Source organism: Kluyvera sp. NPDC087067 (genome assembly GCF_044745165.1).
GTDB lineage: Bacteria > Pseudomonadota > Gammaproteobacteria > Enterobacterales > Enterobacteriaceae > Kluyvera.
This window is the reverse complement of the sequence record NZ_JBIUZS010000003.1, coordinates 57672-288357: the sequence shown is the minus strand read 5'-3', so window position 1 is coordinate 288357 and position 230686 is coordinate 57672. Positions and strand designations below refer to the sequence as shown.

At 54.1% G+C, this 230686-nt stretch carries 189 protein-coding genes, 1 tRNA gene, 2 pseudogenes and 2 riboswitches (2 of these 194 only partly in view); of the genes and pseudogenes, 78 read left to right on the top strand and 114 right to left on the bottom strand.

Annotated elements, in window-relative coordinates; translation table 11 throughout:
• The 22 genes from ACIPDS_RS10060 to ACIPDS_RS09955 all read right to left on the bottom strand — a co-directional run.
• A protein-coding gene (locus ACIPDS_RS10060) for an MOP flippase family protein (protein WP_400735108.1) crosses the window boundary here: on the bottom strand, positions 1-242 show its 5' portion. Its footprint begins 1198 nt before the window's first position; only the first 242 of its 1440 coding nucleotides appear in the window; its start codon is at positions 240-242; the stop codon falls past the left edge of the window.
• Positions 243-585: 343 nt separating this feature from the next.
• The gene (galF, locus tag ACIPDS_RS10055) at positions 586-1479 is read right to left on the bottom strand and encodes a UTP--glucose-1-phosphate uridylyltransferase GalF (protein WP_166513426.1); all 894 of its coding nucleotides are present in this window, start codon (positions 1477-1479) and stop codon (positions 586-588) included.
• A gap of 124 nt (positions 1480-1603) precedes the next feature.
• Positions 1604-3010, bottom strand: coding sequence for a colanic acid biosynthesis protein WcaM (gene wcaM / locus ACIPDS_RS10050; RefSeq protein ID WP_400735105.1), 1407 nt, complete (start codon positions 3008-3010; stop codon positions 1604-1606).
• Positions 3011-3019: 9 nt separating this feature from the next.
• A complete protein-coding gene (gene wcaL / locus ACIPDS_RS10045; RefSeq protein WP_400735103.1) occupies positions 3020-4243 on the bottom strand; it encodes a colanic acid biosynthesis glycosyltransferase WcaL in 1224 nt (407 codons plus the stop codon).
• Entirely contained in the window at positions 4240-5520 is a 1281-nt protein-coding gene (wcaK, locus tag ACIPDS_RS10040; protein WP_400735584.1) for a colanic acid biosynthesis pyruvyl transferase WcaK, read from the bottom strand. The genes wcaL and wcaK overlap by 4 nt, the downstream gene beginning before the upstream one ends.
• Positions 5521-5662: 142 nt before the next feature.
• Positions 5663-7144: an MOP flippase family protein gene (locus tag ACIPDS_RS10035; protein WP_400735101.1), complete on the bottom strand. Its 1482-nt coding sequence runs from the start codon at positions 7142-7144 to the stop codon at positions 5663-5665.
• Between the two features lie 9 nt (positions 7145-7153).
• The gene (gene wcaJ / locus ACIPDS_RS10030) at positions 7154-8548 is read right to left on the bottom strand and encodes an undecaprenyl-phosphate glucose phosphotransferase (protein WP_400735099.1); all 1395 of its coding nucleotides are present in this window, start codon (positions 8546-8548) and stop codon (positions 7154-7156) included.
• Between the two features lie 166 nt (positions 8549-8714).
• Complete coding sequence (cpsG, locus tag ACIPDS_RS10025) at positions 8715-10085, bottom strand: colanic acid biosynthesis phosphomannomutase CpsG (RefSeq protein ID WP_400735097.1); 1371 nt, start codon at positions 10083-10085, stop codon at positions 8715-8717.
• Positions 10086-10210: 125 nt separating this feature from the next.
• A complete protein-coding gene (gene cpsB, locus ACIPDS_RS10020; protein WP_400735095.1) occupies positions 10211-11647 on the bottom strand; it encodes a mannose-1-phosphate guanylyltransferase ManC in 1437 nt (478 codons plus the stop codon).
• Positions 11648-11650: 3 nt separating this feature from the next.
• Positions 11651-12874 carry a colanic acid biosynthesis fucosyltransferase WcaI gene (gene wcaI / locus ACIPDS_RS10015; RefSeq protein WP_400735093.1) on the bottom strand — a complete coding sequence of 408 codons (1224 nt, stop codon included), beginning with the start codon at positions 12872-12874 and terminating at the stop codon, positions 11651-11653.
• The gene (locus tag ACIPDS_RS10010) at positions 12871-13350 is read right to left on the bottom strand and encodes a GDP-mannose mannosyl hydrolase (protein ID WP_400735091.1); all 480 of its coding nucleotides are present in this window, start codon (positions 13348-13350) and stop codon (positions 12871-12873) included. The genes wcaI and ACIPDS_RS10010 overlap by 4 nt, the downstream gene beginning before the upstream one ends.
• A gap of 3 nt (positions 13351-13353) precedes the next feature.
• Positions 13354-14319 (bottom strand): GDP-L-fucose synthase, encoded by a 966-nt coding sequence (locus ACIPDS_RS10005; protein WP_166513417.1) that lies wholly within the window; start codon positions 14317-14319, stop codon positions 13354-13356.
• Between the two features lie 3 nt (positions 14320-14322).
• Positions 14323-15444, bottom strand: coding sequence for a GDP-mannose 4,6-dehydratase (gmd, locus tag ACIPDS_RS10000; RefSeq protein WP_400735088.1), 1122 nt, complete (start codon positions 15442-15444; stop codon positions 14323-14325).
• Positions 15445-15468: 24 nt separating this feature from the next.
• Positions 15469-16023, bottom strand: a complete 555-nt coding sequence (gene wcaF / locus ACIPDS_RS09995; protein WP_166513415.1) for a colanic acid biosynthesis acetyltransferase WcaF — start codon at positions 16021-16023, stop codon at positions 15469-15471.
• A gap of 9 nt (positions 16024-16032) precedes the next feature.
• Positions 16033-16779 (bottom strand): colanic acid biosynthesis glycosyltransferase WcaE, encoded by a 747-nt coding sequence (gene wcaE, locus ACIPDS_RS09990; RefSeq protein ID WP_400735086.1) that lies wholly within the window; start codon positions 16777-16779, stop codon positions 16033-16035.
• Between the two features lie 8 nt (positions 16780-16787).
• Entirely contained in the window at positions 16788-18011 is a 1224-nt protein-coding gene (gene wcaD / locus ACIPDS_RS09985) for a colanic acid polymerase WcaD (RefSeq protein ID WP_400735084.1), read from the bottom strand.
• Complete coding sequence (wcaC, locus tag ACIPDS_RS09980) at positions 17986-19203, bottom strand: colanic acid biosynthesis glycosyltransferase WcaC (RefSeq protein WP_400735082.1); 1218 nt, start codon at positions 19201-19203, stop codon at positions 17986-17988. The genes wcaD and wcaC overlap by 26 nt, the downstream gene beginning before the upstream one ends.
• Positions 19200-19688: a colanic acid biosynthesis acetyltransferase WcaB gene (gene wcaB / locus ACIPDS_RS09975; protein ID WP_400735582.1), complete on the bottom strand. Its 489-nt coding sequence runs from the start codon at positions 19686-19688 to the stop codon at positions 19200-19202. The genes wcaC and wcaB overlap by 4 nt, the downstream gene beginning before the upstream one ends.
• A gap of 2 nt (positions 19689-19690) precedes the next feature.
• On the bottom strand, positions 19691-20533 hold the full coding sequence (wcaA, locus tag ACIPDS_RS09970; protein WP_400735080.1) for a colanic acid biosynthesis glycosyltransferase WcaA: 843 nt from the start codon (positions 20531-20533) through the stop codon (positions 19691-19693).
• Between the two features lie 160 nt (positions 20534-20693).
• Complete coding sequence (wzc, locus tag ACIPDS_RS09965; RefSeq protein ID WP_400735078.1) at positions 20694-22856, bottom strand: tyrosine-protein kinase Wzc; 2163 nt, start codon at positions 22854-22856, stop codon at positions 20694-20696.
• Between the two features lie 2 nt (positions 22857-22858).
• On the bottom strand, positions 22859-23302 hold the full coding sequence (gene wzb / locus ACIPDS_RS09960) for a low molecular weight protein-tyrosine-phosphatase Wzb (protein WP_400735076.1): 444 nt from the start codon (positions 23300-23302) through the stop codon (positions 22859-22861).
• Between the two features lie 5 nt (positions 23303-23307).
• Positions 23308-24441: a polysaccharide export protein gene (locus ACIPDS_RS09955; RefSeq protein WP_166513408.1), complete on the bottom strand. Its 1134-nt coding sequence runs from the start codon at positions 24439-24441 to the stop codon at positions 23308-23310.
• 658 nt (positions 24442-25099) lie between these two features.
• Between ACIPDS_RS09955 and ACIPDS_RS09950 the strand changes: the two genes are divergently transcribed.
• Positions 25100-26680: a TerC family protein gene (locus ACIPDS_RS09950; RefSeq protein ID WP_400735073.1), complete on the top strand. Its 1581-nt coding sequence runs from the start codon at positions 25100-25102 to the stop codon at positions 26678-26680.
• A 38-nt stretch (positions 26681-26718) separates the two neighbouring features.
• Here the strand turns inward: ACIPDS_RS09950 and asmA are convergent, their stop codons facing one another.
• The 3 genes from asmA to udk all read right to left on the bottom strand — a co-directional run bounded on the left by asmA (position 26719) and on the right by udk (position 29891).
• Positions 26719-28563 carry an outer membrane assembly protein AsmA gene (gene asmA, locus ACIPDS_RS09945; protein ID WP_400735071.1) on the bottom strand — a complete coding sequence of 615 codons (1845 nt, stop codon included), beginning with the start codon at positions 28561-28563 and terminating at the stop codon, positions 26719-26721.
• Between the two features lie 26 nt (positions 28564-28589).
• Positions 28590-29171, bottom strand: coding sequence for a dCTP deaminase (gene dcd / locus ACIPDS_RS09940; protein WP_166513405.1), 582 nt, complete (start codon positions 29169-29171; stop codon positions 28590-28592).
• 78 nt (positions 29172-29249) lie between these two features.
• Positions 29250-29891, bottom strand: coding sequence for a uridine kinase (gene udk / locus ACIPDS_RS09935; RefSeq protein ID WP_166513404.1), 642 nt, complete (start codon positions 29889-29891; stop codon positions 29250-29252).
• A gap of 342 nt (positions 29892-30233) precedes the next feature.
• Here udk and ACIPDS_RS09930 point away from each other — a divergent pair, with 342 nt between their 5' ends.
• Complete coding sequence (locus ACIPDS_RS09930; protein ID WP_400735068.1) at positions 30234-32477, top strand: PAS domain S-box protein; 2244 nt, start codon at positions 30234-30236, stop codon at positions 32475-32477.
• On the opposite strand, the gene alkA is transcribed toward ACIPDS_RS09930, so the two are convergent.
• Positions 32456-33298: a DNA-3-methyladenine glycosylase 2 gene (alkA, locus tag ACIPDS_RS09925; protein WP_400735066.1), complete on the bottom strand. Its 843-nt coding sequence runs from the start codon at positions 33296-33298 to the stop codon at positions 32456-32458. The genes ACIPDS_RS09930 and alkA overlap by 22 nt on opposite strands.
• A 145-nt stretch (positions 33299-33443) precedes the next feature.
• On the opposite strand from alkA, the gene yegD reads away from it, so the two are divergent.
• Positions 33444-34796 carry a molecular chaperone gene (gene yegD / locus ACIPDS_RS09920; RefSeq protein ID WP_400735581.1) on the top strand — a complete coding sequence of 451 codons (1353 nt, stop codon included), beginning with the start codon at positions 33444-33446 and terminating at the stop codon, positions 34794-34796.
• Between the two features lie 81 nt (positions 34797-34877).
• Here yegD and ACIPDS_RS09915 read toward each other — a convergent pair whose 3' ends face one another.
• Positions 34878-34937, bottom strand: coding sequence for a type I toxin-antitoxin system Ibs family toxin (locus ACIPDS_RS09915; protein ID WP_400735579.1), 60 nt, complete (start codon positions 34935-34937; stop codon positions 34878-34880).
• Between the two features lie 253 nt (positions 34938-35190).
• On the opposite strand from ACIPDS_RS09915, the gene ACIPDS_RS09910 reads away from it, so the two are divergent.
• The 8 genes from ACIPDS_RS09910 (at position 35191) to yegS (ending at position 48984) form a co-directional block, all read left to right on the top strand.
• Entirely contained in the window at positions 35191-36450 is a 1260-nt protein-coding gene (locus ACIPDS_RS09910; protein WP_400735064.1) for an MdtA/MuxA family multidrug efflux RND transporter periplasmic adaptor subunit, read from the top strand.
• On the top strand, positions 36450-39572 hold the full coding sequence (locus ACIPDS_RS09905) for an MdtB/MuxB family multidrug efflux RND transporter permease subunit (RefSeq protein ID WP_400735062.1): 3123 nt from the start codon (positions 36450-36452) through the stop codon (positions 39570-39572). Before ACIPDS_RS09910 ends, ACIPDS_RS09905 begins: the two co-directional genes overlap by 1 nt.
• Complete coding sequence (gene mdtC, locus ACIPDS_RS09900; RefSeq protein ID WP_400735060.1) at positions 39573-42650, top strand: multidrug efflux RND transporter permease subunit MdtC; 3078 nt, start codon at positions 39573-39575, stop codon at positions 42648-42650.
• A gap of 2 nt (positions 42651-42652) precedes the next feature.
• A complete protein-coding gene (locus tag ACIPDS_RS09895) occupies positions 42653-44065 on the top strand; it encodes an MFS transporter (RefSeq protein WP_400735058.1) in 1413 nt (470 codons plus the stop codon).
• A 3-nt stretch (positions 44066-44068) separates the two neighbouring features.
• Positions 44069-45505: a two-component system sensor histidine kinase BaeS gene (gene baeS / locus ACIPDS_RS09890; RefSeq protein ID WP_400735056.1), complete on the top strand. Its 1437-nt coding sequence runs from the start codon at positions 44069-44071 to the stop codon at positions 45503-45505.
• Complete coding sequence (gene baeR / locus ACIPDS_RS09885) at positions 45502-46224, top strand: two-component system response regulator BaeR (protein WP_400735054.1); 723 nt, start codon at positions 45502-45504, stop codon at positions 46222-46224. Before baeS ends, baeR begins: the two co-directional genes overlap by 4 nt.
• Before the next feature lie 255 nt (positions 46225-46479).
• On the top strand, positions 46480-47838 hold the full coding sequence (gene yegQ / locus ACIPDS_RS09880) for a tRNA 5-hydroxyuridine modification protein YegQ (protein WP_400735052.1): 1359 nt from the start codon (positions 46480-46482) through the stop codon (positions 47836-47838).
• A 246-nt stretch (positions 47839-48084) separates the two neighbouring features.
• On the top strand, positions 48085-48984 hold the full coding sequence (gene yegS / locus ACIPDS_RS09875; RefSeq protein WP_166513392.1) for a lipid kinase YegS: 900 nt from the start codon (positions 48085-48087) through the stop codon (positions 48982-48984).
• Between the two features lie 93 nt (positions 48985-49077).
• On the opposite strand, the gene ACIPDS_RS09870 is transcribed toward yegS, so the two are convergent.
• From ACIPDS_RS09870 to thiM, 9 genes and pseudogenes are all read right to left on the bottom strand, one after another.
• Positions 49078-49851 carry an ABC transporter ATP-binding protein gene (locus ACIPDS_RS09870; RefSeq protein WP_400735050.1) on the bottom strand — a complete coding sequence of 258 codons (774 nt, stop codon included), beginning with the start codon at positions 49849-49851 and terminating at the stop codon, positions 49078-49080.
• A 154-nt stretch (positions 49852-50005) separates the two neighbouring features.
• Positions 50006-50872 carry an ABC transporter ATP-binding protein gene (locus tag ACIPDS_RS09865; RefSeq protein WP_400735048.1) on the bottom strand — a complete coding sequence of 289 codons (867 nt, stop codon included), beginning with the start codon at positions 50870-50872 and terminating at the stop codon, positions 50006-50008.
• Positions 50844-51750 (bottom strand): annotated as a pseudogene (locus tag ACIPDS_RS09860) (ABC transporter permease). Before ACIPDS_RS09860 ends, ACIPDS_RS09865 begins: the two are co-directional and overlap by 29 nt.
• Positions 51747-52784, bottom strand: coding sequence for an ABC transporter permease (locus ACIPDS_RS09855; RefSeq protein WP_166513388.1), 1038 nt, complete (start codon positions 52782-52784; stop codon positions 51747-51749). Before ACIPDS_RS09855 ends, ACIPDS_RS09860 begins: the two are co-directional and overlap by 4 nt.
• Positions 52781-54403, bottom strand: a complete 1623-nt coding sequence (locus tag ACIPDS_RS09850; protein ID WP_400735045.1) for an ABC transporter substrate-binding protein — start codon at positions 54401-54403, stop codon at positions 52781-52783. Before ACIPDS_RS09850 ends, ACIPDS_RS09855 begins: the two co-directional genes overlap by 4 nt.
• A 101-nt stretch (positions 54404-54504) precedes the next feature.
• Positions 54505-55659, bottom strand: coding sequence for a mandelate racemase family protein (locus tag ACIPDS_RS09845; RefSeq protein WP_166513386.1), 1155 nt, complete (start codon positions 55657-55659; stop codon positions 54505-54507).
• A gap of 269 nt (positions 55660-55928) precedes the next feature.
• Positions 55929-56981: a class I fructose-bisphosphate aldolase gene (fbaB, locus tag ACIPDS_RS09840; RefSeq protein ID WP_166513385.1), complete on the bottom strand. Its 1053-nt coding sequence runs from the start codon at positions 56979-56981 to the stop codon at positions 55929-55931.
• Between the two features lie 145 nt (positions 56982-57126).
• The gene (gene thiD / locus ACIPDS_RS09835; RefSeq protein WP_400735042.1) at positions 57127-57927 is read right to left on the bottom strand and encodes a bifunctional hydroxymethylpyrimidine kinase/phosphomethylpyrimidine kinase; all 801 of its coding nucleotides are present in this window, start codon (positions 57925-57927) and stop codon (positions 57127-57129) included.
• Entirely contained in the window at positions 57924-58709 is a 786-nt protein-coding gene (gene thiM, locus ACIPDS_RS09830) for a hydroxyethylthiazole kinase (protein ID WP_400735040.1), read from the bottom strand. The genes thiD and thiM overlap by 4 nt, the downstream gene beginning before the upstream one ends.
• A 33-nt stretch (positions 58710-58742) precedes the next feature.
• Positions 58743-58839, bottom strand: a riboswitch (TPP riboswitch).
• A 184-nt stretch (positions 58840-59023) separates the two neighbouring features.
• Between thiM and ACIPDS_RS09825 the strand changes: the two genes are divergently transcribed.
• The 3 genes from ACIPDS_RS09825 to ACIPDS_RS09815 all read left to right on the top strand — a co-directional run bounded on the left by ACIPDS_RS09825 (position 59024) and on the right by ACIPDS_RS09815 (position 62049).
• A complete protein-coding gene (locus tag ACIPDS_RS09825; protein ID WP_400735038.1) occupies positions 59024-59656 on the top strand; it encodes a hypothetical protein in 633 nt (210 codons plus the stop codon).
• 410 nt (positions 59657-60066) lie between these two features.
• Positions 60067-60249 (top strand): hypothetical protein, encoded by a 183-nt coding sequence (locus tag ACIPDS_RS09820; protein ID WP_400735036.1) that lies wholly within the window; start codon positions 60067-60069, stop codon positions 60247-60249.
• Positions 60250-61104: 855 nt separating this feature from the next.
• On the top strand, positions 61105-62049 hold the full coding sequence (locus ACIPDS_RS09815) for a DUF4062 domain-containing protein (RefSeq protein ID WP_400735034.1): 945 nt from the start codon (positions 61105-61107) through the stop codon (positions 62047-62049).
• Positions 62050-62096: 47 nt separating this feature from the next.
• Here the strand turns inward: ACIPDS_RS09815 and ACIPDS_RS09810 are convergent.
• Positions 62097-63083: pseudogene (locus ACIPDS_RS09810) on the bottom strand (integrase); the annotation flags it as partial.
• A 168-nt stretch (positions 63084-63251) separates the two neighbouring features.
• Positions 63252-63449, bottom strand: coding sequence for a hypothetical protein (locus tag ACIPDS_RS09805; protein WP_400735032.1), 198 nt, complete (start codon positions 63447-63449; stop codon positions 63252-63254).
• A gap of 68 nt (positions 63450-63517) precedes the next feature.
• Positions 63518-63614: riboswitch (TPP riboswitch) on the bottom strand.
• 517 nt (positions 63615-64131) lie between these two features.
• Between ACIPDS_RS09805 and ACIPDS_RS09800 the strand changes: the two genes are divergently transcribed.
• Entirely contained in the window at positions 64132-65106 is a 975-nt protein-coding gene (locus ACIPDS_RS09800) for a YadA C-terminal domain-containing protein (protein ID WP_400735030.1), read from the top strand.
• A 561-nt stretch (positions 65107-65667) separates the two neighbouring features.
• The gene (locus ACIPDS_RS09795; protein WP_400735028.1) at positions 65668-66138 is read left to right on the top strand and encodes a hypothetical protein; all 471 of its coding nucleotides are present in this window, start codon (positions 65668-65670) and stop codon (positions 66136-66138) included.
• 38 nt (positions 66139-66176) lie between these two features.
• On the opposite strand, the gene ACIPDS_RS09790 is transcribed toward ACIPDS_RS09795, so the two are convergent.
• Positions 66177-67103 (bottom strand): LysR family transcriptional regulator, encoded by a 927-nt coding sequence (locus tag ACIPDS_RS09790; protein ID WP_400735026.1) that lies wholly within the window; start codon positions 67101-67103, stop codon positions 66177-66179.
• A gap of 125 nt (positions 67104-67228) precedes the next feature.
• Here ACIPDS_RS09790 and ACIPDS_RS09785 point away from each other — a divergent pair, with 125 nt between their 5' ends.
• The 3 genes from ACIPDS_RS09785 (at position 67229) to speG (ending at position 71088) form a co-directional block, all read left to right on the top strand.
• Positions 67229-69010 carry an adenine deaminase gene (locus ACIPDS_RS09785; RefSeq protein WP_400735024.1) on the top strand — a complete coding sequence of 594 codons (1782 nt, stop codon included), beginning with the start codon at positions 67229-67231 and terminating at the stop codon, positions 69008-69010.
• Positions 69011-69028: 18 nt separating this feature from the next.
• Positions 69029-70372, top strand: coding sequence for an NCS2 family permease (locus ACIPDS_RS09780; RefSeq protein WP_400735022.1), 1344 nt, complete (start codon positions 69029-69031; stop codon positions 70370-70372).
• Between the two features lie 158 nt (positions 70373-70530).
• Entirely contained in the window at positions 70531-71088 is a 558-nt protein-coding gene (speG, locus tag ACIPDS_RS09775; RefSeq protein WP_400735020.1) for a spermidine N1-acetyltransferase, read from the top strand.
• 214 nt (positions 71089-71302) lie between these two features.
• On the opposite strand, the gene ACIPDS_RS09770 is transcribed toward speG, so the two are convergent.
• The 3 genes from ACIPDS_RS09770 to ACIPDS_RS09760 are packed head-to-tail and all read right to left on the bottom strand — an operon-like array spanning position 71303 to position 74931.
• Positions 71303-72145 carry a hypothetical protein gene (locus ACIPDS_RS09770; RefSeq protein WP_400735018.1) on the bottom strand — a complete coding sequence of 281 codons (843 nt, stop codon included), beginning with the start codon at positions 72143-72145 and terminating at the stop codon, positions 71303-71305.
• Between the two features lie 9 nt (positions 72146-72154).
• Complete coding sequence (locus ACIPDS_RS09765; protein WP_400735016.1) at positions 72155-73189, bottom strand: oxidoreductase; 1035 nt, start codon at positions 73187-73189, stop codon at positions 72155-72157.
• A 14-nt stretch (positions 73190-73203) separates the two neighbouring features.
• On the bottom strand, positions 73204-74931 hold the full coding sequence (locus ACIPDS_RS09760; RefSeq protein ID WP_400735014.1) for a PTS transporter subunit EIIC: 1728 nt from the start codon (positions 74929-74931) through the stop codon (positions 73204-73206).
• A 240-nt stretch (positions 74932-75171) separates the two neighbouring features.
• Here ACIPDS_RS09760 and ACIPDS_RS09755 point away from each other — a divergent pair, with 240 nt between their 5' ends.
• Positions 75172-75900, top strand: coding sequence for a GntR family transcriptional regulator (locus ACIPDS_RS09755; protein ID WP_400735012.1), 729 nt, complete (start codon positions 75172-75174; stop codon positions 75898-75900).
• An 85-nt stretch (positions 75901-75985) separates the two neighbouring features.
• Here the strand turns inward: ACIPDS_RS09755 and ACIPDS_RS09750 are convergent, their stop codons facing one another.
• Positions 75986-76876: a LysR family transcriptional regulator gene (locus ACIPDS_RS09750; protein WP_400735010.1), complete on the bottom strand. Its 891-nt coding sequence runs from the start codon at positions 76874-76876 to the stop codon at positions 75986-75988.
• Between the two features lie 153 nt (positions 76877-77029).
• On the opposite strand from ACIPDS_RS09750, the gene ACIPDS_RS09745 reads away from it, so the two are divergent.
• Entirely contained in the window at positions 77030-77347 is a 318-nt protein-coding gene (locus ACIPDS_RS09745; protein ID WP_400735008.1) for an RcnB family protein, read from the top strand.
• 41 nt (positions 77348-77388) lie between these two features.
• Here the strand turns inward: ACIPDS_RS09745 and ACIPDS_RS09740 are convergent, their stop codons facing one another.
• A complete protein-coding gene (locus ACIPDS_RS09740) occupies positions 77389-77775 on the bottom strand; it encodes a hypothetical protein (protein WP_400735006.1) in 387 nt (128 codons plus the stop codon).
• A gap of 219 nt (positions 77776-77994) precedes the next feature.
• Complete coding sequence (gene apbC / locus ACIPDS_RS09735; RefSeq protein WP_400735004.1) at positions 77995-79104, bottom strand: iron-sulfur cluster carrier protein ApbC; 1110 nt, start codon at positions 79102-79104, stop codon at positions 77995-77997.
• A 136-nt stretch (positions 79105-79240) separates the two neighbouring features.
• On the opposite strand from apbC, the gene metG reads away from it, so the two are divergent.
• Complete coding sequence (metG, locus tag ACIPDS_RS09730) at positions 79241-81274, top strand: methionine--tRNA ligase (RefSeq protein WP_166513369.1); 2034 nt, start codon at positions 79241-79243, stop codon at positions 81272-81274.
• Between the two features lie 181 nt (positions 81275-81455).
• Positions 81456-81914, top strand: a complete 459-nt coding sequence (locus ACIPDS_RS09725) for a YehR family lipoprotein (protein WP_400735001.1) — start codon at positions 81456-81458, stop codon at positions 81912-81914.
• Between the two features lie 35 nt (positions 81915-81949).
• Here ACIPDS_RS09725 and ACIPDS_RS09720 read toward each other — a convergent pair whose 3' ends face one another.
• The 3 genes from ACIPDS_RS09720 to ACIPDS_RS09710 all read right to left on the bottom strand — a co-directional run bounded on the left by ACIPDS_RS09720 (position 81950) and on the right by ACIPDS_RS09710 (position 84931).
• Positions 81950-82420, bottom strand: coding sequence for a DUF1456 family protein (locus tag ACIPDS_RS09720; protein ID WP_166514428.1), 471 nt, complete (start codon positions 82418-82420; stop codon positions 81950-81952).
• A gap of 109 nt (positions 82421-82529) precedes the next feature.
• Positions 82530-83249, bottom strand: coding sequence for a two-component system response regulator BtsR (btsR, locus tag ACIPDS_RS09715; protein ID WP_400734999.1), 720 nt, complete (start codon positions 83247-83249; stop codon positions 82530-82532).
• Complete coding sequence (locus tag ACIPDS_RS09710; RefSeq protein WP_400734997.1) at positions 83246-84931, bottom strand: LytS/YhcK type 5TM receptor domain-containing protein; 1686 nt, start codon at positions 84929-84931, stop codon at positions 83246-83248. Before ACIPDS_RS09710 ends, btsR begins: the two co-directional genes overlap by 4 nt.
• Before the next feature lie 198 nt (positions 84932-85129).
• On the opposite strand from ACIPDS_RS09710, the gene ACIPDS_RS09705 reads away from it, so the two are divergent.
• Both ACIPDS_RS09705 and ACIPDS_RS09700 read left to right on the top strand, forming a co-directional pair.
• Positions 85130-85849 (top strand): MerR family transcriptional regulator, encoded by a 720-nt coding sequence (locus ACIPDS_RS09705; protein WP_400734995.1) that lies wholly within the window; start codon positions 85130-85132, stop codon positions 85847-85849.
• 59 nt (positions 85850-85908) lie between these two features.
• Positions 85909-86022, top strand: a complete 114-nt coding sequence (locus ACIPDS_RS09700) for a protein YohO (RefSeq protein WP_073971239.1) — start codon at positions 85909-85911, stop codon at positions 86020-86022.
• Here ACIPDS_RS09700 and ACIPDS_RS09695 read toward each other — a convergent pair.
• The 8 genes from ACIPDS_RS09695 to bglX all read right to left on the bottom strand — a co-directional run bounded on the left by ACIPDS_RS09695 (position 85997) and on the right by bglX (position 97012).
• Positions 85997-86734: an ABC transporter permease gene (locus ACIPDS_RS09695; protein ID WP_400734992.1), complete on the bottom strand. Its 738-nt coding sequence runs from the start codon at positions 86732-86734 to the stop codon at positions 85997-85999. The genes ACIPDS_RS09700 and ACIPDS_RS09695 overlap by 26 nt on opposite strands.
• A complete protein-coding gene (locus ACIPDS_RS09690) occupies positions 86718-87665 on the bottom strand; it encodes an ABC transporter ATP-binding protein (protein WP_400734990.1) in 948 nt (315 codons plus the stop codon). Before ACIPDS_RS09690 ends, ACIPDS_RS09695 begins: the two co-directional genes overlap by 17 nt.
• Positions 87658-88812: an ABC transporter permease gene (locus ACIPDS_RS09685; protein ID WP_400734988.1), complete on the bottom strand. Its 1155-nt coding sequence runs from the start codon at positions 88810-88812 to the stop codon at positions 87658-87660. The genes ACIPDS_RS09690 and ACIPDS_RS09685 overlap by 8 nt, the downstream gene beginning before the upstream one ends.
• Positions 88813-88824: 12 nt before the next feature.
• A complete protein-coding gene (locus ACIPDS_RS09680; protein ID WP_400734986.1) occupies positions 88825-89742 on the bottom strand; it encodes an ABC transporter substrate-binding protein in 918 nt (305 codons plus the stop codon).
• Positions 89743-89809: 67 nt separating this feature from the next.
• On the bottom strand, positions 89810-91045 hold the full coding sequence (locus tag ACIPDS_RS09675; protein ID WP_400734984.1) for an MFS transporter: 1236 nt from the start codon (positions 91043-91045) through the stop codon (positions 89810-89812).
• A 120-nt stretch (positions 91046-91165) separates the two neighbouring features.
• Entirely contained in the window at positions 91166-92728 is a 1563-nt protein-coding gene (locus ACIPDS_RS09670) for an MFS transporter (RefSeq protein ID WP_400734982.1), read from the bottom strand.
• Positions 92729-92790: 62 nt separating this feature from the next.
• A complete protein-coding gene (locus ACIPDS_RS09665) occupies positions 92791-94131 on the bottom strand; it encodes a glycoside hydrolase family 28 protein (RefSeq protein ID WP_400734980.1) in 1341 nt (446 codons plus the stop codon).
• Between the two features lie 583 nt (positions 94132-94714).
• Positions 94715-97012, bottom strand: coding sequence for a beta-glucosidase BglX (gene bglX / locus ACIPDS_RS09660; RefSeq protein WP_400734978.1), 2298 nt, complete (start codon positions 97010-97012; stop codon positions 94715-94717).
• A gap of 200 nt (positions 97013-97212) precedes the next feature.
• Between bglX and dld the strand changes: the two genes are divergently transcribed.
• Entirely contained in the window at positions 97213-98934 is a 1722-nt protein-coding gene (gene dld / locus ACIPDS_RS09655; protein WP_400734976.1) for a D-lactate dehydrogenase, read from the top strand.
• A gap of 277 nt (positions 98935-99211) precedes the next feature.
• On the opposite strand, the gene pbpG is transcribed toward dld, so the two are convergent.
• Both pbpG and ACIPDS_RS09645 read right to left on the bottom strand, forming a co-directional pair.
• On the bottom strand, positions 99212-100165 hold the full coding sequence (pbpG, locus tag ACIPDS_RS09650; RefSeq protein ID WP_166513355.1) for a D-alanyl-D-alanine endopeptidase: 954 nt from the start codon (positions 100163-100165) through the stop codon (positions 99212-99214).
• 179 nt (positions 100166-100344) lie between these two features.
• Positions 100345-100932: a YIP1 family protein gene (locus tag ACIPDS_RS09645; protein ID WP_166513354.1), complete on the bottom strand. Its 588-nt coding sequence runs from the start codon at positions 100930-100932 to the stop codon at positions 100345-100347.
• A 153-nt stretch (positions 100933-101085) separates the two neighbouring features.
• On the opposite strand from ACIPDS_RS09645, the gene ACIPDS_RS09640 reads away from it, so the two are divergent.
• A complete protein-coding gene (locus ACIPDS_RS09640; protein WP_166513353.1) occupies positions 101086-101658 on the top strand; it encodes a DedA family protein in 573 nt (190 codons plus the stop codon).
• Between the two features lie 77 nt (positions 101659-101735).
• On the opposite strand, the gene ACIPDS_RS09635 is transcribed toward ACIPDS_RS09640, so the two are convergent.
• Both ACIPDS_RS09635 and mdtQ read right to left on the bottom strand, forming a co-directional pair.
• A complete protein-coding gene (locus ACIPDS_RS09635; protein WP_400735576.1) occupies positions 101736-102392 on the bottom strand; it encodes an oligogalacturonate-specific porin KdgM family protein in 657 nt (218 codons plus the stop codon).
• Positions 102393-102747: 355 nt separating this feature from the next.
• The gene (gene mdtQ, locus ACIPDS_RS09630; RefSeq protein ID WP_400734973.1) at positions 102748-104193 is read right to left on the bottom strand and encodes a multidrug resistance outer membrane protein MdtQ; all 1446 of its coding nucleotides are present in this window, start codon (positions 104191-104193) and stop codon (positions 102748-102750) included.
• Positions 104194-104326: 133 nt separating this feature from the next.
• On the opposite strand from mdtQ, the gene ACIPDS_RS09625 reads away from it, so the two are divergent.
• Positions 104327-105061: a class I SAM-dependent methyltransferase gene (locus ACIPDS_RS09625; protein ID WP_400734971.1), complete on the top strand. Its 735-nt coding sequence runs from the start codon at positions 104327-104329 to the stop codon at positions 105059-105061.
• A gap of 101 nt (positions 105062-105162) precedes the next feature.
• On the opposite strand, the gene dusC is transcribed toward ACIPDS_RS09625, so the two are convergent.
• Positions 105163-106101, bottom strand: coding sequence for a tRNA dihydrouridine(16) synthase DusC (gene dusC / locus ACIPDS_RS09620; protein ID WP_166513350.1), 939 nt, complete (start codon positions 106099-106101; stop codon positions 105163-105165).
• A 110-nt stretch (positions 106102-106211) separates the two neighbouring features.
• On the opposite strand from dusC, the gene ACIPDS_RS09615 reads away from it, so the two are divergent.
• Positions 106212-107603 (top strand): M24 family metallopeptidase, encoded by a 1392-nt coding sequence (locus ACIPDS_RS09615; protein ID WP_400734968.1) that lies wholly within the window; start codon positions 106212-106214, stop codon positions 107601-107603.
• A 224-nt stretch (positions 107604-107827) separates the two neighbouring features.
• On the opposite strand, the gene ACIPDS_RS09610 is transcribed toward ACIPDS_RS09615, so the two are convergent.
• Genes ACIPDS_RS09610 through ACIPDS_RS09590 form a run of 5 tightly spaced genes read right to left on the bottom strand, consistent with a single transcriptional unit; the run spans position 107828 to position 112810 of the window.
• Positions 107828-109021 carry a 3-hydroxybenzoate 6-monooxygenase gene (locus tag ACIPDS_RS09610; protein ID WP_166513348.1) on the bottom strand — a complete coding sequence of 398 codons (1194 nt, stop codon included), beginning with the start codon at positions 109019-109021 and terminating at the stop codon, positions 107828-107830.
• Positions 109022-109040: 19 nt separating this feature from the next.
• Entirely contained in the window at positions 109041-109685 is a 645-nt protein-coding gene (gene maiA / locus ACIPDS_RS09605; protein ID WP_400734966.1) for a maleylacetoacetate isomerase, read from the bottom strand.
• Positions 109686-109693: 8 nt separating this feature from the next.
• Positions 109694-110395 (bottom strand): fumarylacetoacetate hydrolase family protein, encoded by a 702-nt coding sequence (locus ACIPDS_RS09600; protein WP_400734964.1) that lies wholly within the window; start codon positions 110393-110395, stop codon positions 109694-109696.
• A 16-nt stretch (positions 110396-110411) separates the two neighbouring features.
• Positions 110412-111440 carry a gentisate 1,2-dioxygenase gene (gtdA, locus tag ACIPDS_RS09595; protein WP_166513345.1) on the bottom strand — a complete coding sequence of 343 codons (1029 nt, stop codon included), beginning with the start codon at positions 111438-111440 and terminating at the stop codon, positions 110412-110414.
• Between the two features lie 11 nt (positions 111441-111451).
• The gene (locus ACIPDS_RS09590; RefSeq protein ID WP_400734962.1) at positions 111452-112810 is read right to left on the bottom strand and encodes an MFS transporter; all 1359 of its coding nucleotides are present in this window, start codon (positions 112808-112810) and stop codon (positions 111452-111454) included.
• Positions 112811-112980: 170 nt separating this feature from the next.
• Here ACIPDS_RS09590 and ACIPDS_RS09585 point away from each other — a divergent pair, with 170 nt between their 5' ends.
• From ACIPDS_RS09585 to sanA, 5 genes are all read left to right on the top strand, one after another.
• Positions 112981-113922, top strand: a complete 942-nt coding sequence (locus ACIPDS_RS09585; RefSeq protein WP_400734960.1) for a LysR substrate-binding domain-containing protein — start codon at positions 112981-112983, stop codon at positions 113920-113922.
• 105 nt (positions 113923-114027) lie between these two features.
• A complete protein-coding gene (locus tag ACIPDS_RS09580; RefSeq protein ID WP_166513342.1) occupies positions 114028-114426 on the top strand; it encodes a CidA/LrgA family protein in 399 nt (132 codons plus the stop codon).
• On the top strand, positions 114426-115130 hold the full coding sequence (locus tag ACIPDS_RS09575) for a CidB/LrgB family autolysis modulator (RefSeq protein WP_166513341.1): 705 nt from the start codon (positions 114426-114428) through the stop codon (positions 115128-115130). The genes ACIPDS_RS09580 and ACIPDS_RS09575 overlap by 1 nt, the downstream gene beginning before the upstream one ends.
• Positions 115131-115259: 129 nt before the next feature.
• Positions 115260-116144, top strand: a complete 885-nt coding sequence (gene cdd / locus ACIPDS_RS09570) for a cytidine deaminase (protein WP_400734957.1) — start codon at positions 115260-115262, stop codon at positions 116142-116144.
• A 427-nt stretch (positions 116145-116571) separates the two neighbouring features.
• Entirely contained in the window at positions 116572-117288 is a 717-nt protein-coding gene (gene sanA / locus ACIPDS_RS09565; RefSeq protein ID WP_166513339.1) for an outer membrane permeability protein SanA, read from the top strand.
• 66 nt (positions 117289-117354) lie between these two features.
• Here sanA and mglC read toward each other — a convergent pair whose 3' ends face one another.
• From mglC to ACIPDS_RS09530, 7 genes are all read right to left on the bottom strand, one after another.
• Positions 117355-118365: a galactose/methyl galactoside ABC transporter permease MglC gene (mglC, locus tag ACIPDS_RS09560; protein ID WP_166513338.1), complete on the bottom strand. Its 1011-nt coding sequence runs from the start codon at positions 118363-118365 to the stop codon at positions 117355-117357.
• A 15-nt stretch (positions 118366-118380) separates the two neighbouring features.
• Positions 118381-119901: a galactose/methyl galactoside ABC transporter ATP-binding protein MglA gene (gene mglA / locus ACIPDS_RS09555; protein ID WP_400734954.1), complete on the bottom strand. Its 1521-nt coding sequence runs from the start codon at positions 119899-119901 to the stop codon at positions 118381-118383.
• Positions 119902-119975: 74 nt separating this feature from the next.
• Positions 119976-120974, bottom strand: a complete 999-nt coding sequence (mglB, locus tag ACIPDS_RS09550; RefSeq protein ID WP_166513336.1) for a galactose/glucose ABC transporter substrate-binding protein MglB — start codon at positions 120972-120974, stop codon at positions 119976-119978.
• A gap of 273 nt (positions 120975-121247) precedes the next feature.
• Entirely contained in the window at positions 121248-122288 is a 1041-nt protein-coding gene (gene galS / locus ACIPDS_RS09545) for an HTH-type transcriptional regulator GalS (RefSeq protein WP_400734952.1), read from the bottom strand.
• Positions 122289-122444: 156 nt separating this feature from the next.
• Positions 122445-123602, bottom strand: a complete 1158-nt coding sequence (yeiB, locus tag ACIPDS_RS09540) for a DUF418 domain-containing protein YeiB (protein ID WP_400734950.1) — start codon at positions 123600-123602, stop codon at positions 122445-122447.
• A gap of 21 nt (positions 123603-123623) precedes the next feature.
• A complete protein-coding gene (folE, locus tag ACIPDS_RS09535; RefSeq protein WP_166513333.1) occupies positions 123624-124292 on the bottom strand; it encodes a GTP cyclohydrolase I FolE in 669 nt (222 codons plus the stop codon).
• Positions 124293-124406: 114 nt separating this feature from the next.
• Complete coding sequence (locus ACIPDS_RS09530) at positions 124407-125540, bottom strand: YbfB/YjiJ family MFS transporter (protein ID WP_400734948.1); 1134 nt, start codon at positions 125538-125540, stop codon at positions 124407-124409.
• A 137-nt stretch (positions 125541-125677) separates the two neighbouring features.
• On the opposite strand from ACIPDS_RS09530, the gene fghA reads away from it, so the two are divergent.
• On the top strand, positions 125678-126514 hold the full coding sequence (fghA, locus tag ACIPDS_RS09525; RefSeq protein WP_400734946.1) for an S-formylglutathione hydrolase: 837 nt from the start codon (positions 125678-125680) through the stop codon (positions 126512-126514).
• 86 nt (positions 126515-126600) lie between these two features.
• On the opposite strand, the gene ACIPDS_RS09520 is transcribed toward fghA, so the two are convergent.
• Positions 126601-127479 carry a helix-turn-helix domain-containing protein gene (locus tag ACIPDS_RS09520; RefSeq protein ID WP_400734944.1) on the bottom strand — a complete coding sequence of 293 codons (879 nt, stop codon included), beginning with the start codon at positions 127477-127479 and terminating at the stop codon, positions 126601-126603.
• A gap of 181 nt (positions 127480-127660) precedes the next feature.
• Between ACIPDS_RS09520 and ACIPDS_RS09515 the strand changes: the two genes are divergently transcribed.
• Genes ACIPDS_RS09515 through ACIPDS_RS09505 form a run of 3 tightly spaced genes read left to right on the top strand, consistent with a single transcriptional unit; the run spans position 127661 to position 131946 of the window.
• The gene (locus tag ACIPDS_RS09515) at positions 127661-129439 is read left to right on the top strand and encodes a DUF2264 domain-containing protein (protein ID WP_400734942.1); all 1779 of its coding nucleotides are present in this window, start codon (positions 127661-127663) and stop codon (positions 129437-129439) included.
• 31 nt (positions 129440-129470) lie between these two features.
• Positions 129471-130736, top strand: coding sequence for an oligosaccharide MFS transporter (locus tag ACIPDS_RS09510; protein WP_400734940.1), 1266 nt, complete (start codon positions 129471-129473; stop codon positions 130734-130736).
• Positions 130720-131946: a glycoside hydrolase family 88 protein gene (locus ACIPDS_RS09505; protein ID WP_400734938.1), complete on the top strand. Its 1227-nt coding sequence runs from the start codon at positions 130720-130722 to the stop codon at positions 131944-131946. Before ACIPDS_RS09510 ends, ACIPDS_RS09505 begins: the two co-directional genes overlap by 17 nt.
• A 294-nt stretch (positions 131947-132240) precedes the next feature.
• Here ACIPDS_RS09505 and cirA read toward each other — a convergent pair whose 3' ends face one another.
• From cirA to yieE, 3 genes are all read right to left on the bottom strand, one after another.
• Positions 132241-134223: a catecholate siderophore receptor CirA gene (gene cirA, locus ACIPDS_RS09500; RefSeq protein WP_400734936.1), complete on the bottom strand. Its 1983-nt coding sequence runs from the start codon at positions 134221-134223 to the stop codon at positions 132241-132243.
• A 305-nt stretch (positions 134224-134528) separates the two neighbouring features.
• Positions 134529-135998: an amino acid permease gene (locus ACIPDS_RS09495; protein ID WP_400734935.1), complete on the bottom strand. Its 1470-nt coding sequence runs from the start codon at positions 135996-135998 to the stop codon at positions 134529-134531.
• A 177-nt stretch (positions 135999-136175) separates the two neighbouring features.
• Positions 136176-137042 carry a DNA-binding transcriptional regulator YeiE gene (yieE, locus tag ACIPDS_RS09490; protein WP_400734934.1) on the bottom strand — a complete coding sequence of 289 codons (867 nt, stop codon included), beginning with the start codon at positions 137040-137042 and terminating at the stop codon, positions 136176-136178.
• A gap of 118 nt (positions 137043-137160) precedes the next feature.
• Here yieE and ACIPDS_RS09485 point away from each other — a divergent pair, with 118 nt between their 5' ends.
• On the top strand, positions 137161-138213 hold the full coding sequence (locus ACIPDS_RS09485) for a YeiH family protein (RefSeq protein ID WP_400734932.1): 1053 nt from the start codon (positions 137161-137163) through the stop codon (positions 138211-138213).
• A 66-nt stretch (positions 138214-138279) separates the two neighbouring features.
• Positions 138280-139137 carry a deoxyribonuclease IV gene (nfo, locus tag ACIPDS_RS09480; RefSeq protein WP_400734930.1) on the top strand — a complete coding sequence of 286 codons (858 nt, stop codon included), beginning with the start codon at positions 138280-138282 and terminating at the stop codon, positions 139135-139137.
• A 251-nt stretch (positions 139138-139388) separates the two neighbouring features.
• On the opposite strand, the gene fruA is transcribed toward nfo, so the two are convergent.
• The 3 genes from fruA to fruB are packed head-to-tail and all read right to left on the bottom strand — an operon-like array spanning position 139389 to position 143159.
• Positions 139389-141074: a PTS fructose transporter subunit IIBC gene (gene fruA, locus ACIPDS_RS09475; protein WP_400734928.1), complete on the bottom strand. Its 1686-nt coding sequence runs from the start codon at positions 141072-141074 to the stop codon at positions 139389-139391.
• A 15-nt stretch (positions 141075-141089) separates the two neighbouring features.
• Complete coding sequence (fruK, locus tag ACIPDS_RS09470) at positions 141090-142028, bottom strand: 1-phosphofructokinase (protein WP_062772370.1); 939 nt, start codon at positions 142026-142028, stop codon at positions 141090-141092.
• Positions 142029-143159, bottom strand: coding sequence for a fused PTS fructose transporter subunit IIA/HPr protein (gene fruB / locus ACIPDS_RS09465; protein WP_400734926.1), 1131 nt, complete (start codon positions 143157-143159; stop codon positions 142029-142031). It abuts the gene before it with no gap.
• A gap of 361 nt (positions 143160-143520) precedes the next feature.
• Between fruB and setB the strand changes: the two genes are divergently transcribed.
• On the top strand, positions 143521-144702 hold the full coding sequence (setB, locus tag ACIPDS_RS09460) for a sugar efflux transporter SetB (RefSeq protein ID WP_400734924.1): 1182 nt from the start codon (positions 143521-143523) through the stop codon (positions 144700-144702).
• Here the strand turns inward: setB and ACIPDS_RS09455 are convergent.
• Positions 144699-144953: a YkgJ family cysteine cluster protein gene (locus ACIPDS_RS09455; RefSeq protein WP_400734922.1), complete on the bottom strand. Its 255-nt coding sequence runs from the start codon at positions 144951-144953 to the stop codon at positions 144699-144701. The genes setB and ACIPDS_RS09455 overlap by 4 nt on opposite strands.
• Positions 144954-145108: 155 nt before the next feature.
• Between ACIPDS_RS09455 and yeiP the strand changes: the two genes are divergently transcribed.
• A complete protein-coding gene (yeiP, locus tag ACIPDS_RS09450; RefSeq protein WP_166516203.1) occupies positions 145109-145681 on the top strand; it encodes an elongation factor P-like protein YeiP in 573 nt (190 codons plus the stop codon).
• Positions 145682-145983: 302 nt separating this feature from the next.
• Here the strand turns inward: yeiP and uxuA are convergent, their stop codons facing one another.
• Entirely contained in the window at positions 145984-147174 is a 1191-nt protein-coding gene (gene uxuA, locus ACIPDS_RS09445; protein ID WP_166516202.1) for a mannonate dehydratase, read from the bottom strand.
• 207 nt (positions 147175-147381) lie between these two features.
• On the opposite strand from uxuA, the gene ACIPDS_RS09440 reads away from it, so the two are divergent.
• The 9 genes from ACIPDS_RS09440 to yejF all read left to right on the top strand — a co-directional run bounded on the left by ACIPDS_RS09440 (position 147382) and on the right by yejF (position 158982).
• Positions 147382-148848 carry a mannitol dehydrogenase family protein gene (locus ACIPDS_RS09440; RefSeq protein WP_400734919.1) on the top strand — a complete coding sequence of 489 codons (1467 nt, stop codon included), beginning with the start codon at positions 147382-147384 and terminating at the stop codon, positions 148846-148848.
• Positions 148849-148964: 116 nt separating this feature from the next.
• Positions 148965-149942, top strand: coding sequence for a CobW family GTP-binding protein (locus ACIPDS_RS09435; protein ID WP_400734917.1), 978 nt, complete (start codon positions 148965-148967; stop codon positions 149940-149942).
• 40 nt (positions 149943-149982) lie between these two features.
• A complete protein-coding gene (locus ACIPDS_RS09430) occupies positions 149983-150705 on the top strand; it encodes a phosphatase PAP2 family protein (protein ID WP_400735574.1) in 723 nt (240 codons plus the stop codon).
• Positions 150706-151120: 415 nt separating this feature from the next.
• Complete coding sequence (mepS, locus tag ACIPDS_RS09425) at positions 151121-151693, top strand: bifunctional murein DD-endopeptidase/murein LD-carboxypeptidase (RefSeq protein ID WP_166516199.1); 573 nt, start codon at positions 151121-151123, stop codon at positions 151691-151693.
• A gap of 123 nt (positions 151694-151816) precedes the next feature.
• On the top strand, positions 151817-153403 hold the full coding sequence (locus ACIPDS_RS09420; protein WP_400734915.1) for a cyclic di-GMP phosphodiesterase: 1587 nt from the start codon (positions 151817-151819) through the stop codon (positions 153401-153403).
• Positions 153404-153478: 75 nt separating this feature from the next.
• Positions 153479-155269 carry an extracellular solute-binding protein gene (locus tag ACIPDS_RS09415; RefSeq protein WP_400735572.1) on the top strand — a complete coding sequence of 597 codons (1791 nt, stop codon included), beginning with the start codon at positions 153479-153481 and terminating at the stop codon, positions 155267-155269.
• 9 nt (positions 155270-155278) lie between these two features.
• On the top strand, positions 155279-156367 hold the full coding sequence (locus ACIPDS_RS09410) for a microcin C ABC transporter permease YejB (RefSeq protein ID WP_166516197.1): 1089 nt from the start codon (positions 155279-155281) through the stop codon (positions 156365-156367).
• A 1-nt stretch (position 156368) separates the two neighbouring features.
• On the top strand, positions 156369-157391 hold the full coding sequence (locus tag ACIPDS_RS09405; protein ID WP_400734912.1) for a microcin C ABC transporter permease: 1023 nt from the start codon (positions 156369-156371) through the stop codon (positions 157389-157391).
• Between the two features lies 1 nt (position 157392).
• Positions 157393-158982 carry a microcin C ABC transporter ATP-binding protein YejF gene (gene yejF, locus ACIPDS_RS09400; RefSeq protein ID WP_400734910.1) on the top strand — a complete coding sequence of 530 codons (1590 nt, stop codon included), beginning with the start codon at positions 157393-157395 and terminating at the stop codon, positions 158980-158982.
• Positions 158983-158985: 3 nt separating this feature from the next.
• On the opposite strand, the gene ACIPDS_RS09395 is transcribed toward yejF, so the two are convergent.
• From ACIPDS_RS09395 to rsuA, 3 genes are all read right to left on the bottom strand, one after another.
• Positions 158986-159327: a YejG family protein gene (locus tag ACIPDS_RS09395; RefSeq protein ID WP_400734908.1), complete on the bottom strand. Its 342-nt coding sequence runs from the start codon at positions 159325-159327 to the stop codon at positions 158986-158988.
• A gap of 312 nt (positions 159328-159639) precedes the next feature.
• Positions 159640-160836 (bottom strand): Bcr/CflA family multidrug efflux MFS transporter, encoded by a 1197-nt coding sequence (locus ACIPDS_RS09390; protein ID WP_400734906.1) that lies wholly within the window; start codon positions 160834-160836, stop codon positions 159640-159642.
• Positions 160837-160855: 19 nt separating this feature from the next.
• A complete protein-coding gene (gene rsuA / locus ACIPDS_RS09385) occupies positions 160856-161563 on the bottom strand; it encodes a 16S rRNA pseudouridine(516) synthase RsuA (RefSeq protein ID WP_400734904.1) in 708 nt (235 codons plus the stop codon).
• Positions 161564-161715: 152 nt separating this feature from the next.
• On the opposite strand from rsuA, the gene ACIPDS_RS09380 reads away from it, so the two are divergent.
• The gene (locus ACIPDS_RS09380; protein WP_400734902.1) at positions 161716-163473 is read left to right on the top strand and encodes a DEAD/DEAH box helicase; all 1758 of its coding nucleotides are present in this window, start codon (positions 161716-161718) and stop codon (positions 163471-163473) included.
• Here the strand turns inward: ACIPDS_RS09380 and ACIPDS_RS09375 are convergent.
• Positions 163470-164003 (bottom strand): lipocalin family protein, encoded by a 534-nt coding sequence (locus ACIPDS_RS09375; protein WP_400734900.1) that lies wholly within the window; start codon positions 164001-164003, stop codon positions 163470-163472. The genes ACIPDS_RS09380 and ACIPDS_RS09375 overlap by 4 nt on opposite strands.
• Positions 164004-164118: 115 nt before the next feature.
• Here ACIPDS_RS09375 and ACIPDS_RS09370 point away from each other — a divergent pair, with 115 nt between their 5' ends.
• A complete protein-coding gene (locus tag ACIPDS_RS09370) occupies positions 164119-165078 on the top strand; it encodes a YbgA family protein (RefSeq protein WP_400734898.1) in 960 nt (319 codons plus the stop codon).
• Positions 165079-165205: 127 nt separating this feature from the next.
• Complete coding sequence (gene rplY, locus ACIPDS_RS09365; RefSeq protein WP_166516188.1) at positions 165206-165490, top strand: 50S ribosomal protein L25; 285 nt, start codon at positions 165206-165208, stop codon at positions 165488-165490.
• A gap of 102 nt (positions 165491-165592) precedes the next feature.
• Here the strand turns inward: rplY and yejK are convergent, their stop codons facing one another.
• Positions 165593-166600, bottom strand: coding sequence for a nucleoid-associated protein YejK (gene yejK, locus ACIPDS_RS09360; protein ID WP_166516187.1), 1008 nt, complete (start codon positions 166598-166600; stop codon positions 165593-165595).
• A gap of 182 nt (positions 166601-166782) precedes the next feature.
• On the opposite strand from yejK, the gene ACIPDS_RS09355 reads away from it, so the two are divergent.
• The 6 genes from ACIPDS_RS09355 to ACIPDS_RS09330 all read left to right on the top strand — a co-directional run bounded on the left by ACIPDS_RS09355 (position 166783) and on the right by ACIPDS_RS09330 (position 171986).
• Complete coding sequence (locus ACIPDS_RS09355; RefSeq protein WP_166516186.1) at positions 166783-167010, top strand: YejL family protein; 228 nt, start codon at positions 166783-166785, stop codon at positions 167008-167010.
• 18 nt (positions 167011-167028) lie between these two features.
• Complete coding sequence (yejM, locus tag ACIPDS_RS09350) at positions 167029-168783, top strand: LPS biosynthesis-modulating metalloenzyme YejM (RefSeq protein WP_400734895.1); 1755 nt, start codon at positions 167029-167031, stop codon at positions 168781-168783.
• A gap of 74 nt (positions 168784-168857) precedes the next feature.
• Positions 168858-168934 (top strand) — tRNA-Pro (locus tag ACIPDS_RS09345).
• Positions 168935-169146: 212 nt separating this feature from the next.
• The gene (locus ACIPDS_RS09340; protein WP_400734893.1) at positions 169147-169506 is read left to right on the top strand and encodes a GtrA family protein; all 360 of its coding nucleotides are present in this window, start codon (positions 169147-169149) and stop codon (positions 169504-169506) included.
• On the top strand, positions 169506-170447 hold the full coding sequence (locus tag ACIPDS_RS09335; RefSeq protein WP_400735570.1) for a glycosyltransferase family 2 protein: 942 nt from the start codon (positions 169506-169508) through the stop codon (positions 170445-170447). Before ACIPDS_RS09340 ends, ACIPDS_RS09335 begins: the two co-directional genes overlap by 1 nt.
• 3 nt (positions 170448-170450) lie before the next feature.
• Complete coding sequence (locus ACIPDS_RS09330; RefSeq protein WP_400734891.1) at positions 170451-171986, top strand: DUF6056 family protein; 1536 nt, start codon at positions 170451-170453, stop codon at positions 171984-171986.
• Positions 171987-172051: 65 nt separating this feature from the next.
• Here ACIPDS_RS09330 and ACIPDS_RS09325 read toward each other — a convergent pair whose 3' ends face one another.
• Positions 172052-172654, bottom strand: coding sequence for a short chain dehydrogenase (locus tag ACIPDS_RS09325; RefSeq protein ID WP_400734889.1), 603 nt, complete (start codon positions 172652-172654; stop codon positions 172052-172054).
• A 98-nt stretch (positions 172655-172752) separates the two neighbouring features.
• Between ACIPDS_RS09325 and ACIPDS_RS09320 the strand changes: the two genes are divergently transcribed.
• On the top strand, positions 172753-173631 hold the full coding sequence (locus tag ACIPDS_RS09320) for a LysR substrate-binding domain-containing protein (protein WP_400734888.1): 879 nt from the start codon (positions 172753-172755) through the stop codon (positions 173629-173631).
• A gap of 135 nt (positions 173632-173766) precedes the next feature.
• The gene (eco, locus tag ACIPDS_RS09315; protein WP_166516180.1) at positions 173767-174258 is read left to right on the top strand and encodes a serine protease inhibitor ecotin; all 492 of its coding nucleotides are present in this window, start codon (positions 173767-173769) and stop codon (positions 174256-174258) included.
• A 322-nt stretch (positions 174259-174580) separates the two neighbouring features.
• Here eco and mqo read toward each other — a convergent pair whose 3' ends face one another.
• Entirely contained in the window at positions 174581-176233 is a 1653-nt protein-coding gene (gene mqo, locus ACIPDS_RS09310; RefSeq protein ID WP_400734885.1) for a malate dehydrogenase (quinone), read from the bottom strand.
• Positions 176234-176506: 273 nt separating this feature from the next.
• On the opposite strand from mqo, the gene ACIPDS_RS09305 reads away from it, so the two are divergent.
• Entirely contained in the window at positions 176507-177736 is a 1230-nt protein-coding gene (locus tag ACIPDS_RS09305; protein ID WP_400734883.1) for a SulP family inorganic anion transporter, read from the top strand.
• Here the strand turns inward: ACIPDS_RS09305 and mgtE are convergent.
• The 6 genes from mgtE to ACIPDS_RS09275 form a co-directional block, all read right to left on the bottom strand.
• Positions 177699-179135, bottom strand: coding sequence for a magnesium transporter (gene mgtE, locus ACIPDS_RS09300; RefSeq protein ID WP_400734881.1), 1437 nt, complete (start codon positions 179133-179135; stop codon positions 177699-177701). The two genes, ACIPDS_RS09305 and mgtE, sit on opposite strands and share 38 nt — an antisense overlap.
• A gap of 128 nt (positions 179136-179263) precedes the next feature.
• Entirely contained in the window at positions 179264-180907 is a 1644-nt protein-coding gene (locus ACIPDS_RS09295; protein ID WP_400734879.1) for a multidrug ABC transporter permease/ATP-binding protein, read from the bottom strand.
• 82 nt (positions 180908-180989) lie between these two features.
• A complete protein-coding gene (alkB, locus tag ACIPDS_RS09290; RefSeq protein WP_400734877.1) occupies positions 180990-181634 on the bottom strand; it encodes a DNA oxidative demethylase AlkB in 645 nt (214 codons plus the stop codon).
• Positions 181634-182689, bottom strand: coding sequence for a bifunctional DNA-binding transcriptional regulator/O6-methylguanine-DNA methyltransferase Ada (gene ada, locus ACIPDS_RS09285; RefSeq protein ID WP_400734875.1), 1056 nt, complete (start codon positions 182687-182689; stop codon positions 181634-181636). The genes alkB and ada overlap by 1 nt, the downstream gene beginning before the upstream one ends.
• A 73-nt stretch (positions 182690-182762) precedes the next feature.
• Complete coding sequence (gene apbE / locus ACIPDS_RS09280; protein ID WP_400734873.1) at positions 182763-183815, bottom strand: FAD:protein FMN transferase ApbE; 1053 nt, start codon at positions 183813-183815, stop codon at positions 182763-182765.
• Between the two features lie 102 nt (positions 183816-183917).
• Positions 183918-185045 (bottom strand): porin OmpC, encoded by a 1128-nt coding sequence (locus tag ACIPDS_RS09275; protein WP_400734871.1) that lies wholly within the window; start codon positions 185043-185045, stop codon positions 183918-183920.
• Between the two features lie 832 nt (positions 185046-185877).
• Here ACIPDS_RS09275 and rcsD point away from each other — a divergent pair.
• Positions 185878-188553 carry a phosphotransferase RcsD gene (gene rcsD / locus ACIPDS_RS09270; RefSeq protein WP_400734869.1) on the top strand — a complete coding sequence of 892 codons (2676 nt, stop codon included), beginning with the start codon at positions 185878-185880 and terminating at the stop codon, positions 188551-188553.
• A 15-nt stretch (positions 188554-188568) separates the two neighbouring features.
• A complete protein-coding gene (gene rcsB, locus ACIPDS_RS09265) occupies positions 188569-189219 on the top strand; it encodes a response regulator transcription factor RcsB (RefSeq protein WP_062772482.1) in 651 nt (216 codons plus the stop codon).
• Between the two features lie 323 nt (positions 189220-189542).
• Here the strand turns inward: rcsB and rcsC are convergent, their stop codons facing one another.
• Both rcsC and gyrA read right to left on the bottom strand, forming a co-directional pair.
• Entirely contained in the window at positions 189543-192389 is a 2847-nt protein-coding gene (rcsC, locus tag ACIPDS_RS09260; protein ID WP_166516170.1) for a two-component system sensor histidine kinase RcsC, read from the bottom strand.
• Positions 192390-192643: 254 nt separating this feature from the next.
• Positions 192644-195280 (bottom strand): DNA topoisomerase (ATP-hydrolyzing) subunit A, encoded by a 2637-nt coding sequence (gene gyrA / locus ACIPDS_RS09255; RefSeq protein ID WP_400734866.1) that lies wholly within the window; start codon positions 195278-195280, stop codon positions 192644-192646.
• A 159-nt stretch (positions 195281-195439) separates the two neighbouring features.
• Between gyrA and ubiG the strand changes: the two genes are divergently transcribed.
• Positions 195440-196168: a bifunctional 2-polyprenyl-6-hydroxyphenol methylase/3-demethylubiquinol 3-O-methyltransferase UbiG gene (gene ubiG, locus ACIPDS_RS09250; RefSeq protein WP_400734864.1), complete on the top strand. Its 729-nt coding sequence runs from the start codon at positions 195440-195442 to the stop codon at positions 196166-196168.
• Positions 196169-196379: 211 nt separating this feature from the next.
• Here ubiG and ACIPDS_RS09245 read toward each other — a convergent pair whose 3' ends face one another.
• Positions 196380-196520, bottom strand: a complete 141-nt coding sequence (locus tag ACIPDS_RS09245; RefSeq protein WP_400734862.1) for a hypothetical protein — start codon at positions 196518-196520, stop codon at positions 196380-196382.
• A gap of 307 nt (positions 196521-196827) precedes the next feature.
• On the opposite strand from ACIPDS_RS09245, the gene nrdA reads away from it, so the two are divergent.
• From nrdA to yfaE, 3 genes are all read left to right on the top strand, one after another.
• Positions 196828-199113, top strand: coding sequence for a class 1a ribonucleoside-diphosphate reductase subunit alpha (gene nrdA, locus ACIPDS_RS09240; RefSeq protein WP_400734860.1), 2286 nt, complete (start codon positions 196828-196830; stop codon positions 199111-199113).
• A 163-nt stretch (positions 199114-199276) separates the two neighbouring features.
• A complete protein-coding gene (nrdB, locus tag ACIPDS_RS09235; protein WP_166516166.1) occupies positions 199277-200407 on the top strand; it encodes a class Ia ribonucleoside-diphosphate reductase subunit beta in 1131 nt (376 codons plus the stop codon).
• A complete protein-coding gene (yfaE, locus tag ACIPDS_RS09230) occupies positions 200407-200661 on the top strand; it encodes a class I ribonucleotide reductase maintenance protein YfaE (RefSeq protein ID WP_400734857.1) in 255 nt (84 codons plus the stop codon). The genes nrdB and yfaE overlap by 1 nt, the downstream gene beginning before the upstream one ends.
• A 3-nt stretch (positions 200662-200664) precedes the next feature.
• Here yfaE and ACIPDS_RS09225 read toward each other — a convergent pair whose 3' ends face one another.
• Complete coding sequence (locus ACIPDS_RS09225) at positions 200665-201855, bottom strand: MFS transporter (protein WP_400734855.1); 1191 nt, start codon at positions 201853-201855, stop codon at positions 200665-200667.
• Between the two features lie 186 nt (positions 201856-202041).
• Here ACIPDS_RS09225 and ACIPDS_RS09220 point away from each other — a divergent pair, with 186 nt between their 5' ends.
• The 4 genes from ACIPDS_RS09220 (at position 202042) to glpC (ending at position 207129) form a co-directional block, all read left to right on the top strand.
• Positions 202042-202920 carry a LysR family transcriptional regulator gene (locus tag ACIPDS_RS09220; protein WP_400734853.1) on the top strand — a complete coding sequence of 293 codons (879 nt, stop codon included), beginning with the start codon at positions 202042-202044 and terminating at the stop codon, positions 202918-202920.
• A 126-nt stretch (positions 202921-203046) separates the two neighbouring features.
• Positions 203047-204675 carry an anaerobic glycerol-3-phosphate dehydrogenase subunit A gene (glpA, locus tag ACIPDS_RS09215; RefSeq protein ID WP_400734851.1) on the top strand — a complete coding sequence of 543 codons (1629 nt, stop codon included), beginning with the start codon at positions 203047-203049 and terminating at the stop codon, positions 204673-204675.
• A complete protein-coding gene (gene glpB / locus ACIPDS_RS09210; protein ID WP_400734849.1) occupies positions 204665-205924 on the top strand; it encodes a glycerol-3-phosphate dehydrogenase subunit GlpB in 1260 nt (419 codons plus the stop codon). Before glpA ends, glpB begins: the two co-directional genes overlap by 11 nt.
• Positions 205921-207129 (top strand): anaerobic glycerol-3-phosphate dehydrogenase subunit GlpC, encoded by a 1209-nt coding sequence (gene glpC, locus ACIPDS_RS09205; protein WP_400734847.1) that lies wholly within the window; start codon positions 205921-205923, stop codon positions 207127-207129. The genes glpB and glpC overlap by 4 nt, the downstream gene beginning before the upstream one ends.
• Before the next feature lie 174 nt (positions 207130-207303).
• On the opposite strand, the gene ACIPDS_RS09200 is transcribed toward glpC, so the two are convergent.
• The 9 genes from ACIPDS_RS09200 to ACIPDS_RS09160 form a co-directional block, all read right to left on the bottom strand.
• Positions 207304-208500, bottom strand: a complete 1197-nt coding sequence (locus ACIPDS_RS09200) for a nicotinamide mononucleotide deamidase-related protein YfaY (RefSeq protein WP_400734845.1) — start codon at positions 208498-208500, stop codon at positions 207304-207306.
• Positions 208501-208648: 148 nt separating this feature from the next.
• Positions 208649-209191, bottom strand: coding sequence for a YfaZ family outer membrane protein (locus ACIPDS_RS09195; RefSeq protein ID WP_166516158.1), 543 nt, complete (start codon positions 209189-209191; stop codon positions 208649-208651).
• 176 nt (positions 209192-209367) lie between these two features.
• Positions 209368-210729, bottom strand: a complete 1362-nt coding sequence (gene menE, locus ACIPDS_RS09190; protein ID WP_400734842.1) for an o-succinylbenzoate--CoA ligase — start codon at positions 210727-210729, stop codon at positions 209368-209370.
• Positions 210726-211691 carry an o-succinylbenzoate synthase gene (gene menC, locus ACIPDS_RS09185; RefSeq protein ID WP_400734840.1) on the bottom strand — a complete coding sequence of 322 codons (966 nt, stop codon included), beginning with the start codon at positions 211689-211691 and terminating at the stop codon, positions 210726-210728. The genes menE and menC overlap by 4 nt, the downstream gene beginning before the upstream one ends.
• Positions 211691-212548, bottom strand: coding sequence for a 1,4-dihydroxy-2-naphthoyl-CoA synthase (gene menB / locus ACIPDS_RS09180; protein ID WP_166516155.1), 858 nt, complete (start codon positions 212546-212548; stop codon positions 211691-211693). Before menB ends, menC begins: the two co-directional genes overlap by 1 nt.
• A gap of 14 nt (positions 212549-212562) precedes the next feature.
• Positions 212563-213324: a 2-succinyl-6-hydroxy-2,4-cyclohexadiene-1-carboxylate synthase gene (gene menH, locus ACIPDS_RS09175; protein ID WP_400734837.1), complete on the bottom strand. Its 762-nt coding sequence runs from the start codon at positions 213322-213324 to the stop codon at positions 212563-212565.
• The gene (menD, locus tag ACIPDS_RS09170; protein ID WP_400734835.1) at positions 213321-214991 is read right to left on the bottom strand and encodes a 2-succinyl-5-enolpyruvyl-6-hydroxy-3-cyclohexene-1-carboxylic-acid synthase; all 1671 of its coding nucleotides are present in this window, start codon (positions 214989-214991) and stop codon (positions 213321-213323) included. Before menD ends, menH begins: the two co-directional genes overlap by 4 nt.
• A 79-nt stretch (positions 214992-215070) precedes the next feature.
• A complete protein-coding gene (gene menF / locus ACIPDS_RS09165; protein ID WP_400734833.1) occupies positions 215071-216363 on the bottom strand; it encodes an isochorismate synthase MenF in 1293 nt (430 codons plus the stop codon).
• Between the two features lie 147 nt (positions 216364-216510).
• Positions 216511-216972 (bottom strand): GNAT family N-acetyltransferase, encoded by a 462-nt coding sequence (locus ACIPDS_RS09160; protein ID WP_400734831.1) that lies wholly within the window; start codon positions 216970-216972, stop codon positions 216511-216513.
• Positions 216973-217016: 44 nt separating this feature from the next.
• Between ACIPDS_RS09160 and rbn the strand changes: the two genes are divergently transcribed.
• On the top strand, positions 217017-217937 hold the full coding sequence (gene rbn, locus ACIPDS_RS09155) for a ribonuclease BN (protein WP_400734829.1): 921 nt from the start codon (positions 217017-217019) through the stop codon (positions 217935-217937).
• A 64-nt stretch (positions 217938-218001) separates the two neighbouring features.
• Positions 218002-218997 (top strand): chemotaxis protein, encoded by a 996-nt coding sequence (locus tag ACIPDS_RS09150; RefSeq protein WP_400734827.1) that lies wholly within the window; start codon positions 218002-218004, stop codon positions 218995-218997.
• Positions 218998-219248: 251 nt separating this feature from the next.
• On the opposite strand, the gene ACIPDS_RS09145 is transcribed toward ACIPDS_RS09150, so the two are convergent.
• The 4 genes from ACIPDS_RS09145 to katE form a co-directional block, all read right to left on the bottom strand.
• The gene (locus ACIPDS_RS09145) at positions 219249-219413 is read right to left on the bottom strand and encodes a YnfU family zinc-binding protein (RefSeq protein ID WP_400734825.1); all 165 of its coding nucleotides are present in this window, start codon (positions 219411-219413) and stop codon (positions 219249-219251) included.
• 194 nt (positions 219414-219607) lie between these two features.
• Positions 219608-219820, bottom strand: coding sequence for an RNA chaperone/antiterminator CspA (cspA, locus tag ACIPDS_RS09140; RefSeq protein WP_022647355.1), 213 nt, complete (start codon positions 219818-219820; stop codon positions 219608-219610).
• Positions 219821-220581: 761 nt separating this feature from the next.
• On the bottom strand, positions 220582-221436 hold the full coding sequence (locus ACIPDS_RS09135; protein ID WP_400734823.1) for an SDR family oxidoreductase: 855 nt from the start codon (positions 221434-221436) through the stop codon (positions 220582-220584).
• A 64-nt stretch (positions 221437-221500) separates the two neighbouring features.
• Positions 221501-223774: a catalase HPII gene (katE, locus tag ACIPDS_RS09130; RefSeq protein ID WP_400734821.1), complete on the bottom strand. Its 2274-nt coding sequence runs from the start codon at positions 223772-223774 to the stop codon at positions 221501-221503.
• A 630-nt stretch (positions 223775-224404) separates the two neighbouring features.
• Here katE and ACIPDS_RS09125 point away from each other — a divergent pair.
• Positions 224405-225535, top strand: coding sequence for a YbdK family carboxylate-amine ligase (locus ACIPDS_RS09125; RefSeq protein WP_400734819.1), 1131 nt, complete (start codon positions 224405-224407; stop codon positions 225533-225535).
• Here the strand turns inward: ACIPDS_RS09125 and ACIPDS_RS09120 are convergent.
• A complete protein-coding gene (locus tag ACIPDS_RS09120) occupies positions 225530-227320 on the bottom strand; it encodes a diguanylate cyclase (RefSeq protein ID WP_400734817.1) in 1791 nt (596 codons plus the stop codon). The two genes, ACIPDS_RS09125 and ACIPDS_RS09120, sit on opposite strands and share 6 nt — an antisense overlap.
• A gap of 112 nt (positions 227321-227432) precedes the next feature.
• Complete coding sequence (locus ACIPDS_RS09115) at positions 227433-228542, bottom strand: AI-2E family transporter (protein ID WP_166516144.1); 1110 nt, start codon at positions 228540-228542, stop codon at positions 227433-227435.
• Positions 228543-228776: 234 nt separating this feature from the next.
• Here ACIPDS_RS09115 and ACIPDS_RS09110 point away from each other — a divergent pair, with 234 nt between their 5' ends.
• A complete protein-coding gene (locus tag ACIPDS_RS09110) occupies positions 228777-230015 on the top strand; it encodes an MFS transporter (RefSeq protein WP_400734815.1) in 1239 nt (412 codons plus the stop codon).
• Between the two features lie 243 nt (positions 230016-230258).
• Positions 230259-230686 carry the start of a DUF1852 domain-containing protein gene (locus tag ACIPDS_RS09105; RefSeq protein ID WP_400735568.1) on the top strand. The gene runs 550 nt beyond the window's last position, so only the first 428 of its 978 coding nucleotides appear in the window; its start codon is at positions 230259-230261; the stop codon falls past the right edge of the window.

Sequence of the window (230686 nt, the reverse complement as noted above, 5' to 3'; positions counted from 1 at the left end):
ACATTTAACCAGAACACAGCATTTATTAGATTATCATTTATTTCTTTTCTTTGAATAATTGCCGCTGCAGTACCTAAATCTCTAATGAGGTTACCAAAATTAACTACAACTAACGCCATGGCCATTATGCCATATTCACTTGGCGCAATAAGTCTCGCTAAATATACAATATTTACAAGCTGTACAAAGATTTTGAAAACCTGCGAAAATGCCACCCATTTCGCATTGTTAAATAATGTCATTTAGTTTTCTCAAATAATAAGCGTTTCATTCTAATAACATTTCTTTGACGCACGCTACCGCCCCTGGCTCAACAGCTACCAGTGCACTGTGAAAATCCTAACGACAGATAAGAATTCAATATAGCGGTGATGCTAAAAATCGTTCAATTGTCGTACCAATCAATTCACGATACATCTAAATCATGAGAGATACGATCAGTGCTGTTCAACACTGCGTTCACTGCTCCCTGATTCTCTAAAAACAAAACGGCAGTTACATTCATCGGCATCACAATTTCAGCTCAGAATGTTCACCGCCGTTATTATCATTTATTGCTTACTGCCCATGAAGAGCTAATGCTTGTTACTGACTCAATAACGCCTCAATCCCTTTACGGAACTTAGCCCCATCCTTCAAATTCCGCAGCCCATACTGCACAAACGCCTGCATATACCCCATTTTCTTCCCGCAGTCGTAGCTCTGACCCGTCATCAGCATCGCATCAACAGACTGTTTTTTAGCCAGTTCAGCAATCGCATCGGTCAGCTGGATACGGCCCCATGCGCCAGGCACGGTTTTCGCCAGTTCTTCCCAGATATCAGCGGACAGCACATAGCGCCCTACTGCCATCAGATCGGAGTCCAGCTCCTGCGGCTGATCCGGTTTTTCGATAAAATCAACGATACGGCTGACTTTACCTTCAGCATCCAGAGGCTCTTTGGTTTTAATAACGGAGTATTCAGACAGATCGCCCGGCATGCGTTTAGCCAGTACCTGACTACGGCCGGTCTCTCTGAAACGAGCGACCATCGCAGCAAGGTTGTAACGAAGCGGATCGGCAGACGCGTTATCCAGAACGATGTCTGGCAGGACAACCACGAACGGGTTATCGCCAACAATGGGTTTCGCGCAAAGAATGGAGTGTCCCAGACCCAGCGGTTGAGCCTGACGGACGTTCATGATGGTTACGCCAGGTGGACAGATTGCCTGAACTTCCGCCAGCAGCTGGCGTTTAACGCGCATTTCGAGCAGCGCTTCAAGTTCATACGAGGTGTCGAAGTGGTTTTCCACCGAGTTTTTTGATGCGTGGGTTACCAGAACGATTTCTTTGATACCAGCAGCAACCACTTCGTCAACGATGTACTGAATCATTGGCTTATCGACGATCGGCAGCATCTCTTTAGGGATTGCCTTTGTGGCGGGTAACATATTCATACCCAAGCCCGCTACCGGAATGACTGCTTTCAAATTAACCATTATCTTGTCCACCTATATTCGGTTGCTGAATTATAGCGATTAACCGTGTTTAATCCACTTTGTTTTGTCATATTACTGATTCGGGTAGGAGAGATCCCGGGGTGTTGTCTGAGAATGGCGAAAATTATCGTACTCTACGCGCCGGCAACGCAAAGTTGAGGCGTTCTGTGTTGACGACCTGTTGATCGATATGGTCAATATCTACCGACGACTGCCCTTTCTCGTTCACCGCCGTCACGTTCGCCAGCGACAGCAGCGTGTCATCGCGCGCCATAAACTTGCCGCGTACATCTTTGCGCATGTCAAAGTTAATTTGCAGGGCGGCTCCCCGCGTGGATTCTTGCATTACATTGATATTGCGCAAGAAAAAATGCTGTGGCTTGTTATGGATCTCCAGCGAAGCATGCTTCATGTTGAGGTTGGTGATGGAAACGAACGAAGGATTGTTGCCCGATGAAATCTGGATACCCCTGACCGTGTAGGCCAGTTGGCTATTATCCAGCTGTATATTATTCAGGCGGAAATTTTGCGGAATGGACAAATAATTGCCTTTGATAACGCCATAGCCAATAAGCATTCCCGCACTATTAACCATCTCGACACCATCTATCACAAAATTATCACAGCCATATATTGCTACCGTGGCGTTATCTATTCCCGCTTTCTTGCTGAAGTCCGGCGTAATATTGCTGGCCTTAACATTGCGGATGATAAAATGCTTGCCATTCTCGACATGCACCAGCTGACGGCAGTTGCTGCCGGTGATATTGGCGACAACGAAGTTTTTGACCGCCTGCTCTTCCGGGTAGCCATTATCGTACGTGCTGCCCGCAAGCCCAATACCGATGCCCCAGTTCACCTTACCGTTAGTGCAGTCGATATGGTCGATAACATGATCGGAGATAAGGATGTTGCGGTCATTAATGGCCACGTTCCACTCAATGGCGTCACCCTGAAGATAGCTGAAGTGGCAATGGGTAATGTTGACGTCAACCCACTGGTTGTGGAATCCCTGACGCAGAATGCCGTAATTGGCTTTGGTGATGGTCAAGCGAGTAAGCGTGAGATTACGCATCTGCTGTTTATCTTTGCCACCGATAAATATCTGTGCAACCGGCCCGTAACCGCTCATTGTCAGCCCGGCAATAGTGCAATCACCGCCACGTATATCGAGGGTGATGTTGTATAAACTTGCCGCGCCGCTGCCGATAATCTGACAGCCTTTTTGCAGAATAAATCGCCCCCGGCCATTGCCTTTGAGACTACCGGCCACCTGCAGCGTTTTCCCCGGCGGCAGGGTAATCGCCGTGTTGATGTTATCGCAGACAACATCGGCGGGAACGCTTACGCTGTCGGCCTGACGAAACGCCTCATTAAACGCGTGGATCCAGTCCCCGTTCTCCACAAAGTCACGAATATCGGCGGTGTTCTTTTTTTCTGCCGCACGCGCCGCGGCAACCGGCAGAACGGGTAGTGCGGCAGCAAGCGTTGCGCCTGCCGTCAGGAAGTAACGTCGAGTTAAGGTATGCATATGGCCTCCTTAGCAAATCGTCTGCAGCAGGCTGGCGAGCTGCCGGTTAATGAGCTGCTGATTAAAATCAGTTTCGACTTTTTTACGTGCACGCGTCACTACCGGCTGGAGACTCTGTTCGTCCATTCCCGCCAATACCCGCAGTTTATCGGCCAGTGCTTGGGCGTCATTCTCCGCCACCAGCCAGCCGGAATGACCGGAATCAATGAGCTCCGGGATACCGCTGTGGACGGTCGAGAGCACGGGGATCCCCACCGCCATAGCCTCCATCAGCGCCACGGGGATACCTTCCATATCACCATCCGCGCCGGTGATTGAAGGCAGCAGGAACACATCGGCATCATCTAACATCGCCTTCACCTCATGGCTGGGCTTAAAACCCGGCATCTCAACCTGATCGTCAAGTTGATATTGCTCAATCAAAGTCCGCAGGCGCCGCTCCCACGGCCCGATTCCCAGGATGCGATAACGGAAATTGACGCCCTGCGCTTTCAACTGACGACAGGCTTCAATCGCCACATGCAGCCCCTTCTTCTCGGTCAACCGCGCAACCGAGATAATTTGCAAGCACGCGTTCGGTGCTTTTAGTGGGCGCTGCGTGAAACGCTCCATATTGACGCCCATCCGCGAAACGCTGATTTTTTCTCCCGGACAGCCCATCGTTTTCAGCCGCTCTGCCCATAGCTGGCTTATCGGCAGCATCATGTCACCGCGGCGGAAAAGCTGCTGATATTCACCGCGATAGTGGTTCAGCACTTCACGGCTGGAGATATCAATCCCGTGGAAAACGGTGGCGATTTTGCCGCGAATTACCCCCAGTTCGCGGAGTTTTGCCGCCGTCACGCCGGCCGGGCCGAAGTGGGCGATAAACACATCCGCGGTCAATGGCGATGGTGTACGGCTACAAATCGATGAAAGGATCAGGTTACGCGCCTCCTGGCCATAGCGGCGGGGATTCAACGCCCGCCACACCGCCGGGCGATGAAGCCCGCGCAGCGTGCTGAATCCGCGATAGCGCAACTTGGCCAGCGCGCCCGACGGCTCATCCTGCAACCAGCGGACTTTATCCGCCAGCTGGTATTGGGTATAGGCCGCGTGGGTATGAGTCAGGTCGCCTTTTTGTAAGGCGACAATCTCCACGTCATAGCCCATTTCGATAAACGCCACGATCTGGTTTAAGACAAACGTTTCTGACGATAAGGGAAATTTCAGCAGGAAAAAGCTGACTTTCATCGCCCCTCCCGGATACGGTTTAGCACCGACTCAATCATGGTAAAGCCCTTCTGGCGTTCACCTTCTACCGCCGCCGCCACGCGTTCACCCAGCGCAGGAAGCTGATTTAAGATGTCTGCCACCACGCCCTGCATCGAACCGTCAAGCAGGTGACGGATATCGATAGCCATCTCCGGCATCCCCAACTGCTGCATGATGCCCGCAGATTTGTGCTCGTAGTTGATGGCGATAGCGGGGGTGCCAAAGTTCATGGAAATAATGGCAGAGTGCAGACGGGTGCCGATGGTCAGCGCACAGGAAGCGAGGATCTTGCCGATTTCCACGTCGTTAAGCTCATCCATGGCAATATGGAAATGCTCGCGATGATTGATGTACTGCGACATGCGCAGCGCGACCATGCGATCGTCCCGGTTATAGCGGTCAATACTGGTACAGGTAGAGAGCGCCAGTACCTGATAACCATCATCAATCATTCGGTTCACGACCTCGGCGAAGGCTTTTTCATACGCCTGCTGGGTGGTGCCCAGGCGCTTATCGAATGGCTCCAGCTCGCGCAGCGTAATCGCCACGGTTTTGCACTGTGCGGTCAGATTCAGCCAGTGCTGAACCGCATAGCTGGCTTCAAAGGTGTCATTACGATGTTCAACCAGCCACGCGGTATCCACGCCCTGCTCGACTTTGCTGGTATCAATCTGCGCCTTTGCCATCAGTTCGCGGCTGACGGTTTCACGCAGGATCAGCGCATTGGTTCGCCCAAAGGTGTAATTAGCTAACTGATTAAAATCTGGATTCTGGAATGGCCCAACGCTGTGACCAATCATGTAAATCGGCTTATTCGCCATAAAGGCACACAGCGGATATTCGAAGTGGGTTAAACCGTAGAGATCGACGTAGTTCGACCCACCGACCTGAATGATGGCGTCGTAATTACCCAGAAAACGCACAAAGTCATGAAACTCCGGCGCAATCTCAAAGTTGCGCAGTTTGCCTTCGCCGGTCACCTTCGCCAGCAAGATTTTGTGCTGGAAGCGACGACGTAATACTTTCTTCACGCGACCGCTCACGCCCGGTGCCGCTTGTTGCTTCTGGCTTAACTGATACAGCGGATCGGCCATTATTTCACGCCCCTGCAACCAGGAAGAACTGGTCGGGAAACGGCTCATCACATCCATTTCAACATCCGGTTGCTGGCGAACAATCGCATCCAGCAGTCCACGCATAATGGCGCTGTCGCCACGGTTGCCGCAGGTGTGGTTGCCTAAAATTAATAATTTCATCATGGCCTCATCAAAAGGGGTTCAAGCAAATCATTCAAAAATGCGTCATTGTCGAACGTAGGTCGGATAAGGCAACGCCGCCATCCGGCAATCTGCGCCGGGTTGCCTGAGGGCGCTACGCTTATCGGGCCTACATCAACGGTTATTCAGAAACACGTAATAACATCTTCAGTTTCTGGCTCCGACAGAGCGTTTTTTTAAGTTCAATCAACAGGCTATTGCGGGACAGCAACACTACCAGCGCAAAACTGACCACGCCCGTCAGCACCTGTAATGCCAATAGCAGTGACAGCGAGACGCTGCCTTCAAGCAGCCGCCCTACGGCATAGCTCACCACCAGCGTCGGCAGCGACAGTCGCAGTGGCAGCCAGAGGCTCAGCAGATAGTCGCGATAGCTTGGGCCCAGAATCGGTTTAATCATCACGAAGTAGCTGAGAATGGTGTTGATGATCTGCACCAGCAGGAAACCCAGCGTGACGCCAATCGCTCCACCAAGCTGGCCACCGATAATCACCGCCGGAATAAACAGGAAGGTTTTAAATACGTTGAATTTAAAGCTGATATCGACACGCGCCTTCGCCATCAGCAACGAGCCAATCGGATTACCGACCGAACGCAACAGCCCCACCACGCACAGCAGTTGCAGGATAGGCACGATGTGCAGCCATTTTTCACCAAACACCAACGGTACAAAGTTATTGCTGACCACCATCAGCCCCAGCAGCGCCGGGAAGTTAATAATTCCCACTACCGACAGCAGCTTATAAAAATTCACCCGGAGTTTGTCGGTATCGTCCTGAATCTTGGCAAACGCCGGGAACAGCACGCGGGTAATAATCGGGTTGAGTTTCATCGGCGGCACGACGGCCACGTTATAGGCGAGGTTATATCCCCCGGCGACGCTCGCCCCGAGAATGCGCGCCAGCGTGAGCGTTGAGAGATTGGTATTGATGTAGTTAACGATACTGTCAGCGGTCAGCCAGGCACCAAAACGCAGGTTAGGCACCACGGTAGCGAGCGAGAAATGCAGTCCCGGACGGTAGATTTTGCGGCCAAAATAGCCGAACAGCAGCGTACGCACCGCACTATTGACCAGATAACCCAGAATAGCCGTCATCGCCAGCGGCCAGTACCATGCGCTTATCACCGTAAAAGTGAACCCCGACAGCACGGCGGCGGTTTCAATCGAGCCGATTTTGTTGAACTCCAGCTCCTTTTGCATCAGCGCACGGAACTGCTGACCGTGGGGAATCAGCACAAATGCCAGCGATAACGTTTTGATAAGCGGCGCTAAATCCGGGTTGTGCAGGACGTTGGCAATGGTGTCGCTCAGCAGATAAACGGCGACACAGACCACCAATCCCAGCCCCACATTAAGCCAGTAGAGCGTAGTCAGCTCCAGCTGGCTGATTTGCTTGCGCTGAATAATTGAGTTGGCAATGCCAAAGTCCGACAGCGTATCCGCCAGCGCAATAATCACCAGCGACACGGTCAACAGGCCGAACTGATGACCGTCGAACAGGCGTGCCAGCACGGTCATTTGCGCCAGCCCCAGTCCAATAATCACTATCGTCGCCATCGCCGACCACTTCGCACCGCTGATGGTTTTTTCTCTCAGGCCCATGTCAATTCCTCAATAGGCTGCTTTGTTGACAAAGCCTTTGAATACCGTCAGGAAAACGATTCGGATATCGAGCCACAGGCTCCATTCGCGGATGTACTCGAGATCGAACTCGATGCGTTTTTCCATTTTTTCCAGCGTGTCGGTTTCACCGCGCCAGCCGTTGATTTGCGCCCAGCCGGTAATGCCGGGTTTCACTTTGTGGCGCAGCATGTAGCCTTCAATCAGCTGACGATACTGCTCGTTGTGCGCCACCGCGTGGGGACGCGGGCCGACTATCGACATGCCGCCGGTGAGCACGTTAATGAACTGCGGTAGCTCATCGAGCGATGTGCGGCGTAAGAAGTTACCCACGCGGGTGACGCGCGGATCGTTCTGGGTGGCCTGCGTCACGACGCCGTCATTCTCCATCACCTTCATGGAACGAAACTTCCACACTTTGATGGGCTTACCGTCCATGCCGTAGCGGGTTTGACGGAAAATAATCGGCCCTGGCGAACTGATTTTGACCGCCAACGCAATGCAGCACAGCGCCGGTGAGATCAGCAGCAAAATGCACAACGCCAGCACAATATCTTCCAGCCTTTTAATCAGGCGATTGACTCCAGAAAGCGGCGTGTCATACAGCGGAACGACCGGAATGCCGTTGACTACTTCTACCCGCGAATGCAGGATATTGAAGGTGAACACATCTGGAATTAGCAGTACTGAACAGGTGGTGTCGGCAAGCGAGCGCACCAGCGCTTTAATCTCACTTTCTTCCTGCATTGCCATGGAGATATAGACGTTGTGGATTTTGCCCGCGCGAGCGTCATCGCGCAGTTGTTCGAAATTCCCCATCCAATCCGCATTCACGCCGCCCGGTTTCGCATCGTAATAGCTGCCAACCACTTCGTACCCTAGCCACGGCTGATTGCGGAAGCTATCCAGTAGCTCCTGCCCTTCCGGCATATCGCCGGCGACCGCAACGTAGCGAGTGTTATACCCACGATGACGCAGTACCCCCGCGCCATAACGGATAAAGATTCGGCTGGCGAGCATACCGACGGTGCTGAGCAGATACCACGCCAGCCAGATACCGAAGTGAGTACTAAAGTCATCGTTAAACGCCAGCAAACCGGCGGCAAAGACCAGGCTCAGCGTCCAGTTTTGCAACAGCAGCAACAGTTCGGTGGTTATCCGTACCCCGCGCCACGAACGGTAGAAGTCGGTAATGCCGCCTATCATCTGGAATACCGCCAGCGTGACCAGCGCCATCAGCAAATGCAGGTACAAAAACGGCAGCGCGATGGCCTGACACACCAGCCACAGACCACCCAGCATGATGGTGATGTCTGAAAAACGCTGCACCATTGAGATTAACGATGCATTCGTTTTGGCTCGCTCGCGCTTTTTTAGAGTCGTCATCGTTGGTCCTATTGTGTGGTTTTTTCCTGCCCCCTCACCCTAACCCTCTCCCCAAAGGGGCGAGGGGACCGTCCGGCGCTAGCCCTCACTTCTGAGGTAAAACGCGGCTCGGTTTTCTCCCTCTCCCCTTCGGGGAGAGGGCCGGGGTGAGGGGGCGAGGCAATATTTACTGATTAAGCAACGCCAGAATGTCCTGCGTTCGCGCCTGCATCAGCGGCGAATTCCCGCGCGATTCCACGTTCAGGCGCACCACCGGTTCGGTGTTCGATGAGCGCAGGTTGAAGCGCCAGTCGGCAAACGCCAGGCTGATGCCATCGGTGCGGTCAATCTCCAGCGCGCTACCGGCAAAATGGGCTTCAACGCGGGCAATCGCCGCCGACGGCTCGGCCAGCGTGCTGTTGATTTCCCCGCTCGCCGGAAACGCCGCCATGCGGTCGCGCACCAGTTCACCCAGCGTTTTCCCCTTCAGGCACAGCAGTTCGCTCACCAGTAGCCACGGGATCATGCCGCTGTCGCAGTAGGCAAAATCGCGGAAGTAGTGATGGGCGCTCATCTCGCCGCCATAGACCGCGTCGTCCTGGCGCATACGTTCTTTAATAAACGCATGCCCGGTTTTTGACATAACGGGGGTGCCTCCCGCCGCGGTGACGACATCGACGGTATTCCAGGACAGGCGCGGGTCATGAATAATGCGCGCGCCCGGATTCTTCTCAAGGAAGGCTTCTGCCAGCAGGCCCACAATGTAGTAGCCCTCAATAAACTGGCCTTTTTCGTCAAACAGGAAGCAGCGGTCAAAATCGCCGTCAAAGGCGATACCCATATCGGCACCGTGTTCGATAACCGCATTGCGGGTGTCATCGCGGCACTCCGGCAGCAGCGGATTAGGAATACCGTGCGGGAACGTGCCGTCCGGGGTGTTATGGACTTTAATCAAGCTCACCGGCACGTTCAGCGCCTTGAAGCGCGCTTCCAGCGCATCAATCACCGGGCCAGCGGCACCGTTACCGGAGTTCACCACCAGCTTCAGCGGCGTCAGGTTTTTGACGTCGATATAGCCCAGTAGGTGCTGGATGTAGGCATCCTGTAAGTTGATTTGCTGATAGCTGCCGCGCTGGTCTTCACTGACCGGCGGGAAGTCATTGGCCTCCGCCAGGCGTTGGATATCTCGCAGGCCGGTATCGCCGCTGATAGGACGTGCGCCTTCACGCACCAGCTTCATGCCGTTGTAATCCATCGGATTATGGCTGGCGGTCACTTCAATGCCACCGTCTACGCCAAGGTGGAAGGTGGCAAAGTAGATCTCTTCGGTGCCGGAAAGCCCGATATCCAGCACGTCGACGCCCGCGTCGCGCAGGCCACGCGCCAGCGCCATTTTCAGCGCTTTACTGGTCAGGCGCACATCGCCCCCCAGCACAATGGTTTTCGGTTTCAGGTATTCGCCGTAAGCGCGGCCAATGCGCCACGCAATATCTTCATTGAGCTCATCGCCCAGCTTGCCGCGAATATCGTAGGCTTTAAAACAGGTTAACTTATTCATGTTTTTTACCTTTCTTCAGGCAACAGTTGGCCCTGACCATGACGGCCAATTTTTAACGTTTTATGATTTGCCGGTGGGTGCTTTGCTTATTTCACCTACCGAGTCGACAATTTGCCGGATCGGCGCTACACGCGGCCATAACGGTCGGCGAATCGCACCACATCGTCCTCTTCCAGATAAGTGCCGGAACGCACCTCAATCAGGTCGAGCGGGATTTTCCCCGGGTTTTCCAGACAGTGGGTGACGCCGAGCGGAATATAGATAGATTCGTTTTCACCCAGCAGTTTGATTTCATCATTAAGGGTGACTTTGGCGGTACCGGCCACCACAATCCAGTGCTCGGCTCGGTGGTGATGCATTTGCAGTGACAGCCCTTCGCCCGGTTTCACGGTGATGCGCTTCACCTGATAACGATCGCCCGCATCGATGGAGTCATACTTGCCCCACGGGCGATAAACTTCCCGGTGAATATGGTGTTCATGACGACCGTCGGCTTTAATCTTCTCGACCACCTTTTTGACGTCCTGCACCGCGTTGCGATCGGCGATAAGCACCGCGTCTTTGGTTTGCACCACCACCAGATCCTTTACCCCGACGGTGGTCACCAATCCCGATTCGGCATACACGTAGCTGTTCTCGGTTTTATGGCTGATAACATCACCGTGGTGGACGTTACCTTCCGCCGTATGCTGGCTAATTTCCCAAAGTGATGACCACGAACCCACGTCGCTCCAGCCTGCGTCCATAGGAACCACGACGGCGTCATGGGTCTGCTCCATAACCGCGTAGTCGATAGACTCATCCGGGCAGCTCATAAACGCGGCTTCGTTAACGCGGATAAAATCGAGATCCGGGTCGGTGATGTCCATCGCCTTTTCACAGGCGCTGAGAATATCCGGGCGATATTTGCCCAGCTCTTCCAGATAACGGCCCGCACGGAACAAGAACATACCGCTGTTCCAGTAATATTCCCCGCAGGCCACGTAGGCCTGAGCGGTATCGAGATTCGGTTTTTCAACAAACTGCGCCACTTCAAACGCCAGCGTGTCGTCAACGCCGGGACTGACTGTACCGCGACGAATGTAGCCGTAGCCGGTTTCAGGCACCGATGGCACGATACCGAAGGTCACCAGCTTGCCGCTTTCGGCATAGGGCGTGGCCTCACGTACCGCAGCGCGGAAGGCTTCTTCATTCTGAATGACGTGATCTGCCGCCAGCACCAGCATTAACGGGTCGTTATCCGGTTCACGTCGTTTCGCGGCAAGGGCCGCCAGCGCAATCGCCGGTGCGGTATTACGCCCCGCGGGTTCAAGAATGATGTTTTCCGTCAGCTTGTTAAGCTGACGCAGCTGCTCGGCGACGATAAAACGGTGTTCTTCGTTACAGATAACCACCGGGCTTGCGCACTTCACGCCCTCCAGACGATTCACCGTCGCCTGCAGCATGGTTAAATCCCCTTTCAGGCAGAGGAACTGTTTTGGGTAAAGCACTCGGGACAACGGCCACAGGCGGCTGCCCGACCCTCCGGCCATCACGACCGGGAAAAGCGTAGATTGACTCATCGTTTAACCCCGAATATCTGTCATAAACTGCATGAGAACATGCTCTTTATCGAGCGTGCGTTCGGCCCATGCGCGGGCGATAACATTCTGTTTTGGCATCATCAACGCGCGTTCAATGCCTTCCACCAGCGACGGAACCGATTCAGGCGTTACGCAAACCGCAATACCCGGATTGTCCTGACATAGCTGACCCAGCTCGGTTTCGGCTTCTGCGGTAATCACCGCGTTGCCGCCGACCGCCAGAATATTGGTCAGTTTGGAAGGTAAGACGGCATCCGCCGCGCCGCGCTTTTGAATCACCAGGTGGCAATCGCCCAGCGCGAGCAGCGCGGGCAAATCTTCATACGATTGCAGCGGCAGGAATTTCACGTTATCCAGACCGCGTTCGGCGGCCATTTTTTCCAGCCGCGCTTTACCGCCGCCCTGGCCGACAATCATAAATAGCCACGGCTCCTGGCGGAGCTGGTCGGCGGCATCAATCACGCTCTCCAGCCCCTGTTTTTCCCCGATATTGCCGGAGTAAAGAATCAGTTTGCGGTCGTCTGGCAATCCCAGGCGCTGGCGTAGCGCGATGACCAGAGTTTCCGGCACCTCACGGAAACGGGAAACTTCCGACCAGTTCGGGAAGAAGATGACCTTCTCCTTTGGCACCCCTTTTTCACACGCTTTTTTCATCATGGATCGGGAAATGGTCGAAACGTTATCCACGTTGTGCAAAGCGCTGCGCTCAAAGGCGCTCGCCAGCTTCGCCACGCTGCCAGACTTGCCTTTCCCGGCCATTCCCAGGCCGAGCATGGCATCCACTTCATAATCCTGAATATGCAGCAGCGTTCGCGAACCGGAGAGTTTCGCCAGCAGGCGCATTCCTGGGGTGCAAAACAGCGTCGGCACCACGCCGATAATGCGATCGGGTTTCCAGCTGCGCTGCGCCATTAGCGGGAAGAAGCTGCTTAGCGCAAAGCTGCCGAGGTGAAGCAGACGTTTGATGGTCGACGGTTGTTTCGGCACGTACAGCGGGCAGCGCCATACCGTGGCGGTCCCCTCTTCCCGACGATAGCGCCAGGCCGAGTAGTTCACGCCAACCTGCCACTCCGGGTAGTACGGCGGTGCGGTAATCACCCGTACCTCGTGCCCCTGCTGCGTCATCCACTCCACCATTTCACCGGTATATTTGCCAATCCCGGTCAGTTCAGGTGAGTAGTTAATGCCGTATACCAGGATTTTCATAAGCCCGGCACCTCGGCCATTTTTTCCACCCGGAAGTAGTTACGGCTGTTGTCGTGAACGGCATCATCATCAAGCAGTATTTTCGGACTCAGCCAACGATAATCATTGTGCTGCTCCGTCGGCAGCGCGAGGGCTTCAGCCTTCACCTGCACGCGGAACGCCAGCACAATGTAGTGAGTCGAAAAGTTCTCACCGGAGAAGTTATCGTCATAAAAATGCTGCCAGACGCCGTGGAATTGGCCTGCCGTGATCGGCAGGCTCAGCCCCAGTTCAGCTTCGGTCAGGCGGGCAAACGCGTCGGCCAGCGATTCATCTTTTTGTACTCGCCCACCTGGGACAAACCAGAATCCCTGGGCGGGGCGGTTGGTGCGTTTGCCAAACAGGATCTCGCCCTCCTCGTTCTCCACGATCAAATCGATGGAGATAAGCGGGGTCGATTCCACCACGGTGGCAAAGGCTTGCTGGCTCAGAAACATCGGTTACCCCCGAAAGCGTTGCTGGTTTTCTAAAAACCACTGGTAGGTGCTGGCAAGGCCGGCTTCCAGCGAAATTTCGTGATACCAGCCCAACTGATGCAGGCGCGAGACATCGAGCAGTTTGCGCGGCGTGCCGTCCGGTTTAGTGGCATCAAAGACTACCCGACCGGTAAATCCGACAACCTTCGCCAGCGTCTGCGCCAGCTCCCGAATGGTGCAGTCAACGCCGGTACCGACGTTGATGTGCGACAGCATCGGCTGCGTATTCTCAAGCCAGACGCTACGATCCAGTTCCATCACATGAATGCTGGCCGCCGCCATATCATCCACGTGCAGAAATTCGCGCATCGGCGTACCGCTGCCCCACACCACCACGTCGGCCGCATTTTGCTGTGCCGCCTCGTGGAAGCGGCGTAAGAGCGCCGGTATCACGTGTGAATTGCTCGGGTGGAAGTTGTCGTTTGGCCCGTACAGGTTGGTCGGCATGACCGAACGGTAGTCACGGTTATGCTGACGGTTATAGGACTCGCACAGTTTGATCCCAGCGATTTTGGCGATCGCGTATGGCTCATTGGTCGGTTCCAGCGTGCCCTGCAGCAGTTCGCTTTCATGCATCGGCTGGTTGGCCATCTTCGGATAAATACACGATGAACCGAGGAACAACAGCTTGTTCACGTTGTGGCTATGTGCCGCGTGAATGATGTTGCTCTCAATCATCATGTTTTCGTAGATGAAATCCGCCGGGAAGGTGTTATTGGCAACAATGCCGCCCACCTTCGCCGCCGCCAGATACACCTGGTCGATATTTTCGCGCGCGAAAAATTCATTCACCTCGCGGCTATCCAGCAGGTTAAGCTCGCTGCGGTTACGCACGACTAAGTCGACATCGCCGCGCTGCTCAAGCTGCCTTACGATGGCGGAGCCCACCATTCCCCGGTGGCCCGCCACAAAAATACGTTGTCGGGTCATAACTTAAGACTCCAGTGCGATCGCCACTTCGTAACCGTGGGATTTCAGCAATGAATGTTTCTTAGCCGCTTCCAGGTCGTTGGCAACCATTTCGGACACCATCTCCTGCAGCGTAATTTCCGGCTTCCAGCCCAGTTTTTCGTGCGCCTTGGTTGGATCACCGAGCAGAGTTTCCACTTCAGCAGGACGGAAGTAGCGCGGATCGACGGCAACCATCACATCACCCGGCTTCACGCCCGGCGCATCATGACCGGTCACGGAAACGACAATGCCCTTCTCTTCCACGCCGGTGCCTTCAAAGCGCAGTTTGATACCGAGCTGAGCCGCTGCCATTTCAACGAACTGACGCACGGAGTACTGCACGCCGGTGGCGATAACGAAATCTTCCGGCTTCTCCTGTTGCAGCATCATCCACTGCATTTTCACGTAATCTTTGGCATGGCCCCAGTCACGCAGGGAGTCCATGTTGCCCAGATACAGGCACTTCTCCAGACCCTGAGCGATATTGGCAATCGCACGGGTGATTTTACGGGTGACGAAGGTTTCGCCACGGCGCGGGGATTCGTGGTTGAACAGGATACCGTTACAGGCATACATGCCGTAGGACTCACGGTAGTTGACGGTTATCCAGTAGGCATACAGTTTGGCGACCGCATACGGCGAGCGTGGATAGAACGGCGTGGTCTCTTTTTGCGGAATTTCCTGTACCAGACCGTACAGCTCTGAGGTAGATGCCTGATAGAAGCGGGTTTTCTTCTCCAGACCTAAGAAGCGGATAGCTTCCAGCAGACGCAGCGTGCCCATCGCATCCACATCGGCGGTATATTCCGGGGATTCAAACGATACGGCCACGTGGCTCATGGCACCGAGGTTGTAGACTTCATCCGGCTGCACTTCTTGCAGGATACGCGTCAGGTTGGAGCTGTCGGTCAAATCGCCATAGTGCAGGTGAAATTTCGGGTTGCTGCTGTGCGGATCCTGATAGATGTGATCGACACGTTCGGTATTAAAAGAAGAAGCACGGCGCTTGATCCCGTGAACTTCATAGCCTTTTTCCAGCAAGAGCTCTGCCAGGTATGAACCATCCTGCCCCGTTACGCCGGTAATAAGTGCGACTTTCGACATTATATTTTCCTCAAATAGTCCCGTTTAGGGAGTCACTTTCTCTACGCGTTCACGCGTAACCACTGCGGGATTGCCACGGCAAACGCTGTTTGCCGGTAGCGATTTAAAAACGCTGCTGCGGGCACCTACAATCGTGCCGTCGCCAATCGTGATGCCGGGTGCAACAAAAACATCGGTGGCTAACCAGCATTTTTCACCGACCACAATCGGTGCGGCATTAATATCAAAATGGGCGCTCTGATAATCGTGGCTGCCGGTGCACAAATAACACTTTTGCGACACCACGGAATTTGCGCCGAGGGTAATCTCCCCCAGGTTATATAAGACTGCGTCATCGCCTACCCAGGCATAATCACCCATCGTCAACTTCCATGGATAAGTGATTTTTACCGACGGGCGAATAACTACGTTTTTTCCTATTTTTGCGCCAAACAGGCGTAATAAAAATGCACGCCAGCGGTAAAGTATTTGTGGTGACCAGGCAAATAACGTGGCCTGTACCGCCCACCATAACTGGACTTTAATCCCACCGGCGCCACGAAATCCTTTAGGTACTGTAAAACCTGATAATTCCTGCATCGTATTTCCTTACGCTTTGTTATATAGCGCCTTGGTTTTACCGGTAGTGCGCAGGCGTAATAAATAAGATAATTCCGTCAGCAGCGCTGGCATGCGTAATATTTCCTGCTGCACTTTTTTGGCATCCTGACACAATTGCAGATTATTGGTGGTTGACACGCCACCCATCGAAAATTCGGAGACCAGACCTTTAATGCGTTTAAAGCGATAACCCGACTTATACATTCGAGCCGTTAACGCATAATCCGATGAAACCCGATATTGCACATCATAGGGATAATCTTTCAGCCCACGCAGCGGGAAGAAAATAGCCTGATGGCTGGCTGGCAGGCTGTGATAAATATACCAGCCCTGCTTGGCGCTACGGCGAATCTGGTTGCCATCGCCAAAGTCCAGCATCGCGTCACCGAGGAACATGGCATCATCTTTCTGACCACGTAACTTACGGACAAACTGCGCGACGTCCGGGTGGAAGCTGTCACCGGAATTGAGGAACAGAACAAACTTCCCCTGCGCCATGCGAATGCCTTTATTCATTGCGTCGTACAGCCCCTTGTCGGGTTCGCTGACGTAACGTAACTGGTACTGTCCATTACGTTTTTCGAGAAATTCCGCCGTACCGTCTTCTGAACCGCCGTCAACCACGATCCACTCAAAGCTCAGGCTGGGATCGGCCGCCAGATGCGCCAGTGAACGCCAGGTTTTCACCACTCCTTCATAGTTACGAAAGGCTACGGTAATCACGCTTAACAACATGTTTCACCTCATCTGCTGTCGGCAATATTCAGTGCTTTACGCAGAATAAATGGACAAACAATTAAAAATGCATATTCCGGGCTAAATATCGAACCGGTAAAAAATAATGATATCGGCGTAAAAAGATACAACTGCACGGCGAAATTACGATTATTCCCAAAAGCGTTAATAAACAGCTTAAAGACGTAATACAAATATCCGGCGGTCAATATTACGGCAAACCATGAAAAATAAATCATTAACAGATACAGACCATTGTCTATGGTTTTTCCGACATCCGCACCGTTAAATATTCCGAATGATGCAACATATTCGTAAAGAGAACCAAAACGAATCACCCCATCAACGCTGCTTAATGAATAACCGACCATCACCAGCGGCCCAATAATTCGGTAATATGAGGATGAGCCTTCAGTTCCCAAATCGCCAAGACGCGTTGCGATATACGGGAAGGCGAATACTAGGCCGACCATAAAAACGGCCAGAGAAATAATAGCCAGCGGTAATTTCTTCTTAATCGCCTCTTTATTCAAATACTGAAACGCCCATTCCAGAAGATAAAACAGAATAAATGTCATCACTCCAGAGAACGAACCAGAAAGAATTATCCCTGCCAGAATCATAGCATCAGACTTTGGGGTTTTGATACCAAACTGTTTGATGCAAAGCCAAATTGAGATTAATGCCAGAGCGAAGAATGCCGGTTCAAAATAGAGTGCGGTAGTACGCTTGCCGCCGAACTTGATAAAGTTCAGAACATAGCTATTGCTGTATATAAGATATTTCGAAATTATCTCAATCAGACTACTGCCGCCGAACAGAATAATCTGGGCCATTTCAAGAGCGGCCAGCAGCACGATAATGGTGATCACCACGTAGAAGAAGCGAAGGATCTTACGGTGATTATGCGGTGAAATTGTTTTGAAGCGAATGCTCCAGACCATACCAATGATAATCACGATGTAGACAAACAGCATCGTCGAGGTGACGTATTTACCGGGGTCAAGCGACTGACCGAACACGTAGTTAAACAGCGTGAGCCCGACACCCAGACCGAGCGCAATCATTAGCTTTTTCAGGTTGATGCGTTCAACAAACAGCAACAGCAGCAGCGGCAGGAACGTCACGATAGTGATCGGGAAACTCTCGCCAAGCTGGGCCAGTTTCACGTTAACCAGCAGATAGATTAACGGCAGCAGCAAATAGCTACAGATTCTGATAGAACGAGACATATTCCTCCAGCATCTGTTGCCCACTGTATGCTTTGCGGCTACGCGCGCTGAAATTTTCAAGCGTGGTGCCAAATATCGCCTGCGCGATGTCCTCTTTTGAGCGCTGTACCAGGGTCAGCACATCGGCGTTATCAACCGTACATCCGCCCGATTTTTCCAGCACTTCCTTCGCCGCCTCGCTATGGGTCGCAATCACCGGTACGCCAATCGACAGCGCCTCGCAGAGGATCAGCGGGTAGTTATCGACGCGGGAAGAAAACAGCAACGCATCTAGCGAGTTAAGTTCACTCATAAGTTGGTGCTTATCGGTCAGGAAACCGTGGTTGACCACGTTGTCTGCCTCAAAAGGCGAGAACTTGCCGAAGGTATGTACTTCGACTTTGTCGCCCAGGGCGATGATATCGCGCACCAGTTGCTGATTCGTTTTGCCGTCATAGCGCAGGTCGTGCGCCACCACGGCAATTTTAGGCCGGGCTGCCGTCACCTTGACAGGTAGCAGTTCCGCCAGAATGGCCTCGGTCGCCACATCGATCCCGTTGTTGATAATCTGGCACCGGCCGACGCCGTAAAGGCTGTTGAAAGCATCCGCAACGTGCTGGCTTGGCGAGATAAACTGGCAGCCTAGCGCCAGCATCTGACGGAAAAGAAAACGTTTTTCATCGACTAAACTGTGCGCCCTGTCCACTTTCACCGGCGGGTAATTGCTCAAGGTTGGGCATTTCTGGCAGTGGTTTTTCCAGCCTTCACAGCCGTCTAAAAAGGCGCAGCGCCCTGTGACGCTCCAGTGATCGTGTAGCGTCCAGACAAAGGTGACATCGCTTTTATGTGCCTTCACGCGTTCACAGAAATTGACCACATCGGCAAGATTGAGCCAGTAGCTGTGCATCACATGAAAGTGCAGCACCGCTGGCCCCTCAAGGCGGGTGACCTGGCGGTAAAGATTATTCAGGTTGCCAAACAGATCGCGGTTGAACAGGCGAAACAGCGCCAGATTTGCCATCGACGTCAACCGTGCGGTCTGCTTCACCACCTGCGGATAACGGTCGTGGCTGACGCTTTTCTTACCGCCCTTACCGTAACCGTAGATAAAGGTCGAGTTCATCCCCTGACGCAGCGCGCGCTGGTGCAAATCCAGCGCCACGCCCGCAGCACCGCCTTCGGCAAGACGGACGTTAAATTGTAGAATATTCATTTAATTACCTTCACTCGCGCTTTCTCTCCTACCACCAGCGCGTTATCAGGAACATCATCCAGCACGACGCTACCCGCACCGACCGTGACGTGATTTCCCACCTTCACGCCGCCGATAATCACCACGTTCGCCCCCAGTTCAACGTTGTTGCCAAGCGTCGGGCATTCGAGGCTATTCGGGCCACGGTTGCCCAAGGTGATGCCGTGGCGAATGGTCAGGTCATCGCCCGCCACGACGTTCTTATTGATAACCACCGCGTAGCCGTGATGGATGGTAAAGCGTCGGCCAATGGTCGCCGCCGCCTGAATTTCATAGCCGAAAAAGCATTCGGTGATAATGCGGTACAGCACCAGCACCGGCGCTGCCCACAGATTGTTCAACACATTTTTTTTGCGCCACACCGAGCAGAAATGGGCAATACGATAGGCCGTGACCATGCAGCAGGGACGCAGGCTCCAGCTATTGGCGCGTAAATCTTCCAGCAGCATCATTTACTCCGTAATCCATCCACCCAGCGTTTACCGTTTCGTACCGACATCAACGTCAGGAACGTTTTCCAGGTCATGTGCTTATTGCGGATCTGATAGAGCGTGTACAGCTGGTACTTCTTGCTGGCACGGTCAAATTTGGCTTTGTGTTTGCGATAAAAGCTGAAATAGCCGGAGAATTTCTTCGGTGATGAGGTGATCTGCATTTCGCCGTGGTTGATGTGCAAAATTTGCGTTGCCGCGTCAATTTTCCACGGCTCCCCGTAGGCCACCACCATGCGCAGAAAAATGTCATAGTCCTGCGCCGCTTTCAGCTCGGTATCAAACAGGCTCTCTTTAAAGCGCCACGCCCAGCTGAACACCTGATTACCCACGATATTGCGTTTGTAGAACAGGGCGCGCGAAAACGGCGACTTCGGGTAAAGCGGCAGGCTTGCCGGCTGTGAGTAGACCTCGCCTTCGCAGACATAATCATTGGCGTATAAAAACGCGTGATTGTTCAGATGGTGTTGATGTGCAAGAAACACAGACAGGCGATTGGGTGTCCATTCGTCGTCGTCGTCAATGCCGGTGATAAACTGCCCACGGGCGCGCAAAATGGCCTGGTTGCGTACCGCGCAAGCCCCCGAATTGAAATCATTACGGGTGTAGTGCACGCGGTCATCGTCGAGGTCGTCAATGTATTGCTGGAGTTGTTCGAAGCTGCTGGAGCAATCGTCAACGATGATCATTTCCCAATGAGGATAATCCTGCCGCAGGACCGATTTAATGGCGCGAATGGCCAACTGCTGTCGATTCCAGGTCGGCATATAGATGGAGATCAACGGATTGTTTGTTGTCATTAGGTGTCTCCGAATAAGCAATTGAGCGTGAGGTCTCCCCTCACCCTAACCCTCTCCCCAAAGGGGCGAGGGGACCGTTTAGTGCTCGAAAGCTGAAAGGTAATCGGTTTTTCTCCCTCGCCCCTTTGGGGAGAGGGCCGGGGTGAGGGGCGGTTTGGCCTTATTTCGAATCCGACTGGTATTCGTATTCGTAATAGCCGTAATCCTGATAACCGGTCGCGCGACGGAAGATAGAGTTCAGGATCACCCCTTTCACTGCGATACCGTTCTGCTCAAAGCGGCTGAGGCTGGTCTCTACCTCTTTAAGCGTGTTCACCGCATAACGCGTCACCATCAGCGCGGTTCCCGCATGGCGGCCAACGATGGCGGCATCGGTCACGGCCAGAATTGGTGGGGTATCAAGAAGCACCAGGTCATAGTTCGCTGAAGCCCACTTAAGCAGTTCGCTAAAGCGTTCGCTCATCAACAGTTCCGATGGATTCGGCGGGATCTGCCCGCGGGGGATAAGGTCAAAATTGGCAATCGACGTGCGTTTTGCGCTGCTCTCAATAGTCGCTTTCCCCACCAGCACCTCAGACAGGCCGCTTTCATTGCTCGCCCCGAGCAGTTCATGGGAATAGCCTTTACGCATATCGCAGTCGATCATCAGCACCCGCTTATGGGTCTGGCTGATAACCGCCGCCAGGTTGGCACAGACAAACGTTTTACCAATTGACGGGCTGACGCCAGTCATCATCAGCACGTTGTTTTCGGCCTGCATCATGGCGAAATGCAGACTGGTGCGCAGGCTGCGAATAGCCTCTATCGCCAAATCGGTCGGGTTACCCACCGCCAACAGCTGGCTCTGCTTATAACGTTTGACGCCGTTGACGTTTTTGACGCTATCGTGGGATTTCTGCCACTCAGACAGCGGAATGCTGGCGTAAACATTAATGCCGTGTTCTTCCAGCACCTGCGGGCTTTCGATACCGCGATTAAACAGCGAGCGCAGCAACACGCCAACAATGGAGAGCATCAGACCGAGAATAATACTGCCGAGAATAATCAGCGCTTTCTTCGGCTTCACCACGCCCGGTTGAGTAATCGCCGGGTCAACGATACGCACATCGCCCACGGTGCTGGCTTTGTTGATCTTTAACTCCTGCTGTTTATTCAGCAGTTGCATATAGACCTGTTGACCAGATTCAACATCACGCGTCAGACGCACAATTTCCTGCTGGGTTTTCGGCATTGCCGTCACGCGCTGGCTCAGCTTCGCTTTCTCTTCTTCCAGCGCCCGACGTTTTTCCAGCAGCGTGCGGTACGCCGGGTGGATGCGGGTATAAAGTTTAGAAATTTCCGCCTCGCGGAAGGTCAGCTCGTTTAACTGCGCATCGATATTGACCATCGAGTCGAGCACCGACTTAGCTTCGAGCGGCAGGTCGACCGAGTCCTTCTGCTGACGATAGGCGTTCAGCTTATTTTCAGCGACATCAAGCTGGCTTCGCACCTGCGGCAACTGTACTTCGAGGAACTCCAGACTCTTCGCCGCCTCCTCCGATTTACGCGCCACGTTTTGGGCAACGTAGTTACGGGCAATACTGTTGAGAATGTCGCGAATTTTATCTTTATCTTCGCCGACCATATTCAGCGTCAGCACGCCGGAATCTTTACCGTCTTCGGTTACGCTCAGGCTATTTTGCAGCGTATTGATCATGCCAAGGATCGAGTATTTGGTGACCGTGAAGCTCGCTCCATCGTGTGCGGCAATACCCGCAACCAATAAAGAAACGCCGCTTTTATTGAGCCCCTCACCCACTTTCCCTTCAGCACTAAAGCCGTCATCATTACTTAAGCGATAGGTCGTTGGGCTCAGCACATCCAGGGTAAAGGTACTGTCCGCCATTGAGGCTGGACGGTTAAAGGTTGTGACCTTCACCGTTTCGTTTTGCCGCCCCATCAGCCTTTCCCAGCCAGCGCCAATAATCGGGAGCGTATTTTTACTGACCGCAATATCGAGGTCCAAATCATCCACGGTTTTACCCAGCACCAGACGCGAGGTAATCATCTGGATTTCCGCTTCCGACGCCGGTGGCTTGCTGGCCAGCGCATTGCTGATGTCCTGCACCAGCGCGCTGCCCTGATTTTGCTCGATACGCACCAGCGCATCGGCGCTGTAAATTGGCGTCGCAAACAGCGTGTAGATAATGGCGCCAAGGGCAAACAGCGCGGTAATACCCAGCACCCACCACTTCGCTTCCACCACGGTGCCGACCAGGCGGCCAATATCAATTTCATCACCGCCTGACGCGGGTGAACTTACCTGTTTTATTTTATCTGTCATGGTTATCCCTGCTGAGCTTTCAACGCCTGCGCCCACTGGCTGGCAGACTTGTCGAGTAACTGGAACACCGCTTCAAACGCTTCACGGCTTTTGCGATACGGATCGGGAATTTCTCGTTCGTTATCCCAGTGCCCAAAAAGCATGACTTTGCCGCGCATCTCCGGCGCCATTTCATGCAGGGTGGCAACATGCCGTTTTTCCATTACCAGAATCAGGTCATACTCCCGGCACATGCTGCCGGTGAGCTGTCGTGCACAATGACCTGTCAGCGAAATATCATGCGCCGCGGCGACGCTGGCAGCGCGTTCGTCCGCAGATTTTCCTACCAACGCCCCTAAACCTGCTGACTCAACGGTCACTGACGGCAGGTGATTTCTGAGCAGGCGTTCAGCCGTCGGGGAACGGCAAATGTTCCCCACGCAAACCACAAGAATTTTGTTAAACATGACGGTTACCAGGTATGAATGTCTTTCGCCGAATCGGTCATGTAGCGAACGCCACTGATGGTCGGCAACAGTTGGTTGATCAGACGGTTCCAGCGAGCAACCGGTGCGGTCGTGACGTACACCACGTCATATGGCTGGAGGACAAAGTTGGTCGCCATCACCAAAGAGGTGGCATCAGACATATCCAGCTGGTAGATGTTCGCCATCTTGCCGCCGTTGCCCTGTTTGGTTGGACGGATCACAAAGATACCGCTGGCATTCGAGGTCGTCAGGTCGATACCTTCCGCCTGACCAAGCGCTTCGGTCAGCGTCATGCCGCTGAAGTCCATTTTGAGCGTGCTCTGTTTTTTCACCTCGCCCATCACGAACACTTTCAGGTCGTCGTTGCGCGGTACAAACAGAATATCGCCAGGATAGAGCAGACGGTTCTGGCTAAGATCGCCATTTTGCATCAGCGCCTGCACCGAGATACGTTGCTCGCGCCCATCGTGCGTCAGCACCACGTTGCGCCAGTCGGCAAGCTCGCCTAAGCCACCTGCGGCATTCAGCGCATCCAGTACGGTGAGCGGAACGTTGGTGATCGCCTGTTGACCAGATTTATTGACCTGCCCGGAGACATACACTTTTTGCGAGCGGAAAGCCGCGACGTTAACATCCACCTGCGGATCGGTAATGTAGGCCGCAAGGCGCTGGGTGATAGTCTGGCGGATTTCGGACAACGTGCGCCCTTTGACCTGCACCTTACCGATGTAAGGATAGAAAATAGTCCCGTCAGGCTGAACCCAGTTGCCGGTATCGCTGGAGCTACGATACTGCCCGGCAGGGGTGGTCAGTTCCGGGTGATCCCAGACGGTCACGTTCAGTACGTCGCCTGGGCCCACGCGATACTGGTAATTGCTTAACTCCTGATCCAGCGACATGTTGGGTTGCGCGACGTCAGGACGTGGGCGTAATTGTTCAATCAGTCGCGGGGTCAGCGGATAAACATTCACCATTCGGCCAATGTCATAATCAGCATCCTGCTGCTTAATCACATCTTTTCCGTAGGTAGACATATTGCTGCCTGGAAGTATAGTGCAACCACTCATCAAGCTTACCGACACCAATAATGGCATCAATTTTATTTTGGATTTCATCATTGATTATTTATCACTTTGGCAGAAAAATTATCCTGTGCGAATTAAATTAATCCGTACCATTTGATTACCCGAGCATTCACCATGCATTTATTTCACAGCGAACATAACTGGCATATATCCTAAAAAAGATTGGATTCATCCGCAGGCTATTGACAGAATAATCGAGACTTTGCTTCACGCCTTCGGACACGCTACCGCCCTTGGCTTTCAGCTACCAATACACCTTAAAATCATATTGTTATGTAAAAACAGAAACGTGCCATAAATGAATATGGATTATTCCTGGATATATTTAAAAGAAGGCTCGTGCCATATGATTATTTTATGACAAGCGCAATTATGCCTTCCATTCAGTACCGGAAGAATTGTTGCAGCTAAGTGAATAGCAGGCAAGGTAAGGCAAGCTTAAAAAATAATTTTAAGATTAATATTAATATTAAGATTAATGATCCGATGGTTTTTAGGATTTTCTTTATATTGACAGATAATAACAAACACCCATCCCTATTTTTATATTGATAATATATTTTCATTTTTTCTGTACTGTATTTGCACAATACCCTTAATTTAACCCGGAGAAATCACCGCCAGACGTTGCAATTTGCCGCCGCTTTATCCATGATCAAATAGTCTTGTAACATAAGGTTTTAACCAACGTATGGAATGGATTGCCGATCCGTCTATTTGGGCGGGACTCGTGACGCTGGTCGTCATCGAGCTGGTTCTCGGAATTGATAATTTGGTGTTTATCGCCATCCTGGCTGAAAAGCTCCCACCTGCCCAGCGCGACCGCGCGCGCGTCACCGGACTTATTCTGGCGATGCTCATGCGTCTGCTGCTGTTAGCCTCTATCTCCTGGCTCGTGACGCTGACCAAGCCTCTATTTAGCGTCGGCGACTTTACCTTCAGCGCCCGCGACCTGATTATGCTGGTCGGCGGCTTCTTCTTGCTGTTTAAAGCCACCGTTGAACTCAATGAGCGCTTAGAAGGGAAAGACCACGACGGGCCTACCCAACGGCGCGGCGCGCGATTCTGGCCGGTGGTGACCCAGATTGTGGTGCTGGATGCCGTGTTTTCGCTGGATTCGGTGATCACCGCCGTCGGTATGGTTGACCATCTGGCGGTCATGATGGCAGCGGTCATTATTGCTATCAGCCTGATGCTGCTCGCCAGCAAAGCGTTAACCCGCTTCGTCAATAGCCATCCCACAATCGTCATTTTGTGCCTGAGCTTCCTGCTGATGATTGGCTTTAGCCTTGTTGCAGAAGGTTTTGGCGTCATCATTCCGAAAGGCTATCTGTACGCCGCTATCGGTTTCTCGGTGATGATTGAGTTCTTAAATCAGCTGGCTATCTTTAACCGTCGTCGCTTTCTTAGCGCCAACCAGTCGCTGCGCAGCCGCACCACTGATGCGGTCATGCGCTTGTTGAGCGGCAATAAAGAAGACGCTGAGCTCGATGCAAGCACCGCTTCTTTGTTGGTCGATCAGGATAATCAGCAGATTTTTGACCCGCAGGAGCGCCGCATGATTGAGCGCGTGCTGAATCTTAATCAGCGTACGGTCAGCAGCATCATGACCTCGCGCCACGATATTGAGCATATTGACCTCAGCGCCCCGGAAAGCGAAGTTCGCGCCTTGCTGGAAAAAAACCAGCATACCCGTCTGGTGGTCACCGGCGGCGATGATGATGAAGATCTGCTGGGCGTGGTGCATATTAACGATTTATTGCAGCAGTCGTTACGCAATGAGCCGTTGAATCTGCGCGTATTACTCCGCCAGCCGCTGGTCTTTCCTGAAGCGCTGCCGTTATTATCGGCGCTTGAGCAATTCCGCAATGCCCGAACCCACTTCGCCTTCGTGGTCGATGAGTTTGGTTCGGTAGAAGGTGTCGTAACCTTAAGTGACGTCACGGAAACCATTGCCGGTAATCTGCCCAATGAGGTGGAAGAAATTGACGCTCGCCACGATATTCAGCGCAACGCCGACGGTACCTGGACGGCTAACGGTCACATGCCGCTAGAAGATTTGGTGCAGTATGTGCCGCTGCCGCTTGACGATAAGCGCGAATATCACACCATTGCTGGACTGTTGATGGAACACCTACAGCGCATTCCCAAAGCGGGAGAAGAAGTTCAGATTGGCCCGTGGACGCTGAAAACATTGCAGGTAGAAAGTCATCGTGTTCAGAAGGTGCAGATTATTCCGCCACCGCAGGATGAGCTGGACTACGAGGTTTAAGGAGAGTCCCGGCGGAGCATCACTCCGCCGGGTTTAACTTACTGCTGATTGAGAAACTTCTTCACATCTTTGCCGTTCTGCGAATCTTTATTGCGGTCTGCCCAATCGTTCAGACGGCGTTTCGCTTCATTTTGCAGATGACGACGTAGCACCTGATCCACCTGAAGGCTGTAGTTCAGCTCGCTCCACTTGCCGTAGACGCGCAGAGGAATGGCGGTCGACTTCAGGACATCCACCAGCTTACCTTGCCCCTGCCATCCGCCGATAACCTGGATGGCAAACTGCATATCGCCCTCTTCTTTCATCAGATCCAGCGCGCCTTTGCCGGTCAGCGCCATCAGGGTCGACTCGCCTTTCATGTTGTCGAAGCTCATCACGCCATTGTCGAGCGACAGGTCGGTGGTCAGGAGATCAAGACGCGTGGCGCTATCGTAATTATCCTGCCCGCGAACGTCCGAGCTACGCTCAACCGCTTGTTGAACCAGCTGCTGAAAATTGAGCCCTTCTGTACGCACGTCTCTGAGTTCAATATGGCCCTGACCCTGCCAGTCCCGGCGGAAACGGTTTGCATCAATGACCGAGCCCGCGAAATCACCGGCCATGGACAGCTTGCCGACCATCTCAATAGGATAATTAAAGGCTTTCAACAGGCTGCCAATTTGCACATTCTCAAGCTTCGGCTGGAATTTCGCCTGCGGTATTTGACCACGAGCATCGAGGGTTCCCGGTAAAGAAAGTTGCCCGCCGTCTAGCGCCCCTTCCAGACGCGAGATACGCAGCAAGCCTTGCTGGTTATCCGCCTCAATGGCCACATTGCTAAACGGCATGCCGCGCCAGTTGACCGTGTTAGCCGTCATCATTAGGGTGCCGTTAAAACCGAGTAATCCCTGGTAGGGTTGTTCATCGGTATCGCTGGCAATCACCGGTCGCGGCTGTTTGACCGCCGTCTGGGCTTTTTGCGCCCCGGTGCCGGTGGCAATATCGGAATGCAGCAACAGATTATCAAGATTGAGTTTATCGGACTGAAGATTCAACGCCCAGACGGGCGTATCGCTGAGGATGACGCTGCCCGAGCCCGTCACCGTGCTGTCATTAGCGGTCAGATTAAGGCCGCTGAAGCTGAGCGTTTTACTGTCATCCAGCCAGCGCGCGTTCACGCTGCCGTTTCCGCTTATCCCCTGCGCGGGAAGGTCAGCCCCCTGGAGCTTCCAGCTAATTTGCAACAGCTCGGCATCCAGATGATGGGGGAAATCCCCGGCCTGGAGATTGGCGGAGATATTAAGATTTAAATCACGCTGGTCGCGATTAATTCGGCCTGAGAAATCTATGGTTGCCTGGTGACGCGCATCCTGTTCCATTTGCAGACGAATATCGCGGACGGTTATCTGCTCATCGTCCTCATGCTGGAATACCAGCACGCTATCCACCACCTGCAATCCGGCGATATCAAATGACCAGCCGTGCTCTTGTGCGTCCTGCGGCAGCGAAGTGCCTTTTGGCGCAACCGGCGCATTCTGCGCAACAATGGCTTCCGTCTGCGGCGTAAGTTGAATGACCGCCCCTTTGAGCATCACCTGCTGCACCTGTAGCTGATGTGACAGCAGCGGCAGCAGCGAAACATCAAGACGCATGTTGTCAGCGCGCACCAGCGGCTCGCTGGCCCCGGGTGCGGTCAACGCCATACGGCCGGAAAGAATGCTCAAGCGTGGCCAGACGTGCCAGCGCAGAGAGCCATCCAGCTGAAGTTGATAGCCGCTGCGATCCTCAACCTGCTTCACCATATAGCTACGGAAGTCGTTTGGATTCACCAGTAACACCAGCGATGACAGGCCGGCAATCAGCACCACCAGCAGGATCATCAGCGTCGTCAATATTCGTCTCATGGCACCCTCATCAGCTTAACGACGGGTCAGTCTTTATCAATACGACTGGCAACCGCGCCCTGCTGATCGCGATATTTCGCATCTTCACGACGGTTATAAGGACGCGCAGCCGGGCCGGATAGCGGCTCAAAGCTCAATGCGCCAATCAGCATACCCGGGCGCAGCGCCAGCGGCAGTTTGCCTGAGTTATAAAACTCCAGCACGATGCAGCCAGACCAGCCTGGATCAATACGGTGTGCGGTGACGTGCACCATTAAACCCAGTCGCGCCAGAGAAGAACGACCGTCCAGCCAGCCGACCAAATCCGCCGGTAGCGTCACCGACTCAAGAGTGACCGCCAGCGCCAGCTCACCGGGATGTAGATAGAAAGCATCGCCTTCGGCAAGAACGATTTCATCGCTCATTACGCGGTCAAGCGCCGCGCTGACTTCCGTCTTCGGGCCGCTTAAATCGATAAACGCTGCCGTATGACCGCTAAAGGTGCGAAATTTATTGCCTAAACGCACGTCTACCGTAGCGCCATTAATACGCTCAACGGGTGGGCGCGGGTTGATCGACAGTCGCCCGTCGTCCAGCCAGGCTTCTATATCTCGGTCACACAGACGCATATCTTTCTCCTGTTTTACTTCCTGCCCTCTTCCACCTGGTTGAGGGCCTTTGACTTCACGTTACACAATTCACGTGAGTTATTCAAAAAACTGACTAATTTTCGCTTTCAGAATGTCGATGGCGATACGGTTTTTACCGCCGCGTGGCACGATAATGTCGGCGTACTGCTTGGAAGGTTCAATAAACTGCAGGAACATCGGGCGAACGGTTTTCTGATACTGCGCCATCACCGAATCCATTGAGCGTCCGCGTTCGTTAACATCACGTTTAATGCGGCGCATCAGGCAGATATCCAGGGGAGTATCAACGAAGATCGAGAAGTTCATCTCATCGCGCAGTCGCGCGTCGGTCAGCAACAGGATCCCTTCGAGGATAATCACCTTTTTTGGCAGGATATGAATGGTTTCTTTCATGCGGGTATGTTCAACGTAGCTGTATACCGGCAGTTCTATCGGGGTACCGCGCTTTAGGGTCTGGAGATGCTGAAACAGCAGACTGTGATCCATCGCGTTGGGATGGTCATAGTTGGTTTTAACCCGATCTTCCATGGACAGGTGACTTTGGTCTTTGTAGTAACTATCTTCAGGGATAACACCAATGTGCTCATCACCGACCTGCTCGCGAAGTTCGCGATACAACGTACTAGCAATAAGACTTTTACCTGAAGCCGATGCGCCGGCGATGCCTACAATGACGCACTGATGGGACTTATCAGTCATAAATTTTGCGACCCGATTAACCTGGATGAAAGGAAGGACGGCACAATATAGACAAGGGAGTATTACCGAATAATCTCATGTATCTGCGCCAAACGCGGCAATTATAGGGATTTCAAGCCGACGATACCAGTCGTATACGTCGATCTCCGCTGACAAAACGCTAAATCGGCATACGTTTATTTCAGTCGTAAACCTCTATTCACATTGAAAATATTAGAACTATTAACAATTGCCGATTATTGTCAATTAGCGTGATAGATCCAATAAAGGAGCGACGTATTGCGGCATAATCGGTTTACCTCTCAGTCTGGCCGGGGCATTTCGTCGCGGAAAAAAGTGGTAATGAAGAAAGAAAATTCTCGTATTGCCCTCCTGTTGGGTTCACCGCGTCACAAAGCACTATGGGTGTTTGGCCTTGCGTGTGTGATTTTCCTGTTCACCCTGTTTTCCTTCACGCTCTCACATAAGCCCAGCCAACTTTCGCCGATCTGGTTTCCCAGCGCGATTATGATGGCCGCCTTTTATCGTTTTCCCGGCGCCCTGTGGCCTGCGATTGCTCTTGCGGGGATTGCGGGGATTGTCGGCGCCACAAGCCTCTATTCTCCGACCATTACGCTGCTTTACCCGCTGACGAATGTGGCTGAAGCCCTGATTGGCGCGCTGCTCATGCGTCGCTGGCTTACGCGTGAAGACCCGCTGCAAACGCTTCATGACTGGACGAGAATGGCGATTGCCAGCGCGCTCATCCCTCCGCTACTGGGCGGCACGCTGATTGGCGGGCTGGCCCCCGAGGGGACGAAATGGCAGTCGCTGCTGGTCTGGGTATTATCCGAAGCTACCGGCGCGCTGGCGTTGGTGCCTTTAGGGCTGCTGCTGAATACGCAGTTTTTCAAGCGCTACCGTCGCAGTCCAGGTGAACTGCTCCCCTTCCTGCTGACGGCCGCCGTGACGCTGATACTCAGCGTGCTCTCCCTGCTTTATCTGCCGTGGCCGTTTACCTGCATCATGGTTTTGCTGATGTGGAGCGCCGTGCGCCAGCCGCGCTGTGAAGCATTCTTGATCTTTCTTGTCACCATCATGACGGTACTGACATTAACCACGCAGCACCCGCAGGTACTGCACATGATTGAGAACACGCTTAACGGCTATGCACTGAACGACCTGCCGGGGCTGCCGTTCCTGATGGTGTTGCTGCCAACCGGCGTAATGAGTATCGCCATCCATGCCGTCGAAAGTGAACGCCGACGGATTATTGAAAGCGAAACCCGTTTTCGTAATGCCATGGAATACTCCGCCATCGGCATGGCGGTGGTCGATACTCACGGGCAGTGGTTACAGGTCAACAAAGCTCTTAGCACCTTCCTCGGCTACCATCAGGATGAGTTGTACCAAATGACCATTCAGCAGGTCACCTGGCACGAAGACTTACCTAAAGAGCTGGATAAGCTTAACCAGCTGCTCAACGGTGACATCGACACCTATACGCTGGAAAAACGTTACTGCACCCGCAGAGGGGATATCGTCTGGGCCCTGCTTGTGGTCTCTTTGGTGCGCAATGATGACGGGACGCCGCTGTATTTTATTAAGCAGATTGAAGACATCGACGATCTGAAAAAAAGCCGTGAAGCCAATAAGCAACTGATGGCGCGCATTACGCTGGCAAACGATGCGCTTTTCCAGGAAAAAGAGCGGCTGCACATCACCCTGAAGTCTATTCATGAAGCCGTGGTCAGTACCGACAATCAGCAAAACATCATTTTTATGAATCCGGTCGCCGAAAAAATGAGCGGCTGGACGCAGGCACAGGCGCAGGGAAAACCGCTGCTTCAGGTGCTGCACATCACCTATGAGAACGACGGATTTGTCATCAACGGCCTTCAGCAGGAAGACAACCAAGGTGATAATAGCGAACAGGATCAGGTGCTGAGAAATCGCCACGGCGACCGCTTTGATATTCACTACACCATGACACCGCTGAACACCCAGGAAGGCGTCAGAATCGGTTTCGTGCTGGTCATCCAGGACGTCACCGAATCACGTAAGCTATTGCGGCAACTGAGCTATAACGCCACGCATGATGCGCTGACCCGTCTGCCCAATCGTTCAAATTTTGAAAGCCAGCTCAAAGGTCTGCTTAAACTCCTGCCCGGAAGCCACCAGTCGCACGCGCTGGTTATGCTGGATCTCGACTTTTTTAAAGCGGTCAACGACAGCGCGGGCCATGCGGCGGGCGATGCGCTGTTATACGAAATCGCGATCTTGATGCGATCGTTACTCAGACCCAGCGATATTCTCGCCCGTCTCGGCGGGGATGAATTCGGCTTTATTTTGCGCCATTGCACCACAGAACAAGCGCTGCATGCGACGCAACGCGTGGTGGATGCGATAAACCACTACGAATTTACCTGGGCCGGGCGCGCACATCGGGTCGGCGCCAGCGCCGGGCTTACGATGATCCATGAACATAATGCCCATCTGGCACAAGCGTTAGTGCAGGCTGATGCCGCCTGCTATGCGTCAAAACATGACGGGCGTGGGATTGTCACCGTTTATACATTAAACACTCATTCTGGCGACCAGGCATAAGAATGCCAGATATGTAATAGCGCATAGGAACGCCACGGCTGCCAGCGTTCGGCATAGCGGCGGATTTGCGCAGGCGTCATGCCGGGAAAACGCTGCTTAATCAAATAGTCATCTGGCAAAAAGATATCTTTCGCCTGCCAGGCACGCAGAGCAAAATAGTTCGCCGTCCAGCGCCCTATCCCCGGATACTGCTGAAGCGCTTTCAGCGCCTGGTCGACATCATCAGGCAATGTGGAAGAAAGCTCGCCATCAGCGGCGACCTTCGCAAAATGAATCAATGCTTCTGCACGTTTAAGCGGCATCCCCAGCGCTTTAAGCGCCAGCGGGTCGCCCGCGGCGAGCTGTTCCGCCGTCGGGAACACAAAGGCGCCCTCATCATCCGCTAACGGCTCGCCGTACAGCGCCACCACTTTTCCGGTCAGTTTCGCCGCCATCGCCACGCTCACCAGTTGGCCCAGAATCGCCCGCACGCCTTGCTCAAACACATCCATTGAACCGGGCAAGCGTAGACCCGGTTTTGCCGCCGCGAGAGGGCCTAAAGCCTGCTGGATCTGCTGGGGGTCGCAGGTTAAATCCAGCAGCCGGGTCACCGCCGCTTTGGCCTGTTCTGCCACCGGTAACAGCCCCGCGGACAAATGTACGCGCAGCACCTGATGCGGCTCATCGGGCGTCATGGTGATGCGTCCACAATGAGCGCCACAACGCCAGCTACGGCTATAGCTGCCGTCCTCAAAACGTTCAATGCCGGTCACGGCGCGCGCCTGCAAAAAATCAAACATCCAGCGCCAGTCATACGGCGGCAGCCACGGCAGTTCAAACATCGTCAGTCCTCGCGTTGCGAATCAATGAGGGTTACAGCATAGCGTCTAATGGCGCATAAGACCTTGCTTTCATATTCCAGTTGCCGCCACCCCGACATTCGGCTAAAGTCGCCCCCCTTTCTTCACTGGCATGGGGATGATTGTCGTGTTTATAGGTTTTGACTACGGAACAGCGAACTGTTCCATCGCCGTTATGCAAGATGGCGCACCACGCATGTTGATGATGGAAAACGGCAGCACCTTGCTTCCTTCTATGCTATCGGCACCCACGCGTGAAGCGGTGAGTGAGTGGCTCTATCGCCACCATCAGGTTCCGGCATCCGGCGATGAAACGCAGGCGTTACTACGCCGCGCTATCAACTTCAATCGTGATGAAGATATCGACGTCCTTGGCAACAGCGTGCAGTTTGGCCTGGCGTCACTCAAACAATACATCACCGATCCTGAAGAAGTTTACTTCGTTAAATCGCCGAAATCGTTCCTCGGCGCCAGCGGGCTCAAACCGCAGCAGGTCGCGGTATTCGAAGATTTAGTCTGTTCCATGATGCTGCATATTCGCCAGCAGGCGCAGTCACAGCTGGAAGATAGCCTTGATCAGGCGGTCATTGGCCGCCCCATCAACTTCCAGGGGCTGGGTGGCGATGAAGCCAATACCCAGGCGGTAGGTATTCTTGAACGCGCCGCGAAACGCGCGGGTTTCCGCGACGTCGTATTCCAGTATGAGCCGGTTGCCGCAGGCCTCGAGTTTGAAGCGACCCTGACGGACGAAAAACGCGTTCTGGTGGTGGATATCGGCGGCGGAACCACCGACTGCTCCGTTCTTCTGATGGGGCCGCAGTGGCGCGCTCGCCATGACCGCGAACAGAGCTTACTGGGGCACAGCGGCTGCCGCGTCGGCGGTAACGACCTCGATATCGCGCTGGCCTTCAAAAGTCTGATGCCGCTACTCGGTATGGGCGGCGAAACGGCAAAAGGCATCGCCCTGCCGCTGTTACCGTGGTGGAATGCCGTCGCAATAAACGATGTCCCGGCACAGACCGATTTCTACAGCGCCGCTAACGGACGTTTGCTGCGCGATCTGGCCCGCGATGCCCGCGACGCGGAGAAAGTCTCCCTGCTGTATAAAGTGTGGCAGCAGCGCCTGAGCTACCGTCTGGTGCGTAGCGCGGAAGAGAGCAAAATCGCCTTGTCCGAAAACGCACTTATCAACACCACGCTGCCGTTTATCAGCGATGAGCTCGCCACCGCTATCACCCAGGATGGGCTGGAAGCGGCGCTGAATCAACCGTTGACCCGCATCCTTGAGCAGGTGCAGTTAGCGCTGGAGAACAGCAGCGAAAAACCGGACATTATCTACCTGACCGGCGGTAGCGCGCGCTCCCCGCTGATTAAGAAAGCGCTGGCCGCGCAGCTTCCGGGCATCCCGATTGCCGGTGGCGATGATTTTGGTTCGGTCACCGCCGGTCTGGCACGCTGGGCGCAGGTGGTCTTTGCCTGATACGAAGCGTTGACTTCGCTGTTTTTTCGACCTAAGGTAAAGGAATGAGGGTAAGGGAGGATTTCTCCTCCCCCTGGTGTCTTAGTATGCTGGGTAGCTAATCACTAAGAGTATCACCAGTATGATGACTGACTTCATCATAACCCTTTCCTTATATAAGGCCCCTTCGTCAGGAGGGGCTTTCCTGTTTTAGCGCCCCGCTAAACGCCGCTGACGTTATCACGAACGGCCGTTTTTCCACGTTTCATGCCTTCGCTTTGCGAGGCTTCTCGTAAAGCCGCTGCGGATTCAGACGATTCCCGCCGTCTTTCATATTTCCTCCATTTTTCCTGAGCGTTCCATCACTAAACTAGTATTATTTCGTGGAATGATTCAGGACGAGACACGTATAACGATGAAAGGCAGTCATAACATTCGCTGGCGGATTGCGCTGGCCGCACTGGTGGTTGTCGCAGGCGCGATTGGCATCTGGCACTTTAGCAGTGATTCCAGCACCTCAGATTCCACGGCGGCCAAACCGGCGGGCGCACCTGCCGGTGGCGGGCGTCACGGCGGGCGCTTTGGCGCAACGCTCGCCCCGGTTCAGGCAGCCACAGCAACCAGTGAAGCCGTTCCGCGTTATTTAAGCGGCCTGGGCACCATTACGGCTGCCAACACCGTCACCGTCAGAAGCCGGGTCGACGGGCAGCTGATGGCGATTCATTTCCAGGAAGGGCAGCAGGTTAAAGCCGGTGATTTACTGGCCGAAATCGACCCAAGCCAGTTCAAGGTCGCATTGGCGCAGGCCCAGGGTCAGTTAGCCAAAGATAAAGCCACGCTCGCCAACGCCCGTCGCGATTTAGCGCGTTATCAGCAGCTGGTGAAAACCAATCTCGTTTCTCGCCAGGAGCTCGACACCCAGCAGTCGCTGGTCAGTGAAAGCGAAGGCACGATTAAAGCCGATGAAGCAGCGGTTGCCAGCGCTCAACTCCAGCTCACCTGGAGCCGCATTACCGCCCCTATCGACGGGCGCGTGGGTTTAAAACAGGTGGATATCGGTAACCAGATTTCCAGCGGTGATACCACCGGTATCGTGGTGCTGACGCAAACTCATCCTATCGATCTGATTTTCACCCTGCCGGAAAATGATATCGCGACCGTGGTTGCCGCGCAGAAAGCGGGTAAAACGCTGGCGGTGGAAGCCTGGGATCGCACCAACAAGAAAAAACTCAGCGACGGCACGCTGCTAAGCCTCGACAACCAGATTGATGCCACCACCGGCACCATTAAGCTGAAAGCACGCTTTAATAATCAGGATGATGCACTGTTCCCCAACCAGTTCGTCAACGCACGTATGCTGGTTGATACCCAGCAAAATGCAGTAGTGATCCCCACCGCCGCCCTGCAAATGGGCAACGATGGTCACTTCGTCTGGGTACTGGGTAGCGATAACAAAGTCAGCAAACATACCGTGGTTCCCGGCATTCAGGACAGCCTGAAGGTGGTTATCGATGCCGGACTCTCTGCGGGTGACCGCGTGGTAACGGACGGTATCGACCGCCTGACCGAAGGCGCGAAAGTGGAAGTGGTTGCCGCACACGACGCCACCACCAGCGCGGAAAAACCGGCGGCCACAGAAGAGAAGGCTGCCGGTCATAAAGGAGCGCGCGGCTGATGCAAGTGTTACCGCCGAGCAGCACGGGCGGCCCTTCCCGCCTGTTTATTATGCGTCCTGTGGCCACCACATTACTGATGGTGGCGATTTTACTGGCCGGGATTATTGGCTATCGTTTTCTGCCGGTGTCCGCTCTGCCGGAAGTCGATTACCCCACCATTCAGGTAGTGACACTTTATCCTGGTGCCAGCCCGGACGTGATGACCTCTGCGGTCACCGCGCCGCTGGAGCGTCAGTTCGGCCAGATGTCGGGCTTAAAACAGATGTCGTCGCAGAGCTCGGGCGGCGCGTCTGTCGTCACGCTGCAATTCCAGCTGACCTTACCGCTGGACGTCGCCGAGCAGGAAGTGCAGGCGGCGATTAATGCCGCGACGAATCTGCTACCCAACGATCTGCCGAACCCGCCGGTCTACAGCAAAGTGAATCCGGCGGATCCGCCGATCATGACGCTCGCCGTCACCTCCACCGCCACGCCGATGACCGAAGTGGAAGATATGGTGGAAACCCGCGTGGCGCAGAAAATTTCCCAGGTCTCCGGCGTGGGTCTGGTGACGCTTGCGGGCGGTCAGCGCCCGGCCGTGCGCGTGAAGCTTAACGCCGAGGCTATCGCCGCGCTGGGGTTAACCAGCGAAACCATTCGCACCGCCATCACCAGCGCTAACGTCAACTCCGCCAAAGGGAGCCTCGATGGCCCCACGCGCGCCGTGACGCTCTCCGCCAACGACCAGATGCAGTCGGCGCAGGAATATCGTCAGCTGATCATCGCCTATAAAAACGGCGCACCGATTCGCTTAGGCGATGTCGCCACCGTAGAACAAGGGGCTGAAAACAGCTGGCTTGGCGCATGGGCTAACAAAAAACAGGCCATCGTGATGAACGTGCAGCGCCAGCCGGGCGCTAACATTATCTCGACGGCGGACAGCATTCGCCAGATGCTGCCACAGCTGACCGAAAGCCTGCCCAAATCGGTCAAAGTCGAGGTGCTCTCCGACCGCACCACCAATATTCGCGCCTCGGTTTCCGACACGCAGTTCGAGCTGATGCTGGCGATTGCGCTGGTGGTGATGATCATCTATCTGTTCTTGCGTAACGTTCCGGCGACCATTATTCCCGGCGTTGCCGTACCGCTTTCGTTGGTCGGCACGTTCGCGGTGATGGTGTTCCTCGATTTCTCGATAAACAACCTGACGCTGATGGCGCTCACCATCGCCACCGGTTTCGTGGTCGATGACGCCATTGTGGTTATCGAAAACATCTCCCGTTATATCGAAAAAGGCGAGAAGCCGATGGCGGCGGCGCTCAAAGGCGCGGGCGAAATTGGCTTTACCATCATATCCCTGACCTTATCGCTGATTGCGGTGCTGATCCCGCTGCTGTTTATGGGCGATATCATTGGCCGTCTGTTCCGCGAGTTTGCCGTGACGCTGGCGGTGGCGATATTGATCTCCGCTATCGTGTCGCTCACGCTCACGCCAATGATGTGCGCGCGCATGTTGAGCCACGAATCGCTGCGTAAACAAAACCGCTTCTCGCGCGCCAGCGAACGCTTCTTTGATAGAGTGATTGCCGGTTACGGGCATTTGCTGGCGCGCGTGTTAAATCACCCGTGGCTGACCCTGAGCGTTGCCCTCGGCACCTTAGCGCTGTCGGTGGTTTTATGGATAACCATCCCGAAAGGCTTCTTCCCGACCCAGGATAACGGCATTATTCAGGGTACGCTCCAGGCCCCGCAGTCGGTGTCATTCACCAACATGGCGCAGCGCCAACAAACGGTGGCCGACGCCATTCTGAAAGACCCAGCCGTTGAAAGCCTGACGTCATTCGTCGGCGTGGACGGCACCAACCCGGCGCTCAACAGCGCCCGTCTGCAAATAAACCTTAAACCGCTGGACGAGCGCGACGACCGCGTTCAGGCGGTGATTAGCCGACTGCAACAGTCAGTGGCGCGTATTCCTGGCGTAGAACTGTATTTACAGCCGACGCAGGATTTGACCATCGACACTACCGTCAGCCGCACCCAGTACCAGTTTACGCTGCAAGCCAACTCGCTCGATGCGCTAAGCCAGTGGGTTCCGCAGTTAATGACCCAGCTTCAGGCGCAGCCGCAGCTTTCAGATGTCAGCAGCGACTGGCAGGATCAGGGGCTGGTCGCCTTCGTCAACGTCGACCGTGACAGCGCCAGTCGTCTCGGTATTTCGATGGCCGACGTCGATAACGCGCTGTACAACGCCTTTGGCCAGCGGCTCATCTCCACCATCTACACCCAGGCAAACCAGTATCGCGTGGTGCTTGAGCACAATACGCAGGCCACCCCCGGGCTGGCCGCGCTGGATAACATCCGCCTGACCAGCAGCGACGGCGGCATCGTGCCGCTGACGGCAATCGCCAAAATTGAACAGCGTTTCGCGCCGCTGTCGATTAACCATCTCGACCAGTTCCCGGTGACCACCATCTCGTTTAACGTGCCGGACGGTTACTCGCTGGGCGATGCGGTGCAGTCGATTCAGGACGCGGAGAAAGCGCTGAACTTCCCGGTGGATATCCGCACCGAATTCCAGGGTAGCACCCTCGCCTTCCAGTCGGCGCTAAGCAGCACTATCTGGCTGGTGGTCGCCGCAGTGGTGGCGATGTATATCGTGCTGGGCGTACTGTACGAGAGCTTTATTCACCCAATAACCATACTGTCGACGTTGCCGACGGCAGGCGTCGGCGCGCTGCTGGCGCTGATGATCTCCGGCAGCGAGCTGGACGTCATTGCCATCATCGGCATCATCTTGCTGATTGGTATCGTGAAGAAGAATGCGATCATGATGATCGACTTTGCGCTGGCCGCCGAACGTGAGCAGGGAATGCCGCCGCGTGAAGCGATTTATCAGGCCTGTTTGCTGCGTTTCCGTCCGATTTTGATGACCACGCTGGCGGCCTTGCTGGGCGCGCTGCCGCTGATGCTCAGTACCGGCGTTGGCGCCGAGCTTCGTCGTCCGCTGGGGATCGGCATGGTGGGCGGGCTGCTGGTAAGCCAGGTGTTAACCCTGTTTACCACGCCGGTTATCTACCTGCTGTTTGACCGCCTGTCGCTGTACCTGAAAAGCCGCTTCCCACGCCGCGAAGAGGAAGCGTAAGTGAAATTTTTTGCGCTCTTTATCTACCGTCCGGTGGCGACAATTCTTATTTCGCTCGCCATTACCCTGTGCGGCGTGCTGGGATTTCGGATGCTGCCGGTCGCCCCGCTGCCGCAGGTAGACTTCCCGGTAATCATGGTCAGCGCCTCGCTGCCGGGCGCGTCGCCGGAAACGATGGCATCCTCCGTTGCCACGCCGCTTGAACGCTCGCTTGGGCGAATTGCGGGCGTCAGTGAAATGACCTCCAGCAGTTCGCTTGGCAGTACGCGCATTATTCTCCAATTTAACTTCGACCGGGATATCAACGGCGCGGCCCGCGACGTGCAGGCGGCGATCAACGCCGCCCAGAATCTGCTGCCCAGCGGCATGCCCAGCCGCCCGACCTACCGCAAGGCTAACCCGTCGGATGCGCCGATCATGATCCTGACGCTCACCTCGGATACCTACTCCCAAGGTGAGCTGTATGACTTTGCCTCGACTCAGCTTGCGCAGAACATCGCGCAGATTGACGGCGTCGGCGACGTGGACGTTGGCGGCAGCTCCCTGCCCGCCGTGCGCGTCGACCTCAACCCGCAGGCGCTATTCAACCAGGGCGTGTCGCTGGACGCGGTGCGCAGCGCTATCAGCAATGCCAACGTGCGTAAACCACAGGGGGCGATTGAAGATAGCGCCCACCGCTGGCAGATTCAGACCAATGATGAGCTGAAAAAAGCCGCTGAATACCAGCCGCTGATTATTCATTACAACAACGGTGCGGCGGTGCGTCTGAGCGATGTCGCCACCGTTAGCGACTCGGTGCAGGATGTGCGTAACGCCGGGATGACCAACGCCAAACCGGCCATTTTGCTGATGATCCGCAAACTGCCGGAAGCCAACATCATTCAGACGGTCGACAGCATTCGCGCCGAGCTACCAAAGCTCCAGCAAACCATTCCAGCGGCTATCGACCTGCAAATCGCCCAGGATCGCTCGCCTACCATCCGCGCTTCGCTAGAAGAAGTTGAGCAGACGCTGGTCATTTCCGTAGCGCTGGTGATTCTGGTGGTGTTCTTGTTCCTGCGCTCCGGGCGCGCGACGCTTATCCCGGCAGTGGCGGTGCCGGTGTCGCTTATCGGCACCTTTGCCGCCATGTATCTGTGCGGGTTTAGCCTCAATAACCTGTCGCTGATGGCGCTGACCATCGCCACCGGCTTTGTGGTCGATGATGCCATCGTGGTGCTGGAGAATATTTCCCGCCATCTGGAAGCGGGGATGAAACCGCTACAAGCGGCGCTACAGGGTAGCCGCGAAGTGGGCTTCACCGTGCTGTCGATGAGCGTGTCATTGGTCGCCGTGTTCCTGCCGCTGCTGCTGATGGGCGGTCTGCCCGGCCGATTGTTACGCGAGTTTGCCGTCACGCTGTCGGTGGCTATTGGCATTTCGCTGGCGGTGTCGCTCACGCTCACGCCGATGATGTGCGGCTGGATGCTCAAATCCAGCCGTCCGCATACGCCCACGCGCACCAAAGGTCTGGGGCGTTTGCTGGTGGCGATGCAGCAAGGTTACGGCAAGTCGCTGCGTTGGGTTCTCAACCACGCAAAGCTGGTCGGCGTGGTGTTCCTCGCGACCATTGCTTTAAACGTCTGGCTCTATATCTCCATCCCGAAAACCTTCTTCCCCGAGCAGGATACCGGGGTGCTGATGGGCGGCATTCAGGCTGACCAGAGCATTTCGTTCCAGGCGATGCGCGGTAAGCTTCAGGACTTTATGAAGATCATCCGTGAAGACCCGGCAGTGGATAATGTCACCGGCTTTACCGGCGGCTCGCGGGTAAACAGCGGGATGATGTTTATCACCCTGAAATCACGCGACCAGCGCCATGAAACGGCGCAGCAAATTATTGACCGCCTGCGTAAGAAGCTGGCGAAAGAACCGGGTGCGAACCTGTTCTTAATGGCGGTGCAGGATATTCGCGTCGGCGGGCGTCAGTCGAACGCCAGCTACCAGTACACGCTCTTGTCCGATGATTTAAGCGCGCTGCGCGAGTGGGAGCCGAAAATCCGCAAAGCGCTGGCGGCGTTGCCGGAGCTGGCGGACGTTAACTCCGACCAGCAGGATAACGGCGCGGAAATGGCGCTGGTTTATGACCGCGAAACCATGTCGCGCCTTGGCATTAACGTTGAGGAGGCCAACAGCCTGCTGAATAACGCCTTTGGTCAACGACAGATATCTACCATCTATCAGCCGCTCAATCAGTACAAAGTGGTGATGCAGGTCGACCCGGTCTACACCCAGGACGTCAGCGCGCTGGATAAGATGTTTGTGATTAACAGCGACGGCAAAGCGATTCCGCTCTCCTATTTTGCCAAATGGCAACCGGCCAACGCGCCGCTGTCGGTAAACCATCAGGGTCTGTCGGCGGCGTCGACGGTCTCCTTTAACCTGCCGACCGGCAAATCGCTGTCGGAAGCCAGCGATGCGATTACCCGCGCCATGACTCAGCTTGGCGTGCCGTCAACGGTGCGCGGCTCGTTTGCCGGAACCGCGCAGGTGTTCCAGGAGACCATGAACTCGCAGGTTATCCTGATTATCGCCGCTATCGCCACGGTCTATATCGTGCTGGGGATTTTGTACGAGAGCTACGTTCACCCGCTGACCATTCTTTCTACTCTGCCGTCGGCAGGCGTGGGCGCACTGCTGGCGTTGGAGCTGTTCAATGCCCCGTTCAGCCTAATCGCCCTTATCGGGATCATGTTATTAATTGGCATTGTGAAGAAAAACGCCATCATGATGGTCGACTTCGCCCTTGAAGCGCAGCGTAACGGCAACCTGACGCCGGAAGAGGCTATTTTCCAGGCCTGTCTGCTGCGTTTTCGTCCGATTATGATGACCACGCTGGCCGCCTTGTTTGGTGCGTTACCGCTGGTACTCTCCGGGGGCGATGGTTCAGAACTGCGTCAACCGCTGGGGATTACCATTGTCGGGGGGCTGGCCGTCAGCCAGTTACTGACCCTCTACACCACCCCGGTGATTTACCTGTTCTTCGACAATCTGCGCCTGCGTTTTTCGCGTCAATCCAGACTATCGGTAACTGAATAACCATGACAGAGCTTCCTGCCAACGTACGCTGGCAACTGTGGATCGTCGCGTTTGGCTTTTTTATGCAATCGCTGGACACGACAATCGTCAATACCGCCCTCCCCTCCATGGCCCTGAGCCTCGGGGAGAGCCCGTTACATATGCATATGGTGGTGGTTTCCTATGTGCTGACCGTAGCGGTCATGCTCCCCGCCAGCGGTTGGCTGGCTGACCGGGTAGGCGTGCGCAATATCTTCTTTACCGCCATCATTTTATTCACCCTCGGTTCTCTTTTCTGCTCCCTCTCCAGCACGCTCAATGAACTGGTGATGGCGCGCGTCCTACAGGGGGTCGGCGGCGCAATGATGGTGCCGGTTGGCAGGCTGACGGTGATGAAAATCGTCCCGCGCGCGCAGTACATGGCGGCGATGACCTTTGTCACTCTGCCCGGCCAGATTGGCCCACTGCTGGGCCCGGCGCTGGGGGGGATTCTGGTGGAGTACGCCTCCTGGCACTGGATTTTCCTGATTAATATTCCGGTTGGGATTATTGGCTGTATCGCCACGATGATGCTGATGCCCAACTACACCGTACAGACCCGACGCTTTGATATTTCGGGCTTTATCGTGCTGGCATTAGGAATGGCGACGCTGACTCTTGCGCTTGATGGGCAAAAAGGACTGGGCATATCCCCGCTGATGATGGGCGCGCTGGTGGCAATCGGCGTGGCCTCAATCCTGATGTATCTGTGGCACGCGCGCGGCAATGACAACGCGCTGTTCAGCCTGAATCTCTTTCGCACCTCGACCTTTTCTCTGGGGCTGGCCGGCAGCTTCGCTGGGCGTATCGGTAGCGGGATGCTGCCGTTTATGACTCCGGTCTTTTTACAGATTGGGCTTGGCTTCACCCCATTCCACGCGGGGCTGATGATGATTCCGATGGTGCTTGGCAGCATGGGCATGAAACGTATTGTGGTGCAGGTGGTGAACCGCTTTGGCTATCGCCATGTGCTGGTATTCTGCACGCTTGGTCTGGCGTTCATCAGCCTGGTCTTTATGTTTACCGCGCTGGCAGGTTGGTACTACGCCCTGCCGGTGGTGCTGTTTATTCAAGGGATGGTCAACTCCAGCCGCTTCTCATCGATGAACACCTTGACGCTAAAAGACCTGCCGGATGAGCAGGCCAGCAGCGGCAACAGCCTATTGTCGATGATTATGCAGCTGTCGATGAGTATCGGCGTGACGATAGCGGGTATCCTGCTGGGCATGTTTGGCCAACAGCACACCGCCATCGGCAGCGAGGCGACGCACCAGGTCTTTATGTACACCTATTTATGTATGGCCGTGATTATTGCCCTTCCAGCCCTGGTGTTTGCACGGGTGCCGGACGACACCAGTAAAAACGTGGTCATTGCCCGACGCAAATTGAAGGAGTAAACCGTGAAATTATGGCGCCCGGGCATTTCCGGTAAACTGTTTTTCGCTATTTTAGCCACCTGTATTGTGCTGCTTATCAGTATGCACTGGGCGGTGCGCGTGAGCTTTGAGCGCGGCTTTATTGACTACATCAAACGCGGCAATGAACAACGCTTGCAGCTTTTGAGCGATGCGTTGGCGGAGCAGTATGCCCAGCACGGAAACTGGCGTTTTCTGCGCAACAATGACCGTTTTATCTTCCAGATCCTGCGCTCCTTTGAGCATGACAACGGCGATGATAAACAACCTCCCGGGCCTCCAGGCCCAGGCGGCCCGGATCGTGGCGGCATGCCGCCTCACGGTTGGCGCACTCAGTTCTGGGTTATCGACCAAAACGCGCGGGTGCTGGTCGGCCCGCGCGAAGCCGTGCCGCATGATGGCACCCGGCGCGGAATTATCGTCAACGGTATGGAAGTTGGCGCAGTTATCGCCTCGCCGGTAGAGCGGCTGACGCGCAATACCGACATCAACTTTGACCAACAGCAGCGGCGCACCAGCTGGCTGATTGTCGCGCTGGCCACGCTGCTTGCCGCACTCGCCACCTTCCCGCTGGCGCGTGGCCTGTTAGCGCCGGTAAAACGGCTAGTTGATGGCACGCACAAACTGGCGGCGGGCGATTTCACCACCCGCGTACCGATTACCAGCAGCGATGAATTAGGTCGTCTGGCAAAAGACTTTAACCAGCTTGCCAGTACGCTTGAGAAGAATCAGCAGATGCGTCGTGATTTAATGGCCGACATCTCCCATGAGCTGCGCACGCCGCTGGCGGTACTGCGCGGAGAGCTGGAAGCGATTCAGGACGGAGTGCGCAAATTCACCCCTGAATCAGTCACGTCACTGCAAGCAGAAGTGGCGACCCTCACCAAGCTGGTCGACGATCTCCACCAGCTTTCCATGTCCGATGAAGGGGCGCTGGCGTATCAAAAAGGCCCGGTCGATATTATCTCCTTGCTGGAAATTGCCGCGGATGCCTTCCGCGAGCGTCTGGCGAGCCGCGGGCTGACGCTTAAACTGGCGCTGGCAGACAGTGCGACGGTGTTTGGCGACCCTGACCGCTTAATGCAGCTTTTTAATAATCTGCTGGAAAACAGTCTGCGCTACACCGACAGCGGCGGTCAGGTGCTGATGCGCACGACGCTCAGCGCCCAGCATATCGTGATGGAGTTTGCGGACAGCGGCCCGGGCGTCACCGATGAACAGTTAGCAAGGCTATGCGAACGCTTTTACCGCACCGAGGGCTCACGTAACCGCGCCAGCGGCGGCTCCGGGCTGGGGCTGGCAATTTGTGCCAATATCGTCACCGCCCACGGCGGCCGCCTCGATGTCGGACATTCGCCTTTTGGTGGGGTAAGCATTAAAGTAGAGTTACCGCTGGAACGCGCAATACCGAGAGAGATATGACCGAATTACCGATTGATGAAAACGCCCCGCGTATCTTGATTGTGGAAGATGAACCCAAACTTGGGCAGTTGCTCATCGACTATCTGCTGGCCGCGCACTATGCGCCGACGCTGATTAACCACGGCGATAAAGTTCTTGCCTGTGTGCATCAATCGCCGCCGGATTTGATTTTGTTGGATCTGATGCTCCCGGGCACCGACGGGCTGACGCTGTGCCGCGAAATTCGCCGTTTCTCCGATGTCCCTATTGTGATGGTGACCGCCAAGATTGAAGAGATCGACCGCCTGCTGGGTCTGGAAATTGGCGCCGATGACTATATCTGTAAGCCCTACAGCCCGCGCGAGGTGGTGGCACGCGTGAAAACCATCCTGCGCCGCTGCAAGCCGCGCCCGGAACTGCAGGCGCTGGACGAAAAAAGCCCGCTTATTGTCGATGAAAATCGCTTCCAGGCGTCGTGGCGTGACCGCCTTCTCGACCTCACTCCCGCTGAATTTCGCCTGCTGAAAACGCTGTCGCAGGAGCCGGGAAAAGTGTTCTCGCGCGAACAGCTGCTTAACCATCTCTATGATGATTACCGCGTGGTGACTGACCGCACTATCGATAGCCACATTAAAAACCTGCGCCGTAAGCTGGAGTCGCTTGACGCCGAGCAGTCGTTTATCCGCGCGGTGTATGGCGTTGGGTATCGCTGGGAAGCGGACGCCTGCCGGATGGCGTGAGGCAACAAATGCCGGATGGCGCTTTGCTTATCCGGCCTACCTGCACCGACGCCCGTATTTGGCACAACCGCGCTTATCCGACCTAAATTTATCCGCCCCGTAGGCCGGATAAGCGCAGCGCCATCCGGCACAACGCTCATAAAGGTTTACTCCCCTCCCCCGCAGCGCTACAATGCCCGCCCTTAAAGTGGGGACACTCCCCAACTCACCACATCAGGTGTGGTGAATCTGACCTGTCATCAGAACGAGAAAATCATGTTTAAACCGGAACTCCTTTCCCCGGCGGGAACGCTGAAAAATATGCGTTACGCTTTCGCTTACGGTGCCGACGCTGTCTATGCCGGCCAACCGCGCTACTCACTGCGCGTGCGTAACAACGAATTCAATCACGAAAACTTGCAGCTTGGCATCAACGAAGCCCACGCGCTGGGTAAAAAATTCTATGTGGTGGTCAACATTGCCCCGCATAACGCCAAGCTGAAAACCTTTATTCGCGATCTGAAGCCGGTGGTGGAAATGGGCCCGGATGCGCTGATTATGTCCGACCCCGGTCTGATTATGCTGGTGCGTGAAAACTTCCCGGACATGGACATTCACCTGTCGGTACAGGCGAACGCCGTCAACTGGGCAACGGTCAAGTTCTGGAAGCAAATGGGGCTGACCCGCGTCATCCTGTCTCGCGAACTGTCGCTGGAAGAAATCGAAGAAATTCGCAGCCAGGTGCCGGATATGGAGATTGAGATCTTCGTTCACGGCGCACTGTGCATGGCCTACTCTGGCCGCTGCCTGCTTTCAGGCTACATTAACAAACGCGATCCGAATCAGGGCACCTGCACCAATGCCTGCCGTTGGGAATACAACGTTCAGGAAGGCAAAGAGGACGATGTGGGTAACATCGTGCACAAATACGAGCCGATTCCGGTACAAAACGTAGAACCGACGCTGGGCGTCGGCGCGCCAACCGACCAGGTGTTTATGCTGGAAGAAGCCAAACGTCCGGGCGAGTACATGACCGCCTTTGAAGACGAACACGGCACCTACATCATGAACTCGAAAGACCTGCGAGCCGTCGCGCACGTTGAGCGCCTGACCCAAATGGGCGTCCATTCGCTGAAAATCGAAGGCCGCACCAAGTCGCATTACTACTGCGCGCGTACCGCCCAGGTTTATCGCAAAGCAATTGACGACGCCGCCGCTGGCAAACCGTTTGACACCAATCTGCTGGAAACGCTGGAAAACCTCGCTCACCGTGGCTACACCGAAGGCTTCCTGCGTCGTCATACGCACGACGACTACCAGAACTACGAATACGGCTACTCCATCTCCGAGCGCCAGCAGTTTGTCGGTGAATTCACCGGCGAGCGCAAAGGCAATCTGGCAGCCGTTGCGGTTAAAAACAAATTCTCCGTGGGCGATAACCTGGAATTGATGAGCCCTCAGGGTAACGTCAACTTCACTCTCGAGCACATGGTTAACACTAAAGGCGAAGCGATGCCGGTCGCCCCTGGCGATGGTCACACCGTATGGTTGCCCGTGCCGGAAGATATGGCGCTAGAGTATGCTCTGCTGATGCGGAACTTCTCAGGAGAAACCACTCGTAATCCGCACGGCTAGTAGTCGATTTATATTGTTTTTCAACAGAGAAAATTCTTAGAAATGGATCACAGACGAAACTGTTGATTGTCGGTACTATTCTCTGCGCTGAAAAACATAATCCATAAATGCTAGCTGTACCCAAGAACCACCTCCTTAGCCTGTGTAATCTCCCTTACGCAGGCTTATTTTTTTGTACTCCTCTCCTAAAGCACGTCGCCGCTTCCTTTGTTACACTCTTTGCATACCCTATAAAGAGGTACCACGATGTCAGAATTTCCAGCCAGTCTATTGATCCTTAATGGCAAAGGAGCCAACAACCCTGAACTGCGCGAGGCGGTGGAACACCTGCGCGGCGACGGCGTTGAAATCCACGTCCGCGTGACGTGGGAAAAAGGCGATGCCGTACGTTATGTCGAAGAAGCGCTCGCCCTTAACGTCGCGACGGTTATCGCCGGCGGCGGTGATGGGACTATCAACGAAATCGCTACCGCGCTGATTCAGTGTGAGAGCCCACGGGTGCCAGCACTGGGTATTCTGCCGCTGGGAACGGCAAATGATTTTGCCACCAGCGTCAATATCCCCGAAGATTTAGCCAATGCACTAAAGCTTGCCATCGCCGGGCGTGATATGCCGGTTGATATTGCTCAGGTAAATAAAAAAACCTGCTTTATCAATATGGCAACGGGTGGGTTTGGGACGCGCATCACCACCGAAACGCCTGAAAAACTAAAAGCCGCCCTGGGCGGCGTCTCTTATCTGATTCACGGCTTAATGCGTATGGACACGCTCAAACCCGACCGTTGCGAAATCCGCGGCGAGAACTTTAACTGGCAAGGTGACGCGCTGGTAATCGGCATCGGCAACGGTCGCCAGGCGGGCGGCGGACAGCAGCTTTGCCCGGAGGCGTTAATTGACGATGGCCTGCTGCACCTGCGTATTTTCACCGGTGAAGAATTGCTGCCCGCGTTGTTTAATACGCTCGCCAGCAGCGATGGCGCGGAGAACCTGGTGGATAGCGTGTCGCCGTGGTTTGAGGTCACCGCAGAGCATGAGATGACCTTTAACCTTGACGGCGAACCGCTCAGCGGTAAAACCTTCCGCATGGAAATTTTACCGGCGGCCCTGCGCTGCCGCCTGCCGCCGGACTGTCCGTTACTGCGTTAACGCATTGCGCCTTCAGCAAGCCCCCGGGGTCGGCGTAAACGCCTCGCCCGGGCTACCATTCCGTAGCCCGGCCAAGCGCAGCGCCGCCGGGGGCTAATAGGCGGCAACCTCCCGCGCCATTTCCCGGGTGTACTGGCGGCTGGCGTTGACCAGCATCTGCGTATAAGGCGTTTGCGCCTCCCCGTTCACCAACGCATCTACCGTCAAGGTCTCGAGGATTTTGCCGTACTGCATCACTGCCACCTTCTGGCACAAATGGGCAATGACGCCCAAATCGTGAGTCACCATCAGATAGGTCAGATTTGACTCTTTTTGCAGCTCGGCCAGCAGGTTTAAGATCTCCGCCTGTACCGACACATCTAGCGCTGAGGTCGGTTCGTCAAGCAGCAGCACCTGCGGCTCAAGGATTAATGCCCGGGCAATCGCCACGCGCTGACGCTGTCCGCCGGAGAGCTGGTGAGGGTAACGGTCACGAAACGCGCGGCTCAAACCTACCCTGTCCAGCAGCGTGTTGATACGCCGATCGCGCTCGCCAATGCCGTGAATTTGCAGCGGTTCTTCGAGAATATCACCAATGGTATGACGCGGATGCAGCGAACCGTAAGGATCCTGAAACACCATTTGCACCTTCCGGCAGCGCTCACGGCTAATCTCATGGTTCAGCCGCTGCCCGTTAATCGCCAGCTCGCCGCCCCAGTGGTTAAACAATCCGGCCAGACACTTCAGCACCGTGGTTTTGCCGGAGCCCGACTCACCCACCAGGCCGTAAATATCGCCCGGCTGAACGTGAAAGCTCACATCAAATAATACCTGGTTGCGCTTGTCACCTTCGCCAAAAACCAGATTCAGGTTTTTCACTTCAATCATCGTGCGCTCCTTGAGCCTATCTCAGTAGGCGTAATTGTTGAAGACAGTTTGGCTCGGACAGCGCGCAGAAACCGGAGCGTACTGAAGTACGTGAGGATTGCGAGCACTGCCCGATGCCAAAATGGCGAATAAAATAGCCTAATGGGATAGGCTCTTAGTCCGTCAGCCAGCAGGCCTGACGTTGCAGCACCGGCAATACCGGGCGGCGATGTTGCATATCCGGCAGTGCGCTAATCAGCCCCTGCGTATACGGATGCTGCGCGTTCTCAAGATCACCGGCGGCGATAGATTCCACCACCCGCCCGGCGTACATCACGAGCACGCGGTCACAGAAGCTGCGCACCAGGTTGATGTCGTGACTGATAAATATCAGCCCCAGCCCGCGCGATTTCACTAAATCGTCCAGCAGCCCCAGCACCTGTAAACGCACCGACACGTCCAGTGCGGAGGTAGGTTCATCGGCAATCACCAGCTCCGGGTCGGTTATCAGCATCATCGCAATCATGATGCGCTGCCCCTGACCGCCGGAAATTTCGTGCGGATAAAGGTTATAGACGCGTTCCGGGTCACGAATGCGCACCACATCCAGCATCTCCATAGCTTTGGCCTTAGCCTCTGTTTTGTAACCCGGATGGTGGGTGAGCCAGGCTTCGGCAATCTGGTCGCCGACGCGCACCACCGGATTGAGCGAGTATTTCGGGTCCTGCATGATCATCGAAATGCGTTTACCGCGAATGGCGCGCATCTGCGCTTCGCTGGCGTTCAGCAGGTCGATATCGCCAAACTGCATGCAGCTTGCGCCAATGCGGGCTTTTTTCGGGTGCAGGTGCAGCAGCGCCCGTCCGACGGTGGATTTCCCGGAGCCTGATTCGCCAACAATCGCCAGCTTTTCACGCCCCAACTGGAAGGAGACGCCGCGGACCGCATGGGTCACCGCGTCACCGTTAACGAAGTCGACGCTCAGGTCACGCACGTCGAGCAAAGGTGCGGCGTTATTCGCTGCGAGGATCGAGGATGTCACGTAGGCCATCTCCTAAGAAGTTGAACGCAAGACTGTTGATTAAAATCGCCAGACCGGGAATCGTTACTACCCACCAGCACTCCATCATGTAGGTACGGCCGCTGGAGATCATGGCACCCCACTCGGGATCCGGCGGCTGAGCGCCGAGGCCAAGGAAGCCCAGACCGGCCGCGGTCAGGATGATCCCCGCCATGTTCATGGTGATACGGATGATCACCGACGGCAGGCACAGCGGCACGACGTGACGCCACAGAACACGGGCCGGAGATGCACCTTGTAAGCGCACGGCTGAGATAAAATCGGCCTGACGCAGCGACAGCGTTTCCGCACGCGCCAGACGCGCAATCGGCGGCCAGGCGGTGAGCGTGATGGCAATCACCACATGCTCAAGCCCGGGGCCAAGCGCGGCGACAAAGGCCAGCGCCAGCACCAGACTTGGGAAAGAGATGAAAAATATCGGTGACGCGCATCAGCACCATATCGACTTTGCCGCCAAAATAACCGGCACACACGCCAAGCAGCAGCCCCAGCGGGCCAACGGTGACCGACACCAGCAGCACGATGTACAGCGTAATGCGCGAGCCATACACCAGGCGGCTGAAGATATCGCGGCCAAACTCGTCGGTGCCAAACCAGTGCTGGGCATTCGGCGCGGTGAGCGCATTATTTAAGTCCTGCACCAGCGGTTTGTAGGGCGCAATCCACGGCGCGAAAATCGCCACCACGATCAGCAGGAAGATAATCCCGCCGCCGATAGCGGTCAGCGGGTTACGCGCCATCTTACCGATAAAGCCCCCCGCTCGCGCGAAGGTGCGCAGCAGGCGCTGGCGGCCTTCACCCGTTCCGCCTGCCAGCGATGTATCCAGAGAAACCGTCATGATTTTGTCCTCGGATCGAAGAATTGATACAGCATGTCGGAGAGCAGGTTGAGCATCACGAAGATCACCCCCACCAGCAGCACGCAGCCCATCACCGCATTCATGTCGCCCAGCAGCAGGCTGCCGGTGAGATAGGAGCCAAAGCCGGGCCAGGAGAAGACGGTTTCAATCAGTACCGCCCCTTCCAGCAAGGAACCGTAAGCCAGGGCGACCACCGTAAGCAGTTGCACCAGAATGTTACGGAAGGCGTGATTCCAGATAACCTGCCGTTCAGTTAACCCTTTCACGCGCGCCGTGATAATGAACTCCTGCGACAGCTGCGCCAGCATAAAGCTGCGGGTCATACGGCTGATGTAGGCCAGCGAGTGGAAGCCCAGCAGCGCAGCCGGTAAAATCAGGTGATTAATGGCGTTCCAGAACACTTCGCTGTTACCCGCCAGCAGCGCATCGACGGTCATCAACCCGGTACGGCGCGGCACCATGCCGTCAAGCCCGAGGTCAACGCGCCCGGCGCCTCCCACCCAGCCAAGCCAGGCGTAAAACACCAGCAGCCCCATCATTCCCACCCAGAAGATCGGCGTGGAGTAACCGGCGAGGCTGATAATGCGCACCACATAATCGGAAATGCTGTTACGACGCGCCGCCGCCAGCACCCCCAGCGGAATACCGAGGCCCGCGCCGACGATAATCGCCATCGTCGCCAGCTCCATGGTCGCCGGGAAAACGCGGATAATGTCGTCGGTCACCGGCTTGCCGGTCAGCAGCGCATTGCCCAAATCACCGTGCAGCAGGTTGACGAAGTAGATACCAAACTGGGTCATCAGCGACTGGTCAAAGCCTAACTGGTGATAGACCTGTTGATAGGTGCTTTGGTCAGCATCCGGGCCGACAATCGCCAGCACCGGGTCGATAGGCATCACGCGACCGATAAAAAAGGTCAGCAGCAGCAAGCCAAACAGCGTAATCGCCACCTGCATCAGCCGTTTTGAAAAGCGCCGGGTACGGGAGCCGGGCGCAAGAATTGCCGTACTCATCCTTTATCTCCTTCGCTGACTTTGTAGACTTCACGCAGGAACGTGGTCGCCGATGGGTGCGGTTGGTAGTCTTTAACTTCATTGCGCACCACCACCGAATCCACCATCTGCGAAACCGGGATCATCGCCGGGATCAGCAGGTCGTATCGGGTCTGGATCTGCTGATAATCGGCAATCTGTTTTTGCCCGTCGCGTTCCAGCAGCGCGCCATCGATCATCTCGTTAAGCTGTTTGTCGTAAAAACCGGTGCGCCAGCCCTGGAAGTTGGTCAGCCTTGCCGCATCGCTGTTGTCCGGGTTGTAGACCAGCGCGCGCAGACTGGAGTGCGGGTGCGGCTCCATCCCACTGCCGCCGCGCCCCACCAGCATGTCGAACTTACGCTCGCGCATCGCGCCGTATATCTGGTTGCCGGTGCCGGTAATAATTTTGGCGTTTATACCCGCCTGCATCAGCGTCGACTGCACGGCAATGGCAATGTTGAGGAACGGTTGGTCGGAGAGTACGCGCAGCGTGGTATCAAAGCCGTCGGGATACCCGGCTTCCGCCAGCAATTTTTTCGCCCGCGCAAGATCAAAGGTGTAACCCGGGTCAGGCAGCGTTGACGGCATTCCGGCTTTAATTGGACGCTGGTGCAGGACGCCATAGCCCGGCATTAACGCTTTATTAATTCCCTGATAATCAATCAAGTAGCGCACCGCTTCGCGTACTTTCGGGTTGGCAAAATGCGCCTCTTTCATGCTCATCGCCACGTAGTACATGGTGCCACGCTGTACCGCATCGACGGTGAGCTGCGGGTCTTTTCGCAGAGCGTTGATATCAGAAACCGCCATGTTGTTGGCGATATCCAGATCCCCTTTTTCAATCATCAGGCGCAGGGTTTGCGACTCCTGGAAATGACGCAGCACCACGCGGCTCATTTTCGCCTCGCCGCGCCAGTACGCTGGGTTACGCTTCATGCGCAGCACGTCTTTCGCCTGCCAGGTTTCCAGCATAAATGGCCCAGAACCGGCTTCATGAGTGGTCAGCCAGTGGTTGCCCCAGTCTTTGTCTTTTTCATGGCTCTGGACGGTTTTACTGTCGAGAACGCCAAGATTGCCGAGCGCCCCGAGCGAGTAAATCACCAGCTGCGGGTCGTTATCTTTAGGCAGGACGATCTGCACGGTGAAGTCATCAAGCGCCGTGACCTGTTTATCAATATTCTTCTTACTAAAACCGTAGGATTTCCACACCGACGCCTGCGCCAGGTTCAGGTGCAGAATACGCCGCATCGACCACACCACGTCGGCCGCGGTCAGCGGATTGCCGGAGTGGAACTTGACGTTGTTTTGCAGATGGAAGGTCAGCGTTTTGCCGTCCGGGCTGATATCCCAGGATTTAGCGAGCGCCGGTTTAACGTTGGTAAGCTGCGAAGGGTCAAGCTCTACCAGCGAATCATAGAGATTCACCACAATCCCCACCACTTCGTTACCGGTCATCGCTGCCGGGTCGAGGGTGAGCAGGTTATTCATGTTCATGCCGATGATAAGCTGATCGGGCGGCGTTTTCGCCATCGCCGCCCCGCTCCCCATCGACAGGGTGAGCGCGAGCAAACACGCTCCCAGTAAGGAGGATTTTTTCATGTCTATATTTGCCTGTACTGTAGGGTACATTTGCTGAATGGCGCTGTGCTTATCCGGCCTACGGCTCGGTAGGTGAAGCGCCATCCGGCATTTATTATGTGTCAGTCGTGGCTGACGGTATTGGCTTCGATATAGTCAAAATTGATGTCTTCGCCCAATCCTGGACGCTGGGACAAATGCACAAATCCGTCGGCATCCATCGGGTCGATAATGCTATTGAGATAAGCGGCTGGCTGGTCGTAGTCGAGGAACGGGTGCAGCAGACCACGCTCGTACCAGCGACAGTTACGGATAGCGCCCACTGCCGCCAGGCTCGCCGCGCCGTTGCCGTGCACTTCGCAGTCCATACCGAACGACTCCGCCAGCGCGGCGACTTTCATGGTGGGCCCAATGCCGCCAACGCCGTTCGCGCCCGCGCGCAGAATGTCGCATGCCCCCGCTTTCACCCAGTCCGCGCGGCTGTGGTGCTTGCCGCCAAAACTTTCCGGCCCAATCACCGGAATGGACAGGTTTTCGGCAAGCCAGGCATAGGACGACATGCTGTCCTCTTCCATCGGCTCCTCAAACCAGGCAAAGTTGAGTTTTTCCAGCTCTTTACCAATCCACAGCGCTTCGGTACGGCTGTACCAGTGATAGCCGTCGATCATCAGGTCGATATCCGGGCCCACCGCTTCGCGCACGGCAGCGCAGGCTTTGATATCCATTTTCGGGTTAGGCGCGAAGGAGACCGGCGGCATCCAGGTATGCAATTTGATAGCTTTATAGCCACGTGCCACTAGCGTTTCGGCGAAAGCGGCGTACTCTTCCGGCGTCGACAGGCCGCCTTTTAAGTCATCACCACACATGGTGCTGCCGTAGGCGGGAACCTTGTCACGATAGCCGCCGAGCAGCTTATACACCGGCACATTGAGCTTGCGACCGATGAGATCCCACAGCGCTTGCTCCACGAACGACAGCGCCCGCTCCGTCAGCTGATGTGCGCTGCCGCGCTGCCAGTGCACCAGGTCTTGCCAGATTCGCTCGCGGTCAAACGGATCCTGCCCCACCAGCACTTTGCGAAAGAATGTGTTCACCACAAACGGGCGCACGATTTCCGGCGGCGCAAAGGAGTACCCCTTGCTGCCATCGTCTGCGGTAATCGTCAGCATCGCCATTTTTGCCATGCTTTCGGGGCCCGGATGTGAGTGTCCAGCGCTGTCGGAGACGCGCCGCGTTGGATGCTGAAAAACGGTGACATTTACAGATTCAATTTTCATTATGCGTCCTTAGTACAACCTTCGAAATGGCGTTTTTGCGCCACAACCCTGTGTTTAATACACCGAACTGATAAAACGGTTTTAAGGAATTGAAAAGGCGTTTCATGAATAATCTAAGCACAAAGTCTTACCTCTACCACGGACAAACTCCGCTAAGACCGGGCTATTTTTTGTGCAAGCGCACAATAAGAAGTGATGGTTTTCACAAAAGGGGGAGGAAGTGTGAGGCGGATCGGCCCCCCTTCCCAGGCGGGAAAGGAGGCTAAAAACTACGCGAAGGTAATTTTGCTATCGAGATACACATCTTGTACGGCATTAATCAGCGCAACGCCGTCGGCCATCGATTTTTTAAACGCTTTACGGCCCAGGATAAGGCCCATCCCGCCCGCACGTTTATTGATAACCGCAGTACGAACGGCATCGGCCAGATCGGTTTCACCGCCTGCCGCCCCGCCGGAGTTAATCAGCCCCGCACGCCCCATATAGCAGTTCGCCAGCTGGTAGCGCACCAGATCAATCGGATTATCGGTGGTCAGTTTGGTGTACACGCGGTCGTCGGTATAGCCAAAGTTAACCGCCTTATAGCCGCCGTTATTTTCCGCCATTTTCTGCTTCACGATATCGGCACCGATGGTCGCCGCCAGGTGGTTGGCCTGACCGGTCAAATCCGCAGAGACATGGTAATCAACGCCGTCTTTTTTAAACGCAGGGTTGCGCAGATAGGCCCAAAGTACCGTCACCAGACCCAGTTCGTGCGCGCGCTCAAAGGCGGCCGAGATCTCTTCAATCTGACGTCGCGACTCTTCTGAGCCGAAATAGATAGTGGCGCCGACGGCGACCGCGCCCATATTGAACGCCTGCTCTACGCTGGCATACAGCGTCTGGTCGTACTGCGTCGGGTAGCTTAGGGTTTCGTTGTGATTGAGTTTGACGAGGAACGGAATGCGGTGCGCGTAGCGGCGTGAAACCGAGGCCAGCACGCCGTAGGTCGAGGCAACGCAGTTACAGCCCGCTTCAATCGCCAGTTCGACAATGTTCTTAGGATCAAAATAGAGCGGGTTTGCCGCAAACGACGCCCCTGCGGAATGCTCGACGCCCTGATCCACCGGTAAAATAGACAAGTAACCGGTACCGCCTAAACGCCCGTGGTTATAAAGCGTCTGCATATTTCGTAACACGGCAGGTGGACGGTTGTTATCCACCATCACCCGGTCAACGTAATCATGGCCGGGTAAGTAGAGTTGGTCGGCCGGAATGGTCATACAACGATGCTGTAAAAGGCTGTCGGCGTCTTTGCCAAGCAACTGCGCAATATCAGTCATAGTGAGGCTCCCGTAAGTGCCGATATCATGTCGGCTGGTTATCCTGCTCAACTTTTTTGAGCAGGATAAGCCTGGTACCGGGGACACTGAATGTCCAACTTTTGGCTGATTTTAAGCGCAGCCAACTGGCACGCATCCGTGCCAGTTACCACCATTCATGGAAATGATGTACCGGGCCAATACCTTCCCCAACCTCCAGCGAGTCGGCCTGAGCCAGCGCTCTGGAAAGCCAGTCTTTGGCGACCGGTACGGTCTCCTGCCAACTCTGATACCGTGGTCTTAAGGCCGCCAGCGCCGCCGAAAGCGTACAGCCCGTGCCGTGGGTATTTTTGGTGGCGACACGCGGCGCGGTGAAGCGAATTTCACCCTCAGCGGTAAACAGCCAGTCCGGGCTTTCGCTATCGTCGAGGTGACCGCCCTTCATTAACACCGCTTCACAGCCCAGCGCCCGCAGCGCTCGCCCCTGCTGTAGCATTTCACGTTCATTGCGCGCGTGTGACGTATCCAGCAGCGCCGCGGCTTCCGGCAGATTAGGCGTAATCAATGACACGTGCGGCAATAGCTGTTGCCGCAGCGTCTCCACCGCCGCCGATGAGAGTAGCGGGTCGCCGCTTTTTGCCAGCATCACCGTGTCCAGCACCACGTTTTGAATACGATAGCGCTTAAGGCGTTCAGCCACCGCTTCAACAATATCAGTCTCCGCCAGCATACCGATTTTGGTGGTATCAATACGCACATCGCTAAATACCGAATCCAGTTGGGCGGCAACAAAATCAGGCTCTATGCGATAAACTGACTGCACGCCGCGCGTGTTTTGCGCGACCAGCGCGGTTACCACCGAACAGCCATAGGCGCCCAGCGCAGAGAAGGTTTTCAGGTCGGCCTGAATGCCCGCCCCGCCGCTTGGGTCGGTTCCGGCGATGGTCAATGCGTTGATACGTTTCATACGTTCACCTCCGCTTTCATCGCGTACAACGCATCCAGGAACGCAGGAACAAAACTTCCCGGCCCGTGACCGCAGGCGGCCCGTTGCCCGGCCAATTTCATCAGCGCACAGGCCGCGGCGACATGCTCCAGACGATCGCCCGGCAAGGCACAGCTTGCCGCTACAACGGCTGACAACGCACAGCCGGTGCCGACCACGCGTGTCATCAGCGGATCGCCGCCCTCTAGCGCCAGCGTGCGTTGTCCGTCGGTGATGTAATCCACCTCACCGGTGACCGCCACAATCGCCCCGCTCTCCCGCGCCAGCAATTCCGCCACCGGAAGAGCTTCTGCGGCGGTATCGGTTGTATCGACACCGCGTCCACCGGCGCTGACGCCCGCCAGCGCCATAATCTCAGAGGCATTGCCACGAATGGCTGCCGGGTGAAGCGCCAGTAAGTCGCGGCAGAATTCATGGCGCAGCGTTAAGGCGCCCACGGCAACCGGGTCAAGCGTCCATGGCGTATCCGCACGGTTAGCGCTCTCCACCGCTGCCCGCATCGCCTGCGCGCGCGGCACGGTTAGCGTGCCCACGTTAATTAACAGCGCATTGGCAATAGCAGAAAACTGCGCGGCCTCGCCAGCGTCGATAACCATCGCAGGCGATGCGCCAAGGGCCAGCAAAACGTTAGCCGTGAAGGTCTGTACGACGTCGTTAGTCATACAGTGAACAAGCGGGGCATGTTGATTGAGGAGATGTACGGTGCGCATACGCTGCGCCGGGTTTAGCAGGTCGGGTTGCATGGTTTGCTCCTGCCATAACGCGAAGAAGCAAGACCCGTCGGCCTCTGACTTCCCTACGCTGGCATTATCCAGATCAGGTGGTACGGGTATTTCTCAGCCTTCACAAGGAAGGGCACCCCGAGTCATTTACTACAAAATCAAAAGATTGCGATTAATGCTCCTCATTAATCCCTGATCAGGATATTAATGCCAGCGGGAAGTCTTGTAAACGACAAACGCGGCCCTTTTGGGCTATGTGTGACAGGTTGGGTGACAAAATGTGTACCATGTAGAATACTCATAAGCCGCCAACTATCGCACAAAAAGAGGTCCTGATGGATTTACAAGCATGGGATAACGTTATCTCTATCGCTTCGAATGCTGTAACAGGTTTAAGCTTGCTTGGTGGTGTCATCTTCGGCGGGGTTAAACTTCAGGAGATGGTGAAAAACAAGAAAATGGAGCAAGCTTTCGCCTCTGCAATAGCGCTTAAAGATGAGATTGATGCTACGAGGGGCCGTTATAATCGTATGCGTTTTGACCTTACACGCATAATGACTTTTATCGACACGCTCGCAAAGACTGGTCAAAAAGTAGATCAAGAAAGCTACTATCAAATTCAAGGTTCGTTGAGAGACATGGCGGAAAACACCTTTCGTATTGGTAGCTGTTTCGTCAAAGTTAGCCACTATAACGTTGCCATTAAACAACCAGCTTGGGAACCATTCAACGCTCTTCTACACTCTGCTGGTGAAACGCAAATAGCTATATCGAAATTAGTAAACCTCATAACTCAGGCCTTGCTTAAAGAGCAGATAACAGCAGAGGAATTCGCGACAATTCGTAGTTTTTATGATGAACATGGTGAACGGATGAAAGGCGTTAATAACGCTATCGCCGGGATAGATATTATTAAATTTGATGATTTTTTTGACTTCAGCAAAGTTAATAAAAAAAGCCGGGATTAGCCCGACTCTTATGTTTTCAGTTTTCGTTGTCGCTGTTCGCTGAGTTAATGCTTGATAGTCCCTTCAAGCCCTAGTCTCTCAACCTTATCGAGAAATGAACAGCGCGGAATATCTCCTAATGGTTGTACATCTGTAGACGGGACTCCTTCAGAGAAGGATGAGAAGGAAAAGAACATAAGAGGTAATGCAAGAATCTTTTTCAAAACAGCCTCCATAGCTGAATAGATGAAGTACACCATTAGCAGGTGCCTTAACATCATTAATTACTTTAATCGATTTAAATAACAGAACCGATCGGTAAAATTGATCACTTTTGTTACTATAATCGTTGCACGATGCCTGCAATTTAGCATTGAAGAGGGCAATTCATTCAAGAGGGAGAGATGAGAGGTATTCTGTAGGTTTGCGGTATGTCGCTGGCTTTTAATGCTGCGGCAAGCCAAATCACCATGAGCAACCCCGACGAGCAGGAGCTTAAGGGTGGAAAGCTGCTTTACACTTACGAAAATAGTATTTATCTGTTTACGCTGGTAACTCGTTCGCAGCCCTGCCCATACTCGAAGACGTTCGATACCTCGGACAACGAAAAGTAAGTACCGCCGAGCATCTTTTTCCTCAAAGTTACCAGTAACTTGAGCTTACTTATGCGGAAACGCATCGCACAAATCAGCACTCGATCAAATTTTCATTTTTTTTTGCTAATTATTGACATTCCCGCCAGCCCTTATGCGCCGTGGACTCAGACTTTTTTAGCTTTCTCAACCTCAATCCAACATCAAAATCAACTCTTGTACTCAAAAGAATCCTTAATAGAATACTCACTATATAGGGGTTGCTATTCACCCCACCCCCTATATGTATGGCTTGTGTTTGGAACGCAGGCATAAAAAAGCCGGACTCACAGAGTGAACCCGGCTTACAAAGCATGACTAACGAGAGTCGCCAAACTCTTGTGAATCTCTGCCTTACCTTCATTTTCTGACGGCTTGATTGTGCCAGGCAAAGAGGATCATGTAAACCTTAAAATAAACGCTCAAAAGGAGCATTGCATGACCATTTGTAAACAGTCACACCGCTACAATACGCTTTTCATTAGCTTACCTCACGACCAAGGTGGTGAGGGCCGCCATAAATGCTGCGGATGCGCTTACGATCAGGGCTACCTTGCAGGCTTAGCTCGCACAGGGCAAGTTTGGGTAGATTTAGCTACGTTACCTGATAGCCAAGCAGGAACGGTTCGCCACAAAAGCCCCCAAGCAGCGTTTGCTGAAGGCTACCGTGACGGGATACGTGATTCCTACCGTCGGGTTGGATAAAAGATGATCCAAGTCACGAGAAGGGAGACGTCCTCGTGACTTCTAATTGAAACAATATTTCAAAGCGAATATTCTTCTGAACATTTCAGAGCACAGCAAAGGTTAATAATGAAAAGGAAATTACAGGTTTTCGTGTCCAGCACTTTTACTGACCTGATTGAAGAAAGACAAGCAGCGGTAAGCGCAATTCTTAAAGCTGGGCACATCCCCGCAGGCATGGAGTTGTTTACCGCTGCTGATCGATCACAAATGGATATAATAAAAAATTGGATCGATGAATCAGATGTTTATATGTTAATACTCGGCGGTCGCTATGGCTCAATCGAACCAACAACTGGAAAAAGTTATACTGAATTAGAATATGATTATGCTGTAGAACAAGGAAAAGCCCTCTTCGCAGTTGTTATTAAAGAGGAAGCACTTGAAAAGAAAGTTAAAGAATACGGTACTGATTTTCTTGAACGCGATGAGCCAAAGTCCTTATCTGAATTCAAAAAGAAGGTATTATCAAATATATCTTCTTTCTTTGAAGATGTGAAAGACATTCGTTTGTGCGTACATGAGAGTTTGTCTGATTTCAGCGCCAACAGAAAACTAAAGGGCTGGGTTTCAGCAGATGAAATCATTGACACCCATGATTTAGCTGAAGAAATTAAAAAATTAAATGAAGAAAACAGAAAATTAAAATCCGACATTGAAAGCAAAGATAAAAAAATAAAATCACTACTAAATAGCAAAGATTCAGAATTCAGGGAATTGGCTGAGGTTCTCAATGAAATAAAAATAATCATACCCAAGACGCATACAAAAGCAGATAATATTGAGACAAATCTACTCAATATATTTGTTACATGTAAAGACTCATTCGTTAACGGTATAACCAACGATATTAGCATGAAGGATTGGGAAAATTTTTTATTTTTCGAAGTAAGCCCTATACTCAAAATACACGGGCTAATGGAAAATGAAAAAGTTACAGGTGTAAGATACCGTAGATATGTTGCAACTGAACTTGGTACAAAATTACTTGCTTATGTTGAAAAAGAACAAATAAAAAAAAATAAAGAAAAGAAATAGCCCCCTAGCACTAATAATTTTTATTATTAGTGCTTTATTTTTAAGCATCAATACCAATCCATACCATCAATCATATAACAAATCGTTGATAACGGAAAAGTGTGTAGGTCGCGTTTGGTAATCACTGACTCGCTTTTCTCATGCCTTACGACCTGCTGCAAGTGTGCCAAATTGCCAACCCAGCCAGCTAAACAGGTTGAATCATGGTATGCCGGAAGCTATGCACCAATCGCCATTGCCCATAGTCATAAAGATAAGGATTACCAAGCTGATCTCGAACATCTGCTAAAACTTTGCCAATCTTCGGCATGATCTTACCCGACACAGGAGAAAAGATTTTATCTTTCCATTGATGGTTTACAAAATCGAGGAACCCCCATTCGATCAGTTTGGAGTGGATCCCCCCTGCCTTGTCGCGTTCTCAGTTTTACCCTGTCCTCCTTAAGCGATCAGTAGATAATGCTGCTGACTGTCCTCATCATTCTTGATCTGTGATTTCTCCAGTTTAGCAATCTCATCTCTACTGGCTCCGGTGTATGCCAACAACAATGAGATCCATTTCTCCCAGCCGTCAGGCTGCTTGAGCGCACAACCCACAAACTTTCTCATTTCTGTTGCACTTTATGCGCCAAACCTTGCTTTCGATGGGGCAGCATCAACATCATCTGTCGGAGACTTCTCAGGATGTCTTTGATGTCTGCTAGGAAGGTTTTGAATAGCGATTTGTAAATCTTCAGATGTTTGTGAATCGACTCAGCACCAACCAGAACTTCAGGTGGCACATCAGCGCACTCAATCAATTGCTGAACAGTCATCGACCGATAAGGCTGCACAACACGCTTAGGCAGGTTTTCAACAACTTCCATCACCTGCTTAATGTCCTGTTTGGTGATCGTCGTGACATCGGTTGTTGTACCGAGGACAATCAACAGCACTTCCATAAACCGTTCATTGGCCTGTGAGATTGCCTTTGTCCAGTTTTGAGCCTTCTCCCTTTTGTACATATTCCACGCGCCAGCCAGCGTTAGAACTTCCTTTTGTTCAACTGGTTCTTGCGGTATTACCACAGGTACACGGTGAACCACCTCCCGGTATTCCTGTACAGGTATCAACTGAGGTTTGCGTAAGTCGCCATTAAGAAATTGCTGGGCTACCCAGTTTTCATTCTGTTGCTTTAAGTGGTTACTGAAATCTGAAAGACGTTAACCAAACTGATCCGGGTGGACGGTTCCACGTTTGACTAATGGAATGGCTGGAGAAGCAAATGACATCAGGAGTTGCGCATGGCTGTAGCTATCCGTCTCTAAAGAATGACGGAAATATTTACTACCGGATAGGCGAAAGCTGACGTAGTAGATCCCGTTACGGATGATGGTGTGATTGATAGATGTGTGTGCCATTTTGTTTGTCTCTGTGAGTGACAACATAACAAAATGAAGAGAAAAAAACGCACAAGCCTTTGATTTATATCTTGGATTATCGCCAGGACTACGCTGGCATTATCCAGATCAGGTGGTACGGGTATTTCTCAGCCTTCACAAGGAAGGGCACCCCGAGTCATTTCAATAAGAGTTTACTCATGGCGATTAACCGTTGTTAATCGCCGTCAGGAATAATGCCAGCGGGGAGCGGGAGAAACAAGCGCGGAATCTTTTGTGCCGAGCTCTCTGTGAAAGAGGGGGTCGCACACAATACGCGGAGTCTGGTAAAAAATGACGATTACGGACTGAGAAAAGGATAATTAAATCACCACTACTATTATTGTTTTACATTCAGTCACTTATCAGGAGGAAAGTGCACCTTCATTCGTAACTGCATGTTTATACTGAATTTAATCACAATAATTTTACATCAAACCACTTTAACGATTCGTGCTTAATGTGATCCCGATCAAAGTTTAAATACTAACATTACTGGATAGTTCATCGCCGTTATTTTATTGCCCTTTTTCATAAATCTCTCTTCTGTTGACATAATCCATGCCAACGGAGGAAAAGCGTGCCTGAACAAGAATCACGCATTGAGAATTGTTAATTAATAACAGCGATTATATTAATATTTAATTAGAATTGAGAATCTAGAATGCACTCCTTAAATAAATTTATGGTAACAACTCTGGTGTTTGGTACTGTTTTATTTGGTTTTATTAATGTCGGTAAGGCAGCCGATATCGATGCAAAAGATGTAAAACTTTCCAGCGGCTGGGATGTTGAGAGCGTATTTAATCAAACATTTGTTCAAATTCAAGAGCTAGACAGTGCTCGCGCTAATCAAAGCACTCAAATTCATGACTTGAAAATGAGTAACTTATCTCGTGATAGCACAATCACGCACGCAGATAATAAAAGCTCTGCCGCATTATCTGGTGTAGCTAAAAATGGTACGAGTATTATTGCCTTAGATAAAAAAGCCGATCAAATCGAATCAGAGGCATTACTTTCTGGCCTCAAGGCTGACGATGCGAAAAACAGGGCGATTACGGCACAAGGCAAAGCGGATTTCGTTGAGGTGAAGGCCGACCACGCACAGGCGACAGCCGATACCGCGACCACCGCGGCCCAAAATGCAGACGCCAAAGCGGACGCGAATGCTCAGTTAATTAGCCATAACGCCCTTAACATCGGCAAGAACCAGAAAGCGCTGTCATCGAAGGTTGACGCTACCGCGTTCCAGACCGATCAGGCGCGTCAGGATAAGGCTGTCGAAAGCGTGCAAACGCAGGCCGCGCGCAATTCAACCCAGTTAACACACCGCGAATCACGCATCACCAATCTGGAGAATCAGAATAACGCGCGTTTTTCGTCAGTTGAGCATCAACAAAACGAAGACCGTAAAGAGTACCGCGCAGGTATTGCCGGTGTCGGCGCCATTGCTGGCCTGCACTATGTTGATACCGATAACGCGGTCGCAGTGGGTGCCGCGAATTTTAAAGATGCCCAAGGTTATGCCATGGGTTACCGCCACAAATTCTCAGAGAATGTCGCAGCAACCATGTCAGCATCAGGAACGTCTAATGGCGATGAGATTGTCGCAGCCTCTGCCTCCTTCGGCTGGTAAGGTGTTTTTGCGCTGGCGCTGAGTATTTCTGAATCAAAGCCTATGAAAGTTCTTAAATATTAATTAACAGTACTTTATAAATTAAAATTACGGACAACGCCTTCACTTGAAAGAATTCTTAGCTGACTCACTAATTGGCAAAGAAAATATACCGAAAGCATTAACCCCGTTTTTTATCGGTATAATTTCAATAAGACTAATCCGTATCATTCAGGCAATATGAATATGATAATTATTTGGCCGCATGATCCAAATCAATATTAACATCGTCGACTTGCCTGATAGTTGCATTGCTTTATAAAAGCAAACACAAAAGTTTGCAGAGCAGATAGATAGCCAATGATAAAACTCATTATTGCTTATGCAGTTATTTCAATTGCACTGGTTGCGACGGGCGTTTTTAGCGTTATGGTCTATAACAGTATCATAACTATAACTACCGAGGATTGTTACCATGAAACATTCCACGGTGATATAAAGTCGTCATCTCTTTTACCAGTAAGCACTAATAAGCCTATATCAGTTGATCATGAACAATTTTGGTAATAAATAAGGTTAATAATGAAAGCAAAATGGATGGTGTTTGCAGGGGTAGTCAGCGCAGTATTCCTTGCTGGCTGTACTTCTCCCGCACAGCGTATGGCAGCATGTGAAGCACAAGGTGTTTCAAAAGACACATGCTATTTATCCGAGCAAAACCGGCAACAGGGGATAAATAATGCTTCTCTTGCGGCGGCCTACGCTAATGCCGCGAACGCGACGCAGCACGCTCAGGCGGCGCATGTTTCCGATCCGATGCGTGAAGCCACATTGTCGTCTAATGTCCTGAAAGCGACGCTGTCGAACGGTTTCTTTGCCGCTACGATCAACGGTAAAAAAGCCACCGTTAAACGCGTCAACGCCAATTTCTACGAGATCCGTGGCGCCGGCTTTATTATCTCCGTCAGCATGAATGCCGAGGGTATTGAAAGTGCGTCATGGAATAAAACCCATGGCCGCGATCACGGCATGTTGACCGTGACGCAGAAATAAAACGCTTACGCTAAGGAGGCATTTCGCCTCCTTTTTTGTTAACGCTCTTCCGCATCTCTTAACTGCTTAAGCAGTAACGTAAAACATGCATCAATCATTGGCGGCAGCGCTTGAGGGCCGCGCATCAGTGCGACGGTACGGGTAAGCGCAGGCTGCTGTAGCTGGGCGACGTGTAAAACCGAATCCTGCAAATGCGTGGTATAAAGCTGCGGCAATAGCCCAACGGCTAACCGCGAGCGCACCAGCCCGTACAGGGTTTCAACATAATCGACCTGATAGCGCGCATTGAGCGTCAACCGCTGGCTTTCCACAAGCGCCCCGACCAAGCGCTGAATGTTACCTTTCGAGAACATCGCGATATCCCTACCGGCCAGCGTCTTCCAGGGTAAATGCGGTTGCCTGCCTAACGGGTCATCAACGTGCAGCACCGCCACCAGCGGATCTTCGCGCAGCGGGAAAAGCTGGAGTTCTTCCGGCAACGAGCTGTCGATGGCCCCGATGCCAAAATCAATCTGCCCGCTTTGCAGATCGCGCGCCAGCGCATCGTTGGTGCGGTCGTGAAACTCGACGCGCAGGCGTGGGAAGGCCTGTGCCAGCGTGTTGGGCAGCAAGGGGAACAGAAGTGAGCTGACCGAGGGTATCAGCCCGATGCGCACCGTACCGTCTCCCCCCGCCTGCACCATCTGCTGAATGTCGCTAAACGCCATTTGCGCCACGCTCAGTACCCGCTGAGCGTGCGGCAAGATGGCCGCTCCCAGTTCGGTTAGCGTCACCGCCGAGGCGGTACGGTTGACCAGCTTGCCGCCAATCACCGTTTCAATTTGCCGCAGCGCGCTGCTCAGCGCCGGTTGGCTAATCGCCAGCCGATTGGCGGTGTCGGTAAAGTGACGTAGCTGCGCGAGCGTGACAAAATACTGTAATTGTTTTAGCGAGAGCGCGGGCAATCGCTGCCAGGGTTCAGTCATGATGGGCTTCACTCGTGCCTTTCACCCAGAATAAGCCGAAGTTATCAGGTGATAAGTTTTTTCATCTGGGCAACCGTTTGCTCTGCCCCTAAAGTAGCGCACATTATCCCTGTGCCGGAGTTGTTATGTCCAGCAATGCTGAAAACCGCCGTCGTGCCGTCCAGGCCGCACGCGGTGAAGTCCCGTTCGATCTTCTGCTGACCGACGCCCATATCGTGGATATGGCGACCGGTGAAATCCGTGATGCCGACGTCGGTATTGTGGGCGATATGATTGCCAGCGTGCACCCGCGCGGTAGCCGTCAGGATGCGCTCGAGCACCATGCTCTGCCGGGCGTGTTTCTATCGCCTGGACTGATGGACACTCACGTTCACCTCGAAAGCTCCCATCTTCCGCCAGAGCGCTACGCCGAAATCGTGCTGGCGCAGGGCACCACCGCCGTTTTCTGGGATCCGCATGAACTGGCAAATGTGCTGGGCGTGGCAGGTGTGCGTTACGCCGTTGAAGCCAGCCGCCATCTGCCGTTGCAGGTGATGGTTGCCGCGCCCTCTAGCGTGCCGTCCACGCCGGGACTGGAAATGTCCGGCGCCGATTTTGCCGGGGCTGAAATGGAAACCATGCTCGGCTGGCCGGAAGTGCGTGGCGTGGCAGAAGTCATGGATATGCATGGCGTGCTGCACGGTAGCTGCCGGATGCAGGAGATCGTTCAGGCCGGGCTTAGCAGCGGCAAGCTGATTGAGGGCCACGCCCGTGGTCTGAGCGGGGCTGACCTGCAAGCCTATCTCGCCGCTGGCGTGACCTCCGATCATGAACTGACCTCCGCCGACGACGCGCTGGAAAAACTGCGCGCCGGGCTGACCTTAGAAATTCGCGGTTCGCACCCTTACCTGCTGCCGGATATCGTCAAGGCGCTGAAAACGCTGCCGCACCTCTCCTCGCAAATCACCGTCTGCACCGATGACGTGCCGCCGGACATGCTGCTGGAAAAAGGCGGCATTATCGCTCTGCTCAACCTGCTGATTGAACACGGCCTGCCTGCCACCGACGTGCTGCGATTTGCCACGCTAAATGCCGCCATTCGTTTGCAGCGTAACGATCTGGGGCTGATTGCCGCCGGTCGACGCGCCGACCTGGTGGCCTTTGATTCACTGGACAAACTTCAGGCACGTGCGGTCTATGTCGCCGGGAAGCAAATTGCCCGCGATGGCAAACTGCTTGCACCGATTGCCGCAGCCGACGGGGTGACGCCGCCTCGCGATACCCTGCGCATGAAGCCCCTCTGCGCCGAGGATTTTGCCCTACGGGTGGGCGATATTCAGCACGGTTGCGCCCGTCTGCGCCATATACGCGGCGCGCGCTTTACCCAGTGGGGGGAAGTGGACGTGGAGATTCGCGAGGGTCGCGTACAAATTCCGGCCGGTTTCAGCCTGATTTGGGTGAAGCATCGCCACGGTCGTCACGACGCCAAACCTCAGATTGCGCTGCTGGAAGGCTGGGGCGAGCTGCGCGGCGCGATAGCGACCAGCTATTCGCACGACTCGCACAATCTGGTGGTGCTGGGGCGCAATGCCGATGACATGGTGCTGGCCGCCAATCAACTGATCGCCTCAGGCGGCGGCATGGCGCTTGCGCAGCACGGAAAAATTCTCGCCCATGTCGCCATGCCGATTGCCGGAATGCTCTCCGATAAGCCCGCAGAGGAGCTTGCCGCCGCATTTCGTAACCTGCGCGATCTCAGCGCCGAAGTTGCCGACTGGGAACCGCCATACCGTGTATTTAAGGCCATTGAAGGGACTTGCCTTGCCTGTAATGCCGGGCCGCATTTAACCGATTTAGGGCTGACCGACGGCACCACGCGACAAATTGTCGACCCGGTCATTTCATCACAACACACAGCACAACAATAATCATGGGAGCGCCACACAATGGCCGATAATACCCTTCAAACTACCCCTTCCGGGAACTGGCTCGAACGGCGCTTTGCGCTCTACTCTCGCGGCAGCTCGCTGCGCACTGAATGTCTGGCGGGCGTCACCGGCTTTCTTGCCGCCGCCTATCTTCTGGTAGTGATTCCGGGCCTGCTGGCCGTCGGTGGAATGGATAAAGGTGCGGCGACCACCGGCACGATTCTGGTGTTCGTCGGCGGCACGTTGCTGATGGCGTTTTACGCCAACCTGCCATTTATCGTGGGCCCGGGGATTGGCGGTTCGGTACTGGTCGGCGTCACGCTGGCGGGCAGCGAACACATCGGCTGGCCGATTGGTCTGGGAATTGCCTGCTGGTCAGGGATACTCTTTTTCCTGCTGACCCGATTTGGTCTGCGCGAAGTGGTTACCCGCTCGGTGCCGCAGTCGATAAAACTGGGACTCACCGCCTCCATCGGCCTGTTTGTCGCGGTACTCGGTTTTCGAAACGCCGGGCTGGTGCTGGCGAATTCCAAAACCAACTCGCTGATGCTGGGCGATTTTCTGGCACCCGGCGCGCTGGTTGCGTTATGCGGCCTGTTCCTCGCCATCGCCCTTCAGGCACGTCGTATTCCGGGGGCCATCCTGTGGGCAATTTTGTTTGCCACTCTGGTCGGTATTCCAGCGGGCGTCACCCGGCTGCCGACCCACTTTATCGACCTGCCGCATTCGCTGACGCCTGTTCTCGGTCAGATTGATATGCTGGGCGCGCTCAATATCGCCTTCCTGCCGTTCCTGTTTGTCTTTTTTGCCTCTGAGTTTTTCTCCACCATGGGCACGACCCTCGCGGTCGGCGGTGAAGCCGGGCTGCTCGATGAAGAAGGCAACATGCCGCAGATTAATCGTCCCTTTATGGTCGACTCGATTGCGGCAGCCGTGGGGCCGTGGTTGGGTATCCCGGCGGCAACCGCGCTGATTGAATCCTCCGCGGCCGCTGAGGCCGGCGGCAAAACCGGTTTGACCGCGCTGGCGGCGGCGGTGATGTTCCTGCTGATGCTGCTGTTCACTCCGGTGGCGCTGATGATCCCAAAAGAAGCGACCGCCCCGGCGCTGATTCTGATTGGCCTGAATATGTTCAGCGGGCTGCGCAAAGTGGATCTGGCAAACTTCACCGATGGACTGCCGGTGTTGATGATGGTGATGATCACCCTTATTGCTAACAGCTTTGGCACCGGGATCGCCGGTGGGCTGCTGTTCTATGTGGTGATTAAAACCATTGCCGGTAAATGGCGTGAGATCCCGCTGGGGCTGTGGATCCTGGCGGTGCCACTGGTCTATTACTTTGCCACGCTGGTGAGACACTAAGCCCTCATCACGACGCCGCTCACCGGATAAGCGTCTGCGGTGAGCGGCGACAATATAGATTGCCGGTCAGCAACAGATTGTAATTATTTTAAAATCATGATGACGTCATCATCATACGCTAATATATTTTCAGCCTATGATGAGTCATGAGAAATAACATGTCAGAAAAATCAGACGTTAAATTAAGACCCCTTGAGCGAGAAGATTTACGTTTCGTTCATCAGCTCGATAATAATGCGAGCGTAATGCGTTATTGGTTTGAAGAACCCTACGAAGCCTTTGTTGAGCTTAGCGATCTGTATGATAAGCACATTCACGATCAAAGCGAGCGCCGCTTTGTGGTCTCTTTCAACGGTAACAACGCGGGCCTGGTCGAACTGGTTGAAATAAATCATATTCACCGACGCGCCGAGTTTCAGATTATCATCTCCCCCGAGTTCCAGGGCAAAGGGCTTGCGACACGCGCCGCTAAGCTGGCAATGGATTACGGTTTTACCGTTCTGAATCTCTATAAGCTATATCTCATTGTGGATAAAGAGAACGCCAAAGCCGTTCATATTTATCGCAAGCTGGGGTTCATTCAGGAAGGGGAATTAATACACGAATTTTTTGTTAACGGTGAATATCGTAACACGATAAGAATGTGTATCTTCCAGAGTCAGTATTTAGAGAATAACAAAACCACAGGTGGTTTACTGAAACCGACGGCGCAATAAAATAAGCCCCCAGGATACACTGTAACGGCATTTCCTGCCTGAGCCGAAATCCCCAGCACCACTGGCTCCACCGGCTATCTGCATATTGTGAACCCCTGCAACCTGTAGGCCTGATAAGCTGCGCGCCATCAGGCACATTCGCGCAGATTGCCGGATGACGGCTACGCCTTATCCGGCCTACATTTATCGGTAGTCTGGTCGAGCGAGAAATCTCCTATCGCAACGTTGAGGCCGCCATCCTGACCCAGGTATGCCGTTTACCGCGCACGGCCATCGACAGCGTATACACCGCCTGCGGATCGGCCATACCGGCCACGCCCGCATCCCCGAAGTTATAGACATCTGCGCCACAGCGCTTGCTGGCGAGCGCAATCTGGCGCACCGTCTCCTCATCGGCCCCTTCCTGGCTGCTGCTGATGGTCGTTATCGCAAGCCCCCCCGCCGTCCGAATCGCGCTGAGAACCTGCTCAACGCGCGGCTCTGATGCACCACGGCAGCTTGACGGCGCAGGGACAATCACGCCGTCCGCCCCCGCCGCGACGAATCCGGCATAGGTGTCGGCGTCGGCTAATCCCGCACCGTAGAATTTGGCGACCAGTATCAGTTTGTTGGTCAGCGCACGAAGCTGCGCCACCGCTGCGCACACGCGCGCGGCGGTGGCGCCCGGTTTATCGTAGGCCGTCAGACAATAAAAATCCGCCTCCGCCACCTGCGCTAACTGTGCGGGATCCCACGCGCGCGGGTTTTCCGGGGCATTGTCCGCCAGCACTTCGAAGCTCACGCCCACCAGTCGCCCGGTGAGCTGTTTAAAATGACACAAGCCATCGCAGCCCTGGATTTTTTGCGTCTGGCAATCCATCCCTTTCACCAGCAGCAGGTCTGCGCCGAAAGCGCACAGCAGTTCGCCATTGGTCACTTCACCGTACAGCGGCGCGGCACCAGCGGCCACCTCCGCCATAATGACTCGCCCTTCTGAGGCGCTTATCGCCTGTTTTAATTCCTCCGCCGTAACCGACTGTGAGAAATCACTGGTGCGGCAGTTCAGTATCCGTTGCATCGTTCGTCCTTAAGCTAATACCAGTATTGAAGGGGATGGCCGGCGGAATGCGCCATCAAGAATTTCGAGGTTGGTTAACGCCTGCTCTTCACTCACGTAATTCGGCGCGCCGGTGGTCAGTGTGTCATAAATCGCGTCATAAACCCGACCGTAGTCGCCCTTCACGGAAGGCAGATGTTCGATATGGTTTACGCCCTGGTCATCGACATAATCCAGCAGCGCCAGCTCTTCATCTTCAGCAAAATGCGCGTTGTCCGGCATCACGCCGTTTTTCAGGCAGGTCTCCTGCTGGTCAATCTGGTAGCGCACAAACGAACCGCGCGTGCCGTGAACCAGGAATTTCGGGTACGGCGTTTTCACCAGGTGGCTGGTCTTGATAATCGCCTTCATGTCACCGTAAATCAGCTGCGCTTCAAAGGTATCATCCGGGTTGGTCGGCTGACGCAGATGCCGCAGGTGGTAAAACACCTGCTGAGGACGACCAAACAGCGACAAAATCTGATCCAGCGTGTGTACGCCAAGACCATAGAACGCGCCGTCAAAATGACCGCCTGGCTGAACGTCGGCCTCCGGGCGGAAGTAGTCAAAGTGGCTTTCCACTTCCACGATATCGCCCAGTTTGCCGCTTTCAATCGCCTGCTTCATGGTTAAAAAACAGCTGTCAAAACGACGATTCTGGAATGGCGTAACCAGCAGACCTTTTTCACGCGCCAGCGCAAACAGAATTTCCGCCTCTTCATGGGTGGTGGTAAACGGTTTTTCGACCAGCACGTTTTTACCATGTTCCAGGCAAAGTTTTGCGTAATGGAAATGGCTATCGGGATGGGTACACACGGTTACCAGCGATATTTCCGCATCATTGAGAATGTCCTCAATCTGCGAGGTAAACTGAATGTCACGATAAACCGCTTCCTGCTCGCGCTGCGGGTTTCTCTGGCGGTCATAAATACGCTTCACGTGAAACTTATTTTTACGAGCCAGAACATAAGGCAAATGATAGCGGGTAGCGCTTTTGCCAAAACCAATAAATGCACTGTGGATCATGGGATAACCTCCTGTTAAATAGCGCGCGCGCTGGCTAATTGAGCCGCCGCCTCTTCAATAGCGGACTTACCGTCCAGCTTGCTGAAATATTGTGTGTTAATTGGCAGTACCGGGCAGGCAGCATTAATATTCTCGATAATGCTCTCTCGCATATAAACCACCTGCGGCCCCAGTAAAATCAGATCGGCCTTGTGATATTCCTCTTCTATGCGTCCGATATTGATGGCATAGACTGAAACATCGCAGCCCTGTGATTGGGCATACTGGCGCATTTTGTTAGCCATAATCGAGGTCGACATACCTTCATTACAGCTTAAGATAATGGTTTTATTATTGAGGGCCGCCAGAGCGTTCTGGGCAGGTTGTTCATTATTTGCCGTCGCCACTTCTGCAGCAGCCGGTTGTTCTGCCGCCATTTCTTCGACTAATGCGTCCACTTTGCTTTTAAGCATTGTGCGTTCATAAGCCATCAGGAACGGCAGATAAATCATCACGCCGAGGGCAATTAAAATAAGCTGGAGTATCACGTTACGGTAATCGCCACCGGAACCCAGCCAGCCGGATAATAATGGCGGCACCGACCAGGGAACATAGGCAACAATGCGTGAGACCATATCAAACTGAGTGGCAAAATAGGCAATGATAAAGTTAATCTGCGGATAAATAATAAAGGGGATCATAATCAACGGGTTATACAGCACCGGGAAACCGAAAATGACCGGCTCGTTGATATTAAATAGCCCCGGCGCAAGCACGGTTTTACCGAGCTTCTGGTGGCTGGAAATTTTGCTGCGCATAAATATCGCAATCAGCAGCGCCAGCGTGCTCCCTGTCCCACCCATATGGCCGTAAAGATCGCGAAACGGCAGCACAATAATGTGCGGCGGCACTTCGCCACGGGCAAACGCCGACATGTTCTCCTGCATCGCCACCAGCAGCGGCGGCTCCAGGATAGGGTTAATAATGCCTGATGGATGGATCCCCAAAGAGAACAGGAGGTTAGTCAGCGTTGTCAGCACCAGGAAGCCCGGCAGGTTGGTGGTGAGATGCACCAGCGGCGCCTGGATAATGGCCTGAATAATTTCGTGAACTTCTTTTCCGGTCGTGACTTTCACGATGGCAGCCACCAGCGCAAAGGCCAGAACCACCAGCATAATAGAGAACATTGACTGGAAAGATTGCGTCACCATTGGCGGGACTTCATCACCCATCCTGATTTGCAGCCAGCGAGTTTTGGCAATCAATAAAAACAGGTCGGTAGCGATAATGGCGGTAATAATCGCCATAAATACGCCCCCTGCGTTGGTGAGGCCAAGCGAAATAACGCCGCTGACCTGCACCGCTTCGCTGGCATTCACTGGAACAATTGAAATTGTTCCAGGCATTAGCACTAAGAATGCAGCAAGCGACACCATTGCTGGGATCATCGGTGCGGTGAATTTGCGTTTATTGGCGATATTCCAGGAAATTAACACCACCAGCATCAGCGATAAAATATTCATTGTACCGGTGAGAATACGATCGCCGACGCTGCGAATTGCCGCCAGGGTATCGGCGGAAACCCATTGTCCGACAACCCCTTTCGCATCGAGAAATACAAAGTTCACCATAATAAATAGCCCGGCTAAAACCAGGAACGGCACGGTGATAATAAAGCTGTCGCGTAGGCTTCGAAGATGAACTTCCGAGGCCATTTTCTGCGATATATCAGTTATTTTGGTCAATAACGTTTTTTGACTCATGACACTTCCCTTTCAATGAGAACACCCCTTTCGCGCTGGGTTTGCACACCTTCTGGCAAGACCGCCTGCTTCGCCGAGATCTGAATCCCTCCTGCGCATCACCCCCGCAGAATGAAACTGCTCAACAACCAAGTCAATATCTTTATTTTAAAAGTAGTCTACTTTTAAAATAAATGAGATCTGGATAATATTTTGAGGTGTGGGATATACTTCCCGCCACGCGTTTGCAGGGGGTGAACATTGCGCAGATATATTGAAATAGCGAATATAATCAGGGAAAGGATCGTCAATAATATCTATTTGACCGGAGAGAAGATCCCGTTTGGGCATCAGCTTTGCGAGGAGTTCAGCTGCAGCAAAATTACGCTGAATAATGCGCTAGAGATTCTGGTCAACGAGGGATTTATTACCCGTCAGCGCGGGCTGGGTACGGTGGTGAAAACCGCGACCCCACGCTACACCCACGCCGAAAGTCAGCTGGTGTCACCCATTCAAGGGCTGAGCACAATCAACCACGCGCAGGGACACAACGTCAGAAGCCATATTCTGCTGTTTGAAATTGCCAATCCGTCGGCGGAGATTGCCGAGGTGCTCGCGATCGCAGACGATCGTTTCTGCTGGCATTTCCGCCGCGTGCGCTATGTTGACGATCTGCCGCTCTCCATTGAAGATACGTGGCTGCCGGTGCATATTCTGCCGGAATTTACCCGTCAGGATGCCATGGGCTCTATTTACCAGTATGTGGAAAGTACGCTGCGAAAGATTCCGGCCAGCAGCCACACGCAGTTTTCATCGCTGCCGAGCGATAGCGAAGCCCAGGAATGGTTAGCGTTACAGCCCAACGAGCCGGTTAGCGTGACGCGCTCGGTCACCTATCTGAGCGATGGGCAACCTTTTGAATACTGTACCAGCCACTATCACTACCAGCGCTTTAATTATAATTCGGTAGTGCAGCGTAACGGCATGTAGGCCAGATAAAGCGAATGCCGCCATCCGGCAATCTGCACCTTAGTACCTGATGGCGCGATGCTTATCAGGCCTACGGGTGCAGGGTTTAGCTTGCGCAGCGCGCCTTCACCTCTTCATATAACAGCCGCACCGCCGCCGAAAGCTGCTTACGGTGCGGGCAAATCATATTCAGCGGAACGCAGTCCCCCTGATACTGAGGTAACAGCACCTGCAAGCGCCCTTCCAGGAGATCGTCACGGACATCAAGCGCGGATTTGAAGGCAATCCCCTCTCCGGCAACGGCTAGACGACGGATCACTTCTGCGTCATCACTGGTAATGCTGCCGGACACCTGCACATGGTGTTCCACGCCGTCCTGACTCAATGACCAGCGATCGAACGCTCTGCCGCGCAGGACATAGGTTAACGCATTGCATTTTTCGAGGTCGGCCAGCGTCTTGGGCTCACCATGCCGCGCAATCCAGCCCGGGGAAGCGACCAGCACGCGGCGATTTTCAGGGGCAACGGGGAGTGAGATGAACGATGCGTCTTCGTTGTCGCCGTAGCGGAATGCAACATCCACCGGGTCTTTAAATACATCAGTTCGATGATCGGAAAACAATATCCGCAGCTTCAGGGCCGGGTGACGTTCACGGAAATCGCGAAAGGCGTTGAGCAGCAAATTACGGCCCAAATCCGACGGTACCGCAATTTGCAGCGTACCGCGCACTTCATCATCCGGCGTATGGATTTTTTGCAGCCCATTTTGCAGCGTGTCGAGCATTTGCAAAGCGTAGGGCAGCCAGGTTTCGCCTTCTACCGTTAATCTCAGGCTGCGGGTCGAGCGCGCAAAAAGGCGAATGTTCAGCGCGGTCTCAAGGCGTTTAATCGCCGAGCTGACCTGCGCCGGGGGGACGCCCGCTTCGCGCGCCGCATCGCTAAAGCTGTTAAACGCGGCGGCGCGAACGAACAGTGATAAATCTTCCAGCCTGAACATGGTGGCTCCTAAAAGACGGGCAGATTCATCCTTAAAAGGGAGATCTTCACCGTTTGCTTACATTTTTTAAGAAAGCAGCGCTTGCCTTTGTGGCTACGCATCAGGAATCATACGTGGCGGTAATTTTATATCCAGGATAATAATGGGGATAGTATGCGTAAAACAAAAATGATGCTTCTGGGCGTACTGTTGGCAACCGCGAGCGCCGCCTGGGCGGCGCCGGCAGCCGGGATCGCGCAATATGAATTAAAAGAGTTCACTGCCGATTTTACGCAATTCAAGATTGGCGATAACGCACCGGCGCTGTATCTCACGCCAGAATACAACATCAAGCAGTGGCAACAGCGTAACCTGCCGGCACCAGACGCGGGCACGCACTGGACGTACATGGGCGGAAACTATGTCCAGATCGGTGATACGGACGGTAAAATCAGCAAGATTTATGACGGTGAAATTTTCTATCACCGCTAACAGAATGCCAGCGGCGCGACCTCGCCGCTGGCTGCTTTTAATTAAAAATAGAATTTATTGTTCTGATGCAGATATTCAGCCACCGCAATATCGGCTACCAGCCTGTCATACAATAAGAGAATACTTAATAACAAATCTCCGCCGCTACGCAATAAATCATCCGGCGCATCACGATTATCCTTATTCGATAAATAATGCAGCTGCTCAATCACTTCCCGGTATTCACCATAAATACCTACCGATATCTCATTTTCGATAATGTGTTCACGGCAGTAGCGTAGCGCATCCGCCGAGCGCTCGCATAACGTCCGGTTATGCATAAGAATTATCAATAATTCCCGTAGATTTATTATCAGAGCCGCATTATTCATCATCACCTCCACCGCCACATGAGTGCTCGTATTTACACGTCTGAGAATATCATTCACCTTCAGTCGTTGAATAAAAGTTCGCATGCAGCCATATGGAAAGCAATGTTACTTAAATGTTTTATTGACTATTATCAATATAGCCATGAAATAACATTAGGCGAGATTTATTAACCACAAGATATATCTATTATTTGAATGATTGGATGTTTGGGATAATTAAAATAAATAGTCATAATTAATAGTACGGCGATAAATCACCGTACTATTACTATCAGGTTACACCGCGCGGAAGGCGATTTCGCCTGGGATCACCTCACCCTGCCAGTAGAGCTGCGCGGCAACGCGCCCTGCCAGCTGGCGATAGATCTCGGTAAATTCACTGTCAGGGCGGGCAATGACGGTGGGTGTACCGTTATCCAGGTCTTCACGCAGATTGATATGCAGCGGCATCTGCCCCAGAAGCTGGGTGTGATATTGCTCAGCCAGCTTTTCTGCGCCGCCGGTGCCGAAGATAGGTTCATGATGACCGCACTGGCTACAAATGTGCATACTCATGTTTTCGACAATGCCGAGCACCGGCACTTCTACCTTCTCAAACATCACGATGCCTTTTTTGGCGTCGATCAGCGCAATATCCTGCGGCGTGGTGACTACCACCGCCCCGGTAACCGGGATGTTTTGCGCCAGCGTCAGCTGAATGTCACCGGTGCCCGGCGGCATGTCTAACACGAGGTAGTCGAGGTCAGGCCACAGCGTTTCTTGCAGCATCTGCATCAGCGCCTTGCTGGCCATCGGGCCGCGCCACACCATGGCGTTGTCGTCGGTGACGAGATAGCCAATGGAGTTGGTTGCCAGGCCGTGGGCCATAATTGGCGCCATATGGGTGCCGTCCGGTGAGGTCGGACGCTGGTTTTCGGCACCCAGCATGTTCGGCACGGAGGGGCCATAAATATCGGCATCGAGGATGCCCACTTTGGCGCCTTCGGCGGCCAGCGCCAGCGCCAGGTTGACGGCGGTAGAGGATTTACCCACCCCACCTTTACCGGAGCTGACGGCGATAATGTTTTTCACGCCGTTAATGCCCGGCTGGTTTTTCACGCGTTTGAGCGTAGCGATAGCGTGCGACAGTTTCCAGTCGACAGCTTTCGCGCCGGTGACGCGCAGCAGTTCGGCACTGGTTTGTTCTTTGAGTTCTTCAAACGCGCTATGCCAGACAAACGGCATTTGCAGTTCGATATGCACGGTGTCGTCAAGCCAGGCGACGTGGTGCAGCGCTTTGAGCGCCGTTAAGTTGTGCTTTAAGGTTGGGTGCTGGAAGTTTGCCAGCGTGCCGGCCACCATCGCACGTAGACGTTCAGGTGATTTGGCCTGGGATTCTGAGTTCATCCCGACTCCTTTGTTGTTTTGACATGCTCAGTGCCCTTAAGTCTACCACAGGTAACGGGCATCCATATATGGCGCACCTTCTACCCTTTTGGTAATATCGAAACCCCTTTTTACAACAGAAGAAGTAATACCCACTATGACTCAAGTCGCGAAGAAAATTCTGGTAACGTGCGCGCTGCCGTACGCCAACGGCTCCATCCACCTCGGCCATATGCTGGAGCACATCCAGGCTGATGTCTGGGTCCGTTACCAGCGAATGCGCGGCCACGAGGTTAACTTCATCTGCGCGGACGATGCCCACGGCACGCCTATCATGCTGAAAGCACAGCAGTTAGGTATCACGCCAGAGCAGATGATTGCCGAAATGAGTCAAGAGCATCAGACTGATTTTGCGGGCTTTAACATCAGCTATGACAACTACCACTCAACGCACAGCGATGAGAACCGCGAGCTGTCAGAGCTGATTTATGGTCGCCTGAAAGAAAACGGTTTTATTAAAAACCGCACCATCTCTCAGCTTTACGATCCAGAAAAAGGCATGTTCCTGCCAGACCGGTTCGTAAAAGGCACCTGCCCGAAATGTAAATCACCGGATCAGTACGGCGATAACTGCGAAGTGTGTGGCGCAACCTACAGCCCAACCGAGCTTATCGAGCCGAAATCCGTCGTTTCCGGCGCAACCCCGGTGATGCGCGAGTCTGAGCACTTCTTCTTTGACCTGCCGTCCTTTAGCGAAATGCTGCAGGCGTGGACCCGCAGCGGCGCGCTGCAGGAGCAGGTGGCGAACAAAATGCAGGAGTGGTTTGAATCCGGCCTGCAGCAGTGGGATATCTCACGCGATGCGCCGTACTTCGGCTTTGAAATCCCTAACGCGCCGGGCAAATACTTCTACGTCTGGCTGGATGCGCCAATCGGCTACATGGGCTCCTTCAAGAACCTGTGCGATAAGCGCGGTGACACCACAAGCTTTGACGAATACTGGAAGAAAGACTCTACCGCCGAGCTGTATCACTTTATCGGTAAAGATATCGTCTACTTCCACAGCCTGTTCTGGCCTGCGATGCTGGAAGGCAGCAACTTCCGCAAGCCGACCAACCTGTTCGTACATGGCTACGTGACGGTGAACGGCGCGAAGATGTCAAAATCTCGCGGCACGTTTATCAAAGCCAGCACCTGGCTTAAGCATTTCGACGCGGACAGCCTGCGCTACTACTACACCGCCAAGCTCTCTTCCCGTATCGATGATATCGACCTGAACCTGGAAGACTTTATCCAGCGCGTCAATGCCGACATCGTGAACAAAGTGGTAAACCTGGCTTCCCGTAACGCCGGTTTTATCGCTAAGCGCTTCGACGGCGTGCTCTCCGCAGAGCTTGCCGATCCTGAGCTGTACAAAACCTTCACCGATGCGGCGCAAGCCATTGGCGAAGCGTGGGAAAGCCGCGAGTTCGGTAAAGCGATTCGTGAAATCATGGCGCTGGCCGACGTGGCAAACCGCTACGTTGATGAACAGGCTCCATGGGTGGTGGCAAAACAGGAAGGCCGCGATGCCGACCTGCAGGCTATCTGCACCATGGGTCTGAACATGTTCCGCGTGCTGATGACCTGGCTTAAGCCGGTACTGCCGGAGCTGGCAGAACGTACCGAAGCGTTCCTCAACACCGAACTGAGCTGGGATGCTATCAACCAGCCGCTGGTCGCTCATAAAATCAACACCTTCAAGGCGCTGTATAACCGCATTGAGATGAAGCAGGTTGAAGCACTGGTTGAAGCTTCGAAAGAAGAAGTGAAAGCCGCCGCTGCACCGGCCACCGGCCCGTTGGCTGATGACCCGATTCAGGAAACCATCACCTTTGACGATTTTGCCAAAATCGACCTGCGCGTGGCGTTGATTGAAAACGCAGAATTTGTCGAAGGTTCCGACAAGCTGCTGCGTCTGACGCTGGATCTGGGCGGTGAGAAACGCAATGTCTTCTCCGGCATCCGTTCCGCTTACCCGGATCCGCAGCCGCTGATTGGTCGCCTGACGGTCATGGTCGCCAACCTCGCGCCGCGTAAAATGCGCTTTGGCATTTCTGAAGGCATGGTGATGGCCGCAGGCCCTGGTGGAAAAGATATCTTCCTGTTAAGCCCGGATGACGGTGCGAAACCCGGTCAGCAGGTGAAATAACCTTCCCCTAAGCGCCGCCTCCCTGTGGCGCTTTTTTTTGTGGCATTACATGCTCATCTAAACCGATCAACTCCATTTTCGGATTGTTTAAATTTTAATAAATGCCCTAAGCTAACGCGCCTTAGCTTATGTCATACACATGACCTTTAAGCATCAAATCGTTTATAAAATGGAGTTTAAAATGAAAGTATCCTCGAAATTACTCTCGATTGCTGCCGCATCGGTTCTCGTCTTCTCACTGGCAGGATGCGGTGACAAAGAAGAATCCAAAACATTCAGCGCCAATCTTAATGGCAATGAGATCTCAATGACTTATACCTATAAGGGCGACAAAGTCATTAAGCAGACCTCGCAAAGCAAAATTAACTATGCGTCTGTAGGGGCGAAAACCAAAGAAGATGCCGAAAAGCTCCTCGGCCAGCTTAGCGCAAAATATCAGAGCATTGCGGGTGTAGAAGAAAAGCTGACCTATAAGGATACTTACGCCGAGGAAAGCGTCGCGGTGGATATGGAAAAAGTCGACTTTAAAGCCCTGCAAGGCGCGATGGGGGCAATAGTGTCTGGCGATACCAGTAAGGGCGTCAGCATGAAACAAACTCAGACGGTACTGGAAGCCGCTGGCTTTAAAGAAGTGAAATAATTCGATGGGCGGCTCATATTACGAGCCGCTTTTTTTTAGGCTTTTGCGGCGTGCTCACGTACCGCCAGGCCACGCAGGAAATAACGCAGGAACTGGTCACCACATTCGCGGAAGTTTTTATGTTCCGGCGCGCGCATCATTGCGGTAATTTCCGCCATGCCAATGCGAAACTGCTGCTGGGTCAGAATGGCCAGAATATCGTCAGTTTTGAGTGAAAAAGCGATTCGTAGCTTTTTGAGCATGATGTTGTTGTTGATACGACGCTCAACCGCCAGCGCAGGGGCTGACTCATCGCGACCGCGTTTTTCATAGATAAGACCGTTCAGGAAGCGCGACAATAGAATATCCGGGCAGCGAACGAAGCCCTCTTCATCCTCTTTACGCAGCCACGGAGCCAGTTGTTCCGCCGTGACCTCGACCTCACCCAGCGCGAAAATACGCACCAGATCGTTATTGTTCATTTTCAGGATGTAGCGGACGCTGCGTAAAATATCGTTACTGACCATAGTGCCTTCGGTGATGGTGATGAAAAATGCGGTGGCGAATTCTTGACTCGAAGCCATTAAGATTGTGGCAAATACGCCCTCAATCTGAAGCGCGACGAGTATACACGAATTACAGCCCCAGCGCCTCTTTCAGGGTCTTTAAATAGCGGCGGCTGACCGGCACGGTTTGCCCGTTTCGCAACAACAGCTCGGCCTGACCGTTATCCTCAAGACGGATTTCTTTTAAGTGCGCCATGTTCACCAGATGCTGGCGATGGCAGCGAATCAGCGGCGTTCGGCTCTCCAGCGTGCGCAGCGTCAATTCGGTAAACCCCTCTTTGCCCTCGCCGCTGGTCACATACACGCCGCTCATGCGGCTACTGACAAACGCCACATCATCCATCTGTAACAGGTATATGCGGCTGTGTCCGGTGCACGGAATAAATTTCAGCGCCTGCTGATTTTCGGCCAGCACCGACACATCCTGCACCGTGCGCTCCTGGCGCAGGCGCATTAACGTTTTCTCTAAGCGCTGTTCTTCGATGGGTTTGAGCAGGTAGTCAAACGCATGCTCCTCAAATGCCTTTACCGCGTATTCGTCAAAGGCGGTGAGAAACACGACATAGGGACGATGTTCCGGGTCGAGCATCCCCACCATCTCCAGGCCGCTAATCCGCGGCATCTGGATGTCGAGAAATAGCACATCTGGCCGCTGGGAATGCACTGCGCCAATCGCTTCTATCGCGTTTGAGCACTCACCGACAATCTCCAGATCCGCCTGCGCTTCCAGCAGCACGCGCAGGTTTTCCCGCGCCAGCGGTTCATCATCAACAATCAGCACCTTAATCATGCGTTCTCCTCCAGAGGTAACCGCAGAGTAACACGGGTAAAGCGGTCAGGTTCACAGGCGACGGCAATCCCGCATTCGTCGCCAAAGCGCATTTTCAGGCGCTTATCCACAAGACTCATGCCCAGGCCGCTCGCCTCGGCGTTGGTCTGATACAGCCCGGCGTTATCTTCAATCTCCAGCACCAGATGCTGCCCTTGCTGACGTGCGCGCAGCGTGATCTCCCCCACATCGAGAAGCTGGGAGGTGCCGTGTTTAATGGCGTTCTCAACGATAGGCTGGAGGGTGAATGCGGGCAAATGCCGGTGTGCCAGGGCGTCAGGAATCTCCAGATGCACCGCCAGACGCGATTGAAAGCGCGCTTTTTCAATTTGCAGATAGGCATTCACATGCTCGATTTCATCCGCCAGGGTGACAATCTCCGATGGGCGCTTGAGGTTCTTACGAAAGAAGGTCGACAGGTATTGCACCAGTTGGCTGGCCTGCTCGCTATCACGACGGATCACGGCCTTTAAGGTATTAAGCGCGTTAAACAGAAAGTGAGGATTAACCTGGGCGTGCAGCAGTTTAATCTCCGACTGGGTCAGCAGCGCCTTTTGTCGCTCGTACTGCCCGGCCAGAATCTGCGCCGACAGTAGCTGCGCAATCCCCTCGCCTAACGTGCGGTTAATCGAGCTAAACAGCCTGTTTTTAGCTTCATATAATTTGATAGTGCCAATCACCCGTTGATTTTCACCGCGCAGCGGAATCACCAGCGTCGAGCCCAGTTTACAGTTCGGATGGATTGAGCAGCGGTACGGCACTTCATTACCGTCGGCGTACACCACCTCGCCCGTCTCGATGGTTTTTTGCGTATAGCGCGAGGAAATGGGTTTGCCCGGCAGGTGGTGATCTTCGCCAATACCGGTGAAGGCGAGCAGCTTTTCACGGTCGGTTATTGCCACCGCGCCGATATCCAGCTCCTGGATAAGCACCTGCGCCACCTTCATGCTGTTCTCTTCGTTAAAGCCTTTGCGCAATATCCCTTCCGTTGACGCTGCAAGCTTCAGCGCCGTCGCCGAAAAGGCCGAGGTGTACTTTTCAAACATCGCCCGCTTATCCAGCAGGATACGCATAAACAGCGCCGCCCCGACGGTGTTGGTGACCATCATCGGTGCGGCAATGCTTTGCACCAGATGCAGCGCATCTTCAAAAGGACGGGCGATCAGCAGAATAATCAGCATCTGCACCAGTTCAGCCACCAGCGTTATCGCCCCAGCCGTCCACGGACTAAAGACCTTATCGGGACGACCGCGACGGATAAGAATGCTATGTACCAGCCCACCAAGCAGCCCTTCGACCATGGTGGAAATCATACAGCTGAGCGCGGTCATGCCGCCCATTGAGTACCGGTGCAATCCACCGGTAAAGCCAACTAAACCCCCGACGACCGGGCCGCCCAGCAGACCGCCCATCACCGCACCGATGGCGCGGGTGTTGGCGATGGAATCCTCAATGTGCAGACCAAAATAGGTGCCCAGAATACAGAAAATAGAGAAGGTGACGTAGCACAGCAGCTTGTGCGGCAGGCGCACGGTCACCTGCATCAGCGGGATAAACAGCCGCGTTTTGCTCATAAGCCAGGCGATAACCAGGAAGACGCACATCTGCTGAAGCAGCAGCAACACCAGATTAAACTCGTACATACCCAATCACCACAGAAGAAATAAAACTGCGTAACATACACATAGTCGGCATAACTTTCTTTGAAACCTGGCAAAAAAAGTGCAAAAAATGCTACCGATCACATTTTATTCCTTCGATCATGAAAAGAATTGGATAAAAAATAATCACCACGCCAACCCGGTCTAAAGTTTAATGGGGAAACGCATGCCGGAGGAAAGATGGCGCTATACACAATTGGTGAAGTGGCACAGCTGTGCGATATCAATCCCGTCACGCTACGCGCCTGGCAGCGAAGATATGCGTTGATCAAACCGCAGCGGACAGACGGCGGTCACCGATTGTTTAACGATGCGGATATCGATCGTATTCGTGAAATTCAGCGCTGGATCGAAACCGGCGTGCAGGTCAGTAAAGTGAAATCTCTGCTCAGTGAACAGGCCGATGGCTGGCGGGAGCAGCAGGAGCTGGCGCTGCGCGATTTGCGTAACGGCAATCTGAATCATCTTCGGCATTGGGTGAAAGCGCTGCGCCACGACTACAGCGCCCGGGAGCTTGTCGATAACCTTTTTACGCCGCTGCGCCTGCGCTTGCAAAGTCTGCAGCTACCGCTGCACACCCTGCTGGGCCTGCTTGACGGCGTGTTGATAAACGATATCGCGTTAAGCCTCGCCGCTGCCCGGCGTAAATCAGGGCCCCACGCTTTAGTCGTCGGCTGGAACATCACTGACCTGACGCGTTTATGGCTGGAAGGCTGGGTTGCCTGCGAGCAAGGCTGGCGTGTCGATGTGTTGGCACATTCGCTGGCCCACGTGCAGCCCGAGCACTTCCCGGGCCAAACGCTACTGGTGTGGTGCGGCTCGGCTCCCAGTGCCTTACAGCAACATCAGCTTAGCCGCTGGCAGGAGGACGGCATCGCCTTCGCACTTCCGGCCAATTAATCGTTCGTTAACACAACAGCTTCGCGGTATAATCTTTTGGTTAACAAAAGGAGTACACCATGAAGTCAACTAAACTCGCGGCGATCGTGCTGTTCGCCTTTATGGCCATCAGCGGCATCGGCGGCGTGATGCTCGCAGGATATTCATTTATTGTGCGTGGCGGTGTCGGCTGAGGCGCTGGTTTAAGCGCTCAAAGGCGCGGTCGACAATAATTGCCGCCAGCGCCACCAGTATTGCCCCCTGCACGACATAGGCCGTGTTAAATCCGCTCAGTCCGATGATGATAGGCGTGCCCAGCGTATTGGCGCCAACCGTGGAAGCAATGGTCGCCGTGCCGATATTGACAATGACCGACGTCCGAATGCCCGCCACAATCACCGGTGCTGCGAGCGGCAATTCCACTTTCCACAGCCTCTGCCAGCTCGTCATGCCCATCCCTTCCGCCACGCTAAGCGCGGCCCCAGGCACCGCCGCCAGCCCGGCGAGCGAACCCTGTAACACCGGAAGAATACCGTAAAGAATCAGGGCGATAATCGCAGGCTTTTCCCCAAACCCCATCACCGGCACCGCCATTGCCAGCACCGCCACCGGCGGGAAGGTCTGCCCCATTGCCGCCAGCGTTTCGACCAGCGGACGAAACTCTCGCCCCGCCGGACGGGTAACGATAACACCGGCGCTAACGCCGACGATAATAGCGACAAGGCTTGAGATCCCCACCAGCTCGGCATGTGCCAGCGTCAGAGAAGCAAACCCGGCCTGCTGATAAAGCGGGCGCGGCTGTTCGGGAAACAGCGCGTGAAACAGCGGCTCGCTGTACGGCAGCGCTATTAACAGGGCGACAAACAGCACCAGCAGCCAGACAAGCGGATCACGAAGCACGCGCATCGTTTGGTTCCTCGCGCAGCAAATCGGCAAAATGTAGTGCTCCACACGGCGCACCTGCGTCGTCCACCACCGGTAGCACCGTCCGCCGCTGTGCCATAAAGCCCGAAAGCGCGTCGCGCAGCGAAAGATTGGCGCTTAGCGGGGAGCCTTGCGCTTGCTCGCCGGGACGGGCGTAGTCAGCCACCTGGCGCAATGACAGCAAGCGGACACCCAGTTCACTGCGACCAAAGAAAGTACGGACAAATTCACTGCCCGGCGCGCTCAGCATTTCCAGCGGCGTTCCCTGCTGCACCACTTCGCCACCGTCCATCAAAATCAGGTTATCGGCTAGCCGCAGGGCTTCGTCGATATCGTGGGTGACCAGGACAATCGTTCGCCCGAGCAATTGATGGATACGCCGCATCTCCTGCTGCAAGGCGCTGCGGGTTACCGGGTCGAGCGCGCCAAAGGGCTCATCCATCAACAACACTTCAGGGTCGGCCGCCAGCGCCCGTGCAACACCCACACGCTGCTGCTGACCGCCGGAGAGCTGGTGCGGATAACGCGCCCGTAACACGGGCTCCAGCCCCAGCAGCGCCATGAGCTCATCAATGCGCGCATTCACTTTCGCCTTCGGCCATTTCAACAACTGCGGCACGGTGGCAATGTTTTGCGCCACCGTCCAGTGGGGAAACAGACCTATCGACTGAATGGCATAGCCCATGCGCCGACGCAGCGCCAGCAGAGGCTGTTCGCGAATATCCTGCCCGGCGAAAAGGATCGTGCCGCTGTCCGGCTCCTCCAGGCGATTAATCATCTTCAGGGTGGTTGATTTCCCTGAACCGGAGGTGCCAATCAACACCGAAAATGCGCCCTCTTCCAGCCGTAAAGAAAGGTCTTTAACGGCGGTGTGTGCACCATAGGATTTATTGACATGCCTGAATTCAATCACCGGCTTCTCCTTTTAATAACGTGGCGGCAAGGCTGAACAGCGCGTCCATGAACACCGCCAGGGCGATCACCGGGATCACGCCAAGCAAGACCAGATCCAGGGCGCTACTCAGCAGCCCCTGGAACACCAACGCGCCAAAACCGCCTGCGCCAATCAATGCCGCGACTACCGCCATCCCGACGGTTTGCACCACCACCACCCGCAGGCTGCGTAGCAATACCGGCAGCGCCAGCGGCAGCTGAACGCGGAAGAACGTCTGTCCGCGCCCCATTCCCATCGCCCGGGCGCTCTCCAGAACCTGAGGCGAAACCTGCTGCATTCCGGCGACCACGCCACGCACCAGCGGTAACAGGGCGTAAAGCACCAGCGCTATCAGCGCAGGGGTTAATCCCGTACCGGCAACACCTAACGTGGATAGCCACGGGAAATGCTGCACCAGCCCGGCGAGCGGTGCGATAAGCAGGCCAAACAGCGCCACCGAAGGGATCGTCTGGATGATATTGAGCAGCGTAAACACGCTGGATTGTCGCCCCGGATGCCGCCAGCACCAAAGCCCCAGCGGCACGCCAATCAGCAACCCGGGTAGCAACGTACCCCACAGCAGCGTCAGATGTTGATGCAAGGCATCATCAAAAGTCTCCTGCCGGTTGGCGTACTCTTTCATCAGCGACAATCCGTCCAGCGCCCCACTCCATAATAACCAGCAGGGAATCAGCCACAGCTGAACGTTAAGCAGCCAGCGCCAGAGAACATGCGGGGTCAGGCGTCGAATCGCTTCGCTGGCGATAAGCAGCATCAGCAAGAGCGATAGCCATAATCCACTGCCGGGCGAGGTGCGCGCCAGCGGAGTAGTGGTTTCCGCGAGCCGATTGGCAGCCTCGCCGCTCAGCCACAGCAGCAGCGTGAAGCCGCCCTGCGCTAACAGTAAAATCAGCAGGTTCGCCAGACGTCCAGGGAAAAAACTGAGTAATACAAACAGGAGGGGCACCAGCAGCAACGCCAGCGGCGGAAATGACCAGATTTGCCATAACCAAAGGCCGTCGCCCGAGAGCAGCCGGTTTGGGGCAAAATTCACAAAGGGCAACGCGGCGGCGGCCAGCAGCATCAGCGCCAGCAACACCACCACGCGGTGATAACAATGAGGCATACGCTTAACCGGCTACTTCGCCCATCCCTTTTGTTTCAGATAACCCGCAGCTACGCTTTTGGCATCCAGTCCTTCCACCGCAATTTTGGCGTTCAGCGTTTGCAGGGTTTTCTCGTCAAGACTGGCAAAGACCGGTTTGAGCCACTGGTCGAGTTCCGGGTAGGCTTTCAGCACCGCTTCACGAACAACAGGCGTTGGCGCATAAATGGGCTGTACGCCTTTCGGGTCACTCAGCGTTTGCAAACCGAGCGCCGCCACCGGGCCATCGGTGCCGTAGGCCATCGCCGCGTTCACCCCGGAGGTTTGCTGGGCAGCCGCTTTGAGAGTGACCGCCGTATCGCCACCTGCCAGTGACAGCAGCTGGTTCTGGCTGAGTTTAAAATCGTAGGCTTTTTCAAAGGCCGGAAGCGCGTCGGCGCGCTCGATAAATTCGGCGGAGGCGGCAAGTTTGAAGCTACCGCCCGCTTTCAGATAGCGGCTTAAGTCGGCAAGCGAGGCCAGTTTCTCTTTTTCCGCGATATCTTTGCGTACAGCGATAGTCCAGGTGTTATTGGCAGGCGCTGGCGTCAGCCAGACCAGATGATTTTTGTCAGCGTCGAGCTTTTTGACTTTTTCGTACCCGGCCTGAGCATTTTTCCATGCCGGGTCATTTTCGGCTTTGAAGAAGAATGCGCCGTTGCCGGTGTATTCCGGGTAGATATCCAGCTCGCCGGAGGTAATCGCCCCACGCACCACCGGTGTCGTCCCGAGCTGCACTTTGTTGACGGTTTTCACGCCGTGGCTTTCCAGCACCTGGAGGATAATATTCCCCAGCAGTGCGCCTTCGGTATCAATTTTGGAACCGACTTTAACCGGCTCAGCGGCATGTAATGGCAGGCTAAAGGCCGCCAGTAGCACCAGCGGCGCGGTCCATCCCCGTAAAATCGTCATACGCTTTCCTCTTTTTTGCCCGCTTTTTGCAGCGCTTAAGAAAAAAGCGTAGACGATTTTTCGCCAATCACCTGTTTTCAGGCATCTTTAATGGAATGGTGAGCAAACTTGCGGCGAAATAAAGCAGCGCAATCACCCATAACGTCCCCTCCACGCCCAGCGGATTCACGCACAGAGTGACGATGAGCGGCCCGACAAAGTTGCTCAGGCCGGAGCCAAGGTTCAGGCAAGAGATGGCGGCCCCTTTATTTTCCGGCAGCAGCGACGGAATGAGCGCGCTCAGCGGGCCAAATGCGCCAAGCCCAATGGCATATATCGCCAGCGCAACCACCATCGCCGTACTGCTATGGCCAAACAGCACCGGCGCGTAGCACACCGCCAGCGCAGACAACCCGCAAAGCGTTCCGGCAAACCATACCACCGTGTTACGCCAGCCGATGGTGTCTCCCAGCCAGCCGAAGAAGTAGTTGGCGAAAATATTCACCACGTTCACCAGCCCCCAGATGGTCAGCCACTCTTCAATGCTAAAGCCAAAGCGCGGCAGATAGACCGGCATCAGGATCACCAGCGAGAATTTACCGATGTCGTTGATGGTTTTCACGATGACGGCCAGGCGCATTTTCGGTTCGCGCACCAGCACGATAATTCCTTCCGCCAGCGCGTGTCCGACCGCCAGACCGCGCTGCCATTGCGGTTTATCGCGGTTAAGAACCAGCGCGCAGCCGCAGCCTGCCAGCACAAAAATAAAACCGGACAGCAAGGTAGTGGTTTCACCCAGCCGTGGGATCATAAAGCTTGAAAACCACGGGCCGACGATAGTCATGCCAACGCCAAAGGCAATCCAGAACCAGGAAACCGCGCGCCCCAGAATGCGCGATTCACAACGCTGATTAATCCATACCAAAAACGAGTAGGCAAACAGCGGATAGGCCATCCCGCGAATGGCATAGGTGACCATCATCAGCGGGTAGTTGCCGTCGGGCAGAGCGACAAAAATAAACGGGATAGAGCCGACAAAATAGAGCACGGTCGCAAGCCACATCAGGCGACGTACGCCGAGAACCCCCGCGCCAATGCCGGAAAACCATGAAATCGCGGCGACGCACAGGCCAAAGACCGACGACAGCAGGCTGATGTCTACCGCATCCAGTCCACGTTGTTGCAGCATGGATGCCAGCCAGCTCTGCTCGATGGTCGCGCCGGTAATAAATAAAAAGACGCCAACAAAGCCCCACGCCAGTTCACGCGGCAGGCCTAAACGCGCCCATATCCCTTGTTGAATATATAAAGTCCGATCGATCATGTTTCTTATTCCAGAAATCCCGGGGTCGCTGCGCTCGCCCGGGCTACAAATTTGTACAAATGTCATGGAGCGTAGGCCGGATAAGGCGTTCACGCCGCCATCCGGCAATGTGTATCAGGCCTACGCGTTAGGTAATGGCTGCGCTGCGTGTTGCTTCGCTTTCAGCAGGCTACGATTAACGTGGCCGACGGTGTTATCTCCCCAGCAGTGGTCGTAAGGCATCCCGGTCAGGCTTTCGATAACCTCTTTGGTTTCTGCCGTCACCGTCGCTTTACTGCCGCCCTGCTTCAGGCGCGCCACTTCGTTATTCAAAATCGCGTGGGTACGGCTGTTCACTTTGAACTGGAAGGCCGACCAGATCCCCCACAGGGTCAGAAGAACCGGCAGGATTATCATGATGGCCAGGATCATATTGATAGCTGACTCAGGTTGGCTGCTCTGGCCGGTCATAAAGCCGGACATTTGCAGCGCCACGCCGACCAGGAAAATGGAGAGCGCTTGAGAAGCCTTACGCAGCAGACTCATAAAACCGGCAAAGATCCCTTCGCGGCGGCTACAGGTCAGAATTTCGTCCACGTCAGCCACAAAGGTGTAGTTGTTCCATGGAATGGAGTAGATGCCGCCGCGCGCCAGACCAGCAATACCGGCGGCCAGATACAGCATCGCCATACTGGTTGAACCATACAGATAGGTCAGCGCGAACAGGGCGAAAGCCACCAGCGCCATCAGCGCCTGAGTGGCAAAGGCGCGGGATGGGGAGTAACGCAGGGTCAGCCACGTTGCCACGCCGACGCCGAAGAATTGCAGGCCATTAATTACGCTCAGCAGGTTACTGGCAACAACGGATGACGTGGCCAGCGCGAACACCACGAAATAGGTGAATACTGAGTTAAAGATATCCTGCCCCACGGAGCCACCGAGATACATACCGAGGTGTGAGCGGAAGGTTTTGATTTTCAGCGTAGAGACAAAATCATAGTAGATATCGAACAGGCGCTTCATTAGCGGCGGTTTCTCTTCTGAAACGATGCTGCGTTCGCTTTGTTCAATCTCGTCGAGCGAGCGCTCCCACGTACCGAAGTAAACGAACAGCAGCACCACCATAAAGGCCACGGTGAAAATCGCCCCCGCGTAGAAGAAGGAGATGGCGGAATCAGAGCCAAAGTAAGCCAGCAGGCGGCCCGGCAGGAACGCGGCGGTGAAACCAGCGAACTGGGCAATATACATACGCGCGCTGGTGAGCTTAGAGCGCTTGGTGAAGTCCGAGGTCATCTCTGCTGACAGGGTATCGTAGGGGATCAAAATCATCGAATAGACGATTTCAAACAGGATATAGACCAGCAGATACATCCAGTAGTTGAAGCCCTGCACCCACAGCAGGCTATAGACCGCCACCAGCGGAATACTCAGCAGCAGGAAGAAACGGCGGCGGCCAAAACGACGTCCGAGCCGGGTTTTGTGAAAGTTATCAGAAATGTAGCCCATCAATGGGCACATGATCACATCCACGATACGCGCCACGGCAAACAGCGATCCGGCTTCAATCGGCGTCAGGCCGCAGAAGGTGGTCAGGAAGAACAGCAGCCAGGCGCTCACCAGCGTAAATGCGCCCGAGCCAATCACATCGGCCAGACCGTAGCAGACGTAGTTGTGGAGTTTTATTTCCCGCTCTTTTTTTATCATTTTCCATCCCCTTGAACAGTACAGGACGACGCGGGCTTACGCCGCGCCGTCATCAAATTGACTCAGGCGTCGGCGTTTTCCTGCACGATGGCGTTGACGCTCCATCCTTGCGGCAGCGGCTGAGGACGACGAATTCGCATGTCGTTAAGCGTCAGCTCCTGCACGCCGTTTGCGTACAGCGCCGGTAATCCCCCCGGATAGGCGTCCACGCCCCAGGCACGACCGGTCTGCGGATTAACGCGATAGGCGTTATCCAGCCCCATGCCGGTTGGGCTTGCCGGATTGCACGGCGGGCGAATGTCGTAACAGCCCTGCTCGTCCGAGAAGCCCGCAAGCTGCTGTAACGAAAGCGAGTTGAAGGTGACATGACGAATATCACCCGGCGTTTCGCTGTGCAGGTTTATGGCCCCTTCGCTCACCCCGGAAAGCTGGCTGAAGGTAATGTCCTCCACGCGCCCCGGCTGAATGTGCGGATCGCGATGGCGTACGGAGATAAATACCGGGTCGGCTTTGCCCCAGTGGCATGGATGCCCATGGCGGCAGTCGAAAAGAATATTGCTGAAGAGCATCTGGCTGAACTGACCACCGTCGCGTGAAACGAGGCCAATGCCGCGGTTAGACTCGAAAATCGAGCAGTTCTGTACCGCGATGTGGCTAATGTCGGCGAAGGTTTCGGTGCCAATTTTGATGGCGCAGCTTTTCGAACGAATAAGACAGTTGCTGACCACTACATGGCGCGTAGCCTGCTGTAATTGCGCCGGTTTGCGTGTGGTTTTAATGCAGATACCGTCATCGGCGGCGCTGAAATAGCTGTCGCTGATGTGCACATGCTGGCAGCTGTCGATATCCAGCGCGTCGGTGTTCGACAGCGCGAGGTCGTTATCAATGGTCAGGTTGTGGATAAAGACCTGGTTACAGCTCACCAGGTGTGCCGTCCACATTGGCGAGTCGCTGATGGTGATATCGCGAATACGTACCTGCTGGCAGCCTTCCAGCACCAGCATCCGAGGGCGCTGCGTTTTCGGCTGACGATAGCCCTGCGCATCGGCGCTGGCAGAAAACCAGGCGTTCGCCTCTCCCGCCAGACAGCCTTCACCGCTTAAGGTGATGTGGTGGCTATTGCGCGCATAAATCAGCGCCATGCGGGAGAGTTCGGCAACGGTTTGCGTCAACTCAGCCGGATAATCCTTCACGTCTGGGCTTGCCACCAGGCGCGCCCCGGCTTCCAGATGCAGAGTAAAGTTCGACGGCAGTACCAGCGTACCGGTCATCCAGTCGCCGGGAGAGACCACCAGCGTACCGCCGCCCGCCCGGTCGATTTCATCAATCAGCTGCTGAAGCTGCGCGGTCAGCGCCGTTTTGCCGCTGCGGTCAAGAGAGGTGTTATGCAGTGAAATTTTCATATCGCTACCTGCTGAGATTGAGATAGCCGCATTTAACGCCGATTCACCGATTCTCTCGTGGGGCACAGACGGGCTTTTTTACGTATTAGTGAAAGGCATCACGCCTGTTGCTGGACGGTGAGGTAGGTTTTGAGCAAACGCACAAAACGGCGTTCGGCGCGGGGTGTGTGTTGTGATTCTGGTCACGGATAGTGCTAAATAGCGATTAAAAATCAGGCTATCTGGCGCAGATTAGAGTAGGAAGAAAGATAAATCGCGAGGGGGATCACAAAGCGGTGCGAGAGTTTAGTTTCGGGGGTTGCCCCCTCACCCTAGCCCTCTCCCCGTGGGGGAGAGGGGACAGTTAGGTGCGTGTTTTAAGTGCTGCATTCCACATCAGGAGAGGGAACTGTTGGGTGCGTGTTTTAAGTGCTGCATTCCACATCAGGTGCGGGAACTGTTGGGTGCGTGTTTTAAGTGCTGTATTCCACATCAGGAAAGGGAACGTAATGCTTCCGCCTGGACGTTCACATTTACGCTTCCAGACCCAAGGTTTGCACACTCCCTCTCCCTTCCAGGGAGAGGGTCGGGGTGAGGGTAACCCCTACTGCAACTCAAACTCGCCCTGCTTCACGCGCGCAGAATCCACGCCGATAAAGACATTAAACTTGCCCGGCTCCGCCGCATACTTCATCTGCTGATTCCAGAATTTCAGCTGCTCGACATCAATCGGGAAGCTTACCGTCTGGGTTGCGCCTGGCTTCAACGTCACTTTCTCAAACCCTTTCAGTTGCTTAACCGGACGGCTCATTGAGGCGGTCACATCCTGTAAGTACATCTGAATCACCGTCGCCCCTTCACGCTTGCCGGTGTTGGTCACCTGCACGCTCGCCGTCACGCTGCCGTTGGCCTTCATGGTCGGTGCAGACAGTTTCACATCAGACACGCTGAACGTGGTGTAGCTCAGGCCGTAACCAAATGGATAGAGCGGGCCGTTGGCCTCGTCAAAGTAGCGCGAGGTGTATTTGTTCGGCTTATCGGCGTTATACGGGCGACCGGTGTTCAGGTGGCTGTAGTACTGCGGGATCTGCCCCACGGAGCGCGGGAAGGACATCGGCAGTTTGCCCGACGGATTGTAGTCACCAAACAGGACGTCAGCGATAGCGTTACCGCCCTCCGTTCCGGCAAACCAGGTTTCCAGGATGGCGTCGGCCTGCTGATCTTCTTTCACCAGCGTCAGCGGACGACCGTTCATCAGCACCAGCACCAGCGGTTTACCGGTGGCTTTCAGCGCGGCAATCAGGTCCTGCTGGCTTTTCGGAATGGCGATCTCGGTACGGCTGGAGGCTTCGTGCGCCATACCCTGCGCTTCACCGACGACCGCGACCACCACGTCAGACTGCTTCGCTGTGGCTACCGCTTCGTCGATCATCGCCTGTGGCGTACGTGGATCAACTTTTACCGCTTCTTCATACTGATTCAGGAAGTCGACAATCCCTTTGTCGTCAGTGACGTTGGCGCCTTTGGCGTACAGCACCTTGCCTTCGCCCGCCATCACGTTTTTGATTCCCGTCAGCACCGTCACCGACTGCCCGGCAACGCCTGCGGCAGACCAGCTGCCCATCACATCACGCTGGCTATCTGCCAGCGGGCCGACGACGGCAACGGTCGCGTTTTTCTTAAGCGGCAATGTTTCCAGACGGTTTTTCAGCAGCACCAGGCTTTGACGCGCCACTTCACGCGCTTCCTGACGGTGCAGACGGCTTTCGGCGTTAGTATCCTGCGGGTCTGAATCTTTTGGCCCTAAATGGCTGTACGGGTCATTAAACAGACCCATATCGTATTTGACGTTCAGCACGTGACGCGTGGCATCGTCGAGTTCCGCCATCGTCACCTTGCCCGATTTCACAAGCCCCGGCAGATACTTGCTGTAGTACTCGTCGCTCATACTCATATCGATACCGGATTTGAGCGCCACGCGCACCGCATCTTCAGGGTCGGAGGCCACGCCGTGTTTAATCAGCTCTTTGATGGCGCCATGATCGGAAACGGTGATGCCTTTAAAGCCCCACTGGTTACGCAGCACATCTTTGAGCAGCCACGCGTCCGAGGTCGCCGGGGTGCCATTGAGCGAGTTCAGACCAATCATCACCGCCCCGCTTCCGGCGTCCAGCCCGGCTTTGTACGGTGGCATATAGTCGTTAAACAGACGCTGCGGGCTCATGTCGACGGTGTTGTACTCTTTACCGCCTTCAACGCCACCGTACGCGGCGAAGTGTTTAACGCTGGTCATCACCGAATAGCGGTCTGCCGCACTTTTGCCCTGCATCGCGCTCACCATGGTTTCACCCATGATGGAGGTTAAATAAGTATCTTCGCCAAAGCCTTCTGATGCACGGCCCCAGCGCGGGTCGCGCGATACGTCGACCATCGGAGCCCAGGTCATGTTCAGGCCATCGTCCGCCGCTTCATAGGCCGACACGCGGCCGACGGTTTTCACGGCGTCAAGGCTAAAGGAGGAGGCCAGCCCTAAGCTAATCGGGAAAACGGTACGCTGACCGTGAACCACATCGTAGGCAAAAAACAGCGGGATTTTCAGGCGGCTTAACGACATCGCCTGATCCTGCATGGCGCGGATATCCGGGCGGGTCACGGTGTTAAAAATCGCCCCCACCTGGCTGTCTTTAATCATCTCGCGAATGGCTTCTTTCGGGTTATCCGGGCCGACGCTAATCAAACGCAACTGGCCGATTTTTTCATCGACGGTCATCTTTTTCAGCAGTTCAGTCACAAACGCATCGCGGGCCTGCGGCGTCAGCGGGTGATTGCCTATCAGATCCTCCGCCAGAGCGGGTTGCAGCGCCAGGCTCACGGCGACGCTCACAGATAATAGCCATTTCATATTGTTGTAGTCTCTTTAGGTGCGTGCCGAGTCAAGCGGCGAGAGTCAATGAAAAAACGCAGTTTGCCATAAACTTAAAGGACGACGTTACAGAAAGCGAAGGTTTATTCTCTGATTTTTAGAAACATTCACTCACCAAATGATCATACAAAGCGCTATTCTTAGAAACGACAAAATTGTCCCACCACAAGGAGTGGAGAATGGCTTCTCAAACTACAAATGATAATAACGCGTTGATAAACGAACTCTCCCGCCTGGTTGGCCACGCTCACCTGCTGACCGACCCCGCTAAAACCGCCCGCTATCGCAAAGGCTTTCGTTCCGGTCACGGCGACGCGCTGGCCGTGGTTTTTCCCGGCTCACTGCTGGAGCTGTGGCGCGTACTGAGCGCCTGCGTCGCGGCGGATAAAATCATCCTGATGCAAGCCGCCAATACCGGTCTGACCGAAGGTTCGACGCCAAGCGGCAATGATTATGACCGCGATATCATTATTATCAGCACCCTGCGTCTGGATAAGCTGCACCTGCTGGACAAAGGCGAGCAGGTTCTGGCCTGGCCGGGCACTACGCTTTATTCGCTGGAAAAAGCGCTGAAACCGCTGGGTCGCGAACCGCATTCGGTGATTGGATCGTCTTGTATTGGCGCGTCGGTTATCGGCGGGATCTGTAATAACTCCGGCGGTTCGTTGGTGCAGCGCGGCCCGGCCTATACCGAGATGTCGCTGTTTGCGCGTATCAATGAACAGGGCAAGCTGACCTTGGTGAATCATCTGGGGATTGATCTCGGTGAAACGCCGGAACAAATTTTAAGCAAGCTCGACGACGAGCGCGTGACCGATAGCGACGTCCGCCACGATGGTCGCCACGCGCATGATTATGACTACGTTAACCGCGTGCGCGACGTCAACGCCGATACCCCAGCGCGTTATAACGCCGACCCTGAGCGTTTGTTTGAATCATCCGGCTGCGCGGGCAAGCTGGCGGTGTTTGCGGTGCGTCTGGATACCTTCCCGGCAGAAAAACGCCAGCAGGTGTTCTACATCGGCACCAATCAGCCGGACGTGCTGACCGAAATTCGCCGCCATATTCTGGCTGAATTCAAAAATCTGCCGGTGGCGGGTGAATATATGCACCGTGATATTTACGATATTGCGGAACAGTACGGTAAAGACACTTTCCTGATGATCGATAAGCTCGGCACCGACAAAATGCCGTTCTTCTTTACGCTTAAAGGCCGTGCCGATGCGGCGCTGGAAAAAGTGTCCGTGTTTAAGCCCCACTTCACCGACCGCTTTATGCAAAAGCTTGGCCACGTCTTCCCGGCGCACCTGCCGCAGCGAATGAAAACCTGGCGCGATAAGTATGAACATCACCTGCTGCTGAAGATGTCCGGCGACGGTATTGATGAAGCGCAGGCCTGGCTTAGCGAGTACTTTAAAGAGGCGGAAGGCGATTTCTTCGCCTGTACGCCGGAAGAAGGCAGCAAAGCGTTCCTGCACCGTTTCGCCGCGGCGGGCGCCGCCATTCGTTATCAGGCCGTTCATGCTGATGAGGTGGAAGATATTCTGGCGCTGGACATCGCGCTGCGTCGTAACGATACCGAATGGTTCGAACATTTACCGCCGGAAATCAGCGATAAGCTGGTACATAAGCTCTATTACGGTCACTTTATGTGTCACGTTTTCCATCAGGATTACATCGTTAAAAAAGGCGTGGATCCGCACGAGTTGAAAGAGCAAATGTTGGTGTTGTTACGCGAGCGCGGCGCGCAATATCCGGCGGAGCATAACGTGGGGCATCTGTATGAGGCCGACGAGAATCTGCAACGTCATTATCGTGAAAACGATCCGACGAACAGCATGAACCCGGGGATCGGGAAAACCAGTAAGTTGAAGTACTGGGGTGAGAAAAACGACGCTTGATGAGGCTTCGGTGAACGTCCCGGCGGCGCTGCGCTTGGCCGGGCTACCGGATGCGGCGCTGCGCCTGGACGGGCTACCGGATTCATCGCTTGCTTGTAGCCCGGGCAAGGCGTTTACGCCGCCCCCGGGAAAGCTCGGTGCTTCCCGGCGGCGCTGCGCCTGGACGGGCTACCGGATGCGTTGCTTGCTTGTAGCCCGGGCAAGGCGTTTACGCCGCCCCCGGGGATGCTCGGTGCTTCCCGGCGGCGCTGCGCCTCGCCGGGCTACGATGTACGGGTTAATCGTCCTGGGTGGTCTGCCCGCTTAGCTGGGCTTTGGCAATGTTGCCCTCCACCTGGGCTTCTTTTTGCTTTTTATAGCTTAACGCGGCCGCTGGCACCGGCATCACTTTGCCGGTTTCAATCCACGTGCGCAGACGACTGGCATCGGCAAAATGGGTATATTTGCCGAACGCATCCATCACCACCATCGCAACCGGACGATTGTTCATCACTGTACGCATCACCAGGCAGTGACCTGCCGCATTGGTAAAACCGGTTTTAGTCAACTGAATGCTCCAGTTATCGCGGTACACCAGGTGATTGGTGTTACGGAACGGCAGCGTATAGGCCGGATGCGCGAAGGTCGCGGTATCTTCCTTAGTGGTGCTGAGCTGTCCAATCAGCGGATATTGCTTGGTGGCAATCAGCAGCTTGGTTAAATCACGTGCGGTAGAAACGTTATGAATCGACAGCCCCGTCGGCTCAACATAACGAGTACGGGTCATGCCCAATGCTTTCGCTTTCGCATTCATCGCACGGATAAACGCGTTATAACCGCCCGGATAATGGTGAGCCAGGCTCGCCGCCGCGCGGTTTTCTGAAGACATTAGCGCCAGCAGCAGCATATTTTTACGGCTGATTTGGCTGTTCAAGCGTACGCGGGAGTAAACCCCTTTCATCTCCGGCGTTTGGCTGATATCAACCGTCAGGATTTCATCCAACGGCAGATGCGCATCCAGCACCACCATCGCCGTCATCACTTTGGTGATTGAGGCCATAGGACGCACCAGATCCGGCTGGTTAGCATAAATGACTTTATTGGTGTTGAGATCGACGATCATTGCGCTACCGGAAGCAATATCCGGCTGCGAGGCCACGGCCGATACGGCCGTTTTGGCGCTCGCCTCAGGCGCAAAAGGCACAGCCAGCATAAGCGCTAAGCTGAGCAGGGAAACGCGAAATTTCTGCATGGTGAGTATTCTGGTAGTTATTTATGCACATTATGATAGACAACCGCTTGTGACCGGGAGGTCAAAAAGCGGAATGGCTCATCATAGCGCGGACAGCGCAGAATCCACCAGCAAAGAATAGTGAATAAATGCTGCATTGCTGGTGGAGATTAATTCACGCCAGCAATGCATTTCAGACGTCAGAACAGACGGTAACCGTAACCCCAGAGCACAACCGTGAGCGCCAGCAGAACTTCCAGTACCAGCACGCCAATTGCCAGCGTCGAACTGGCAAAGCTCAAACCCTCCTCCCGGTTAATATTCAGGAAGGTTGGGATGCCGACGTATAGCAGGTAGCCGGTATAAAATAAGGCAATCGTGCCGACCAGGGCACAAAGCCAGACCAGGGGATACAGGGCAACAATTCCGCTTAAAAAGAGTGGAGTCGCCACGTAACCGGCAAACACCATACAGCGCTTAAGCGAAGGTCGATTCGGATAGTGACGCGCCATCCACCAGATAACCCGCCCCATCACCGCCACGCCCACCAGCATCAGCGCATAGAACAACACCGCCAGCCCCAGGCCGGTCATCAACGATAGCCTGACTACCGAACCCTCACCGAAGTTCCAGCCAAGCTGAGTGGTGCCGATAAAAGCGCAGATAACCGGGATTGCCGCCATTACCAGAACATGATGGACAAAGTGGTGAGAAACCGTTTCGTTCTCACTACGAATAACATGCATCTCTTTATCAGGGTGGGAGAAGAGTCCCCATACATGGCTCATAACGCCTCCTCATCACGGCTTCGTACCACGTTGCCCTAAGTATAATCCACGCTAATAGATTATTTTATGTACAATCCAAAATAAGACGCCCCTGCACCTTCGCAAACAGGGTGTATGCTTAAGAGACTGAAGTTGTAAGGAGTGAGTGTTTGCATGGATATCAATAACCTGATTTCCCACTACGGCTATGCCGCACTGATTATTGGCAGCATGGCAGAAGGCGAAACCATCACGCTGCTTGGCGGCGTGGCAGCGCATCAGGGTTTATTGAAATTTCCCCTGGTGGTGATTTCGGTAGCGCTCGGCGGCATGATTGGCGATCAGGTGCTTTACCTGTTAGGACGGCGGTTCGGTGGAAGGATACTCAAGCGCTTCTCGCGTCATCAGGCGCGTATTCGCAAAGCGCAGCGATTAATTAAGCGCCACCCATATCTGTTCGTGATCGGAACCCGATTTATGTATGGCTTTCGCGTGATTGGGCCGCTGCTCATCGGTGCCAGTGGCCTGCCGCCGAAAATCTTTCTGCCGCTCAATATTGCTGGTGCGATTGTCTGGGCGCTACTGTTTACCGGTCTGGGCTATTTAGGTGGTGAAGCGATTGGGCCGTGGCTGCATCATCTTGATGCGCATCTGAAACATATTATCTGGCTGGTGCTGGTCGTGGCGCTGGTGATTGCGCTGCGCTGGTGGTTGAAACGCCGGGAAGCGAAAAAGCCGCAGGAGTAAACCCGGAGTCGGCGATGCCTCGTCCGGGCTACACGATAAAGTAGCCCGGCCAAGCGCAGCGCCGCCGGGACTGCTGCTTAGAAAGAATATTGCACGCCCACGCGGAACCGCGTCTGACGATCGTCAGCAGTGCTGTTCACCGACACGTTGCCAATTTCAGCATACGGCTTCCAGTTTTTATCGATACTGTAGGCCGTTTTGAAATTCAGCTCATAGTCCTCTTTACCGTTATCATAGCGAATGTTGTCTTCGCTCTTTTTATACAAATAGTTTCCCTCAAACGTCCAGGGCCCGGTTTTATATCCCAACCAGATATCCCCCCGGTTAATATGCTCATCATCTTTACCTTCTGAAGTATCGCGAACATATTCGTAGCGATAGCGCGCGGCAATATAAACGCCGTTAACAAAACTGTATTGGCCGCGAATATAAGGTTTATAAATCGCTTTCGATGATGAGGTTTCTAAGGCAAAGCCGGGTTGTATCGTAATACCCGGTGCGGCGGTGAATTGATAGCTCAGAACATATTCACTACCATTATCAACGATATCGTTAAATACTTTATCCGAGTGCTCGCCACCCGATTTGCTTTTCGCCTCTACCGAGAAACCAAAGCCGTTGGCAAAGCGGTGTGAGATAAGCACCCTGTCTTTTTGAGCTTTTGAATCATCGGTATATTCGTGACGCAGGTCAATCGTTACCGCATTCGCAGATGCACTGACCAGTGCCAACATCCCAAAGGTTATTAATTTTTTCACGCAATCGTCCTCTGCTTTTTTTGTTAATAAAAATCAGTGAGGAACTGGCTGTAATATATAAATATTAAATAGAACAAGTAATAGAATGTAGTTCGTTATAAAAGAATATTGTTTGTAGTGAGGGCGATATTAGTGCTCAAAAACCTAAGTGTCATCACTTTAAATATCAATACGTGATCGTAGACATGTTTTAATGGAATTGAGTTATTTGTTTTTAATAATACTAAAACTCAAATATTTAAGAGGTATATTAGCGGGTGATATTATTTTCGATAGATATTGGTTTTTCATATTCCCTTTGCATCTTTAATGCAAAGGGAATCGATTGACGTTAAAGGTAATTTTCGCTGACGTGATAGCCACCGCCGAGCGCGGAGGTTAGCTGAATGCTCGCGTCAAGCCACTGGCCTTTTAAACGCAGCGCGCTGATGCGCTCGTTCAACGCCGGAAGCTTAGCGAGACTCACTTTAGAGCCTGGGATAATCCCCACGTTCATCCGCTGCTGCGCCAGATTCACCACCCGCTGCGCATTTTGTTCAACCTTCGCCTGCTGCTGGTTTTTCACCATTAAGGTTTCCACCTGGCTTGCGGTTTTCGCCACCTGATTTACCGCATCCACCACCGCCTTGTTGTAATTGGCAATGGAAAGATTGTTCTGCGCGCTGGCGATATCCAGATTGGCGTTCAGACGGCCGCTATCAAAGATAGGCAGCGTTAAACCGGCGGTAACGCCCATCTGCTGGGCTGAATGACGGAACAAATCGCTCAGGTGCAGCGCATCCTGTTGCAGGAAAGCCATCAGGTTAATATCCGGGTAAAACGCGGCTTTGGCGGCGTCGATTTCACTGAGCGAGGCTTCAATGTACCAATGCGCTTCCTGCAGGTCGGGACGACGCGCCAGCAGTTCATAACCTAAGGTGGCGGGCATTTTGCTGGCCACGGCGGGCAAACTGGCTTTACGCAGATTCAGCGACTGATTCTGGCTATTGGTCAGCGCCATCAAACGCGCTTCAATCTCTTTCATGCTGCCTTCAACATCGGTCAGCTGTTGTTCGGTTTTGCTGACGTTAATGTCGTTTTCAGCCCCCTCCACGGAGTCGGTGATCCCGTGCTGGAATAACGCTGTATCAACGTTAACGATATTGTTCTGCTCGGCCTTAATTTGCAGCAACACATCGTGAATAGCGGCCTCGGTCTGCCACTGCCAGTAAAGACGAGATACGCTGCTGGCCAGCAGTTCGCGGGTTTGCGCCCGTTCGGCTATTTTCGCCTTCACCTGGCCGATACGCGCTTCTACCTGAGCGCGGTTTTTGCCCCACAGATCAAGATCCCATCCGGCGGTCAGGCCAAAGGTTCCGTTGGTATACCACGGCCCGGTGTTCCCGTCCGCATCGGTGGCAAACGGCCCCATCAACCCCTCTGCCGACATTTTTTGCCGCTCAAGGTCGGCACCAAAATCAACTTCCGGGCCCAGCGCCGACTTCGACATCCGCGCCTGTGCTTCTGCAAGCTTAATGCGCTGGTCGGCAATTTGCATATCCGGTGAATTTGCCAGGGCGCGCGTCACCAGGCTATTAAGCTGCGCATCGTGGTAATCCTGCCACCATTGGCTCTGAGGCCAGCCGTTTTTCACCGCCGCAGGAAGGGTTGTTGAAACCGTAGATGCGGCAACCTGCTGTTTAACAGGAGATCCAATATCGTGCGAGGGAGCACAGCCAGCCAGCGCGATGAGCAAGGGTAAGCCAGACAGCACGCTTTTTTTCAGAGTCAGGTTCATTTGAGAGGTCGGGTTACAAAATTAAGAGGCTTATAATAATTTAAATGGATTCAATACTTTTAGTAAAGCGTGTGGGAACATACTCCGACATACTTCCTCACAGCTAAAAATAGTTTAACTTCACGGAGTGAATATGAGTCAGAACATTTATGACGATCCTGATTTCTTTGCCGGTTACGCCACGCTCGACCGTTCGGTCAAAGGGCTGGACGGCGCGCCGGAGTGGCCCACTATTATGCAAATGATGCCTGCATTAACAGGCAAGCGGGTGGTGGATCTGGGCTGCGGCTATGGCTGGTTTTGCCGCTGGGCACGCGACCAGGGCGCAGCACAGGTGACGGGCCTTGATCTTTCCAGCCTGATGTTAGAACGCGCGCGCGAAATGACCGACGGTGGAGGCATTGAGTATCGCTGTGAAGATTTGCAGACGCTCACGCTTACGGCCAATAGCTGTGAGCTGGTGTACAGCTCGCTGGCGCTGCATTATTTACCCGATATCGCCCCGCTGCTCAGCACCGTTTTTAATGCCTTAACGCCGGGCGGTACGCTGCTATTTTCTGCCGAACATCCTATCTATACCGCCCCGCTTAAACAGGGCTGGCAGGAGGATGAAAATGGGCAGAAAAGCTGGCCGGTTAGCCATTATCAGCAACAGGGCGAACGCATCAGCAACTGGTTTGCCGATGGCGTCAAAAAACAGCACCGTACGCTTGCCAGCTGGATTAATGCGCTGATTGCCGCCGGTTTCGTGATTGAACATCTCAATGAATGGGGCCCGACGGCGCAGCAGATTGCCGCGAATCCAGCGTTGGATGAAGAGAAAGAACGTCCGATGATTTTTATTTTGCGGGCGCGCAAACCGGTTTAGGCGTGGGCAGCATTGCCGGATGGCGCTTCGCCTTATCCGGCCTACGAATGTACCTTTACTTGTAGGCCGGATAAGGCGTAGCCGCCATCCGGCACAAACGGTTACGCTTGCCAGTCGTTGATAACCCGTGAAATAAGCTTCGATTCCTGCAAGGCGCGCACGGCGGTAAATAGCGTGGTGGCCTCATCGTACTCTTTACGCAGATAACCCAGCCACTGCTTGATACGCGCGACGTGATACAACCCGGTATCGCCCTGCTTTTCCAGATGCGTATATTTTTTCAGTAGCTCAACCACCTGCGGCCAGGGTAGGCGCGGCTCATTATATTTGATGACCCGGCTTAAATTCGGCACGTTCAGCGCCCCACGGCCAATCATCACCGCATCACAGCCGGTCACCGCCATACATTCCTGCGCGCTTTGATAGCCCCAGATTTCACCGTTGGCAATCACCGGAATGGTCAGACGCTGGCGGATGTCGGCAATCGCCTGCCAGTTAATTCGCTCGGCTTTATACCCGTCCTCTTTGGTGCGGCCATGCACGGCCAGTTCGGTCGCGCCAGCCTGCTGCACCGCATCGGCAATTTCAAACTGCCGCGCGCCGCTGTCCCAGCCGAGGCGAATTTTTACCGTCACCGGCAGATGCGCTGGCACCGCTTCGCGCATGGCTTTCGCGCCTTGGTAAATCAGCTCGGGATCTTTTAGCAGCGTCGCCCCGCCGCCGCTGCCGTTGACCGTTTTCGATGGGCAACCGCAGTTGAGATCAACGCCCCACGAGCCCAGCTCCACCGCCCGGGCGGCGTTTTCCGCCAGCCACTGCGGATACTGGCCCAGTAATTGAATCCGCACGCGGGTGCCGGAAGGCGTCCGGCTTTCGTTATGCAGCTCCGGGCACAGTTTCTGAAACGATTTTACCGGCAGCAGTTGATCCACCACGCGCAGAAATTCGGTGATGCACAGATCGTAATCGTTCACTTCGGTCAGCAGCTCACGCACCAGCGAATCGAGTACGCCTTCCATCGGCGCCAGTAAAACACGCATATCGTTATCCAGAAAAAAAAGAGGCGCTATGGTAACGTCTAACCATGCAGCTTTCCACTGCCAGGAGCGCGACGTATTGTTCGCGATTATCGACACACCAGGAGGTGAAGATGAATTCGACCGTTATCCAGCTTAAGACCACACAATCCCCACGCCAGTTTCACGGTGTACCGCCGGTGTTTCTAAGCGATGCCACGATGCAAGAGCGTAAAAACAAGGTGCTGGAACGGATGCGCGAGGAGCGATTCGACGCGCTGGTGATTTATGCCGATAAAGAGCATGGCGGGAACTTCGAGTATTTGACCGGGTTTATTCCACGCTTTGAAGAAGGCTTGCTGGTGCTGGATAAATCCGGCCACGCGACGGTGATTTTGGGGAATGAAAACCTGAAGATGGCACAGCACGCGCGTTTGCCGGTGACGCTTAAGCATTGTCCGCATTTTTCTCTGCCCAATCAGCCCATGAGTAACGAAAAGCCGCTGGCACAGTTGTTTAATGAAACCGGGCTGAGCGCAATGTCGAAAATAGGTCTGGTTGGCTGGAAGATGTTTACCGCCACATTGGCCGATAACGCCAGGCTCTTTGACCTGCCCTATTTTATCGTTGAGGCGGTGAAACAGAGCACGCATGCGGAGCTGGTCAATGCCGCCCATCTGTTTATTCGCGGCGATAAAGGGGCAAGAACGGTCAATAACGCCAACGAAATTGCCCATTATGAGTACGGTGCCAATCTGGCCTCCAACTGTATGCTGACGGCGCTGGACGCGGTCGAGCCCGGCATTCGTGAGGTCGAACTGGGCGCGCTGCTCGCCGCCGAAGGACAGTATCAGACGGTGGTGGCCATTGCCGCCGCCGGGCAGCGCTTTGAAAAAGCCAATTTCTATCCGACCTATAAGCACCTTGAGCGCGGTCAGCCGCTGTCGATGACCACCGGCTTTAAAGGCGGGTTGTCCAGCCGTACCGGGTTTGTGATTGCCGATGAAAGCGAACTGCCGGAGAACCAGAAGGATTATTTAGACCGCGTGGCGAAACCCTATTTTGGCGCGGTGGCCCAGTGGCTTACCCGTATTCAGATTGGGATGCCGGGCGGGGAGCTGTATAACCAGGTCGAGAGCGTGCTGCCGAAAGCGCAGTACGGCTGGCATCTGAATCCCGGGCATTTAAGCGCAGATGAAGAGTGGATGTCTTCGCCAGTGTATCCGCAGTCCGCTGAAACGCTGAAAAGTGGCATGATTTTGCAGCTCGATATTATTCCTTCCGTGCCGGGTTATACCGGGGTCAGCGCCGAGGAGAGCGTCGCGCTGGCGGATGCGGCGTTACAAAAAGATATCGCCCAAGCGTACCCGGAATTGTGGGCACGCATTGAAGCGCGTCGCGCGTATATCCGCGATGTGCTGAAGATTGCGCTAAGCGATGATGTGATACCGTTATCCAACGGCGTGGGGTATTTAAGACCGTTTATGTTGGCGAAGGATAAAGCGCTGGTGGTTGGCAACCGGTGATATTCCCGGGGTCGCTTGCGCTCGCCCGGGCTACAAGGTGCCTACACGATAACCTATCACAATCGTAGGCCGGATAAGGCGTAGCCGCCATCCGGCAATGTGCGTGGTTATGCCTGATGGCGCGTAGCTTATCAGGCCTACGTGTTGTAAATGCCCAAAGTATCTACACAAGAACCTGCCACAATCGTAGCCCGGCCAAGCGCAGCGCCGCCGGGACACAGCGATTATCGCGGTTGCAAACAGTTATCTTCTTTCCAGCCGTACAGCCATTCAATCCCGCGGTAAAACTCGTCCTGGGTTTTCCCTTTCCACAGCAGATTACGCACCTGACGCTCAACGCCCGCCGCATGGTATAAGCGTCCCATTTCACGCGTTGACCAGACGATACGTGCGGTGCGCGGAATACGCACCGACTCATACAGCGCAAAGGCGCTTGCCGCATCGCCTTCGCACTGGGCCAGCGCTTTACCCAGCGTCACCGCATCTTCCAGCGCCATACAGGCCCCCTGGGCCATATACTGCGCCACCGGGTGCGCAGCGTCGCCCACCAGGGTAATGCGACCGTTGCCCCATTTCTCAACCGGCTCACGATCGGCGGTTGCCCAACGACGCCATGAGGTCGGTTTATCGAGCATCTGCCGTGGACGCGGATGAATGCCTTTAAAGTAGGACATCACTTCCTCTTTACTGCCGTCGCGCACGCCCCACTCTTCCGTTTCACGACTGTGGAAGGTCACCACCAGGTTGTACTGTTTGCCGCCGCGCAGCGGATAGTGCACCAGATGGCAATGCGGGCCTGCCCACAGCACCGGGGCGTTGATACGCAGGTCTTCCGGCATATCGTCGCGCTCGACCACCGCACGATAAACCACATGCCCGGTCACGCGCGGGTTGTCGCTGAGCAGGCTCTGACGAACGATAGATTTCACGCCGTCACAGCCCACCAGAATATCCGCCGTCCAGCTATTGCCTTTATCATCAAACACGGTGACATCGTCCGCGGTTTGACGGATATCAACCACGTGAGTCGAGGTGCGATATTTCACGCCAGGGTGCTGTAACGCGGCCTCCCACACGGTGGCATGAATATCCACGCGATGGATAACCGCGTACGGGCCACCGAAGTGATCGCGAAACGCCTGCCCGGTCTCAATACTGACGACTTCTTCACCGTTTACCGCATCCATCATGGTGATGTGATCGGTAAAGACCGCACGCTGACGAGCGACTTCGCCGACGCCTAAGCTATCGAGTGCGGAAAAAGCGTTGGGGCCAAGCTGGATCCCAGCACCAATTTCACCAATTTCATGCGCCTGTTCCAGCAGCATCACCTGGATGCCCTGACGCGCCAGCGACAGTGCGGTAGCCGCGCCGCCGATACCACCGCCCACAATAATTGCACGGGTGACTTTCGCCATGATTATTCTCCTTTTCTGACTACGCCGGGATCTTGTCTTGCTGGTTCTCAGGCGCCGCGGCAATAAATGCCGGCAGCCCAACGCAAGCGTCGTACACGGCTTTGCAGCGCGGGAATCCGCTCAGATCGCAGCCCATACGCTGCGCATTTGCCCACTGGGGCACCAGGCAACAATCGGCCAGGGTCGGCGTATCGCCGACGCAAAACGTACCGGTTTCGCTACGGCGCAACAGTTGTTCAACGGCACTCATTCCCTGCAAGATCCAGTGCTCATACCAGCGTTTTTTCGCCTCTTCGCTGACCTTCAGCTCGTCGCTGAGATAACGCAGCACGCGCATGTTGTTTACCGGGTGGATATCGCAGCAAATGGCATACACCACCTCCAGTACGCGCATCCGTTGGGGATCGCTGGTTGGAAGCAGCGGGGTTTGCGGGAAATGTCTGTCCAGCCAGTCAATAATTGCCAGCGACTGACCCAACGATTCACCCTCATCGGTGATAAGCGCAGGCACCAGCCCTATCGGGTTTAAGCGTCGGTACTCCAGCGCATTCTGCTGGCCGATACGAATATTCACGCCCACGGTCTGGTAGTCGATGCCTTTCAGCGCCATCGCAATACGCACGCGATAAGAGGCCGAACTATTAAAAAAACTGTACAGCTTCATCATTCACCTCAAACAATTTTCACGGCAATAGGCGTTAAACCGTCGACGTTACCGGTGATGGTTTCGCCCTTCACCACGGCCCCCACGCCTTCTGGCGTACCGGTGAAAATCAGGTCGCCCGGCTGTAATTCAAAGAAACCGGACAGGTAGCTGATGGTCTCTTTCACATCCCAAATCAGATGTTCGATATCGCTGCGCTGGCGGTCTTTACCGTCAACCTGTAACCAGATTGGCGCTTTTTCAAGCGACGGCGCATCGGCCACTTTGTGCAGCGGCGCAATCGGTGCGGAAAGGTCAAAGGCTTTGCCAATTTCCCACGGACGCCCCATCTGGCGCATCTCCATCTGACGATCGCGTCGGGTCATATCAAGCCCCGTCGCGTAGCCCCAGATATATTCACCGGCCTGCTCCAGCAGGATATCGCTGCCTTTTTTACCAATGGCGACCACCAGCTCAATTTCGTAGTGATAGTTGTCGGTCCGCGCCGGATAGGCCAGATTCAGGGTTTCGCCTGCGGCCACGGGCACGACCGCATCCGCGGGTTTACAAAAGAAGAATGGCGGCTCACGGTCCGGGTCAAATCCCATCTCGCGGGCGTGTGCGGCATAGTTACGGCCCACACAGTACACGCGACGCACCGGGAACAATTCATCACTCCCCACGACGGGAATCGCTACCGGGGCTTGGGGTTCAAAGGCATATTTGCTCATGGTTATTCTCCTGAAATTAATAGCGCGCTTCGCGGAACAGGCCCAGGGCTTCCTGAACGGGACGATCCGAGAAACTAAATAGCACGGTCTCTTCTGGCGTGTTGAAGGACACGCTGTGCCAGGTGGGCACGACAAAAATATCTTTCGCGTTGAAGCTGAAGGTTTGTTCGCCAATCGTCACCTCGCCGCGACCTTCCACGACGTGGTAGATGGTGCTGTCGGTGGTGCGTGCCTTACGTGACTGGAACCCCTTCGGCAACAGTTGCAGGAAGGCCCCCATCGACGGCATCGGATAACCGCCGGTGACCGGATTGACGTAGCGCATTTTGTAGCCATCCCACTCATCGGCCTCTCCCATACGGGTTAATTCATGCAGCGCGTCACGGCTACGGTCATAGCGATAGTTGAAAATGGGTGATGAGTTCCCCACCTGGTGGCGCAGCGGCAGCATATTGGCGGCGTAGCGCGGCAGGTAGTCACCCTCTTTGCGCGTCACCGGCTGTTGATCTTCCGGGTAGTCTTCAGCGAACCCGCAGCCAAGGTAGTTCACCAGCGGCAGATCCAGGCCATCCAGCCAGATAACCGGTTCGTCGCCGGGATTACCGTGGTCATGCCAGCGCCATTGCGGGGTCAAAATAAAATCGCCCGGACGCATTTGCGTACGTTCACCGTCAACGGCGGTAAATGCACCATGGCCTTCCACCACAAAACGCAGCGCCGACTGATTATGTCGATGGCTCGGCGCAACTTCGCCCGGCATGATTAATTGCAGCCCCGCGTACAGCGAGGAGGTAATAGAGGATTGACCGCGCAGGCCGGGGTTTTCCAGCACCAGCACGCGGCGCACCGCTTCTTTTGCGCCAATCAGGGTGCCGCTTTCCAGCAGCAGCGGGCGGATTTCCTGATAATTCCAGCAGGCTGGCGCGCAGTTGGCGTTCGGCGTTTTCGGCACCAGGTGGTGCAACGATTCCCAAAGCGGCGTCAGGTTTTGCCCGGAAATATGTTGGTAGAAGCGTTGGCGATCGTGTTTTACGTCCGAGGTCATTATTATTCTCCTTAACTTTTCACCGTGCCCATAGCAGGCAACGAGTCGGGTACGCGAGGTGACTGGCGAATCACCAGCGTCAGCAACGTCAACATCACGGCGCTGACGGCGGCAGGCACGGCAATCACAAAGAACAGGGTGTCGAATGAGAAATTCATCGCCATCATCATGCCGCCGGAGACGGAGCCTACGATGGCGCCGCAGCGACCGATGGCGTTAGACCAGCTCACGCCGGTAGCGCGACTTTGCGTGGGGTACAGCGTGGCGGTCAGCGCATTCAATCCAACCTGCGATCCGCTAATACCAATACCGGTACCGAAAATCGCCAGCGCCATCATCCACAGACCGTCCCCGCTGAGGCCAATCATGACAATGCAGATCGCCCCCAACGCATAGCTTATTGCCAGCACCCAGAACGGATTGAATTTGTCCATCAATACGCCCAGCACCAGCGCGCCCATCGTTCCCCCGACCTGGAAGGCCGCCGTCACCCAGGACGCATGCTGGAGATCGATACCGCGATGGTTAAGCAACGTTGGCATCCAGCTTGAGAGCAAATAGATAATCAGCAGGCTCATAAAGAACACCACCCACAGCATCAGCGTGATGGTGAGCTGACGCCCGGTAAACAGCTGGCTGATACTGCCTTTCTTTGTCGCCGCTGGCTCATCGAGCCAGAACTCGGTGTTTTCATAACGCTCGCCGGTCATTGCGCTAACCGTTCGCAGCACCTGGGCTTGCGGACGCTGACGACGCACCAGCCAGCGCGGGGATTCTGGCAGCACGGCCAGCAGCGCAAAGAACAGCATCAACGGCAGCACGCCGCCCAGCACCAGAATGCCGTGCCAGCCAATCACCGATACCAGCTGCGCGCTGACGATGCCGCCCATCGCGGATCCCAGCGTAAAGCCACAAAACATCAGCGTGACCAGCGCGCCACGACGGCGGGAAGGCAGATATTCCGAGGTCATGGTGATGGTATTAGGCATCGCGCCGCCGAGTCCTAAGCCGGTTAAAAAGCGCAGGATAATCAGCGTTTCAAGATTGGGGGAAAAAGCAGATAGCAGGCTGAAAAGACCAAATAGCGCGACGCACCATTCAATGACCCGCTTACGTCCAAATTTGTCTGAAAGTGGTCCACACAGTAAAGCACCGGCGGTTAAGCCTAACAATCCCGCGCCAAAGAGCGGTGCAAGAGAACCGGCGCTTAACTGCCAATGGTCACGAATAGCCGGAGCAATAAAGCCAATTGCCGCGGTATCAAAACCGTCAAGCATGACCACCAGGAAACAGCAGAGAATGACACGCCACTGCATCTTGCCGATGGGTGCGGCATCGATTAGCGCTTGTAGTTCACGTCGTTGCGTCATAGGGAGGAGCCTCTGTCAGTGCAGGTATTCCACGTTTGGGTTCACGCTTTCGTCCAAACGGCTCAGGGTAAGATGTTTATTTTTTTGCTTTTATGTTGCTATGTTGTGACAAGTGAAATGAGTTGTACAATGGCTTTTCATGCCCACCCATAACCTGGAGGTTATCGCTAATGGCTGACTGGACGCAGAAACTGAAGTTGCATCATCTACAAATGCTGGTGGCACTTGGCGAGCAGGGAAACCTCACGCAGGTCGCCAAACGCATGCACATCACCCAGCCCGCCCTGTCGAAATGGCTTACGCAATTTGAGGAAGATTTGGGCATCGTGCTGTTTGAAAGGCACAGCAAGGGTCTGCGCGTGTCGGAAGGCGGCAAGCTGCTGCTGCAACATGCGCAGCGGCTGATTAACGACATTGAACGCTCGCAGTTTGAGATGGAGCGTTTTAAGCAAGGTGGACACGTGGGGAGCCTGAAAATCGGCTGCTCTCCGGTGGCGACGGACTGCGTTTCTCACGCTATTTTTCCCCTGCTGGCAGAGATGCCGACACTGCACCTTAATATTGAAGAGAAGGTGATGACGCCGTTACTGCAAGATTTGCAGTCCGGGGTGGTTGACGTGGTGGTAGGACGTATCGGCGGCCGGGCGCTGGAACTGCCGCTAAACTATGAAGTGCTGTATACCGAGCCGGTATGCTTTGTGGCGCGCACCGGACATCCGCTGGCAACGCACAGTAGGCTGACGTGGAGTGATTTGTCCCCCTGGCGCTGGATAGTCTGGCCCACCGGCACGCCCATCCGCCAGAGTATTGATAACGCGCTGGTGGAAAACGGCGTGATGCTGCCGGAAAACACCATTGAATCAGCCTCGATGAACGTGAGCGTTAACCTGCTACAAAGTAGCGATATGATCTCAATCCTCTCGTTACGGCTTGCCGAGCGCTACGCAAGCCAGGGGCAGCTTTCTATTCTTGCACTGCCGCGAATTGAGCAAAAAGGGAGCGTCGGCGTATTCTGGCGTAAAAAGGATCTGCCTTCGCTGGCGCTAAGTCGGTTTCTCTACTATTTGTCACATCCGGTACAAACTGAAGGAGAATCCCGGTCAGATGCCTGATGTTCCGCCTGTCTATCTCAGGTATGCTCAGAATTCATGATGTGATCGGTAGCACAGTTTAGGGTTTAATTGTATGATGAATGCATTCCACGAAAGGTGAATCCCATGCTCAAATCACTGAATATCATCTGGCAATACCTGCGTGCGTTCGTGCTGATCTACGCCTGCCTTTACGCCGGTATTTTTATTTCATCACTGCTGCCAATTACGATCCCCGGAAGCATTATTGGTATGCTTATTCTTTTCGTCCTGCTGGGGCTGCAAATCCTGCCCGCCAAATGGGTTAATCCCGGCTGCTACGTCCTTATCCGTTATATGGCGCTGCTGTTCGTGCCGATTGGCGTCGGCGTGATGCAGTATTTTGCCCTGCTGAGCGCGCAGTTTGGCCCGGTGGTGGTCTCCTGCACCGTCAGTACGTTAGTGGTGCTGGTGGTCGTGAGCTGGAGTTCACATCTGGTTCACGGTGAACGTAAAGTTGTCGGTCAGGAAGAGGCGGAAAAATAATGCTGCACTATTTACACGATATCTGGTGGTCGCTGCCGCTGACTTTGGTGGTCTTTTTTGCCGCGCGTAAGTTAGGCACACGATTCAAAATGCCGCTGCTCAATCCCCTGCTGGTCTCCATGGTGGTGATTATCCCGTTCCTGATGCTGACCGGAATTCCCTACGAGCGCTATTTTAAAGGCAGCGAAGTATTAAACGATTTGCTGCAACCGGCGGTGGTCGCCCTCGCCTATCCGCTGTATGAACAGCTTCATCAGATTCGCGCGCGCTGGAAATCCATCATCACTATCTGCTTTATCGGCAGCGCGGTGGCGATGATAACCGGCACCTCCGTGGCGCTGATGATGGGGGCGTCGCCGCAAATCGCCGCGTCTATTTTGCCGAAATCGGTCACTACGCCGATTGCGATGGCGGTCAGCGGCAGCATCGGCGGTATTCCAGCCATTAGCGCAGTGTGCGTTATTTATGTCGGGATCCTGGGCGCGGTATTTGGTCACACGCTGCTGAATCTGATGCGTATTACCACCAAAGCGTCGCGCGGTTTGTCGATGGGCACCGCTTCACACGCCTTAGGTACCGCTCGCTGCGCCGAACTGGACTATCAGGAAGGGGCGTTTAGTTCACTGGCGCTGGTGATTTGCGGCATTATTACCTCGCTGATAGCACCGTTTTTATTCCCGATTATTCTGTCAGTGATGGGATAAAACGAGACAAATCACACATTTTTAACTGAGATTACATGCGTTGCATTAACAATGAGATATTGATCACTAATTAAGGCGTTCGCGCCCCGTACACTACGATCCCATTACATTGTTATGAGGCACGACGCCATGCATCCACGTTTTCAATCTGCTTTTTCGCAACTGGCGGCAGATTTGCAGACCGCTATCGCCCCGCTGTTAGCCAGTCCGCACTTCCCTGCCAAACTGAGCGCCGAGCAGGTCTCATCGCTGCAAAAAGCGACGGGGCTGGACGAAGACGCGCTCGCTTTTGCGCTGCTGCCGCTGGCTGCCGCCTGCGCCCGCGCCGACCTGTCCCACTTTAACGTTGGCGCTATCGCCCGCGGCGTTAGCGGCACCTGGTACTTTGGCGGCAATATGGAGTTTTTGGGCGCCACCATGCAGCAAACGGTTCACGCCGAACAGAGCGCCATCAGCCATGCCTGGCTGCGCGGTGAAAAAGCCCTGCAGGCCATTACCGTCAACTACACCCCGTGTGGTCACTGCCGTCAGTTTATGAATGAGCTGAACAGCGGTCTTTCCCTGCGTATTAATCTGCCGGGCCGTGAGCCGCATACGTTGCAAGATTATCTGCCGGACGCCTTTGGGCCAAAAGATCTGGATATCAAAACCCTGCTGATGGATGAACAGGATCACGGTTATCCGCTTGAAGGCGACGCGCTGGCACAGGCGGCAATCAAAGCGGCAAACCACAGCCATACTCCGTATAGCCAATCCCCATCTGGCGTGGCGCTCGAACTGCGTGGCGGCACGATTTTCAGCGGCAGTTACGCGGAAAACGCCGCCTTCAACCCAACGCTGCCGCCGCTGCAAGGCGCACTCAATCTGCTGAGTCTGAATGGTTATGACTACCCGGATATTCAGCGCGCTATTCTGGCTGAACGCGCCGACGCACCGCTCGTGCAGTGGGATGCCACCGTAGCAACATTGAAAGCGCTGGGCTGTAGCAATATTGACCGCGTGCTGCTGGGCTAATAAACACGCTGACTCTGGGGTCACTCGGTAACAGATCCCGGCGGCGCTTCGCTTGGCCGGGCTACAACGCGTAGCACGGACGAGGCGTGAATACGCCGACTCCGGGGTCACTCGGTAACAGATCCCGGCGGCGCTTCGCTTGGCCGGGCTACAACACGTAGCCCGAACGAGGCGTGAACACGCCGACTCCGTGGTTACTCGGCAACAGATCCCGGCGGCGTTTCGCTTGTCCGGGTTACAACGCGTAGCCCGGACGAGGCGTGAATACGCCGACTCCGGGGTTACTCGGTAGCAGATCCCGGCGGCGCTTTGCTTGGCCGGGCTACAAATACAGGTTAAATTCCCCGCAGTTAAACGATGGTTTCTTGCGCTTGCAAGGCGGGTAAAGTAGCCTGATGTCTCCATCCGCCACTATTGAGTCAAGTTCATGTTAAAGCGTGTGTTATACAGCCTGTTAGTCCTGTGCGGCCTGCTGCTGTTAACCGTGCTCGGCCTTGACCGCTGGATGAGCTGGAAAACCTCGCCCTATATTTACGACGAGCTTCAGGATCTCCCCTACCGTCAGGTCGGTGTCGTGCTCGGCACCGCCAAATATTATCGCACCGGCGTCATCAACCAGTATTATCGTTACCGCATTCAGGGCGCGCTCAACGCCTACAACAGCGGCAAGGTCAACTATCTGCTGCTTAGCGGTGACAATGCGCTGCAAAGCTATAACGAGCCGATGACCATGCGCCGCGACCTGATTAAAGGCGGCGTTGCCCCGGAAGATATCGTGCTCGACTACGCAGGTTTTCGAACTCTCGACTCGATTGTGCGTACCCGCAAGGTGTTCGATACCAACGACTTTATTATCATCACCCAGCGTTTCCACTGTGAACGCGCATTGTTTATCGCACTGCATATGGGCATTCAGGCACAGTGTTACGCCGTGCCTTCGCCAAAGGATATGTGGAGCGTGCGTCTTCGCGAGTTTGGTGCGCGCTTCGGTGCCCTGGCGGATCTTTATCTCTTTAAGCGTGAACCGCGCTTCTTAGGACCGCTAATCCCCATCCCTGCCCAGCAGGAAGTCCCGGAAAATGCTCAGGGGTATCCGGCGGTCACGCCGGACCAGTTGCTGGAGCTGCAAAAGAATAAAAAGTAGTCTGATAACTTCGTTTAACGTTAAAAAGCCCGACGCATGCGCCAGGCTTTATTTTGCTTAAAGGAATTACTTCTTACGTGCGTATTTCAGTGAGTCCAGTGCCACGGCAAAGATAATTATCGCGCCTTTAATAATGTACTGCCAGTAAGGGTTAACGCCGATATAGGTCAGGCCGTAGTTGATGACGGTGAAGATAATCACACCGGTGACTACGCCGACGACCGTGCCCACACCGCCGCTAAATGACACGCCGCCCACCACGCAGGCGGCAATGGCATCGAGTTCATACATAAAGCCGAGGTTGTTGGTCGCCGAACCGATACGCCCTGCTTCCAGCAAGCCGCCGAAGGCATAGAACACGCCGGAGAGCGCATAGATAACCAGCAGGTTCAGCGCAACGTTAACACCAGAGACTTTCGCCGCTTCTGGGTTACCGCCGATAGCGAAGATATTTTTGCCAAAGCGCGTTTTGTTCCACAGCACCCAGACAAATGCGACGGCAATCAAGGCATAGAAGGTGATGTAAGACAGACGGAAGCTGCCGAGCGCCACAAACCCCTGGGCGAATGTCGAGAAGCCGCTGTCGAAGCCGGAAATCGGTGATGCGCCAACGAAGTCGTAGTACAGGGAGTTGATCCCGTAAACGATAATCATGGTCCCCAACGTGGTAATAAATGGCGTCACGTTCAGGTAGGCAATGATAATACCGTTAATCAGGCCGATAACGGCACCAATCGCGCAGACAATCAGCACCACGACAAAAATCGGCATCGTGGCCATCTCCGGGAACACTTTGTTGGCATTCTCCATTGATTGCAGCAGCGTCGCCGCGATAACCGCCGCAAGCCCCACCTGGCGCCCCGCAGACAGGTCAGTACCTTGTGTAACAATCAGCCCGGCCACGCCGAGGGCAATAATAATACGCACGGAAGACTGAGTGAGGATATTACTGAGGTTCAACAAACTTAAGAAAGTCGGGTCCTGAATAATAATAATGGCCAGCAGAACCAAAAGAACGACGTAAATGCCGCCATCTTTCAGATAACTCAGAAAGCTTTTTTTATTTAACGTACTCATGTCGAGCCCCTGCGATTAAAGATGCAATGACGCAAGACGGAGAATTTCGTTTTGCGTTGTTGTTTTTGTTTCGACAATCCCGGCGACCATGCCATTACTCATGACAAGGATGCGGTCAGTAATTCCCAGCAGCTCAGGCATTTCTGAGGAAATAATAATTATCCCTTTATCTTTCTTCGCCAGTTCAGCAATTAATTGATAAATTTCAAATTTCGCCCCAACGTCAATACCGCGCGTAGGTTCATCGAGCATGAGAATTTCCGGCTGGGTTAACAGCCAGCGACCGATAATGACCTTCTGCTGGTTACCACCCGATAAGGAACCAATCTGCGTGTGGTGCCCGGGCGTTTTCACGCGCATAGAATCAATAACCCATTGGGTATCGCTCTTCATGCGGGAAGTATCCAGCAGGCCGACTTTATTTTTATAATTCTTAATATTGGAAATTAATGAGTTAAAACCAATATCAAGATAGGCATAGATCCCGGTCGAACGACGTTCTTCGGTCACCAGCGCAAAGCCGTTGTTAATGGCTTCATTGGCGCTGTGGTTATTAATTTTCTTACCGTGCAGGGTGATGGTTCCGCCAGATTTCTCACGCACGCCAAACAGCGTCTCAACAATATCGGTGCGTTTAGCCCCCACCAGCCCGGCAATGCCGAGAATTTCGCCTTTACGCAGCTGGAATGACACGTCGCGAATGGATGGCTGGCGTAGCGAGGTCAGATGCTGCACGTCGAGAATAACTTCCCCCGGCGTGTTCTGTTTGTCCGGGAAACGCTGATTCAACGAACGCCCCACCATCATGGCGATGATCTTATCCATATCCAGCCCTTCCAGCGGCTGGGTGGCGATCCACTGACCATCGCGCAGGACGGTGATTTCATCGCACAGCTGGAAAATCTCTTCCATTTTGTGCGAGATATAAACAATGCCACAGCCACGCTCTTTGAGCTTACGGATAATGGTGAACAGGTGGTTCACCTCTTTTTCCGTCAGTGATGACGTAGGCTCATCCATAATCACGATTTTCGCGTTATAGGAGAAGGCCTTGGCAATTTCTATCATCTGCATTTGCGATACCGATAACGTCCCGACGCGGGCACGCGGATCGATATCAATATCCAGCTCATCAAAGATAGCTTTGGTATCGCGATACATTTTATCCTGATCGACAAACATACCTTTGGTGGGATAACGCCCCAGCCACATGTTGTCCATCACGGAACGTTGTAATACGAGGTTCAGTTCCTGGTGAACCATTGAAATACCATTTTCCAGCGCTTCTTTGGCTGAATGGAAATCAATTTCTTTACCCTGAAATAAAATACTGCCGGAATCTTTTTGGTAGATCCCAAATAGACATTTTAATAATGTTGATTTGCCCGCACCGTTCTCCCCCATTAATGCATGGATAGAGTGCGGACGAACTTTCAGGTTAACATTATCGAGTGCTTTTACGCCGGGAAATGACTTGTTGATCTGGCTCATTTCCAACAAGAATTCACCAGACGGCTCGCTATTATTGTGGTCCATATATGTACCTGGCTGCGATATTTCTGCGTCAGTATTTATAGGGCGCACAGGCGCACGCCCTATATATTTAAAGATTACTTACCGGTGAATTCGCTAAGGTTGTCTTTATCTACGCCCACGTAAGGTACGCGGACGATTTTGTTTTCGATTTTCCAGTTAGTGCCGTCGGCCGCACCTTTGCCCTCTGCGAGGTTTTTCGCCAGATCGAAGGTCGCTTTCGCCTGGTTGTTCGCATCGTTTAGCACGGTACCGGCCATCGCACCGGATTTCACCAGCGCCAGCGCTTCTGGCAGGGCATCAACGCCGAATACTGGGATGGAAGATTTGTTGTGTGCTTTCAGCGCTTCTACCGCGCCCATTGCCATCGCATCGTTGTTGGCGATAACGACTTCAATTTTGTTAGCGTTAGGGCCTGAGAGCCATGCGTCCATCTTGTCTTTAGCCTGTGCGGTATCCCACATCGCGGTATCAAGCGCCAGTTGCTGAGTTTTCAGCCCCTTGGCGTTCAGTTCCTTGATAACGTAAGTGGTACGTGCTTCAGCATCCGGGTGGCCCGGCTCGCCTTTCAGCAGCACGAACTGTACCTGACCGTCTTTGTTCAGATCCCAGTTCGGGTTAGCGGCCCAATGTTTAGCAATCAGATCGCCCTGAATAATGCCGGACTCTTTAGAGTCGGTGCCGACGTAGAAAGCTTTATCGTAGCTATCCAGCGCCTTACGAGAAGGTTCTTTGTTGAAGAAGACAATCGGCACGTTCTGGCCGCGCGCTTTGTCAATCACCGTACCCGCTGCCGCTGGGTCAACCAGGTTAATCGCCAGCGCTTTCACGCCTTTTGCCAGCAGCACGTCAATCTGATCGTTTTGCTTGGACTGGTCATTCTGCGAGTCATTCATCAGCAGCTGAACGTCCGGCGCGGATTTACCGTCTTTTTCGATAGCCTTGCGCACAACGGACATAAAGTTATCGTCATATTTATAGATCGTCACACCAATACGGGTATCGGCAGCATGCGCTGTTGCACCGAAAAAGAGGCTGGCCATCAGGGCAGACAGGGTTAACACCTTCTTATTCATGGTATCTCCGGTTTTATTATGCAGGGTAGTTCAGATGATAATAATCGGCGGGTAGCGTTAAAAAATTGTTACCGCACGACGAAATTCACTGATGAAAATTTGTTCTTCCGTGTTGAGTAACGATCCAGGTTACGCTTTAATCTGTGTTTAACGGCCTGAAACGTTATAAAAAGTGATTAATCACCGTTACATCATGTTTCAAGCTGATAAACGCAGCCATCATAGCCATCGTAATGTTAACAATCTGTGAATTTACTCACAGATTGAAAACGGTTACATAGGATTAACAGTTTGGTTCGTGATGGGATGCACAAATTGCCGCTGCGCGACGGAGTGACGGCGCACCAGGGTTGGCATAAAACAATGAGTGGCGTCACCATCAAGCTTGCCAGCGGCGCCCAGTAATGCGAGTTCTGTCGCCTGTTTTGCCATAGAAACAATGGGATAGCGGATGGTGGTTAATTGCGGATCGGTATAGCGGGCGATAGGAATATCATCAAAGCCTATCACTGAAACCTGCTGCGGCACGGCAATGCCATTGTCTTTCAACGCACTGAGCGCCCCGGCGGCCATATTATCGTTGTAGGCGAATACGGCCGTCAGACCAGCGTTGCGACCCAATAGCTCCACCATGGCGGTTTCGCCCCCCGGCATATCCGGTGAACCCGTGCCCACCCAGCTATCCTGCGCCACGATCCCCTGCTCTTGTAACGCGCGCACCCACCCTTCCCGACGCAAATCGTCATCTTCAATATTGTGGCTTGAAGCAAGATAGCCAATGCGCTGATGCCCGTGATTGAGCAACATACGCGTGCCTATCAATGCCCCGCTGACGTTATCCAGGCAAACGCAGCGATGCGCGTAGCCTGGAACAAGACGGTTGATTAACACCATGCCCGGCATGTGCGCCATAAACTCGCTGAGTTCGCGGTCGCTGAGCGCTTTTGAATGGACGATAAGCGCGCTACATCGCTGGCGGATCAGTACCTCAATGGCGTGACGCTCTTTTTCCGCTTCGTGGTAACTGTTGCCGATGAGGACATATTTTTGATGCTGCTGTGCCACCATATCGACGGCTTTCACCAGCGCACCGAAAAAGGCGTCGGAGACGTCCATCACCACCACACCAATGGTGTCGCTGACCTGCGTTGCCAGCGCCTGCGCGTTAGCATTGGGGCGATATCCTAAAGACGAAACGGCTTTCATCACCGTGTCACGGGTGTCCTGACTTACCAACGCGCTGTTGTTGAGCACGCGGGAAACGGTGGCAACGGAAACGCCTGCCTGGCGTGCGACATCACGAATGGTGATCATACACACCGTCCGATTGAGAATTGCTGCAGTTCACCTTACACCCCCAAAGTCTGGCAAGAGCGCTATTCTGGCAGCGTCAATGTCGCAACTACGTGAGAGAGGTCACAGGGCTGGAAACGGTTACATCCGTTTTGTTAACTGTTGTGATCTAGATCGTTATCTAAATGTATTGCGAAATGATATCCCTGACGCCCGTGCGGTCAATTGCCGCCACAGCCACTCCACCGGCCCCTGGCGGAATTGGCGCAACCACAGTACGGAGAAAATGAGGTTGATAAGCCATACCGGAACCACAAACGCCAGCAACGTCAGACGATCAAATGCCATAAACAGGCCGAAATGATAGAACAGCGTGGTGCAGATGAGGGTTTGTAACAGATAGTTGGTGAGCGCCATGCGTCCCACGCAGACCACCGCTGCCGCCAGACGGGAGCGGCTGATTTGCGGCCAGAAGCCGTAGGCCAATGCAGCATAGCCCAGCGTTTGAATGGGCGCACTGATTTCACGCGGTGCCTGGAGCAGAAACGCGCACCAGCGATAGTCCCAATTGAGCTGCCACTGGGCAATAATCGCTGGCAGGTTTATCAGCATGCCCAGCGGGATACATATCGCGGCGCAGCGCCGATAGTGGCGCAGACTAAACTGGCCTTTTAGCCAACCGCAGCGCATCAGTGCACCACCGATCAACATCATTCCCGCAAGCTGCCAGCCATATTGCGCCCCTAACGCCAGCAAATTTGCCGACAGCATGTCGGTACGATTGCTGATAGCTTCCATACCACCGTTGAGCTTCCAGTAGTGCTCATACATCAAGGTGGAGGCGTCAGGCACCCACGCGCGGCTTTGGCCGGTATCGGCAATCAGCCCTAATAAAATCAGTACGCCGACGCCTACCGCATACAGCAGCACGCCGGTATTAAAGAGGGATTTGACGTCGTGCGCCTCACGCACCAGCCGCCAGCACACCAGCCCGACCAGCGCGTAAGCCAGCAGAATATCACCGTCCCAGAACAGCAGCCCATGAATGAACCCGAGCAGCGCCAGCAGCGTCAAACGACTTTGGATCCACCGCGTGCCGCGCGGCAGCAAGAGCTGTAGACCGGCACCAAACAGCAATGCAAAAAGAGTGAGGAATTTGACCTGCGCGAATAGGTCAAGAACGGCCCACGTCCAGGCATCGCGGGAGGTTATCTCGCCGTACCAGGCCGGGTTAAGATAGGCGGCCTTCGGCAAGCCGAAGGCGCTGATATTGAGCAGCAGGATACCGAGTATGGCTACGCCACGAATGAAATCCAGCGTGACGTTCCGCCCCATATCCCCTGCTCCATTATCGTATTAGTTGTGGTGACGCACCGCGCGCAAGAACTCCTGGCGGGTATTCTGGCTGGACTTGAACAGGCCACCCAGCGATGTGGTGGTTGTCGCACTGGTGGCATCGCGAATGCCGCGCGCCTTCACGCAGTAGTGCACCGCGTCAATAGAGACCGCGACATTGTTGGTTCCCAGCAGCGTTTGCAGTGCCGTCAGGATCTGCTGCGTCAAACGCTCCTGCACCTGCGGGCGCTGGGCGAAAAACTGCACGATGCGGTTGATTTTGGACAGGCCAATCACCGAATCTTTGGGAATGTAGGCCACGGTCGCTTTACCGTCGATGGTAACAAAATGGTGCTCGCAGGTGCTGGTTAAGGTGATATCACGCACCGTCACCATCTCGTCGACCTTCATTTTGTTTTCGATAACGGTAATTTTGGGGAAATTGGCGTAATCGAGACCGGAGAAAATTTCATCCACATACATTTTGGCAATGCGATGCGGTGTTTCCATCAGGCTGTCATCACTCAAATCGAGATTCAGCAGCTGCATGATCTCAGTCATATGACCAGAAATCAGGCGCTTGCGGGTTTCGTTATCCATTTCGCGCACCGGCGGGCGCAGCGGCGTCTCGAGGCCACGGGCGACGAGCGCTTCATGTACCAGTACCGCTTCTTTACTCAGTGATGACATTATTTCTTCTCCTGCAGGTGTGGCGCTTTGCTTATGGGGGCAAAGTTTGTCCTCATTGTGCGTGAGGCGACGCACAGAATCCAGTATTCGTAGTGATAATTATTGCAATCGTTATTATCTGTCAGGCCGAGGTCGCCAGACCAGCGCCCCGCCAATCAGCAGCGCAACGGCAGCAATCCCCAGCGCCGGTTCAAGACGTTCGGTTAGCCACGTTGACAGCGCCGAGGTCATTGGCCCGACCAATTGTCCAACCGCATAGCCGGTGGTCAGCAATCCCGCCATATAGCGCGCATGGTTTGGCGCCAGCTCACGGCCGTAGAGCAGTGAGAGTTGAACCGCCGCGAGAAAGCCACCTCCCACCAGCAGCGCACCGCATACCAGCCCGCTCATCCCCGGTAGTAGCCAGGCCGCCAGCACGCCAATACCCTGAAGCCACAGCACAATCGCCAGGCGCTGATAAGAGTGCCCTACCCCACGCAAAGCAATGCTTAGCGCGATACCGGTCGCCCCGGCGAGCCCGAAAATCGGCCAGATAAACTGGGCAAACAGGCTGTCGGGAAAACGCTGACTCGCCATTTGCGATAAAAAAGTGGCGGGCAGAATGTAGCCAAATCCCGCCAGGCTATAGCTCCATACCAGGCGGCGTAAATTGCGGGTCAATGTCAGCGGCTTCGGCTGTTCGCCGCTGCGGTGAAGCTCGCCCGGCCGCGGCAGCCAGCGGCCAATCATCACCACCAGCAGTAACGCCAGTACGCCATACAGCTGCCAGCCCGCAGCGGCACTTAGCGATTGCGCATGGATGAAAACGCCCAACAACCCGCTAAGCGCAATGCCCGCGCCCGGCCCGGCGAAAACTGCCGCGCTAAGTCCGGGCCTGGCGTAATGCGCCAGCCGTTCGTTCACCCATGCCGCAGTTAAGACCATCGCCCAGCCGCTCATGCAGCCAATCACCAAGCGCAGCGCGCCGTGCAGCCATGCGTTATCCGCAATGGCCGAGAGAAAAGTCAGCGCCACGGCACCGATAATCCCCAGATAGAGACGTGCTTCAACGCCGCGACGTGTTCGCATCGCGTCCCAGGCGCCAATCAGGTAGCCCAGATAGTTGAGCGCGGCCACAAGACCCGCGCTGGTAAGCGTCAGCTGCCCCTCGGCTATCATCAGTGGCACCTGGGGGGTAAAAGCAAAGCGGCCAATCCCCATTGTGGCAACCAGCACCAGGAAACCGCTTAGCGCAATGCGTACCGGCATAAAGCCTCAAATGTAAATGTAAAGTTATCTTTATGATGCAACATGTGATGAGTATGCGGAAGTGAAAGTTACTCACCGTGGATGAATTATCTGTATGATGGGACTATTAATTCTGACAAAAAACGCGAGGATCACGCATGGAAATGCTCGAAGAGCACCGCTGTTATGGCGGCTGGCAGCAGCGCTGGCAGCACCATTCCACCACGCTAAATTGCCCGATGACCTTTAGCCTTTTTTTACCGCCAGACGGTAAAACCAATCCGCCACCGGTGCTGTTCTGGCTCTCCGGGCTGACCTGTAATGATGAGAATTTCACCACCAAAGCCGGTGCCCAGCGGGTGGCCGCAGAGCTTGGAATTGTGCTGGTGATGCCGGATACCAGCCCGCGCGGTGAAGACGTCGCCAACGATACCGGATACGACTTAGGCCAGGGCGCCAGTTTTTATCTCAACGCCAGCGAATCACCGTGGTCGGCGCATTTTCGCATGTATGACTATCTGCGCGATGAACTTCCGGCGCTGATTCAATCCCAATTCAACGTCAGCCCACGTTGTGCCATCAGCGGCCATTCGATGGGCGGCCACGGCGCGCTGATGCTGGCGCTGAAGAATCCGGGCAAATATTGCAGCGCGTCGGCGTTTGCGCCCATCGTCAATCCGGCGAGCGTACCGTGGGGGCAGAAAGCGTTTACGGCGTATCTTGGTGAAGATAAGGCGCGCTGGGCCGAGTGGGACAGCACCGAACTGCTCCGCGCCAGCCATCACGCGGACGCCATCCCGATGCTGATTGACCAGGGCGATAACGATCAGTTCCTCGCCGACCAGCTACAACCGGCGGTATTCGCTGAAACGGCACGGCAGAAAGACTGGCCGCTGACGTTGCGCATTCAGCCGGGTTACGATCACAGCTATTACTTTATTGCCTCGTTTATTGAGGATCATTTGCGCTTCCACGCCGAACATTTGTTGAAGTAGAACCCGGTGTAGCCCGGACGAGGCGTAGCCGACTCCGGGATGAGCGCGGTTTTCCCCGGAGTCGGCTACGCCTCGTCCGGGCTACATCATTGTGATTCTGGCAATAGGTAGCGAAACGCCTTGCGGTACTGCAACGGCGTTTTGCCCATGTTTTTGCGAAAACAGGTGATAAACCACGCGTACTCGGTAAAGCCCACTCGTTCGGCAATCTCCCGCACCGAATACGGGGAATGCAACAGCAGTTCACAGGCCTGGCGAATCCGCCGCATCATCAAATATTCCTGAATCGTCCCGCCGGTTTCATCGTGAAAGCGGCGCGAAGTATGGCCGCGCGAGCAGCCCATCACCCCAGCGATATCCTCCAGCGAACAGCGCTCATGATAGTGATTTTCCAGCCAGCGAATAATGGTCGAGGAAAAGGTATTATGCCCCGTCGCCTGCTCCTGCTGTGGTAACAGACTGATGAGCTGCATAATCAAAAAGGCGCTGTCGCTGATGCTCCAGCTTTCCTCATGCGTTATCGCTTCAAAACGCTGTAACAACGTTTCAATCACCGGTTGCAGATCGCCAACATCAAACACCCGCGCCTTTTCTCCTCGCCCACATAGCTGGCGCAGCAGCATTTGTTGACGCGGAAAATCACGCAGCCACGGCTCCAACAGCGACGCATTAAAGTGCAGCGTGGTTCGGTGATAGACGTTACGTTCGTCCTGCTCAACGTAGACTTTATGCAGCTTGCCGGGCGGAAAAATAAATAGCCGCCCCGGCTTCACCGTATATTGCTGATGCTCCATCAGCGCAATGCCCACGCCGCGAGAGACAAAAAGAATTTCCGCACACGGATGCCAGTGGTAATAGTTGGCGGGCATATTCTGCATTCGGTTGAAATAGATAGCCTTATCATTGAGATGGATTTGCTCAAGATAAGTGGTGTCTTCCGTGCGCACCGGGGGTGTCATGACCATAACCTCTCATGTGAATAAACTTAAACTTTCATCACCGGAATAAAACTTTCAGCCTAAATTACGCCATAAAATTAATTTTAATTATCACCGATCGGTAAAAGTAAGAGCACTATCACATTTGTCGACCGCCGCAACTTCCTATTATTCGACCGCCATCAACGGTCTGAAACGGGATTTCATTATGCGGACAAAACAACAATACGGTGCCTTAGTCGAGCAATGGATAGCGGCAGCCTTACCGCGCTTATCGTCCGATTGCACACGGCTGCACGCAGGTGATACCGCCGCGCAGTACTCGGATGATGTTGCCGGTATGGAAGGCTTTATTCGCCTGCTGTGGGGGCTGTTTCCGCTGATGAGCGGCGGCGTAACGCCGGTCTGGCAAGAGACTTTTTTGACCGGGATCCGCCACGGCTGCAATCCCCAGCATCCGGGCTACTGGGGCGACGTGGGTGATAACGATCAGCGCTGCGTGGAAATGGCAGCATTCGGCCTCGGACTGGCGCTTCATTCTCCGCTGTGGTCGCAGCTTACGCACAGCGAGCAGGACAATCTCGTCAGCTGGCTGTCGCAAAGCGCCGACGTCAGCGTCCCGGATAATAACTGGCACTTCTTCCCGGTGCTTATTCAGGTCGGACTTAAATGCGTGGGTCGCGAGTACGATATGGCGGTGATCGATCGTCATCTCGATGCCATTGAGCCCTTCTGGCTCGGCAACGGCTGGTACTGCGATGGCAAAGGTAAGCCGCGCGATTATTACATCTCCAGCGGATTTCACTTCTACAGTCTGCTGTATAGCCACTTTATGCAGGATGTCGATCCGAAACGCTGCCTGCGCTACCGCCAGCGCGCACAGCAGTTTGCTCACGATTATCTCTACTATTTTACCGCCGACGGCGAGGGGATCCCGTTTGGTCGCAGCCTGACCTACCGCTTTGTGCAGGTCGCCTTCTGGAGCGCGGTCGCCTTTACCGGGCTGGATGTTCTGACGCCGGGCATCGTTAAAGGGCTTATTCTGCGCCACCTCGATAACTGGCAAAAACAGCCGTTTATCACCGCCGATGGGCTGTTTTCCATCGGTTACGCCTATCCGAATTTGATTATGGCGGAGGATTACAACAGCCCCGGTTCTCCCTACTGGGGACTCAAGGCAATGCTCATTCTGGCGCTGCCGGACGACAGTGCATTCTGGCAGGCCGAGTGTGAGCCGCTGCCCGAGCTTGCAGACATCCATCCCATCCCTGAAGCGGGACAGATCATCGTTCACAGCAACGATAACCATCACGCCTGGATGGTGATGTCCGGTCAGTTTGATAAGAATAATTTTGTTAACTTTGAGCAAAAGTACTGCAAGTTCGCCTACTCCAGCCGGTTTGGTTTTACCCTCGAACGCGGTCGCTATGGGCTAGCCCACGCCGCCGTCGACTCCATGTTGCTGTTTTGCAAGGGGGACGATTACTACCGGGGCCGTCGCGAATGCGACAGCGTTGCAGTCGACCATAACTGGGTACGCAGCGACTGGCGTCCGTGGGCAGAGGTTCTGGTCACCAGCTGGCTGATTCCGGTGGAAAATGGGCATGTTCGCGTCCATCGCGTGGTCACGCCGTATGCCCTCTCGTGCGTGGAAGGGGGGTTCGCGGCGAATCATCACCAGCAGACGCGCCTGATGCAGGACGCCATGACCGTCACTGTTGAAACCTCAAGCGACTACAGCCGCATCGTCAACCTCGGCGGCGAACGGCAGACGCTCACCGTCACCACGCCGCCCAACAGCAACCTGCTGTATGCCGCACCGGCCATTATTCCTTGCCTGTCCGCCCAGATGGAGGCTGGCACGCACTGGCTGGCCTGCTTTGTCAGCGCCGATCCGGGAAGCGTGCCCGCGATGCCGGAACGGCTGATTTTCGATGTCCCTACCCAGCAACTCACGGTGAACGAACAATCGCTCACCCTGGTATAACCCTGACCTCTGATTGACGGCGGAGACCGCAATGACAACAACAATTCAATCAACTCGCTCGGCTTATATAAAATTAAGTCTCTTTGTTTTCCTGTTTACGTTTACCTGGGCGGCAAGCTTCGGCCTGTACGCCATCTGGCTTGGCGATAAAGCCGGGCTGGATGCGGTGGATATCGGCACCGTGTTCGCGGTAAACGGCGTTTTCGCGGTGGTGATTAAGCCGGTGTACGGCTACATCATGGACAAAATCGGCATGAAGAAACATCTGCTCTATTTTGTCTGCATCATCTCGGCGCTGATGGCGCCCTTCTATATCTGGATTTATCTGCCGTTACTGCAAACGCATTTCATCATCGGCATGATCGTCGGCGCGCTGTTCTTTAGCCTCGGCTGGTACGCGGGCGTGGCGGCTGAAGAGTCTTACGTCGATCGTTTTAGCCGCTTGTACAATATGGAGTTTGGTCGCATCCGTATGTGGGCGGCGCTGGGCTGGGCCACCGCCTCGTCGTTCTCCGGTTTTCTGTATAATATTTCACCGAAGATTAACTTTGCTATCAGTAGCGTATCGGCGCTGTGTATGTTTGCCGTATTGCTGACGCTAAAAGTCGACCATTTCGGTAAAGAGGACAATAACGTTTTATCGAAAGACAAAATTGTTATTACCGATGTTTTAAACCTGCTCGCTAACCGCAAATTCTGGATGTTCTCGCTGTATATCGCAGGCGTGGCATGGATGATGTTTATTGCCGAGCAGCAGTTCTCACGTTATTTCGTCACCTTTTTTACCACTAAAGAAGAAGGTAACGCGATGTTCGGCTATATGAGCACCGCGCAATCCGCTGCCGAATTCTTCGGGATGATGCTGGTGCCCACCATTATTAACCGCATTGGCGCAAAGCAGGGAATGTTATTAACCGGTCTGGTTATCAGCCTGCGGTTAATTATTTCCGGCCTCACCAGCGACCCGCTGATTATTTGCCTGGTCAAACCGCTGTACGGTATTGAGATCGCGCTGATTCTGGTGTCGGTATTCAAATATATCGCTGAGCATTTCGATAAACGCGTTAACGCCACCATGTATCTGCTGGGCTATCAGGCGATGATTTATGTCGGTTCAATTGTGGTCGCGCCACCTGCGGGCTACGCCTACCAGACCATTGGCTTTGAACATACCTATCTGATTATGGGGATTATTGCACTGGTCTTTACCGGCGTGTCTGCCCTCACCTTATCGACCTGCTACGGGCATAAAAAAAGTGTCGTAGGCCAGGAAATTAATCATGAAGCGCTTAATTAAACGGGAATATCACCGCATGACGTCTGAAAATATTAAAAAAGAATCGCTGGTCTTACAGACTCTTCAACCGGGCGAACGTGAAGAAATCGGCCGAAAAATTCGCGGCATAATGCCCACGTTATTAAAAGCGATTGATGCCAACGCCGACTATTTTGGCCAGCGTTTCCCGGACGCGTCCTGTAAAAATGGGCGCTATCCGGTGATTGATAATATCGAATGGACCACCAGTTTCTGGACCGGCCAGCTGTGGCTGGCCTACGAATGGACCGGAGAGGCGCAGTATCAGACGCTGGCGAATCAGCATATTCACTCGTTCGCTCAACGTATTATCAATCGCGACCACACGAATCATCATGATCTGGGTTTTCTCTACAGTCTGTCCTGCGTGGCGGGCGAACGCCTGACCGGCAACCGCGAGGCGGGTTATATCGCCCTGCTCGCCGCTGAAGCGTTAATGGAGCGTTATAACGAGAAAGCCGGGATTATTCAGGCATGGGGGGAGCTGGATAACCCCGAACAGCAGGGCCGGATGATTATCGACTGCAATATGAACTTGCCGTTGTTGTATCAGGCAAGCGTATACAGCGGCAATCCGCGCTATGCGGCAGCGGCTAGACAGCATATTGAGCAGGCGCGCCGTTATATTGTGCGTGAGGATGGTTCCACCTTCCATACCTGGTATATGGATGTGGAGACCGGCGAGCCGCGCTTTGGCAATACGCATCAGGGATTCTCCGATGATTCATGCTGGGCGCGAGGTCAGGCGTGGGGGATTTACGGCTTCCTGCTGAACTATTTGCATACCGGTGATGAGCGCTTGCTGGCATTGAGCCAGACGCTGGCAAACTATTATCTTAATCGCTTGCCGGAGGATCTGATTTGCTATTGGGATCTGGCGCTGACCGACCCTAACAGCGAACGCGATAGCAGCGCCGCGGCAATTGTCGCCTGCGCCCTGCTGGAGCTGATTAAGCATTTGCCCGTGACGCATCCCGATAGAGAAAGTTACGAGACGCTGGCCCTGCGGATGATTGGCAATATGATTGATGGCTACGTGAATCGTGAACATTCGGGCGGCCAGGGGTTACTGGAACATTCGGTATATTATTTCAAAGGCGATATTGGGGTGAACGAGTGCTGTAGCTGGGGGGATTATTTCCTGATGGAAGCCATCACCCGCGCGACGCAAAACTGGCGTAGCTATTGGTAACATTCCCGGCGGCGCTGCGCTTGGCCGGGCTACGGTTGGGGCTGATTGTTGCTGGTGCGAGGTGTGGGGATGTTGGGGTGGTTCGGTGGGTGTCCCGGCGGCGCTGCGCTTGGCCGGGCTACGGGTGGGCTGATTGTTGCTGGGCGAGGTGTGGGGATGTTGGGGTGGTTCGGTGGGTGTCCCGGCGGCGCTGCGCTTGGCCGGGCTACAAATATGCAAACATTCGTTCGCACGGTTTACCAATATGCACGAATGTAGCCCGGCCAAGCGCAGCGCCGCCGGGAGGGCTTCAGGTTAGAAGCGGTAATCCACCGCCATAAAGTAACGGCGCCCGTCTTCGTTGTAGCTGTAGTCGTCACGCTGCAGGTCTTTATCCCCCAGGTTCAACACGCCCGCGCGCAGTTTGACGTTTTTCGTTGCCTGCCAAGCGCCGCCGAGATCCCAGGTCGTGTAGCCGCCAGGCGTTTTCGAGGTGGCGCTTACCGCACGCTGCTGGCCGGTGTATCTCGCCGCCAGATAGAACGACCAATCCTGTACCGGCGTCCAGTCCAGACGACCATTACCGGTGTGGAACGGCAGTTCCTTAAGCGGTTTGTCGCCGCCATTGCTCAGGTCGCGACCATCGTTATAGGTATAGTTCAGCGACACTTTCCACTCATCGCCAAACGGCACCTTCAGTTCCGTCTCCACGCCGCGAATCCGCGCTTTGTTGACGTTGTAGTAGGCAAACACCGGCACGCGCTTGCCGCTGCTATTGGTGTCAAAACCGACAAAGTTCGAATAGCCAGGTGCCGCATTGATATCCGAGGTGCGGGTGATATTGATCATGTCATCAATATCGTTCTGGAACGTGGTGATGTTCGCCTGAACGCCATCCAGCCAGCCTTCCTCGCCCTGGTAGTACAGGCCGATTTCATAGCTCTCGCTGGTTTCAGGTTTCAAATCCGGGCTACCGACAATACGGCAACCGCCACGGCAGGAATTTGTCGCCCAGTCCGGGCTTAATTGCAGCAGCGATGGCGCTTTAAACGCGGTCGCCCAGCCGCCTTTTACGGTGATGGTATCGGTCGCGGTATAAACGAGATACGCACGCGGGCTCCAGTGATCGCCATAAGTCTGGTGATCGTCCATACGGATACCGGTGGTCAACGCCAGCGGCTCGAAAATACGCCACTCATCTTCAAGGAACAGTGCATACTGGCTGGCTGAAGTTTCGGTGCTCGTCCCGCGCGTCAGGTTGACCGGATCGCTTAACTTATCGTGACGCCATTCGCCGCCAAAGGTCACCAGTTGGTTAATCGCCCCCAACGGCAGCACATATTTCCCGTCAATGGTGTTGCTTTCGGTGGTGATTTCGCTGCTGTTACCCGGGTTTTTGTTGGCTACTTTTTCGCCATAATATTTCAGCTCGCTGGTGCCCACATCCCAGCGACCATTATGACTTAACGAGTAGTTCTGGCGCTCAATGCGGTTTTGGTCCAGCGAGTCAGAATCCCTGTCCCGGCGGTCGAAGCCGTAACCGGCGGTGATATCGTTATTTTCATTCGGCGTCCACGCGAATTCCACGTTAGCATCGCGGCTGGTAAAACCTTCGATACGCGGCGTTTCGCCGGTCGTGGTGGTGCTGGAGTGCTGCTGATCGTCTTTCTCACGTTTAGACAGGCTACCGAAGGCTTTCATCCCTAACAGGCCATCCACCAGCGGGCCGGAGGTGTAGAACTGACCGTTCCACGTATCGCCACGGTCACGGTGTTCCTGAATAGTGGTGTCCGCAGTGACGCTACCCGTCCATTTGGTGCCAATTTTTTTGGTAATGATGTTCACCACGCCGCCCAGCGCGTCGGAACCGTACAGTGAGGACATTGGGCCGCGCACCACTTCGATACGCTCAATGGCGTCTACCGGGATCCAGTTCAGGTCGAAGTCGTTGTGACGGAAGACGGCGTTGCGGGAGTTCACGCGTTTACCGTCGATGAGAATCAGGGTATAGCTGCTATCAAGGCCGCGAATACTCACCCCCTGACGGTTATCCCCTTCGTTGGTGAGCTGCACGCCCGGCACTTCTTTCAACACATCCTTGAGATTCTGTACCGGTTTACGTTTGAGATCGTCTTCGGTAATGACGCTGATACTGGCCGGCGCGTCTTTCACGCTTTGCTCGGTGGCAGCCGCCGTCACAACCATCACTTCATTATCATCCGCAGCGCTAACAGGCAGTGCCAGGGACATTACGGACGCGCACAGTCCGCCCCGAACCAAGGGGTTTAACCTAAACATTTCCAATCTCCATGAGGTGAATACTAAATCAAAACAAAGGGGTCTTACTCACAGGTGCTACTTTAAGCCGCTGACCGGCGGCCTGTTTTTTGCAGATGTGGCTAGTCCCCTCAGCCTGTTATCCAGTCAGGAGAGGAAGTGGCTTCATCCATTTGTATGGGACAAGATGATAAACGTAATGATAACAATTATCAATTAAGGTTATTTAAAGTTATGTCAAGACGTAAAGAGTTGCGTCTGACATTGCGAAGTGGCAAAAAAAAACCTCTCCGAAGAGAGGTTTCTGTTGCGAGGCGCAGAAGCGATTATTGCTTAAAGCGCCCTGGGAAGTGCATTTCGCTATAGCGAACGAAGTGCGTGCCGCGGGCAAACTTGTAACCAAACCAGATAATCAGGAATAGCGGGATACCAATATAGGTCGCCGCTACACCGCCCCAGTCGATGGTATCTGACAGGAACGCTTCATAGTTCTGGCCTAGGGTGATAATCAGGCACAGCACGAAGGCGAAAATTGGCCCCAGCGGGAAGAACCCGGAACGGTACGGCAGATCGTTAATGTCATTGCCCTGCATCACGTAACCGCGACGGAAACGATAATGGCTAATCGCAATCCCCAACCAGGCAATAAAGCCGGTCATGCCTGAGGTATTGAGCAGCCACAGGTAAACCGTCTGGTTGCCAAACATTGAGGTCAGGAAGCACAGACCCGCGATCACCGTCGTAGCATACAGTGCATTACGCGGTACGCCGCCGCGAGACAGCTTAGCGAAAATACGCGGCGCTTTTCCGTCACACGCCAGGGTGTAGAGCATACGGGTAGAAGCGTACATCCCGGAGTTACCCGCCGACAGCACGGCCGTCAGAATAACCGCATTCATCACCGCTGCCGCAGACAGCAGACCCGCATGCTGGAAGACCAGGGTGAACGGACTGACGGAAATATCTTTCACGTCGTTACGCAGCAGGCTTGGATCGGTATACGGGATAATCAGGCTGATAATCAGGATCGCGAACACATAGAACAGCAGGATACGCCAGAACACCTGGCGCACCGCGCGCGGAATGTTCTTCTCGGGATCTTCAGATTCACCCGCCGCGATACCGATAAGTTCAGTCCCCTGGAAGGAGAATCCGACAATCATCGCCACGCCAATCATCGCGGAAAAACCGCCCGCAAACGGCGCATCACCGGTAGTCCAGTTGCTCCAGCCAACCGGCTGCGCCCCTTTGAAGATACCGAGGATCATCATTACGCCAACGATGATAAAGATGATGACGGTGGTCACTTTAATCAGCGAGAACCAGTATTCCGCCTCACCGAAGCCTTTAACCGAGATGTAGTTCAGCAGGAAAATCACGCACAGGAACAGCGCGCTCCAGATCCAGCCCGGCGTGTCCGGGAACCACCAGCTCATCACCAGCTGTGCGGCGACAAGGTCAACGGCGATAGTGACCGCCCAGTTGTACCAGTAGTTCCAGCCCAGTGCGAAACCAAAACCTTCTTCAACGTAGTTCTGGCCGTAGGTGGAGAACGAACCGGAAACCGGCATATATGCCGCCAGTTCGCCAAGACTGGTCATCAGGAAGTACACCATCAGGCCAATCAGAATATAGGAAAACAGCGCGCCGCCAGGACCCGCCGCAGAAATGGTTGCACCAGATGCAACAAAGAGACCTGTACCGATGGAGCCACCGATGGCGATCATCGTCAGGTGACGCGCCTTGAGTTCGCGACGTAACGCGGGCGCTTGTGTGGTTTTTGATTCGGAACCCATGTGAAAATGCTATCCATCCAAAAAATGAGGCGCGATTGTAGCAGACGATACGCGCATCTGACGGCAGAAATGCGCAGTTATAAGAGAGCTTCATGATTGGCCCTGGATTATTAGTAAAGTACAAATCCAGCATTCGCACAATTTCAGGCGGCAATCGGTCGATAAACGCGCAATTTGTTAGCGTTCGCAGTACTGGAGAAAGCGCCGAAGCGCGTTAGAGAGGTGCTTCTGCCGATGATGGATCCGCCACAGGGTGCGGCTTAGCGTCGGCAAGGGAATACTCACTTCCACCAACGACCCGGCCTCGAGCTGTTCGGCAATAACCCGACGGGATAAACAGCTGATACCCAAGTCGTGACGCACCGCATGTTTAATCGCTTCCGAGTTCCCAAGCTCCATGCCCATCTGGAATTGCGGCAGATGGGAAAGCAAAAGGTAGTCGACGATTTCGCGTGTTCCCGACCCTTTCTCACGCAGGATCCACGGCGCTTGCGCCAGCATTTCCAGCGTGGCCTCACCGGTAATCCAGGTGCTATTGGGCGCACTGAACACCACCAGCTCATCGTCAAGCCACGGCTCTGCGATGATGTCCGCCGAATGGCACGGCCCTTCAATCAGCCCGATATCCACGCGGAAATCTGCCACCGCGTTTATCACATCCTGGCTGTTACCGACGCTCATCTCCAGCGGTAGCGTGGGAAAGTCTTTACGATAACGCGCAATCACTTCCGGCAGAATATAGTTGCCGATGGTGCTACTGGCGTAAACGCGGATAGCCCCGTTATCTTCACGGAACAGTTGTTCTATCTCTCCCGCCTGCTCCAGCAACGCCAGCGCACGCGGGTACAACAAGCGCCCATGCTCGTTCACCACCAGCCGTTTGCCCACCCGGTCAAACATCTGCACGCCGAGTTGACCTTCCAGATCGGTCAACGCCGCACTGACCGCCGATTGTGACAGCGCCAGCATCTGCGAGGCCTGCGTGGTGGAGCCGCTTTTGAGTACCTCAGCAAAAACTTCTAACTGCCGCAGCGTGATATGCATATCTCTTCAGCCCGTCAGAGCCGCCCTTACCAGTTATTACGATTAATTATAAATATATAATCAATTTTATCTTTAAGCCAGTCAGGCGTAACCTTTTAGCCAGACAAAGGAGAAGGTTATGACACAAGTCACCTTACAGACGCATCATCATCGTAGTATCAAACACTTTATTCCTGGGCTCGCGCTCACCGCGGTAATTACCGGCGCGGCGGTATGGGCAGGCAGCGTACCGGCGATTGCCGGTGCGGGGATGAGCGCGCTGACGCTGGCTATTTTGTTCGGGATGGTCATCGGTAACACGGTGTATCCGAGATTGTGGAAGTCCTGCGACGGCGGGGTGGTTTTTGCCAAGCAGCATTTATTAAGACTGGGGATCATCCTCTACGGCTTTCGTCTGACCTTTGCCCAGATTGCTGACGTTGGCGTCAGCGGCATCGTCATTGACGTTCTGACGCTGACCAGTACGTTCTTCATCGCCTGTTGGCTGGGGCAGAAAGTGTTCGGGCTGGATAAACACACCAGCTGGCTGATTGGTGCCGGGAGCAGCATTTGTGGGGCGGCGGCGATACTGGCGACGGAACCCGTCGTGAAAGCCGAGGCCAGTAAGGTCACGGTAGCGGTGGCAACGGTGGTCATTTTCGGTACGCTGGCGATTTTCCTCTACCCTGCCATGTACCCGCTGCTGGCGCACTGGTTTAGCCCGGAAACCTACGGCATTTATATCGGCTCAACCATGCACGAAGTGGCGCAGGTGGTCGCAGCTGGTCATGCGATTACGCCAGAGGCTGAAAACGCGGCGGTGATTGCCAAAATGCTGCGCGTCATGATGCTGGCACCGTTCCTGCTGTTTATGGCGGCACGCGTTAAACAGCTGGCCCCGGCGAACAGCGATCAGAAAAGCAAAATCACCATTCCATGGTTTGCGATTCTGTTTATCGTGGTGGCTATCTTTAACTCGTTCCACCTGTTGCCACAAAGCGTGGTACAGATGTTGATTACGCTCGATACTATCCTGCTGGCGATGGCAATGGCGGCGCTCGGGGTTACCACCCATATCAGCGCGCTGAAGAAAGCGGGTGCCAAACCGCTGCTGATGGCGCTGGTGCTGTTCATCTGGCTGATTGTCGGCGGTGCCGCCATTAACGTGGGTATCCACTCCTTGATGGCATAAAGGAACACGACTCAGCAACACCAACCCGCTATACTCTCCCTTTTTGAGTATGGCGGGTTTAACTATATGAAATACATTGGAGCGCACGTAAGCGCCGCCGGCGGTCTGGCTAACGCCGCTATTCGAGCCGCAGAAATCGAAGCGACCGCATTCGCCCTGTTCACCAAAAACCAGCGCCAGTGGCGCGCGGCACCGCTAACCACTGAAATCATCGACGATTTCAAAGCCGCTTGTGAAAAGTATCACTACACTCCGGCACAAATTCTCCCCCATGACAGCTACCTGATTAACTTAGGCCACCCGGTGCAAGAGGCGCTGGAAAAATCGCGCGAGGCCTTTCTTGACGAGCTGATGCGGTGTCAGCAACTCGGGCTGACGTTGCTGAACTTCCACCCGGGCAGTCACCTGTTACAGATTGAAGAAGACAAGTGCCTGGCGCGCATTGCCGAGTCTATCAACATCGCCCTGGCGCAAACCGAAGGCGTGACGGCAGTGATTGAGAATACCGCCGGACAAGGCAGCAACCTGGGCTTTAAGTTTGAGCATCTGGCCGCGATTATCGACGGCGTAGAGGATAAATCCCGCGTTGGCGTGTGTATCGACACCTGCCATGCCTTTGCCGCGGGTTATGACCTGCGCACTACCGAAGCTTGCGCCGAGACGTTTGCTGAATTTGAGCGCATCGTGGGCTTTAAATATTTACGCGGTATGCACCTGAACGACGCCAAAAGCGCGTTCGGCAGTCGCGTTGACCGTCACCACAGTCTGGGAGAAGGCAATATTGGTCATGACGCCTTCCGCTGGATTATGCAGGACAATCGTTTTGACGGTATCCCGCTGGTATTAGAAACCGTTAACCCGGATATCTGGGCGGAAGAGATTGCGTGGCTGAAGGCGCAGCAGACGGAGTCTGCTGCGGCATAATTGCCCGGTGGCGGCTACGCCTTACCGTGGCTACATAATCACGTATTGGGTGTAGGCCGGATAAGGCGAAGCCGCCATCCGGCAATTTGCCGCGATTGTGCCTGATGGCGGCTTCGCCTTATCAGGCCTACAGATCGCAGGCATTCACATCTGTAGCCCGGGCGAGGCGTTTACGCCGACTCCGGGGGCATTCCGACAACAAACATAAAAAAAGGGCCGAATCATCGGCCCTTTTTTGTTAGCTGCAAAGCTTATGCTTTCGCAACCACTTCAGCTTCTGGACGTTTCAGCACAGCGTATGCCAGACCTGCAACCAGCGTACCGGCCACAATCGCCACCAGGTAACCCAGTACCGGCGTAATCGCCCCTGGGATCAGCAGGACGAACAGACCACCGTGCGGTGCCATCAGTTTCGCGCCAACCGCCATTGAGATAGCCCCGGTCACTGCGCCGCCAACGATGCAGCATGGCAGGACACGCATTGGATCACGCGCCGCAAATGGAATCGCCCCTTCAGAGATAAAGCACAGACCCAGAACCAGCGCCGCTTTACCGCCCTCACGTTGACCTTTATCGAACTTGTTACGCGCAACCAGCGTGGCAATACCCATCGCCAGCGGTGGCACCATACCCGCCGCCATAATCGCCGCCATCGGCGCATAGGTTTGGGTACTCAGCAGACCCACGCCAAAGGCGTATGCCGCTTTGTTTACCGGGCCACCCATATCGGTACACATCATCGCACCAAGAATTGCACCCAGCAGTACCGCATTGGCGGTGCCCATGGTTTGCAGCCAGTGAGTCAGCCAGTTCAGCAGTGCAGCAACCGGCGTACCGATGAGGTAAATCATCGCCAGACCGACAATCAGGCTGGAAACCAGCGGAATAATCAGGATCGGCTTGAGCGCTTCCATGCTTGGCGGCAGCTTCAGCTTGGTGCTGATAAGTTTCGCCACGTAGCCGGCAAGGAAGCCTGCGATGATACCGCCGATAAAGCCGGAACCGCCGCTTACGGCCAACATACCGCCAATCAGACCCGGTGTCAGACCCGGGCGGTCAGCAATGGAGAAGGCAATGAAGCCCGCCAGTACAGGAACCATCAGGGCAAAGGCTGAACCGCCGCCAATCTGCATCAGCGCCGCTGCCAGCGTGCCTTTGACTTCAAAGGCTTTAATGCCGAATGCGAAGGAAAGCGCGATACACAGACCGCCCGCTACCACCATCGGCAGCATGTAAGACACGCCGGTCAGCAGGTGACGATACGCCCCGCCGCCGCTCTCTTTCTTCGCGCTGTCGGCCGGTGATTTCTGACCAACGGGTTGATACGGCTTCGCCTCAACCATCGCTTTATCCAGTTCCTGCGCGGTTTTCTTCAGCGCCAGACCGGTTGTCGTGCGGTACATCGGCTTCCCGGCGAATTTCGCCAGATCCACTTCAATATCCGCCGCCACAATCACCAGATCCGCCTCCGCCACTTCTTCTGGCGTAATGGCGTTACCGGCACCCACGGAGCCACGGGTTTCAACTTTCACCCACAGACCGCGTTTTTTGGCTTCAGTTTCAATCGCTTCTGCCGCCATAAAGGTATGCGCAACGCCGGTCGGACAGGCGGTGACCGCAACAATGCGTTTCACCGCGCCGGTTGCCGTTGGCTCAGCCTGTGCAGGCGCTTCATACGGTAAAGCGTGTGATTTTGCTTCGCTCAGGAACAGTTCAGGGTGCGCAACCGCACGGTTGATGTCGCCGAGGTAAACCTGTTTGCCCACCAGCGCAGTATCAACTGGCAGGGTGGATCCCAACACAATCGCCAGATCGGCGTCATTTGGGTTATCAATCAACTCCAGGCGCGCTTTCTGCGCGGCTGTTCCCAGCAGGGTCTTCGCCATATAAGCGCGAGCCTGTCCGAGTTTGGCATCGATAATCAGCAGCGTTTTCATACGCCTCTCCCGCTGTTAGTTAAAAGGTTTCAGGTCGACACGCGCCATCATCGCGGCCAACTGGGTACGGTCGGTAATGCCGACGTTGCTCTGGCTGACTGCCAGCGCCGCGACTGCCGTTGCCAGACGAAGCGTGTGCTCGCTGGATTCACGCATCAGCAGACCATAAATCAGGCCGCCGACCATCGAATCCCCAGCACCCACCGTGCTGACGACTTCCATTGAAGGCGGCTTAGCAATCCACTCGCCGGAAGCATTCACCCACAGCGCGCCTTCAGCGCCGAGTGAAATAACCACGTGGGCAATACCTTGCTCACGCAGCGCGTGGGCAGCATCAATCACGTCTTTCATTTCTGGCAGCTTACGGCCTGCCCAGATTTCCAGCTCGCGACGGTTAGGTTTCACTAACCATGGCGCGGCTTTAAGACCCGCCACCAGCGCTTCGCGGCTGCTGTCGAAAATAATGCATGGGCACTGGCTGCGCAGACGAGTCATCCAGTCGGTGAACGCCTCAGGGCTCACGCCCGCGGGCAGACTGCCGCTCACGCACACCATGTCGAACTGACCTAACCAGCTCAGAGAATCGTTAACAAAACGCTCCCAGTCCGCTGGCGTCACTTCAAAGCCGGAGAAGTTGAAATCGGTGACTTCGCCGTCTTTCTCGGTCAGCTTAACGTTAATACGGGTACGGCCCTGCACCACCTGGAAACGGTTGGCGATGCCAAGCTCGCTGAACAGTTGCTGAAAGCCGTCCTGGTTGTCTTTGCCAAGGAAGCCGCCAACGGTGACGTCGATACCTAAATCTTTCAGCACTTTTGCCACGTTGATGCCTTTACCGGCTGCATGCAGACCGGTGGTGCGCACGAGGTTAACTTCCCCGCGTTCAACTTCTGGCGTAAACCCTACCAAATCATAGGCCGGGTTTAAGGTAATTGTGGCTACTCTTCTGCTCATTTATGCGCCCTCCCCAAGGCCTGAAGCAATTGCTTCGCCAATGGCGTCAAGCGCCTGACGAGCATCATCACCCTGGGCGGTAAAGCGCAGACGATGACCTTTTTTAACTCCCAGCGCGACCACCTTCATCAGGCTACGCCCGTTAGCGGGCTTACCGCTGCCATCAAGGTTGGTGACGGTAATGTCGCTGGTAAACTGTTTAATGGTATTGACGAGCATGGTGCCCGGACGCGCGTGCAGACCGTGCTCGTTACGGATAACGAACTCTTCGCTCAGCACATCTTCAGCGGCAGCGTCATCGCTGGTCAGAAGCGCCAGCAGCGTGGCGGCATCAGCTTTCAGCAAGCGTTCAGCTTTATTGTCCAGCAGCAGATTGACCAGGCGGTTCAGCACGACTGTCGGCTGTGCATCAGCCATCGCAACGGTAATCAGCACGGCGGCTGACGCGTCACCGACGGTGAATGGCGTTGCCGCGCGGCTCACCGCAATAGCGCTACGCAGGTTGCCTTCAGCGCTGTCGCTAAGCCAGATACCCTGCCCCAGATTCAGCGGCTGTTCGTTAATGACGTGGGCCACAAAATGGGCGTCTACCGCAGCGGCTTCTTTTAAGCGTGCGGCGTTCAGCGCCTGGAGCGTCACCAGATCGCTTGCGGTCACGTCAAGCGACAGCATGTCGTTATCAAGCTTCAGCGCTTCGCTTTGTTTTTCACCCATCAATAAGGCGCGCAGCTCTTCTGCCGTGGTGGCCGTTTTCAGCTGTTCAGCCACCGCATCGTCGCTCAGCACATGCGTCAGCTGACGCAGCAGGCCGAGGTGTTCGTCGGAGCTTGCGGCAATGCCAATGGCGACGTAGGCAGTCTGCCCTTCACCCCAGGTGACGCCCTGCGGGAACTGGTACACCTGAACGCCGGTTTTCAATACCTGATCGCGGGTATCGGTGGTGCCGTGTGGAATGGCAATGCCATTGCCGAGGAAAGTGGAGGTTTGTTGCTCACGCGCCAGCATGCCGGCAACGTAACCATCCGCCACGTTGCCTGCGCTGACGAGCGCTGCTGCAACCTGCCGAATAGCCTCTTCTTTATTCGCGGCCTGCTGGCCGGGATGAATATCCTGAACAGTTAACTGGAACATGGTTCCCCTCGCTCTTCGAATTGAATCGATTCAGCTTTCGTGAGATAAAAACGCCGTACTTAGCGGTTCTGAAGCTGAAGTCGACGCTGAAACGTTTCAATAATACTGTGCCTTTCTTAATCAGCCTGCAAGTTATGCAGGCGATTTGATCGCAAAAATCAGATCTACAGCACATTTCATTAGCATTATCGCCACATCTGCTGAAGCTCAACAGGGAGGATGGAAGTGGCGTCAGCAAGATGTAAGCTAATTTTTGAAATGGTTTTTTATTTTTCAGTACCTAATTTGATTTAGGTTACTGTTCATTTTCTGAGTCGCGGCGTAAACTCCCGGCCTCTCCTAAAATGACCGATAAAACAACATGCAAAACAGTACCGCTGCCGCCCCTCGGCGCTCGTTTGATTTCACGTCGTCATCGTTTCTGATTGTCGCGTTTTTGACCGGTATCGCAGGCGCATTACAGACGCCAACGCTGAGTTTATTCCTCAGTAATGAAGTCCACGTTCGTCCGGCGATGGTAGGGTTCTTCTTTACCGGCAGCGCGATTATCGGCATTTTCGTCAGCCAGTTTCTGGCCGGATATTCTGATAAGCGCGGCGATCGTAAAAATCTGATCGTCGGCTGTTGTCTGCTGGGCGTACTGGCCTGCGTGCTGTTCGCCTGGAATCGTAACTACTTTGTGTTGCTGTTTATCGGCGTTTTTCTCAGCAGCTTTGGCTCAACCGCCAACCCCCAAATGTTCGCCCTCGCCCGTGAGCACGCCGACAAAACGGGCCGCGAAGCGGTGATGTTCAGCTCCATTATGCGCGCGCAGGTCTCCCTGGCGTGGGTCATTGGCCCGCCGCTAGCTTATGCCCTCGCGATGGGGTTTAGCTTCACGGTGATGTACCTGTCGGCGGCGGTGGCGTTTGTGGTGTGTGGCGCGATGGTCTGGTTTTTCCTGCCGACCATGCGTAAAGAGAAAATATCGGCCAACGGTATCATTCAGGCGCCGCGCTCTAACCGGAAAGATACCCTGCTGCTGTTTATTATTTGCACCTTGATGTGGGGAACTAACAGCCTCTATATCATCAATATGCCGCTGTATATCATCAACGAATTGCACCTGCCGGAAAAGCTGGCTGGGGTAATGATGGGCACCGCTGCCGGTCTTGAAATTCCTACCATGCTGATTGCGGGCTATTTTGCTAAGCGCCTCGGTAAACGCTTCCTGATGCGTATTGCGGCGGTCTCAGGTCTTATCTTCTATATAGGCATGCTGACCTTCAATAGCCCGGCGCTGCTGCTGGCGATGCAACTGCTGAACGCCATCTATATCGGAATTCTGGGCGGGATTGGGATGCTTTATTTCCAGGATCTGATGCCGGGGCAAGCCGGTTCAGCCACCACGCTGTATGCCAATACTTCCCGCGTCGGCTGGATTATCGCCGGTTCGCTGGCGGGCGTGGTCGCCGAAATCTGGAACTACCACACGGTATTCTGGATTGCGCTGGTGCTATGCGTCAGCACGATTGCCTGTCTGGCCCGTATTAAAGACGTTTAGGGCGCCGTCAACGCTTCCAGATTTAATAACCAGGTCAGCGCCTCGCTTCGGGTTGCGCCGCACATATCCGCCGCCGGTTGCAGCCCGGCGCATACCTTCGGACGCAAAGGCGACGCAAAAATTTTACAACGCTTTTGCTCATCTAGTTGAACACACGGCGTGTTGGCAGGTTTGCCGTGCGGCATACCCGGAATGGGGCTGGATATAGAAGGTGCAGTGCAGCAAGCGCCGCAGTCAGGACGACATTCCATCGCGGGCTCTGGGTGTGAGGGTTGAGTCAGTTGTGGCGCACAGTACCACCTTTTGGTCAGAGATAGCAAAAGCCTTTAATTCCCCTTGCCTGAAACGCCCGGCGCGAGTACTTTTACGCGATATTTTTGACACCCTTTTTCACAGGATAATTGCAATGCCAAGAGCGAACGAAATCAAAAAAGGTATGGTGCTGAATTACAACGGCAAACTGCTGATTGTAAAAAACATTGATATTCAGTCACCGAGCGCCCGCGGCGCGGCAACGCTGTACAAAATGCGCTTTTCCGACGTCAGCACCGGTCTGAAAGTGGAAGAACGCTTTAAGGGCGACGACATGGTTGATACCGTGACCTTAAACCGCCGCTTCGTTGACTTCTCCTATATTGATGGCAACGAATACGTATTCATGGATAAAGAGGACTATACCCCGTATATCTTCACTCATGACCAGATTGCTGATGAGCTGCAATTCATCCCGGAAGGCGGCATGCCGGATATGCAGGTTCTGCTGTGGGATGGTCAGGTTCTGGCGCTGGAACTGCCGCAGACGGTGGATCTGGAAATCACTGAAACCGCACCGGGTATCAAAGGGGCTTCTGCAAGCTCACGCACCAAACCTGCGACCCTGACCACCGGTCTGGTCGTTCAGGTGCCTGAATACCTGACCACCGGCGAGAAAATTCGCGTTCATATCGAAGAAAAACGCTATATGTGCCGCGCGGACTAACGACGCCCTCCGGAGTCGATGCTGACGCATCTCGTCCGGACTACTGGTGGGTGTAGGCCGGATAAGGCGAAGCCGCCATCCGGCAATGTGCGCCGCTATGCCTGATGGCGGCTTCGCCTTATCAGGCCTACGATATCGCGCACTAGTAGCCCGGCCGAGCGAATGCGATGCCGGGATAAACCACCGCTCGTAACCCATAAAAAAGGACAGCCGTTTGGCTGTCCTTTTTTGTTGCTGCCAGAGACGCCCTCACGGCGCACCTCGAGGCCCAAGGCTACGCGCGCGTGAGGAGCAATGCTCGATTACAGCAGATCGCGGAACTTAGTCATTTTCAGCGCTAATTCAACGCCGCGCACTTCCGCCAGACCTTTCAGGCGACCAATCGCCGAATAACCCGGGTTGGTTTTCTTCTTCAGGTCGTCCAGCATCTGATGACCGTGGTCAGGACGCATTGGAATAGGACGCAGATCGCCCGCCTTCTTACGACGTTGCTCTTCGGTCAGAATCGCGTCAACCACCGCAACCATGTTCACGTCACCCTGTAAGTGCGCGCCTTCATGGAAGGTTTTCGGGTTTTCTTCACGGCAGGTAGAGCGCAGGTGCGTGAAGTGGATACGATCGCCGAAGGTCTCGATCATTTTCACCAGATCGTTGTCCGCGCGTACGCCGTAAGAACCGGTGCACATTGTGAAACCGTTATTAATACTGTCGACGGTCTCTTTCAGCCACTGCATATCTTCGATGGTTGAGATAATGCGCGGCAGACCCAGGATTGGACGCGGTGGATCGTCCGGGTGAACGGCCAGTCGCACGCCTACTTCTTCCGCAACCGGTACAATCGCACGCAGGAAAACGGCCATGTTTTCACGCAGTTGATCTTTGCTGATGTGATCGTATTCCGCCAGACGCGCACGGAACTGGTCAAGGGTATAGCCCTCTTCCGCGCCCGGCAGGCCAGCAATGATGTTACGAGTCAGCTTGGTGACTTCCGCTTCGGTCATCGCCTGGAAGTATTCCTGCGCCTGACGCTGCTCTTCAGCGGTGTAATCCGCCTGCGCGCCTTCGCGTTTCAGGATGTGCAGTTCAAATGCAGCAAAAGCAATCTGATCAAAACGCAATGCTTTAGAACCGTCTGCCAGCGTGTACTCAAGGTCGGTACGCGTCCAGTCGAGGATCGGCATGAAGTTGTAGCACACGGTATCAATGCCGCATTCAGCGAGGTTGCGAATGCTCTGCTGATAGTTGGCAATCCAGGTTTTGTACTCACCGGAGCCGGTTTTGATATCTTCATGAACCGGAATACTTTCAACAACAGACCAGGTCAGCCCTTTTTCAGCCAGCACAGCCTGACGCTGTTTAATTTCGTCGACCGGCCATACCTGACCGTTAGGAATGTGGTGCAAAGCCGTTACAACACCCGTTGCGCCAGCTTGACGCACATCATCAAGAGATACCGGATCGTTCGGGCCATACCAACGCCAGGTTTGTTCCATTGCCTCACCTCAAATAAAGTTGTTATACCAATAAAATCGTCTTTAATGACGACTACCATACAGGCTTATTTGTAACGGTCAAACAATCCGCCTGTATTGATTGATCCAGCTCACATTAACGCGATAAATACGGCACACCAATTTAATTTGTTGTCATATAACTTTACACTGCCGACGTTAATTAATGGTTAATCGGATGTGTAGATAATGAAGACAATAGCCTCCAGCGCCCTCCCCGCAAACGTACAGTTCCCTCAATATGCCAGGCAACAACTGCGTTCGCGCATTGTACACTTCGGTTTTGGTGCTTTTCACCGTGCACATCAGGCATTGTTGACCAACCGGGTACTCAATGCGCAAGGTGGCGACTGGGGCATTTGTGAAATCAGCCTGTTCAGCGGTGATGTGCTGATGAGTCAACTGCGCCAACAGGACCATCTGTTTACCGTGATGGAAAAAAGCGCGGCGGGCAACCAACCGATTATCGTGGGGGCGGTGAAGGAATGTCTGAACGCGAAGCTGGATTCATTGGCTGCTATTATAGAAAAATTCTGCGAGCCGCAGGTGGCGATCGTATCGCTAACCATCACGGAAAAAGGCTATTGCATTGATCCGGCCACGGGGCATCTGGATTTGACTCAGCCGCGTATCATCCACGATTTAGCCTCACCTACAGAACCTCATTCTGCGCCCGGCATCCTCGTGGAGGCGCTGCATCGTCGCCGCGAACGCGGCCTGTCCGCATTTACTGTTCTTTCCTGCGACAACATCCCCGACAACGGTCACGTGGTGAAAAACGCGGTGCTGGATATGGCTAAGCAGCGCGACCCACAACTGGCAAGCTGGATTGCTGAATATGTCAGCTTCCCCGGCACCATGGTTGACCGTATAGTTCCCGCCGCTACCGAAGACTCACTGGCGGAAATCACCCGCGAGCTGGGCGTGGAAGATCCGTGCGCGATTAGCTGCGAACCGTTTATTCAGTGGGTAATCGAAGACAATTTCGTCGCCGGTCGTCCCGATTGGGGCAGCGTAGGTGCGCAGATGGTCAATGATGTGCTCCCGTGGGAAGAAATGAAGCTACGCATGCTCAACGGCAGCCATTCGTTCCTTGCGTATCTGGGCTATCTGGCGGGCTATACGCACATTAGCGACTGCATGCAGGATGCCTCATTTCGCCGCGCCGCGCGCCATCTGATGATGGCGGAACAGGCGCCGACGCTACGCATCACCGATGTCGATCTCAATGCCTATGCTGACAGTCTGATTGAGCGTTTTAGTAACCCGGCATTACAGCATCGCACCTGGCAAATCGCCATGGACGGCAGCCAAAAGCTCCCGCAGCGACTGCTAGACGGTATCCGTATTCATCTGAAAGCAGGCACTCCCTGGCCGCTGCTGGCGCTGGGCGTGGCTGCCTGGATGCGCTATGTCAGCGGCACGGATGATGCCGGAAACGCCATTGATATCCGCGATCCGCTGGCAGAAAAAATTCACGCTCTGGTGATAAACAGTCACGACGACAGCCGCGTTGAAGCACTGCTGACCTTGCAGGAAGTTTTCGGTCGCGACCTGCCCGCTAACCCGCAGTTTGTGCAGGCTATTAAAGACGCATGGCAGACGCTGGTTACGCAAGGTGCCCGTCAGGCGCTGCTGAACGCGCTTAACGGCTAAGCCAATTTCCCCTCGGTGAGTCAACGCCGTTTGGCTCACCGTAAACCTTCGCTTTGCGTCACGTTTTCGCCAGGATAAAGTTGTCACGTATACACTCTTTATGCTCTGGAGTTTTCGTGACTAAAACCAATCTGATCACCGGCTTTCTCGGCAGCGGGAAAACAACCTCAATTCTCCACCTGCTCGCGCATAAACCTGCCGACGAAAAATGGGCCGTGCTGGTAAATGAATTTGGCGAAGTCGGCATCGACGGCGCGCTGTTGGCCGATAGCGGTGCTTTGCTTAAGGAGATTCCCGGCGGCTGTATGTGCTGCGTCAACGGGCTGCCGATGCAGGTGGGATTAAACACTCTGTTACGCCAGGGCAAACCTGACCGTCTGCTGATTGAGCCAACCGGCCTAGGCCACCCGAAACAAATCCTCGACCTGTTAACCGCGCCGGTTTATGAACCGTGGATAGATCTACGCGCCACGCTGTGCGTGATCGATCCGCGCCAGCTGCTTGAAGATAAAATCGTCAATAATGAAAACTTCCGCGACCAGCTTGCCGCGGCCGATATTATCGTCAGCAATAAATCCGACCGCGCCACGCCGGAAAGCCAGCAGGCAATGGATGACTGGTGGCAGCAAAATGGCGCTGAACGCCTGCACGTTTATGCCACGCAGGGTAATATTGATATCGCGCTGCTTGATATGCCGCGCCTTAACCTCACCGAACTTGCGGCAAGCGCCGCGCACAGCCATTCCCATCCCTCGAATAAAGGGCTGGGGGCGCTCAGTTTGCCGGAGCATCAGCGCTGGCGTCGCAGCGTTAACCAGGGTCAGGGCTATCATGCCTGCGGCTGGATTTTTGATGCCGATACCCAGTTTGATACCATCGGTTTGCTGGAGTGGGCGCGCCTGGCCCCGGTCACGCGTTTGAAAGCCGTAATGCGCATCCCTGAAGGGCTCGTTCGCATCAACCGCCAGGGTGCCGATTTGCATATTGAAACCCAGAACGTCGCGCCGCCCGATAGCCGTGTGGAGTTGATAAACGATACGGAAACGGACTGGAATAACCTCCAATCGGCACTGTTGAAACTTCGTTTAGGGTAAAACCGCTAATGTTCCAGCGAGACTCCTTGCTGTGAAGATGATGATGCGTACACGCTTTCCTTTGATTATTGCCCTTAACGCCGCCGGAGTGGCGCTATTTATGTCGTGGTTTATCCCCGTAAATCACGGCATCTGGTCGGTGGTGGATACCACCATCTTCCGCTTCTTTAACCACGGGATTAGCGCAGGCAACCTAACCTACGCCGGTTTTTTAGCCGTCATCAACAACCGCGCTTTTGACGGCTGCGCGCTGCTGGCGATGGGCTGCCTGATGCTGAGCTTCTGGCTTAAGGCGGACACCGCCGGTCGACGTCGCATCGTCGGTATCGGACTGGTCATGCTGCTGTCGGCGGTGCTCGTCAACCAGCTGGCACAGCATCTTATCCCGGTGACACGCAGCAGCCCGTCACTGTCTGTTCCGGGCGCCCATCGGGTGAGTGACGTTATCTCGTTTAAGACCAAAGATGGTTCACGGGATAGCTTCCCGGGCGATCACGGTATGATGCTGCTGATATTCGCCGCCTTCATGTGGCGCTATTTTGGCCAGAAAGCCTTCGCTATCGCGCTGGCTATTTTCGTGATTTTTGCCTTTCCGCGGGTCATGATCGGCGCACACTGGTTTACCGATATCTCCGTCGGTTCTCTGACCTCCGTACTTATCGGCGTACCATGGATTCTATTGACGCCGTTAAGCGATAAAATCGTCGCCCTATTTGAACGAAATTTACCCTCTTTAAGGGTACTGAAAGCCCCCAAAAAATAAGCGTTCGTTCTGCGACATCATTCAGAGGGTTATTGCCCTCTGAATGTTTTTTATATCTATCTCAATTATTGTCATTTTTTCGTCATGATATTCACGTGAAATATGAATGAGTTGCTTGTTTTTTGCACAGCCAACAGCGTAATTTTGGCCATTCTCATTTTTAAACTTTGCGTATCACTATTTCTTATAAAAAATCAGCCAAAACCGCTCGCAATGCCGCTTTCGTTAAGGTACTCTCGTTTGCGTTTGTCGTTTCAAAGAGCAATTATTCTGTTATCTAATAAAAATTTGTGCGCTACACCACAAATCTGAATTCAAAGAATTGTCTCATTGATTGCGTGTATTTAGTCTCAAACGCGTTTGGCATTTTTTATAACGACGCCGTCGTTAAGGACTTCAAGGGAAAACAACTAACATGGTCAAATCTCAGCCGATTTTGAGATATATTTTGCGAGCGATTCCAGCAGTAGCAGTCGCGGTTCTGCTTTCTGCATGTAGTACCACCAGTAATACCGCTAAGAACATGCATTCTGAGACGCATGGTGTGGGTAGCGAAGACACTTCTTCACTGCAAGCCTCTCAGGATGAATTTGAAACCATGGTGCGTAACCTCGACGTGAAATCCCGTCTGATGGATCAATACGCAGGATGGAAAGGTGTCCGTTACCGTCTGGGCGGCGACACCAAGCGTGGCATTGATTGTTCTAGTTTTGTACAGCGTACCTTCCGTGAACAATTTGGTTTAGAACTTCCACGTTCAACCTCAGAACAGCGTGAGTCAGGCAAATCAGTTTCACGCAGCCAGCTTCGTACCGGCGATTTAGTGTTGTTCCGCGCAGGCTCTACCGGGCGTCACGTTGGAATTTACATCGGCAACAACCAGTTTGTTCATGCTTCCACCAGCAGTGGTGTGACGATCTCTAGTATGAATGAGCCGTACTGGAAAAAACGTTACAACGAAGCTCGCCGCGTCCTGAGTCGTTCGTAATGCCGCTTACCGTCGGTTTCCCTTGGCTGACGGCAAGCATAAAAAAAGCACTGCTCAGGCAGTGCTTTTTTTATGCTTCATCAGTATTCTTTTCTTTATAGTTCCGTAGCATAGAGAAGTAGTATGTTTACTCGTGAAAGACTGGCAAACCGCCGCACTATCTTCATCAGTATTGCCGCAGGCTTACTGATTGCGCTTATTGCAGGGGTCTTGCAGTTTTCCATCTTTCACCACCGCCGCGCCGTTCAATACGACAACACCATTTCCGGCCTGCAAAGCTATCTCGATAACTACTTCCGTCAGATTCTGGTGACGATGGAGTCATTGCAACCCCTGACGCTCGATCGCTGCGAAGATGTCTCCTCTGAATTAACCGCTCGTGCCGCCTTTAGCATGAACGTTCGGGCCTTTTTGTTAGTCAATGACCATACGGCATTCTGTTCCTCAGCCACCGGGCCAATGGACCTGCCGCTCAAAGATTTAGTGCCCGATCTTGATCTGAGCAAAAACCATGTGATGGGCATTTTAGCCGGCACGCCGATGATGCCCGCCACCCCCGCCTTTGTGCTGTGGGTGAAAAGCCCGCTGCTGGAAAATCGCGGGGTGTTCGCCTCGATTAACGCCAATTTGATGCCCTGGGTATACTCATCCAGGCAGACGCCTTATAACGGCGTCGCGCTGGTGGTCAACGGTAAAACCGCCATCTCGACCTTTAGCTCTAAACCTCAGCCCCTCTCCGCCATTACCGACACGGCGGTAAGACATGTGAAGATAAAAGGCGTACCGCTGGAGGTTTATCTCTATAGCAGCGCAACGGCGACAGATAACCTGCTGTTTTCTATCCTGCTCGGGCTCGCCTGCGGGACGATTGGCGGCCTATTATGCTTCTATATACGGACAATTCATTCCCGGCCCGGCAAAGAGATCCTCTCGGCCATCAAGCAGCAGCAGTTTTATGTCGTGTATCAGCCGGTCGTCGATGCAAAGAATCAGCAAATTGGCGGGGTGGAAGCGCTGATGCGCTGGTCGCACCCGTCGGCGGGAAATATACCCCCGGACGCGTTTATTAGCTTTGCCGAAGCACAGAATTTGATTGTCCCGCTGACCCGGCATTTATTCGAGTTAATTGCCCGTGATTCACAGACGCTAAAAGAGATACTGCCGCCGGGAGCGAAACTTGGCGTCAATATTGCGCCAGGCCACCTGGTTGCGGAAAGTTTCCAACAGGATATCCGCCAATTTGCCGCCAGCCTGCCAGACAACTACTTCCAGCTGGTGCTCGAAATTACCGAGCGCGACATGCTCAATCAGGAAAAGGCGATGAGCCTGTTTACCTGGTTGCGCGGTGAAAACATTGAGATCGCCATTGACGACTTTGGCACCGGCCACAGCGCGCTTATCTATCTTGAGCGCTTTACGCTCGACTATCTGAAAATCGACCGTGGTTTCGTGAATGCGATCGGCCGGGAAACGATCACGTCACCGGTGCTGGATGCCGTGTTAACCCTCACCCAGCGTCTGAATCTGGTGACGGTGGCTGAAGGTGTGGAAACGCAGGAGCAGGCAAGCTGGCTTAGCGAACACGGCGTCGACTATCTCCAGGGCTATCTGATAAGCCGCCCACTGACGCTTGAGGAATTGATAGCCGAACATCGTAAGCCGGCAAAGTATTTCACAAGTGAAGGAAGGTCATTTACTATTCCTGAGTAAAAGTCGAGCCCAATCAATATGTTTAAGCGGGGTAGCCGAGTCGTGAGCATAGCGCATATCTGTATTACCCTGCTGATGGTGTTCAGCTTGCCCCTTCAGGCCCAGACAATAAAAGAGAGCGATGCGTTTGCCGTCATTGGTGAACCGAAATACGCCATCGATTTTGATCACTTCGATTACGTCAATCCTGCGGCCCCCAAAGGCGGTGACGTCACGCTTGCGGCGCTAGGCACCTTCGACAACTTTAACCGCTATGCCCTACGCGGTAACGCCGCTGTGCGTACTGACTCGCTATATGACGGTCTATTTACCACTTCCGACGATGAGCCCGGAAGCTACTACCCACAGGTCGCCGAACACGCTCGTTACGCGGATGACTATTCATGGGTTGAGCTGACGCTCAATCCACGCGCCCGCTTTCATGACGGCAGCCCAATTACCGCCCGCGATGTCGCTTTTACCTTTGATAAGTTTATGACCGAGGGCGTGCCACAGTTTCGCCTGATTTATAAAGGCACCACGGTCAGCGCTATCGCCCCACTGACTGTGCGTATTGTGCTGGCAAAGCCCGGTAAAGAGGATATGTTGGGCCTGTTTACCCTGCCTATCTTGCCGGAAAAGTTCTGGAAGGATCATAAGCTCAGCGAGCCGTTGAGCACGCCGCCCCTTGCCAGCGGCCCTTATCGCATCAGCGGCTGGAAAATGGGTCAGTACATCGTTTACTCCCGCGTGAAGGATTACTGGGGAGCAGATTTGCCCATTAACCGTGGGCGCTGGAACTTTGATACGCTGCGCTACGATTATTATCTTGATGATAACGTCGCGTTTGAAGCCTTTAAAGCTGGCGCCTACGATGTGCGTACAGAAAGTAGCGCTAAAAACTGGGCCACGCGCTATATCGGCAAAAACTTCACCAGCGGTTTTATCACTAAAGATGAGCAGAAGAATAGTGCCGCGCAGGATACCCGCTGGCTGGCCTTTAATATTCAGCGTCCAGTCTTTGCCGACCGCCGGGTGCGGGAAGCCGTTGGCATGGCGTTTGATTTTGAATGGATGAACAAGGCGCTGTTTTACAACGCTTATAGCCGGGCTAACAGCTATTTTCAAAATACCGAGTATGCCGCACGCGGTTACCCCGATGCTGACGAACTGACGCTGCTGGGGCCGCTTAAAAGCGAACTACCGCCGGAGGTCTTCACCTCCATTTATCAACCGCCTACCTCGCATGGCGATGGCTATGACCGAGAGAACCTGCTGAAAGCCGGTAATATACTGACCCAAGCGGGCTGGGTGTTGAAAGGCCAGCAGCGCGTGAACGAAAAGACCGGTCAGCCGCTGCGCTTTGAACTGCTGCTTCCCTCCGGCGGTAATGACCAATGGGTGATGCCGTTCCAGCATAATCTTCGTCGGCTGGGAATTACCATGGACGTGCGCCAGGTGGATATCTCCCAGGTCACCAACCGCATGCGTAAGCGTGATTACGATATGATGCCCCGCCTTTGGCGCGCCATGCCGTGGCCAAGCTCAGATTTGCAGATCTCCTGGTCATCGGAATACATCAACTCGACCTATAACTCTCCCGGCGTTGCCAGTCCTGCCATCGACAGCTTGATAAAGCAGATAATTCGCGAGCAGGGCAATCAGCAAAAGCTAATCCCGCTGGGACGCGCGCTGGATAGGGTTCTCACCTGGAACTATTACATGCTGCCGATGTGGTTTATGTCCGGTAGCCGAATCGCCTATTGGGACAAGTTTTCCTACCCTAACGTACACCCGCTCTACAGCTCCGGCACCGATGCGCCCGGCTTTGACACCTGGTGGTATGACGTTAATAAAGCGGCAAAACTGCCCGCAGCCCGACGCTAAGGAGAGAGCATGGGTGCCTATTTAATTCGCCGTCTGCTACTTATCATCCCGACCCTGTGGGCGATTATTACGCTCAACTTTTTCATTGTTCAGATTGCTCCCGGCGGCCCGGTTGACCAGGCGATTGCGGCAGTGGAATTCGGCCAACAGAGCAGTTTACCCGGCGGAGGCGGTATGGGCGGCGGACAATCACGGGCCGGCCTGAGCAATATTGCGGAAAGCCAATATCGAGGAGGACGCGGCCTCGACCCGGAAGTGATTGCCGAGATAACAAAGCGCTACGGCTTTGATAAACCGCTTCATGAGCGCTATTTCAAAATGCTGGGCGACTACCTGCGTTTTGATTTTGGCAACAGCCTCTTTCGCAATGCGTCGGTGATGCAGCTGATGAAAGAAAGTCTGCCGGTCTCGGTTTCGCTGGGCTTATGGAGCACGCTGATTATCTATCTGGTCTCCATTCCATTGGGTATTCGCAAGGCGGTGTATAACGGCAGTCGTTTTGATGTCTGGAGCAGTACCGGCATTATTATCGGCTACGCCATTCCGGCGTTCTTATTTGCGATTGTGCTGATCGTCTTTTTCGCCGGCGGCAGCTATTACGATATTTTCCCACTGCGTGGCCTGATATCAGCCAACTTTGACACGCTGCCGTGGTATCTGAAAATCACCGATTACCTCTGGCATATTACGCTGCCGGTGCTGGCAACGGTCATTGGCGGTTTTGCGGCGCTCACCATGCTCACCAAAAATTCGTTTCTTGATGAGATCCGCAAACAATACGTGGTAACCGCACGGGCAAAAGGGGTCGGTGAAAAGCAGATCCTGTGGAAACACATTTTTCGCAACGCCATGCTGCTGGTTATCGCCGGCTTCCCCGCCACCTTTATCAGCATGTTTTTTACCGGTTCCCTGCTGATTGAAGTGATGTTCTCGTTAAATGGCCTGGGTTTGCTGGGCTATGAGGCCACGGTCAGCCGCGACTATCCGGTGATGTTCGGCACGCTGTACATTTTCACGCTCATCGGGCTGCTGATGAATATTGTTAGCGATATCAGCTACACGTTGGTTGATCCACGCATTGATTTTGAGGGCCGCTAAGATGACGCTGAGTTCCGTGAATCAAGCGCGGTGGGCGCGTTTTTGCCATAATCGTCGCGGCTACTGGTCGCTGTGGATCTTTGCGCTGATTTTCATCTGTAGCCTGTGCGCTGAGCTTATCGCCAACGATCGTCCACTGCTGGTGAGCTATCAGGGGAGCCTTTACTCGCCGGTATTGAAAAGCTACAGCGAAAAGACCTTCGGCGGCGAATTTGCCACCGCCGCAGACTATCAGGATCCCTGGTTACAGCAACAATTAGACAAGCACGGCTGGGTACTGTGGGCACCTATCCGCTTTAGCGCCAGCAGTATTAACTACAGCACCGCGACCCCCTTCCCCTCACCGCCTTCTCGACAAAACTGGCTAGGCACCGACGCTAACGGTCGTGATGTGGTCGCGCGTATACTCTATGGCACCCGTATTTCGCTGCTGTTCGGGATAATCCTCACCCTTTGCACCAGCGTGATGGGCGTGGTAGTTGGCGCCGTGCAGGGATATTACGGTGGACGCATTGACCTATGGGGGCAGCGATTTATTGAAGTCTGGTCGGGCATGCCAACGCTCTTTTTGATTATTTTGCTCTCAAGCGTGGTGCAGCCCAACTTCTGGTGGCTGTTGGGCATTACCGTACTGTTTGGCTGGATGTCGCTGGTCGGCGTGGTACGGGCGGAGTTTTTACGTACCCGCAATTTTGACTATATCCGCGCAGCGCAGGCGCTGGGCGTGAGCGACCGCAGTATTATTTTGCGCCATATGCTGCCCAACGCGATGGTCGCCACATTAACCTTTATTCCGTTTATTCTGTGCAGCTCCATTACGACCCTCACCTCGCTGGACTTTCTCGGTTTTGGTCTGCCGCTCGGCTCACCGTCGTTGGGAGAATTGCTGTTGCAGGGTAAAAACAATTTACAGGCGCCCTGGCTTGGGATTGCTGGTTTTCTCTGCGTCGCCGTGCTGCTGTCGCTGCTGATTTTTATCGGCGAGGCGGTACGTGACGCATTCGATCCTTCTAAGGCGGTATAACATGCAGCCCCCTCTTTTAGAAATCGACAACCTGTCCATCGCCTTTCGTCAGCAAGGCGTCAGCACCACCGTAGTCAACGATTTGTCTTTGTCGATCGATGCCGGAGAAACGCTGGCGCTGGTGGGTGAGTCCGGTTCCGGTAAGAGCGTTTCGGCGCTGTCCATACTTCGCCTGTTACCAGAGCCCCCGGCCAGCTATCCGAGTGGCGACATTCGCTTTCGCGGCGAATCACTGCTGCATGCCAACGAACAGATGCTACGTAGCGTACGCGGCAACCGCATAGCCATGATTTTCCAGGAACCCATGGTGTCGCTAAATCCGCTGCATAACCTGGAAAAACAGCTCTATGAAGTGCTCTCGCTGCACCGAGGCATGCGCAAAGAGGCCGCACGTGGCGAAATCCTTGATTGCCTGGACCGCGTGGGGATCCGCAATGCGGCAAAACGGCTGTCGGATTTCCCCCATCAGCTTTCTGGCGGTGAGCGTCAGCGCGTCATGATCGCCATGGCGCTGCTCACGCGCCCGGAGCTGTTGATTGCCGACGAACCCACCACCGCGCTGGACGTCTCCGTCCAGGCACAAATCCTGCAACTGCTGCGCGAACTGCGCGTCGAGCTGAATATGGGGATGCTGTTTATCACCCATAATCTGAGTATTGTTCGCCAGTTGGCCGACCGGGTCGCGGTGATGCAAAACGGCCGTTGTGTGGAACAAAACAGCGCCAGTGCGCTGTTTGCCGCACCAGCCCATCCGTATACGCGTAAACTTCTCGACAGCGAGCCCGCCGGAGAACCCGTAGCCTTGCTGCCCGATGCCGCCCCGTTGCTTGAGGTTAATCAGCTTTGCGTCGCCTTCCCTGTTCGCAAGGGCATTCTGCGCCGCATCGTTGACCATAATCGGGTGCTGAATAACGTCAGTTTTTCGCTGCGAACGGGTGAAACCTTGGGGCTGGTTGGCGAGTCGGGATCCGGCAAAAGTACCACGGGCCTGGCGCTGCTGCGGCTTATCGCGTCACAAGGAGATATCCGTTTTAATGGCGAGGCGATTCAGGGCTGGACGCGTCAGCAGATGCTGCCGCTGCGCCATCGTATTCAGGTGGTGTTTCAGGATCCTAACTCTGCGCTAAACCCTCGGCTGACGGCGTTGCAGATTATTGAAGAGGGATTACAGGTGCATCAACCTGCCTTGTCGCGCGAGGAACGTGAGCAGCAAGTGATTGAGGTTATGCACGAGGTGGGGCTCGCTCCTGAAACCCGAAATCGTTATCCGTCAGCATTTTCCGGCGGGCAGCGTCAACGTATCGCGATTGCGCGAGCGCTCATTCTGAAGCCTCAGCTCATGGTACTGGATGAACCGACCTCGTCACTTGACCGCACCGTTCAGGCCCAGATACTGGCCTTGCTGAAAGCGTTACAGCAAAGGCATCATCTGGCCTATATTTTTATCAGCCATGACCTGCAAGTCATTCGTTCGCTATGCCACCAGGTGATTGTTTTACGTCAGGGAGAGGTTGTCGAGCAGGGTGAGTGTCGGCGCGTCTTTGCAGCACCGCAGCAGGAGTATACGCGTCAGCTCATTGCATTGAGCTGACGGTCAAAATGGGTTGTTGCCAGAAAAGGGTTCTGCAATGGCCACGCCAAAGTTTTTCAGACGGCAGGTCGCGGCAAACTCGTCCTGACTCTTGACGAATAAGCACGGCTCCCCTTCACACTCAAGAACTGAGCAATCAACGGAGATATCGCTCAACGCCTGGCTCAATGAGTGCATGACCGGCCAGGCGCTATCGCCATCCGGGCTTAATAATTTAAGCGCTACCAGCGTGTTATCACTCGCCGCGCCATTTTGCGGAATCGGTTCAACCTTCGAACCTGCAAAACCCGCTAACCAACGATAGTCTTGCGGTAGCCGATGTACTATTGAGAGCTGAAATGTCATACGTTCTTCCCGGTAAGCAAAGTGCTTCACAATTATTTCACATCCATATTAACACATTGTTGACAAATCGTCCTGCATCCACAAAAAAAACGCCAGCATTCAACATTCTTTCTACGACATAGTTCGGTGTACTGATGCGTTTTCGCGCTATATGTACCCGTTTCTGTGATCTAACACAACCTTTTTATCTACAACAATGTGACTTTTTACATAAACGGATTTTACATAAAAGAAACATCACGCCCTATCGGAAATGCAATTTCTGTTGATGTTTATCAAAAAAGGGGCGTATTTCGCCCCTCATAAGCGGTATTACTGCGCGGTTTTACGTGGGCGACTGGCGTAGAGGTAGAACAGAATGGAAGCAGTGGCGCAAAGGGCAATCGAAATTAACATCGGCCATGCGGTGGTAAAGGTGGCCATCGACAGCAGCGCGCCAACGATGGCGCCGATGCCAAAGCGGAACGTGCCTGCAAGAGAAGATGCCGTACCGGCCATATGCGGGAATTCATCGAGGATCACCGCCATCGCGTTCGATGACACCATCGAAACGCAGCCAATAAAGACCGCGATCCCCAGCACTAATGACCAGAATCCAACGTCAAATAAGGCGCAAACCACCATCCACACCGCCATCACGAATTGCACGATCAGGCCCGCGCGGAACATCCACAGCGCGCCTACCCTGCGTACAAAACGGCTATTAATGGTGGTCATTACAAATAAGAACACGATATTCAGCGCAAAGTAATAGCCAAAGTGCTGCGGCGACACGTGGTTAAGTTCGATATAAACAAACGGCCCGGCGCTCAAAAACGAGAACATTGCCGCAAAGCTAAAACCGCTCGCCAGCATGTAGGAAAGCACGCGTTTATGGCGGAATAGAGAAGCAAAGTTGCCAAGCGTGGTGCGAAGCCGGAACGGCTGACGCTTGTCGACGGCCAGCGTTTCATCGATAAAGAAGTAGATCATCAAGGACGCCAGGATCGCAGCGATAGCGAGGATCCAGAAAATCGCATGCCAGCTAAACCACACCAGCACTGCCCCGCCGACAATCGGTGCCACCAGCGGCGCAATGGTGGTGACCAGCATCACGAACGACATCATTCGTGAAAACTCTTCTTTCGGGTAGATATCGCGCATCAGGGCGTTAATCACCACGCTTGCCGCCGCAGCCGCCAGGCCGTGGAAGAAACGGGTAACAATGAGATAGTCAATCGATGGAGCAAGCGCACAGGCTGTGGCAGCGGCGGCAAAAATCAGCGTGCCGCCCAGGATAACCGGCTTGCGCCCGAGGCTATCCGCCATCGGGCCATACAACAGCTGACCGACAGCAAACCCCAGAATATAGGTGCTGAGCGTCATCTGCGCGCTGCCTGCCGGCACGCCAAATTGCTGCGAGATGACCGGCAACGCCGGCAGATACATGTCTATCGACAACGGCATTAACATGGCCAGAAGGCCAAGAATAAACACAATACTGAACGACGAGCGCGGCCTGGACGTCACAATCTACCTCTGAGTTTTGTTAGCGCTCTGGTGCGCCAACGCTGGCAATTTCTTCTGCGGTTAACGGGCGGTACTCACCCGGTTCCATGTCAGGATCAAGGGCGATAGCACCAATGCGTTCGCGGTGCAGGCCAATGACGCGGTTGCCGACGGCGGCAAACATACGTTTTACCTGATGATAACGCCCTTCGCTGATGGTCAGACGCACTTCGGTTGGCGTGATCACTTCCAGCACCGCGGGCTTGGTGAGATCTTTTTCGTTATGCAGCTGCACGCCCTTAGTGAACTGTTCGGCCGTATCATCGCTGACCGGATTCTCCAGCTGCACCAGATAGGTTTTCTCGCAGTGATGACGGGGAGACGTCACGCGGTGCGACCACTGGCCGTCGTCGGTCATCAGCACCAAACCGGTGGTATCAATATCTAAACGACCTGCGGCATGCAGCTTATAAGCAATCGGCTCGTCGAGGAAATAAAGTACCGTTGGATGATCTGGGTCCTCGGTCGAACACACGTAGCCTTGCGGTTTGTTCAGCATAAAGTAGCGCGGGCCTTTCTGCTGAGTCAGCGAGTTGCCCTCATAGGCGACCTCGTGTTCAGGTAACAGTTTAAATGCCGCCTCGCGTACCACTTCGCCATCAATGGTCACATGGTTGCCGCGGATCTGACGCCCGGCAATAGCACGGCTGACGCCGAGTTGCTGAGCGATAAACTTATCAAGTCGCATGAAGTATTTTTAGCCTGTAAATAGTGCCGGTGTCGGACAAGCGTCCGAAAAATGGGGTAGTAACAATGAGTAAGTATAACGGGCTTGTCGGGTCACTCAAGTGAAAAGATTCATGGCATACTATTTGGCAGTTAAGGACAATCATCAAGCTCATGACATTTACACTACGCCCGTATCAACAGGAGGCGGTTGACGCCACCCTGGCCTATTTTCGCCGCCAGACCGCCCCGGCCGTTATCGTCTTGCCCACCGGGGCAGGAAAAAGCCTGGTTATCGCCGAACTGGCGCGGCTTGCGCGCGGCCGTGTGCTGGTATTGGCTCACGTTAAAGAGCTGGTGGCACAAAACCATGCTAAGTATCTCGCGCTGGGGCTGGAAGCAGATATCTACGCCGCCGGTTTAAAACGCAAAGAGAGTCACGGCAAAGTGGTGTTTGGCAGCGTACAGTCCGTCGCCCGAAATCTTGACCATTTTCAGGGCGAGTTCTCCTTGCTGATTGTCGATGAGTGCCACCGTATCAGCGATGACGACGACAGCCAATATCAGCAAATCCTCACTCACCTCAAGCAAGTGAATCCTCACATTCGGCTGCTGGGGCTGACGGCAACGCCGTTCCGGCTGGGTAAAGGCTGGATTTATCAGTATCACTACCACGGCATGGTGCGGGGCGATGAAAAAGCCCTGTTCCGCGACTGTATTTACGAGCTGCCGCTGCGCTATATGATTAAGCACGGCTATCTGACGCCGCCAGAGCGGCTGGATATGCCGGTTGTGCAGTATGATTTCAGCCGACTTCAGGCCAACAGCAACGGCTTATTCAGCGAAGCGGATCTTAATCGCGAACTTAAACAGCAGCAGCGCATTACGCCGCATATCATCAGCCAGATAATCGAATTTTCGCAGACCCGAAAGGGAGTGATGATTTTTGCCGCCACCGTTGAACACGCGCGCGAAATCACCGGCCTGCTGCCCGCCAACGACGCCGCGCTGATTACCGGAGAAACGCCGGGGCCGCAGCGCGATGAGCTGATTGAGGCGTTTAAACATCAGCAGTTCCGCTATCTGGTCAATGTCTCCGTCCTGACCACCGGTTTTGACGCGCCGCACGTGGATCTCATCGCCATCCTCCGCCCAACGGAATCCATCAGCCTGTATCAGCAAATTGTGGGCCGTGGATTGCGCCTGGCGCCGGGTAAAACCGATTGTCTGATCCTGGATTACGCCGGTAATCCACATGACCTCTACACGCCGGAGGTGGGTTCGCCTAAGGGGAAAAGCGATAACGTGCCGGTGCAGGTTTTCTGCCCCGGCTGCGGATTTGCCAATACCTTCTGGGGTAAAACCACCGCTGACGGCACCCTTATTGAACACTTTGGTCGCCGCTGTCAGGGCTGGCTTGAGGATGATGAAGGGCATCGTGAGCAGTGCGACTATCGTTTCCGCTTTAAAAATTGTCCGCAGTGTAACGCAGAGAATGATATTGCCGCCCGCCGCTGCCGTGAGTGCGACACGGTACTGGTTGACCCGGACGATATGCTGAAAGCGGCGCTGAAGCTCAAAGATGCGCTCGTGCTGCGCTGTAGCGGAATGACCTTGCAGGACGGGATGGATGAGAAAGGGAGTTGGCTGAAAATCACCTATTACGATGAAGACGGGGCCGATGTGAGTGAGCGCTTCCGCCTGCACACACCTGCTCAGAAGATGGCCTTTGAACAGCTGTTTATACGTCCACATACGCGCACGCCGGGCGTGCCGCTACGCTGGATAACGCCGGGTGATATTATCAGTCAACAGGCGCTGCTGCGCGCCCCGGATTTTGTCGTCGCCCGCCAAAAAGACCGTTACTGGCAGGTGCGTGAAAAAGTGTTCGACTATCAGGGGCGCTTTCGTCGCGCAGGCGAGCTGCGCTAGCCGCCGGCCTGCTTCACCCACAGCAGATCGTCCACCGCGAAACCGAGTCCGCGTGCGATATTCAGGTAATTCTGCCGCACCTGGGTCGGTAGCGTCGGCGTCCGGGACAGGATCCACAGATAATCGCGGTTCGGCCCGCTGACCAGCGCGTACTGGTAGTCATCATCCAGGGCAATGACGTTGTAACCGCCATAGAACGGGCCGAAGAATGACACTTTCAGCGCGGCGGTGGTAGGTTTACCGGTAAAATAGGCTTTCCCGTCACTCTCTTTCCACACGCCTTTTTGCGGATCATACCCGCGGTTTATCACTGTAATCCCCCCATCCTGACGCTTACCGTAGGTGGCGGTCACCTGCTCCAGCCCACGTTCAAAACGATTTTCCAGGCGCGCAACCTCATACCATTTTCCTAAATAGCGGCTGGCATCAAAATGGTCAATGGGTGTCACGCCTTTTGGCGGCGTGGGCGAACGGCAAGCCACTAGCGCCAATGAGAGTGCAACACCGGTAACGACGGGCCATAACTTCATGTAAACGTCCTTCACAATGAAAAGTCCAATAAGTGTAGTAGAGGAGAAAAAAGCCACGCGGTAAGATTCGGGAGAATCTATGCTTTATCTACTACCCGCAATAACAGGAAACGTCATGAATACCAAACCGATACTCGGCATTAGCGGTTGCCTGACCGGCGCAGCGGTACGCTTTGACGGCGGGCACAAACGGATGGGATTTATTATGGATGAGCTTGCCGAATGGGTAAGCTTTAAACCAGTCTGCCCGGAGATGGCTGTCGGTCTGCCGACCCCTCGCCCGGCACTTAGGCTTGTTAATACCCCCACAGGTGATGTGCGATTGCGCTTTAGCCAGGCGCGCGATCAAGACTTGACGGACAAAATGCAGCAGTTTGCCGAGGGCTATCTGCCAGGTGTTGCTGACTACGCGGGTTTTGTGGTGTGCGCCAAATCCCCCAGCTGCGGGATGGAACGCGTGCGCCTGTATGATGAAGACGGTAATCGCGGTGCGAAAGCGGGAGTGGGCCTGTTTACCGCCGCGCTCCAGCAGCGCTATCCGTGGCTTCCGATAGAGGAAGATGGGCGGTTGCACGATCCGGTTTTACGGGAAAATTTCGTGGCACGCGTGTTTGCGCTCCACGAACTCAACGCCATGCGCGAAAAAGGGCTAACCCGCGGCGCGATAATGGCTTTTCACAGTCGCTATAAGCTGCATTTACTCGCGCATAGTCAGCCGGGTTATCGGGAAATCGGGCCGTTTATCGCCCGTATCCATGAATGGGACGACCTGGAAGCCTTCTTTGTCGCTTACCGGGAAAAACTGATGGCCATTTTGCAGCAGCCCGCCTCGCGCAAAAACCACACCAACGTGCTGATGCACATTCAGGGTTACTTCCGCAAACAGCTTAACGAACGTCAGCGCGCTGAGCTGCGGGAAGTGATTGTGAATTATCATGCCGGTCTGCTGCCCATTCTCGCCCCGTTGACGTTGCTACAGCATTATCTTGCCGAGCACCCGGACGACTATCTGCTGACCCAGAAGTACTTTTCCCCTTACCCGGACAGCCTGCGGTTACGTCTAACGGCGAATTGAGCCTGAGGTTTTCATTGCCCGACAAGGAATTGGAGGCTATAATGCCGCCCGCTTTCACATCCGTGAAGCAGATCAGTTGCCTGCTGCTGGGTCGCCTGTAGCAGGATTTATATATAGAGAGCTTTCAATGATTACTTTCAATGCAGTAGTACGTGAAGTGCAGGGTAAGGGTGCGAGCCGCCGCCTGCGCACAGCTAACAAGTTCCCAGCTATCATTTATGGTGGCGAAGCTGCTCCAGTTGCTATCGAACTGGATCACGACAAAGTGTGGAACCTGCAGACCAACGCTGAATTCTACAGCGAAGTTCTGACCATCGTTGTTGATGGTAAAGAAGAAAAAGTTAAGGCACAGGCTGTTCAGCGTCACCCGTTCAAGCCTAAGCTGGCTCACATCGACTTCGTTCGCGCGTAATCGCAAACCGGTCAACGTGACAAAGAAGAACGGCTCCTTTTGGAGCCGTTTTTTTATGCCCAGAAAAAACCCGCTCATGATGAACGGGTTTGCGAAAGCGGTTTAGCTTTTGCCGGACGTGCGGCGCTGGAGCTGGTCGCGCAAGTTTGGCGGCGTCCCTTTGATGGTCAGCGTATCGGTGGCCGGATCCCAGTAGATCCGCTCGCCTAATAACATCGCATCGAAATTAATCGTCAAGCCACCGCCGCTGCCGGCAAATTTGGTTAATTGACGCAGCGTACTGCGATCCGCCGGGAAGCTCTCTTCAAGCTCATAGCCCTTTTCAGCGGTGAACTCGCTGAAGCTGACTTCGCTGACCCCGGAAAGCTCCTTCGACAACGACTCCAGCTCAATCTCTTCGCCCGCCTGCAACTGCTCGTTACAGTAGCTATAGACCTGCTGACGCACGTTCTGACGCTCGTTTTTGTCGAGCTGCGCTTCGGCGGCAAAATCATCCAGCGCCTGCAGCAAGCCGCGGTTTTGCACTTTGGCGTTTAACCCTTCGCTGGCGCCGAGGAAGTCCATGAAGAAATCCGACACCTTACGGCCAACACGCCCTTTCAGGAAGGTCAGATAACGGGTGGACTCCGGGTTGGTTTCCCACTCGGTCAAATCGATACGCGCCACGATATCCGCATGATTGATATCCAGATAGTGAGTGGCACTGATATCCAGCTGTTCGTTCACGCGCATGCTGTTGAGATTGTTCAGCACGGCCACCAACAGGTAATCCACCGCCAGATAACGATAGTGACAGAACAAGACAATGCCCCCATCAGCAAACGGGTATTTCGCCAGCTCATCACGCAGACGACCGGTAGCGGCACGGGTAAAAGCAAGGAAGTCTTCCTCACCCTGACGCTGAAGCTTCAGCGCCTGCGCCAGCTCGCTTTCTTCGGTAAACAGGCCATAGGCTTTGTTTTTGGCACTGTACACGCGATGCAGCTCAGCCATCATCTCCTCTACCGGCGCGGTAGGTTCCAGCAGCGAGTCGCGCAGCACGACGTCCAGGTTTTGCTCATCACGTTTGATGAGCTGATGCAAAGCAATCTGGTCGATATCCAGACTCATGTTAAACTCTCCTTTATGATCGGGTGTATTCAAACACCCCCGATGCCACAGTGCAACTGACTCATTACCGCATTCGCGGCAGTATAATGGCGAAAGGATATCGCGAATGCTTAAAAAAAGCGGAAAAAATACTGCTGCTACGGTAATATACTGCCCTTTAATGAATGGACAGATTTCGATTTATGCCACAACAATCCCGCTATAGTGATGAACACGTTGAACAGCTGCTGAGCGAGCTCGCTAACGTACTGGAAGAACATAAAACTCCAACCGACCTGTCGTTGATGGTTCTGGGGAATATGGTCACCAATCTGATTAACAGCAGCGTGGCTCCGGCTCAACGCCAGGCTATCGCGCGCTCTTTTGCCCAGGCGCTGCAATCTTCTATTAACAGCGACTCTGCGCACTAAAGGTACAAGCAACAGTTTATGGTGACTCATCGTCAGCCCTATCGAGAAAAAGTCTCCCAGATGGTTAGCTGGGGGCACTGGTTCGCCCTGTTCAACATGCTGTTGGCTATGGTGCTCGGTAGTCGCTATCTTTTTGTCGCCGACTGGCCGACAACGCTTGCGGGACGCGTTTACTCCTACATGAGCCTTGTCGGGCATTTCAGCTTCCTGGTGTTCTCCACCTACCTGCTGATTCTGTTCCCCCTGACGTTTATCGTCATGTCCCAGCGCCTGATGCGCTTCTTGTCCGCCATTCTGGCGACAGTGGGCATGACGTTGCTGCTTATCGACAGCGAAGTCTTTACCCGTTTCCACTTACACCTGAATCCGGTGGTGTGGGAGCTTGTGATAAACCCCGATCAAAATGAGATGGCCCGCGACTGGCAGCTGATGTTTATTAGCGTGCCGGTTATCCTCCTCGTGGAGATGCTATTCGCCACCTGGAGCTGGCAGAAGCTGCGCAGCCTGACGCGGCGTCGCCACTACGCGCGGCCCGTCGCCTGGTTCTTCTTCGCCTCATTTATCGCCTCACACGTGATGTATATCTGGGCGGATGCCAATTTCTATCGCCCGGTCACAATGCAGCGCGCTAACCTGCCGCTTTCCTATCCGATGACGGCCCGCCGTTTCCTCGAGAAACATGGTCTGCTGGATGCGCAGGATTATCAGCGACGCCTGATTGAGCAAGGCGACCCGGAAGCCGTCACCGTACAATATCCATTAAGCGATCTGCGCTATCGCGATATGGGAGCCGGGAAAAATGTCCTGCTCATCACGGTTGATGGCCTGAACTACTCGCGCTATGAGCAGCAGATGCCGTCGCTTGCGCAATTCGCGAGCGAAAACGTCAACTTTACTCAACATATGAGCTCAGGTAACACCGCGGACAACGGCATCTTTGGCCTGTTCTATGGTGTGTCACCAAGCTATATGGATGGCGTGCTTGCCGCGCGTATTCCCGCGGCGCTTATCAGCGCGCTCAATCAGCAGGGTTATCAGCTGGGGCTGTTCTCTTCTGATGGCTTCACAAGCCCAATTTATCGCCAGGCGCTGCTGTCTGATTTCTCTTTGCCGCCGAGCAAGTCGCAAAATGATGCGCAGACCGCAAGGCAGTGGGTGAACTGGCTTAAGAATAATGCACAGGATGAAAACCGCTGGTTCTCCTGGGTATCGTTTAACGGTACCACGATGAACGATTCTGAACTGAGCGACCGGCAGTACGCCCGTGCGGCAGCGGATGTTGATGCACAGATTGCCCGCGTGCTGGATGCCCTGCGCGAGTCCGGTAAGCTCAACGATACGGTAGTCATTATTACTGCCGGTCACGGCGTGCCGTTGAAGGGACAAAACAGCAGCTTTAGCTGGTCACGTCCGCAGCTGCAGGTTCCACTGGTTATCCACTGGCCGGGAACGCCTGCCCAGCGAATCGACCTGTTGACCGATCATAAAGATATTATGACCACGCTGATGCAACGCTTGCTGCATGTCAGTACGCCGGCCAACGAGTATTCACAAGGACAAGATTTGTTTAGCGCTAATCGCCGCCATGACTGGGTAACGGCGGCGGATAACAGCGCGCTGGCGATCACCACGCCATCCGTTACCGTGGTTCTTGATCATAACGGCCACTATAAAACATGGACGGCTGAAGGCGAGAAAGAGCGTGAGCAAAAACCGCAGTTAAGCTTGCTGTTACAAGTCCTGACCGAGGAAAAACGGTTTATCGCTAACTGATTGATTAATTGTGAGTCAGTTGTGACGTTGCTGACTTGCAATCAACACAAAAAGCGGTAGTATTTTGTTGGCGTCGGCACGTAGCGCAGCCTGGTAGCGCATCGTCATGGGGTGGCGAGGGTCGAGAGTTCGAATCTCTCCGTGCCGACCAACTTATTTAAAGAACATCCCCCTGCTCTGTCCTTCTTATAGCGAAAATCGCGGCGTAATAGCCGTAAATTCCTCTCCTGATTTTGTGCGTTATCCCAGACACATTGCGTTGATAATGAATGCATCTAGCGTAAAAGATACGATTTTTTGATGGTTGATCGCATAATCGGTTAGTACTACACTGCCGACCACTTAAACTGACGCCATCTTATAATGTTAAAGCTATTCGGACGCTATATCTCTGTAGGCATTCTCAATACCGCAATCCACTGGCTTTGCTTCGGTGCGTTGGTTCATTTTTTTGCAAGTACACAGGCAATTGCGAATATTATTGCCTTTGGTTGCGCCGTAACGTTTAGTTTCTTTGCCAACGCCAAATGGACGTTCAACTCGCAAGCCACCTTAGGCCGATATATCGCCTTTGTTCTTTTTATGGGCGCGATGGCTGGATTAACCGGTTATATTGCTGACAGGCTTGCCATTCCTGCGTTAGTCACGCTTATTGTCTTTTCCGGCTTTAGTCTGGTGGCGGGCTTCATTTATTCAAAACTCATCGTATTCAAGAGTGCATGATGAAAATCTCACTGATCGTTCCTGTTTTTAATGAAGAAGAAACTGTCGGTATTTTTTACAAAGCCGTTCGCGAACACCTTGGCTTAAAGCCTTATGACATTGAAATTGTCTTTATTAATGATGGCAGCACCGATGCGACGGAATCCATTATTGAGGCGCTGGCGACCGCAGATCCATTGGTAATCTCGCTGCCACTGACAAGAAATTTCGGTAAAGAACCGGCCTTGTTTGCGGGGCTGGATTATGCCAGTGGCGATGCGGTCATTCCGATTGATGTCGATTTACAAGATCCCATTGACGTTATCCCAAGACTGATTGAGAAATGGCAGGAAGGCGCTGATGTGGTTCTGGCTAAACGTGAAGACCGTTCCGTCGACGGTCATTTGAAGCGTAAAACCGCCGAGTGGTTTTATAAACTGCATAATAAAATCAGCAAACCTCATATCGAAGAAAATGTCGGTGATTTTCGCTTGATGAGCCGGGAAGTGGTCGACAACATTAAACAGCTGCCTGAAAAAAATCTGTTTATGAAGGGCATTCTTTCCTGGGTTGGCGGCCACACCGAAGTGGTGTTGTACTCCAGAGCGGAACGTGTCGCAGGAGAAAGTAAATTCAACGGCTGGAAATTATGGAATCTCGCGCTTGAGGGAATTACGTCTTTCTCAACCTTCCCGCTTAGGGTCTGGACGTACCTGGGCCTGGCCGTGGCACTCCTGTCTTTCGCCTATGGCTTCTGGATGGTGGTGGATAAAATCTTTTGGGGAAATGCCGTCCAGGGATATCCCTCGCTGATTGTGTCCATCCTATTTTTAGGCGGTATACAGCTCATTGGCATTGGCGTACTGGGTGAGTATATCGGCCGTATCTATATCGAAACCAAAAAACGTCCCCGATACATTATTAAGAAAAAAGCACGTCACGCAGCGCGGATAAAGGAATAATTGATGCAAAAGATCGTGAGTTGGGCCATTGTTTTAATTGCCTTTATTACCGTATTTATCATCGAGTGGTACACCCCACTACATTCTGATGATTATGTGTATGCCATGTTAGGCACGTCCTTAGATACGCACCTTAATCATTACCTGACCTGGAGTGGACGGGTGGTTGCTGACTACAGCAGTGCGCTGTTGCTGGCCACCGGGTCTCGCGCTATTATTTCGGCTATGACCGGATTACTGGTCGTCGTATTCTGTTATTTCATCGTCAAAACGCCCACCGGGACATTACGCTGGCAGAAGCACGATGCCTCTATTTTTGCATTGGTATTCCTGACCTTTTGGATTGCGAACCCAAACATCGGCCAGACGGTATTCTGGATTGTAGGAAGCGCTAACTACCTTTGGACAAACCTGTTTGTGGTTGCCTGGATATGGAACATGTACCGTATCCAGACACAGCGCGAAGAACGCACGCAGGTGCTGATGCTGATTCTGGGCGTGCTGGCGGGCTGTTCTAATGAAAGTATCGCCCCGTTTGTCGTCGGGATTGCGGCGTTAGCCGTTGTTTACGATCTCTGGCGTGATAAACGCCTGCTGCTCAATAAATGCCTGTATTTTGTTTCCGCATTAATCGGCACCAGCATACTGATATTCTCACCGGGTAATTTCATTCGTGCCCACGGTGACGCCTGGTATCAAATGTCTATCTTCCAGCGCATCTATGTTCACGTGACCGAGCGCGTATTCGGGCATCTGGCATTAATCTGGATTGCCTACGTGATATTGGCATTGCTGGCCTTAATTTTGCTCTATGCGCAGAAAAAATGGCTTCGCTTTAATAAGTTCAATCTCAACACCATTATTCTGTCGATAGTAATTGGTATTGGCACCTCGTTGATTATGGTAGCAGCACCGACCTATCCTGACCGGGTGATGATGTCGACCTTTGTTTTCTTCCTGTTGGCCGTTTCATTCCTGGGGCGAGAACTCCTCAATACGGCAAATAAAACCGTTAAAGCGGGCGTCATGGCGATAAACGTTCTGCTGTTTGGCGTCTTTATCTGGTCGTTCAGCCTGATTTACACCTCCTATCTGCACGTCTATCAGCAAAACGAAGTGCGTCTGGCGATTATTGAAAACCAGCTGGCGCAGAAAAAAAGTGAATTCACGATCCCTGATTTCCATTTCCTGAAAATGCAAAATCGCGGCGGTGAGTTTGATTTCTGGCATGAAGCGCACGTGTATGGAAAATATTTTGGCGCGCAGAATATTTACCGTAAGACCACCGGATTTGACTATTCAGTGATGGTGACCGGCGAGAAGCAACACATTGATGCCAATACCAACGCCTGGTTCAATGATAAAGGTGAGCTTCTTGTGATAAGCGCCAGGCCGCTGGAAGGCCAGATCCATTTCACCTTAAACGGCAAATCGATGTCGCTCGCCCCGGATGAATTTACGTTCGTCCAGATTAACGACGATAATTGGTACTACAAGAAAATCCCTTATGGCGCCTTAACCGGGATCTCCGCTCAGTAATCCCCTATCCCCCCTACGCACTGCGCGAAGGGGGATAACTTTTCTGCCACGTTTTTGCAATCCAGCTAGTAGCCTACCGTATAAATGCGCCCGGTCTGTATTCCTTCCACGCTGCGACGAAAGGCATTGGCAACCGTGGCCGCTGCCACGCTTTCAAATCCGGGGAAGAAATCTTCATACGCTTTCGCCGATTCGCTTAAGACCGTGGGGCTAATCAAATTGATGCGGATACCACGCGGTAACTCACAGGCGGCAGCACGCACAAACCCTTCCAGCCCGGCATTGACCGTTGCGGCGTTAACGCCTTGCGCGATAGGCTCCTGAGCGATAATGCCGCTGATGAGGGTGATAGATCCCGCATCATTCAGATAATGCTGGCCGGTGAGCACCAGTCGAATCTGGCCTAACAGTTTGTCTTTTAGACCCTGATTGAAATCTTCATCCGTCATGCTGGCTAACGGGCCAAAAAAGACGCCGCCGGTCGCTGACACAATCGCATCGACTTTCCCCGTTTTTGCAAATAGCGCCTCAACGCTTGCTTGCGAGGTGATATCCACTTGCTCATCGCCATGGGTACGCCCCACGCGAATAACCTCGTGCTGGCGGCTGAGTACGTCTGCAACTGCGCTGCCCACCGTTCCGCTGGCACCAATAATCATAATTTTCATAGGCGACTCCTTAATCAGGTAAGCCACTATTCTTTACCCAATTAAAAATCGGATAAACTGGTAAAAGATTCGATAATTACTAACCAGAGGTTTGTAATATGGACAAGCTACGGGCAATGGAGGCTTTTGTTGCGGTGGTGGAAAGCGGTAGTTTTACGGAGGCCGCCGGTAGGCTTGGCATGTCCGCCGTGATGGTAGGTAAATATGTCGCTCAACTGGAAAACCAGCTTGGCACGCGCTTACTGGCGCGAAATACCCGTCGCCAAAGCCTGACGGATGCAGGTCGCGTCTTTGCGGAAGAATCCCGACGTGTTCTGGAGCAGGTGATGGTAGCTGAAAGCTCCATTGAGCGCCTGCGTCTTGCCCCAGCCGGGACTCTGCGAGTCAGTGCGCCAACTTCATTTGGCTCATGCGTGGTGTCTCCACTGGCCGCCACTTTTTTGCAAACCTGGCCGGAGGTACGCATTGAGCTTGATCTTACCAATCGGATGGTCGATCTAGTTGATGAAGGTTTCGACCTGGCTATTCGCATTGGTGATATTCGGCAAACTGATATTGTCGCCAAATATCTGTGCGACTACCGGATGGTTATCTGCGCCTCACCCGATTATTTAGCACGCTACGGCATCCCGCAAACACCCGCTGAGCTTAGCGACCATCTGTGCTTATCTCATACCGTGTGGACTGCACGCAACGAGTGGCTGTTACCCGGCATGGCGGGCGAAGTTCGGTGGAAACGCGATGCCATATTGCGCTGCAATGATGGCCACGGTCTGCGCATGGCAGCGATTGCCGGAGCCGGGCTGCTGCTGCAACCCGAAGTGTTGCTGGCTGACGATTTAGCCTGCGGCAGGCTGGTGCGTGTCCTGGAGGCATTTACACCCGAACCCCGCCCTATTCACCTGCTTTGGCGGCAAGATTTACGCCCATTGCCTAAACTCACAAAGTTTATAACGCATCTGCTGAACGGAGTGTGAAGTGATAATCGCTACTTTCGAGATTTAACTCGATATTTAGCACTACTCCTAATGCAAAATTCAGTAAATAACGATTACCATTGATAACATGAATGATATTCTGCTCTGGTTAACTACTGATACAAAGGACGAACAGTGAAAAAGACACATAAACTTGCCGCATCTTTACTTGCCATCGCCTGTGCCACCAGCACTGCATGGGCCGCAGAGCAGCCGCTGGAGAAGGTCGCGCCTTACCCACAGGCTGAGAAAGGGATGAAGCGTCAGGTTATTCAGTTGCCCGCACAAAAAGATGAGTCAGCCTTTAAGGTGGAATTATTGATTGGTCAAACGCTGGAAGTTGACTGCAATCGCCATCGTCTGGGCGCAGAGCTGGAAAGTAAAACGCTGGAAGGCTGGGGTTATGACTATTACGTCGTAGAGAAAGTGACCGGGCCAATGTCTACCATGATGGCCTGCCCTGACCAGAAGAAAACGAAACAGTTCGTTACCGCGTCGCTGGGCGATGATGGCATGCTGCGCTACAACAGTAAGCTGCCGATTGTGGTCTACACCCCAGACAACGTAGAAGTAAAATACCGCGTGTGGGAAGCCAAAGAAGAGATCCTTAACGCGGCTGTGCGTTAAACCGGGTTTCCCCGGGGTCGGCGTAAACGCCTCGCCCGGGCTACGAGGTGGTAGCCCGGCCGAACGAAGTGACGCCGGGAATGGGCTCCGAGCTAATCCCGGGGTCGGAGTAAACGCCTCGCCCGGGCTACGAGATAGGTAGCCCGGCCGAACGAAGTGACGCCGGGAATAGGCTCCGGGCTAACCCCGGGGTCGGCGTAAACGCCTCGCCCGGGCTACGAGTTGGTAGCCCGGCAGAACGAAGTGACGCCGGGAATGGGCTCCGAGCTAATCCCGGGGTCAACGTAAACATCTCGCCCGGGCCACCAATTGCGATTATTGCTTACAACGCAATATCCGCCATCTCTTTCACTTCTACCGGTTTTGATGGCACCTGCACCGCAGGTACCGGGTCGGCTTCGCGTACCGCTTCATAATGCAGCCCCAGCACTTCACTGGTGTAGGCCATCGTTTGGTCGATGAGGTGTGGGTTTTCAGTGAGCGTAGAGCCGTAGGTCGGCACCACCGCGCGAATTTTCTCCTGCCATTCGGCCGTTTGCATTTTCTCTTTGAAAACTTTTTCCAGCAGATCGAGCATGATCGGTGCCGCCGTTGATGCGCCAGGAGAAGCTCCCAGCAGCGCCGCTACGGTGCCTTCATCATCGCTTACCACTTCGGTGCCCAGACGCAATACACCGCCAATACGGGAGTCGCGTTTAATGATCTGCACGCGCTGGCCGGCCTGCCATAAACGCCAGTCCTGCTTTTTCGCCATTGGGTAGTAAGCCCGGAGCGCGGCGTGGCGATCTTTATCTTTTTGTAGTACCTGGCTGACCAGATATTTCACCAGATCAAAGTTGTCCAGCCCCACATTCAGCATCGGCAGAATGTTCGATTTATTAGTCGAGGCCAGTAGATCCCACAGCGAACCGTTTTTCAAAAATCGCGTAGAGAAAGTGGCGAACGGCCCGAACAGCACCACGCGTTTACCGTCAATAATACGGGTATCAATGTGCGGAACGGACATCGGCGGCGCGCCCACGGAGGCCTGACCGTAAACCTTCGCCAGGTGATGGTTAACCACTTCCGGGTTATCGCACACCAGGAACTGACCGCCAACCGGGAAGCCAGCGTACTCTTTGGCCTGCGGGATATGCGTTTGCTGCATCAATTTCAATGCCGCGCCACCGGCACCAATAAAGATAAACTTAGCCTTAATGGTTCGTTTGGCGTGGCTGTTATTGGCATCAGAAACCGTCACGCTCCAGCTGTTATCCGCATTTCGACGGAAACGGCGTACCACGGTATTAAGCTGTAGCGCAAAACGGTCATGTTTTTTCAGCGCGTTAATCATCTGGCGGGTGATTTCGCCGTAGTTAACATCGGTGCCCGCCTCGGTACGGGTGGCGGCAATTTTCTGCTGCGGATCGCGGCCTTCCATCACCAGCGGCGCCCACTGCTTAATTTGTTCGTGATCTTCGGAATAGCGCATGCCGTTAAACAACGGGCTTTTCTGCAACGCGCGATAGCGGGCGCGCAGGAAGTTGACGTTGTCCTCGCCCCACACAAAGCTCATATGTGGCACGGTGTTGATAAAACTTTTCGGCTGCGTCAGCACGCCGCGCGTCACCTGATGCGCCCAGAACTGACGAGAAATCTGGAAGGCTTCGTTAATATCAATGGCTTTATCGATGCTGACTGAGCCATCGGCTTTTTGCGGGGTATAGTTGAGTTCCATCAGCGCTGAGTGCCCGGTACCGGCGTTATTCCAGCCGTTAGAACTCTCTTCCGCCACGCTTTCCATCTGCTCAACCATGGTAATCGACCAGTCTGGCTCTAACTCCTGAAGCCATGTACCCAGCGTAGCGCTCATAATTCCGCCACCTATCAGCAATACATCTGTCTCGTGAACCGCCCGAGTCTTCGCCTTAGTCGCCACAGAAATCGTTTCACTACCCGTTTTCTGCGCGTTGGGTACAGCTATCTTTTTTTTCATCGTAGGGGGCCTTACTTGACTTGCGATTTGTTACATGCAGGTAAAAACATCCGTGCGGTTACGTTACCACCAGGCGGCATAAAATTAAATATTGTTTAAAATTTAAGTTGAGTTTTGAGATCTGTTATTAAAATGTTTAATAAATGTGTACAGAAAATGAGATTTGGTACTAGTAGAATGTGACGGGAAGCGCTATTATTCCCCCCTTTGTGATGGTGCGCACGGAAGCTGTGGCTTATGAAAGACCGGCCATCGATAACCTGTGAATATCTTATGCCCAACACCTCTCCGTCCCCTTCTTTGACTGCCGTTTTGACATCACCCAAGCTATTTACCCGCGAAGTGCTGGCAGGCATCATTACTGCTTTAGCGCTCATCCCGGAAGTCATCTCCTTTTCGGTCATTGCCGGTGTCGACCCTAAAGTCAGTTTGATTGCCTCAGTGGTACTGTGCCTGTCGATGTCGTTTCTCGGCGGCCGTCCGGCAATGGTCACGGCGGCGGCCGGTTCGGTCGCGCTGGTTATCGGCCCGATGGTGCATCAACACGGGGTGGCCTACATTCTTCCTGCGGTAGTCATGGCGGGAATGATTCAAATTCTGTTTGCCGTGTGCGGCATGGCGAAGCTGATGCGCTTTATCCCCGCATCGGTCATGAGCGGTTTCGTCAATGCGCTGGGTATTCTTATCTTCTTTGCCCAGGTTCCCCATTTCTGGACACGGAGCCCGCTGATTATCACCCTTTTTGCCGCCACCATTCTGATTGTGCTGTGGCTTCCTAAAGTGCTCAAATGCGTCCCTTCCCCGCTGATAGCCGTGGTGTTGCTGACGATTTACACCGCCACCAGCGGACAAGTGTTACCTACCGTTGGCGATGAAGGTTCAATGGGCGGCGGGCTGCCGGGATTAACCCAATGGCTGGTTCCGCTCAATCTCAACACGCTGGCCATTATCTGGCCCTGTGCGCTGAGTATTGCCTTTGTCGGGCTAATGGAATCGCTACTAACCGCTAAACTGGTGGATGATTTAACCGTCACGCCGTCGAATAAAACCCGTGAGAGCGCAGGTCTTGGCATCGCCAATATTCTGGCTGGCTGCTATGGCGGTATCGCCGGGTGCGCGATGATCGGTCAAACCATTGTTAACGTGGAGATGGGCAAAGGCCGGAGCCGCCTTTCCACCGTCGCCGCAGCGCTGGTTTTACTACTGCTGGTGACGGCGTTAAGCGAAGTGATGGCGATGATCCCAATGTCTGTACTGGCCGGGATTATGGTGATTGTGGCGTTTAAAACCTTTAGCTGGCAGAGCCTCCGGCCTGCGACGCTAAAACGCACGCCGTGGCCGGAAACGCTGGTGATGCTGGTGACCATCGCGGCCACCGTCAGCACCGGCAATCTGGCTATTGGGGTGCTGACGGGTATCGTGATGATGGTGGTGGTGCCAGGCCGCCTGAAAGAGCGGGCCAGGCTTAAAGCAGAAACACGGTCGCCAGCCCCAGAAAAATAAAGAAGCCGCCGGTATCGGTGATCGCGGTGATCATGACGCTCGAACCGACCGCAGGGTCGCGTCCGAACTTAACCATGATCATCGGGATCAATACCCCCATTACCGAAGCCACCAGCAGGTTTAAGATCATCGCCAGTGACATCACCGCGCCCAGGTGCATGTCGTCATACAGTAACCAAGTGATGCCGCCCATAATCCCGCCCCAGACGACACCGTTTATCAGCGCCACGCCCATTTCACGCAGGATCAGGAATGAGAAGTTTCCCGGCTGAATATGTTGTAACGCCAGCGCGCGCACAATCATGGTGATCGTTTGATTACCGGTGTTGCCGCCAATCCCGGCGACAATCGGCATTAACGACGCCAACGCCACTAGCTGTGAAATCGTATGTTCAAATCCGTCGATCACCCTCGAGGCGATAAACGCCGTACAGAGGTTAATCGCAAGCCACGCCCAGCGGGTTTTGACCGCTTTCATCACCGGGGCGTAAACGTCTTCGTCACTGCTCAGCCCCCCCATCCGGCGTAAATCACTGTCGGTCTCTTCATAGACCACATCAACGATCTCATCGATGGTTAAACGTCCCATCAGCTTACCGTCAGAGTCAATGACCGCGGCGCTGATCAGGTTGTCACGTTCAAACGTTCGCGCCACGCTTTCCGATTTTTCTTCCGGGTGGAAGGTCATCGGATCGGACTCCATGACTTCATGAACAAACCGATCCGCTGAATTGAGCAGAATGGTTTTCAGTTCCAGTTCACCCACCAGTGTCTGGTCGCGTTTGATAACGAACAGTTTATCGGTGTTCTCCGGCATTTTGCCCAACCGCCGCAGGAAGCGCTGCACGGAAGCCAGAGTCACATCCGCCCGGATGGTGATGACCTCGAACTCCATGATAGAACCCACGCAGTCGTGCGCATAGTTCATCACCTGGCGCACGCGGGCGCGTTCTTCCGGGGTCATCGAGGCCAGCAGACGGCCCGTCAGATCGCGCGGCAGGTGTTGCACCATGTAGATCTGTTCGTCGATATCCAGCGTGTGCAGTGCATCGAGCAACGCCCGGTCGCTCATATCTTCAATGAGGTCGTCCCAGACGTTCTCCGATGCTTCCAGCAACACTTTCCCGCGGCGATCGTCTTCGATCATGTTCCACAGTGCGTGACGCTCTTCCGACGGTAACGCCTCCAGGGTATCGGCAAGATCCGGCGGCTGCAGGTGCGTAACCAGCGCCCCCACTTCCGCAAGGTCGTCGGCTAGCGTGCTTTCGTCATATTGTTCGGCCAGCGTCAGTTTGCCCAGCAACGCCGAGGTGATGGCCTTATCGGTTGTCAGCAACCAGATAAGGCGCATACGCTCTTCGTCGCGCAGGCGGGCACTGTTCTTCTTCAACAGAGACATGAATAATCCTTATTCGTGAAGGTTCGCCCACTCGGATGAGTGGGCGAGTTTAAGCATAGCGCGGGGTATGTAAAAAAGGCTAAACGGGGCGCTCAAGCGTTGAAAAAATCAGCGAAGCGGCAAAAAAATCAGGCCGTTCGTGCTACGGCGTCCCTTGAGGCACGTTCTCGCTCTTCACCGACCAGCTCACTAAGCTGCCCGTTGCGCATTTCCAGCAGACGGTCGGCATGGACGAAATAGTGATCGTCGTGGCTGATGGCAAATATCGTTTTCCCCATTTGCTGCATCAATGGCAGGAGGACCTGATAAAACTCGCGGCGGAAATGCGGGTCCTGATCGGCCGCCCACTCATCGAGCATAATAATGTCACGCTCTTCCGCCAGCGCCAGCAGCAGCGCCACACGCTTCTTCTGGCCCTTAGACAGTTTCAGGTCAAGAATGCGACCGTCTTCCAGCTTCACTTTATGGGTCATCTGTAGCTGAAGCAGCCATTTCTCGACCAATTCCGGGTTAGCCTGCTTGCCTTCCGGCCCCAGTAAATGTTCAAACAGCCAGACATCGGTAAACACCGCTGAAAACAGTTTGCGATAATCTTCCGGCTTCTCAGCGGCCAGCGGTTGGCCGTCGAGCAGAATTTGCCCGGAAACCGGCTGATATAGCCCGGTCAGCAGCATCGCCAGCGTCGATTTACCGCTGCCGTTACCGCCAATCAGGAACACCAGCTCACCGCGTTTCAGCGTCAGGTTTAACGGCCCAACGGCAAAGGTATTGTCTTCATAATGGAAGGTCACATCACGCAGCTCAAGGGTCTGCCAGTGAGGGTGCGCCGTCGGCTGCGGGAAGGTTTCCCGGTACGGTGCCAGCGAGAATTTATTGAGTTTTTTGAAGGCCACCTGTGCGCTCAAAAGCGTCGGCAACGCCCCAACCGCCGAGAGCAGCGGCGTACGCAAAAACAGTAGCGTCAGGGAGTAAGTGGCAGCCACGTTGGTATCAGCCCATCCCAGCCCATTGGCCATCCAGAACACCAGCCCAATAGCGCCCAGCATCATGATATTTGACCAGTTGACGGCGCTTAAGTGGAAGGTATCGGCACGCACAATATGGTGACGATAGGCTTTGGCGTCCGGGGTAAATTGCTGTTCAAAAACATACTCTGCGCGTTCGCGGTTTAGGGTCAGCTCCTTGCGCCCTTCCAGCACCGTCTGATAGTCATTGTACAGTCGGTCTTCGGTTTCGCGCAGCGTTGCCATGTGTCTGTAGACGCGCGCCACCAGCATAAATCCGCCCCAGATGGTCAGCGCCATCCACAGTGCGGTAATCAGCAGCATTTTCGTCGACAGCATCGCCAGATACGCGGCGGAGCCTACGGTCAGGATAATCCCCTGTACCAGTTCCGGCAGACGCACAAAAGCGATGGTAATCGCGCGGATATCGCTGGTTAGCCCCGCCAGCAGCGAGGCGCTGCCCAGTTTTTCCACCCGCTCAACCTGGGTATCAAGAATGCGCTTAATAAATTCACGGCGCAGACGATAGACAAAATGGTGCCCCAGCGTGGTCAGTGCCAGCTGCGATCCCAGCGTGACCGCCATCAGCAATAAGAGCAGGCCAAGAAATTCCGGTAAGACGGATAAAGTGGTATCGACCATCTCAATCAAACGAACATTGATAAAGGCAATAAGGCCGATACCCAGCGCCGCACTAAGCAGGCTCAGCGCCATGACGCCAATAAAAGGCCAGCGATATTGACGCCAGACCAGTAAGAGAAGTTCCATCGCAGCTACCCGGACTTGAAAAAACAGCCAGCAGTGTAAACTGCTGAGAAACTACATCAAGAATAATTCTTATTTTTATTCGCTATTGAGCGGCACGACGAAAAGTCAGGTTATAGCGCCACGCGCCAACCTGCGGGTGATGACCGGCCTTGAGCGGCAATATGGCATGATAAAACAGTCGGGATTCCCCACCCCACACCACTACGTCACCGTGCTCCAGAAATATCTTTTGCAGCCGAGCGCTGCGCGTCAGACCGCCAAACTGGAAGGTTGCCGGAAGGCCCAGCGACACCGACACAATCGGCGCATTCAGGCAGGCTTCGTCTTTATCCTGATGCAGCGACAGTTTTGCGCCCGGCTGATAACGGTTAATCAGGCAGGCATCGGGTTGAAAGTCGGGGTATCCGGCACGGCTTGCCGCATCCTGCGCCAGCGCCAGAAAGCAGTCCGGCATCAGGGGCCAGGGCTTGCCACTGAGCGGGTCTATCGGCGAGTACCGGTATCCATGACGGTCTGTACTCCAGCCGAGCGGGCCACAGTTGGTCATCGCCACCGACATAGTGTAACCGCCCGGCGTCACCATCTGACGAAATGGCGAAATGGCCGCCACCTGCTCAACGGCGGCCAGCAGCTCGGCGCTTTTTTCTCGCGCCAGACGACGCAGCACCACAGCACCCGGGGCCAATGGCTCTGACCACGGCGCTTCATCCGCAAAGAGATCTAGCATTAGCGCTCCTTTTCACGTTGTAACAGCGCAGCTTTACGCGCCACTCCCCAGCGATAACCGGAAAGTGCGCCATCACCACGCACCACACGATGGCACGGCACCACAATGGCCAGCCGATTGGCGGCGCAGGCGCTAGCAACCGCTCGCACCGCTTTTGGCTTGCCGATACTGTCCGCCACCTGCTGATAGCTACGCGTTTGGCCCTCGGGTATCGTGCGTAGCGCCTGCCAGACCTGCTGCTGGAAGGCCGTCCCGCGAATATCAAGCGGCAGCGATAAAGTACCGCCGGGCTGATTCAGGCCGGCGATCACCGTGGCGATTTGCTCACTTGAGGCCGCGTCTGCCGCGAGATATCGTGCGGCAGGCAACGTTTGCTGTAGCTCAGCCAGCAGTGTGGCATCATCATCACCGAGTAAAACCGCACAGATCCCGCGCTCGCTCATCGCCACCAGACAGCGCCCTAGTGAGCACTCACCTGTTGAATAATGAATATCCGACGACTTTCCCCCCTGCCGATAACGCTGGGCGGTCATGCCAAGAATGTCGTCCGCGTGGCGATAATAGCTGCTGCTGGTGGGAAATCCCGCCTCCAGCACCGCCTGCGTTACCGCTTGTCCGGCTGCTAATGATTCACGCAGACGACGAGCGCGCCAGGCCTGTTGCCAGGCTTTTGGCGTCATTCCGGTGACGGATTTAAACAGTCGATGAAAATGATAAGGGCTGACCGCCACCGCCTGGGCGAGCGCCTCGAGGGTGACCGGCGTTTCCTGTTCCAGTAATCGGCAGGCGTGGGCGACTTTAGCGATTTTTTGCTGCTCTGGCGAAAGCGTTTCGGGGCGACAGCGCTTACAGGGCCGAAACCCGGCGTGCTGTGCGGCGTCAATATCCGCAAAAAAACGCACGTTTTGACGCAGTGCGTGACGCGCGCGACAAGACGGGCGGCAAAAAATACCGGTGGTCTGCACGGCGAAGACAAACTGACCGTCGGCGGCCGCATCACGGTTAAGCACCGCCTGCCAGCGTTCATCATCGGTCATTGAAGTATAAGATGTCATAACGAGCCCCTCCCTTTAGTGTAACCATCACTTTGCCTAAAGGGAGGAATTAAAAAACCCGCAATCTTGCTTTTTAATTTTTCCCGCCCACCAGGAAGGCGCGGAACTGCGGTGACATCCAGGTCGTGAATCCATCACCTTCTTTCATAATCATGTATACCGCCAACCCCTGTTCGCGTACCACCTGCTGAGCTTTCTGCGGGCCTAACACCATCAGCCCGGTATCCCAGCCATCGGCTTCCAGCGCGGTAGGCGCAATCACCGTCACGGAGACCAGTTTATGAGTAATAGGCCGTCCGGTTTGCGGGTCGATAACGTGGGAGATCCGCTGACCATCCAACTCATAGTAGTTGCGATAGCTGCCGGAAGTGCTGATCCCGTGACCGTTAATGTCGACAATCGCCTGCACCGCATTTTCCCGGTCGGTCGGTTTCTGGATAGCCACTCGCCACGGCTGCCCGTCAGCGTTCATGCCCCGGCTGACCAGTGCGCCGCCCACCGAGACCAGGTAGCGCGAAATCCCCTCTTGGGCCATCAGACGTGCCAGATGATCGGCGGCATATCCCTCGCCGACCGTCGAGAGATCGACATAAAGATCGGGGAGCGATTTTTGTAAGTACTGCCGTCCTGAGCGGTTGATAACCGATAAAAACTCCAGCCCGGTGCGCGCTTTCGCCGCGTCAATCTGGCTCTGGGTTGGCGTTTTTAGCGGCTGTTTATCCGGGCCAAAGCCCCAGAGATTGACCAGCGGCCCAACGGTAATATCCATGGCGCCTTGGGTCTTGCGACCAATACGCAATGATTCGGTGACAATATCGGCCATCGCCTCACTCACCGGCCACGGCGTCATACTGGTGGAATGATTAAAGCGCATTAACGCCGAATCATTTTTCCATGTCGACAGGAGCTGGTCGTCAGCGTCGAGCTGAGTTTGCACCTTTTGTCGCAGCTCGTCTGCCTGCGCTTTATCGATACCGACGACGCTAACGCGCCAGAAGGTTCCCATGGTTTTCCCTTCCAGCACGGTTGCCGCTGCTTTGGGTGCTTCCGGCGCATTGGAGTTATCACAACCTGCCAGCAGTACCACGACGCTCAATAGCGCCACACGTAAAAAAGTCATTTCCATCCGTTATTACCCTCCTGCGATCGCCGCAAGAGTACACTAATTGATTAAATTTCGGCATAAAAAAAGGGGCCGGATGGCCCCTTTTTGACTACGTCGTTAAGATTAGAACTGGTAAACCACACCCAGTGCAACAACGTTGTCGGTGGAGATACCCGCACGACGGGTAAACTCGCTGTCGTCCAGCAGGTTGATTTTGTAATCAACGTAGGTAGACATGTTTTTGTTGAAGTAGTAAGTCGCGCCTACGTCAACATATTTCAGCAGGTCCTGGTCACCGAAGTTACCGTCAACACCGTTGATGTTCTTGCCTTTAGACTGCAGGTAAGAAACGGAAGGACGCAGACCGAAGTCGAACTGGTACTGTGCAACCACTTCGAAGTTCTGAGCTTTGTCAGCGAAGCCGCTGATTGCGTCAGCATTGCCGTTGCCGCTGAAGCGGGTGGCGTTGTAGGTCTGGGTGTACTGTGCTGCCAGGTAGATGTTGTTCGCATCATATTTCAGGCCGCCGGTGTAGGTCGTAGCGTTGTCGCCGTGACCGTAGTATTCAGCGCGGTTCTGATCGGTAGTGCGCTTAGAGCTAGAGATCGCAGTACCTACGCTGAAGCCTTCGCCCAGATCGTAAGTCAGGGAGCCGCCGAAGCCGTCACCATTCTGTTTCAGAGCGCCACGACCGTTGTTGGTAGAACCTTCACCAGAAACGCTGCCGTTTTTACCCTGATACTGCAGAGCAAAGTTCAGGCCATCAACCAGACCGAAGAAGTCAGTGTTACGGTAAGTTGCTACACCGTTAGCACGCTGCTGCAGGAAGTTGTCAGAACCGTAGGTGTCGCCGCCGAATTCTGGCAGAACGTCGGTCCAGGAAGTAACGTCGTAAACAACGCCGTAGTTACGACCGTAGTCGATAGAACCAGCATCAGCAAAGCGCAGACCGGCGAAACCAACACGGGTCCATGCCTGGTCAGATGCGCTTTCGGTGTTGTTAGCCTGGATGTTGTATTCCCACTGGCCGTAACCGGTCAGCTGGTCGTTGATCTGAGTTTCGCCTTTGATACCCAGACGAACATAAGACTGGTCACCATCAACGCTATCGTCGCTGGAGAAATAGTGCAGGCCGTCTACTTTACCGTACAGATCTAATTTGTTGCCATCTTTGTTATAAATTTCAGCCGCATTTGCTGCGCCCGCTACCAGCAATGCTGGTACCAGGAGGGACAGTACTTTAACTTTCATGTTATTAACCCTCTGTTGTTATATATGCCTTTTTATATGCCACTGCTTACTGATTAACCCTCATTAATCAGTTGGCGAACCCATTGTGCTGTAAAAACAGGAATAATCCAACAGGAATATGATACGAAAAGCCTTGAAATGTTTCATTTATCGCTATAGATGTTTCAAAATGTGTATTTCAGGGAACTTTTTTTAGCACAAAATGCGATGAGAAATAGCACCAAAAAACAAAATTTCTATGAATATATTCATTAAATCAATGGTTTAAAAAACAGGCCAGGTTTAGCACTGAATGGTAAAACAAAACTTTCACACAGAACTAAAATAGTTCCCGCTATCATCATTAACTTTATTTATTACCGTCATTCAGTTCTGAATGTCTGTTTACCCCTATTTCTACCGGATGCTTCGCATCCGGTTTTTTTTACCTTTCTTTACGAAACCTTAATCAATTTGTGCTACCCGACATAAATTATAACGATTATTAATTAATCGAAATGCATTCATTGATAATAAGCCCTCGCCTATTAAAATAATAATGTCTTGTTTATTAGTGCTATTTTTTAGCCCATTGTGCCGTGTAATTGTACAATTAAAGTTAAATTGTACAATTCGTTAACAATATAACGATTGTTCGTTGCCTAATAATAAAAACGCGACTTATTGCCTATATTGTTCACCTCCGACCCCATCGAATTTGCCACAGTGCTGCATCTTGCTGGTTTTTTTGTATATACTGCCAGCAGAGCAAAAGCAGGGTTTCACGCCTCAATGCGCTTTAAGCTTGAGCATATCCTCATTTAGATGCCGTTATGATGGGTTACACACGCCAATGAGCCAGTCCGACAAGATGAACCCGAGTAAATTCTCCCTGCTTCCCGGGAGCATTACGCGTTTCTTCCTTCTTATGATCATCGTTTTGCTGGTCACCATGGGCGTAATGATCCAAAGCGCCGTGAATGCCTGGTTAAAAGATAAGAGCTACCAGGTTGTTGATATGACGCATGCCGTGCATAAACGCATCGACACCTGGCGCTATACCACCTGGCAAATTTACGACAACATTGCGGCCTCCAGCAGCAACGCAGCGCCTGCCGATGGGCTGCAAGAAACGCGCCTTAAGCAAGACGTCTATTACCTCGAGAAACCTCGCCGCAAGACAGAAGCGCTGATTTTCGGCTCGCATGATAGCGCCACGCTTGATATCACCCAGCGCATGTCAAACTATCTGGACACGCTGTGGGGCGCGGAAAATGTGCCGTGGTCGATGTATTACCTGAACGGTCAGGACAACAGCCTTATCCTTATCTCCACGCTGCCTTTAAAAGATCTCTCATCCGGTTTTAAAGAGTCGACGGTTGGCAGCATCGTCGATTCGCGTCGTGCTGAAATGCTGCAACAGGCGAATACGTTAGATGAGCGTGAAACGTTCTCCTCTCTGCGTCATCTGGCGTGGCAAAACGGCCGCTACTTTACTTTGCGCACCACCTTTAATCAGCCGGGCCATCTGGCAACGGTCGTGGCATTTGACTTACCGATTAACGATCTCGTCCCGCCGACGATGTCACTGGATAGCTTCCGCCTTGAGGCAGACCCTACGCAAAATGCCCAGCGTAGTCAGGAAAAGGATCCGGGCGATAGCGTTGCGATAAATTTCAACAGCTCGCGGATTGAAATCACCTCTTCACTCAATACCACCGGTATGCGTCTGGTGTGGCAGGTACCTTTTGGCACCTTGCTGCTGGATACCTTCCAGAACATCATGCTACCGCTGCTGCTGAATATTGGCCTGCTGGCACTGGCGCTGTTTGGTTACTCCACCTTCCGCAACCTGCCCGCGCGCGGCAGTTCGAACACCACGCCGTCGTCGGGAACCAATAACGAACTGCGCATGCTGCGCGTTCTCAATGAAGAGATCGTCTCTTTGCTGCCGCTTGGGCTGCTGGTGCACGATCAGGAATCGAATCGCACGCTTATCAGCAATAAAATTGCCGATCACCTGTTGCCGCACCTCAACTTGCAAAACATCACCAGCATGGCGGATCAGCATCAGGGGGTCATTCAGGCCACCATTAATAATGAGCTGTATGAGATCCGTCAGTTCAGAAGCCAGGTCTCTCCGCGCACGCAAATCTTTATTATTCGCGACCAGGACCGGGAAGTGCTGGTCAATAAGAAGCTTAAGCAGGCACAACGGCTGTACGAGAAAAATCAGCAGGGCCGCGCGGCCTTTATGCAAAATATCAGCGATACCCTGAAACAGCCGATCAAAGCGCTGGCCGCTGAGGCGACGGCGATCAATACCGATGACAGCCAGAGACTGGCGAATCATGCGGATCTGCTGGTACGCCTGGTTGATGAGATTCAGCTCGCGAATATGCTTGAGAACGACAGCTGGAAAGGCACCTCTACCCAGTTTTCGTTGCAGGAGTTGATTGATGAAGTTGTGCCTGAGGTGCTGCCATCGATTAAACGTAAGGGCCTGCAATTACTGATTAACAATCAGGTTCCCGCAAAAGAGCAGCGCTACGGCGACCGCGACGCCCTGCGACGTATTCTGCTGCTGTTAATCCAGTATGCCGTGACGACCACGCAAATTGGCAAAATTACGCTGGAAGTGAATGTTGATGAGTCCGCTTTGGAGCGTCTGACCTTCCGCATTCTTGATACCGGGAACGGCGTATCGCACGGAGAGGTCGATAACCTGCATTTCCCGTATCTCAATGACACCCAGTCCGATCGCTACGGTAAAGCCAACGCCCTCACCTTCTGGCTTTGCGATCAGCTGGCACGCAAGCTGGGCGGGCACCTTAATATCAAGCCGCGGGAATCGCTGGGCACACGCTACACGTTACATGTCAAAATGGCGGTACGCGCAGAGGATGCCGATCAAGAAGAACAGCTATTAGACGATGTGGTGGTGATGGTCGATATCACCTCAAATGAGATTCGAAATATCGTCACCCGCCAGATGGAAAGCTGGGGGGCAACCTGTATCAGCCCCGATGAGCGGGCAATAAGTCAAGAATTTGACCTATTTTTAACAGATAATCCGTCTAATCTTACTGCTTCCGGCTTGCTTTTAAGCGATGATGAGGCTGGGATACGCAAAATTGGCCCGGGTCAGCTGCGTGTGAACTTTAACATGAGTAACGCAATGCAGGATGCCGTACTGCAGCTTATCGAAGAGCAGCTGGCGCAGGAAGATGGGGTAGATTCGCCGCCTGGCAGCGATGAAAATGCCGAACTTCATGCCAGCGGCTATTATTCTCTGTTTGTTGACACAGTACCGGAAGATGTTAGCAGGCTGTATACTGAATCCGCAGCGAAGGATTTTGCTGCGCTGGCACAGACAGCTCACCGCCTTAAAGGGGTGTTTGCCATGCTAAATCTGGTACCCGGCAAGCAGTTATGTGAAACGCTCGAACATCTTATTCGTGAGAAAGATGCTTCCGGCATAGAAAAATACATCAGCGACATTGACGCCTACGTCAAGAGCTTGCTGTAGCAAGGTAGCCTTTACATGAACAATATGAACGTAATTATCGCCGATGACCATCCGATTGTGCTGTTCGGGATCCGTAAATCCCTGGAACAGATTGAGTGGGTTAATGTTGTTGGCGAATTTGAAGACTCCACTGCGCTAATTAACAATTTACCGAAGCTTGACGCCCACGTGCTGATAACCGATCTCTCCATGCCTGGAGACAAGTACGGCGACGGCATCACGCTGATTAAGTACATCAAGCGTCACTTCCCGGCGCTGTCGATTATTGTACTAACCATGAACAATAACCCGGCGATTCTTAGCGCCGTGTTGGATCTCGATATTGAAGGGATCGTGTTGAAACAGGGGGCGCCGACCGACTTGCCAAAAGCGCTGGCCGCACTGCAAAAAGGTAAGAAATTTACGCCTGAGAGCGTCTCTCGCCTGCTGGAAAAAATCAGCGCGAGCGGTTATGGCGACAAACGTTTGTCACCAAAAGAGAGTGAAGTATTGCGCCTGTTCGCAGAAGGTTTCCTGGTGACCGAAATCGCCAAGAAATTGAACCGCAGTATTAAAACCATCAGTAGCCAGAAGAAGTCGGCGATGATGAAGCTGGGCGTCGAAAACGACATCGCCCTGCTGAACTACCTCTCTTCTGTAACCCTTTCTCCGTCAGATAAAGACTAACGTCCGCTCTGCTGCGATTCCCGGCGGCGCTTCGCTTGGCCGGGCTACTTCGGGGAAGGCATTTTATGCCGACCCCGAAGTTTCATTCTGACTCCCGCGCTTCCCTCAACTACCAGTCCATCCGTAGCCCGGGCAAGGCGTTCACGCCGCCCCCGGGAAATTCACACTGACTCCCGCGCTTCCCTCAACCACCGCTCTACCCGTAGCCCGGGCAAGGCGTTCACGCCGCCCCCGGGATCGCATCCTTATTCCCGCGCTTCCCTCAACCACCGCTCCACCCGTAGCCCGGGCAAGGCGTTCACGCCGCCCCCGGGATCGCACCCTTATTCCCGCGCTTTACGCACTCTCGCCGCATACACCGTTAAGGTCTGCTTCAGCACATCCAGCGTCACCGGTTTAGACAGGCAGCTATCCATGCCAGATTCCAGACAGCGCTGCTTCTCTTCTGCCAGCGCATTGGCGGTGACCCCCACCACCGGCAACGTCAGCCCCAGCTGACGAATACGCTGAGTCAGGCGATAACCATCCATATTCGGCATGTTCACATCACTCAGCACGATATCAATATGGTTTTTACTCAGCACATTCAGCGCATCCACCCCGTCATTGGCGGTCATACACTGATAGCCCAGCGATCCTAACTGATCCGCCAACAGACGACGGTTAATCGGATGATCGTCAACCACCAGGATCATCATATCGTCATTGCTGTTTTCCGGTTGCTCGTGCGTCAAATGCAGTTCCGCTACATCACCGGTTTCAAATTTAACCCGATATATCCGCCCCAGAAGCGTCATCAGTTCATGCGGTGAGACAATACTGTGCACCCACTCGCCCGTTGAACGCTGCTGCGGGATACCAATATGACGGCGGCAGAAGGTCACCACCGCTTTCCCTGTCCACGGTCGCGTCAGCTCGTCGTCGGTAATCAGCAGATCGTCCGCGGCCGGAGTTTCGCCCTGATACAGGCGCACATCCAGACCGTGGTAGTTCAGCAAAGTCTGAATAAAATCGGATAACGCAACGTTACGTACCGCCAGCCAACAGCGAATCGTCGACAGGCTGCCAATCGCCAGAGGCTTTTGCGCATGTTCACCGTAGAGCGGAATACGCAGAGTGAACTGGCTGCCCATTCCCGGCTCTGTCTCCACCGCGATATCGCCGTCCATCATATTGACCAGCTTTTCACAAATCGCCAGCCCCAGCCCGGTGCCCTGGAAGTTACGCTGCACTCCGGTGCCCACCTGGAAGAACGGGTCAAACAGGCGCACAACCTCTTTAGCCGGGATCCCCACGCCGGTATCGCGAATGCTGATACTCAGATAATACTCTTCCCGCTTAAGGTGCAGCACAATGCACCCGATATCGGTAAATTTGATGGCATTACTCAGAATATTGGAGATCACCTGCTGGAGGCGCATCGGATCGCCCATCATCTGTGCCGGAACGTCAGGCTCGATAAAACAGTACATCCCCAGCTGTTTTCTCACCACCAGCGGCAGATAGTTGGCGGTGATATGATTCATCACTTCTTTAGGCGAGAATTCACACGGCTCAATTTTCAGCTGCTCGGACTCGATTTTCGAGAAATCGAGGATATCGCTGATAATCTTCAGCAACAGTGCCGACGAGTTATTCATCGCCGTTACCAGGCGATCAACGCCCTTCGGTAACTCTTTGGTTTGCAACAGATCCAGGTTACCAATAATCCCGTACAGCGGCGTACGCAGTTCGTGGCTGACGGTGGCAAGGAACATCGATTTCGACTGGCTCGCCTGCTCTGCCGCCTGCGCCATCTCCTGCAATGACTCTTCCATTTTGACGCGTGAACTCACGTCCACCAGCACGCAGATCGCCACGTTTTCGTTACGATAGCGCGAATGAACAAAGCTAATTTGCAGGTTGGTGTTGTTGCTGGTCAGCACATCGACAAAGTTCACCTGTTGACCGCAGATAATCTGCGTCAAGCGCTGGCGGTCTTCGTGCGTCAGCATATTCAGATAATTGTGTGCCAGTTCATTACTCAGAATATTGGTGCCATCCTGAGTGCGCAAAATACAGATCCCCACCGGCGCTGAAGCGACAATTTTGCGGTTGAACTGTTCATGTTCCTCCAGGCGCAACGCATCAGACTCGGCCGGCAGGAAGATACGACGTTCGTACATTCGCGCCAGGGTAAACAGCGCAACGCCGGTCAACAGGTTCAACAAGAGCGCATTGAGCACCAGCACCCGGATACGCTCCAGCACCGCATCAAGCGGTACCGAGTACACAATGCTGAGTGAGGATGGCGATAGCGTTTTCTTCAGCACCAGCTCGCGATAGCCTGCGGTATAGCCGAACCACAAACGCTCCTGCAATGCTCGGGTGCCAATACGCAATTTGGTATCCGGCCCTGCCAGAGAAATCAGCGTCTCGCCATTATCATCCATAATGGCCACGCCCATCGGTATGCTGCCTGGGGTGAAGAAGTTTTCCACGCGAATGGTCTGCTCAACGCCGAGCAAAGCTTGCAGGCGATTTGCCAGATACACCGGCGTCAGGGCATAGAAGTAGCCCACGCTGTGACGCGGCCCTTGTCCGACCCAGAACAGATTGCCTCCCCGCTCATCCTGCGGCGCATTACGATAGGCCATAATGCGTTCATGCAGCGCTTTTAGCGCTTCACTACGTTCAACGGGCATTTCACGTAGGCCAAAGTTGGCCATGCAGAGATTATCGCTGCCAATTAAAAAAACGCGGTTGAGATCGTAGGCGGCGGAGAAATTTTCTCGCCAGTAGCGTAAGAACCAGGATAAGGATTCCAGCGGCCCACGCCAGGTTGTGTCCATATTGCCGCACTCGGAATCAGCAAACAGCGGCTCAAAGTCCGGGACATCGGCGCTGTCTTTTGTCGCCCCTACCGGCAATACGCCGTTGGGCACATTGAGCCGATTTTCAGCAATATACTTTAGCTCCTTAATCACATCGGAGGTGCGCTGAAAGTATCGCTGCGCCTGATCGGCATTGAGGTTAAATTCCTGGCGGATTTCCGACTCTTTCTGATGCAGGGCATTCACGATATAGAAACACGAAATCAGCGCAATCAGTAGCCAAAGCAGCAAGGCCAGCGCCCGAAAAAGGTAACGTGAGACTTTTAGCGTAGTGCGAAAGGAGACTAGATATTTCAAAGTGGCGAAACTCCGCCGTCAAAGGCTAACAGGATGTGGTTAAGGTAGCGGGAAAAGCCCTTTGCCGCAATCAGAGACTCGCCTAACCGAGGGATATGTGCCGAAAACCCGGAGTCGGTGCCGCGCACCTCGTCCGGGCGACCGATTGGCACAGGCCGGATGAGCGCAAGGACACCAGGGATGGCGAAAACTCACGCATGCAGGATAAAAAAAGGGCCGGTATTCACCGACCCTCTTATTAGCCACGCGACAAATTACTCTTCTGCGTCGTCAGCGGCGTCATCATCGCTTTCGGTTTCAGGCGCGATTTCATCATCGCCTTCCGCCACGCTACCGTCGATAGCATCCAGCTCTTCGTCATCTACCGGTTCAGCAACACGTTGCAGACCCACCACGTTTTCGTCTTCCGCTGTGCGGATGAGGATAACGCCCTGGGTGTTACGTCCCACGATGCTGACTTCCGACACGCGCGTACGCACAAGGGTACCAGCATCGGTGATCATCATGATCTGATCGGTGTCGGTAACCTGCACGGCGCCGACTACGGAACCGTTACGCTCGGTAACTTTGATAGAGATAACGCCCTGCGTTGCACGAGACTTAGTCGGATACTCTTCGGCAGCGGTACGTTTACCATAACCGTTTTGCGTCACGGTCAGGATAGCGCCTTCGCCACGTGGAATAATCAGAGAAACAACTTTGTCCTCGCCCGCAAGCTTAATACCACGCACGCCGGTCGCAGTACGACCCATGGCACGGACGGCATCTTCTTTAAAGCGAACCACTTTACCGGCAGCGGAGAACAGCATCGCTTCATCCGACCCGGAGGTCAGATCGACGCCAATCAGCTCATCACCTTCGTTCAGGTTAACCGCAATAATACCGGCAGAACGCGGACGGCTGAACTCGGTCAGCGCCGTTTTCTTCACGGTACCGCTGGCGGTAGCCATAAAGACGTTCACGCCCTCTTCGTACTCGCGTACTGGCAGGATCGCGGTGATACGTTCGTCGGCTTCCAGCGGCAGCAGGTTGACGATTGGACGTCCACGCGCGCCACGGCTTGCTTCCGGCAGCTGATAAACCTTCATCCAGTACAGACGACCACGGCTGGAGAAGCACAGGATCGTATCGTGGGTGTTGGCCACCAGCAGGCGGTCGATAAAGTCTTCTTCTTTAATACGCGCGGCAGACTTACCTTTACCACCACGACGCTGGGCTTCGTAGTCGGTAAGCGGCTGATATTTCACATAGCCCTGATGGGACAGAGTGACCACCACGTCTTCGCGGTTGATCAGATCTTCAATGTTGATATCAGAGCTGTTGGCGGTGATTTCAGTACGACGTGCGTCACCGAACTGTTCACGTACCAGTTCCAGCTCTTCACGGATCACTTCCATCAGACGATCGGCGCTGCCCAGAATGTGCAGCAGTTCAGCGATCTGTTCCAGCAGCTCTTTGTACTCGTCGAGCAGTTTTTCATGCTCAAGGCCGGTCAGTTTCTGCAAACGCAGATCCAGGATAGCCTGCGCTTGCTGTTCAGTCAGGTAGTACTGACCGTCGCGCACGCCGAATTCTGGTTCCAGCCACTCAGGACGCGCAGCATCATCACCGGCACGTTCCAGCATCGCAGAAACGTTGCCCAGCTCCCATGGACGCGCAACCAGACCTGCTTTCGCTTCAGCCGGGGTTGGCGCACGACGGATCAGTTCAATGATTGGATCGATGTTTGCCAGCGCAATCGCGAGTGCTTCGAGGATGTGCGCACGATCGCGGGCTTTACGCAGTTCAAAGATAGTACGGCGTGTAACCACTTCGCGACGGTGACGAACGAAGGCGGCAATAATATCTTTCAGGTTCATGATCTTCGGCTGACCATGGTGCAGTGCCACCATGTTGATACCGAAAGAAACCTGCAGCTGAGTCTGGGAGTAGAGGTTGTTCAGCACCACTTCCCCGACCGCGTCGCGTTTCACTTCAATCACGATGCGCATACCGTCTTTATCAGACTCGTCACGCAGCGCGCTGATGCCTTCAACACGTTTTTCTTTTACCAGCTCGGCGATTTTCTCAATCAGGCGCGCTTTGTTCACCTGATATGGGATTTCATGCACGATGATGGTTTCACGACCCGTTTTCGCGTCAGCTTCCACTTCCGCGCGTGCGCGAATGTAAACTTTACCGCGACCGGTACGGTAGGCTTCTTCAATACCGCGACGACCGTTGATGATCGCCGCCGTTGGGAAGTCCGGACCCGGAATGTGTTCCATCAGCCCTTCAATGCTGATGTCTTCGTTGTCGACATACGCCAGACAGCCGTTGATCACTTCCGTCAGGTTATGAGGTGGAATGTTGGTCGCCATACCTACGGCGATACCAGAGGCACCGTTCACCAGCAGGTTAGGAATTTTGGTCGGCATGACGTCTGGAATGCGCTCGGTGCCGTCGTAGTTATCGACGAAATCAACCGTTTCCTTTTCCAGATCGGCCATCAGTTCATGGGCGATTTTCGACATACGGATTTCCGTATAACGCATCGCTGCGGCGGAGTCGCCATCGACAGAACCGAAGTTACCCTGACCATCCACCAGCATGTAACGCAGCGAGAACGGCTGTGCCATACGGACGATAGTGACGTATACGGCGGTATCACCATGCGGGTGATATTTACCGATCACGTCACCCACGACACGGGCTGATTTTTTATAGGCTTTGTTCCAGTCATTGCCCAATACGTTCATGGCGTAAAGTACGCGACGGTGTACCGGCTTCAGGCCATCTCGAACATCCGGCAGCGCACGGCCAACAATGACCGACATCGCATAATCCAGATAAGAGTTCTTTAACTCTTCCTCGATGTTGACCGGTGTAATTTCTCTCGCAAGGTCGCTCATCTAACCGCTATCCCTCTACTGTATCCCGGATTCAAAGGTCGCAAATTATAACACATTCGCGTAAAGACAGGTAAACCCATTACACCCGCCAGACGCTTTATTCGCTCGGCGGTACTGATATACTCGCAAGCAATAACGAAATAAGGAGCACAAACACCCATGAATGCCGAAAAAGCTACGGTTGCGCACAACGTTGACCACGAAGAGATTGCCAAATTCGAGGCCGTCGCGTCACGCTGGTGGGATCTGGAAGGGGAATTTAAGCCGCTGCACCGTATCAATCCGCTGCGTCTTGGCTACATCGCCGAGCGTTCGGGCGGCCTGTTCGGCAAAAAAATCCTCGATGTCGGCTGCGGCGGCGGCATTCTGGCAGAGAGTATGGCCCGTGAAGGCGCGACGGTCACCGGGCTGGATATGGGTTTTGAGCCGCTTCAGGTGGCGAAACTGCACGCGCTGGAAACCGGTATTGCGGTTGAGTACGTTCAGGAAACCGTAGAAGAACATGCCGCTAAACATGCACAGCAGTATGACGTGGTGACCTGTATGGAAATGCTGGAACACGTTCCAGACCCACAATCGGTGGTGAAAGCCTGCGCGCAGCTGGTGAAACCGGGCGGCCAGGTGTTCTTTTCTACCCTCAACCGTAACGGCAAATCCTGGCTGATGGCGGTGGTCGGTGCGGAATATATCCTGCGGATGGTGCCAAAAGGCACGCACGACGTGAAGAAATTTATCAAGCCTGCCGAACTGCTTGGCTGGGTTGACCAGACCGTGCTGAAAGAGCGTCACATGATTGGTCTGCACTACAACCCGCTGACCAACAGTTTCAAGCTGGCGCCGGGGGTTGATGTTAACTATATGCTGCACACTACCGCCAAAAGCGAATAGATTTACCGTGGTTCAATGCCTGATGGCGCTGCGCTTATCAGGCCTACGTCATTGAATCACGTATCACCCCGGGGTCGGCGTAAACGCCTCGCCCGGGCTACGTTTCTACGACACTCTCAACATCGTAGGCCGGATAAGATGCGCCAGCATCGCCATCCGGCACCGCACCTGATGGCACCAACCCGGGGTCGGCGTAAACGCCTCGCCCGGGCTACGTTTCTACGCCACTCTCAATATCGTAGGCCGGATAAGATGCGCCAGCATCGCCATCCGGCACCGCACCGATGCCACCTCGATTATCCGCCCCACTCATCATTGGTAGTAGCGATACGATAAATTTGCGCTGCGTCATATTGCGCAACAACACCCTTCGACGAAGAAATCAGCACTCGATCAAATTTTCATTTTTTTTTGCACATTATTGACATCCTCGCCAACCCTTACGCGCCGTGGACTTCAGGTTTGTTACCCTTTGACAACCTCATTTCAACATCAAAATCAACTCTTGTACTCAAAAGAATCCAGACTAGAATACTCACCATATAGCGTTTAATTAATCATCAAACCCCTACATATAGTATTTATCCACAGGTTTTGCTACAACGGCGATTGTGGATAAGCAGGGGACATTTTCCTTTTCACGGACAGGTAAAAATCACATGAATCAGAGTCTGCTGGTGACGAAGCGTGACGGTCGTACGGAACGTATTAACCTCGACAAAATTCATCGCGTGCTGGATTGGGCAGCGGAAGGGCTGCACAACGTGTCGATTTCACAGGTCGAGCTGCGTTCACACATTCAGTTCTACGATGGAATGAAAACGTCCGACATTCATGAAACCATCATCAAGGCCGCCGCAGATCTGATCTCTCATGACGCGCCGGATTATCAGTACCTGGCCGCGCGTCTGGCGGTATTCCACCTGCGTAAAAAAGCCTACGGTCAGTTCGAGCCACCGGCCCTCTTCGACCACGTTAAGCACATGGTCAACCTGGGTAAATATGACAATCATCTGCTGGAAGACTATACGGAAGAAGAGTTCAAGCAGATGGACTCGTTTATCGCTCACGACCGTGACATGACCTTCTCCTACGCGGCCGTTAAGCAGCTGGAAGGGAAATATCTGGTTCAGAACCGCGTCACCGGTGAAATTTACGAAAGCGCTCAGTTCCTTTATATTTTGGTCGCCGCTTGCCTGTTCTCAAACTATCCGCGTGAAACCCGTCTGCAATACGTTAAACGTTTCTACGACGCGGTATCAACGTTCAAGATTTCGCTGCCAACGCCAATCATGTCCGGCGTGCGTACCCCGACTCGCCAGTTCAGCTCTTGCGTACTGATTGAGTGCGGCGATAGCCTCGATTCCATCAACGCCACCTCCAGCGCGATTGTGAAATACGTGTCCCAGCGCGCCGGTATCGGCATCAACGCCGGTCGTATTCGTGCGCTGGGGAGCCCAATTCGCGGCGGTGAAGCGTTCCATACCGGCTGTATCCCGTTCTACAAACACTTCCAGACCGCAGTGAAATCCTGCTCTCAGGGCGGCGTACGTGGCGGTGCTGCAACGCTGTTCTACCCAATGTGGCACCTGGAAGTAGAAAGCCTGCTGGTGTTGAAAAACAACCGCGGCGTGGAAGGCAACCGCGTGCGTCACATGGACTACGGCGTGCAGATCAACAAGCTGATGTACACCCGTCTGCTGAAAGGCGGCGACATCACCCTGTTTAGCCCGTCTGACGTCCCGGGGCTGTATGATGCGTTCTTCGCCGATCAGGACGAATTCGAACGTCTGTACACGCAGTATGAAAACGACGATAGCATCCGCAAACAGCGCGTAAAAGCCGTTGAGCTGTTCTCGCTGATGATGCAGGAACGTGCTTCTACCGGTCGTATCTATATTCAGAACGTCGATCACTGCAACACCCACAGCCCGTTTGATCCGACCATCGCACCGGTGCGTCAGTCTAACCTGTGCCTGGAAATCGCCCTGCCGACCAAGCCGCTGGACGACGTGAACGACGAAAACGGCGAAATCGCGCTGTGTACTCTGTCCGCATTCAACCTGGGCGCTATCAAAAGCCTCGACGAACTCGAAGAGCTGGCGGTACTGGCCGTGCGCGCGCTGGATGCCCTGCTGGATTACCAGGACTACCCGATTAAAGCGGCAGAACGTGGCGCGATGGGTCGTCGTACGCTGGGTATTGGCGTTATTAACTACGCTTACTGGCTGGCGAAAAACGGTAAACGCTACTCTGACGGCAGCGCCAACAACCTGACTCACCAGACCTTTGAAGCCATTCAGTATTACCTGCTGAAAGCGTCTAACGAACTGGCAAAAGAGCAAGGCGCCTGCCCGTGGTTCAATGAAACCACCTACTCCCAGGGTATTTTGCCAATCGATACCTACAAAAAAGATCTCGATGCGATTACCAGCGAGCCGCTGCATCTGGATTGGGAAACGCTGCGCGAGTCGATTAAGACCCACGGCCTGCGTAACTCCACGCTGTCTGCGCTGATGCCATCCGAAACCTCTTCACAGATCTCTAACGCCACCAACGGTATTGAACCACCGCGCGGCTATGTGAGCATCAAAGCGTCGAAAGACGGTATTCTGCGTCAGGTTGTGCCGGACTACGAGCACCTGAAAGACGCCTACGAACTGCTGTGGGAAATGCCGAACAACGACGGCTACCTGCAACTGGTCGGCGTGATGCAGAAGTTTATCGATCAGTCGATTTCCGCTAACACCAACTACGACCCAACGCGTTTCGCGTCAGGCAAAGTGCCTATGCAGCAACTGCTGAAAGACTTGCTCACCGCCTATAAATTTGGCGTGAAAACCCTGTATTACCAGAACACCCGCGACGGTGCGGAAGATGCGCAGGATGACATGGTCGCGTCTATTCAGGACGACGGCTGCGAAAGCGGCGCATGTAAGATCTAAAAAGTATTGCCGGGCAGCGCTGCGCTGACCCGGCCTTTGATTTCCGTCATGTCTGGATAGTGATGCAAAAAACCTTACCCAGAATGCGGATTTATTTGCGATGATATTGTAAGCAGGTAAGTAAACGCCATCCGGCATTACTCTCCAGACAGGATTGACATCAATGGCATACACCACTTTTTCACAGACGAAAAACGATCAGCTCAAAGAGCCGATGTTCTTTGGCCAGCCGGTCAACGTGGCACGCTACGACCAGCAAAAATATGACATATTCGAAAAGCTGATTGAAAAACAGCTCTCCTTCTTCTGGCGTCCAGAAGAAGTTGATGTGTCCCGCGACCGTATCGACTACCAGGCGCTGCCGGATCACGAAAAGCATATTTTCATCAGCAACCTGAAATACCAGACGCTGCTGGACTCCATTCAGGGCCGTAGCCCGAACGTCGCGCTGCTGCCGCTGATTTCCATTCCCGAACTGGAAACCTGGGTGGAGACGTGGGCCTTCTCTGAAACCATCCACTCGCGTTCGTATACTCATATCATCCGTAACATCGTCAACGATCCGGCGATTGTGTTTGATGACATCGTCACCAACGAACAGATTCAAAAGCGCGCGGAAGGCATCTCCAGCTATTATGATGAGCTGATCGAAATGACCAGCTACTGGCATCTGCTGGGCGAAGGTACGCACACCGTGAACGGAAAAACCGTCACCGTGAACCTGCGCGAGCTGAAGAAAAAGCTCTACATTTGCCTGATGAGCGTGAATGCGCTGGAGGCGATTCGCTTCTACGTGAGCTTCGCCTGCTCCTTCGCTTTCGCCGAGCGTGAGCTGATGGAAGGCAACGCCAAAATCATTCGCCTTATCGCCCGTGATGAAGCGCTGCACCTCACCGGAACCCAGCACATGCTGAACCTGCTGCGCAGCGGCGTGGACGACCCGGAAATGGCAGAGATTGCGGAAGAGTGTAAGCAAGAGTGCTACGACCTGTTTGTGCAGGCCGCGGTGCAGGAAAAAGAGTGGGCGGACTATCTGTTCCGCGACGGCTCAATGATTGGCCTGAATAAAGATATTCTGTGTCAGTACGTTGAGTACATCACCAATATCCGTATGCAGGCCGTTGGGCTGGATCTGCCGTTCCAGACGCGCTCAAACCCAATCCCTTGGATCAACACCTGGCTGGTGTCAGATAACGTGCAGGTTGCACCACAAGAAGTGGAAGTCAGCTCGTACCTGGTGGGGCAGATTGACTCGGAAGTCAATACTGACGACCTCAGCGACTTCCAGCTGTAATGAGCCACGTGATTCTGCGCATCTCTGGCACGCGGTTGCAGTGCCAGGATGAACACCCGTCCCTGCTGGCGGCGCTGGAGTCTCATAACGTCTGCGTAGAGTATCAGTGTCGTGAAGGCTACTGTGGTTCCTGTCGCACCCGGTTGGTTTCAGGTCAGGTCGACTGGTTAACCCAGCCGCTGGCCTTTATTCAGCCGGACGAAATTTTGCCCTGCTGTTGCAGGGCAAAAGGTGACATCGAAATTGAGATGTAACGGTTAGTGCACCTCGTGTGCACTCACTAACGGCATCGGGCCGCGGCGTTTCATCTGCACGATATATAACGCACCGGCCAATACCACCAGCACCGCCCCCATCAGATAAATTGCGCGATACCCAACCTCTTCCACCATCAATCCCATGACGAACGCCCCCAGCGCCAGCCCCGCATCCATCGCATTGAAAAACAGCGAGTTCGCTACGCCGATTTTATGCGGTTCCACCGAACTGATGATTTGCGTCTGGAAGATAGGCGTCACCGAACCGTAGCCGATACCAATTAGCGCCCCCGCGAGGATCATCGTCACGCTACCGTGTGTATAGCCCAGCACCACCAGCCCAACGGTGAAGGCTAACAGGCAAGGATAGACCACATATTTCGGCCCTTTTTTATCGCAGACATTGCCGGTAAAGGCGCGGCAAACCATCAGGAAAATGGCGTAGCACAGCAGGAAGTTACTGGCCGCGGCCATTAAGTCCAGCTCGCGCGCATACAGCGCCAGGAAAGCGGAAACGCCAGCATAAGCAAACGTCATAAAGAAAGTGACCGTGGCGAAGGGTAAGGCTGCTTTATCGAACATTGCCGCAAAGCCCAGCTTCGGCTGCGAACCGTCGGCATGACGAATAACCGGCGGAACGTTAACGATAAGCGAAAGAATAATGCCCACAACACAGGCCACCGTACACATCCAGAACGCGGGGATAAATGCGCTATGACGCGCCATATTCAGGCCAATCCACGGCCCAACGACCATGGCCAGCCCCATGGCTAAAGAGAAAAAGCTGATGCCCTCCCCACGTCGGGAGGCAGGTATTAACCGCGCGGAAATCGTCCCTTTTACCGTGGTAATCACCCCGAAGGTGAGACCGTGGAGCACGCGAACAAAAAGCAGTGCGCCAACAGAGTGGCAGAAAGGATAGAGCGCGGTCACGACCAGAAACGCCAGAGAGGAAAGCATCAGAATCGTTTTGTTTGAGTATTTGCCCACCCACTGCCCGGCAAAAGGGCGCACGATAATCGCGGCGGCGAGAAAGCAGGTCACCAGCAAACCGGCTTTGTCGGCGGTGGCATTGAGATTGTCGGCAATATAAATGGGGAGCAGGGTTAAAAGTACATAAAATACGAAGAAAATAATAAAGCTAAGAATAGTGACTGCCCAAAAATCTTTAGTCCATAGTTTTTCTTTCATGTCCTTGACACCTTCTTCCACGGCGCGCCTTACCGCATTCATCGAAAATATATAAATTTAAGAATGCATTTTAAAAACAAATAATTGCGTGCGTGATTTTGTGATTCAGTCCGTAGCAAAAAGTATATTGACGGCATATAAATTAGTAAAATTAATCGTATTAATATATTTGATTAGAGATAACTAATGACACTTACTCAAATCAATGCCCTTTTAACGGTACTGGACTGCGGTGGGTTTACTGAAGCCGGCAAGCGCCTATACATGACTCAATCGGCGGTAAGCCAGGCCATTGCCGGGCTGGAAGAGGAGCTGGGCGTGGCCATCATAACTCGTGAGCGGCGAAAGGCTATCAAACTCACGCCCGCCGGGGAGCGTATTATTGTCCATCTTCGTCGACTCATGGGCGAGGTTAACGCGGTAAAAGAGATTGCCGAGCAGGAGAAAAAGTCCCCGCTACGTCTATTACGAATTGGCTGTTTTCCGAGTATTTGCGCCAGCGTCTTGCCGCAGGTCGTGCGTTATTTCGAGCAACATCATGCCAGTATTAAGATTGTGCCGCTGGAAGCCAACAGCGCGGAGATTATTACGGCTATCCGCGAAAATCTTATCGATGCCGGATTTGTTCATATGCCCGCTGAAGGGATGTTTTCGACGCCCGTTTATAAAGACCGCTTTAGCGTCGTGGTGCCGGATAATCACCCCTTTGCCAGACAGCGGCAGATCCCGCTAAATGCGCTGATTGGCGAGCCGCTTATCATCAGCAAAGGTCGCTACGAAATGAGCATTATGGCCCTATTTGCCGGTATGAACGTGACTCCCAAAATAAAATATGAGTTTAACCATCCGAGCACCGCCATGAGCTTTATTCGCCAGGGCTTAGGCATCGCCCTGCTGCCGGAATTAACGCTGAAAACCCTCGAGCAACCGCTGTGTTCTGTGCCACTGGAGCCCGCGTTTTATCGTCAGATTTCACTTATCGCCAGCGAACCGCCGGTGGCCGGAAGTCCGTTGCAGCTTCTGCAAAATTGCCTGCACCAGCTGGTCGAGGCGGGCCACATCTGAAAAGTCGACACGCCACACAAAACGCGCTATTGAATTTTCGATTAATGCTCGTTTATGTTCGATATCAAACAATTTAGGACTTAAATGTGACTTACTGTTAGCAAAGCGAACATTAAGGACATCAAAATGAACCGCGCCCCTGTACATGAATATGACGCCATTATCATCGGCGGCGGTGCCACCGGAGCCGGGATTGCTCGCGACTGTGCACTACGTGGCCTGAAAGTAGTACTGGTTGAGCGTTTCGACATCGCCACCGGTGCCACCGGACGCAACCACGGGCTGCTGCACAGCGGCGCACGCTATGCGGTAACCGACGGCGAATCTGCCCGCGAATGTATCAGCGAAAACCAGATCCTCAAGCGCATTGCTCACCACTGCATTGAACCCGTTGATGGGCTATTTATTAGCCTGCCGGAAGATGATATCGGCTACCAGAAAACCTTCGTTGAGGCCTGCCGCGCCGCCGGTATCTTCACCGAAGTGATTGACCCAACCTTTGCACGCCACATTGAGCCCTCGGTGAACCCCGCGCTGGTCAGCGCCGTGCTGGTGCCCGATGGCACCGTTGACCCCTTCCGCCTGACCGCCGCCAACATGCTTGATGCCCGCGAGCACGGTGCCACCATTCTCACCGGCCATGAAGTTACCGGCCTTATCCGTCAGGGCGAGCGGGTACATGGCGTCACCTTATATCACCACGACAGCCGCGAAACGCAGCAACTGTATGCTCCCGTGGTGGTGAATGCCGCCGGGATCTGGGGGCAGCGCATTGCCGAATATGCCGACCTTAGCATTCGCATGTTCCCGGCAAAAGGCTCGCTGCTAATCTTCGAAAACCGGATTAACCAGCACGTGATCAACCGCTGCCGTCCACCGGCCGATGCGGATATTCTGGTGCCCGGCGATACCATTTCGCTGATTGGCACCACCTCGACGCACATTGATTATGGCGATATTGACCGCTGCCGGGTTACTCCTCATGAAGTCGATATCCTGCTGCGCGAGGGCGAAAAACTGGCGCCGCGCATGGCGAACACCCGCATTTTGCGCGCCTACTGCGGCGTGCGTCCGCTGGTTGCCAGCGATAACGATCCGAGCGGACGCAGCGTCAGCCGCGGAATCGTCCTGCTCGACCACGCCGAGCGTGACGGTCTGGAGGGTTTTATCACCATTACCGGCGGCAAGCTAATGACCTACCGCCTGATGGCCGAATGGGCGACCGATGCCATCTGCCGTAAGCTCAACCACACGCGCCCCTGCACCACCGCCGACACGCCGCTTCCCGGCTCGCAGGAATCTACCGAGAAAACCCTTCAGCGCATGATTTCCCTGCCCACGACGCTACGTGGTTCGGCCGTCTATCGTCACGGCGACCGCACGCCGGCGTGGTTAGGCAACAGCCGCCTGCACCGTAGCGTGGTCTGCGAATGCGAAGCCGTTACCGCAGGTGAGGTTCAGTATGCCGTGGACAATCTGGCGGTGAACAACCTGCTGGATTTACGTCGCCGTACCCGCGTGGGGATGGGAACCTGCCAGGGCGAGCTGTGCGCCTGTCGGGCCAGCGGATTGCTGCAACGCTTTAACGTTACTACCTCAACGCAGACGCTGGCGCAGCTTTCTGATTTTCTCAACGAGCGCTGGAAAGGCGTGCAGCCTATCGCCTGGGGCGATGCGCTACGCGAAAGCGAACTGACGCGCTGGGTGTATCAAGGACTGTGCGGTTTACACAAGGAGCCTGAAGATGAAATTTGATAGCGTTATCGTAGGCGGCGGGCTGGCAGGCTTGCTGTGCGGGATACGGCTGCAAAAAGCGGGGCTGCGCTGCGCTATCGTGAGCCAGGGTCAGAGCGCGCTGCACTTCTCGTCCGGCTCGCTGGATCTGCTGAGTAACTTACCTGATGGGCAACCGATAAATGACCATGCGCAGGGGCTGGCGACATTGTGTGCACAATCGCCCGATCATCCTTACGCGCGAATCGGCGCATCCCGCGTTCTGCACTATGCCAGCCAGACGCAGGAGCTGCTGGCCGAATGCGGTATCCCGATGCAAGGCGACATTGCGCAGCCGCATCAGCGCATCACGCCGCTGGGCACGCTGCGCGCTGCCTGGTTAAGTCCGACGGAAGTCCCGGTCGCTCCGCTGGGTGAAGCGCGGATCCGCGTGGTGGGGATCGGTGGTTTTCTCGACTTTCAGCCGCATCTCGCCGCCGGGGAGCTGCAGAAACAAGGACTCATCGTCGATACCGCCGAAATTGACCTGCCGGAGCTGGACGTGTTGCGCGACAACGCCACCGAATTTCGCGCGGTCAACATTGCCAGAGTGCTCGATGAACGCGCGTTATGGCAGCCGCTGTACCAGGCGCTACTGCCATTGTGCGGAGGCTATGATGCTCTGATGATGCCCGCCTGCTTTGGTCTGCGCGACAACGCCCTGCTTGCCTGGTTAAACGAACGCCTGCCCTGCCCGCTGTACCTGTTACCGACGCTGCCGCCTTCTGTGCCGGGAATGCGACTGCATTCCGCGCTACAGCGGCAGTTTGTCGCGCAAGGCGGTACCTGGATGAATGGCGATAAAGTGGTTCGTATTAGCCAGAGTCAAGGTGACGTGCGCGAAATCTGGACGCGCAATCACGGCGATATCCCGCTGCGTCCGCGCTTTGCCGTGCTTGCCAGCGGCAGCTTCTTTAGTAACGGCCTGACCGCCGGGCGCGAAAGCATCCGTGAATCGATTCTCGGACTGGATATTCTCTCCCCTTCACCGCGCGCCCGCTGGTATCACGAGGACTTCTTTGCCTCGCAGCCGTGGCAGCGTTCGGGGGTCAGCGTCGATAGCCATCTGCACCCTACGCTACAAGGCGAAACGCTACGCAATTTGTTTGCCATCGGCTCGGTGCTTGGCGGCTACGACCCGATTGCCGAAGGGTGTGGCGGTGGCGTTTGCGCTGCAACCGCGCTGTATGCCGCAGAGCAGATAATCCAGTTAACGGGAGGCCAGGCATGAGCCAGCAAAGCTTTGAAAATTGCATCAAGTGCACCGTTTGCACCACCGTCTGCCCGGTTAGCCGCGTCAATCCTCGTTATCCGGGGCCAAAACAGGCCGGGCCGGACGGTGAACGACTCAGGCGTAAGGACAGCGGGCTGTACGATGACGCGCTGAAATACTGCATTAACTGCAAGCGCTGCGAAGTGGCCTGCCCGTCTGACGTTAAAATTGGCGATATCATCCAGCGCGCCCGCGCCGATTATGGCCAGGCAAAACCGGGGCTGCGTGACGCCATTCTGAGCCATACGGATTTAATGGGTACGCTTTCCACGCCGTTTGCCCCTATCGTCAATACCGCCACCGGTTTAAAACCCGTCCGCCAGCTGCTGGACGCCGCGCTGAAAATCGACCATCGCCGGAGCCTGCCGAAATATTCGTGGGGGACTTTCCGCCGCCGCTATCAACGTATAGCCGCGCATCAGGCGCAGTTTGCCGAACAGGTGGCGTTTTTCCACGGCTGTTACGTGAACTACAACCATCCACAGCTCGGGCTGGATCTGATTAGCGTGATGAATGCGCTGGGCGTTGGCGTGCAATTATTGAGTAAAGAGAAGTGCTGCGGCGTGCCGCTTATCGCTAACGGCTTCTTTGACAAAGCGCGGCGTCAGGCGCAAAGCAATGTGTCTTCGCTGCGTGAGGCTATTTTGCAAAAAGGGATTCCGGTACTGGCAACCTCCTCCACCTGCACTTTTACGCTACGTGATGAATATCCGCATTTGCTGGAGGTGGATAACCATGACCTGCGTGACAGCATTGAGCTCGCCACCCGCTGGCTGTGGCGCAAGCTGGATGCCGGTGCAGAACTTGCGTTAAACCCACTGCCGTTAAAAGTGGTTTATCACACACCGTGTCATATGGAGAAAATGGGGTGGTCGCTGTATACGCTGGAATTATTGCGCAAAATACCCGGCCTGGAGCTGCAGGTGCTGGAGTCGAACTGCTGCGGTATTGCCGGTACTTATGGCTTTAAAAGCGAAAACTATCCCACATCGCAGGCGATCGGCACCCCGCTGTTTGCGCAGATTGAAGCAAGCGGCGCAGACCTGGTGATTACCGATTGCGAAACCTGCAAATGGCAGATAGAGATGTCCACGAGCAAGCGCTGTGAACACCCTATCTCCTTATTAGCACGCAGCTTATCAGACCAACAAAATCCGACTTAACACATTGATATCACGATATGTAGGCCGGATAAGGCGTTCACGCCGCCATCCGGCAATGCGCACCGAGGCTGCCTGATGGCGCTGCGCTTATCAGGCCTACAATCCGGCATAACGCATTGATATCACAACGTGTAGGCCGGATAAGGCGCGCGCGCCGCCATCCGGCATAAAGGCTTACAGCGTCAGCGAATCCACGACGTTAATCCAGCCATGATCGCTGGCAACCGGGCGACCGTGCAGCCAGCGACGCAGCATATTCAACGCCATCATCGCACACACTTCCTGGCGCACTACCAGGCCGTGGCGCGTGTTGCTGAACTTCAGCTGCAACGCGTAAGTCTGGTCAGGCGTTGAGAGCGCGATGTTGATGTGCTCGGACTCAAGCCCGCTTACCGCCAGCGCTAATCCGGCAAAGTGATTCTCCCGACGCTCCGCCGCCCAGCGCGCGGTTTGCGCCAGCGTTTCGTCCTGCGCGGGCACCACTTCGCTGGCCAGCAGCGGCGCTGCGGCACGCGAAAGCTGTAACGCCAGAAGCCCACTGGTGAACTGTTCGCTCAAGGTCAGACTCAACTGTTTTTCTTTCAGCACGCGCGCAATCTGTACGGGCAAACCTTCGGTGCCTTCAAAAATCAGACTTTCACCCGCCACCTTCTGCACTTCCGGCCACAGCGCCAGCATCGCTTCACGGTGTTCCGCAGGCCCGGTCAGCTTGAGCTCGATGATCGGCATAGAGGAGCGATAGCCCATGATCACGCCCGGCGGTAAATCGAGATGCTGAAGGCTCTGGGCGAGGTCGCTCTCGGAGCGGCCAAAGGTGGTAAGACGCAGACAGATTGGTGGTTCCCCCACCGGATAGCGCTGGCGAATACGCGGCAGAATCTCTTTTTCTACCATCACCTTAAATTCGGACGGCACGCCGGGGGTGAAGAACATCAGGCAACGGTTAAGTTTCACCGCAAAACCGCAGGCGGTGCCGACGGGATTATCAATCAGCTCAGCGCTGGCGGGGATTTCCGCCTGTTTGCGGTTGCTCGGCGCCATTACGCGGCCGCGCTCGGTAAAAAAGCGCTCCATGCTGGCCAGCCACTCTTCATGCAAAATCAGCGATTCGCCTTTGGCCGTTGCGGCGGCCAGCGCGCTTAAATCATCGCTGGTCGGCCCAAGGCCGCCGTTGACGATTAAAATATCCGCCTGGGTGCTGCGTTCGCGAAGGATAGACACCAAATCATCAAGATTATCCCCCACGGTGTTACGTCGCGTGAGCGGAATACCCTGCTGAAAACAAAAGTCTGCAAGCCACGCCGCGTTCGTATCGACAATCTGCCCCGATAAGACTTCGTCGCCCGTGGACAGCATCTCAACCGTTATCATCACTTACTCCAGTAAAAAGAGAACGGTTTACTATAGCGTATGGTGAGCAATTAAGAACCTGGCTACTTAGCGGGGATGGCATTAAAAGGTGGAAAAATCGCGGAGATGAACAACAGGCGCGGCGGGCAGCCGCGCCGAAAGGCAATGATTAGAACGCCGCACTCACGCCAACATACGGGCCGTCAGCCACCGCGTTGTCACGGTTACCGTCTTTACCCGCAAGGTTCAGATAACGATAGCCCGCTTCAATGCTGATAGGACGCATCAGGGTGTAACGCGCCCCAGCGTTCGCTTCGGTGTAGCTGTCAATGCCGCTGGAAAGTGAGTCTGGAGAGTAATAGTACTCGCCGAACAGGCGCAGGCTATCACCAATTTTCCACTGCAGGCCGCCGCCAACGGCTGCCGCATAGCCGGAATCGCCGTCCTTAGGATCGGTATAAATGCCTTTGCCGCCAACGGTTGCCAGGAATGGGCCAAGCGGAATATTCAGCCCGAGGCCCAGACCCGCGACGTCGCCATCGTCGTCGTTGTGCGTCCAGTTACCGCTTAACGCGAGGCCCGACGTTTCGGTGCCCATGCCAAAGCCGAGGTTGGTATACTCTTTACCCGCCTGACCGTTAAAACTGATTGCACTCGCTGACGCCGAGACAAACATTAACCCCGCGAGGCCAAATAACACGCTCTTCTTCATTTTAATCCTTTCACGCAAATGCAAAAAATACCCTAAATAATCCGCTGAATTGTACTGCGATATACAGCGGATTCAATGTGCTAAACGGCTAATAATCCTTCGGATTGTAACGAATTGAGACCAATTCATTCACAAGAATGATAATTAATATTTATGGGATTCAGAAGAGAAATCATTCATACCGCCGACTGGGCTTTAACCCACAACGCAAGCTGATGGCGAGAAACCTTAATCCCCGTCCCTTTCATTTCTTCAGGCAGTAATAACCAGCGGCAAGGCTGCTGGAAGCCGGCCAGTTTATCTTTCGCCCACGCGGCCAGTTCAGAAAAACTCAGCGGCGACTCGATATCAACAACCGCCACCGGGCGCTGACCGAACTCAATATCATCCACCGGCACGATAAAGACCTGTGTTACCGCCGGATGCCGGGCAATCACCCGCTCCACTTCCTCCGGCTGAATGCCTTCACCGCCGCTGAAAAAGAGATTGTCGAGACGACCAATAACCCGCAGATTGCCGTTATGTATCTCTCCGCGATCGCGGGTCGCAAACCAACCTTCCTCATTCACCAGTGGCATTAGCTCGCCATTACGCCAGTAACCCGCCGCCATACTGGTTGCCCGCAGCCAGATTTCACCGTCGACCAGACGCAGCTCGCGCCCCGGCAGCGGCGTACCAACATCATCGCCGCCGTTCGCTTCGCGCGCGCAAACGGTGGATGCAAACTCGGTAAGACCGTAGCCGCAGAAGGTGTGAATACCCTGGTGCGCCGCCTGTTCGGTCAGCGCCGCCGGAATGGCCGCGCCGCCAAGCAGCACCGATTTTAGCGTTAACGGCTGATTATCGTTGAGCAAACGCCACAGCTGTGTCGGCACCAGTGACGCATGGGAGCAGCCGGTTAACGCCTGCGAGAGCGGCTTTTCGCTTATCGCCATCTGCCCCCCCGCCAGCAGCCAGCGCCAGAAAATGCCCTGCCCGGAGACATGAAACAGCGGTAACGACAGCAACCAGCAGTCGTTTTGAGCAAAAGGCATCAGGCTCAGTACGCCTTCAGCGCTTGCCAGATGCGCCTGACAGGAATGTACTGCGGCTTTCGGCAACCCGGTTGAACCAGAGGTGAGAGTCATGGAGGCAAAACGCGGCGCCTGCCAGTCAACGTCGATATAGCCGGAAGTGGCGAAGCAGCGCAGCGGCGCAAGGCCGTAATGCGCATCGCTTTCGAGGTTCAGCAGGTACCGTAAGGTGAGCCCCGGCAGCAGTTCGCCAACCAACGAGGCTGGCAAACGCGGATTAAGCGGTAAAATACGCGCGCCGCACTGGAGCAGCGCAAGCCAGGCCAGCACCGCATCCGGTTGATTGCGCGCGCAAAGCGCCACGCCGTCACCCACGTTAACGCCCTGCGCCTGAAAACCGGCGGCAAGCTGGTCGATACGCTGGCAGAGCGTTGACCAGCTTAGCGTTTCGTCATCCAGACGTAATGCCGGGGCGTCGGCACGCTGTGAACACCAGTGCCGCCAGGGCCAAGTCGCGAACATCACAGCAGCGGCTCCATATCCTCAATCGCCCCGCACGGCAGCACGCTCTCAGGCCAGCAGCGAATAAGCTGCGTCTGCATCAAGTTCAGCGTATCCAGGCCGGGGAGCGTTTGCGGCGTCAGCCAGGCGGCAACGCGCGCCAGTTGGGTTAGGCCGAGACTCGACTCCAGCGAGGAACTAATTACCGCCGTCAGCCCAAGCGCATGCGCGGCAGACACCTGCTCCTGAACCCGCGCCAGGCTGCCGGTTAACGTCGGCTTAATCACCACCGCACGCAGTCCGGGCTCGGCTTCAAAACGGAAATCGGCTTCGCGCAGGCTTTCATCCCAGGCGATGGCAATGCCGGTTTCACGCGCGAAAGCGCGCGAGTCGTCGCGGGTTTTGCACGGTTCTTCAAGAAAAGCGATGCGCGAGCGGTAGTCCGGGTTGACGTATCTGGCGAACTGCTGGGCTTTCAGCGGTGTCCAGGCGCGGTTGGCGTCCAGACGTAAGGTCAAATCAGGGATCGCTTCCAGCAGCAGGTTGACCACCATGCCGTCGCGTACCGCTTCATACAGCCCGACCTTGACCTTAGCCACTTTCTCGCCGGACATTTCAGCCAGCTTAACCACCAGTTCATCCGGGTCGCCGGTACACAAAGGTGCCGCGCGATAGTCAGCCGCCAGCGGCAGCGTATCGTTCAGCTCCGCCAGCGCACAGCTTACCCCGAAGGCCACAGAGGGAATCTCGGGCAAGGGTAAATCTTCACCCTGCCGCCAGGCCGTCGCCCAGGCGAGCAGCGCCGATTGTGCATCGTCCAGCGTTTCCTGGCTGAATCCCGGCAGGGGGGAGATTTCTCCCCACCCGTCACGTTCGCCGTCACGCAGGTAGACGAATAACCCGTCGCGGGTTTTCAGCCGCCGTTCACGCAGAACCACACCCGCGTCCATCGGGATCTGCCAGCGGTAAACCTGCGCGCTGCGCATTATGGATTCCGTTTGAATTTGCTGAAGTCAGGCTGACGCTTCTGGTTAAACGCGTTGCGCCCTTCCTGACCTTCTTCGGTCATGTAGAACAGCATGGTGGCGTTACCCGCAAGCTCCTGCAGACCCGCCTGACCATCACAGTCAGCGTTCAGCGCCGCTTTCAGGCAACGCAGGGCCATTGGGCTGTTTTGCAGCATTTCACGACACCAGCGTACGGTCTCTTTTTCAAGATCGGCCAGCGGAACCACGGTGTTAACGAGGCCCATATCCAGCGCGGCTTTCGCATCGTACTGACGGCACAGGAACCAGATTTCACGCGCTTTTTTCTGACCGACGATGCGCGCCATATAAGATGCGCCCCAGCCGCCGTCAAATGAGCCCACTTTCGGGCCGGTCTGACCAAAGATGGCGTTATCTGCCGCGATGGTCAGGTCGCACATCATGTGCAGCACGTGGCCGCCGCCGATGGAGAAGCCTGCCACCATTGCAACAACCGGTTTTGGACAAGTGCGGATCTGGCGCTGGAAGTCCAGCACGTTCAGGTGATGAACGCCGCTGTCGTCCTGGTATCCGCCGTAGTCACCGCGGACTTTCTGATCGCCACCAGCGCAGAATGCTTTGTCGCCAGCACCGGTTAAGATGATCACGCCGACATTGTCGTCATAGCGCGCATCGCTCATGGCCTGGATCATCTCTTTGACCGTCAGCGGACGGAACGCGTTGCGCACCTGCGGACGGTTAATGGTAATTTTGGCGATACCATCAGCCGATTTTTCATAAAGGATATCGGTAAAACCTTCCGAACAATCGTGCCACTCGGCAGGGGCGTACAGCATAGCTTCATCAGGATAAATCATAACGTGTCCTATTGTCAGAGAGGCAGAATCTGCGCCAGGCAGTCGGCAACGCCCGCCGGGTTTTCCCGGTGCGCGTTGTGCCCGGCATCACGAATAATGCAGCAAGTCAGCGAGAGTTCCTCGGCGATAGCCCGAAACTTGAGGTCGCGCTCGCCGCAGAGATAGTGGAAAGAGAAAGTTCGCTGGCGCAGCGAAGAACGCAAATCGTCCTGTACTGCCAGCGAGGTTGCCAGCAGCATTGCTGCCAGCGCACGACCGTCGTTGTGCTGGCGAAGCGATACCAGCGCATCACGCTGGGCCGCCGTCAGGCTGGCAAATACCGGCTGTTGATACCAGGCGTGGAACACCTCAGCTAGCGGTTGTTCGGCAAAGCGCTGCGCCCATTGCTGGTCGTTACGCAGCCGCTGATCACGCTCTTCGGCATGCGTCAGCCCCGGGTGACCGCCTTCGACAATCACCCCTGCCAGGCCTTCTGCCCGCGAGCAGCAAGCGTAGTGCATGGCAATCCGCCCGCCCAGCGAGTACCCCACCAGCCAGTAATTAAGTATGTTGTAACTAAGAAGCGTGGCCTTAAGAATCTCGGCCATGGCGGCGAAATTAGCCACCCGCACGTCAGCCGAGCCGCCGTGGCCCGGCAGATCGACATACAGCCGGTTAGCCTGCGGGAACCGTTCGCCGACCGGCTGCCATTCACGATGGTCGCCGGAAAAACCGTGCAGAAAAATGAGCCACGGCTGCTTTGGGTCACCCCGTTCGGCGACGGCATGCAGGATCATAGCTGGCTGACCTGCGCCAGCAAATGTTGCAGCGTTTGCGCGCCGTCGGTGTCGTTGACCACCAGCTCGATAACCGTCGTGGCAGGCGTGCGCCAGGCGGCGTCCAGCGCAGACTCCAGCGCTTGCCAGTCCTGCGGTTGCTGATAATGCAGACCAAACATTTTCGCCGCGTGTTCAAAGTGAACATTTTGCGGCATCGCATAGAAGCGTTCGCGCTCTTCCACCGGCGTTGGCAGCAGGGAGAAAATCTGCCCGCCGTTGTTGTTGACCACGATAAGCACCAGCGGGGCAGAAACCTGACGCAGCAGCGCCAGCGCATTAAGGTCATACAGCGCGGAGAGGTCGCCAACGATAGCCAGCGTCGGCCGGGCGCGGCCGCGCTGTACCCCTGCCGCCGTTGAAATCAACCCGTCAATACCGCTGGCCCCGCGATTGCTGTACACCGGATAGCCGGCCGGAAGCTGCCCCAGGGCATCAATTAAGCGCACCACCAGGCTGTTACCGACAAAAAGCTGACCTTGTTCCGGCAAATAGCGGCGAATGCGGTGCGCAAGCTGCGCCTCGCCAAAGTGTTCGCTTTGCGAAGCCACCCGCTGCCAGGCCTGCTCGGAAAGGGCCGGGATCGCGGTTGCCCACGGGGTGCGCTTTTCAGCCGGATGCTGTTCCAGCCAACGGTCAATGTCGCAGACCAGACGACGCCCGCGATGATGCGCCGGGTCAAGGCGACCTGTGAGATTATCGACTAGCCAGTATTCGTCAGGCTCGCAGGCCAACTGCCATTGCAGTACCCGTTTGCCGGTTAAGCTGCTGCCGAGCTGCACCACGATCTGCGCCTGCTCAAGCTCAGCGGTCGCCGCCGGGTTGGCAAGCCACAGATCCGCGCACGGCAGCGGCTGCCCGGTTTGCGACAGCACGTCGCCAATCAGCGGCCAGCCGAGCGTTTTCGCCCATTCGGCAACCAGCTTGCCCTCTTCCGCGCTCATCCGCCCGGCGACAATCACCCCGCGCTTCTGCCGCCAGAAGAACCAATCGCGCTGCGCGGCGCTTTCCTGATGCAGCGATTCGCGCAGCCAGGGTTTGTCGCTCTGCCACCAGTTGCCTAGCGCCTGCTGCCAGCCGAGGCCGGTTTCGTCCATGTCGCCATAAAGCGGTTCGGCAAATGGGCAGTTGATGTGAACACCGCCCGCGTGGAGCGAACCGAGCGCGTCATCAACCACCGATACCAGCCAACGCGCGGGAATATCCTGGCTTGGACGCGGTAAGGAAACGGTATGAGAAGGATGCGAGGCGAACATGCCCGGCTGACGAATCGCCTGATTCGCGCCGCAGTCAATCAGCTCAGGCGGGCGGTCGGCGGTCAGGAGAATAATTTTCTCACCGGTCAGGCCCGCTTCAATCAGCGCAGGATAAAGGTTTGCGACGGCAGTACCGGACGTCACAATCACCGCCACCGGCTGCTGGCTGGCTTTTGCCAGCCCTAGCGCCAGATGTCCAAGCCCACGCTCGTCAAAATGCGTGTGGTGAATAAAGGTGCGATTTTCCGCCGCCGCCAGGGTGAGCGGGGTCGAACGTGACCCCGGCGCAATGCAGATGTGCCGCACGCCATGACGGGTTAATGCTTCAAGGATCACCGCCGCCCAGCGTCGGTTAAATGCGCTTACTGACATGAAATTGTCCGGTATCAAGTATTGCGACTCAGTATAAATACTACGACATAGTAGAATTTTGATATGAATCGATAATGTTCTATTCAGAGAACAGTAATGAACGCAGCCCCGCCGCTTTGTTTTCGATTTCCTGCCATTCTTGTTCGGGGTCTGAGCCTTCAACAATCCCTGCGCCCGCATACAGCCGCAGGGTGTGGCCTTCTACCTGCGCGGAACGCAGCGTGACGCAAAATTCGCTCTGTCGCCGGGAAAGGTATCCGGCTGACCCGGCATACCACTCGCGGTTAAACGGTTCAACGCGGTTGATAAACGCCAGCGCCGACGCGCGAGGCAAACCGGCCACCGCAGCGGTCGGCTGCAATTGCAGCAAGCAGCGGGTGTCATCCGGCAGGTCCAGCTCGGCCTGAATGCGGCGACGTAAATGCTGCACTTTGCGCAGTCGAACAATTTCAGCGGGTAAAACATCCATCGTCTGCACGATGCCCTGTAGACGATGGCGAATATCTTCCACCACCAGGCTGTTTTCACGCTGATTTTTATCATCGCGCATCAGCCAATCGCCCAACTGCTTCGCCTTCAGGTCATCATCATGCGCAGCCACGGTTCCCGCCAGCGCTTCAGTATCAAGCGTGGTGCCGCGTCGACGCCATAAGCGCTCCGGTGAAGAGCCCAGGAACGTTCGCTTCGCGTCAAAGGCCATAAAGAAATGATAGCAAGAGAAATTCACCCGGCGACTGGCGGCCATCAGCGCACCGGCATCGGGCGCGGCGCTGAAGGTGAGATCCGTCGCCCGCGCCAGCACCACTTTAGTAAATTCACCGTCGCGAATCGCCTGCGTCGCCTTAGCAATAGAGTGGCACCAGCCCGGTTTGTCCGGGCGATGAACTTCTCGATTCTGGCGTAGCGTCAATTCCGTAGCGGCATGATGCACTGAAAGTTCTGCCAGGCATTCGCGCGCGCGCTCGGCATCAACGTGCAGCGAGCTGTCGCTCCACAAATTGAGGCGCAAAACCGCTCGCCCCGCTTCGCGCCGCCACGCCAGGCGCGGTAAGAACAGCACGCCCTGCTGAGGTTCAAAAGCATTCACACCGCAGATACGTATATCGTCACGTTCCTGCGTCGCCAGGAAGTCGTTGGCCTGCGCCAGCGATGAAAAAGTCACGACTGCGCCAAGCGCGGCGATCTCCTCGTGGCCGTTGCGCTGCTGCCAGTAAAACTGCGGCCATATCGTCTGCCCGCTAAGCCAGGCCAACGGATCAAAAGCGTCGTTTAAGGGGAAGGAGACTTCAATGATTCGCGTGCCGGGCAACGCGGGAAAATCGTCGGCCAGATGCTCCGACAGGCTTTGCAATGCCGTTAAAATGGACTGCACGCGAACCTCCCTATCATAAAAGCCACATAGTATACGGGGTACTAAGGGTAAAAAGCAGTACCCACGATTAGGGAGCGAAAGGACCGTAAGGCAATATCGCACTGAAAAACAATGCGCTTTGCCTTTTACTATAGACAGGATTGTGGCTTAAGAGGGCTGAATCTCACGCGCCATGCCGATGTGCGGGATGCCGTCTTCATCGTAAACGTCGGTCACGGTGATAAAACCGAAATGGGCATAGAAGTCGCGAAGATGCGCCTGGGCGCCAAGATAGATAGCGCGGTCGGGCCAGCGCTGCTGGCAGCTATCGAGCGCCCGTTCCATTAGCTGATAACCCAGACGTTCGCCGCGTACCGCAGGGCTGACAATCACCCGGCCAATCGTCACCGGTTCAAACGCCGCCTCGCTGACCAGAATACGGGCGTAGGCCACAAGCTCGTCACCTTTCCAGCCAAGAAGATGGCGGTTTTCGCCAATCAGATCGTCACCGTCGATATCCAGATAAATGCAGGCCTGCTCGACCACAAAAACTTCGCTGCGTAATTTCAGCAGTGCGTACAGCGCCGGGACGGTGAGTTCAGAATGGTGCAAATCTTGCCAGCGAATCATGGTAGGCTCCTTAGACCTTTTTTACCGCCAGAGGGCGCGGCACTATGCAATTGACGTTTTTAGGCACATCCGCGGGCGTGCCAACCCGAACCCGCAACGTAACAGCAATGTTGTTGCAACTGCAACACCCAACGCAGCCGGGGCTGTGGCTTTTCGACTGCGGCGAAGGGACGCAGCACCAGCTGCTGCGCACCGCGTTTCATCCGGGAAAAATCGAGCGCATTTTCATTAGCCATCTGCATGGCGACCATCTGTTCGGCCTGCCGGGGCTTATCTGTAGCCGGTCAATGGCGGGCAATATGCAACCGCTGACAATCTATGGGCCAAAGGGGATTAAAGAGTATGTGGAGACCAGCCTGCGCCTGAGCGGCTCCTGGACAGACTTCCCGCTGGAGATTGTCGACATCAGCGCGGGTAAAATTCTCGATGACGGCCTGCGTCAGGTTAGCGCTTATCCCTTAGAACACCCGGTAGAGTGTTACGGTTTTCGCGTCGAAGAACATGACAAGCCGGGCGCGCTGGATGCCAAACGGTTAATTGCGGCGGGCGTGCCGTTCGGCCCTCTGTTCCAGCGCCTTAAGGCCGGTGAGACCATTACGCTTGCCGATGGTCGCACGGTGAACGGCGCCGATTTTCTCGCTCCGGCCACGCCCGGCAAAAAAATAGCCATTTTTGGCGATACCGCGCCTTGCGAAGCGGCGCTTGAGCTGGCGCGGGATGTCGACCTGATGGTCCATGAGGCGACGCTTGAGGCAGTGATGGCGGAGAAAGCCAACAGCCGGGGTCACTCTTCGAGCGAGCAAACCGCGCAGCTGGCGCTGGCGGCTAACGTGAAGCGGTTGATTATCACCCACGTCAGCTCGCGCTACGACGCCGAGGGCTGTCGTCGGCTGCTGGCCGAATGCCAGAGCGTATTCCCGGCGTGCGAACTGGCTGAGGATTTTTCTACCTTCACGCTGCCATAACGTTTTGCCCTTTGGTGCCGATAACTCAGCTAATGCGATTTCGCTTTATCACGCTGAGGGCACCATGGATAACTTCCAGAAAGAGATTGACGACAGGGCTAACCTGACGCTGTCCAACCGTTTCGAACTGCTGCTGTTCCGGCTGGGCGCAGCGTCACAGAGCGAGGCTTCTGAGCTGTACGGCATTAACGTCTTTAAGCTGCGGGAAATTGTGCCGATGCCGAGCTTCACCCGTCCGGCCGGTATTAAGCCGCCGCTGATGGGGATGGTGAACATTCGCGACCAGATTATCCCGGTTATCGATCTCGCCGCCGTCGCCGGTTGTAAACCGACCAACGGGCTTAATATTCTGCTGATCACCGAGTACGCGCGCAGCGTTCAGGCGTTTGCCGTGGAGTCGGTAGAAAACATCACTCGCCTCGATTGGACGCAAATCCATACCGCCGAGAAAGCGGTAAACGGCAAGTACATTACCAGCATTGCCTGCCTTGACGATCATCAGGAGAGTAACAATCTGGCGATGGTTATCGACGTTGAGCAAATTCTGTATGACATCACCCCCGCCAACCACGATCTGCACGCCAAGGAACTGAGTCCGCGCCAGTTCAATATTAAACCTGGGGCGACGGCGATTGTGGCAGAAGATTCTAAAGTCGCGCGCGCCATGCTCGAAAAAGGGCTGAAGGCGATGAATATCCCTGCCCTACTGCACGTCACCGGTAAAGAGGCCTGGGAAAAGATTGAGCTGCTGGCACAAGAAGCGGCAAAAGAGGGCGTTCCGGTAAGCGATAAAATCGCGCTAGTGTTAACCGACCTTGAGATGCCAGAGATGGACGGCTTCACCCTCACCCGCAAGATCAAGACCGATCCCCGTCTGAAAAATATTCCGGTGGTGATCCACTCGTCGCTGTCGGGCAATGCGAACGAGGATCATATCCGCAAGGTGAATGCCGACGGCTATGTGGCGAAATTTGAGATTAACGAGCTGGCCTCGGTGATTGAGCAGGTGCTCAATAAAGCCAGCGGTAGAGGGGAAAGTACGCTGCACGCGGTGCGATAAACGACTGCAAAATTTCACCACGCGAGGCAAAAATGCGTTTAAAAATTCCGTCGATGGATACCTACCGGCGGATTTTGCGTTTATAGCTGACGTGTTATCACGGGAAATATTAATTTTCCCGAGCGTAAGCCATAAAGCTGTCGTTCAAATCATCATGTGCGTGACTGAGATGAATTTGCATCAGTCGAAATTTATTGCCAAATGAGTTGGTTTTCGAAAATTACCCTGATCATCTGGCAAATGCGAGATTGTTAGGATCGCTGTGTTGATTTGAATAAAGAACTGCAATAAGGGCAGACAAGTTGAGCCCCTTTTTGGACGCGGCTAAAGCTATGTTCAGAATCTTTTGAACAGTTAGGACATGGGCATTTAACTAAGTAATTGCGGCGGGTTTGTGCGTTTTTACGTTCTGACATAGGCATCTCCTGATTTAAGGGAATGTCACCATACACGTTTAATTAGGTTATTGCTCACTTTTATTCACCGTAAACTGAGATAAATGTAATAAAAAAACCCGCACATGGCGGGTTAATTTTATTATCAGTAACACTTATCTGCTCAGGCTAAAGCCATCATCGCTTTTGTAAACATCACTGATAATGGGCGCGACTTACAGCGGAGAAACGTTACCCGCTGCTGGGCCTTTAGCGCCGTTTTCAATGGTGAAGGAGACTTTCTGACCTTCATCAAGCGTTTTGAAGTTGTCACTCTGGATTGCAGAGAAATGTACGAATACATCTTTGCTGCCGTCGTCAGGAGTAATGAAACCAAAACCTTTATCTGCGTTAAACCATTTTACTAAACCAGTCATTTTATTAGACATAGATAATTCCTTAATTAATGAGTCACTCAAGGTGACGATGATGGCCTGTATTTCGAGTGGCTTATTTGGCACTTAGAAGAGGACTCATGAATAAGGGTATCGATGGATAACGCTTGAACTGAGGACTGCTTTACTAAAACTGCTTTCATAAGGTCTGAATTTCAAACCGATGACGTCATTAAGACATAGCGAAATTGTTTTAGCAACGATTATATTTTTTATTTTAACCACTTACACACCCGGATGGCTATATGTCCGTTGATTTTCTCAATAATAAAACCAAATATACCCGTCATACTTCACGTTGCAGGTGCGTTGGCTACGCTCCCTCACCAGAGGCCAGCCTTTGGCTGATCAAATTCGTTCCTGACGAATTTGTCGCTCCCTTGCCGCTTTCCAGCATACCAAAACTCACAACCCGCGCCCGCCCCCGCTCTTTTTTGCTACATCGATGGAGGTTTTTTGCTTCCCCGCCGTATTTATTTCCTCGAATTGTGAGAAATCTATTATGATTAATACATCAGCCGATTCTTTACTCACAATATGAGGTATTTGATTATGACTGAACGAAATAACAATCAGGATCCGTCGTCAAAAAGTGGCAAAAAGCCCCCTCGCCCGTATCAGGCCTATATTATTGCGGGGATCATTATTGTTATCGGAGTATTTTATTTAGCGATGTATTGGTAATCTACCGTCAAATCGCGGGCGCCTTTCAGCGTGGCGACCGATAAATATTTTTATCGGTCGCCATGTTAAGATTAACCATTCACTATAACACCACCGTTAATATGCAAGGTTTGCCCGGTCATATAGGAAGAGTCATTACAGCCTAGATAAACGTAGGCCGGAGCAAGCTCACTGGGTTGCCCTGGACGTTTCATCGGCGTGTTTTCACCAAATTTTTTCACTTCCTTTGCGCTGAACGTAGAGGGAATTAACGGCGTCCAGATAGGGCCGGGAGCCACCGCATTGACACGAATATTACGCTCGCTGAGTTTCAATGCTAAGGAACGGGTAAAGGAGACAATCGCGCCTTTCGTTGACGAATAATCGATTAATGTCGGATTACCATGATAGGCGGTCACAGAAGTGGTATTAATAATCGCGCCTTCCGCAGGCAGATATTTTAAGGCTTCCAGAGAGAGCATCACCATGCTGAAAAAATTGGTCTGAAATGTTTTTTCAAGCTGTTCTTCGGTTATGTGTTCTGGTTCATCCTGTGGGTGTTGCTCCCCGGCATTATTGACCAGAATATCCAGCTTGCCAAATGTCTCAACGGTTTTCCCCACGGCATCTTTAATAAATTGCCGGTCACGTAAGTCGCCGCGCAATAACAGCACCTCTGCGCCGTAATGGGCGGCACTACGTTGCGTTTCACGAGCGTCCTGATCCTCATCTAAATACACAATCGCTACTTTCGCCCCTTCTTTAGCGTAAGCGATGACCACCGCGCGGCCGATACCGCTATCGCCACCGGTGACCAGCGCGACTTTTCCGGCAAGTTTGTCGCAGGCGCGGTATGAGGGGTCGTCATAGAGCGGCGGTGGAACCATGTCTTTTTCCAATCCAGGCTGGCGCGATTGCTGCTGAGCGGGTTGTGAGCTCGATGCCATGATTCCTCCAGATTTTGCAGGGGTGAATTAAGGTGCTACGTCTAAGACGGCAGCACCTTTGAGGTTAGGCTGGTATCGAGGCGGCTTTGTCGCTACGGCTCCAGACTCTGTGCGCACTCAGCGCGGTAAAGAATTTATTCATCGTGGCATTTGAGATGGCTTTATCAAGGATAACGCCTTCCTCAGCATCTTCCGCCTGCCATAGGGCTTTTAGCTCGCGGGAGTCGCCGCTAAGGCCAATGACTTTTAAATGCCGATAGGCTTCCAGCAGATAATGTTTTGCCTCCCCGCTTTTCAATAGCGCAGGGCCGACGCCGGCCGGCACAATCACCGCATCGAGGGTGATAGACGGCGTTCCCGCAAAGGTGGCATCAATCGCCAGGGTTGAGCCATCGCTGGCGGTAATATTGCCCAGCTTCTGAGCCAGCAGTTTTGGATGTACGCCTTTCTTTTTCAGCGCCTGGAGGGTGGTTAACACATCGGTGGCATCCACGTTATCCGCCAGCAGCAGCGCGACGATACGCCCTTTAATACTGCCGCCCGGCTGCGCATACAGACTTAACGACAAATCACGCTCAAGCCCGTTGACGGGTTTAGGTGGGCTGACGTTACGCTGCTCATCAGTCAGGGTAATGCCAAGCTCTTCCGCCACTTTTTGTGCCAGCGTCGTATCAATGCGCGTCAGGTGATCGACAACGCGCTCACGAATGTAGGCACGCGCTACTTTTCCTAATTCGAAGGAGAAGGCATCGATAATGTGCTGTTGTTCCACCGGCGTCTGGCTTGACCAGAAAAGCCGCGGTTGCGAATAGTATTCGAGGAAGGAAGGGCTACGCTCGCGAACTTTGCTGGCCTCTACACGTTCAGGATAGCTGGAGAAACCGTCGTTTTCCTGCGAGGACTGCGTTTCTCGCGGCCAGTTATTGTTGATGGAATTTGGGCTGTAGTTTGCCGGATTAGTATTAATTTCCATACGATGCATGCCGTCACGCTGGAGATTGTGATAAGGGCAGACCGGGCGGTTAATCGGAATTTCATGGAAATTAGGCCCGCCAAGGCGGCTAATCTGGGTGTCGGTATAGGAGAACAGTCGCCCCTGCAATAACGGGTCATTGGAAAAATCAATCCCGGGAACAATGTGTCCGGGGTGGAACGCAACCTGTTCCGTTTCCGCAAAGAAATTATCGGGGTTGCGGTTTAGCACCATTTTACCGACAAGCTGCACCGGGACTAATTCTTCCGGGATAAGCTTGGTAGGGTCGAGAATATCGAAGTCGAATTTGAATTCGTCCTCTTCTGGAATGAGCTGTAAACCCAGCTCATACTCTGGATAATCTCCGGCTTCAATAGCTTCCCAGAGATCGCGACGGTGGAAGTCAGCGTCTTTACCCGCCAGCTTTTGCGCCTCGTCCCACAGTAAGGATGCTTTCCCCGCAACCGGCTTCCAGTGGAAGCGAACAAAGGTGCTTTTGCCCTCGGCGTTAATCAGGCGGAAGGTATGAATACCGAAACCTTCCATCGTCCGGTAGCTGCGCGGAATCCCGCGGTCGGACATTGCCCATATCACATTGTGCAGCGTTTCAGGCTGCAAGGAGACGTAGTCCCAGAAACTATCATGGGCGCTCGCCCCCTGAGGGATTTCATTGTGTGGTTCCGGTTTTACCGCATGAACAAAATCCGGGAATTTAATCGCATCCTGAATGAAAAAGATGGGGGTGTTGTTACCCACTAAATCGAATACACCCTGCTGGGTATAGAATTTTGTGGCCCAGCCACGGATGTCACGCACGGTATCCGCCGACCCTCTTGAACCCTGTACCGTGGAGAAACGGACAAAGACGGGCGTCTGTACGCCGGTGTGTTGCAGAAAATCTGCCTTGGTCACGTCGGCAAGACTTTTATAAAGCTCAAAATAACCATGGGCGGCCGAGCCGCGAGCATGAACGATACGCTCAGGAATTCGTTCATGATCAAAATGGGTGATTTTCTCCCGCATAATAAAATCTTCGAGCAGCGTCGGTCCTCGGCTGCCGACCTTTAACGAGTTCTGATCGTCGGCGATTTTCGTGCCCTGATTGGTGGTCAAAGAACGCTTGTCATCGTATTTTCGGTGGGCTTCAAGCTGCTGGATTTTTTCATTGCTCTTGCTGCCGTCTTTTAAACTACCGGGAGCAGTTGGCTGCTTTCCAGGAGGTGTGGGAGCACTATCAGGAATATGAGAATTATCGGCAGGAGCGGTGTTTGTCAGGTGTAGAGGATCGTCGTGGATAACGGTATTTTCTTTTACTAATGAGCGGCTTGCCTTTGCATCATTCAGTGGGGTATTTTTCTTTTTCATGACATTGCCTCAGCGCCAGTTTAAAAAAACAAATTAATAACGAACATTAAATCCTAGTCGGGAATGTTTAATGTAGCCAGTCAACTGCCAATATATTTTTTCTTTAGGAATATACCTTTATCAAAAAAAAAGAAAAATAGCGCGGCCTGTAATCTCATACAAGCCATTGTTTGTTATGCATTTTATTTTAAATCATTAAAACTTGTGAATACCTGATTTACAGCTATAATTATAGGGTTATCTATATTTACTCACGGTTAATCTCACCATCATAATATTTAGCTTTATTATTCCTCGTTAATATCTTCAGCGCAGGACTATGGGCAAATAAAAATTATCCCCCCGGTGGTTTCAGGACTCAGCTGGTTTATCTGCGTTAGATAATTATTTCGTCGATAAATTGTTCTCAGGTTCTATACCCAAAATAATTCGAGTTGCAGGAAGGCGGCAAGGGAGCGACAAATTCGTCAGGAACGAATTTGATCAGCCAAAGGCTGGCCTCTGGTGAGGGACAGGGATGTCCCTCAGTAATCCCCAGGAGCTTACTCTCGTAAGTGACTGGGGTGAGGGAGCGTAGCCAACGCACCTGCAACTTGAAGTATGACGGGTATATTACAACAAGGTTAACCCATGAACGATATCCCCTTTAGATCATCAGCCACCCGCAGTCTGGGTATTGAACTTGAGCTACAACTGATTAATCTCGCCGACGGGCATCTTTCCGATAAAAGCCTGGAAATTATTTCGCTGTGTAACGATGATCCCCATATTAAAAAAGAGTTAACGCTGTCCACCATTGAGCTGAACTCTTCGGTGCACGATAGTCCGTTTCCCCTGTACGAAGAAATCAATGCGCTCGCCCGAAAGGTCGCGACGATCGCCAAAGAGAAACAGTGTGGGCTGTGCGGAGGGGGGCGACATTTTAGCAATATCTGGAAAAATCAGACGATAACGCCCACCAAACGTTATGCCGAACTTCACCAGCAGCAAGGTTTTTTAGCCAAATTGTCCTGCGTTTTCGGTCAACATATTCATGTCGGCGTGGGCTCAGGCGATGAGGCCATCTATCTTTGCCATGCCCTCATTCCCTATCTGCCGCATTTTATCGCGCTAAGCGCATCGTCACCTTACTACCAGTCTGAAGATACCGGTTTTGCCAGCTCCCGTTTTAGCGCCCTGAACTCTTTCCATACCTTTGGCCTGATTGAGCGTGATATCGATAACTGGGAGAAATTTATAGGTTACGTAGAAGAGTGTACGGAGCTTGAGGTGATTCATTCGCAAAAGGATATTTATTGGGAAGTGAGGCCAAAACCTGAACTTGGGACGATAGAGATTCGCGTCTGTGATACTCCCCTGACCCTCTTCCATGCCGCCATGTTAGGGGGCTATGCACAGCTATTGGTGAAATATTTACTGAAAAACCGGGTGTCTGGTGCCCAGGCGCGCAACGCGGTGACCCAAACCAATGCTTTTCAAGCCCAACGATACGGTTTTGAAGCGCAGTATATCGACATCACGAAGCGGGTACGCATTCCCTTAAGCGCGCATATCCAGCATATGTTCGATACGCTTGAAAATGGCGCCAATATCGAGGATAGAAAGGTGCTGAGCTATCTGTCCGCCTACGTTAAGCAAGGCATTAACGATGCCACGCGACTGCGGGAAAAAGTGCAAAGCGGGATGAGCGAGGTTGAGGTGGCCCGGGATTTAATGGAAATGCTGCTGCCGAGCGCCCATATCACCCACAGCCCCTCATAAAAGGGGCTGTTCCAGCATGCCGAAACTCACTATGCGCGAACGCCCCAGCTCTTTGGCGCGGTACAGCGCCACGTCTGCAGCACGCAGCAGGTTATCGCTCTGAATATGCTCCGGGTAGCTCGCAATACCGATAGACACATCCACATGGCCAATATCGGATACCCCAAAGCGCAGCGTCATTTCTCGCACGCCGTTAAAGATATCGGTAGCGATACGATTTGCGGCCGCGTCATCCATGCCGTTGAGCAACACTAAAAACTCCTCACCGCCGTAGCGGAAGGCCATCCCGCTTTTATTGACCACCCGCTGAATGATAGCGGCGACGCTTTTAATCACCCCATCACCCGCCTCGTGGCCATAAGTGTCGTTAATGGTTTTAAAGTGATCGATATCAATCATCAGGCAACTGAGCGGCTCTTTGTTGCGCATCGCCTGACTTAGCTGGTTGCTCAACGTATCGTCCAGATGATGACGATTACGTAAGCCAGTCAGCGGGTCGTAAAGGGCTTTCTCCAGCAGGGCTTCACGTAGCCGCTGATTGGCGAGCGCCAGCCCGAGCGCTTCAGCCATCAGCTCCAGATAGGCGCGGGAAGGTGCTGTTTCATGATTCAGATTCTGGAATGAGAGCAGGCCGATAGCCTCACCCTGGGCGATTAACGGCACGCATAAGGTCTCGTCATGAGACAGCTCAGGAAGGTGGTAGCACGCAATATCCGGCTCACCGTGAACCGGCGGATGACTTTGCCCACGGCGTACCGCCCAGCATTCATCTGGATGAAATGGCTCCGCGCTGCCCTTTGGAGCAAGCCATTGGGCCACGCAGCGCATCTGCCAGGGATCGCGGTCAAGAATATACAGCCGTCCGGCAATACCCGGGGCAATATTCGGCGCGAAAAGCTCTGCAACGTTGACCACATCGGCTAAATTTTCACAGCCCTGCAAGCGTTGGGTCATGCGCGCAAGCAACTCGCGTATTGCCCAGTCGGCATCACGCTCTCTCTCAAGCTGCTGCCGCACCAGGCCATTTTCGCGGAAAATGCGGATCGCCTGCGCCATATCGCCAATTTCATCAATCTGGTTAAAGTTGGGCGTTTCCACCGCATAATCCTGCGAGGCCAGACGATGAACCACGTCGCTCAGACGCACGACCGGGCGCAATACGCGACGTTTTAAAATAAAGCCGAGAACGAATAAAAACAGCAGCGCCGTCAACCCCACCATCACCTCGGACAAGGTACGCAGCGTGCGCGACATCTTCGTCGCATCCGCAATGGCGTTGCGGGCACGGTTATCCAGCATCTGATGAAAGTGGTCGATGCGATCCTGCGCCAGATCCAATTGCTGTTCATAAATTTTGCCGTACAGCAGTGAAACGGCCTGTTTCTCTTCGCCATTGGCGATATCGTTAAGCGCGGTTTGCTGCTCGTCTTGTAAGGCGTCGACGACTTCAAGCCCCGAGCGCAATAACGCAAGCTCTTCCCCGCTCGCCCCCGCATCTTTTAGCACCGCCATTCGCCTGTCGATTGTTTTGAGCCCCGATTCATGTTGTCGATAGGCGTTGAGAACTTCCGGGTCTTTACCAATAACGTACAGGCGTGCCAAATCGGACAGCGCCCAGGCATCCTCGTCCACCGCGTCTGTGAGCTGGTCAAAAATCTGCCGCTGTTCTACCGCCCGCCGCTCGGTATTGTCTGCGTTTGACGCCATCAGCATGACGATACCTGAAGCCAGGGTGAGACAGACCGTCGCGCTATAGGCCCAGTTTGTGATCGTGGCAATTCGCACCGGATGTTTCCTTTTACGACGAAAATAGTGAGGCCTGATTGAATTATAGAAAACGCCTGATTTTAGGTGAAAAAAAAGGCGACCGAGGTCGCCTTAAGTTGTCGTCTTTACATTACAATTCTGGCGGGTTTTTACCCTCTTCAATAAATTCTTCGTCCAGCGATTCAGCGTTACCCGCATGATCCCGCCCGGAGAACAGGTTCCAACAGGCCAGGAAAAGCGCAGCAATAAGCGGGCCGATAACAAAACCGTTAATGCCGTAAATCTCCATCCCGCCAAGGGTAGTAATCAGAATCAGGTAGTCAGGCATTTTGGTATCTTTCCCCACCAGCAGCGGGCGCAGGATATTGTCCACGAGGCCGATAACCACCACGAAGAAACCCACGATAAACAGCCCCTGCCACAATTGGTGAGTCGCAAAGAGGTAAATCGCCGCCGGTACCCAGATAATGGCTGAGCCCACGGCGGGAACCAAAGAGAGGAAGGCCATCAACACGCCCCACAAAATGCTGCCGTCGATGCCAACTATCGCAAAAGCAATGCCGCCGAGCGTCCCCTGCACCGCGGCCACCACCGCCGTCCCTTTTACCGTAGCCCGGGTCACGCCGACAAACTTGGAAAACAGATGCTGTTTTACAAAATCAGAAAGCGGCAATGAGTCCAGAATCTGGCGTACCAGATATGGCCCATCTTTGAGCAGGAAAAACAGCAGATACAGCATAATGCCAAAGCTGATGGCAAACCCAAATGTGCCTTTACCGATAAGGAATGCGCTGCCAGCGAGATACTGCCCACCCTGTAAGGCGAATTCCGAGAGTTTTTTCTGAATTTGCGTCGCGCTGTCCAGATTGTGCTCAATCAGGAAACCTTTCGCCCAGCGAGGAAGGTGAGAAAAAATACTCGACACCACCTCCGGGAATTTCGAGGTGCTTTGCTGCAGCTTGCTATCCAGCATGCTGAGTTCAAGCGCGAGTGACGATAGCATCGCCATCAACGGAATAAACACAATCAGGCAGATAATGCCGATAGTCAGCAAAGACGCCAGCCCATTGCGATCGCCAAGCGCGGTGCGCAGTTTATTTTTTACCGGGTTAAACACCACGGTTAATATCGCGGCCCATAAAATGGCGGAGAAATAAGGAGATAGCACATCAAAAAATGCCCAGGTGACGAGAGCAAGTACTAATACAAAGAAACCTTTAGTCAGTCCGTTAAAGCGCATTGATAAATCCTGTTACGTAGAAACTGTGTTCGACTATAGAAGTGTTTTGAGGATTTACCAATATGCGGCAAGAAGTTTCAGAACCCGGCACGTCGGTTTAAAGTCACGCCGTCAATCGCCAGCAACATAAACCGGCTCGCTGCACCCTGAAAAGCGCTGGATGGTAGATGATAGCGATGGTGAAAACATCGGCCCGTGATAAAGTACAGGCCTGAATCCAGATACCTAATCACCATGAAGAGCAATAATAAAAAACGTCACCCTTTCCATTTTGGCCCTTTTCGCCATCTCTTTTTTGCGCGCCTGCTGACGGTATTAGGCAATGGCATCGCCCCCATTGCGCTCGCCTTTGCGGTACTGGATATTGGCGGGTCAGTCTCTGATTTAGGGATTGTCGTGGCATCCCGTTCGGTGTTTAACGTGATATTTCTGCTACTCGGCGGAGTGCTTGCGGATCGTTATTCGCGTAGCCGCGTTCTGGTCACCTCATCCCTGATTGCCGCTCTTTCGCAGGCTATCGTTGCCGCGTCGGTGCTTGACGGCTCAGCGACGGTACTAAGCCTGGCGTTGCTGGGTGCCGTTAACGGTGCCGCAGCGGGTGTTGCCCTACCCGCCTCGTCGGCGCTGGTACCGCAGACGGTTCCGGCACAGAATTTGCGCGGCGCAAACGCGTTAATCCAGCTGGGTATTTATAGCGGCACGGTGATTGGCGCTTCGCTTGGGGGTATTTTAATTAGCGCGGTCGGGCCCGGCTGGGGGCTGGCGATTGATGCGCTGGGCTTTGCCGCCGCCGCGCCGTTATATTTCTTTATTCGTATTGCCGCCATCCAGGCGAATTCATCGTCAAGCCATATCCTGCACGACCTTAAAGAGGGCTGGCATGAATTCGCCAGTCGCGCCTGGGTATGGTCGATTGTTGTTCAATTTACCATTATTAATGCCGCATTCAGCGGTCTGGTGATGGTACTGGGCCCGGTGATTGCGGATGCCTCTTTTGGGCGAGCCAGCTGGGGGATAATTATTGCTGCACAGAGCGTGGGTCTTATTGTCGGTTCCACCCTGGCGCTGCGCTGGCGGCCACGTCGCGATCTTTTTATCGGCGCGATGCTGGTAGCCCTCTGCGCGGTACCCATTTTCCTGCTAAGCCTGCCGGCGTCAGCGCCGTGGCTTATGGCCGCCTTTTTTATGGCTGGCGTCGCTTTTGGCCTCTTCGGCGTCTCCTGGGCGCATTCGTTGCAAACCCATATTCCGCCGGAAAAACTGGCGCGGGTTTACGCCTATGATGCGGTAGGCTCATTTATCGCCATTCCCTTTGGCGAACTTGTCGCCGGGCCGCTTGCCGCACAGTACGGCAGCCACCATGTGTTGCAGGTCGCCGCAGTGGCCGTCATCATCGCGACGGCTGGCGTCTGCCTGGTACCGGCTCTCAGACAACTTGATAATTCTTCACGCATTAACACGCACGTTGTTTAATCCTGCCTCCTTCCCGGGTGCCCGCCCGGGACGTGATTCACCACACTCGGCTTTTTCTACAGCGATCATGAAAATGGCTCATGTAGAATGAAATTAAGTCGCTTTCACTCATCGATCCGCTCTGGCATAAATACATCATATTAACTTGTTGGCAACATGAAAAACCGTGAGCTGCGGAGCATTAATTCATTTTGAATCAATAAGTAACAATCATTTATGCGGGCACGGGGATGCAGGTTTACGATGAATACAGATTTTACATTTAAAATTTCACGCAGTATTTTCGATGAAAATTATAACCCTTCTGAAAATACCCGTATTACGACTAATTTTGCGAACTTAGCCCGTGGCAAAGATCGTCAGGAGAACCTGCGCAATACCCTGGTGATGATTAACAACCGCTTTAATACGTTAGCACATTGGGATAACCCAAAGAGCGATCGTTATTCTGTTGAGCTGGAAATCATCTCCGTGGAAATGAATATTGGGGACAATGCTGACGCTTTCCCGGCGATCGAAATACTCCAAACCAATATTATTGATAAGAAAACCCATGAGCGCATCGAAGGGATTGTGGGGAATAACTTCTCCTCTTATGTGCGGGATTATGACTTTAGCGTTTTATTGTTAGACCACAATAAAAACCTGCCTGAATTCAGCATCCCGGAGAA

Bases quoted from the DNA above. Each gene is read 5' to 3' on its own strand.
- uxuA (WP_166516202.1), bottom strand. From the start codon at position 147,174: ATGGAACAAACCTGGCGTTGGTATGGCCCGAACGATCCGGTATCTCTT.
- mglA (WP_400734954.1), bottom strand. From the start codon at position 119,901: ATGGACCACAATAATAGCGAGCCGTCTGGTGAATTCTTGTTGGAAATG.
- ACIPDS_RS09610 (WP_166513348.1), bottom strand. From the start codon at position 109,021: ATGGCGAAAGTCACCCGTGCAATTATTGTGGGCGGTGGTATCGGCGGC.
- ACIPDS_RS09485 (WP_400734932.1), top strand. From the start codon at position 137,161: ATGACACAAGTCACCTTACAGACGCATCATCATCGTAGTATCAAACAC.
- ACIPDS_RS09455 (WP_400734922.1), bottom strand. From the start codon at position 144,953: ATGGAATGTCGTCCTGACTGCGGCGCTTGCTGCACTGCACCTTCTATA.
- mepS (WP_166516199.1), top strand. From the start codon at position 151,121: ATGGTCAAATCTCAGCCGATTTTGAGATATATTTTGCGAGCGATTCCA.
- ACIPDS_RS09530 (WP_400734948.1), bottom strand. From the start codon at position 125,540: ATGCCGGTACGCATTGCGCTAAGCGGTTTCCTGGTGCTGGTTGCCACA.
- ACIPDS_RS09910 (WP_400735064.1), top strand. From the start codon at position 35,191: ATGAAAGGCAGTCATAACATTCGCTGGCGGATTGCGCTGGCCGCACTG.
- apbC (WP_400735004.1), bottom strand. From the start codon at position 79,104: ATGAACTCAGAATCCCAGGCCAAATCACCTGAACGTCTACGTGCGATG.
- ACIPDS_RS09855 (WP_166513388.1), bottom strand. From the start codon at position 52,784: ATGAGTACGGCAATTCTTGCGCCCGGCTCCCGTACCCGGCGCTTTTCA.
- ACIPDS_RS09635 (WP_400735576.1), bottom strand. From the start codon at position 102,392: ATGTTGGCACTGGTCAGTGCATCTGCGAATGCGGTAACGATTGACCTG.
- cpsG (WP_400735097.1), bottom strand. From the start codon at position 10,085: ATGAATAAGTTAACCTGTTTTAAAGCCTACGATATTCGCGGCAAGCTG.
- cdd (WP_400734957.1), top strand. From the start codon at position 115,260: ATGCATCCACGTTTTCAATCTGCTTTTTCGCAACTGGCGGCAGATTTG.
- ACIPDS_RS09195 (WP_166516158.1), bottom strand. From the start codon at position 209,191: ATGAAGAAGAGCGTGTTATTTGGCCTCGCGGGGTTAATGTTTGTCTCG.
- wcaK (WP_400735584.1), bottom strand. From the start codon at position 5,520: ATGAAATTATTAATTTTAGGCAACCACACCTGCGGCAACCGTGGCGAC.
- ACIPDS_RS09295 (WP_400734879.1), bottom strand. From the start codon at position 180,907: ATGGAACTTCTCTTACTGGTCTGGCGTCAATATCGCTGGCCTTTTATT.
- ACIPDS_RS09245 (WP_400734862.1), bottom strand. From the start codon at position 196,520: ATGACGCAGCGCAAATTTATCGTATCGCTACTACCAATGATGAGTGGG.
- ACIPDS_RS09615 (WP_400734968.1), top strand. From the start codon at position 106,212: ATGAATTCGACCGTTATCCAGCTTAAGACCACACAATCCCCACGCCAG.
- ACIPDS_RS09685 (WP_400734988.1), bottom strand. From the start codon at position 88,812: ATGCCTCATTGTTATCACCGCGTGGTGGTGTTGCTGGCGCTGATGCTG.
- wcaL (WP_400735103.1), bottom strand. From the start codon at position 4,243: ATGAAAGTCAGCTTTTTCCTGCTGAAATTTCCCTTATCGTCAGAAACG.
- ACIPDS_RS09330 (WP_400734891.1), top strand. From the start codon at position 170,451: ATGCAAAAGATCGTGAGTTGGGCCATTGTTTTAATTGCCTTTATTACC.
- metG (WP_166513369.1), top strand. From the start codon at position 79,241: ATGACTCAAGTCGCGAAGAAAATTCTGGTAACGTGCGCGCTGCCGTAC.
- pbpG (WP_166513355.1), bottom strand. From the start codon at position 100,165: ATGCAGAAATTTCGCGTTTCCCTGCTCAGCTTAGCGCTTATGCTGGCT.
- ACIPDS_RS09665 (WP_400734980.1), bottom strand. From the start codon at position 94,131: ATGAAAATTTCACTGCATAACACCTCTCTTGACCGCAGCGGCAAAACG.
- nrdA (WP_400734860.1), top strand. From the start codon at position 196,828: ATGAATCAGAGTCTGCTGGTGACGAAGCGTGACGGTCGTACGGAACGT.
- ACIPDS_RS09745 (WP_400735008.1), top strand. From the start codon at position 77,030: ATGCGTAAAACAAAAATGATGCTTCTGGGCGTACTGTTGGCAACCGCG.
- ACIPDS_RS09675 (WP_400734984.1), bottom strand. From the start codon at position 91,045: ATGATCGATCGGACTTTATATATTCAACAAGGGATATGGGCGCGTTTA.
- rplY (WP_166516188.1), top strand. From the start codon at position 165,206: ATGATTACTTTCAATGCAGTAGTACGTGAAGTGCAGGGTAAGGGTGCG.
- mglC (WP_166513338.1), bottom strand. From the start codon at position 118,365: ATGAGTACGTTAAATAAAAAAAGCTTTCTGAGTTATCTGAAAGATGGC.
- wcaF (WP_166513415.1), bottom strand. From the start codon at position 16,023: ATGCAGGAATTATCAGGTTTTACAGTACCTAAAGGATTTCGTGGCGCC.
- rcsB (WP_062772482.1), top strand. From the start codon at position 188,569: ATGAACAATATGAACGTAATTATCGCCGATGACCATCCGATTGTGCTG.
- yejF (WP_400734910.1), top strand. From the start codon at position 157,393: ATGCAGCCCCCTCTTTTAGAAATCGACAACCTGTCCATCGCCTTTCGT.
- baeR (WP_400735054.1), top strand. From the start codon at position 45,502: ATGACCGAATTACCGATTGATGAAAACGCCCCGCGTATCTTGATTGTG.
- glpC (WP_400734847.1), top strand. From the start codon at position 205,921: ATGAGCCAGCAAAGCTTTGAAAATTGCATCAAGTGCACCGTTTGCACC.
- ACIPDS_RS09870 (WP_400735050.1), bottom strand. From the start codon at position 49,851: ATGATTGAAGTGAAAAACCTGAATCTGGTTTTTGGCGAAGGTGACAAG.
- ACIPDS_RS09785 (WP_400735024.1), top strand. From the start codon at position 67,229: ATGTCCAGCAATGCTGAAAACCGCCGTCGTGCCGTCCAGGCCGCACGC.
- ACIPDS_RS09930 (WP_400735068.1), top strand. From the start codon at position 30,234: ATGAAGAAAGAAAATTCTCGTATTGCCCTCCTGTTGGGTTCACCGCGT.
- ACIPDS_RS09850 (WP_400735045.1), bottom strand. From the start codon at position 54,403: ATGAAAAAATCCTCCTTACTGGGAGCGTGTTTGCTCGCGCTCACCCTG.
- ubiG (WP_400734864.1), top strand. From the start codon at position 195,440: ATGAATGCCGAAAAAGCTACGGTTGCGCACAACGTTGACCACGAAGAG.
- dcd (WP_166513405.1), bottom strand. From the start codon at position 29,171: ATGCGTCTGTGTGACCGAGATATAGAAGCCTGGCTGGACGACGGGCGA.
- cpsB (WP_400735095.1), bottom strand. From the start codon at position 11,647: ATGAGTCAATCTACGCTTTTCCCGGTCGTGATGGCCGGAGGGTCGGGC.
- ACIPDS_RS09380 (WP_400734902.1), top strand. From the start codon at position 161,716: ATGACATTTACACTACGCCCGTATCAACAGGAGGCGGTTGACGCCACC.
- glpB (WP_400734849.1), top strand. From the start codon at position 204,665: ATGAAATTTGATAGCGTTATCGTAGGCGGCGGGCTGGCAGGCTTGCTG.
- yegQ (WP_400735052.1), top strand. From the start codon at position 46,480: ATGTTTAAACCGGAACTCCTTTCCCCGGCGGGAACGCTGAAAAATATG.
- ACIPDS_RS09430 (WP_400735574.1), top strand. From the start codon at position 149,983: ATGATGCGTACACGCTTTCCTTTGATTATTGCCCTTAACGCCGCCGGA.
- btsR (WP_400734999.1), bottom strand. From the start codon at position 83,249: ATGATTAAGGTGCTGATTGTTGATGATGAACCGCTGGCGCGGGAAAAC.
- ACIPDS_RS09765 (WP_400735016.1), bottom strand. From the start codon at position 73,189: ATGATCCACAGTGCATTTATTGGTTTTGGCAAAAGCGCTACCCGCTAT.
- katE (WP_400734821.1), bottom strand. From the start codon at position 223,774: ATGAAAAAGAAAAATACCCCACTGAATGATGCAAAGGCAAGCCGCTCA.
- thiD (WP_400735042.1), bottom strand. From the start codon at position 57,927: ATGAAACGTATCAACGCATTGACCATCGCCGGAACCGACCCAAGCGGC.
- ACIPDS_RS10005 (WP_166513417.1), bottom strand. From the start codon at position 14,319: ATGACCCGACAACGTATTTTTGTGGCGGGCCACCGGGGAATGGTGGGC.
- ACIPDS_RS09145 (WP_400734825.1), bottom strand. From the start codon at position 219,413: ATGTCAGAACGTAAAAACGCACAAACCCGCCGCAATTACTTAGTTAAA.
- dusC (WP_166513350.1), bottom strand. From the start codon at position 106,101: ATGCGTGTTTTACTGGCGCCGATGGAAGGCGTACTCGATTCGCTGGTG.
- dld (WP_400734976.1), top strand. From the start codon at position 97,213: ATGGCTTCTCAAACTACAAATGATAATAACGCGTTGATAAACGAACTC.
- menH (WP_400734837.1), bottom strand. From the start codon at position 213,324: ATGATCCTGCATGCCGTCGCCGAACGGGGTGACCCAAAGCAGCCGTGG.
- ACIPDS_RS09520 (WP_400734944.1), bottom strand. From the start codon at position 127,479: ATGGTCATGACACCCCCGGTGCGCACGGAAGACACCACTTATCTTGAG.
- menB (WP_166516155.1), bottom strand. From the start codon at position 212,548: ATGATTTATCCTGATGAAGCTATGCTGTACGCCCCTGCCGAGTGGCAC.
- wcaC (WP_400735082.1), bottom strand. From the start codon at position 19,203: ATGAATATTCTACAATTTAACGTCCGTCTTGCCGAAGGCGGTGCTGCG.
- ACIPDS_RS09440 (WP_400734919.1), top strand. From the start codon at position 147,382: ATGAAGACAATAGCCTCCAGCGCCCTCCCCGCAAACGTACAGTTCCCT.
- apbE (WP_400734873.1), bottom strand. From the start codon at position 183,815: ATGGAAATGACTTTTTTACGTGTGGCGCTATTGAGCGTCGTGGTACTG.
- udk (WP_166513404.1), bottom strand. From the start codon at position 29,891: ATGACTGATAAGTCCCATCAGTGCGTCATTGTAGGCATCGCCGGCGCA.
- ACIPDS_RS09110 (WP_400734815.1), top strand. From the start codon at position 228,777: ATGAAGAGCAATAATAAAAAACGTCACCCTTTCCATTTTGGCCCTTTT.
- galF (WP_166513426.1), bottom strand. From the start codon at position 1,479: ATGGTTAATTTGAAAGCAGTCATTCCGGTAGCGGGCTTGGGTATGAAT.
- cirA (WP_400734936.1), bottom strand. From the start codon at position 134,223: ATGTTTAGGTTAAACCCCTTGGTTCGGGGCGGACTGTGCGCGTCCGTA.
- fbaB (WP_166513385.1), bottom strand. From the start codon at position 56,981: ATGACTGATATTGCGCAGTTGCTTGGCAAAGACGCCGACAGCCTTTTA.
- ACIPDS_RS09700 (WP_073971239.1), top strand. From the start codon at position 85,909: ATGAAGTCAACTAAACTCGCGGCGATCGTGCTGTTCGCCTTTATGGCC.
- ACIPDS_RS09395 (WP_400734908.1), bottom strand. From the start codon at position 159,327: ATGACATTTCAGCTCTCAATAGTACATCGGCTACCGCAAGACTATCGT.
- alkB (WP_400734877.1), bottom strand. From the start codon at position 181,634: ATGCTAGATCTCTTTGCGGATGAAGCGCCGTGGTCAGAGCCATTGGCC.
- glpA (WP_400734851.1), top strand. From the start codon at position 203,047: ATGAACCGCGCCCCTGTACATGAATATGACGCCATTATCATCGGCGGC.
- wcaA (WP_400735080.1), bottom strand. From the start codon at position 20,533: ATGACAACAAACAATCCGTTGATCTCCATCTATATGCCGACCTGGAAT.
- ACIPDS_RS09705 (WP_400734995.1), top strand. From the start codon at position 85,130: ATGGCGCTATACACAATTGGTGAAGTGGCACAGCTGTGCGATATCAAT.
- ACIPDS_RS09135 (WP_400734823.1), bottom strand. From the start codon at position 221,436: ATGGCATCGAGCTCACAACCCGCTCAGCAGCAATCGCGCCAGCCTGGA.
- gmd (WP_400735088.1), bottom strand. From the start codon at position 15,444: ATGTCGAAAGTCGCACTTATTACCGGCGTAACGGGGCAGGATGGTTCA.
- yejM (WP_400734895.1), top strand. From the start codon at position 167,029: ATGGTGACTCATCGTCAGCCCTATCGAGAAAAAGTCTCCCAGATGGTT.
- wzb (WP_400735076.1), bottom strand. From the start codon at position 23,302: ATGTTTAACAAAATTCTTGTGGTTTGCGTGGGGAACATTTGCCGTTCC.
- mqo (WP_400734885.1), bottom strand. From the start codon at position 176,233: ATGAAAAAAAAGATAGCTGTACCCAACGCGCAGAAAACGGGTAGTGAA.
- ACIPDS_RS09225 (WP_400734855.1), bottom strand. From the start codon at position 201,855: ATGAAAGAAAAACTATGGACTAAAGATTTTTGGGCAGTCACTATTCTT.
- ACIPDS_RS09905 (WP_400735062.1), top strand. From the start codon at position 36,450: ATGCAAGTGTTACCGCCGAGCAGCACGGGCGGCCCTTCCCGCCTGTTT.
- ACIPDS_RS09770 (WP_400735018.1), bottom strand. From the start codon at position 72,145: ATGCAACGGATACTGAACTGCCGCACCAGTGATTTCTCACAGTCGGTT.
- fruB (WP_400734926.1), bottom strand. From the start codon at position 143,159: ATGTTCCAGTTAACTGTTCAGGATATTCATCCCGGCCAGCAGGCCGCG.
- nfo (WP_400734930.1), top strand. From the start codon at position 138,280: ATGAAATACATTGGAGCGCACGTAAGCGCCGCCGGCGGTCTGGCTAAC.
- ACIPDS_RS10010 (WP_400735091.1), bottom strand. From the start codon at position 13,350: ATGTTTCTGAGCCAGCAAGCCTTTGCCACCGTGGTGGAATCGACCCCG.
- ACIPDS_RS09370 (WP_400734898.1), top strand. From the start codon at position 164,119: ATGAATACCAAACCGATACTCGGCATTAGCGGTTGCCTGACCGGCGCA.
- ACIPDS_RS09895 (WP_400735058.1), top strand. From the start codon at position 42,653: ATGACAGAGCTTCCTGCCAACGTACGCTGGCAACTGTGGATCGTCGCG.
- ACIPDS_RS09955 (WP_166513408.1), bottom strand. From the start codon at position 24,441: ATGATGAAATCCAAAATAAAATTGATGCCATTATTGGTGTCGGTAAGC.
- ACIPDS_RS09625 (WP_400734971.1), top strand. From the start codon at position 104,327: ATGAGTCAGAACATTTATGACGATCCTGATTTCTTTGCCGGTTACGCC.
- ACIPDS_RS09695 (WP_400734992.1), bottom strand. From the start codon at position 86,734: ATGCGCGTGCTTCGTGATCCGCTTGTCTGGCTGCTGGTGCTGTTTGTC.
- ACIPDS_RS09150 (WP_400734827.1), top strand. From the start codon at position 218,002: ATGGATAACTTCCAGAAAGAGATTGACGACAGGGCTAACCTGACGCTG.
- ACIPDS_RS09670 (WP_400734982.1), bottom strand. From the start codon at position 92,728: ATGATAAAAAAAGAGCGGGAAATAAAACTCCACAACTACGTCTGCTAC.
- nrdB (WP_166516166.1), top strand. From the start codon at position 199,277: ATGGCATACACCACTTTTTCACAGACGAAAAACGATCAGCTCAAAGAG.
- fruK (WP_062772370.1), bottom strand. From the start codon at position 142,028: ATGAGCAGAAGAGTAGCCACAATTACCTTAAACCCGGCCTATGATTTG.
- sanA (WP_166513339.1), top strand. From the start codon at position 116,572: ATGTTAAAGCGTGTGTTATACAGCCTGTTAGTCCTGTGCGGCCTGCTG.
- ACIPDS_RS09405 (WP_400734912.1), top strand. From the start codon at position 156,369: ATGACGCTGAGTTCCGTGAATCAAGCGCGGTGGGCGCGTTTTTGCCAT.
- ACIPDS_RS09320 (WP_400734888.1), top strand. From the start codon at position 172,753: ATGGACAAGCTACGGGCAATGGAGGCTTTTGTTGCGGTGGTGGAAAGC.
- cspA (WP_022647355.1), bottom strand. From the start codon at position 219,820: ATGTCTAATAAAATGACTGGTTTAGTAAAATGGTTTAACGCAGATAAA.
- fruA (WP_400734928.1), bottom strand. From the start codon at position 141,074: ATGAAAACGCTGCTGATTATCGATGCCAAACTCGGACAGGCTCGCGCT.
- fghA (WP_400734946.1), top strand. From the start codon at position 125,678: ATGGAAATGCTCGAAGAGCACCGCTGTTATGGCGGCTGGCAGCAGCGC.
- bglX (WP_400734978.1), bottom strand. From the start codon at position 97,012: ATGAAATGGCTATTATCTGTGAGCGTCGCCGTGAGCCTGGCGCTGCAA.
- yieE (WP_400734934.1), bottom strand. From the start codon at position 137,042: ATGCATATCACGCTGCGGCAGTTAGAAGTTTTTGCTGAGGTACTCAAA.
- rsuA (WP_400734904.1), bottom strand. From the start codon at position 161,563: ATGCGACTTGATAAGTTTATCGCTCAGCAACTCGGCGTCAGCCGTGCT.
- mglB (WP_166513336.1), bottom strand. From the start codon at position 120,974: ATGAATAAGAAGGTGTTAACCCTGTCTGCCCTGATGGCCAGCCTCTTT.
- ACIPDS_RS09600 (WP_400734964.1), bottom strand. From the start codon at position 110,395: ATGAGCAAATATGCCTTTGAACCCCAAGCCCCGGTAGCGATTCCCGTC.
- galS (WP_400734952.1), bottom strand. From the start codon at position 122,288: ATGATCACCATTCGTGATGTCGCACGCCAGGCAGGCGTTTCCGTTGCC.
- ACIPDS_RS09805 (WP_400735032.1), bottom strand. From the start codon at position 63,449: ATGGCACACACATCTATCAATCACACCATCATCCGTAACGGGATCTAC.
- ACIPDS_RS09420 (WP_400734915.1), top strand. From the start codon at position 151,817: ATGTTTACTCGTGAAAGACTGGCAAACCGCCGCACTATCTTCATCAGT.
- ACIPDS_RS09640 (WP_166513353.1), top strand. From the start codon at position 101,086: ATGGATATCAATAACCTGATTTCCCACTACGGCTATGCCGCACTGATT.
- ACIPDS_RS09585 (WP_400734960.1), top strand. From the start codon at position 112,981: ATGGCTGACTGGACGCAGAAACTGAAGTTGCATCATCTACAAATGCTG.
- ACIPDS_RS09780 (WP_400735022.1), top strand. From the start codon at position 69,029: ATGGCCGATAATACCCTTCAAACTACCCCTTCCGGGAACTGGCTCGAA.
- alkA (WP_400735066.1), bottom strand. From the start codon at position 33,298: ATGTTTGAACTGCCGTGGCTGCCGCCGTATGACTGGCGCTGGATGTTT.
- yeiP (WP_166516203.1), top strand. From the start codon at position 145,109: ATGCCAAGAGCGAACGAAATCAAAAAAGGTATGGTGCTGAATTACAAC.
- ACIPDS_RS09115 (WP_166516144.1), bottom strand. From the start codon at position 228,542: ATGCGCTTTAACGGACTGACTAAAGGTTTCTTTGTATTAGTACTTGCT.
- ACIPDS_RS10035 (WP_400735101.1), bottom strand. From the start codon at position 7,144: ATGGGCCTGAGAGAAAAAACCATCAGCGGTGCGAAGTGGTCGGCGATG.
- wcaI (WP_400735093.1), bottom strand. From the start codon at position 12,874: ATGAAAATCCTGGTATACGGCATTAACTACTCACCTGAACTGACCGGG.
- ACIPDS_RS09710 (WP_400734997.1), bottom strand. From the start codon at position 84,931: ATGTACGAGTTTAATCTGGTGTTGCTGCTGCTTCAGCAGATGTGCGTC.
- ACIPDS_RS09305 (WP_400734883.1), top strand. From the start codon at position 176,507: ATGCCCAACACCTCTCCGTCCCCTTCTTTGACTGCCGTTTTGACATCA.
- ACIPDS_RS09795 (WP_400735028.1), top strand. From the start codon at position 65,668: ATGAAAGCAAAATGGATGGTGTTTGCAGGGGTAGTCAGCGCAGTATTC.
- yfaE (WP_400734857.1), top strand. From the start codon at position 200,407: ATGAGCCACGTGATTCTGCGCATCTCTGGCACGCGGTTGCAGTGCCAG.
- ACIPDS_RS09335 (WP_400735570.1), top strand. From the start codon at position 169,506: ATGAAAATCTCACTGATCGTTCCTGTTTTTAATGAAGAAGAAACTGTC.
- ACIPDS_RS09505 (WP_400734938.1), top strand. From the start codon at position 130,720: ATGAAGCGCTTAATTAAACGGGAATATCACCGCATGACGTCTGAAAAT.
- ACIPDS_RS09325 (WP_400734889.1), bottom strand. From the start codon at position 172,654: ATGAAAATTATGATTATTGGTGCCAGCGGAACGGTGGGCAGCGCAGTT.
- ada (WP_400734875.1), bottom strand. From the start codon at position 182,689: ATGACATCTTATACTTCAATGACCGATGATGAACGCTGGCAGGCGGTG.
- speG (WP_400735020.1), top strand. From the start codon at position 70,531: ATGTCAGAAAAATCAGACGTTAAATTAAGACCCCTTGAGCGAGAAGAT.
- yejK (WP_166516187.1), bottom strand. From the start codon at position 166,600: ATGAGTCTGGATATCGACCAGATTGCTTTGCATCAGCTCATCAAACGT.
- ACIPDS_RS09725 (WP_400735001.1), top strand. From the start codon at position 81,456: ATGAAAGTATCCTCGAAATTACTCTCGATTGCTGCCGCATCGGTTCTC.
- wcaD (WP_400735084.1), bottom strand. From the start codon at position 18,011: ATGTCTCGTTCTATCAGAATCTGTAGCTATTTGCTGCTGCCGTTAATC.
- ACIPDS_RS09800 (WP_400735030.1), top strand. From the start codon at position 64,132: ATGCACTCCTTAAATAAATTTATGGTAACAACTCTGGTGTTTGGTACT.
- wcaM (WP_400735105.1), bottom strand. From the start codon at position 3,010: ATGCATACCTTAACTCGACGTTACTTCCTGACGGCAGGCGCAACGCTT.
- rbn (WP_400734829.1), top strand. From the start codon at position 217,017: ATGCAATTGACGTTTTTAGGCACATCCGCGGGCGTGCCAACCCGAACC.
- ACIPDS_RS09340 (WP_400734893.1), top strand. From the start codon at position 169,147: ATGTTAAAGCTATTCGGACGCTATATCTCTGTAGGCATTCTCAATACC.
- ACIPDS_RS09200 (WP_400734845.1), bottom strand. From the start codon at position 208,500: ATGATAACGGTTGAGATGCTGTCCACGGGCGACGAAGTCTTATCGGGG.
- asmA (WP_400735071.1), bottom strand. From the start codon at position 28,563: ATGAGACGAATATTGACGACGCTGATGATCCTGCTGGTGGTGCTGATT.
- ACIPDS_RS09590 (WP_400734962.1), bottom strand. From the start codon at position 112,810: ATGACGCAACGACGTGAACTACAAGCGCTAATCGATGCCGCACCCATC.
- menC (WP_400734840.1), bottom strand. From the start codon at position 211,691: ATGCGCAGCGCGCAGGTTTACCGCTGGCAGATCCCGATGGACGCGGGT.
- rcsD (WP_400734869.1), top strand. From the start codon at position 185,878: ATGAGCCAGTCCGACAAGATGAACCCGAGTAAATTCTCCCTGCTTCCC.
- ACIPDS_RS09410 (WP_166516197.1), top strand. From the start codon at position 155,279: ATGGGTGCCTATTTAATTCGCCGTCTGCTACTTATCATCCCGACCCTG.
- thiM (WP_400735040.1), bottom strand. From the start codon at position 58,709: ATGCAACCCGACCTGCTAAACCCGGCGCAGCGTATGCGCACCGTACAT.
- gtdA (WP_166513345.1), bottom strand. From the start codon at position 111,440: ATGACCTCGGACGTAAAACACGATCGCCAACGCTTCTACCAACATATT.
- setB (WP_400734924.1), top strand. From the start codon at position 143,521: ATGCAAAACAGTACCGCTGCCGCCCCTCGGCGCTCGTTTGATTTCACG.
- ACIPDS_RS09355 (WP_166516186.1), top strand. From the start codon at position 166,783: ATGCCACAACAATCCCGCTATAGTGATGAACACGTTGAACAGCTGCTG.
- ACIPDS_RS09375 (WP_400734900.1), bottom strand. From the start codon at position 164,003: ATGAAGTTATGGCCCGTCGTTACCGGTGTTGCACTCTCATTGGCGCTA.
- ACIPDS_RS09720 (WP_166514428.1), bottom strand. From the start codon at position 82,420: ATGGTCAGTAACGATATTTTACGCAGCGTCCGCTACATCCTGAAAATG.
- wzc (WP_400735078.1), bottom strand. From the start codon at position 22,856: ATGACAGATAAAATAAAACAGGTAAGTTCACCCGCGTCAGGCGGTGAT.
- menD (WP_400734835.1), bottom strand. From the start codon at position 214,991: ATGTCAGTAAGCGCATTTAACCGACGCTGGGCGGCGGTGATCCTTGAA.
- ACIPDS_RS09575 (WP_166513341.1), top strand. From the start codon at position 114,426: ATGCTGCACTATTTACACGATATCTGGTGGTCGCTGCCGCTGACTTTG.
- ACIPDS_RS09515 (WP_400734942.1), top strand. From the start codon at position 127,661: ATGCGGACAAAACAACAATACGGTGCCTTAGTCGAGCAATGGATAGCG.
- ACIPDS_RS09220 (WP_400734853.1), top strand. From the start codon at position 202,042: ATGACACTTACTCAAATCAATGCCCTTTTAACGGTACTGGACTGCGGT.
- ACIPDS_RS09580 (WP_166513342.1), top strand. From the start codon at position 114,028: ATGCTCAAATCACTGAATATCATCTGGCAATACCTGCGTGCGTTCGTG.
- ACIPDS_RS09275 (WP_400734871.1), bottom strand. From the start codon at position 185,045: ATGAAAGTTAAAGTACTGTCCCTCCTGGTACCAGCATTGCTGGTAGCG.
- folE (WP_166513333.1), bottom strand. From the start codon at position 124,292: ATGTCATCACTGAGTAAAGAAGCGGTACTGGTACATGAAGCGCTCGTC.
- ACIPDS_RS09160 (WP_400734831.1), bottom strand. From the start codon at position 216,972: ATGATTCGCTGGCAAGATTTGCACCATTCTGAACTCACCGTCCCGGCG.
- gyrA (WP_400734866.1), bottom strand. From the start codon at position 195,280: ATGAGCGACCTTGCGAGAGAAATTACACCGGTCAACATCGAGGAAGAG.
- ACIPDS_RS09750 (WP_400735010.1), bottom strand. From the start codon at position 76,876: ATGTTCAGGCTGGAAGATTTATCACTGTTCGTTCGCGCCGCCGCGTTT.
- ACIPDS_RS09415 (WP_400735572.1), top strand. From the start codon at position 153,479: ATGGTGTTCAGCTTGCCCCTTCAGGCCCAGACAATAAAAGAGAGCGAT.
- ACIPDS_RS09845 (WP_166513386.1), bottom strand. From the start codon at position 55,659: ATGAAAATTGAATCTGTAAATGTCACCGTTTTTCAGCATCCAACGCGG.
- wcaJ (WP_400735099.1), bottom strand. From the start codon at position 8,548: ATGACGACTCTAAAAAAGCGCGAGCGAGCCAAAACGAATGCATCGTTA.
- maiA (WP_400734966.1), bottom strand. From the start codon at position 109,685: ATGAAGCTGTACAGTTTTTTTAATAGTTCGGCCTCTTATCGCGTGCGT.
- wcaE (WP_400735086.1), bottom strand. From the start codon at position 16,779: ATGTTGTTAAGCGTGATTACCGTAGCCTTTCGTAACTATGAAGGAGTG.
- ACIPDS_RS09495 (WP_400734935.1), bottom strand. From the start codon at position 135,998: ATGGGTTCCGAATCAAAAACCACACAAGCGCCCGCGTTACGTCGCGAA.
- ACIPDS_RS09645 (WP_166513354.1), bottom strand. From the start codon at position 100,932: ATGAGCCATGTATGGGGACTCTTCTCCCACCCTGATAAAGAGATGCAT.
- ACIPDS_RS09950 (WP_400735073.1), top strand. From the start codon at position 25,100: ATGGAATGGATTGCCGATCCGTCTATTTGGGCGGGACTCGTGACGCTG.
- ACIPDS_RS09790 (WP_400735026.1), bottom strand. From the start codon at position 67,103: ATGACTGAACCCTGGCAGCGATTGCCCGCGCTCTCGCTAAAACAATTA.
- ACIPDS_RS09680 (WP_400734986.1), bottom strand. From the start codon at position 89,742: ATGACGATTTTACGGGGATGGACCGCGCCGCTGGTGCTACTGGCGGCC.
- ACIPDS_RS09820 (WP_400735036.1), top strand. From the start codon at position 60,067: ATGTCGCTGGCTTTTAATGCTGCGGCAAGCCAAATCACCATGAGCAAC.
- yeiB (WP_400734950.1), bottom strand. From the start codon at position 123,602: ATGGGGCGGAACGTCACGCTGGATTTCATTCGTGGCGTAGCCATACTC.
- mdtQ (WP_400734973.1), bottom strand. From the start codon at position 104,193: ATGAACCTGACTCTGAAAAAAAGCGTGCTGTCTGGCTTACCCTTGCTC.
- ACIPDS_RS09760 (WP_400735014.1), bottom strand. From the start codon at position 74,931: ATGAGTCAAAAAACGTTATTGACCAAAATAACTGATATATCGCAGAAA.
- ACIPDS_RS09510 (WP_400734940.1), top strand. From the start codon at position 129,471: ATGACAACAACAATTCAATCAACTCGCTCGGCTTATATAAAATTAAGT.
- mgtE (WP_400734881.1), bottom strand. From the start codon at position 179,135: ATGTCTCTGTTGAAGAAGAACAGTGCCCGCCTGCGCGACGAAGAGCGT.
- ACIPDS_RS09125 (WP_400734819.1), top strand. From the start codon at position 224,405: ATGAACGATATCCCCTTTAGATCATCAGCCACCCGCAGTCTGGGTATT.
- ACIPDS_RS09825 (WP_400735038.1), top strand. From the start codon at position 59,024: ATGGATTTACAAGCATGGGATAACGTTATCTCTATCGCTTCGAATGCT.
- yegS (WP_166513392.1), top strand. From the start codon at position 48,085: ATGTCAGAATTTCCAGCCAGTCTATTGATCCTTAATGGCAAAGGAGCC.